Source organism: Streptomyces canus, assembly GCF_030815415.1.
In the GTDB taxonomy this organism is placed as follows: Bacteria; Actinomycetota; Actinomycetes; order Streptomycetales; family Streptomycetaceae; genus Streptomyces; species Streptomyces canus_F.
The window spans coordinates 4,155,174-4,383,286 of record NZ_JAUSWW010000001.1; the positions used below are offsets into that span (position 1 = coordinate 4,155,174).

At 70.0% G+C, this 228,113-nt stretch carries 210 protein-coding genes, 4 tRNA genes, 4 pseudogenes and 1 riboswitch (1 of these 219 only partly in view); of the genes and pseudogenes, 65 read left to right on the forward strand and 153 right to left on the reverse strand.

Features of this window, described 5'->3' with window-relative positions; all coding sequences use genetic code 11:
* Positions 1–52: 52 nt before the first annotated feature.
* From QF037_RS19090 to QF037_RS19115, 6 genes and pseudogenes are all read left to right on the forward strand, one after another.
* Complete coding sequence (locus QF037_RS19090) at positions 53–799, forward strand: FHA domain-containing protein (protein ID WP_307026883.1); 747 nt, start codon at positions 53–55, stop codon at positions 797–799.
* A complete protein-coding gene (locus QF037_RS19095) occupies positions 796–2,295 on the forward strand; it encodes a protein kinase domain-containing protein (RefSeq protein WP_307026885.1) in 1,500 nt (499 codons plus the stop codon). Before QF037_RS19090 ends, QF037_RS19095 begins: the two co-directional genes overlap by 4 nt.
* 89 nt (positions 2,296–2,384) lie before the next feature.
* Positions 2,385–2,876, forward strand: coding sequence for a hypothetical protein (locus tag QF037_RS19100; protein ID WP_307026887.1), 492 nt, complete (start codon positions 2,385–2,387; stop codon positions 2,874–2,876).
* Positions 2,877–3,009: 133 nt separating this feature from the next.
* Complete coding sequence (locus tag QF037_RS19105; protein WP_307026889.1) at positions 3,010–3,750, forward strand: FHA domain-containing protein; 741 nt, start codon at positions 3,010–3,012, stop codon at positions 3,748–3,750.
* Positions 3,747–4,796: pseudogene (locus QF037_RS19110) on the forward strand (serine/threonine-protein kinase); the annotation flags it as partial. The gene QF037_RS19105 and the pseudogene QF037_RS19110, both read left to right, overlap by 4 nt.
* Positions 4,797–5,135: 339 nt before the next feature.
* Positions 5,136–6,935: a serine/threonine-protein kinase gene (locus QF037_RS19115; protein WP_307026891.1), complete on the forward strand. Its 1,800-nt coding sequence runs from the start codon at positions 5,136–5,138 to the stop codon at positions 6,933–6,935.
* A gap of 40 nt (positions 6,936–6,975) precedes the next feature.
* Here the strand turns inward: QF037_RS19115 and QF037_RS19120 are convergent, their stop codons facing one another.
* From QF037_RS19120 to purN, 3 genes are all read right to left on the reverse strand, one after another.
* The gene (locus QF037_RS19120) at positions 6,976–7,719 is read right to left on the reverse strand and encodes an AAA family ATPase (protein WP_307026893.1); all 744 of its coding nucleotides are present in this window, start codon (positions 7,717–7,719) and stop codon (positions 6,976–6,978) included.
* 78 nt (positions 7,720–7,797) lie between these two features.
* On the reverse strand, positions 7,798–9,363 hold the full coding sequence (purH, locus tag QF037_RS19125; RefSeq protein ID WP_307026895.1) for a bifunctional phosphoribosylaminoimidazolecarboxamide formyltransferase/IMP cyclohydrolase: 1,566 nt from the start codon (positions 9,361–9,363) through the stop codon (positions 7,798–7,800).
* Positions 9,360–9,989, reverse strand: a complete 630-nt coding sequence (gene purN, locus QF037_RS19130; protein WP_307026898.1) for a phosphoribosylglycinamide formyltransferase — start codon at positions 9,987–9,989, stop codon at positions 9,360–9,362. The genes purH and purN overlap by 4 nt, the downstream gene beginning before the upstream one ends.
* A gap of 283 nt (positions 9,990–10,272) precedes the next feature.
* On the opposite strand from purN, the gene QF037_RS19135 reads away from it, so the two are divergent.
* On the forward strand, positions 10,273–11,034 hold the full coding sequence (locus QF037_RS19135) for a hypothetical protein (protein WP_307026899.1): 762 nt from the start codon (positions 10,273–10,275) through the stop codon (positions 11,032–11,034).
* Positions 11,035–11,065: 31 nt separating this feature from the next.
* Here the strand turns inward: QF037_RS19135 and QF037_RS19140 are convergent, their stop codons facing one another.
* Positions 11,066–13,072, reverse strand: coding sequence for a cell division protein PerM (locus QF037_RS19140; RefSeq protein WP_307026901.1), 2,007 nt, complete (start codon positions 13,070–13,072; stop codon positions 11,066–11,068).
* A gap of 96 nt (positions 13,073–13,168) precedes the next feature.
* Here QF037_RS19140 and QF037_RS19145 point away from each other — a divergent pair, with 96 nt between their 5' ends.
* On the forward strand, positions 13,169–14,224 hold the full coding sequence (locus QF037_RS19145; protein WP_307026903.1) for a helix-turn-helix domain-containing protein: 1,056 nt from the start codon (positions 13,169–13,171) through the stop codon (positions 14,222–14,224).
* 207 nt (positions 14,225–14,431) lie between these two features.
* On the opposite strand, the gene sucD is transcribed toward QF037_RS19145, so the two are convergent.
* From sucD to QF037_RS19180, 7 genes are all read right to left on the reverse strand, one after another.
* Positions 14,432–15,316, reverse strand: coding sequence for a succinate--CoA ligase subunit alpha (gene sucD, locus QF037_RS19150; RefSeq protein ID WP_046261564.1), 885 nt, complete (start codon positions 15,314–15,316; stop codon positions 14,432–14,434).
* Positions 15,317–15,334: 18 nt separating this feature from the next.
* Positions 15,335–16,513: an ADP-forming succinate--CoA ligase subunit beta gene (gene sucC, locus QF037_RS19155; protein ID WP_067438131.1), complete on the reverse strand. Its 1,179-nt coding sequence runs from the start codon at positions 16,511–16,513 to the stop codon at positions 15,335–15,337.
* 470 nt (positions 16,514–16,983) lie between these two features.
* Positions 16,984–18,900, reverse strand: a complete 1,917-nt coding sequence (locus QF037_RS19160) for a hypothetical protein (RefSeq protein ID WP_307026905.1) — start codon at positions 18,898–18,900, stop codon at positions 16,984–16,986.
* Positions 18,901–19,196: 296 nt separating this feature from the next.
* A complete protein-coding gene (locus tag QF037_RS19165; protein WP_307026907.1) occupies positions 19,197–20,162 on the reverse strand; it encodes a hypothetical protein in 966 nt (321 codons plus the stop codon).
* A 270-nt stretch (positions 20,163–20,432) separates the two neighbouring features.
* Positions 20,433–21,599, reverse strand: a complete 1,167-nt coding sequence (locus QF037_RS19170) for a VWA domain-containing protein (RefSeq protein ID WP_307026909.1) — start codon at positions 21,597–21,599, stop codon at positions 20,433–20,435.
* A gap of 529 nt (positions 21,600–22,128) precedes the next feature.
* Positions 22,129–24,588, reverse strand: a complete 2,460-nt coding sequence (locus QF037_RS19175; RefSeq protein ID WP_307037252.1) for a DUF5682 family protein — start codon at positions 24,586–24,588, stop codon at positions 22,129–22,131.
* A 323-nt stretch (positions 24,589–24,911) separates the two neighbouring features.
* Complete coding sequence (locus QF037_RS19180) at positions 24,912–26,051, reverse strand: ATP-binding protein (protein WP_307026910.1); 1,140 nt, start codon at positions 26,049–26,051, stop codon at positions 24,912–24,914.
* Positions 26,052–26,197: 146 nt separating this feature from the next.
* On the opposite strand from QF037_RS19180, the gene QF037_RS19185 reads away from it, so the two are divergent.
* Together QF037_RS19185 and QF037_RS19190 are read left to right on the forward strand one after the other, a co-directional pair.
* Positions 26,198–27,547 (forward strand): SWIM zinc finger family protein, encoded by a 1,350-nt coding sequence (locus tag QF037_RS19185; protein WP_307026912.1) that lies wholly within the window; start codon positions 26,198–26,200, stop codon positions 27,545–27,547.
* Positions 27,548–27,939: 392 nt separating this feature from the next.
* Positions 27,940–29,562, forward strand: coding sequence for a DUF5691 domain-containing protein (locus QF037_RS19190; protein ID WP_307026913.1), 1,623 nt, complete (start codon positions 27,940–27,942; stop codon positions 29,560–29,562).
* 47 nt (positions 29,563–29,609) lie between these two features.
* Here the strand turns inward: QF037_RS19190 and QF037_RS19195 are convergent, their stop codons facing one another.
* A complete protein-coding gene (locus QF037_RS19195; RefSeq protein WP_046261573.1) occupies positions 29,610–30,026 on the reverse strand; it encodes a cobalamin B12-binding domain-containing protein in 417 nt (138 codons plus the stop codon).
* A 581-nt stretch (positions 30,027–30,607) separates the two neighbouring features.
* On the opposite strand from QF037_RS19195, the gene QF037_RS19200 reads away from it, so the two are divergent.
* Together QF037_RS19200 and QF037_RS19205 are read left to right on the forward strand one after the other, a co-directional pair.
* Positions 30,608–31,474 carry a lipase family alpha/beta hydrolase gene (locus tag QF037_RS19200; RefSeq protein ID WP_307026915.1) on the forward strand — a complete coding sequence of 289 codons (867 nt, stop codon included), beginning with the start codon at positions 30,608–30,610 and terminating at the stop codon, positions 31,472–31,474.
* 225 nt (positions 31,475–31,699) lie between these two features.
* Positions 31,700–33,127 (forward strand): M23 family metallopeptidase, encoded by a 1,428-nt coding sequence (locus QF037_RS19205; RefSeq protein ID WP_307037254.1) that lies wholly within the window; start codon positions 31,700–31,702, stop codon positions 33,125–33,127.
* A gap of 81 nt (positions 33,128–33,208) precedes the next feature.
* On the opposite strand, the gene pcrA is transcribed toward QF037_RS19205, so the two are convergent.
* Entirely contained in the window at positions 33,209–35,710 is a 2,502-nt protein-coding gene (gene pcrA / locus QF037_RS19210; protein ID WP_307026917.1) for a DNA helicase PcrA, read from the reverse strand.
* Positions 35,711–36,015: 305 nt separating this feature from the next.
* Positions 36,016–36,183: riboswitch (cyclic di-AMP (ydaO/yuaA leader) on the forward strand.
* An 8-nt stretch (positions 36,184–36,191) separates the two neighbouring features.
* Between pcrA and QF037_RS19215 the strand changes: the two genes are divergently transcribed.
* Positions 36,192–37,355, forward strand: coding sequence for a C40 family peptidase (locus tag QF037_RS19215; protein ID WP_307026919.1), 1,164 nt, complete (start codon positions 36,192–36,194; stop codon positions 37,353–37,355).
* 20 nt (positions 37,356–37,375) lie between these two features.
* Here QF037_RS19215 and QF037_RS19220 read toward each other — a convergent pair whose 3' ends face one another.
* Positions 37,376–37,978, reverse strand: coding sequence for a hypothetical protein (locus QF037_RS19220; protein ID WP_307026921.1), 603 nt, complete (start codon positions 37,976–37,978; stop codon positions 37,376–37,378).
* Positions 37,979–38,238: 260 nt separating this feature from the next.
* Between QF037_RS19220 and QF037_RS19225 the strand changes: the two are divergent.
* A pseudogene (locus QF037_RS19225) lies at positions 38,239–39,239 on the forward strand (tellurite resistance/C4-dicarboxylate transporter family protein).
* Here the strand turns inward: QF037_RS19225 and QF037_RS19230 are convergent.
* The gene (locus QF037_RS19230; RefSeq protein WP_307026923.1) at positions 39,217–39,570 is read right to left on the reverse strand and encodes a hypothetical protein; all 354 of its coding nucleotides are present in this window, start codon (positions 39,568–39,570) and stop codon (positions 39,217–39,219) included. The pseudogene QF037_RS19225 and the gene QF037_RS19230 overlap by 23 nt on opposite strands.
* Before the next feature lie 444 nt (positions 39,571–40,014).
* Between QF037_RS19230 and QF037_RS19235 the strand changes: the two genes are divergently transcribed.
* The gene (locus QF037_RS19235; RefSeq protein ID WP_307026925.1) at positions 40,015–41,064 is read left to right on the forward strand and encodes a C40 family peptidase; all 1,050 of its coding nucleotides are present in this window, start codon (positions 40,015–40,017) and stop codon (positions 41,062–41,064) included.
* Positions 41,065–41,074: 10 nt separating this feature from the next.
* Here QF037_RS19235 and QF037_RS19240 read toward each other — a convergent pair whose 3' ends face one another.
* The 3 genes from QF037_RS19240 to QF037_RS19250 form a co-directional block, all read right to left on the reverse strand.
* Complete coding sequence (locus QF037_RS19240; protein WP_307026927.1) at positions 41,075–41,653, reverse strand: DUF4232 domain-containing protein; 579 nt, start codon at positions 41,651–41,653, stop codon at positions 41,075–41,077.
* Between the two features lie 82 nt (positions 41,654–41,735).
* Entirely contained in the window at positions 41,736–42,446 is a 711-nt protein-coding gene (locus tag QF037_RS19245) for a LuxR C-terminal-related transcriptional regulator (protein ID WP_307026929.1), read from the reverse strand.
* Positions 42,443–43,735, reverse strand: a complete 1,293-nt coding sequence (locus QF037_RS19250; protein ID WP_307026931.1) for an ATP-binding protein — start codon at positions 43,733–43,735, stop codon at positions 42,443–42,445. The genes QF037_RS19245 and QF037_RS19250 overlap by 4 nt, the downstream gene beginning before the upstream one ends.
* Positions 43,736–43,924: 189 nt before the next feature.
* Here QF037_RS19250 and QF037_RS19255 point away from each other — a divergent pair, with 189 nt between their 5' ends.
* Together QF037_RS19255 and QF037_RS19260 are read left to right on the forward strand one after the other, a co-directional pair.
* Positions 43,925–45,418 carry a PspC domain-containing protein gene (locus QF037_RS19255; protein WP_307026933.1) on the forward strand — a complete coding sequence of 498 codons (1,494 nt, stop codon included), beginning with the start codon at positions 43,925–43,927 and terminating at the stop codon, positions 45,416–45,418.
* A complete protein-coding gene (locus tag QF037_RS19260; RefSeq protein ID WP_307026934.1) occupies positions 45,405–45,650 on the forward strand; it encodes a hypothetical protein in 246 nt (81 codons plus the stop codon). Before QF037_RS19255 ends, QF037_RS19260 begins: the two co-directional genes overlap by 14 nt.
* Before the next feature lie 48 nt (positions 45,651–45,698).
* On the opposite strand, the gene QF037_RS19265 is transcribed toward QF037_RS19260, so the two are convergent.
* Both QF037_RS19265 and QF037_RS19270 read right to left on the reverse strand, forming a co-directional pair.
* Complete coding sequence (locus QF037_RS19265; RefSeq protein WP_307026935.1) at positions 45,699–46,229, reverse strand: DoxX family membrane protein; 531 nt, start codon at positions 46,227–46,229, stop codon at positions 45,699–45,701.
* A 178-nt stretch (positions 46,230–46,407) separates the two neighbouring features.
* A complete protein-coding gene (locus tag QF037_RS19270) occupies positions 46,408–47,685 on the reverse strand; it encodes a hypothetical protein (RefSeq protein WP_307026937.1) in 1,278 nt (425 codons plus the stop codon).
* A gap of 188 nt (positions 47,686–47,873) precedes the next feature.
* Here QF037_RS19270 and QF037_RS19275 point away from each other — a divergent pair, with 188 nt between their 5' ends.
* Complete coding sequence (locus QF037_RS19275; protein WP_307026938.1) at positions 47,874–48,764, forward strand: DUF4429 domain-containing protein; 891 nt, start codon at positions 47,874–47,876, stop codon at positions 48,762–48,764.
* 22 nt (positions 48,765–48,786) lie between these two features.
* On the opposite strand, the gene QF037_RS19280 is transcribed toward QF037_RS19275, so the two are convergent.
* Complete coding sequence (locus tag QF037_RS19280; RefSeq protein ID WP_307026940.1) at positions 48,787–49,590, reverse strand: class II aldolase/adducin family protein; 804 nt, start codon at positions 49,588–49,590, stop codon at positions 48,787–48,789.
* Positions 49,591–49,751: 161 nt separating this feature from the next.
* Between QF037_RS19280 and QF037_RS19285 the strand changes: the two genes are divergently transcribed.
* Entirely contained in the window at positions 49,752–50,225 is a 474-nt protein-coding gene (locus tag QF037_RS19285) for a pyridoxamine 5'-phosphate oxidase family protein (RefSeq protein WP_307026941.1), read from the forward strand.
* Between the two features lie 3 nt (positions 50,226–50,228).
* Here the strand turns inward: QF037_RS19285 and guaA are convergent, their stop codons facing one another.
* Positions 50,229–51,806, reverse strand: a complete 1,578-nt coding sequence (gene guaA / locus QF037_RS19290) for a glutamine-hydrolyzing GMP synthase (protein ID WP_307026943.1) — start codon at positions 51,804–51,806, stop codon at positions 50,229–50,231.
* A gap of 324 nt (positions 51,807–52,130) precedes the next feature.
* Here guaA and QF037_RS19295 point away from each other — a divergent pair, with 324 nt between their 5' ends.
* Entirely contained in the window at positions 52,131–52,412 is a 282-nt protein-coding gene (locus QF037_RS19295; RefSeq protein ID WP_046261633.1) for a chorismate mutase, read from the forward strand.
* 589 nt (positions 52,413–53,001) lie between these two features.
* Here the strand turns inward: QF037_RS19295 and QF037_RS19300 are convergent.
* The gene (locus tag QF037_RS19300; RefSeq protein WP_307026946.1) at positions 53,002–54,114 is read right to left on the reverse strand and encodes a hypothetical protein; all 1,113 of its coding nucleotides are present in this window, start codon (positions 54,112–54,114) and stop codon (positions 53,002–53,004) included.
* A 217-nt stretch (positions 54,115–54,331) separates the two neighbouring features.
* Here QF037_RS19300 and QF037_RS19305 point away from each other — a divergent pair, with 217 nt between their 5' ends.
* Positions 54,332–55,366 (forward strand): LPXTG cell wall anchor domain-containing protein, encoded by a 1,035-nt coding sequence (locus QF037_RS19305; protein ID WP_307026948.1) that lies wholly within the window; start codon positions 54,332–54,334, stop codon positions 55,364–55,366.
* A 94-nt stretch (positions 55,367–55,460) separates the two neighbouring features.
* On the opposite strand, the gene QF037_RS19310 is transcribed toward QF037_RS19305, so the two are convergent.
* The 8 genes from QF037_RS19310 to QF037_RS19345 form a co-directional block, all read right to left on the reverse strand.
* The gene (locus QF037_RS19310; protein WP_307026950.1) at positions 55,461–57,239 is read right to left on the reverse strand and encodes a GMC family oxidoreductase N-terminal domain-containing protein; all 1,779 of its coding nucleotides are present in this window, start codon (positions 57,237–57,239) and stop codon (positions 55,461–55,463) included.
* Positions 57,240–57,297: 58 nt separating this feature from the next.
* Positions 57,298–58,908 (reverse strand): succinic semialdehyde dehydrogenase, encoded by a 1,611-nt coding sequence (locus QF037_RS19315; RefSeq protein ID WP_307026951.1) that lies wholly within the window; start codon positions 58,906–58,908, stop codon positions 57,298–57,300.
* Positions 58,909–59,045: 137 nt separating this feature from the next.
* A complete protein-coding gene (locus QF037_RS19320) occupies positions 59,046–60,665 on the reverse strand; it encodes a serine/threonine-protein kinase (protein ID WP_307026952.1) in 1,620 nt (539 codons plus the stop codon).
* Positions 60,666–60,707: 42 nt separating this feature from the next.
* Positions 60,708–62,360, reverse strand: coding sequence for a serine/threonine-protein kinase (locus tag QF037_RS19325; protein WP_307026954.1), 1,653 nt, complete (start codon positions 62,358–62,360; stop codon positions 60,708–60,710).
* 81 nt (positions 62,361–62,441) lie between these two features.
* Positions 62,442–63,533 carry a serine/threonine-protein kinase gene (locus QF037_RS19330; protein WP_307026956.1) on the reverse strand — a complete coding sequence of 364 codons (1,092 nt, stop codon included), beginning with the start codon at positions 63,531–63,533 and terminating at the stop codon, positions 62,442–62,444.
* Positions 63,534–63,590: 57 nt separating this feature from the next.
* Positions 63,591–65,225, reverse strand: a complete 1,635-nt coding sequence (locus QF037_RS19335) for a serine/threonine-protein kinase (protein WP_307026958.1) — start codon at positions 65,223–65,225, stop codon at positions 63,591–63,593.
* 153 nt (positions 65,226–65,378) lie between these two features.
* Positions 65,379–68,075 (reverse strand): protein kinase, encoded by a 2,697-nt coding sequence (locus QF037_RS19340; RefSeq protein ID WP_307026960.1) that lies wholly within the window; start codon positions 68,073–68,075, stop codon positions 65,379–65,381.
* Positions 68,076–68,238: 163 nt separating this feature from the next.
* Positions 68,239–70,320: a serine/threonine-protein kinase gene (locus QF037_RS19345; RefSeq protein ID WP_307026962.1), complete on the reverse strand. Its 2,082-nt coding sequence runs from the start codon at positions 70,318–70,320 to the stop codon at positions 68,239–68,241.
* Between the two features lie 310 nt (positions 70,321–70,630).
* Between QF037_RS19345 and QF037_RS19350 the strand changes: the two genes are divergently transcribed.
* The gene (locus QF037_RS19350) at positions 70,631–71,674 is read left to right on the forward strand and encodes a serine hydrolase domain-containing protein (protein WP_307026964.1); all 1,044 of its coding nucleotides are present in this window, start codon (positions 70,631–70,633) and stop codon (positions 71,672–71,674) included.
* Positions 71,675–71,758: 84 nt separating this feature from the next.
* On the opposite strand, the gene QF037_RS19355 is transcribed toward QF037_RS19350, so the two are convergent.
* Positions 71,759–73,465 carry a glycerol-3-phosphate dehydrogenase/oxidase gene (locus QF037_RS19355; RefSeq protein ID WP_307026966.1) on the reverse strand — a complete coding sequence of 569 codons (1,707 nt, stop codon included), beginning with the start codon at positions 73,463–73,465 and terminating at the stop codon, positions 71,759–71,761.
* Positions 73,466–73,762: 297 nt separating this feature from the next.
* On the opposite strand from QF037_RS19355, the gene QF037_RS19360 reads away from it, so the two are divergent.
* Entirely contained in the window at positions 73,763–74,974 is a 1,212-nt protein-coding gene (locus tag QF037_RS19360) for a nucleotide sugar dehydrogenase (protein WP_307026968.1), read from the forward strand.
* A gap of 51 nt (positions 74,975–75,025) precedes the next feature.
* On the opposite strand, the gene QF037_RS19365 is transcribed toward QF037_RS19360, so the two are convergent.
* The 4 genes from QF037_RS19365 to QF037_RS19380 all read right to left on the reverse strand — a co-directional run bounded on the left by QF037_RS19365 (position 75,026) and on the right by QF037_RS19380 (position 79,443).
* Positions 75,026–76,150, reverse strand: coding sequence for a GuaB3 family IMP dehydrogenase-related protein (locus QF037_RS19365; RefSeq protein WP_307026970.1), 1,125 nt, complete (start codon positions 76,148–76,150; stop codon positions 75,026–75,028).
* 116 nt (positions 76,151–76,266) lie between these two features.
* Positions 76,267–77,772 (reverse strand): IMP dehydrogenase, encoded by a 1,506-nt coding sequence (gene guaB, locus QF037_RS19370; protein WP_307026972.1) that lies wholly within the window; start codon positions 77,770–77,772, stop codon positions 76,267–76,269.
* A 177-nt stretch (positions 77,773–77,949) separates the two neighbouring features.
* On the reverse strand, positions 77,950–78,615 hold the full coding sequence (locus tag QF037_RS19375) for a sigma-70 family RNA polymerase sigma factor (protein WP_373463753.1): 666 nt from the start codon (positions 78,613–78,615) through the stop codon (positions 77,950–77,952).
* Between the two features lie 216 nt (positions 78,616–78,831).
* Complete coding sequence (locus tag QF037_RS19380) at positions 78,832–79,443, reverse strand: response regulator transcription factor (protein WP_003948568.1); 612 nt, start codon at positions 79,441–79,443, stop codon at positions 78,832–78,834.
* Between the two features lie 382 nt (positions 79,444–79,825).
* Between QF037_RS19380 and QF037_RS19385 the strand changes: the two genes are divergently transcribed.
* Positions 79,826–80,155, forward strand: a complete 330-nt coding sequence (locus tag QF037_RS19385) for a WhiB family transcriptional regulator (RefSeq protein WP_307026974.1) — start codon at positions 79,826–79,828, stop codon at positions 80,153–80,155.
* A 39-nt stretch (positions 80,156–80,194) separates the two neighbouring features.
* Here the strand turns inward: QF037_RS19385 and QF037_RS19390 are convergent, their stop codons facing one another.
* Positions 80,195–81,094: a LysR family transcriptional regulator gene (locus tag QF037_RS19390; protein ID WP_307026975.1), complete on the reverse strand. Its 900-nt coding sequence runs from the start codon at positions 81,092–81,094 to the stop codon at positions 80,195–80,197.
* An 80-nt stretch (positions 81,095–81,174) separates the two neighbouring features.
* Here QF037_RS19390 and QF037_RS19395 point away from each other — a divergent pair, with 80 nt between their 5' ends.
* Positions 81,175–81,843, forward strand: a complete 669-nt coding sequence (locus QF037_RS19395; RefSeq protein ID WP_307026976.1) for an MOSC domain-containing protein — start codon at positions 81,175–81,177, stop codon at positions 81,841–81,843.
* Between the two features lie 51 nt (positions 81,844–81,894).
* A complete protein-coding gene (locus tag QF037_RS19400) occupies positions 81,895–82,668 on the forward strand; it encodes an SDR family NAD(P)-dependent oxidoreductase (RefSeq protein ID WP_307026978.1) in 774 nt (257 codons plus the stop codon).
* A gap of 18 nt (positions 82,669–82,686) precedes the next feature.
* On the opposite strand, the gene QF037_RS19405 is transcribed toward QF037_RS19400, so the two are convergent.
* Positions 82,687–86,172 carry a hypothetical protein gene (locus tag QF037_RS19405; protein WP_307026980.1) on the reverse strand — a complete coding sequence of 1,162 codons (3,486 nt, stop codon included), beginning with the start codon at positions 86,170–86,172 and terminating at the stop codon, positions 82,687–82,689.
* A gap of 65 nt (positions 86,173–86,237) precedes the next feature.
* Between QF037_RS19405 and QF037_RS19410 the strand changes: the two genes are divergently transcribed.
* A complete protein-coding gene (locus QF037_RS19410) occupies positions 86,238–86,945 on the forward strand; it encodes an ester cyclase (protein WP_307026982.1) in 708 nt (235 codons plus the stop codon).
* 65 nt (positions 86,946–87,010) lie between these two features.
* Here QF037_RS19410 and groL read toward each other — a convergent pair whose 3' ends face one another.
* The 4 genes from groL to QF037_RS19430 all read right to left on the reverse strand — a co-directional run bounded on the left by groL (position 87,011) and on the right by QF037_RS19430 (position 91,107).
* On the reverse strand, positions 87,011–88,636 hold the full coding sequence (gene groL / locus QF037_RS19415; protein ID WP_307026984.1) for a chaperonin GroEL: 1,626 nt from the start codon (positions 88,634–88,636) through the stop codon (positions 87,011–87,013).
* A gap of 158 nt (positions 88,637–88,794) precedes the next feature.
* On the reverse strand, positions 88,795–89,103 hold the full coding sequence (gene groES / locus QF037_RS19420) for a co-chaperone GroES (protein WP_003998759.1): 309 nt from the start codon (positions 89,101–89,103) through the stop codon (positions 88,795–88,797).
* 358 nt (positions 89,104–89,461) lie between these two features.
* Positions 89,462–90,184: a polysaccharide deacetylase family protein gene (locus QF037_RS19425; protein ID WP_307026986.1), complete on the reverse strand. Its 723-nt coding sequence runs from the start codon at positions 90,182–90,184 to the stop codon at positions 89,462–89,464.
* On the reverse strand, positions 90,181–91,107 hold the full coding sequence (locus QF037_RS19430; protein WP_307026988.1) for a polysaccharide deacetylase family protein: 927 nt from the start codon (positions 91,105–91,107) through the stop codon (positions 90,181–90,183). The genes QF037_RS19425 and QF037_RS19430 overlap by 4 nt, the downstream gene beginning before the upstream one ends.
* A 90-nt stretch (positions 91,108–91,197) precedes the next feature.
* Between QF037_RS19430 and QF037_RS19435 the strand changes: the two genes are divergently transcribed.
* Entirely contained in the window at positions 91,198–92,367 is a 1,170-nt protein-coding gene (locus tag QF037_RS19435; protein WP_307026989.1) for a class I SAM-dependent methyltransferase, read from the forward strand.
* A 51-nt stretch (positions 92,368–92,418) separates the two neighbouring features.
* Here QF037_RS19435 and QF037_RS19440 read toward each other — a convergent pair whose 3' ends face one another.
* From QF037_RS19440 to QF037_RS19465, 6 genes are all read right to left on the reverse strand, one after another.
* The gene (locus tag QF037_RS19440; RefSeq protein WP_307037256.1) at positions 92,419–93,630 is read right to left on the reverse strand and encodes an RNA polymerase sigma factor; all 1,212 of its coding nucleotides are present in this window, start codon (positions 93,628–93,630) and stop codon (positions 92,419–92,421) included.
* Positions 93,631–93,731: 101 nt separating this feature from the next.
* Complete coding sequence (locus tag QF037_RS19445; RefSeq protein ID WP_307026991.1) at positions 93,732–94,088, reverse strand: YciI family protein; 357 nt, start codon at positions 94,086–94,088, stop codon at positions 93,732–93,734.
* A 156-nt stretch (positions 94,089–94,244) separates the two neighbouring features.
* Complete coding sequence (locus QF037_RS19450; RefSeq protein ID WP_307026994.1) at positions 94,245–95,639, reverse strand: FG-GAP-like repeat-containing protein; 1,395 nt, start codon at positions 95,637–95,639, stop codon at positions 94,245–94,247.
* Positions 95,640–95,741: 102 nt separating this feature from the next.
* Complete coding sequence (locus QF037_RS19455) at positions 95,742–96,809, reverse strand: LCP family protein (protein WP_307026996.1); 1,068 nt, start codon at positions 96,807–96,809, stop codon at positions 95,742–95,744.
* Between the two features lie 73 nt (positions 96,810–96,882).
* Positions 96,883–98,244: an endo-1,4-beta-xylanase gene (locus QF037_RS19460; RefSeq protein ID WP_307026998.1), complete on the reverse strand. Its 1,362-nt coding sequence runs from the start codon at positions 98,242–98,244 to the stop codon at positions 96,883–96,885.
* An 82-nt stretch (positions 98,245–98,326) separates the two neighbouring features.
* Positions 98,327–99,397, reverse strand: a complete 1,071-nt coding sequence (locus QF037_RS19465; protein WP_307026999.1) for a LacI family DNA-binding transcriptional regulator — start codon at positions 99,395–99,397, stop codon at positions 98,327–98,329.
* Between the two features lie 146 nt (positions 99,398–99,543).
* Here QF037_RS19465 and QF037_RS19470 point away from each other — a divergent pair, with 146 nt between their 5' ends.
* From QF037_RS19470 to QF037_RS19480, 3 genes are all read left to right on the forward strand, one after another.
* The gene (locus QF037_RS19470; protein ID WP_307027001.1) at positions 99,544–101,847 is read left to right on the forward strand and encodes a beta-xylosidase/alpha-l-arabinosidase; all 2,304 of its coding nucleotides are present in this window, start codon (positions 99,544–99,546) and stop codon (positions 101,845–101,847) included.
* 26 nt (positions 101,848–101,873) lie between these two features.
* A complete protein-coding gene (locus QF037_RS19475; RefSeq protein ID WP_307027002.1) occupies positions 101,874–102,395 on the forward strand; it encodes a hypothetical protein in 522 nt (173 codons plus the stop codon).
* Between the two features lie 209 nt (positions 102,396–102,604).
* Positions 102,605–103,186 (forward strand): DUF4253 domain-containing protein, encoded by a 582-nt coding sequence (locus QF037_RS19480; RefSeq protein WP_307027004.1) that lies wholly within the window; start codon positions 102,605–102,607, stop codon positions 103,184–103,186.
* A gap of 7 nt (positions 103,187–103,193) precedes the next feature.
* Here QF037_RS19480 and QF037_RS19485 read toward each other — a convergent pair whose 3' ends face one another.
* From QF037_RS19485 to tsaB, 5 genes are all read right to left on the reverse strand, one after another.
* Entirely contained in the window at positions 103,194–103,448 is a 255-nt protein-coding gene (locus QF037_RS19485; protein ID WP_307027007.1) for a hypothetical protein, read from the reverse strand.
* Positions 103,445–105,004 carry an RNA-guided endonuclease IscB gene (gene iscB, locus QF037_RS19490; protein WP_307027009.1) on the reverse strand — a complete coding sequence of 520 codons (1,560 nt, stop codon included), beginning with the start codon at positions 105,002–105,004 and terminating at the stop codon, positions 103,445–103,447. Before iscB ends, QF037_RS19485 begins: the two co-directional genes overlap by 4 nt.
* 76 nt (positions 105,005–105,080) lie before the next feature.
* A complete protein-coding gene (gene tsaD / locus QF037_RS19495; RefSeq protein ID WP_307027010.1) occupies positions 105,081–106,193 on the reverse strand; it encodes a tRNA (adenosine(37)-N6)-threonylcarbamoyltransferase complex transferase subunit TsaD in 1,113 nt (370 codons plus the stop codon).
* Complete coding sequence (rimI, locus tag QF037_RS19500; RefSeq protein WP_307037258.1) at positions 106,186–106,683, reverse strand: ribosomal protein S18-alanine N-acetyltransferase; 498 nt, start codon at positions 106,681–106,683, stop codon at positions 106,186–106,188. The genes tsaD and rimI overlap by 8 nt, the downstream gene beginning before the upstream one ends.
* Positions 106,684–106,700: 17 nt before the next feature.
* Positions 106,701–107,357 carry a tRNA (adenosine(37)-N6)-threonylcarbamoyltransferase complex dimerization subunit type 1 TsaB gene (tsaB, locus tag QF037_RS19505; protein ID WP_266888931.1) on the reverse strand — a complete coding sequence of 219 codons (657 nt, stop codon included), beginning with the start codon at positions 107,355–107,357 and terminating at the stop codon, positions 106,701–106,703.
* Positions 107,358–107,465: 108 nt separating this feature from the next.
* Here tsaB and QF037_RS19510 point away from each other — a divergent pair, with 108 nt between their 5' ends.
* Complete coding sequence (locus QF037_RS19510) at positions 107,466–108,020, forward strand: hypothetical protein (protein WP_307027013.1); 555 nt, start codon at positions 107,466–107,468, stop codon at positions 108,018–108,020.
* A gap of 463 nt (positions 108,021–108,483) precedes the next feature.
* On the opposite strand, the gene tsaE is transcribed toward QF037_RS19510, so the two are convergent.
* The 5 genes from tsaE to QF037_RS19535 all read right to left on the reverse strand — a co-directional run bounded on the left by tsaE (position 108,484) and on the right by QF037_RS19535 (position 113,857).
* Positions 108,484–108,996 (reverse strand): tRNA (adenosine(37)-N6)-threonylcarbamoyltransferase complex ATPase subunit type 1 TsaE, encoded by a 513-nt coding sequence (gene tsaE, locus QF037_RS19515; RefSeq protein ID WP_307027015.1) that lies wholly within the window; start codon positions 108,994–108,996, stop codon positions 108,484–108,486.
* Positions 108,962–110,197: an alpha/beta fold hydrolase gene (locus QF037_RS19520; protein WP_307027017.1), complete on the reverse strand. Its 1,236-nt coding sequence runs from the start codon at positions 110,195–110,197 to the stop codon at positions 108,962–108,964. Before QF037_RS19520 ends, tsaE begins: the two co-directional genes overlap by 35 nt.
* Positions 110,198–110,248: 51 nt before the next feature.
* A complete protein-coding gene (alr, locus tag QF037_RS19525; RefSeq protein ID WP_307027019.1) occupies positions 110,249–111,421 on the reverse strand; it encodes an alanine racemase in 1,173 nt (390 codons plus the stop codon).
* A 45-nt stretch (positions 111,422–111,466) separates the two neighbouring features.
* On the reverse strand, positions 111,467–112,342 hold the full coding sequence (locus tag QF037_RS19530; RefSeq protein ID WP_307027021.1) for a L,D-transpeptidase family protein: 876 nt from the start codon (positions 112,340–112,342) through the stop codon (positions 111,467–111,469).
* Between the two features lie 81 nt (positions 112,343–112,423).
* Positions 112,424–113,857: an NAD(P)H-hydrate dehydratase gene (locus QF037_RS19535; protein WP_307027023.1), complete on the reverse strand. Its 1,434-nt coding sequence runs from the start codon at positions 113,855–113,857 to the stop codon at positions 112,424–112,426.
* A gap of 134 nt (positions 113,858–113,991) precedes the next feature.
* Between QF037_RS19535 and QF037_RS19540 the strand changes: the two genes are divergently transcribed.
* Positions 113,992–115,137, forward strand: coding sequence for a hypothetical protein (locus QF037_RS19540; RefSeq protein WP_307027024.1), 1,146 nt, complete (start codon positions 113,992–113,994; stop codon positions 115,135–115,137).
* A gap of 30 nt (positions 115,138–115,167) precedes the next feature.
* Here the strand turns inward: QF037_RS19540 and QF037_RS19545 are convergent, their stop codons facing one another.
* Together QF037_RS19545 and glmS are read right to left on the reverse strand one after the other, a co-directional pair.
* Complete coding sequence (locus QF037_RS19545) at positions 115,168–115,539, reverse strand: holo-ACP synthase (RefSeq protein ID WP_307027026.1); 372 nt, start codon at positions 115,537–115,539, stop codon at positions 115,168–115,170.
* 33 nt (positions 115,540–115,572) lie between these two features.
* Entirely contained in the window at positions 115,573–117,420 is a 1,848-nt protein-coding gene (gene glmS / locus QF037_RS19550) for a glutamine--fructose-6-phosphate transaminase (isomerizing) (protein ID WP_307027028.1), read from the reverse strand.
* 168 nt (positions 117,421–117,588) lie between these two features.
* Here glmS and coaA point away from each other — a divergent pair, with 168 nt between their 5' ends.
* Both coaA and QF037_RS19560 read left to right on the forward strand, forming a co-directional pair.
* The gene (gene coaA / locus QF037_RS19555) at positions 117,589–118,578 is read left to right on the forward strand and encodes a type I pantothenate kinase (protein WP_307027030.1); all 990 of its coding nucleotides are present in this window, start codon (positions 117,589–117,591) and stop codon (positions 118,576–118,578) included.
* Between the two features lie 37 nt (positions 118,579–118,615).
* Entirely contained in the window at positions 118,616–119,536 is a 921-nt protein-coding gene (locus QF037_RS19560; protein ID WP_307027033.1) for a DUF389 domain-containing protein, read from the forward strand.
* Between the two features lie 80 nt (positions 119,537–119,616).
* On the opposite strand, the gene glmM is transcribed toward QF037_RS19560, so the two are convergent.
* The 3 genes from glmM to rplM form a co-directional block, all read right to left on the reverse strand.
* Positions 119,617–120,975 carry a phosphoglucosamine mutase gene (gene glmM / locus QF037_RS19565; RefSeq protein WP_307027035.1) on the reverse strand — a complete coding sequence of 453 codons (1,359 nt, stop codon included), beginning with the start codon at positions 120,973–120,975 and terminating at the stop codon, positions 119,617–119,619.
* A gap of 179 nt (positions 120,976–121,154) precedes the next feature.
* Complete coding sequence (gene rpsI / locus QF037_RS19570; RefSeq protein ID WP_005481197.1) at positions 121,155–121,682, reverse strand: 30S ribosomal protein S9; 528 nt, start codon at positions 121,680–121,682, stop codon at positions 121,155–121,157.
* A gap of 42 nt (positions 121,683–121,724) precedes the next feature.
* The gene (gene rplM / locus QF037_RS19575; RefSeq protein WP_045559465.1) at positions 121,725–122,168 is read right to left on the reverse strand and encodes a 50S ribosomal protein L13; all 444 of its coding nucleotides are present in this window, start codon (positions 122,166–122,168) and stop codon (positions 121,725–121,727) included.
* 261 nt (positions 122,169–122,429) lie between these two features.
* On the opposite strand from rplM, the gene QF037_RS19580 reads away from it, so the two are divergent.
* Positions 122,430–123,308: a hypothetical protein gene (locus QF037_RS19580; protein ID WP_307027037.1), complete on the forward strand. Its 879-nt coding sequence runs from the start codon at positions 122,430–122,432 to the stop codon at positions 123,306–123,308.
* 54 nt (positions 123,309–123,362) lie between these two features.
* On the opposite strand, the gene QF037_RS19585 is transcribed toward QF037_RS19580, so the two are convergent.
* From QF037_RS19585 to QF037_RS19775, 39 genes are all read right to left on the reverse strand, one after another.
* Complete coding sequence (locus QF037_RS19585) at positions 123,363–124,133, reverse strand: polyprenol monophosphomannose synthase (RefSeq protein WP_307027039.1); 771 nt, start codon at positions 124,131–124,133, stop codon at positions 123,363–123,365.
* Between the two features lie 18 nt (positions 124,134–124,151).
* Positions 124,152–125,468, reverse strand: coding sequence for a UDP-glucose dehydrogenase family protein (locus tag QF037_RS19590; protein ID WP_307027041.1), 1,317 nt, complete (start codon positions 125,466–125,468; stop codon positions 124,152–124,154).
* 33 nt (positions 125,469–125,501) lie between these two features.
* Positions 125,502–127,316 (reverse strand): ArnT family glycosyltransferase, encoded by a 1,815-nt coding sequence (locus QF037_RS19595; RefSeq protein ID WP_307027043.1) that lies wholly within the window; start codon positions 127,314–127,316, stop codon positions 125,502–125,504.
* Positions 127,316–128,326 carry a glycoside hydrolase family 26 protein gene (locus tag QF037_RS19600; protein WP_307027045.1) on the reverse strand — a complete coding sequence of 337 codons (1,011 nt, stop codon included), beginning with the start codon at positions 128,324–128,326 and terminating at the stop codon, positions 127,316–127,318. Before QF037_RS19600 ends, QF037_RS19595 begins: the two co-directional genes overlap by 1 nt.
* Positions 128,326–129,741: a glycosyltransferase family 2 protein gene (locus tag QF037_RS19605; protein ID WP_307037260.1), complete on the reverse strand. Its 1,416-nt coding sequence runs from the start codon at positions 129,739–129,741 to the stop codon at positions 128,326–128,328. Before QF037_RS19605 ends, QF037_RS19600 begins: the two co-directional genes overlap by 1 nt.
* 384 nt (positions 129,742–130,125) lie before the next feature.
* Positions 130,126–130,989, reverse strand: a complete 864-nt coding sequence (truA, locus tag QF037_RS19610; RefSeq protein WP_307027047.1) for a tRNA pseudouridine(38-40) synthase TruA — start codon at positions 130,987–130,989, stop codon at positions 130,126–130,128.
* Between the two features lie 80 nt (positions 130,990–131,069).
* Complete coding sequence (gene rplQ, locus QF037_RS19615) at positions 131,070–131,579, reverse strand: 50S ribosomal protein L17 (protein ID WP_307027049.1); 510 nt, start codon at positions 131,577–131,579, stop codon at positions 131,070–131,072.
* An 82-nt stretch (positions 131,580–131,661) separates the two neighbouring features.
* On the reverse strand, positions 131,662–132,684 hold the full coding sequence (locus QF037_RS19620) for a DNA-directed RNA polymerase subunit alpha (protein WP_003966937.1): 1,023 nt from the start codon (positions 132,682–132,684) through the stop codon (positions 131,662–131,664).
* A 119-nt stretch (positions 132,685–132,803) separates the two neighbouring features.
* On the reverse strand, positions 132,804–133,208 hold the full coding sequence (gene rpsK / locus QF037_RS19625; RefSeq protein WP_307027051.1) for a 30S ribosomal protein S11: 405 nt from the start codon (positions 133,206–133,208) through the stop codon (positions 132,804–132,806).
* A gap of 70 nt (positions 133,209–133,278) precedes the next feature.
* Positions 133,279–133,659, reverse strand: coding sequence for a 30S ribosomal protein S13 (gene rpsM, locus QF037_RS19630; protein WP_046263515.1), 381 nt, complete (start codon positions 133,657–133,659; stop codon positions 133,279–133,281).
* Positions 133,660–133,851: 192 nt separating this feature from the next.
* A complete protein-coding gene (rpmJ, locus tag QF037_RS19635; RefSeq protein ID WP_003998809.1) occupies positions 133,852–133,965 on the reverse strand; it encodes a 50S ribosomal protein L36 in 114 nt (37 codons plus the stop codon).
* A gap of 57 nt (positions 133,966–134,022) precedes the next feature.
* Positions 134,023–134,244: a translation initiation factor IF-1 gene (gene infA, locus QF037_RS19640; RefSeq protein WP_003948620.1), complete on the reverse strand. Its 222-nt coding sequence runs from the start codon at positions 134,242–134,244 to the stop codon at positions 134,023–134,025.
* A 184-nt stretch (positions 134,245–134,428) separates the two neighbouring features.
* Positions 134,429–135,265: a type I methionyl aminopeptidase gene (map, locus tag QF037_RS19645; protein WP_307027054.1), complete on the reverse strand. Its 837-nt coding sequence runs from the start codon at positions 135,263–135,265 to the stop codon at positions 134,429–134,431.
* Positions 135,266–135,363: 98 nt separating this feature from the next.
* Positions 135,364–136,026: an adenylate kinase gene (locus tag QF037_RS19650; RefSeq protein WP_046263517.1), complete on the reverse strand. Its 663-nt coding sequence runs from the start codon at positions 136,024–136,026 to the stop codon at positions 135,364–135,366.
* Positions 136,026–137,300, reverse strand: a complete 1,275-nt coding sequence (gene secY, locus QF037_RS19655) for a preprotein translocase subunit SecY (RefSeq protein ID WP_307037263.1) — start codon at positions 137,298–137,300, stop codon at positions 136,026–136,028. Before secY ends, QF037_RS19650 begins: the two co-directional genes overlap by 1 nt.
* A 284-nt stretch (positions 137,301–137,584) precedes the next feature.
* On the reverse strand, positions 137,585–138,040 hold the full coding sequence (gene rplO / locus QF037_RS19660; protein WP_020941680.1) for a 50S ribosomal protein L15: 456 nt from the start codon (positions 138,038–138,040) through the stop codon (positions 137,585–137,587).
* A gap of 2 nt (positions 138,041–138,042) precedes the next feature.
* Complete coding sequence (gene rpmD / locus QF037_RS19665) at positions 138,043–138,225, reverse strand: 50S ribosomal protein L30 (RefSeq protein WP_005481207.1); 183 nt, start codon at positions 138,223–138,225, stop codon at positions 138,043–138,045.
* Positions 138,225–138,833 (reverse strand): 30S ribosomal protein S5, encoded by a 609-nt coding sequence (rpsE, locus tag QF037_RS19670; RefSeq protein WP_007384078.1) that lies wholly within the window; start codon positions 138,831–138,833, stop codon positions 138,225–138,227. Before rpsE ends, rpmD begins: the two co-directional genes overlap by 1 nt.
* A 41-nt stretch (positions 138,834–138,874) precedes the next feature.
* The gene (gene rplR / locus QF037_RS19675) at positions 138,875–139,258 is read right to left on the reverse strand and encodes a 50S ribosomal protein L18 (RefSeq protein WP_046263520.1); all 384 of its coding nucleotides are present in this window, start codon (positions 139,256–139,258) and stop codon (positions 138,875–138,877) included.
* A 3-nt stretch (positions 139,259–139,261) separates the two neighbouring features.
* The gene (gene rplF / locus QF037_RS19680) at positions 139,262–139,801 is read right to left on the reverse strand and encodes a 50S ribosomal protein L6 (RefSeq protein WP_307027057.1); all 540 of its coding nucleotides are present in this window, start codon (positions 139,799–139,801) and stop codon (positions 139,262–139,264) included.
* 21 nt (positions 139,802–139,822) lie between these two features.
* The gene (gene rpsH, locus QF037_RS19685; RefSeq protein WP_013001411.1) at positions 139,823–140,221 is read right to left on the reverse strand and encodes a 30S ribosomal protein S8; all 399 of its coding nucleotides are present in this window, start codon (positions 140,219–140,221) and stop codon (positions 139,823–139,825) included.
* 212 nt (positions 140,222–140,433) lie between these two features.
* Entirely contained in the window at positions 140,434–140,619 is a 186-nt protein-coding gene (locus tag QF037_RS19690; protein ID WP_003948630.1) for a type Z 30S ribosomal protein S14, read from the reverse strand.
* Positions 140,620–140,624: 5 nt separating this feature from the next.
* Positions 140,625–141,182 (reverse strand): 50S ribosomal protein L5, encoded by a 558-nt coding sequence (rplE, locus tag QF037_RS19695; RefSeq protein ID WP_003974255.1) that lies wholly within the window; start codon positions 141,180–141,182, stop codon positions 140,625–140,627.
* Positions 141,182–141,505 carry a 50S ribosomal protein L24 gene (rplX, locus tag QF037_RS19700; RefSeq protein ID WP_046263522.1) on the reverse strand — a complete coding sequence of 108 codons (324 nt, stop codon included), beginning with the start codon at positions 141,503–141,505 and terminating at the stop codon, positions 141,182–141,184. The genes rplE and rplX overlap by 1 nt, the downstream gene beginning before the upstream one ends.
* A 2-nt stretch (positions 141,506–141,507) precedes the next feature.
* A complete protein-coding gene (gene rplN / locus QF037_RS19705) occupies positions 141,508–141,876 on the reverse strand; it encodes a 50S ribosomal protein L14 (RefSeq protein WP_003992364.1) in 369 nt (122 codons plus the stop codon).
* Positions 141,877–141,976: 100 nt separating this feature from the next.
* Positions 141,977–142,264, reverse strand: a complete 288-nt coding sequence (gene rpsQ / locus QF037_RS19710; RefSeq protein WP_046263523.1) for a 30S ribosomal protein S17 — start codon at positions 142,262–142,264, stop codon at positions 141,977–141,979.
* Positions 142,264–142,488, reverse strand: coding sequence for a 50S ribosomal protein L29 (gene rpmC / locus QF037_RS19715; protein WP_005481220.1), 225 nt, complete (start codon positions 142,486–142,488; stop codon positions 142,264–142,266). The genes rpsQ and rpmC overlap by 1 nt, the downstream gene beginning before the upstream one ends.
* Complete coding sequence (rplP, locus tag QF037_RS19720; protein ID WP_006140905.1) at positions 142,488–142,907, reverse strand: 50S ribosomal protein L16; 420 nt, start codon at positions 142,905–142,907, stop codon at positions 142,488–142,490. The genes rpmC and rplP overlap by 1 nt, the downstream gene beginning before the upstream one ends.
* Before the next feature lie 5 nt (positions 142,908–142,912).
* Entirely contained in the window at positions 142,913–143,749 is an 837-nt protein-coding gene (gene rpsC, locus QF037_RS19725; RefSeq protein WP_171143557.1) for a 30S ribosomal protein S3, read from the reverse strand.
* On the reverse strand, positions 143,749–144,096 hold the full coding sequence (gene rplV / locus QF037_RS19730) for a 50S ribosomal protein L22 (protein ID WP_030619142.1): 348 nt from the start codon (positions 144,094–144,096) through the stop codon (positions 143,749–143,751). Before rplV ends, rpsC begins: the two co-directional genes overlap by 1 nt.
* Positions 144,097–144,140: 44 nt before the next feature.
* A complete protein-coding gene (gene rpsS / locus QF037_RS19735; RefSeq protein ID WP_003992359.1) occupies positions 144,141–144,422 on the reverse strand; it encodes a 30S ribosomal protein S19 in 282 nt (93 codons plus the stop codon).
* Positions 144,423–144,434: 12 nt separating this feature from the next.
* Positions 144,435–145,271 carry a 50S ribosomal protein L2 gene (gene rplB / locus QF037_RS19740; RefSeq protein WP_307027061.1) on the reverse strand — a complete coding sequence of 279 codons (837 nt, stop codon included), beginning with the start codon at positions 145,269–145,271 and terminating at the stop codon, positions 144,435–144,437.
* A 38-nt stretch (positions 145,272–145,309) separates the two neighbouring features.
* Positions 145,310–145,729 carry a 50S ribosomal protein L23 gene (rplW, locus tag QF037_RS19745; RefSeq protein ID WP_266823222.1) on the reverse strand — a complete coding sequence of 140 codons (420 nt, stop codon included), beginning with the start codon at positions 145,727–145,729 and terminating at the stop codon, positions 145,310–145,312.
* Positions 145,729–146,385 (reverse strand): 50S ribosomal protein L4, encoded by a 657-nt coding sequence (rplD, locus tag QF037_RS19750; RefSeq protein WP_307027064.1) that lies wholly within the window; start codon positions 146,383–146,385, stop codon positions 145,729–145,731. Before rplD ends, rplW begins: the two co-directional genes overlap by 1 nt.
* A 7-nt stretch (positions 146,386–146,392) precedes the next feature.
* Positions 146,393–147,037: a 50S ribosomal protein L3 gene (gene rplC, locus QF037_RS19755; protein ID WP_020135811.1), complete on the reverse strand. Its 645-nt coding sequence runs from the start codon at positions 147,035–147,037 to the stop codon at positions 146,393–146,395.
* A 17-nt stretch (positions 147,038–147,054) separates the two neighbouring features.
* On the reverse strand, positions 147,055–147,363 hold the full coding sequence (gene rpsJ, locus QF037_RS19760; protein ID WP_003948644.1) for a 30S ribosomal protein S10: 309 nt from the start codon (positions 147,361–147,363) through the stop codon (positions 147,055–147,057).
* A gap of 673 nt (positions 147,364–148,036) precedes the next feature.
* A complete protein-coding gene (locus QF037_RS19765) occupies positions 148,037–148,786 on the reverse strand; it encodes a hypothetical protein (protein ID WP_307027065.1) in 750 nt (249 codons plus the stop codon).
* Positions 148,787–149,190: 404 nt separating this feature from the next.
* Entirely contained in the window at positions 149,191–149,754 is a 564-nt protein-coding gene (locus QF037_RS19770) for a hypothetical protein (protein ID WP_307027067.1), read from the reverse strand.
* A complete protein-coding gene (locus QF037_RS19775) occupies positions 149,735–151,216 on the reverse strand; it encodes an alpha/beta hydrolase (protein WP_307027068.1) in 1,482 nt (493 codons plus the stop codon). Before QF037_RS19775 ends, QF037_RS19770 begins: the two co-directional genes overlap by 20 nt.
* Positions 151,217–151,258: 42 nt before the next feature.
* Between QF037_RS19775 and QF037_RS19780 the strand changes: the two genes are divergently transcribed.
* From QF037_RS19780 to QF037_RS19790, 3 genes are all read left to right on the forward strand, one after another.
* Positions 151,259–151,579: an ATP-binding protein gene (locus QF037_RS19780; RefSeq protein WP_373463756.1), complete on the forward strand. Its 321-nt coding sequence runs from the start codon at positions 151,259–151,261 to the stop codon at positions 151,577–151,579.
* A 231-nt stretch (positions 151,580–151,810) separates the two neighbouring features.
* Positions 151,811–152,725, forward strand: a complete 915-nt coding sequence (locus QF037_RS19785) for a helix-turn-helix domain-containing protein (protein ID WP_307027070.1) — start codon at positions 151,811–151,813, stop codon at positions 152,723–152,725.
* On the forward strand, positions 152,718–153,044 hold the full coding sequence (locus tag QF037_RS19790; RefSeq protein ID WP_307027072.1) for a hypothetical protein: 327 nt from the start codon (positions 152,718–152,720) through the stop codon (positions 153,042–153,044). The genes QF037_RS19785 and QF037_RS19790 overlap by 8 nt, the downstream gene beginning before the upstream one ends.
* A 64-nt stretch (positions 153,045–153,108) precedes the next feature.
* On the opposite strand, the gene QF037_RS19795 is transcribed toward QF037_RS19790, so the two are convergent.
* Together QF037_RS19795 and QF037_RS19800 are read right to left on the reverse strand one after the other, a co-directional pair.
* Positions 153,109–153,744 carry a hypothetical protein gene (locus tag QF037_RS19795; protein WP_307027073.1) on the reverse strand — a complete coding sequence of 212 codons (636 nt, stop codon included), beginning with the start codon at positions 153,742–153,744 and terminating at the stop codon, positions 153,109–153,111.
* A 23-nt stretch (positions 153,745–153,767) separates the two neighbouring features.
* Positions 153,768–153,983: a hypothetical protein gene (locus tag QF037_RS19800; protein WP_307027075.1), complete on the reverse strand. Its 216-nt coding sequence runs from the start codon at positions 153,981–153,983 to the stop codon at positions 153,768–153,770.
* Between the two features lie 155 nt (positions 153,984–154,138).
* Here QF037_RS19800 and QF037_RS19805 point away from each other — a divergent pair, with 155 nt between their 5' ends.
* Entirely contained in the window at positions 154,139–155,110 is a 972-nt protein-coding gene (locus QF037_RS19805) for a hypothetical protein (protein ID WP_307027077.1), read from the forward strand.
* 45 nt (positions 155,111–155,155) lie between these two features.
* A complete protein-coding gene (locus QF037_RS19810) occupies positions 155,156–155,533 on the forward strand; it encodes a phage holin family protein (RefSeq protein WP_307027079.1) in 378 nt (125 codons plus the stop codon).
* Positions 155,534–155,619: 86 nt separating this feature from the next.
* Here QF037_RS19810 and tuf read toward each other — a convergent pair whose 3' ends face one another.
* The 4 genes from tuf to rpsL form a co-directional block, all read right to left on the reverse strand.
* Entirely contained in the window at positions 155,620–156,813 is a 1,194-nt protein-coding gene (gene tuf / locus QF037_RS19815; RefSeq protein WP_307027081.1) for an elongation factor Tu, read from the reverse strand.
* A gap of 153 nt (positions 156,814–156,966) precedes the next feature.
* Positions 156,967–159,096, reverse strand: a complete 2,130-nt coding sequence (gene fusA, locus QF037_RS19820; RefSeq protein WP_307027082.1) for an elongation factor G — start codon at positions 159,094–159,096, stop codon at positions 156,967–156,969.
* Positions 159,097–159,135: 39 nt separating this feature from the next.
* A complete protein-coding gene (rpsG, locus tag QF037_RS19825; protein WP_003992340.1) occupies positions 159,136–159,606 on the reverse strand; it encodes a 30S ribosomal protein S7 in 471 nt (156 codons plus the stop codon).
* 3 nt (positions 159,607–159,609) lie between these two features.
* Positions 159,610–159,981 carry a 30S ribosomal protein S12 gene (gene rpsL / locus QF037_RS19830; protein WP_003948652.1) on the reverse strand — a complete coding sequence of 124 codons (372 nt, stop codon included), beginning with the start codon at positions 159,979–159,981 and terminating at the stop codon, positions 159,610–159,612.
* 412 nt (positions 159,982–160,393) lie between these two features.
* Between rpsL and QF037_RS19835 the strand changes: the two genes are divergently transcribed.
* The 6 genes from QF037_RS19835 to QF037_RS19860 all read left to right on the forward strand — a co-directional run bounded on the left by QF037_RS19835 (position 160,394) and on the right by QF037_RS19860 (position 168,116).
* Positions 160,394–161,149: a Crp/Fnr family transcriptional regulator gene (locus QF037_RS19835; protein WP_307027084.1), complete on the forward strand. Its 756-nt coding sequence runs from the start codon at positions 160,394–160,396 to the stop codon at positions 161,147–161,149.
* A 230-nt stretch (positions 161,150–161,379) separates the two neighbouring features.
* On the forward strand, positions 161,380–162,228 hold the full coding sequence (locus QF037_RS19840; protein ID WP_307027085.1) for a hypothetical protein: 849 nt from the start codon (positions 161,380–161,382) through the stop codon (positions 162,226–162,228).
* Positions 162,225–164,471 (forward strand): hypothetical protein, encoded by a 2,247-nt coding sequence (locus QF037_RS19845; protein WP_307027086.1) that lies wholly within the window; start codon positions 162,225–162,227, stop codon positions 164,469–164,471. The genes QF037_RS19840 and QF037_RS19845 overlap by 4 nt, the downstream gene beginning before the upstream one ends.
* Before the next feature lie 37 nt (positions 164,472–164,508).
* Entirely contained in the window at positions 164,509–166,356 is a 1,848-nt protein-coding gene (locus tag QF037_RS19850) for a hypothetical protein (RefSeq protein ID WP_307027090.1), read from the forward strand.
* Positions 166,353–166,883 (forward strand): Pycsar system effector family protein, encoded by a 531-nt coding sequence (locus QF037_RS19855; protein WP_307027092.1) that lies wholly within the window; start codon positions 166,353–166,355, stop codon positions 166,881–166,883. The genes QF037_RS19850 and QF037_RS19855 overlap by 4 nt, the downstream gene beginning before the upstream one ends.
* A gap of 39 nt (positions 166,884–166,922) precedes the next feature.
* On the forward strand, positions 166,923–168,116 hold the full coding sequence (locus QF037_RS19860) for a M48 family metalloprotease (RefSeq protein ID WP_307027094.1): 1,194 nt from the start codon (positions 166,923–166,925) through the stop codon (positions 168,114–168,116).
* A 34-nt stretch (positions 168,117–168,150) separates the two neighbouring features.
* Here QF037_RS19860 and QF037_RS19865 read toward each other — a convergent pair whose 3' ends face one another.
* The 12 genes from QF037_RS19865 to QF037_RS19920 all read right to left on the reverse strand — a co-directional run bounded on the left by QF037_RS19865 (position 168,151) and on the right by QF037_RS19920 (position 183,193).
* Positions 168,151–168,681, reverse strand: coding sequence for a DUF1707 and DUF4190 domain-containing protein (locus QF037_RS19865; protein ID WP_373463757.1), 531 nt, complete (start codon positions 168,679–168,681; stop codon positions 168,151–168,153).
* 148 nt (positions 168,682–168,829) lie between these two features.
* The gene (locus QF037_RS19870) at positions 168,830–172,729 is read right to left on the reverse strand and encodes a DNA-directed RNA polymerase subunit beta' (RefSeq protein ID WP_307027096.1); all 3,900 of its coding nucleotides are present in this window, start codon (positions 172,727–172,729) and stop codon (positions 168,830–168,832) included.
* Positions 172,730–172,823: 94 nt separating this feature from the next.
* Positions 172,824–176,309, reverse strand: a complete 3,486-nt coding sequence (gene rpoB, locus QF037_RS19875) for a DNA-directed RNA polymerase subunit beta (RefSeq protein WP_307027098.1) — start codon at positions 176,307–176,309, stop codon at positions 172,824–172,826.
* A 624-nt stretch (positions 176,310–176,933) separates the two neighbouring features.
* On the reverse strand, positions 176,934–177,317 hold the full coding sequence (gene rplL / locus QF037_RS19880) for a 50S ribosomal protein L7/L12 (RefSeq protein ID WP_307027099.1): 384 nt from the start codon (positions 177,315–177,317) through the stop codon (positions 176,934–176,936).
* A 110-nt stretch (positions 177,318–177,427) separates the two neighbouring features.
* Positions 177,428–177,958 (reverse strand): 50S ribosomal protein L10, encoded by a 531-nt coding sequence (rplJ, locus tag QF037_RS19885; protein WP_266888980.1) that lies wholly within the window; start codon positions 177,956–177,958, stop codon positions 177,428–177,430.
* Positions 177,959–178,244: 286 nt separating this feature from the next.
* Complete coding sequence (locus QF037_RS19890; RefSeq protein WP_307027103.1) at positions 178,245–179,186, reverse strand: hypothetical protein; 942 nt, start codon at positions 179,184–179,186, stop codon at positions 178,245–178,247.
* A 93-nt stretch (positions 179,187–179,279) separates the two neighbouring features.
* A complete protein-coding gene (locus tag QF037_RS19895) occupies positions 179,280–180,197 on the reverse strand; it encodes a hypothetical protein (RefSeq protein WP_307027105.1) in 918 nt (305 codons plus the stop codon).
* Positions 180,198–180,339: 142 nt separating this feature from the next.
* Positions 180,340–181,065 (reverse strand): 50S ribosomal protein L1, encoded by a 726-nt coding sequence (gene rplA / locus QF037_RS19900; RefSeq protein WP_046262541.1) that lies wholly within the window; start codon positions 181,063–181,065, stop codon positions 180,340–180,342.
* 85 nt (positions 181,066–181,150) lie between these two features.
* Positions 181,151–181,585 (reverse strand): 50S ribosomal protein L11, encoded by a 435-nt coding sequence (gene rplK, locus QF037_RS19905; protein ID WP_020132675.1) that lies wholly within the window; start codon positions 181,583–181,585, stop codon positions 181,151–181,153.
* Between the two features lie 169 nt (positions 181,586–181,754).
* Entirely contained in the window at positions 181,755–182,648 is an 894-nt protein-coding gene (nusG, locus tag QF037_RS19910) for a transcription termination/antitermination protein NusG (RefSeq protein WP_307027110.1), read from the reverse strand.
* A gap of 81 nt (positions 182,649–182,729) precedes the next feature.
* Complete coding sequence (secE, locus tag QF037_RS19915) at positions 182,730–183,014, reverse strand: preprotein translocase subunit SecE (RefSeq protein ID WP_046262539.1); 285 nt, start codon at positions 183,012–183,014, stop codon at positions 182,730–182,732.
* Positions 183,015–183,120: 106 nt separating this feature from the next.
* Positions 183,121–183,193, reverse strand: a tRNA-Trp gene (locus QF037_RS19920).
* 272 nt (positions 183,194–183,465) lie between these two features.
* Here QF037_RS19920 and QF037_RS19925 point away from each other — a divergent pair.
* Together QF037_RS19925 and QF037_RS19930 are read left to right on the forward strand one after the other, a co-directional pair.
* The gene (locus tag QF037_RS19925) at positions 183,466–184,692 is read left to right on the forward strand and encodes a pyridoxal phosphate-dependent aminotransferase (protein ID WP_307027111.1); all 1,227 of its coding nucleotides are present in this window, start codon (positions 183,466–183,468) and stop codon (positions 184,690–184,692) included.
* A gap of 113 nt (positions 184,693–184,805) precedes the next feature.
* Positions 184,806–185,846, forward strand: a complete 1,041-nt coding sequence (locus tag QF037_RS19930) for an adenosine deaminase (RefSeq protein WP_307027113.1) — start codon at positions 184,806–184,808, stop codon at positions 185,844–185,846.
* Here the strand turns inward: QF037_RS19930 and QF037_RS19935 are convergent.
* From QF037_RS19935 to QF037_RS19975, 9 genes are all read right to left on the reverse strand, one after another.
* Positions 185,791–186,498: a hypothetical protein gene (locus QF037_RS19935; protein ID WP_307027115.1), complete on the reverse strand. Its 708-nt coding sequence runs from the start codon at positions 186,496–186,498 to the stop codon at positions 185,791–185,793. The two genes, QF037_RS19930 and QF037_RS19935, sit on opposite strands and share 56 nt — an antisense overlap.
* A 91-nt stretch (positions 186,499–186,589) precedes the next feature.
* Positions 186,590–187,735 carry a UDP-N-acetylmuramate dehydrogenase gene (locus QF037_RS19940; RefSeq protein WP_373463758.1) on the reverse strand — a complete coding sequence of 382 codons (1,146 nt, stop codon included), beginning with the start codon at positions 187,733–187,735 and terminating at the stop codon, positions 186,590–186,592.
* 527 nt (positions 187,736–188,262) lie between these two features.
* Positions 188,263–189,714 (reverse strand): DHA2 family efflux MFS transporter permease subunit, encoded by a 1,452-nt coding sequence (locus QF037_RS19945; protein WP_307027117.1) that lies wholly within the window; start codon positions 189,712–189,714, stop codon positions 188,263–188,265.
* Positions 189,715–189,796: 82 nt separating this feature from the next.
* Positions 189,797–190,366 carry a TetR/AcrR family transcriptional regulator gene (locus QF037_RS19950; RefSeq protein WP_307027118.1) on the reverse strand — a complete coding sequence of 190 codons (570 nt, stop codon included), beginning with the start codon at positions 190,364–190,366 and terminating at the stop codon, positions 189,797–189,799.
* 104 nt (positions 190,367–190,470) lie between these two features.
* On the reverse strand, positions 190,471–190,899 hold the full coding sequence (locus tag QF037_RS19955) for a MaoC family dehydratase (RefSeq protein ID WP_171147951.1): 429 nt from the start codon (positions 190,897–190,899) through the stop codon (positions 190,471–190,473).
* Between the two features lie 5 nt (positions 190,900–190,904).
* The gene (locus QF037_RS19960; RefSeq protein ID WP_046262533.1) at positions 190,905–191,357 is read right to left on the reverse strand and encodes a MaoC family dehydratase N-terminal domain-containing protein; all 453 of its coding nucleotides are present in this window, start codon (positions 191,355–191,357) and stop codon (positions 190,905–190,907) included.
* Between the two features lie 106 nt (positions 191,358–191,463).
* Positions 191,464–191,628, reverse strand: coding sequence for a 50S ribosomal protein L33 (gene rpmG, locus QF037_RS19965; RefSeq protein WP_003948671.1), 165 nt, complete (start codon positions 191,626–191,628; stop codon positions 191,464–191,466).
* An 88-nt stretch (positions 191,629–191,716) separates the two neighbouring features.
* Positions 191,717–191,789 (reverse strand) — tRNA-Met (locus QF037_RS19970).
* Between the two features lie 46 nt (positions 191,790–191,835).
* Positions 191,836–191,908, reverse strand: a tRNA-Thr gene (locus tag QF037_RS19975).
* Positions 191,909–192,201: 293 nt separating this feature from the next.
* Between QF037_RS19975 and QF037_RS19980 the strand changes: the two genes are divergently transcribed.
* From QF037_RS19980 to QF037_RS19990, 3 genes are all read left to right on the forward strand, one after another.
* A complete protein-coding gene (locus tag QF037_RS19980) occupies positions 192,202–193,458 on the forward strand; it encodes an amidohydrolase family protein (protein WP_307027121.1) in 1,257 nt (418 codons plus the stop codon).
* 175 nt (positions 193,459–193,633) lie between these two features.
* Positions 193,634–194,290, forward strand: coding sequence for an NAD(P)H-binding protein (locus QF037_RS19985; RefSeq protein WP_307027123.1), 657 nt, complete (start codon positions 193,634–193,636; stop codon positions 194,288–194,290).
* A 2-nt stretch (positions 194,291–194,292) separates the two neighbouring features.
* Complete coding sequence (locus QF037_RS19990; protein WP_307027125.1) at positions 194,293–194,673, forward strand: nuclear transport factor 2 family protein; 381 nt, start codon at positions 194,293–194,295, stop codon at positions 194,671–194,673.
* A 77-nt stretch (positions 194,674–194,750) separates the two neighbouring features.
* On the opposite strand, the gene QF037_RS19995 is transcribed toward QF037_RS19990, so the two are convergent.
* Positions 194,751–194,963: a hypothetical protein gene (locus QF037_RS19995; RefSeq protein ID WP_307027127.1), complete on the reverse strand. Its 213-nt coding sequence runs from the start codon at positions 194,961–194,963 to the stop codon at positions 194,751–194,753.
* Positions 194,964–195,092: 129 nt separating this feature from the next.
* Here QF037_RS19995 and QF037_RS20000 point away from each other — a divergent pair, with 129 nt between their 5' ends.
* On the forward strand, positions 195,093–195,758 hold the full coding sequence (locus QF037_RS20000; protein ID WP_307027128.1) for a class I SAM-dependent methyltransferase: 666 nt from the start codon (positions 195,093–195,095) through the stop codon (positions 195,756–195,758).
* Positions 195,759–196,157: 399 nt separating this feature from the next.
* On the opposite strand, the gene QF037_RS20005 is transcribed toward QF037_RS20000, so the two are convergent.
* From QF037_RS20005 to QF037_RS20025, 4 genes are all read right to left on the reverse strand, one after another.
* Entirely contained in the window at positions 196,158–196,487 is a 330-nt protein-coding gene (locus QF037_RS20005) for a hypothetical protein (protein ID WP_307027130.1), read from the reverse strand.
* A gap of 543 nt (positions 196,488–197,030) precedes the next feature.
* A complete protein-coding gene (locus tag QF037_RS20010; RefSeq protein ID WP_307027132.1) occupies positions 197,031–197,255 on the reverse strand; it encodes a hypothetical protein in 225 nt (74 codons plus the stop codon).
* A gap of 44 nt (positions 197,256–197,299) precedes the next feature.
* Complete coding sequence (locus QF037_RS20015; protein WP_307027134.1) at positions 197,300–197,533, reverse strand: hypothetical protein; 234 nt, start codon at positions 197,531–197,533, stop codon at positions 197,300–197,302.
* A gap of 767 nt (positions 197,534–198,300) precedes the next feature.
* Positions 198,301–198,382 (reverse strand) — tRNA-Tyr (locus QF037_RS20025).
* A gap of 235 nt (positions 198,383–198,617) precedes the next feature.
* Here QF037_RS20025 and QF037_RS20030 point away from each other — a divergent pair.
* A complete protein-coding gene (locus QF037_RS20030; protein WP_307027136.1) occupies positions 198,618–199,106 on the forward strand; it encodes a YajQ family cyclic di-GMP-binding protein in 489 nt (162 codons plus the stop codon).
* 113 nt (positions 199,107–199,219) lie between these two features.
* On the opposite strand, the gene QF037_RS20035 is transcribed toward QF037_RS20030, so the two are convergent.
* Positions 199,220–199,486, reverse strand: coding sequence for a GlsB/YeaQ/YmgE family stress response membrane protein (locus QF037_RS20035; RefSeq protein ID WP_307027138.1), 267 nt, complete (start codon positions 199,484–199,486; stop codon positions 199,220–199,222).
* 190 nt (positions 199,487–199,676) lie between these two features.
* Here QF037_RS20035 and QF037_RS20040 point away from each other — a divergent pair, with 190 nt between their 5' ends.
* A complete protein-coding gene (locus QF037_RS20040) occupies positions 199,677–200,927 on the forward strand; it encodes an APC family permease (protein ID WP_307027140.1) in 1,251 nt (416 codons plus the stop codon).
* 330 nt (positions 200,928–201,257) lie between these two features.
* Here the strand turns inward: QF037_RS20040 and QF037_RS20045 are convergent, their stop codons facing one another.
* The 12 genes and pseudogenes from QF037_RS20045 to QF037_RS20100 form a co-directional block, all read right to left on the reverse strand.
* A complete protein-coding gene (locus QF037_RS20045) occupies positions 201,258–201,653 on the reverse strand; it encodes a YccF domain-containing protein (RefSeq protein ID WP_266823342.1) in 396 nt (131 codons plus the stop codon).
* On the reverse strand, positions 201,650–202,513 hold the full coding sequence (gene htpX / locus QF037_RS20050; RefSeq protein WP_307027143.1) for a zinc metalloprotease HtpX: 864 nt from the start codon (positions 202,511–202,513) through the stop codon (positions 201,650–201,652). The genes QF037_RS20045 and htpX overlap by 4 nt, the downstream gene beginning before the upstream one ends.
* A gap of 185 nt (positions 202,514–202,698) precedes the next feature.
* On the reverse strand, positions 202,699–204,231 hold the full coding sequence (locus QF037_RS20055) for an NADH-quinone oxidoreductase subunit N (protein WP_307027144.1): 1,533 nt from the start codon (positions 204,229–204,231) through the stop codon (positions 202,699–202,701).
* The gene (locus QF037_RS20060; protein ID WP_307027146.1) at positions 204,228–205,811 is read right to left on the reverse strand and encodes a complex I subunit 4 family protein; all 1,584 of its coding nucleotides are present in this window, start codon (positions 205,809–205,811) and stop codon (positions 204,228–204,230) included. The genes QF037_RS20055 and QF037_RS20060 overlap by 4 nt, the downstream gene beginning before the upstream one ends.
* Positions 205,812–205,817: 6 nt before the next feature.
* Complete coding sequence (locus QF037_RS20065) at positions 205,818–207,812, reverse strand: NADH-quinone oxidoreductase subunit 5 family protein (protein WP_307027147.1); 1,995 nt, start codon at positions 207,810–207,812, stop codon at positions 205,818–205,820.
* Positions 207,809–208,192, reverse strand: a complete 384-nt coding sequence (nuoK, locus tag QF037_RS20070; protein ID WP_307027149.1) for an NADH-quinone oxidoreductase subunit NuoK — start codon at positions 208,190–208,192, stop codon at positions 207,809–207,811. The genes QF037_RS20065 and nuoK overlap by 4 nt, the downstream gene beginning before the upstream one ends.
* Complete coding sequence (locus QF037_RS20075; RefSeq protein ID WP_307027151.1) at positions 208,192–208,992, reverse strand: NADH-quinone oxidoreductase subunit J family protein; 801 nt, start codon at positions 208,990–208,992, stop codon at positions 208,192–208,194. Before QF037_RS20075 ends, nuoK begins: the two co-directional genes overlap by 1 nt.
* Entirely contained in the window at positions 208,989–209,606 is a 618-nt protein-coding gene (locus QF037_RS20080; protein ID WP_307027152.1) for a NuoI/complex I 23 kDa subunit family protein, read from the reverse strand. Before QF037_RS20080 ends, QF037_RS20075 begins: the two co-directional genes overlap by 4 nt.
* Entirely contained in the window at positions 209,606–210,574 is a 969-nt protein-coding gene (locus QF037_RS20085; protein ID WP_307027154.1) for a complex I subunit 1/NuoH family protein, read from the reverse strand. Before QF037_RS20085 ends, QF037_RS20080 begins: the two co-directional genes overlap by 1 nt.
* Positions 210,571–212,403: an NADH-quinone oxidoreductase subunit C gene (locus QF037_RS20090; RefSeq protein ID WP_307027156.1), complete on the reverse strand. Its 1,833-nt coding sequence runs from the start codon at positions 212,401–212,403 to the stop codon at positions 210,571–210,573. The genes QF037_RS20085 and QF037_RS20090 overlap by 4 nt, the downstream gene beginning before the upstream one ends.
* A 143-nt stretch (positions 212,404–212,546) precedes the next feature.
* Positions 212,547–213,212: pseudogene (locus QF037_RS20095) on the reverse strand (NADH-quinone oxidoreductase subunit B); the annotation flags it as partial.
* The gene (locus QF037_RS20100) at positions 213,203–213,610 is read right to left on the reverse strand and encodes an NADH-quinone oxidoreductase subunit A (protein ID WP_307027159.1); all 408 of its coding nucleotides are present in this window, start codon (positions 213,608–213,610) and stop codon (positions 213,203–213,205) included. The pseudogene QF037_RS20095 and the gene QF037_RS20100, both read right to left, overlap by 10 nt.
* A 203-nt stretch (positions 213,611–213,813) precedes the next feature.
* On the opposite strand from QF037_RS20100, the gene QF037_RS20105 reads away from it, so the two are divergent.
* The 5 genes from QF037_RS20105 to QF037_RS20125 all read left to right on the forward strand — a co-directional run bounded on the left by QF037_RS20105 (position 213,814) and on the right by QF037_RS20125 (position 220,727).
* A complete protein-coding gene (locus QF037_RS20105) occupies positions 213,814–215,019 on the forward strand; it encodes a sensor histidine kinase (protein WP_307027161.1) in 1,206 nt (401 codons plus the stop codon).
* Positions 215,020–215,148: 129 nt separating this feature from the next.
* Positions 215,149–216,495, forward strand: coding sequence for a sensor histidine kinase (locus QF037_RS20110; protein ID WP_307027163.1), 1,347 nt, complete (start codon positions 215,149–215,151; stop codon positions 216,493–216,495).
* A 316-nt stretch (positions 216,496–216,811) separates the two neighbouring features.
* Positions 216,812–217,471 (forward strand): response regulator transcription factor, encoded by a 660-nt coding sequence (locus tag QF037_RS20115; RefSeq protein ID WP_307037267.1) that lies wholly within the window; start codon positions 216,812–216,814, stop codon positions 217,469–217,471.
* 255 nt (positions 217,472–217,726) lie between these two features.
* Complete coding sequence (locus tag QF037_RS20120; protein WP_307027165.1) at positions 217,727–219,655, forward strand: 2-oxoacid:acceptor oxidoreductase subunit alpha; 1,929 nt, start codon at positions 217,727–217,729, stop codon at positions 219,653–219,655.
* Complete coding sequence (locus QF037_RS20125; RefSeq protein WP_307027167.1) at positions 219,648–220,727, forward strand: 2-oxoacid:ferredoxin oxidoreductase subunit beta; 1,080 nt, start codon at positions 219,648–219,650, stop codon at positions 220,725–220,727. The genes QF037_RS20120 and QF037_RS20125 overlap by 8 nt, the downstream gene beginning before the upstream one ends.
* Positions 220,728–220,782: 55 nt before the next feature.
* Here the strand turns inward: QF037_RS20125 and QF037_RS20130 are convergent, their stop codons facing one another.
* From QF037_RS20130 to QF037_RS20150, 5 genes are all read right to left on the reverse strand, one after another.
* Complete coding sequence (locus QF037_RS20130; protein WP_307037269.1) at positions 220,783–220,971, reverse strand: hypothetical protein; 189 nt, start codon at positions 220,969–220,971, stop codon at positions 220,783–220,785.
* Positions 220,972–221,053: 82 nt separating this feature from the next.
* The gene (locus QF037_RS20135) at positions 221,054–221,554 is read right to left on the reverse strand and encodes a DUF6082 family protein (RefSeq protein WP_307027169.1); all 501 of its coding nucleotides are present in this window, start codon (positions 221,552–221,554) and stop codon (positions 221,054–221,056) included.
* Positions 221,555–221,699: 145 nt separating this feature from the next.
* Positions 221,700–221,957 (reverse strand): hypothetical protein, encoded by a 258-nt coding sequence (locus QF037_RS20140; protein ID WP_307027171.1) that lies wholly within the window; start codon positions 221,955–221,957, stop codon positions 221,700–221,702.
* A gap of 134 nt (positions 221,958–222,091) precedes the next feature.
* A complete protein-coding gene (locus QF037_RS20145) occupies positions 222,092–222,601 on the reverse strand; it encodes a DUF6082 family protein (protein WP_307027172.1) in 510 nt (169 codons plus the stop codon).
* A gap of 225 nt (positions 222,602–222,826) precedes the next feature.
* Entirely contained in the window at positions 222,827–223,225 is a 399-nt protein-coding gene (locus QF037_RS20150; RefSeq protein ID WP_307027174.1) for a winged helix-turn-helix transcriptional regulator, read from the reverse strand.
* A 91-nt stretch (positions 223,226–223,316) separates the two neighbouring features.
* On the opposite strand from QF037_RS20150, the gene QF037_RS20155 reads away from it, so the two are divergent.
* Together QF037_RS20155 and QF037_RS51015 are read left to right on the forward strand one after the other, a co-directional pair.
* On the forward strand, positions 223,317–224,171 hold the full coding sequence (locus QF037_RS20155; protein WP_307027176.1) for an NAD(P)H-binding protein: 855 nt from the start codon (positions 223,317–223,319) through the stop codon (positions 224,169–224,171).
* Positions 224,172–224,362: 191 nt separating this feature from the next.
* A pseudogene (locus QF037_RS51015) lies at positions 224,363–224,770 on the forward strand (EamA family transporter); the annotation flags it as partial.
* A gap of 315 nt (positions 224,771–225,085) precedes the next feature.
* On the opposite strand, the gene QF037_RS20165 reads toward QF037_RS51015, so the two are convergent.
* Positions 225,086–226,537 (reverse strand): MFS transporter, encoded by a 1,452-nt coding sequence (locus QF037_RS20165; protein ID WP_307027179.1) that lies wholly within the window; start codon positions 226,535–226,537, stop codon positions 225,086–225,088.
* 90 nt (positions 226,538–226,627) lie between these two features.
* Between QF037_RS20165 and QF037_RS20170 the strand changes: the two genes are divergently transcribed.
* The 3 genes from QF037_RS20170 to QF037_RS20180 form a co-directional block, all read left to right on the forward strand.
* Complete coding sequence (locus QF037_RS20170) at positions 226,628–227,062, forward strand: winged helix-turn-helix transcriptional regulator (protein WP_307027181.1); 435 nt, start codon at positions 226,628–226,630, stop codon at positions 227,060–227,062.
* A 48-nt stretch (positions 227,063–227,110) separates the two neighbouring features.
* Positions 227,111–227,563: a VOC family protein gene (locus tag QF037_RS20175; protein ID WP_307027183.1), complete on the forward strand. Its 453-nt coding sequence runs from the start codon at positions 227,111–227,113 to the stop codon at positions 227,561–227,563.
* A gap of 175 nt (positions 227,564–227,738) precedes the next feature.
* Positions 227,739–228,113, forward strand: partial view of a M28 family metallopeptidase gene (locus tag QF037_RS20180; protein ID WP_307027184.1) — the beginning only. It continues 576 nt past the right edge of the window; the window shows 375 of its 951 coding nt (coding positions 1–375); the start codon lies at positions 227,739–227,741; the stop codon falls past the right edge of the window.

Here is a 228,113-nt window from a genome sequence, read left to right on the forward strand (position 1 = left end):
GGTGCGTCGCCCTAGGCTGATGCGGTAGCCGTCAGGCACGGGGAGACGCACCTTGTACAGCATCATCGTGGTACCTCCGCCGACCACGGAGGACGAGCGAAACCGCACCCAGATCAGGCTCGCCCCCGGCGAGCGCCTCACCTTCGGCCGGTCCGCCCGGGAGAACGACCTGCGGATCGCCCATGACGGGGTGTCCCGCAGAGCCGGTGAGATCACCGCGCAGGGCGCCTTCTGGATCCTCAGCAACCTCAGCCGGGAACAGACCTACGTCGTCGAGAACCCGGAGGGTGCCGGCGAGCACATCAAGGTCGGCCCGGGGCGCCTGGACGCCCCCGTCCCCTTCGAGTTCTCGCGGATCGTGCTGCCCGCGGCCGGTGATCTGCTGCCCGTCGAGGTGTGGGCGCCGCGCCACGACTACCGGGACGGCGAGAGCGAGCGGGACGGTGACACCACGGCCGCCGCGTTCTCGCTGGACTCCTCCAAACGCTACTTCGCGGTCCTCGCCGCCCTGTGCGAACCCCGGCTGCGCGGCGCACCGCACGCCCCGCTGCCCACCGTCGACCAGGTCGTGGACCGGCTGCGCCCCAACTGGCCCGCCGCGTCGCGCACTTCGGTGCAGTGGAACATCGACTACCTCGCCGTGAAGCTGCGCCTCAAGCCCGGCCCGGACGAGGCCGACAGCGGCCCGCGTCTCAACGGCAAGAAGGAGTCGCTGGTCTCCCTGGCGCTCCGCTTCGATCTCGTACGGGAGGACGACCTGGTCGTCCTGACGGAGCCGTCCGGCCGGGTGGCCCGGTGACCGAGCCCTACGCCGTCCCGGTGCCGAAGGGGTACCGGGTGGGCGGCTGGGAGGTGCGCGCGCCCCTCGCCACGGGCGCCTTCGGCAGCGTGTACGAGGGTCGCCGCACCGGCGACGGCGACCCGCGCACGGCCGCCCTGAAGTTCCTGCCGACCGGCACCGGAACGCCCCGGCAACTGGCCCATCTGCGCGAACTCATCGACCGCGAGGTCGAGTTGTACCGCCGGCTGAAGCAGCCGCGGCTGATCCGGATGTACGAGACGCTCGTCGTCGACGACCCGGAGCGCCCCGAACTCGACGGCGCCACCGTCCTCGTCCTGGAGAAGGCGGAAGGCTCCCTGAACGCCGTACGGCTCCCGGCGCCCGGTCCCCTTCTCGCGCAGATCTGCGAGGGCCTGGCCCAGCTGCACCATGCCGGGTGGGTGCACGGGGACCTGAAACCGGCCAATGTACTGCTCATGGCGGACGGTTCGGCGCGACTGGCCGACTTCAACATGGCGGCGGAGCTGGAGGGCACGCACGCGTACACGCCCGCCTTCTCCACGCCCGACTACACACCGCCGGAGCTGCTGTGGTCGGAGATCGGCGAACGCGGCCGCCGTATCCGGCCCTCCGCCGACGTCTGGGCGTTCGGCGTCCTGGCCCATCTGCTGCTCACCGGTACCTTCCCGCTGCCCGGCGGCACCCCGTCGGCCCGCCGGGACGCGGCCGCCGCATATGCCCGGGGCACCGACGAGCTGCGTCTGTCGCCCGAACTGCCGGAGGCCTGGCGCGAGATCGTGCGGGAGTGTCTGGCGCGGACGCACGCCCAACGCATCGGCACGCAGGCGCTGCTACGGCGGGTGGAGGCCGCGGCGGGCACGGACCGCTCGCCCCGACTGCGGCGGCTCCGCTCCCGTCGTACGACTGCCGCCGTGCTGGCTGCCGTCGCTGTCATCGCGCTGGGGTTCGGCGTCCGGGCAGTGCAGGACGACGGTTCCGACGCCAAGAACACCGCTGACGCCGCCTCCTACGGCGCCGCCGAACTGCGTACCGGCAAAGGTGTTCCCGTGGCCTACCGCCGTCTCATCGTCGACTCCGCCCATGACTGCCAACAGGCGGAGGTCACACCGGCGTTGCTCGCCGCGATGCTCAAGACGGAGAGCGACTTCGATCCGGAGCTGTCGGATCCCGCCGAGAACGAGTACGGCATCGCCCGCTGGACCCCGAGCGTCCTGCGCTGGTGGATCCGGGCGGACGGCATACCGGCGAAGGAGACTCCCGCACCGCCCCTGACCCCCGCGCAGTCGATCCCGGCGATGAGCCGCTACCTCTGCTTCATCGAACCGCGTCTGAAGACCTCGCTGCCCGGTGACCGCCGGGTGCTGCTCGCGGCTTCCTACCGGACCTCGTACAAGAAAGTGAACGCCGCGGGCGGCGTTCCCCCGAACCAGCGTGCCTACGCCGCCCGCGTCGCTCACTGGCTCAAGGAGTACACGCCGTCCGGCGGGCAGTGACCCTGAGAGTTCTGAGGTACCTGCCCGCGACGCCCCCTGGAACGGTGGTCCCGGAAACACCGACCACGTTCATTCATGGGGGAACCATCATGAACATCGTCAAGCCCGCCGCACTGCTCGTCGCGGCCACCGCCCTGCTCGCCGGCTCCACGGTCGCGGCCACCGCCGCGACCGGACCGACCGGCGGCTACCACCCCGACGGCACCCGGGTGACCAGCCTCCAGCAGACCGCCGACGAAGTGCTCGGCAAGGAACAGAAGGTGCTGTCCGTCTCCGCCGACAAGATCGCCTACGACGGCCTCGACGTCACCAAGGCCCCGAAGGGCGCCTTCAGCGCCCAGGACCTGGCCTGCGGCTACGGCCACCTGTGCATGGTCGTCAAGGGCACCAAGTTCGACTTCTACAAGTGCCAGACGTGGACCGTCTCCAACTGGACGGGCGACGGCCCGTTCACCAACAACCAGACGCCCGGCACGGTCGCCAGGTTCTACAACAAGGACGGCAGCGAGCGCTGGTCGTCGACGGCGTACCAGGCCGGCACGGCGACCTGGGACCCGATCTACTCGCTGCGTCCCTGCTGATTCTCCCCGAACTCTCCACCTGACACGCCGTATCACGGAGAAGCTTCGGACTCTTCGAGGAACGTCCCCTACCCTCCCCTTCGTTGGACTGGGGGAGGGTGGCCCTCATGGAATCGGGCGAGGGGACGAATCCATGTACAGCGTCATCGTCGTACCTCCGGCATGCGCGCGGCCGGACGACCAGATCAGGATCGCCACAGGTGAGCGGCTCACGTTCGGGAGGGCCGGGGACGGCGACGGCCTCACCATCGCGCACGAGGGAGTGCCCCGGATCGCCGGGGAGATCTCCGCACAGGGCACCTTCTGGCTGCTGAGCAACCGCAGCGAGCACCAGACCTACGTGGTGGAGAACCCGGAAGGGGCCGGGGAGCACATCAAGGTCGGACCGGGGCGCGTGGACGCCCCGGTCCCCTTCGAGTTCTCGCGGATCGTCCTGCCCGCCGCGGGCGACCTGCTCACCTTCGACGTCTGGGCGCCACGGCACGTCTTCCGCAGTGCCGCCCGGCACGGGCTCTCCGGAGCCCTCACCGCACCGGCGTTCACCCTTGACCGCACCAAGCGGTACTTCGCGGTCCTGGCCGCCCTGTGCGAACCCCGGCTGCGCGGCGCACCGCACGCCTCGCTGCCGGCGGTCGAGCAGCTGGTGGAGCGGCTGCGCCCGGTGTGGCCTTCGGTCAGCCGCTCGGCCGTCTACTGGAACATCGACTACCTCGCCCTGAAGCTGCGGCTGCGTCCCGGCCCGGACACGGCGGAACCCGGCCGGCGCGTCAACGGCAAGAAGGAGTCGCTGGTCTCGCTCGCCCTCCGTTTCGACCTGGTGTGCGAGGACGATCTGGTGGTCCTGGCCGCGCCGGCGGGCGAGGCGTGCCGGTGAGCCGGGAACCGCATGCCGTATCGGTGCCGAGGGGCTACCGGGTGGGCCGCTGGGAGGTGCGTGAGCCGATCGCGTCGGGAGCGTTCGCCACCGTGTACGGGGCCCTCCGCACCGACAGGAGCGAGGGCGCCCCGCGCACGGCTGCCCTGAAGTTCCTGCCCACCGGCGCCCGCACGGCACGCCGCCTTCGCCATCTGCGTGAACTGGCCGAGCGAGAAGTCGAGTTCCTGGCCCGGCTGCGGTCACCGCGGCTGATCCGGATGTACGAGACCCTCGTCGTCGAGGACCCGGGGAACCCCGAACTCGACGGCGCCACCGTCCTCGTGCTGGAGAAGGCGGAGGGGTCCCTCGACGCGCTGCCGGATCCTGGTGATCCCGGGCGGCTGCTCGCGCAGATCTGCGACGGGCTCGTGGAACTTCATCGCGCCGGGTGGGTGCACGGGGATCTGAAGCCCGCCAACGTGCTGCTGATGCGGGACGGTTCGGTCCGGCTGGCCGACTTCGGCATGGCCGCCGAGATGGAGGGCACGCACGCCTACGCCCCTGTCTTCGCCACCCCGGACTACACACCGCCCGAGCTGCTGTGGGCCGAGGTCGACGAGCGAGGTGCCCGGGTCCGGCCCTCCGTCGACGTCTGGGCCTTCGGTGTCCTCGCGCATGTCCTGCTGACCGGCGCCTTCCCGCTGCCGGGCGACACGCCGGAGGCGCGTTCCGACGCGGCGCTGCGGCATGCCCGGGGCGCGCAGAAGCTGCGGCTCTCCCCCGGACTCCCGGATGCCTGGCGGGAGATCATCCGTGGCTGTCTCGCCCCCGCGCACGCCGAACGCGTCCGTACCGAGGCACTCCTGACACGGGTGGAGGCCGCGGTCGGGATCGCCCGCTGCCCCCGCCCGTCCCGTCCGCGCCGTCGCCCCGTCCTGGCGGGCGCCGTCGCCACCGCGCTCCTGACCGTGTCGGGGCTCGGGGTCGCGGCGGACGTCACCCGCCGGTCGGCCATGACGGACGAGGGGACGCCGGAGTACCGGCCCGTACTGGTCGCCTCGGCGTCCCGGTCGTACGGGTCACCGCTGCCTGACGGACCGCGTCGGCCGCTTGAGTGAGCCGCGCCCACGAACCCGTCGTGGGCGCGGACCGCGGCAGGGCGGCCGGGGTGAGCGAGACCCGGGCGTCCTGTCGCTCGGGAATCCTGCCTTCGGTCACCTCTGCGGACAGTGCTCTTGAGCGCACCTGCACGTAGCCTTCGCGAACCGGCTGCGGCGCTCCCGCTCTGGCGCGCCGCAGCCTTCTCGCACATACGCCCGATCCTCCCGACTCCGGCACGCTAGCCTCACTTCAACTGGCGTGACGCCTGGGCACGTTGAGGCAGAACAGCACTCGGGGGACACATGACGGACCAGCGGCACCCCACGCCGCCGTACCGCGCCGCGCTCATACAGGCGGGCGCCGATCCACTGCAGCCCGCCGACCCCGCCCGGATCGGACCGTATGTGCCGCTCGGGCGGCTCGGCAGCGGCGGGATGGGTCGGGTCTACCTGGCACGGCCCGCCGACGACACCGCGGGGCTCGCCGCGGTGAAGGTGATCCGGCCCGAGTACGCCGAGGACCCGGAGTTCCGGCGGCGGTTCGAGCGGGAGGCCACCGTGCACCGGCGGGTCGACACCCCGCACGCGCCGCGGCTGCTCGGCACCGGGTTCGAGCACGAACTGCTCTGGATGGCCACCCAGTACGTCCCCGGCATCAACCTCGCCGACGCCGTGCGCCACGGCGGCAGGCTGGAGCCGACCGGTGTGTGGCGGCTGGTGGCGGAGCTCGGACAGGCCCTCTCGGCGCTGGCCGAGGCCGGGGTCGTCCACCGGGATCTCAAGCCGTCCAACGTCCTGCTGTCCACGCGGGGCGTGCACGTCATCGACTTCGGCATCTCGCAGGCCGTCGACAGCAGCGCGATCACCGGCACCGGCAGCCGGGTCGGCACGCCCGCGTTCATGTCCCCCGAGTATCTGCGGGAGGGCCGCTGCGACGGCGCCTCCGACGTCTTCTCCCTCGCGGGCACGCTGATCTACGCCGCCACCGGGCACGCCCCGTTCGGCGACGGGACCGGGGTCGATGTCATGCACCGGGTGGCCTTCGAGGAGCCGAAGGCGGAGGTGATGTCCGAACTCGGGCCCGTGGACGGCCCGTTGGCGACCCTGCTGACCGCCTGCCTCGCCAAGGACCCGGCCGGCCGCCCCACCCCGCCGCAACTGATCGCGGCCGCCGCGACCGCGCTGAAGGGTGAGGCACCCGACTGGCAGGAGCCCCTGGCCGGCCGCCTGGTCGACCGCCAGGAAGGCTGCGACTTACTGGAAGAGGCCTCGGCCGAGCAGACCGTCCACCTCCGCGCACCGGCGACTCCTGCGACTCCTGCGGTGACTCCCGTCCCCGGGCCGGGTTTCGGTCCCGCGACGCCGCCCGGGGCGTTCGGGGCCACACCGCCCGGAGCGTACGGACCCGCCACACCGCCCGGCCAGTACGCCCCCGGTGAGAACGAGGCCCGCCGCAGCCGGAAGAAGCCCGCCCTCGCCCTCGCGGCGTGCCTCGCCGTGGTCGCCGTGGCCGCGAGCGCGTTCTTCCTCACCCGCCCGTCCCACGACGAGGCGGCCTCGGACGCGCCGACCACGAGCACCAGCACCGGCCCCGCCTCGGACGCCGAGGCGGTCTCGGCCCTGCCCGGCACGTCCGCCTCCCCATTCCCGAGCACAGCGGAGGAGAAGAAGGAGCAGGCGAAGGAGGAGGAAGAGGAAGAGAAGCACACGGAGCCGGACGGCGGCACCTCCGGATCCGGCGACGGCATCGCCGGTACGCCCTCCGCGACGGCCACCCAAGGCGGCACCTCGGGCGGCGCCGCCCCCACCCCGACCGCCACCGTCACCGAGACCGCGACCACTCCCACCGACCCGGCCTGGATCTCCGACTGCACCTACTACTCCGGCACCGAGCTCACCAAACACGGCGACAAGGGCCAGCGCGTCGTCCAGGTCCAGTGCATGCTCACCAAACGCGGTTACGGCGTCGGAGACGCGGGCGTGGACGGCCGGTTCGGCAACGCCACCCTGGCCGCGGTCGAGCAGTTCCAGGGCGCGAAGGGGCTGGAGGTCGACGGGAGGGTGGGTCCCCAGACGTGGGCGGCCCTGCGGAGTGCCGGCTAGACGCCACCCGGCCGCCGTCCAGCCGGGGGCCGGCCGTCGGCTAGCCGACTATGTGGCGCAGATACGCCTTCGGGTCGTTCAGATAGCGCCGCCAGTGCTCGACCAGCTCCAGTTCGTGCCACTCGACGGAGCGCATCCCGTGCTCGCCGACCTCGATGATCTCGGCGCCGGGCAGTGCGGTGAGCAGGGGTGAGTGGGTGGCGCAGATGATCTGGGCGCCTGTCCGGGAGAGGTCGTCGAGCACGCCCACGAGTTCGAGGCAGGAGGCGAAGGACAGCGCGGACTCCGGCTCGTCCAGGACGTACAGGCCGGGGTCGAGGAAGCGCTCGCGGAACGCCATCAGAAAGCCCTCGCCGTGGCTCATCTCGTCCGGGGTGCCGGACAGGCGGCCCGTGTGCCGTTCGCGGCCGAGGGCGTCGAGCGCGGTCTCGGCCCGCAGGAAGAAGCCCCGGCGACGGGTGTGGGGGCCCCGCAGCATCCGGCGTCCGGCCACGGTCGCCTCGAACCGCATCCGGCCGCCGAGCACCGACGGCTCCCGCGGACCGGCGTAGCGATGGCCCGCCGACCCGCCCCAGGGGTCGAGACCGAAGGCCTCCGCCAGCGCCTCGACGAGGGTCGACTTGCCCGATCCGTTCTCCCCGACCAGGAAGGTGACCGGCGCGGTGAACCGCAGTCCGTCGTCGAGCAACTGCCGCACGCACGGCACCGACCACGGCCACACCGGGCCGCCGCCGGGACCCAGCTCGTCCTCGGCCACATGGGCGTACGCGCGTTCCACGATCATGCCGCCAGGCTCTCACCCGGCACTGACAACGGCAGGGCGGCGACGGGACGAGACCCCGCCGCCGCCCTCAGCCGCGACTCAGTGGAAGAAGTGCCGCGTTCCGGTGAAGTACATCGTCACGCCCGCCTTCTTCGCGGCCTCGACGACCAGCTCGTCACGGACCGAACCACCGGGCTGGACGACCGCCTTCACGCCGGCCTCGACGAGGATCTCCAGACCGTCGGGGAAGGGGAAGAAGGCGTCGGAGGCGGCGTAGGAGCCCTGCGCGCGCTCGGCGCCCGCCCGCTCCACGGCCAGCTTCGCGGAGTCGACGCGGTTGACCTGGCCCATGCCGACGCCGACCGAGGCGCCGTCCTTGGCGAGGAGGATCGCGTTGGACTTCACCGCGCGGCAGGCCTTCCAGGCGAAGGACAGCTCGGCGAGCTCGGACGCGCTCAGCGCCTCGCCCGTGGCCAGCGTCCAGTTCGCCGGGTCGTCGCCGTCCGCCTGGAGGCGGTCGGTGACCTGGAGCAGCGCGCCGCCGTCGACGAGCTTGAGCTCGACCGGGTTGGCGGGGGCGGCCGGGGCCTTCAGGACGCGGATGTTCTTCTTCTTGGCGAGGGCCTCCAGTGCCCCCTCCTCGTAGTCCGGCGCGACGATGACCTCGGTGAAGATCTCGGCGACCTGCTCGGCCATCTCCTTGGACACCGGCCGGTTGACCGCGATCACGCCGCCGAACGCCGACAGCGGGTCACACGCGTGTGCCTTGCGGTGCGCCTCGGCGACGTCCGCGCCGACCGCGATACCGCAGGGGTTGGCGTGCTTGATGATCGCGACGGCGGGCTCGTCGTGGTCGTACGCGGCACGGCGGGCGGCGTCCGTGTCCGTGTAGTTGTTGTACGACATCTCCTTGCCGTGCAGCTGCTCGGCCTCGGCCAGGCCGCCACCGCTGCCGTCGACGTAGAGCGCGGCGGGCTGGTGCGGGTTCTCGCCGTAGCGGAGGGTGTTGTTGCGCTCCCAGGTGGCGCCCAGGAAGTCGGGGAACTGCGACTCGTCCACGGGCGCGTAGGAGGACGCGAACCAGGAGGCGACCGCCACGTCGTAGGACGCGGTGTGCTGGAACGCCTCGGCCGCGAGCCGCTTGCGGGTGGCGAGGTCGAAGCCGCCGTCCTGGACGGCGCTCAGGACGTCGGCGTACCGCGCGGGGCTGGTGACCACGGCCACCGAGGGGTGGTTCTTGGCGGCGGCGCGGACCATCGACGGACCGCCGATGTCGATCTGCTCCACGCACTCGTCCGGCGAGGCGCCCGAGGCGACGGTCTCGCGGAACGGGTAGAGGTTGACGACGACCAGGTCGAACGGCTCGACGCCCAGCTCGGCCAGCTGCCGCTGGTGGTCCTCCAGGCGCAGGTCGGCGAGGATGCCGGCGTGCACGCGCGGGTGCAGCGTCTTGACGCGGCCGTCCAGGCACTCGGGGAAGCCGGTGAGCTCCTCGACCTTGGTGACGGGGACGCCGGCGGCGGCGATCCGGCCCGCGGTGGACCCGGTGGAGACGAGCTCCACGCCCGCCTCGTGCAGGCCGCGCGCGAGGTCTTCCAGACCCGTCTTGTCGTAGACGCTGACGAGCGCCCGTCGGATGGCCCGCTTGTTGCTCTCGGCGGTCACTGGATAACTACCTTTCGTCCCTCAATGCGATAGCCGTTGCGGGCTAGCCGCCCCACGACATCGACGAGCAGCCTTCGCTCGACTTCCTTGATGCGCTCGTGCAGAGCGCTCTCGTCGTCCTCGTCCCGGATCTCCACCACGCCCTGCGCGATGATCGGTCCGGTGTCGACGCCGTCGTCGACGAAGTGGACGGTGCAGCCGGTGACCCGGGCGCCGTACGCGAGCGCGTCACGGACGCCGTGGGCGCCGGGAAAACTGGGCAGCAGCGCGGGATGGGTGTTCACGAACCGCCCGCCGTAGCGCGCGAGGAACTCCTTGCCCACGATCTTCATGAACCCGGCGGACACCACCAGGTCGGGCTCGTACGCGGCGGTCGCCTCGGCGAGCGCGGCGTCCCACTCCTCGCGGGTCCCGTAGTCCCTGACCTTGCACACGAAGGTCGGGATCCCGGCGCGCTCGGCACGGGCGAGCCCCTCGATGCCGTCGCGGTCGGCTCCTACGGCCACGATCTCGGCGCCGTAGGCCTCCGAGCCTGCCTGGCCGATGGTGTCGAGGAGCGCCTGGAGGTTGGTGCCGGATCCGGAGACCAGCACGACGAGGCGCTTGGCCACGGGCTTGGCGGCCACGGTGGGGCCCTTTCTCGGGGGAGCGTTTTCCGTACGGTCGACCGTATGTACGTTCGTACGAATGCTTCGCGCCCCGGGATACGGGGAAGTCTACGAAGCGGCCGGACGGCAGCAACGATACCGGCACTCCGGGCGGCCCCCACGGGACGGGGGCGTGGCCGGAAGGTAGCGTCTGGGAGGGCCCGAGTCGGGAACGTGGTCGTCGTGCGGTGCGTTTCCGAAGTGAAGGCTCACGCCAGACCGCCGTAAGACGTCGTATCACCTAGGGGAAGACGCTCACTTGATGCCGGACCGCAGCCTGCGACTCCTCACGCTCCCCCCGCAGTCGGTGCAGGGAGGGGAGCACCGCGGCGTGCTGCTGCGGGAGCGCCCCGCCTCTCCGCCCGACGCGCCCTCCGACAAGCCGGACCGGAAGGCGGAGGAGGACAACCCCTTCGCACCGCCGCCGGAGGGCACCCCGGACCGCCCGTGGGAGCCGCGGCGCCCGGCGGACGACTCCTCCTCCGACGACGACGGCGCCCGCTCCCCTTGGGGCGGCCAGTGGAGCGACCGTCAGCCGGGCCGCTCCTCCGGCGGCTTCGGCGAGCGCCCCGGCGGCGGTCCCGGACCCGAGGGCCAGGGCGGTCCCGGCCCCGGCACGGGCATGCGGTGGGACCCGACCGACCCGGGCCAGCGCCGAGCGCGTTACTCGCTCCTGAGCGGTATGTGGGCGTTCTTCTTCGCTCTCTTCAGCTGGCCGTACGTCGCCCTGCTGCTCGGCGCGCTCGCCCTGTACTGGGGCATCAGCGCGCTGCGCGCCAAGCCGCGCACCCCCGACCCGGACACCCCGGCGCCCGAATCGGTCGGCCGCCCCCAGCGGACGGCCGCGATCAGCGGCCTGGTCACCTCGTCCCTGGCGATCGCGGTGGTGACGGCGACGTTCGTCCTGCACCTGGTCTACAGCGACTACTACACCTGCACGAGCGACGCCCTCACCAACAAGGCCAAGCAGTCCTGCAGCCAGCTCGTACCGGAGAAGCTCCGGGACATCCTGGCCCCCGGCTGACGCGGGGAGCGGCGCCCGGCACACCTTGTGATCACGGGGTCTCCGGCGGGTCCTGCGGTGTCGACGTCTCCTTGAGTGCCGCCCAGCGGGTCTCGCGGGAGGCGTCGCCGTGCCAGGGCGAGCGCAGCGAGGTGGGGGTCCCCCCGCCCGGAGGGTGGGGGAGGGTCGCCGGGGCCGGGTAGGGGTCGGCGGGCAGGAAGTCGTACGGCTCGAAGGCGGGGTCGTCTTCGCCGGTGTCGTAGGACGTGGCGACGGTCGGGTTCGGTCGTCCGGCGGGCCTTCCGCGGGAGAACCAGCGGCGGGGCGAGGGCTTCGGGGCGGACGGGCCGGTCCCGTCGCCCGGGGAGAGCCGGTCGTCCGAGGGGGGCTCCAGGGTCCCGTCCGCCGCCGAGACCTTCGGAACGGCCTGACCGGCGCCCCTCTTCCGCCGGAACCGGCCGCGCGCGCGGCCGCCGGACGCCCGGGGCTCACCGGCCCCGGACTCGTGTCCCCCACCGATCTCCGATGAGCGCGCCACCGCCTCCGGACGCACCGCGCCGTGCCCCGGCTCGGGTACGCCCGTGCCCGTCGCCCGCGCCTGCGCCTTCCCGCTCTTCGGCTTCCGCACCCGCCGCTCCCGGCACCGCCATGCCCGCAGCCCCAGGGCCGTGGGGATCGCCACCACCGAGGTCCACGCCAGCGCCGCCGCTCCCGTCAGCCACCACACCGGACCGAACCAGGCGAGCGCGGCGACTCCGAGCGGTCCGCCCGCGAGTGCGGCGAGCGTCGCGACGGCGGCCGCACACAGCAGGGCCGCGAGCCCGGCGGTACCGGCGGTCCGGCCGCATGACCAGGGTGTGGCGGGCCGGTGCCCCGACCGCTCGCCCGTCTGCCCGGCGCCCCTCGCTTGTGCACCGACACCCTTGCCCGGCGCCACGACAGACGCCCCGGCCGTCGCTCCCACAGCGCCCCCGCCCCGCCCTCCGGCGAGCACCCCGCTCCCCTCGTCCGCTCTCCGACTCCCCGCCCGCCCCACGAACCGCCCCACCGTCACCCCGGCGACCACCGGCACTCCCGCGGCCGCCCAGTTCACCCACGTCCCCGGCCCCGGCCCCGGCACCGCCGCCAGCAGCGGGAACGGTGGCAGGAGAGGGGCGGGGGCGGAGGACAGGGGCCCCACCACATGCCCCGTTCCCAGGACGAAGCCCGGCCCCAGCGCGTACGACGCCGACCAGACGGCCGCGTTCGGCACCAGCGCCACGCACAGCAGCAGCACCGCGAACCGGCCCGACCAGCCCTCCGTCAGCTGGAGGAAGGAGAGCCGCGTCGCGTCGCCGTGCCACACCAGGGACGTTCCCAGGAGCAGCGCACCACCGCCCACCAGGACCGCCACCCCCGCGCCCGCGGCCCGCGCCGCCGTGCCGAGACGGCGGCGGGCGTCGGGGCCGAGGAGCAGACGCCGTAGCCCCGCGGGAAGCGACAGCAGCGCGGCGTCCACCGGTTCGCGCGGGCGGCCGTACGCCGTCCAGACCCCCGCACCCGCCGCCAGCGTCACGACCACCGGCACGCACACCGCCGTCCACACCCACGCCGGCCGCAGCTCACCGCCCGCCGCATACAGCGCGACCCCCGTCCCGACGGCGAGGTAGCCGAGGACCACCCCCGCGAACGCCGTCCATCCCGACGCCTCCGTGGAGTCGTCCACCGCGTCCCGCGCCGCGCGGTGCACCAGCCACACCGGCAGCACGACCAGCAGCAACGGCGTCACCCCCACCGGCGCCGGGACCCCGGACAGCGTGTCGGTACGCATCAGTTCCGCCCCGTGCGCCAACAGCCACAGCGCCGCCGTGACATGCAACGCACCACCCGGCCCGCTGTCCGGATACGGCGAACTGATCCACAGCACCATCACCAGCACGGCGAGCGAACCGAGCCCGAGCCCCGCCGCGAGCACGCCGGCCAGAAGGCTCGCGCCCAGTCCGGGCGATCGGTCCCGCAACCGGGTGAGCGGCGACGACTGGGGTGCTCGGCGAACGGTCATCTGGATCACGCCCGCCATGCTCCCAACGACACGCGCTTTCTCGTCGCAACAGGCGAACCCCCGAAGTGTCGCTCAATATACGACTATGTACTTTTTCGTACGAAGGGGCGCCCTGTGACCCGGAGCCCTGCGACCCCGCTCCCCCCGCCCGAGGAACGCCGACGCCTGCGCGAGGCCGGATCCTTGACGCAGGCTCAGGTCGCCGAACGGGTGGGCACCACCCGCGAGACGGTCCGCGCGTGGGAGTCCGGCCGTACGAACCCGCGGGGCCGGAAGCGGGAGGCCTACGCGAAGCTGCTGGACTCCTTGGCGGAGGTCGAGGTGACGGTCCCTCAAGAGGAGCCGACTCCCGAACCCGAGGCAGCAGCCGTCCCCCTGACTCCCGCTCAGGCCTTCGACGCGCTGTACGCGTTCTGCGCCCCGGCCCTCGTACGGCAGTCCTATCTGCTCACCGGGCGCCGTGAACTCGCCCGCGAATCGGTCGAGCGGGCCTTCCAACTCGCCTGGCAGCGCTGGCCCGAGGTGGCCGTCGACCGCGACCCCGCGGGCTGGGTACGCGCCACGGCGTACGAGTACGCCCTGTCCCCCTGGCACCGCTTCCGCCCGCGATTCCGGCACCCGGAGCCACCGCCCGCCGACGCGTCGGACCGCGCCCTCATGGACGTACTCCTCAAGCTCCCCCCGCCGTACCGCCGCACGTTGCTGTTGTACGACGGTGTGGGCCTCGGCCTGCCCGAGACCGCGGCGGAGACGGAGGCGAGCACGCCGGCGGCGGCGAACCGGCTGCTGCACGCGCGCGAGGCGGTCGCCACGAGGTTGCCTGCCCTGGCCGACCCCACTGAGCTGCACCGGCGGCTTACCGAACTCGCCTCGGCGGAACGTCTGCGGGCCGCGAAGCCGCCGACGGTGCGGACGGGGAGCGAGCGCAGGGCGCGGTTCTGGACGCGGGCGGCCATTGCGTTCACGGTGGCGCTGATCGGGACGACGGCACTGACGGTACGGACGGCTCCGACCCGCTACGAGCCGCCGGTCGCGCCGGGCGCGGAGATCCAGGGGGTGCCGCCACGGGTCGCGCAGGGCGCGTTGTCGGAGGCGGAGGCGGAACTGCGGGAGAAGCTGCGGGGTGGGATGACGAGTGGGCCGGAGAGGGTGCTACCGCTCAGTCGTTGACCGCGGGCCGGTGGGGGTTGGTCGCGCAGTTCCCCGCGCCCCTAAAAGCGTGGGTCCAGTGCACGTACCTCAGGGGCGCGGGGAACTGCGCGAACGGCCACGACGCGCCCGCAGCCGCCAGACCACGTCGCGAGGCAAATGCTTGAGCGCACTGTGGGCCCGCCCCCAACCGGGGAACGGGCCCACAACGCTCAGCCAGGCAGATGCTCAGCCGGCGAGGATCTCGCGAGCAAGCTTCGCCGTCTCGGTCGGCGTCTTGCCGACCTTGACGCCCGCGGCCTCGAGGGCCTCCTTCTTCGCGGCGGCCGTGCCGGAGGAGCCGGAGACGATGGCACCGGCGTGGCCCATGGTCTTGCCCTCGGGCGCGGTGAAGCCCGCGACGTAGCCGACGACCGGCTTCTTCACGTTCTCCGCGATGAACGCGGCCGCACGCTCCTCGGCGTCACCACCGATCTCACCGATCATGACGATCAGGTCGGTGTCGGGGTCGGCCTCGAACGCGGCGAGCGCGTCGATGTGCGTCGTACCGATGATCGGGTCGCCACCGATACCGACGGCCGACGAGAAGCCGATGTCACGCAGCTCGTACATCATCTGGTACGTCAGCGTGCCGGACTTCGAGACCAGACCGATGCGGCCCGGCTTGGTGATGTCGCCCGGGATGATGCCGGCGTTCGACTGGCCCGGCGTGATGAGACCGGGGCAGTTCGGGCCGATGATCCGGGTCTTGTTGCCCTGCGACACGGCGTACGCGTAGAACGCGGCCGAGTCGTGGACCGCGATGCCCTCGGTGATGACGACCGCGAGCGGGATCTCGGCGTCGATCGCCTCGACCACGGCGGCCTTGGCGAAGGCCGGCGGGACGAAGAGGACGGACACGTTCGCGCCCGTCTTCTCGATCGCCTCGGCGACCGTGCCGAAGACCGGGATCTCGTTGCCGTCGATGTCGACGGACGTGCCCGCCTTGCGCGGGTTCACGCCACCGACGATGTTCGTGCCGTCGGCCAGCATGAGCTTGGTGTGCTTCATGCCCGTGGCACCGGTCATGCCCTGGACGATGACCTTGCTGTCCTTGTTGAGGAAGATAGCCATGGCTGTTTTCCCTCGTCCTTACTTCGCAGCCGCGAGCTCGGCGGCCTTGTCGGCCGCGCCGTCCATGGTGTCCACGCGCTGGACCAGCGGGTGGTTGGCGTCGGAGAGGATCTTGCGACCCAGCTCGGCGTTGTTGCCGTCCAGACGGACGACCAGCGGCTTGGTGACTTCCTCGCCCTTGTCGGCGAGCAGCTGCAGCGCCTGGACGATGCCGTTGGCGACCTCGTCACAGGCGGTGATGCCACCGAAGACGTTGACGAACACGGACTTGACGTCCGGGTCGCCGAGGATGATCTCCAGGCCGTTCGCCATGACGGCGGCGGAGGCGCCACCGCCGATGTCGAGGAAGTTGGCCGGCTTCACGCCGCCGTGGTTCTCACCGGCGTACGCGACGACGTCCAGGGTGCTCATGACGAGACCCGCGCCGTTGCCGATGATGCCGACCTCGCCGTCGAGCTTGACGTAGTTGAGGTTCTTCTCCTTGGCGGCGGCCTCGAGCGGGTTGGCCGCGTCCTTGTCCTGGAGGGCCTCGTGTCCCGGCTGACGGAACTCGGCGTTCTCGTCGAGGGAGACCTTGCCGTCCAGGGCGATGACGTCACCGGAGGCGACCTTGGCCAGCGGGTTGACCTCGACGAGGAGAGCGTCCTCCTCGATGAAGGTCTTCCACAGGGTGACAAGGACGTTCTCGACCTTGTCGGCGACCTCGGCCGGGAAGTTCGCGGCCTCGACGATCTGGCGGGCGACCTCGGGGGTCACACCCACGTTGGCGTCGATCGGCGTCTTGGCGACGGCCTCGGGGCGGGTCTCCGCCACCTCCTCGATCTCCATGCCGCCCTCGACGGACGCGATGGAGAGGAAGGTGCGGTTGGCGCGGTCCAGGAGGAAGGAGACGTAGTACTCCTCCAGGATCTCCGGGGCCGTCTCGGCGATCATCACCTTGTGGACCGTGTGGCCCTTGATGTCCATGCCGAGGATGTTGGTCGCGTGCTCGACCGCCTCGTCGGCGGTCGCCGCCAGCTTCACGCCGCCGGCCTTGCCACGGCCACCGACCTTCACCTGAGCCTTGACGACGGACTTGCCACCGAGGCGCTCGGTGGCTGCGCGGGCCGCCTCAGGCGTGTCGATGACTTCACCGGCCAGCACCGGTACATCGTGCTTGGCGAAGAGGTCCCTCGCCTGGTACTCGAACAGGTCCACGCGCTTCCGTCCCTATCAGTGATCTCGCGGTTCGTTGTCTGCGTGGGCGTGCCGCGAGGGCAACGTGACGTCCGACCGTGTCTGTCACAAGGGAGGCGCACACGGTGTCCGAGCGCGCGGCATGTCCGTCTCGCAGGTTATCGCTGCTTGCGGGAGGCCCCTAAATCGAGGGTCACACCTGAGCGGTGATACCTGTCACATGATGCCGCCCTCACTGGCACGCTGTGCCGGATGTGAGGGGCCGAGGGGGTCATGGGGAAGGGCCTCACCGGGCTGGGGTTGACCCGGTGAGGCCCCTTGAGCAGCCCCTGAAGGGGCACGGGGCAGTCGATCCCCACCCCAATGGGGACCGCTCCGCCCCGTCCGTGAGGTGCCGGCCGGACAGACCGACGGCTTTCGGCCGTCCGGGTCCTGCGTCCTCACGGAGTCGGTCGGTCCGCCGCTCTGAGGGCGGCGGCGATGGGGGACGGTCAGGCGTTGTACGCGCCGCCGTACTGCTGCGCGTATCCCGGCGTGAGCGACTCGGCGACGCCCTGGACACCGGCGACGGCGTTCCCGGCGAGCGGGGTCACTCCGTCGACCGTGTGACCGACGACGGGTGCGACACCGCCGACGACCGGCGCCACGTCCCCGACGACGCCGTACGCGAAGGGAGCGACGTCACCCGTGACGCCGTACGCGAGGTTCCCGGCGCCGCCCGTGACGCCCTGCACGACGGGCTGGACGAGGCCGACGACGGGCTGCGCGACCCCCTGCGCGAAGGAGTGGGCCTCCGCCGTCACGTCGTACGCCAGATCGGTGGTGTGCCCGGCCACGCCGTACCCGAGCGGCGCGACGCCGCCCACGACGGGCCGGACGTCGCCGACCACGCCGTACGCCAGCCCGTCCGCGTCCGCGACGGCCTGCCCCGCGACCGGGGCCACGCCGTGCACGGCGCCATACGCGACCGGCGGCAGCACGGCACCGGTGGCATCGACGGCGACCTGACCGACGAGACCGGTGGCGTAGCCGGGCACGTCGGTGACGACGCCGTCCACGACGGGGTGGAGGTCGGCGACCGCGCCGGTGGCGACGGGGGCGACGCCGTGAACGGCCGCACCGGCGAGGTGGTCGACGTCGCCGACGGTGGCGGTGGCGACGGGCCGGACGCCGTGGACTGCCGTCCCGGCGGTCTGCCCCACGCCCTGGACGGCACCGGCGCCGACCGGCTGGACGTCGGCCACGACGCCGTGGGCGAGCGCGGTCGCGGCGCCGACGGTGTGGTGGGCGGTGTGCGCGACACCGGCGACCGTGCCGCCGACGACCGGCGTGACCTCGCCGACCGTGTGGCCGACGACCGGGGTGACGCCGTTGACCACGCCGTGGGCGACCGGGCTCACACCCTCCACCGTGCCGGTGGCCACCGGGACGGCCCCGGCGACGGCGTGCTCGGCGGTCGGGACGACACCGGCGACCGTCCAGTCGGCGACCGGGACCACTCCGTCCACGGCGGCGGTGGCCAGCGGGGGGACGGCCGCCGCGACCGTCTCGTCGACGATCGGGGCGACGGTGCCGGGAACGGCGTCCACGGTGCCCGTGATGTGGCTCGGGACGGAGGAGACGCTCGCCCCGGCGGCCGTCGTGACGGTTCCGGCCTCGCCCCGGGCGACGGTGAGCGCGTCGCCGGCGCGTCCCTCGGTCCCGGTGACCGTGGCCTGCGCGGCGCCGGTCACGCCGGTGGCGGTGCGGCCCGCGCCCGCGACGGTCTGCCGCGCCTTGGTCCGTACGACGCCGTCGACGCCCTGGGCGTGGGTACGGGCCGCCGACTGGACACCCTGGAGCTTGGTCTGGGCGCCGGCCAGGGCCCGCTCGAGCTCCGGGGCGAAGGCGGCGAGGGGGCCGAAGAGGTAGTCGACGTCGTCCTGCGGGGCAGTCGCGTCGGAGACGGTGGCCCGGGCGGTGGTGACGGTCTCGTTCACTGTGGCCTTGGCCTTCGCCTGCGTGGCACGGGCGGCCTTCGCGCCCTGGATGGCCGCGGCGCCCTTGATCTTCGAGGCCTTGTTCGAGGTCGCGGTGGTCTGCGGGACGGTGACCTTCGCGTCCACGTAGCGGCGGGCCTGATCGGTGGTGGCGATGCCTGCCGTCTCGGAGACCGTGTCGGTCGCCTTGGGCGTGGCCGTCGCGGCGGTGTTCTCGGCTGTCGAGGTCACGCCGGAGACGGTGTCCCGCACCTCGGTGACAGCGCCGTCGACCGTGCCGGTCAGGGCGTCCGTGACGTCGGTCGTCGTGTCGGACACGGACAGCGAGGAGGCGGGCAGTTCGTCAGCGCTGGCCACGGAGGAGCCGAGCGCCCACGCGCCGGTGACGCCGGCGGCTATGACGATGGAGCGGCGGATGTTCTTGTTCATACGTGCGTCAGATCCTTAGATCCTGGGAGGTCCGAAGCTCCCCGGAGGCCTGGGACGGACGGGCTCCTGAACGCCGAGGGCGGCCTTTCAGGAGGAGGTCCGTGGCGGAGCTCCGGTGCTTCGGATGGCTGGGGACACTTCCGGTGCCGGTTCCGGCCGCGATGCCCCGGGGCGGGGTCCTGCGGGTTCGGATTCGGCTTCGGCGGTTTCTGTCCGGTGGTCCCAAGGGGGTCCGGACGGCGGGCGGACCTGTTCCGCCCCCGCGGCGGCAGGTCTACGGCGGAGGGGGTCCTGCCCTATGCCGGAGAAACCGGAATGTCCCGGTGCCGGTCCCGGGTCTCGAACGCGTCAGCACGCACAGCGGCTCCGGCCACGAGCCGCACCGCCGCCCGGTGGTTCAGGGAGACGGCATGCGCGTCCCCGTGCCGCGACGAACCGCTGTCCGCCGTCGACCGGTTGCCCAGCGCACCGCTCTGGTCATCGCCGGGCGTCTGCGGTACGGCGGCGTGGGCGCCCTGCACGGCAGGGTGCCCGCCGGTCTTCGCCGCAGAACCCGTCGTGGGCGAACCGGCAACGGACGGCGGACCGTAGAAGGTGGCCGTGGCCGCTGCCTTGCCGGAGCGCCGTCCGACGACGTCGCCCTGGGGCGAGTCGGCCACCGGGGACTCCGGCTGGGGCGTCGTCGCCGGCGGTGTGTGTCCCGGGAGCGTCTGCCCCGGGAGCGCGGGCAGACCCGGCAGGGTCGGCAGCTCCGGAAGCTCGGGCAGGCCGGGCGGCTCGGTCACAGGCGGGGACGGCGGACTCGGCAGCGGCGGCATCTGCGCCTGCGCCTGACCCAGTTGCTCGGTCACCGTGTCCACCAGGTCGCCGACCGGCTGGAGGACCTTGCCGTCCACGACACCGACGACCTGCTCGGTCACCGGTCGGAGGACCTTGTCGTCGACCGACGCCGGGTCGGCCGACGTCGGGAGGGTGTCCGTCCGGGGTGTGGTGTGAGGGACCTCGGGTTCGGCCGGCGGCTTCGCCAACCGCCCCACCGCGCCGCTCGTCAACGACCGGACGCCGTGCGCCGGATCCGCCGGAGCGGCCCCGGATGTCGCTGTCGTCGTCGGTATGCCCTCCGCCGCGCTCGCCTGTCCTCCGCAGAGGAACCCGAGTGCGAACAACCCGCCCACCAGCAGCGCCACTTGCAGCGCACGCCGCCCGGCCGCCGTGCGCAGACTGCGCAGAGCGGCACCGGACAGTGCGGCCGGCCAGGTCAAGAGGGTGGTCCTCCCGTGCGGCGGAACGAATCACGCGTGACGAGCGACGAAGTCGGTGCGACGCGGTACGGACGAGCGGTGCGCGACGCACCGCTGACGAGGCACCGATACTCGCACGGGAGTGCGGAGGTTACGCAAGCCCCCCGTTACCGATGCGACTCATGTCCGTTTTGCTGTCCCAATTCGGATGTCGCTGGGTCGACAAGTCACCACCGATTCACCGTTGTTCCTCTCTCTTCCGGTCTCTTCCGGCCGCCGGTCCGTTCCCCGTCATGCCGTGTCCGGGACGGGGATGGGCCGCTTCTCGATCGCCGCCGCCATCACCTCCGGGAACAGGTCGGGGGTACAGGCGAAGGCCGGTGCGCCCAGCGCGGCGAGCGCGGCCGCGTGCTCCCTGTCGTACGCGGGAGCCCCTTCGTCGGACAGCGCGAGCAGCGTCACGAACTGCACCCCCGACGCCTTCATCGCCGCCACCCGCTTCAGCATCTCGTTCCGTATGCCGCCCTCGTACAGGTCGCTGATCAGCACGACCACCGTCTCGGCGGGCCGGGTGATCTGCGACTGGCAGTACGCGAGCGCCCGGTTGATGTCCGTACCGCCGCCGAGCTGGGTGCCGAACAGGACGTCGACCGGATCGTCGAGCTGGTCGGTGAGGTCGACCACCGCGGTGTCGAAGACGACGAGCCGGGTGTTGATGGACCGCATGGAGGCGAGGACCGCCCCGAACACGGACGCGTAGACGACCGACGCCGCCATCGACCCCGACTGGTCGATACAGAGGATGACCTCCTTCTTCACCGACTGCGACGCCCGCCCGTACCCGATGAGCCGCTCCGGCACGATCGTCCGGTACTCCGGCAGGTAGTGCTTGAGGTTGGCCGCGATCGTGCGGTTCCAGTCGATGTCGTGGTGGCGGGGCCGGCTGATACGGGCGCTGCGGTCGAGGGCGCCGGTGAGGGTCGCCCGGGTGCGTGTGGCGAGCCGCTTCTCCAGATCCTCGACGACCTTGCGGACCACGGCCCGTGCCGTCTCCTTCGTCGTCTCCGGCATCGCCTTGTTGAGCGAGAGCAACGTGCCGACGAGATGCACATCGGCCTCCACCGCCTCCAGCATCTCCGGCTCGAGCAGCAGACCGGCGAGACCGAGCCGCTCGATCGCGTCACGCTGCATCACCTGCACGACGGAGGACGGGAAGTACGTCCGGATGTCCCCGAGCCACCGCGCCACGGAGGGCGCCGAGGCCCCCAGCCCCGCGGCACGCTCCCGCCCCGACTGCCCCGGCCTGTCCCCCTTCCCGTACAGCGCGGCGAGCGCCCCGTCCATCGCGGCATCCCGCCCCCCGAGCGCACACCCGGTCCCGTCGGCGGCATCACCCCCGAGCACCAGCCGCCAACGCCGCAGCCGCTCCTGCGCCGGGTCCACCATGTCGACCGTCATCCGGACACCCCCACGAGAGACTTCGCCGTCGAACACGTTGCCGCGGACCCCGTTGCCGCGGACCGCGTTGCGGAAGGCAGCCCCGTCGCGCGCTTCCCTGTCGCGGGTCGCGCCGCAGGCCGCGTCGCCGAAGGAGAGGCTGCCGCGAGCTGCGCTGCCGGAACAGGCGCCTTACCGACGCGCCCGGTCGTGGGTCGCGCTGCCGGGCAAGGCGTCGCGGCGAGTCGCCCGGTCGCGGGCCGCGTCGTGGAGGGAGCCGCCGCCGTGGGTCTTCCTGCCGCGGGCCACGCCACCGAAGGAGGCGCTGTTGCAAGCGGCTCAGTCGGCGGCCGCTCCGTCATAGCCCTCTCCGTCACAGGCACCGCAGCCGCAAGGCGTCCCGGCGCGGGCACCGTCGTGCGGGGCCGTGCCCAGAGCGGCATCACGCTCACGATCGCCGTCAAGGCATCTGTCGCCAGGGCCCCTTGCCCGTCGCTGAGGACGGCCGCCGCCTCCGCGGACCTCCTCGGCTCGCCCGGTCCGTCGGTCGTCATCGCCCCACCCCCACAAGGTCGTTGTCGTCGGCGCCCACGGGGTCGCCGTCCAGTCCCAGCAGCAGCCGCACCACCGGCAGCACCGCATCCGCACGCGCGGTATCGAGATCGGCCCCGAAACCGGGTATGCCGACGCCGCCGCCCGCCGCACTCCCCCGCTCACCCGGCCCTCGCCGGACCAGTTCGCCGAGCGTCCGCCGCACCCCCGGCTCGTACGCCGAGAAGGTCCGCCGCAGCAACGGCAGCACATCCGTGAACGCCTCCGCCGGCACCCCGGTCAGCCAGGCGTCGACCAGCCCGAGCAACCGCTCGTCGTGCACGAGCAGCAGCCCGCCCCCGGCACCACCGCCGACGAACCCCTCGATCCACGCGGCCGCATCCGCGGGCGGCGTCCCCGGCGACAGCACGAGCCCCATGAGCCGCGCCGCTTCGTCCTGCCCCAACTCCCCGTCGTCCAGCAGCAACCGCACCGCCCGTCCCCGGACGACCCCGGGCACGGTGTCCCGGCCCGACAGCACGCGCAGCACGGACCGCCAGCGGAGGCGGAGGTCACGGTGGGACGAGCCGAGGGCGCCGGGCAGGGGGTTCTCGACGGGCGGCACGGCGGCGTGTGCGGGCTCGCTGTCGTCGGGTGTTCCCTCCGCCGCCAGCACATCCGCCAGCAACCCCACCGCCCCGTGCACCGCGTCCACATGCCCCCGCATCTCCTCGGCCGCGTCCGCGTCGAGCGCGGCGCACGCCGGGGGAAGACCGACGAAGACCCGTTCGGCGAGACCCGCGGCGACCTCTGTGAGGGCGTGGGTGTCCGTGCCGCGCACGTCGCCGTAGCGCAGGGAGCGGACCAGGGCGGGCAGGGCCTGGGCGAGATGGCCGACATCGGCCTCGAGCGCGGCGCGGTCGGCGAGGACCCGCATCACCACAGGGAGCGCTTCGGGCAGTTCGGCCAGAAGGCAACGCTCGGCGAGTGCGGTGACATCGGCGAGGCTCTGCGCGGTGACGGCGTCCGCCTGCGCCTTGGCGGTCGCCGCGGCGAGCACGGTCGTCCCCCACACGCCGGCCTCCGCGACCCGCACGGACAGCTCGGGCTCCCACCTCAGCCGCCACGTCTCCCGGAACGTCCCCGTACTCCCCCGCGACGCCACCGGCTCACCCCACCCGATGCCCAGCAGCCGCAGCCGGTGCAGCAGCCTGCTGCGCCCCGCGTCGGTCTCCTTGCGCAGGTCGAGCTCCAGATCCCGCTCCAGCGCCTCCGGCTTGAGCCGCAGCCGACGCTGCGTCCGGTCGAGATCCCGCTGCAACGGCACCGCGGGCGCCCCCTGCGGCACCTCCCCCAGCACATCCCCCACGACGAGCCGGTCGTGCACCAGCGACAGCGGCACGTCCGAGCCCTCGCACATCACCGCCCGCACCGCGTCGGTCGTCTCGCTCAGCCCCGCCAGCGGGCGGCCGCGCATCGCGGCGAGAGTCTGCGCGAGCCGCACCGCCTCGATGACATGGGCCGACGAGACGATCCGGTCCTCCTCCCGCAGCAGCCCCGCCACCTTGGTCATCCACCGCTCCACCGGACGGTCCGCCGCGCCGAACAGATGCCCGTACCAACCCGGCGAGTCGATACCGGCCCCGTATCCGCTGACCCGGGCCAGCCGCCGGTACGTCCACGGCACCCACGTCATGTCCGCCTTGACCTTGGGCAGCCCCTTCAGCAGTGCCCGGTCGGCGGTGACGGCCGTCCTCTCCCGCAGCGCGGGCACATGCCACGCCCCGCACACCACGGCCACCCCGCCCCCGAACTCCCGCTGAGCCGCCCGTACTTGGAGCCGCATATACGCCTCCCGCACGAGATCCCGCTCATGCCCCCCGCTCCCGTACGCCTCCCGCAGCGCCCCCATGGCCTCCTCGACCACGACGAACGGCGCGAACACATCCCCGGCACCGTCCCCCCGGTGCTCGACGACGTCCTCCCACCACCGCTCGGGGTCGTCGTAACCAGCGGTTTCGGCGAGCACGGCGAGGGGGTCGATCCGGAGGCCGGTGCGGGCGACCGGATCGGGGGCACCGTCACCCGCTTCCGCACGGGAGCCGGGAGCCGTTCCGAAGTCGGGAGAGCCGGGTGTCTCCCCCACTGCCACGTCGAACCGCCCCTCCTCCCATGCCAACGAGTGCGTCGCCGGCAGGTCGATGAACCTCGCCGGGACGTCGCGCTCCAGGGCCCACCGGATCGCCACCCACTCCGGGGAGAACTCGGCGAGGGGCCAGAACGCCGAGCGGCCCGGCTCGTCTACGGCGTGGGCGAGGAGAGCGACCGGTGGCCGCATGTCCGCGTCGGCGGCCAGCGGGATCAGGGCGTCGGCCTCGGGCGGACCCTCGATCAGGACGACCCGCGGCCGGGCCGCCTCCAGCGCCGCCCGCACGGCCCGCGCGGAACCGGGCCCGTGATGCCGTACGCCGAGCAGCAGCGGCTCCCTGCCGCCGACTGCCGCTCCCCCCTCACCCGCGACCGCCCCGCTCCCAGCGCCCGCTGTCGGCTCGCTCCCGTCGCTCACGGCCGCCCCACCCCCGTCCCTCTCACTTCCTGTCACACCGTCCCCCTCCCCTCCAGAACCACCGATCACCGATCACCGGCCGCCGGTCCCTGACCGCCGCACCACACCGCCGACGCCCCCGCACGTCATGAACACCGAGCCACGCGACCCCTGGCTCCCGCCCGAGCCTCCCGATCCACCCGAGCCGCCCGGGCCCTGGCCTCCGCCGGGGCGGCCCCACCCCAGGTCGTCCCGGCTCACGCGCTCACCTCCCGACAGGCGCGGTAGAAGTCCTTCCAGTCGTGGCGTTCCCGGACGACCGCCTCCAGGTACTCCTGCCAGATGACACGGTCGGCCGCCGGATCGCGGACCACGGCGCCGAGGATGCCCGCGGCGACGTCGCCGGCCCGGAGTACGCCGTCGCCGAAGTGGGCGGCGAGGGCGAGCCCGTTGGTGATGACGGAGATCGCCTCCGCCGTCGACAGCGTGCCGCTGGGCGACTTGACCTTCGTGCGGCCGTCGGACGTGATCCCGTCGCGCAGTTCGCGGAAGACGGTCACCACCCGGCGGATCTCGTCGACCCCCTCGGGCACGGCCGGCAGGTCGAGGGAGCGGCCGATCTGGTCCACGCGCCGCGAGACGATGTCGACCTCGGCCTCGACGCTGTCCGGCAGCGGCAGCACGACCGTGTTGAAACGGCGGCGCAGGGCGCTGGAGAGGTCGTTGACCCCGCGGTCGCGGTCGTTGGCCGTGGCGATGAGGTTGAAGCCGCGGACGGCCTGCACCTCCTGCCCCAACTCCGGTATCGGCAGCGTCTTCTCGGAGAGGATCGTGATGAGCGTGTCCTGCACGTCGGCGGGGATGCGCGTCAGCTCCTCCACCCGCGCCGTCATCCCCTGCGCCATGGCCCGCATCACCGGGCTGGGCACCAGCGCGTCACGGCTGGGGCCGTTGGCGAGCAGCTGCGCGTAGTTCCAGCCGTACCGGATCGCCTCCTCCGGTGTGCCGGCCGTGCCCTGCACCAGCAGGGTCGAGTCGCCGCTGACCGCCGCGGCCAGGTGCTCGGACACCCAGGTCTTCGCGGTGCCGGGGACACCGAGCAGAAGCAGGGCGCGGTCGGTGGCGAGCGTGGTGACCGCGACCTCGACGAGGCGGCGCGGCCCCACATACTTCGGTGTGATGACCGTGCCGTCGGGAAGCGTGCCGCCGAGCAGGTACGTCGCCACCGCCCACGGGGACAGCTTCCAGCGGGCCGGGCGCGGGCGGTCGTCCTGGGCCGCCAGCGCGGTGAGTTCGGCGGCGAAGGCGTCCTCGGCGTGCGGACGCAACTCCTCCGTCGGCTCGTTCTCGGGTGATGCGGATGCTTCGACAGACATCGCGTCCACGGACACAGACATGGCTGAGAGCCCCCTCCAGCTCGGCCGGTTCGGATCTGTCACCCACGTTGCACCACGCCACTGACAACGCGATCTGACCTGCGGAAACCTGCTGGCGAGGGCGCTCGCCGGACCGATTGTCAGTGGTGGGATCTACCTTCGATGACATGACTCAGCAGGGGGTGCGCTGGAGCGCGGACCAGGTGCTGGCACTGGCGCCTGACGCCGCATCACGCAAAGCGGGAAGCAAACTCGGGGCGGCGGGGCCGTGGTCCGAGGCGGGGAGTTCCGACGAGGGGACGGTGTGGGGGCAGTGCAAGGGCAGTGGCAGCAAGCCGTATCAGACGGTCGTCGACATCGCGGACGTGTCCGGGCCGGCGTACAAGTGCAGTTGTCCGAGCCGCAAGTTCCCGTGCAAACACGCCCTCGGGCTGCTGTTGCTCTGGGCGGGCGAGGACGGCGCGGTGCCGCGGGGGCAGGCGCCGGACTGGGCGGAGCAGTGGCTGGAGGGGAGAAGGAAGCGGGCGGAGGAGAAGAAGGACGCGACGGCGTCCGCCGGCGGCGGTGGTGATCCGGAGGCGGCCAGGCGCAGGGCGGAGCGCCGGGCCACGCTGGTCACCGCGGGGGCGACGGAGCTGGAGCAGCGCCTCGCGGATCTGCTGCGCGGCGGGCTCGCCGGTGCGGAGCAGGCGGGGTACGGGATGTGGGAGGAGACCGCGGCCCGCATGGTCGACGCCCAGGCACCCGGACTCGCTGCCCGGGTGCGGGAGTTGGGGGCGATTCCGTCGTCCGGTCCGGGCTGGCCGGTGCGGCTGCTGGAGGAGTGCGCGCTCCTCCACCTCCTGGACCAGGGCTGGCTGCGGCGCGAGCGGCTGCCCGGGGATCTGGCGGCGACGGTCCGTTCCCGTATCGGGCTGCCCGCCTCGGCGGACGGGCCGGCGGTGCGGGACCGCTGGCTGGTGCTCGCCCAGTACGACACGGCGGACGCCCGGCTGACGACCCGCCGGATCTGGCTGCACGGCGCCGAGTCCGGGCGCATGGCCCTGCTCCTCTCCTTCGGCGCCGCCGGCCGCGCTCCCGAACTGGCTCTGCCGGTGGGCCTGGTCCTGGAGGCGGAGGTGTCCGCGTACCCGGGTGCCGGGCAGGTGCGGGCGGCGCTGGGCGAACAGTTCGCACCACCGGCGCCCGCGGAGATACGCCCGCCGGGGACGACCACGGCCCAGGCGGCGGCCCGTTACGGCGAGGCGCTGCGCGACGACCCGTGGCTGGACTCGGTCCCGGTGACGCTGGACCGGGTCGTCCCGACCCCGGACGGCGACACGTGGCAACTGGCGGACGCCGGCGGGGACACGGCGCTGCCGCTCACCCCTACCGCCCACTCCCGCCCGGGCCTGTGGCGCCTGGTCGCCCTCTCGGGCGGCGCCCCGGTGAAGGTCTTCGGCGAGTGCGGCCACCGCGGCTTCACCCCGCTGACGGCCTGGCCCGAGGGGGCGGGCGAAGGGGTGGCGCTGTACTGAGACGGCCGGAGCACGGGCCGTCCTGCCGCACAGCCGTCCGCGTACCCAGGCCGAGCGCGCGGCGCGCCCTCGCCGGCGCGACGCCACGGACGTACCCGCCCACCGCACCACAAGTACCACCCGGCCACCGGCTCCGCGGCACCCGCACACGCCGACGCCGATTCCATCCGCGCCGACCTCGGAGGACATACGGACACCAACGTCCACGCCACGCGCACCGGCCGCGCGGCACACACGGACTCGGACGACAACACCCACGTCACCCGCTGCCATCGCGCGGCCCACACAGGCACCGGTACCTGCACCGGTGTCCCCTCGCACTCCCGCACCTCCGGACACACCCACCGCCCCACCTCCCCCGCACGCCACGGCGTCCCACGGAAAGGACCCGCATGAACAGCACGTCCACACCTGTGGATTCACCCGCGCAGGACGTCTGGGAGGAACTCGTCACCACCGCCCTGCTCGGGACGGACCGGCGCACCCCGCCGGGCGCGGTTCCCGGCCGGGCGGCACCCGTCGCCCTGCTGGACGCGGCGGCGACGCAGACCGTACGGCGGCGGGCCGGGCTGCGGCCCGCCCCGGCGGCGGCGCGGCCGGACCCGGCGCCCGAGGATGCCCGTCCCGCCCTGCCCGCCGCCGCGGCCCGCAGGCTCTCGATGCTGCTGGCCGACCGTCCGGGCACGGGCGGCGGTGGCCGTCGCGGCACGGCGCCGGACCTCATGGAACTGCTGCCCCAGTGGCTGGCGACGGCGAACGCCCGCGGCTTCGCGGCACCCCCCGAGGTGCTGCCGGCGCTGTTGGACGCGGCCCGGGGACGTACGGACCTGCGGCCCGCGGCACTGGCGTTCGCGGGCCCGCGTGCCGTGTGGCTGGCCCGGCTGAACCCGGACTGGCGGTTCGCCCTGCGCGCGGCACCGGGAGGGGACCCGGCGCTGCCGCACCCGCGGGACACGGACCGGGTCCGGCAGCTGTGGCAGGAGGGCCTGTTCGCGGAGCGGGTCGCACTGCTCGCCGCGATACGGGCCCGTGAGCCCGCCGCCGCGCGGGAGCTGCTGGCGACGACGTGGGCGACGGAGCGGGCCGAGGACCGTCTGATGTTCCTGGACTCGCTGCGGACGGGTCTCGGCGCCGATGACGAGCCGTTCCTGGAGCAGGCGCTGGCCGACCGGAGCCGTAACGTCCGGGCGACCGCTGCCGAGTTGCTCTCCGCGCTGCCGGGCTCGGCGCTCGCCGCGCGGATGGCGTTCAGGGCGACGGCGTGCGTGGCCCTGGACCGTACGCGGGAGACACCGACGATCACCGTGGAGGCGCCGTTCGAGTGCGACGCGAGCATGGAGCGGGACGGTGTAGTGCTCAAGGCTCCGGCGGGACGGGGTGAACGGTCGTGGTGGTTCGGCCAGTTGGTGGAGGCGGCACCCCTGGGGACGTGGGCGGCGCGGCTCGGTGGGCGTTCGCCGCAGGAGATCGTGGCGCTGCCGGTGACGGACGACTGGCGGGCCGAGTTGCACGCGGCGTGGTGCCGGGCGGCCGTACGGCAGCGGGACGCGGCCTGGGCGCGTGCGCTGCTGGGAGCGCCCGGGGCGCCCGAGGCCGGGGGTCCCGGGGCGGTGTCCCTGGCCGAGCGCGCCAAGCTGCTCGGCACGCTGGGCTCCGCCGAGCGGGCCGACTGGGTGGCCGGGTTCATCGCGGCGCATGGGCTGTCGGAGGCGTTTCAGCTGCTCGGGGGGTGTGCGGTGCCGTGGGCGGAGCCGCTCGGGCGGGCTGTGGTGGACGCGCTCAACATCGCGCGGGACGCGGGGAGTTACCCATGGAGTTTCAGTGGAGTGATGGGGCTGGCGGAGCGGTGTCTCGATCCGTCCGAGGCGGGGCGGCTCGACGGGCTGCTGGCGGTGCCGGACGAGTCGGAGGACGCGAGCCCCGGGGCCGGCGGGTACTGGGCGGAGGCGTTCCAGCGGCTGGTGACGACGTTGCGGCTGCGGGCGGCGATGGCGCGGGAGTTGGGGGCGCTCTGACGGAGCCGGCCGGCGTCGGTCACGCCGGCCCGCCGTCTCGGATCGGCCTATGCCCCTGCCGGCTGCTGCACGTTGGCCCGGACCCAGTCCACGATCGCCTGTGTGGTCGCCCCCGGGGTGAAGATCTCCGCGACCCCCTTCTCCTTCAGCGGGGCGATGTCCGCCTCGGGAATGATCCCGCCGCCGAAGACGAGGATGTCCGCCGCGTCCCGCTCCTTGAGCAGGTCGATGACGGCGGCGAACAGCGTGTTGTGGGCGCCGGAGAGGATGGAGAGGCCGATCGCGTCGGCGTCCTCCTGGATCGCGGTGTCGACGATCTGCTCGGGCGTCTGGTGGAGCCCGGTGTAGATGACCTCCATACCGGCGTCGCGCAGCGCCCGCGCGATCACCTTGGCCCCGCGATCGTGTCCGTCGAGCCCCGGCTTGGCCACCACGACGCGGATCGGACCGGCTGCCACACCCATCACTGCCTCCATGAAGCGACTGCATCCATCCGTACCGACAAGTACCGAACATGCCATGTATGTCACCGCGACGGCGCCGATACGACCCGGACGTCCTCACACCACCTTGTGCGAGGAAGTGAACGAACGTTATCTCCACCATCCCGTAACCGGCAGTTTCGCGGTGCGGACCGAGGGGGAAATCACACGGAGGGACACGTTCGCCGCGCACCGTTCCGAGTCTTTGCGGCACACGGGCCGCAGCGGTACGCGGCCCCCGTACCGCAGTGGGAGCAAGCGCAACGGGAGCCGCAACGAGGTCGCCGTGCCACCGCGCCGCGGGCCGCGCGCCGGGGCGGTGCGGTGTACCGACGGTGGCACGAAGGGCACGCAGGGCAGGTAAGGCACGACAGCGGGGAGCCTCGTCGCCACACCGGCAGGGAGCCTCGCCAGGTCATCGGCGCACCACGCTCCACGCGCGCCGCTCGCCGAGCTCACCCCACGCGCCCTCCTCATGCCTCCTCGGTCGCCTCCGCCGCGGCCTCCCACGAGGGCACACGGGGGACAGAGCTGTCTTCACGTGTGCCGACAGGAGGTCGGCCATGAAGGTCACCAGGGCAGTGGCGCCCTTTCTTCCGCTCTGCCAGCGGCTGCTCCCGAGCAGAATTGCGGGCCTGTCCGCGGCTCTCCTGAGGGCGACCGCCCTGGAGATCGCGATCCTCGCCGGACACCTCCTCCTCTACCCCTCCGGTGTCCTGCAGGAGCGCCGGGCGCCGGCCGTCCCGCTCCCTTCCCCGGACGGCCCCGCCCAACTGCCGACGGAGGCCAAACCGCCGGTCGTCCTGCTGCACGGCTTCATCGACAACCGCTCGGTCTTCGTGCTGTTGCGCCGCAGCCTCCTCCAGCACGGCCACCGCCGGGTCGAGTCGCTGAACTACTCACCGTTGACGTGCGACATCCGCACCGCGGCCGAGCTGCTCGGCCGGCACATAGCGGAGATCTGCGAGCGCACGGGCAGCAGGCAGGTCGATGTCGTGGGGCACAGCCTGGGCGGACTGATAGCGCGGTACTACGTACAGTGTCTCGGCGGTGACCTGCGGGTACGCACCCTGGTCACGCTCGGTACCCCGCATTCCGGGACCCGGGTGGTGCCGCTGGCGGACGCGCACCCGATCGTGCGGCAGATGCGCCCCGGCTCGGACGTCCTCAAGGAGCTGACCCAGCCCGCGCCCGGCTGCCGTACGCACTTCGTGAGCTTCTGGAGCGACCTCGACCATCTGATGGACCCGCTGGAGACCGCCTGCATCGACCATCCCGACCTGATGGCGCAGAACGTCCAGGTGAGCGGGGTCGGGCATCTCGCCCTCCCGGTGCACCCGGCCGTCGCGACCGGGATACGGCAGGCCCTCGACACCTCACCGGCAGAAGCCACGTCCGCAGCCGAGGCCGGCGGTCTGACAGTGGCGTGACAGCCGCAGGACAGCCGTCCAACATCGAACAATCTTCGAACACAAGGCCAAACTCGCGCCCGCAGTCCCCCGAAACACGGCCGAATGCCCGTTTCCTGAAGGCGCGAAACCCGTTGAAGATTGTCGCGCCCGCATACCGGCGGGTACAGTCACCGCACTGCTCTGGCAGCCCCTGTTGTCGAGGCGAAAGAGAAGTTGGTGAACGATCCGTACCCGTCGGGGACCATGACCACCCCGGCCCCCGCTTCCGACACCTCGGCGCACTACACGTCGTACGGCACGCAGGAAGCCCAGTACGGTGACCACGCCACGTACGGTTACGACACGGGCGCCCACACCACCGCGCACTTCGACACGGACCCCCTGTTCGGCAGTCTCCCCGGCGAGAACACCGGGTCGTACGACGCCAGTCAGTGGGCCACGGACAGTCATCAGACCCTGAACTACGACGCGTACGCGGCCCAGCACCACGCCGCCTACGACACCGGCGCGTACGACACGACGGCCTGGACCGGCGAGCACCAGCAGCTCTCCGTGATCCCCCCGCAGGCCGGCGCGCCCGACGCGAGCGGCCAGTTGGACGCGAACGCCTGGCTCCAGCCCGACCAGTCCGGGGCCACCGCCGACCAGACCCAGCACTGGGAATGGGGCACGCAGGCCTTCGACACCGGCGCGTACGACGCCACGCAGTGGAACTCCGACGGCACCACGCCGGCCCACGAGGAGTCCGTCGACCACCAGTCGACAGCGATGTTCGAGCAGGTCACGTACGAGGAACCGGCCGCGCACGACGCCGAGTTGAGCGCCACCGGCGAACTGCCCGCCCTCTCCGAGGAGGACGCCGCCCCGCTCCTGGACGATCAGGAGGACGCCGCCCCGGCCCCGGGCTCACGCATGGCCGCCCGTAACGCGGGCCGTTCCCGGCGCCGTCCGCCCCCCAAGCGCTCCGCGCTGATGAAGATCGCCGTGCCCTCCGCTTGCGTCATGGGTGTCACCGGGATCGCCGCCGCCTCCGTCGGTGGCCTGAGCGACGACAAGAACACCTCGACGACCGCGTCCGACGTGACGACCAAGTCCGTCAAGCCGTCCGCCGCGAACAACAAGCTGGACACCCAGCTCGCGAGCCTCTCCGCGGGCGCCGACGACTTCGCCGACCGCGCCAGCCGTACGCAGGAGCGCATCGACCTCAAGGCCCAGCAGGTGGCCGAGAAGAAGAAGGCGGCGGAGGAGGCGGCCCGCAAGGAGCGGCTGCGCCCCAAGTTCGCGCTCCCGGTGGCTCGGCACGGCCTCAGCGCCTACTACGGGCAGGCCGGCGTCAACTGGATGTCCGTGCACACCGGCATCGACTTCCCGGTCTCCTACGGCACGACGGTGATGGCCGCGACCGACGGCACCGTGCGGACGCAGTGGAACAGCGCCTACGGCAACATGATGATCGTGACCGCGATGGACGGCACGGAGACGTGGTACTGCCACCTCTCCAGCTACCGCGTCGCCTCCGGTACGACCGTCAAGGCCGGCGACCCGATCGCGTACTCCGGCAACTCCGGCAACTCCACGGGACCGCACCTGCACTTCGAGGTCCGCCCTGCCGGCGGCTCGGCGATCGACCCGCTTCCGTGGCTGCGCAGCCACGGGCTGGACCCGACGTAAGACGTAAGGCGACAACTTCCCTGAGAGCCCCCGCACTTCACAGCAGCGGGGGCTCACTCATGGAACCGCCTGGAACGGCCCTCAGAGCTTCTCCACCGGCGCGTACCGCAGCAGCAGCCGCTTCGGCTTGGTGTCGCCGAAGTCGATCGTCGCCTCGGTGTTCGCGCCCGTGCCCTTCACCGATGTCACCGTGCCGAGCCCGAACTGGTCGTGCGTGACACGGTCCCCGACGGCCAGCGAGACGACCGGCTTGTCGGAGGCGCGGCTCGTGGCGAAGCCGGACGCGCCCCTCGCCGAGGAACGGGAGCGGGACGAGGACAGGGAGGCGGCCACTCCCGACGCGGGGCCGGAGGAGACCGGCGCGGTGGCACCCGTCCGCTTCCAGTCCACGTGCTGCTCCGGGATCTCCGACAGGAACCGCGAGGGCGGGTTGTAGGACGGCTGGCCCCACGCGCTGCGCAGCGCCGACCGCGTGAGGTACAGCCGCTCCCGCGCGCGCGTGATGCCGACGTACGCCAGGCGCCGCTCCTCCTCCAGCTCCTTTGTCTGGCCGAGGGAGCGCATGTGCGGGAAGACGCCGTCCTCCATGCCGGTCAGGAAGACGACCGGGAACTCAAGTCCCTTGGCGGTGTGCAGGGTCATCAGGGTGATGACGCCGGAGCCGTCCTCGTCCTCGTCGGGGATCTGGTCGGAGTCGGCGACGAGGGCGACCCGCTCGAGGAACGCGGCGAGACCGACCGGAGCCGCCGCCTCGCCTTCCGCGGCTTCCCCGGACTCCTGCTCGAACTCCAGGGCCACGGCGGCGAGTTCCTGGAGGTTCTCGATCCGGGTCTCGTCCTGCGGGTCGGTGGAGGCCTGCAACTCGGCCAGATAGCCGGTGCGTTCGAGCACCGCCTCCAGGACGGTCGCCGGGCCCGCGCCGGACTCGACGATCGTACGGAGCTCCTCCATCAGCACGTTGAACCGCTTCACGGCGTTCGTCGACCGCGCGGCCATGCCGTACGCCTCGTCGACCCGCTTCAGCGCCTGCGGGAAGCTGATCTTCTCGCGCTGGGACAGGGCGTCGATCATCGCCTCGGCGCGCTCGCCGATGCCGCGCTTGGGCACGTTGAGGATGCGGCGCAGCGGCACCGAGTCCTCGGGGTTGGCGAGGACACGCAGGTAGGCCAGGACGTCCCGGACCTCCTTGCGCTCGTAGAAGCGGACGCCGCCGACGACCTTGTAGGGCAGGCCGACGCGGATGAAGATCTCTTCGAAGACACGGGACTGGGCGTTGGTCCGGTAGAAGACGGCGACGTCGCCGGCCTTGGCGTCGCCCGAGTCCGTCAGTCGGTCTATCTCCTCGGCGACGAACTGCGCCTCGTCGTGCTCGGTGTCGGCGACATAGCCGGTGATGCGCGCGCCCGCGCCCGCGTTGGTCCACAGGTTCTTGGGGCGGCGGGACTCGTTGCGCTCGATGACCGCGTTGGCGGCGGACAGGATCGTCTGTGTGGAGCGGTAGTTCTGCTCCAGCAGGATCGTCGTCGCGTTCGGGTAGTCCTCCTCGAACTGGAGGATGTTGCGGATCGTCGCGCCGCGGAAGGCGTAGATCGACTGGTCGGCGTCGCCCACGACACACAGTTCGGCGGGCGGGAGGTCGAACTCGGCCGGGGGGACGTCGACGGGGTGCTCGTTCGTCCCCACGAGCTCGCGGACCAGCGTGTACTGGGCGTGGTTGGTGTCCTGGTACTCGTCGACGAGGACATGCCGGAAGCGGCGGTGGTAGTGCTCGGCGACGTCCGGGAAGGCGCGCAGCAGATTGACCGTGGTCATGATCAGGTCGTCGAAGTCGAGCGCGTTGGCCTCCCGCAGCCGCGCCTGGTACATGGCGTAGGCCTGGGCGAGGGTCTTCTCGAAGCCGTCGGTGGCCTGGGCGGCGAAGTCCTCCTCGTCGATGAGCTCGTTCTTGAGGTTGCTGATCTTGGCGCTGAAGGACTTGGGCGGGAAGCGCTTGGGGTCGAGGTCGAGGTCTCGGCAGACCAGGGCCATCAGACGCTTGGAGTCGGCCGCGTCGTAGATCGAGAACGACGACGTGAAGCCGAGCCTCTTGGATTCCCTCCGCAGGATCCGCACGCACGCGCTGTGGAACGTCATCACCCACATCGCGTTCGCGCGCGGGCCGACGAGCTGCTCGACGCGCTCCTTCATCTCGCCCGCGGCCTTGTTGGTGAAGGTGATCGCGAGGATCTGGCCCGGGTGGACATTCCGCTCGGCCAGCAGGTAGGCGATGCGGTGGGTGAGCACCCGCGTCTTGCCGGAGCCGGCGCCGGCCACGATGAGCAGCGGGGTGTCGGAGTGGACGACGGCCGCGCGCTGGTTCTCGTTGAGCCCCTCGATGAGCGCGGCCGCGTCCAGGACGGGGCGCGGGGCGCCGTCGCGGTAGTACGCGTCCCGGTCCGGCGGCACGTCGAACCTGCCGCCGAACAGGTCGTCCGGAACGGGTTCCGGTACGTGCTCGTCCTCGGGCGGTGGCGGGGGCTCTTCCTCGCGGCCCTTAGGGGCCTGGAGGTCCGCCAGGAAGCTGTCGTCAAAGAGGCTGCTCATCGCTCTCCGAGTCTAGGGCTCCCCACTGACACCCCGCCGCCGCCCCGAGAACATGGGCCGGTCTCGTCACCCTCCATCACCGTCCCGCCACGCTTCGCGACGGAACGGGCGGAGGCGTACACCTTGCGCCCACAATGCGCACAAGTCGTTGTAGATCACTCTGTATGCACCATCGCGAGCAACGCCCTGATCCAAGGTCACGAAAATGTATCGGGCCTATCGGACATCAACCTTCACAGGGGCCACACCCGTTGGCTACCGTGCCGGAAGGCCGTACGACCCCCACCGGCGAACGTCGCCGGGCCGCGCGGCCTCCGCCGAATCCGGAGCGCCGCCGCGCACCCGGAACCGGGGACCCACCGAACTTGGGGTGAATCGGCCGACTCCCTCGCCGGGAAGGGCCGTAGGGCAACCCTTCCGAACCACCCGCCCGAACCCGACAGCTAACTCGGTAGGCGGAGCATGGAAGGAGTCGCCGACCTTGGCGTCGCACCGCAAGCCGCCTCCCCCGGGTACGCGCGTAGCCGGCATACGCACACCCGCTCTCGCCACGGCCGCCCTCACCTCCGTGGCCCTGCTCTCCCAGACGGCCACCGCCGCGCCCTCGACCGATGACAAGCCGAGCATCGAGGAAGTCGAGAAGAAGGTCGACGACCTCTACCGCCAGGCGGAGTCGGCGACCGAGAAGTACAACTCGGCCAAGGAGAAGACCTCCAAGCAGCGCAAGGAGGTCGACACCCTCCTCGACGACGTCGCCCAGCGCACCCAGAAGCTCAACGAGGCCCGCGAGGAGCTCGGTTCCTTCGCCGCGGCCCAGTACCGCACCGGCGCCTCCGCGCCCGACACCGCGACCTTCCTGCTCGCGGACTCCCCGCAGGACTACTTCGACCAGACGCAGCTGATGGGCCGTATGACGTCCCGCCAGAAGGACGCGGTCGACGACTACGTCACCGAGCAGTCCGCGACGATGAAGAAGCGCCAGGAGGCCACCGACAGCCTCGAGACGCTCTCAGAGTCGCAGGGCGACCTGAAGACCGCCAAGGCGACCGTCCAGCGGAAGCTGTCCGCCGCGCGCGAGCTGCTGTCGCAGCTGACCGCCGAGGAGAAGGCGCGCCTCGCGGCGATCGAGAAGAAGAAGCAGGAGGAGGCCGCCCGCAAGGCCGCCGAGCTGGCGAAGCAGCAAGCGGCCGAGCAGAAGGCTGCGGAGGAGTCGGCCGCGGCCGAGGGGTCGGCGGGCAGCTCGTCGTCGACCTCGGAAGCCTCGGAGGCATCGGACTCCTCGTACGCCACGAAGGCCGAGAAGGCCCTCGCCTTCGCCCGCTCACAGGTCGGCAAGCCGTACGTCTGGGGCGCCACCGGCCCCGACTCCTACGACTGCTCCGGCCTCACCCAGGCCGCCTGGAACGCCGCCGGCATCTCCCTCCCCCGCACCACCTACGACCAGGTGAACGCCGGCACCACGGTCACCCTCGCCAACGCCCGGCCCGGCGACCTCGTCTTCTTCTACGACGACGTCACCCACGTCGGCATCTACATCGGCAACGGCAAGATGATCCACGCGCCGAAGCCGGGGGCGTACGTGCGCGAGGAGTCCATCTACTACGACGGTGAGTCGGCGATCCACAGCGTCGTACGGCCGGCCTGACGCGCGGCAGGGCCCTGGCGTCAGTGACCTCCCCGGTTCTCGACGCAGGGCCCCTCACCGGGCTGGGGCTCGGCGTAGACGCCGTGCACCTCGCCGGTCAGCTCGTCCTTCGTCACCCGTCCGGAGACGCACACCACGCCCGTGTAGACGGCGTAGTACCCGTTCCCGACGGAGACCCCGTGCTTCTCGCCGCACCCGACCCGCCGCAGCGCCGCCTCGACCCGCTCGTCGCCGAAGACACCGAACTCCCCCGACCCGCCTTCCTTCCGGACCTTCGCCAGCTCCGCGAGGATCAGCTCGGCCGACGCCTGCCCACTGGCCTGCTGCTCGGCGCTCAAGGACGCCTGCATGCGGTACGCGTGGTTGTCGGCGTAGTTGGGGGGAGCGTCCCCGGGTCCGTCCTGCCGCTCTCCGGCCGTGTCCGAGGCGGAGGGTGAGGGGGAGGAAGGCAGGGCGGTGGGCGTCGCCGTGGACTGCGCGCACTTCGGCGTGGGCGGAGAGGAGTAGGTCGGCGTGGCCGACCGAGCGGCACCGGCCCCATCGGCCGCCCCACCTCTTTGACTCCCGCATGCGGTGAGGGCGACCGCCACAAGGGCGAGGGCAACTGATCGTCTGAGAGCCATGCCCGGAGTCTGGCGCCCGACGACGGGGGTTGTCATGAGCGGAGCTACTCAGACGACTGGCAGATCTGTCCCGGCGTCGGGCGGTAAAGGCCCAGGTGGGAGGGTTTCGGTGTGATCCGGGGTGGGACACATCTGCCATTCACTCCACACACCTACGCACCGGCCCGCGCCTCCTCCGCTGCCTGCGCCCGCGCGTATTCGCGCGCGCCCGGCTCGCGCGCCCCGCCCCCGAGCCGGGCCGCGCTCCTTAGCATCGCCCCATGTCCGGCGCCTCCCCCCGCTCCCCTCGCTCCGCCCTCCGCGCCTGGTGGGACCGGCGGCCGCCCGCTGCCGGGGCTGCCGTGATGGCGACCGGCATCGTGTCCGTGGGGCTGCATCTGACGGGGTACGAGACTCTGTCGCGGATCGCCCTCGCGCTGGCCGGCGTCGCATGGGCCGCGTTGGCCGCCGACTTCGCCGTACGGCTGCTGTGGGACCGGGCGGGGTGGGTGGCGCAGGCCGAGACGCCGGGCGCGCTCACCGCCGTAGCGGCTACGGCCGTGCTCGGTACCCGTGTGTCGCGCTCGGCCGGCAGCAGCTCGCCGAGGCGCTGCTCGCGCTCGCGGCGCTGTTGTGGCCGGTGCTGATCGCGCTGGTCATGACGCACTGGACGCGGCGGATGCCGGGGACGGTTTTCCTGGCCTGCGTCGCCACGCAGGGTCTCGCGGTGCTCGGCGCCACGCTCGCCGCGGCCGAATCGACGGCGTGGCTCGCCCACGCGGCGCTCGTGCTGTTCTGGCTCGGCCTCGTGCTCTACGGCCTCGCCCTGGCCCGCTTCGACCCGCGGCAGGTGACCGCGGGCGCCGGGGACCACTGGGTGGCCGGCGGGGCGCTCGCCATCTCTGCGCTCGCCGGGTCGAAACTCGTCGCGGCCGACAGCGGCCCGCTGTACCTGTGGAACGACGACGACAGCGGCGTCCTGCGGGCCGTGACGGTCGCGCTGCTCGTGCTCGACCTGGCCTGGTACGTCGTCCTGCTCGTCGCGGAGGCGCTGAAGCCCCGGCCGCGCTACGAAGTGCGCCGCTGGTCGACCGTGTTCCCGATGGGCATGTCAGCGGCGGCGACGCTGTCCGTCGCCGCCGCCCTCGACGTGTCCTGGCTCAGGACACCCGGTCAGGTGCTGCTGTGGATCGCGGTGGCGGCCTGGCTCGCCGTCGCCGCGGGTGCCGTCGCGTCGGCGCGCGCCGGACTCAGGTCCCTCAGGTCCACAGCACCGCGATGAAGATGTCCGCGACGGTCAGCGCGCCCACCAGTCCGAACAGCCCCTTCTCCACCTTCTCGTCGTCCCGCTTCACATAGACGAGGCCGAGGATCACCACCAGCAGGGCCAGCTTGATGCCGATCTTGACGTTGTTGACGGACTGGTCGTCCGCCTGGTTGAGGCCGACCAGGATCACCCCGGTGACCAGCATGGTGAGCGCGCCGTGCAGCATCGCCGGGACGAAGCGGGCGGTGCCCTGACCCATGGCCTTCATCTGGGTGAGGAATCCGCCGAGCAACGAGGCGATGCCGATGATGTGCAGGCCCACGAAGAGGTGGATGAGTACGTCCATGAGGCCGGAGCCTAATCAGGGACACTTGAGTCGCCCTACACCGCCCTGCCCCTTCCGCCACGATCCCGCACATACGTGATCTTGCATATATGCGGCCCATAGCACCCCGTCACCTCCCCCCGTCCCGGAATCCGCACTTCGGTCATCACCCTGCGTGAAGCCGACGGCGTGCGAACGGAATCACGGTCACATGCGGTCACCCGGCGGTCCCCTGAGACCAGTTCCGCGCAACCCGTTACCCCCACGACACCGCGAGGTTTAGCGTCCTCCACCAGGTGACCGGCTCCCCACCGCCGCCCGGGCCAGGGGCGGCAGTCGGACACCACCGCCGAGAAGGTCCGGCGGCGGCCCGCTCCCCCTGTGCGGGCCGCCGCCGGACGCGTGAACCGTCCCGGGCGGTCGTACCGCGGACCAGGCGGTCGTACGAAAGGACGTGCAGTCCACGTGGCAGCGCACCGCAAGCCCAGGCAGCGCTCGGCCGGCGGCAATACGGTCCGTACGGCGGCGACGATCGCCCTGGCGGGCGCGGCGACCGCGACCGGCTTCGACGGGACCGGGTATGCCGAGCCGAGTCTGACACCGGCGCAGGTCAAGGCGAAGGTGGACAAGCTGTACCAGGAGGCGGAGGTCGCCACCGAGAAGTACAACGGCGCGAAGGAGAAGGCGGAGGGGGCCGAGGGGCGGCTGAGGGCGCTGCGGGACGAGGCGGCGCGCAAGACGGACAAGCTCAACTCCGCGCGGGACGCGCTGGGTTCGATGGCGGCGGCACAGTACCGCGACGGAGGCCTGGACCCCGCGCTGCAACTGGCGCTCTCCGGCGACCCCGACCGCTATCTCGAGGGCGCCGAGTTCGTCGAGCGCGCGGGCACCCGGCAGGCGGCTTCCGTCGCGAGCGTGCGCGGACAGCTGCGGGAGATCGAGCAGTTGCGTGGTGCCGCCCATATCGAGCTGGCCTCGCTCAGGTCGCGGCAGGCGGAGCTGAAGCGGCACAAGAAGACCGTCACCGGAAAGCTGGACGCGGCGCGCCGACTGCTGGCACAGCTGCCGACCGAGGAACGCACCGGCGATGTGGAGCGCGCCTCGCGCTCCGCCGGCTCCGGTGCCCGCGACGGCCTGACCTCCGCGGGCACCGTACCGGCCCCCAACTCCCGTGCCGCGGCCGCCGTTTCGTACGCCTCCTCGAAGCTCGGCAGCCCCTATGTCTGGGGCGCCACCGGCCCCGACGCCTTCGACTGCTCGGGGCTGATGCAGGCGGCCTACCGCTCCGCCGGCATCTCCCTCCCGCGCACGACGTACGCCCAGATCGACACCGGCCGCCGCGTCGCCCGCTCCGAACTCCTCCCGGGCGACCTGGTGTTCTTCTACTCCGCCATCAGCCACGTCGGCATCTACATCGGCAACGGCCAGATGATCCACGCCCCGAACCCCTCGGCGCCGGTGCGCGTCGCGCCGATCGACGAGATGCCCTTCGCGGGGGCCACGCGGGTGGTCTGAGCGGCTGCCGTCACGTGGCGAACGTGAACTTCTCGACCGGTGCCCCTTCCTCGCCGCTGTTGGGCACGCGCTCCATGCAACCGAGGCCCAGCGACTCCACGGCGGTGGTCTTCTCGCCCGCCCGGAAGAGGAAGAGGCCCGCGTACGCCTTCTTGCCGGGCTCGATCGTGGCGACCGCCTGCGGCTTCGACTCCATCGGAGCGAGCGGGTTCTCGGTCTCGTCGCCGAGGTGCACCCGCGGGTAGTGGTAGATGGTGCAGGCCGTGTCGCCGGCGTTGGTGGCGGTGATGAGGAGGTGCCGGACCTCGTCGTGCGGGTAGACCGACGTGGCGATCGAGAGGTCGGGGGCGGCGCACGCTCGAGTGGCGTCCTCACCGCTGCCGCCGCTGGGGGAGGCCGAGCCGCCGGGCGTGGCGGAGTCGGCCGCGGTCGGACTCGCGGACGGGGTGGCGTCCGCCTTGTCGTCGGTGCCGCCCCCCGGCTCGCACGCCGTGGACGCCAGGAGCACGGCGACGGCCACTGCCCCCAAGGTGTACGCCTTCCAACTCTTGCGGGCAGCGCCCGTGGTGATCTCCCGCGCTGTCGTCACGGATCATGGACGGCACCGTTCCGTGCCGCTGTCACGGCATCGTCCACAGCCCGCCGGCCGCGAACCTGCGACGCGCCCGGCCTCACACCAGCCGTCGAGCCGTGGCCCAGCGAGTCAGCTCGTGCCGGTTCGACAGCTGCAACTTCCGCAGCACCGCCGACACATGGGACTCGACCGTCTTCACCGAGATGAAGAGCTGCTTGGCGATCTCCTTGTACGCGTACCCTCGCGCGATCAGCCGCAGCACCTCCCGCTCCCGCTGCGTCAGACGGTCGAGGTCCTCGTCCACCGGCGGCGCGTCCGTGGAAGCGAAGGCATCCAGTACGAACCCGGCGAGCCTCGGCGAGAACACCGCGTCGCCGTCCTGGACACGGAACACGGAGTCGACCAGATCCGTACCGGTGATCGTCTTGGTGACATACCCCCGCGCGCCGCCCCGGATCACACCGATCACATCCTCCGCCGCGTCCGAGACGGACAGGGCGAGGAAACGCACCGGCTGTTCGGCGTCGGCCATCAACGGGGCGCAGCGGCGCAGGACTTCGACACCGCCGCCACCCGGGAGGTGGACGTCGAGAAGGACCACCTCGGGCCGGGTCGCGGTGATGACGGTGACCGCCTGGTCGACGTCCGCGGCCTCACCGACGACCTCGACACCGGTCTCCTCGGTCCGCCCGATCTCGGCCTGTACGCCCGTTCGGAACATGCGGTGGTCGTCGACGAGGACCACGCGCACCCTGCGCCCCTCCGCGCTGTCGGTGGCCTCCGCCGTACCGTTCGCCTCGTCGCTCATGACGTCTTCTCCGCCCTCTCCATCTCCAGCTCGACCTCCGTGCCGCCGTCCGGCACCGCGCGCAGCCGCGCCGTACCGCCGTTGCGCTCCATGCGGCCGATGATCGATTCTCTGACACCCATCCGGTCGGCGGGTATCGAGTCGAGGTCGAAGCCCGGACCGCGGTCCCGGACCGACACGAAGACCGTCCGTCCCTCGACTTCGGCGAAGACCTGAACCGCGCCGCCCTCGCCACCGTACTTGGCGGCGTTCACCATCGCCTCGCGCGCGGCCTGCATCTGCGGACCGATCCTCTCGTCGAGAGGGCAGTCCCCGACTATGACGACCTCTATGGGGACGCCGTGCTTGTCCTCGACCTCGGCGGCATTGCGCCGCACCGCGTCGGCGAGGGTCGTGGGTTCGTCGGCCTCGTCCTTGCCGGTGCCCTCGGGTTTGTAGAGCCAGGTGCGCAGGTCGCGCTCCTGGGCGCGGGCGAGGCGCCGCACCTCGCTCGCGTTCTCCGCGTTGCGCTGGATCAGGGTGAGGGTGTGCAGCACGGAGTCGTGGACATGGGCGGCGACCTCGGCGCGCTCCTGGGCGCGGATGCGCATCAGGCGCTCCTCGGAGAGGTCCTGCGTCATGCGCACGAGGTAGGGGCCGGCGAGGAGCGTTATGCCGACGAGGACCGCGAGCGCCGCCTGCAGGACCGAGCCGAGGTGGGCCGCGGAGCCCTGTAGGACGAAGATGCCGGAGACGCCTGCGGTGACCAGCAGGACGCCGCCCGCGGCGCGCAGCAGGCTGAGGGTGCGCTTGCGGCGGCCGACCTCGACCCAGCGGGCCCGGCGGGCGTTGTCGGCCTGGCGCCAGACCAGGGCCACGCCGGCGCCCACCAGCACGGCGGGCCACAGGTAGGCCTTGGCGCCGGTGCCGAGATTGACGTTGCCCACGAAGACCATGGCCACGACGACCATGAGGAGCAGGGCGACGATCTGTCCCTTGTCGGGCCTGCGGGCGACGAGTCTGCGGCGGCCGTCCGGCGAGGTCTCGGTGGAGACGAGGGACGGCGTCCGCTGCCCGCCGACCCCACCCACGCCGAGCGGCACGAAGAACCAGAACGCCGCGTACAACAGGGCACCGAGCCCGTCCGCCATGAACAGGCCCACGAAGACGAGCCGCACCCAGATGACGGGCAGCCCGAGATGCCCGGCGAGCCCCCGCGCCACACCACCGAGCCAGCGTCCGTCACTGCTGCGGTAGAGCTTGCGCGGCGGCCGCGGTTCGACGAGTGGAGCTGCTGCGGCTTCCGGCATGCCATCGATGTTCACACGGCGGGCGGGCGGGGGCATCAGGGTCGGCCCCCTAGACGCCCCTGATCTTCGAAACGTGCAGAAACGTCGGGCCGTCGAACGCTTCCCCGGCGCCGGCTCAGGGGCGATATCAGGGTCCGGCCAGGGTCGTTCCGACTCCCGCCGGGGCGGCTCGCCCGTCACCATGGACACATGACAGATCACCAGCACGCCGCGGACCCGGCGCCCGACGAGGGTGCCTCGTCCGCCGCGCCTCCCGCGACCGCCGCGGGTGAGGATTCGCGCGCGCAGGTGCGGGCGGGTGCGCGGACGGAAACGGGTACGGCCGACCGGCCGGGCCGGGCCCACGGCACGCCCGGCGGCGGCCCGGCCGGTGGAGGCGTCGAGGCACCCGGCGAGGCCGGGACCGCCGCGCCGCCCGCGAGGTTCCGGCGCGACCGGCGGTTCAAGGTGCTGGCCGGGGTGTGCGCGGGGCTCGGACGGCAGTGCGACCTGGACCCGGTGATCTTCCGCATCACGCTCGCCGTCCTCTCCGCGACCGGCGGCATCGGCCTCATCTTCTACGGCTTCGCCTGGCTCCTCGTCCCGTACGAGGACGAGGAGGAGAACGAGGTCCGCAAGCTGCTGACCGGCCGCGTCGACGGCCAGGCCCTGACGGCCGTGCTGTTCGCGCTGGTCGGCTGCGGGGTGTTCCTGACGATGCTGAACAACGGCGGGGTGCTCACCTTCGCCGTCGTCCTCTCCCTCCTCCTCGCCGGCGCCGGGTACTGGGCCCGCCACCGCGGCGCCCCCGACACCGACCCGCTGGCCGCGCAGGCCGTCGCCGACGCCCCGCCGGAGGCCCAGGCACCGCCGGTCGGCCCCGGATACCCGTCCTGGTGGCGCGAACCCATCGTCAAGGACGGCACGCACGAGGGCGGCACCGGCTATCTGTGGGGCCCCCGCGACTCCCGCGACCGGGACATCGCGGCGGCCGTCAACATCGGCCTCGGCAGATACGACGGGGCGCGCGCCGCCACCCGCACCGCCCGCCCACAGCCACCGAAACCGCGTGGCCCTCGCTGGATCGGCGGCTGGGTCTTCCTGTTCGCCCTGCTCGCGGGTGGTCTCGGCACCGGCCTGACGTGGGACGGGCACCCGCTCGGCACCAGCCTCCAGACCGGCCTGTCCTGCGCCCTCATCGTCATCGGCCTCGGCATCGCGATCAGTTCCTTCCTCGGGCGTACCGGGGCGGGCTCGATCTTCCTGGCGGTGATCACGGCGGGACTCCTCGCCGGTTCGGCCGCGCTGCCCAAGGACATCGGCACGCACTGGATCGAGAGGACCTGGCGCCCCGCCGCGGTCGCGGACGTCCAGCCCGCGTACGACCTGGGCACCGGCGTCGGCACGCTGGATCTGACGGGGCTGGACCTCGCCGAGGGACAGACGGTGACCGCCCGGGCCGAGGTGGGCGTGGGCAAGCTGAAGGTGGTCGTACCGAAGGACGCGACCGTGAAGGTCAGCATCGACGTGGGCGTGGGCGACATCCAGCTCCCGGGCGACGACCAGCAGGACGTGGACGTGGAACCGGGCAAGCACAAGGAGATCACCCTGACACCCCCCAAGGGCACCAGATCCGCCGGCACCCTCGACCTCGACCTCCAGGTCGGGGCCGGCCAAGCGGAGGTGAGCCGTGCTACGTCATGAGTTCCGCCCCGGCAAACTGCTCGCCGGCCTCTTCCTGACCCTGGCCGGCATCATCTACGCCGGCGACGCGGGGGGCGCCTGGGAGACCCCGTGGTTCGCGGTCATCCCCATCGTCACGGGTGGCCTCTGCCTGGCCGCCGCGACGGGCCTCGCGACGCGCGCGTTCCGCCGACGGCGTGCGGGGGGTGGGGCGAGCGCGGGTGCGGTGGGCGAGTCGGAGGGGGCGGGCTGACCGAGGGGGCGGCGCGGCCGGGCCCCGGCCCCCTGCGCCGTCGTCCGGCTAGTAGGCCGCCGCCGCCCGTCCCCGTCGTCGGGACCGCCAGGCCGCGTCGAGCGAGAAGTTCGGGGCACCTGCGAGGACCAGGGGGATCCAGGCCATCAGGTAGGCGAGGTCGTTGCCGTAGTAGTACGGGTCCGAGGCCCAGCTCATCGTCAGCCAGAGGCTCAGGGAGATCAGGGCTCCGCCGAGGGCGGCCAGGCGGGCGAGGAGGCCGAGGAGGGTGGCGATGCCGACGGCCAGTTCGCCGAGGGCGATGGCGTAGCCGAAGCCGACGGGGCTCTTCAGGGCCATGTCGATCATGTCGGGGATCGCCGCGGAGCCCCGGACGTTGCGCATCTGATCGCCGATGGAGCCGGGCCCGGAGGCCTTCATGAAGGCGCTGTCGGTGAGTTTGTCCAGGCCGGCGTAGATGAAGGTGACGCCGAGGAAGAGGCGCAGCGGGAGCAGGGCGTAACGGGTGGCGGTGTCCCGCCAGCTCCGTCCGCCGTCGTAGTAGGGGGTGTGCGTGTCCGTACGGAAGCTGTGCGTCATCGCTCCGAGCCGCCTCTCACCCAGCGTGCCGTGACCCCTCAGAAGACGATACGCACGAACGGGAAAAGCCGCTCAATGCCGACGCGACCGTTTTCCGCGGCTCGGGCCCAGGGAGGTGGTGGCGTCGCGGCAGGGGACAAGCCGCCCACGCCACTGCCCACGGCCCCCCGCCCACCCCTCAGTCCGTCACATCGATCCCGTACCGATTCGTTTCCACCCCCGCCGCGGTGACCACCTGCACCTCCACCCGTCCGGGTTCCACATCCGCCGGTACCGGCACCGTCAGGACCGCGTCCGTCGGGTTGCTGAAGCCTCCGTTCACCGGGACGAGGGGGACGTGGACGTGGACGGTGCCGACGCGGACCGTCATACGGGACAAGCGCTCGGCGCCCTGCGCGCCCGGGGGGACGAAACCGGCGCCGCGGATCTCGATGTCGTCGCCCGTGCGGATCGGCGCGTCGAGGTCGCCGGCCTCGCGGGCGCGGACGACGGAGAGGATGACCGGGCGGCCGCCCTCGGCGTATTTGCCGGCCACGTAGGTGGCTGCCGAGATGAGGACGACCACCGCCAGGCCCCAGGGGAGGTCGGGGAGTTGGTCGGGGCGGCGGGCGAGGCGGACCGCCGCGAACAGCAGGGCGACGGTGCTGATGACGACGTACTGGATGTCGGCGAAGGTGCCCCGGCCCGCGTCGTCCGTCAGGAGGTCGGCGGCGCGCGGGCGGTCGGCGCGTACCTTCTGCAACCGCTGTCCCAGGACGCGCAGGCCGACCACGCGCCGCACCAGGACCGCGATGGCGCACACCACGGCGAGGACCGTCACCACGCCCGCGCCGCGGTCGAGGTCGAAGCCGGAGATCAGGGTGTCGCGCTCGGCGGGGTCGGAGGCGGCGGCGAGGCGGCCGACCAGGACCAGCACGGCGTACGCCACGAAGAGCACCCAGGCCACGGCCACCGCGCGCGAGGTGGACAGGCGGTTGTCCTCGCCGATCACGGGCGCGAGCGCGCCGCCCCGGGCCCGGTGGAACCAGGACGCTGCGGTCAGCGCGCCGGCCGTCAGCAGCGCGGCCAGCAGACCGGCGGTCCGGGCCGAGGTCCAGCCCGCGCCGATCGCCGTCAGCGCCTGGACCAGCAGCAGGAGGACCACACCGGCCCACACCGTGCACGCGGTCCGGCTCCACATCCGGGCCAGCCAGGCCTCGCCCTCGGCGCGACCGCGCTCGGCGACGACTTCCGCTGACTGCGTCAGCTCCTCCGACACCCACTGGCGGGAGGCGGAGGCCGAGTGGGCCACAGCGGCCGGCAACCCCTGTCCGGCGGCGAACTCGTCCCGTTTCAGCACGAATTCGGCGACCGCCCGCCGATGCCCCGCCCGCGCCCCGTGCGGACAGTCCCCGCAGGTGCAGCCGCCCCCGTGAGCGCCCGCTTCCACGCTCTGTCTCGCCTCCTGCACCGCCACGTCCGACGCCTGCCTTCCCCGCGATTCCCACGCGCTGCGGCCCTGCCGAAGCCCCGGCGGACCGCTCTGCAACTCCCGTGCGATGACAGCGAATTGTGCCCTACGCCACTGGGCGCCGGTCCGGCAGGTCTGGTCAGGGCGGGGTGAAGACCGCACCGCCGTGTTGACCCGGCTGCGAGAATTTCCCTATGGCCGAGATCATCCAGCGCGACGGGACCTGGGCCTTCGACGGCGCAACCGTCAGGATCACGCCGGGACTCCACCGCTCCGTGCCGCTGTTCCGGCAGACGTACGGCGAGATCGCCGTACCCCTGGAGGCTGTCTCGGGCGTGGTCTACGAACCCGAACGCAAGCGCGGGCGGCTGCGGATGCGGCTGCGCGAGGGGGCGGATCCGCTGCTCCACGCGACGGGCGGACGGCTGCCGGACCCCGCGGACCCCTACCGGCTGTTGGTGGACATCGACCGCTCGGGGGTCGCCGAGTACATGGCGGAGGAGATCCGCCGGGCGCTGCTGCTCGACCAGGTCCCCAAAGAGCCGACGAAGACGTATCTGCTGGCCGGTCCGCCGGTCCCGGTCTCGGTGCGCTCCTCCGACGGCACGGTCTCCTTCGACGGTCTCCAGGTCCGTATCGACTGGTCGGACACCTCCGACCGGGTCAAACGCGCGACCGGGCCGCGGATCATCGCCATCGACGACGTCGTGGGGGTCGAATGGCTGCCCAACTCCGGCTACGAGGACGGCTTCCTGCGCTTCGTGACCCGTGAGACGGCGTTCTCCAAACTGCCGCCGGAGAAGGACCCGTACGCCCTCGATCTGTGGGGCAGCGCCCGCCGCGACCTGCTCACGGCCCTGGTCGCCACCGCGGTCACCGCCCGTCTCCCGCACCCCTCCACCCGCACCGGCAACGACCTCGCCGAGGGCCGCCCCGCCCGGCTCCCGGCGGCCGTCCCGCCCCAGGCCGACCATCACGACGTACTCCTGCGCAGGCTCCGGGAGCTGGGCGAGCTGCACCGCGACGGGGTCCTCACGGACGAGGAGTTCGCGATGACCAAGGCGGCCGTGCTCCGGGGCTTCTGAGAGCCCCCGTCGGCATGGGGGCTCAGCTCAGCAGATCCGGCTCGCTGCGACTGATGTCCTGCCACAACGGCTGGTAGTTGATCCACGCCACCAGGTCCCCGCCCAGCTGCTCCCGCGTCGCCACCGCCGCCTTGTGCTCGATGAGAACCGGGCGGCCGGCCGCCCTGGCCGTCAGCTGGACCTGCGAGGACCGCTCCATGGACAGGAACCACCAGGCCGCCGCGTCCACCGAGTCCCCCACGGTCAGCAGGCCGTGGTTGCGCAGCACCAGGCCCTTGCGGCAGTCGAGCGCGGCGGCGATCCGCCGGCCCTCGGCGGCGTCGACGGCGACACCCGAGTAGGCGTCGTAGACGGCGTGGTCCTCGTAGAACGCGCAGCTCTCCTGGGTGATCGGGTCCAGGAGTTCCCCCAGGGCGGCCAGCGCGCGGCCGTGCACGGAGTGGCAGTGGGCGACCGCGACGACGTCGGGGCGGGCGGCGTGGACCTGGGCGTGGACGGTGAACGCGGCCTGGTTGACGTGGTAGCGGCCCTCGATGACCTGCCCCTCGGAGTTGGCGAGGACCAGATCGCTCACCGTCACATGCCTGAAGGGCATCCCGAAGGGGTTGACCCAGAAGCAGTCGGTGAATTCCGGGTCGCGCGCGGTGATGTGCCCGGACACCCCGTCCTCGAAGCCCATCCTCCCGAAGATCCGCAGCGCCCCCGCGAGCCGTTCCTTGCGGTGCCGGCGCTCGTCCTCGACCGCGTCGTGCATCGGCGGCATCGCGAACTGGAGGCTGTCCGTGGGCAGGGGTGTCGGCGGGTTGGGCCCATACGTCCCGTGCATCTGTCCTCCAGCACTGGGGTTGCTTTACGGGGCGGAAGTTACCGCCGGTCAGCGCAGGAGAACAGAGCCGTTATGAAAAGATGACGTGCGCGATCGATCCGGCGACGCCACTTCGCGCAATACGGACAGCAGATGTCGGGTATGAGCGCCAGACTCGCCGTATGACAGCAAACTGGGCGGCTTTCACCACCGCCGAACCCGACTTCGCCCAGCGCGTCGAGGAACGCTTCGGCGCCTTCACCCACCACACCCTCGCGACGCTCCGCAAGGACGGCTCCCCGCGCACCAGCGGCCTGGAGGTCCGTTTCCTGAACGGCGAGCTCTGGCTCGGCATGATGCCGGACTCGCGCAAGGCGCTCGACCTGCTCCGCGACGCCCGCTTCGCGCTCCAGGCGAACCCCGGTGAGGGACAGAGCATGGGCGGCGGGGACGTCCGGATCAGCGGACGGGCGATCGAGGTGGTCGACGCCGGGACGAAGGCCGGATACGGCGAAGAGGTGGAACCGCCGGAGCCGTTCCACCTCTTCCGCACCGAGCTGACGGAGGTCGTACGGACCTACGTCGAGGACGACAAGTACCTGGTCGTCCAGGTCTGGAAGCCCGGTGAGCCGGTGCGCACGATCAGGCGCACCTAGGGCTTACTCCCACTCGATGGTGCCCGGCGGCTTCGACGTCACGTCGAGGACCACGCGGTTGACGTCGGCCACCTCGTTCGTGATCCGCGTCGAGATCTTCGCCAGCACCTCGTACGGCAGTCGCGACCAGTCGGCGGTCATGGCGTCCTCGGAGGACACCGGGCGCAGCACGATCGGGTGGCCGTACGTGCGGCCGTCGCCCTGGACGCCGACGCTGCGGACGTCCGCGAGCAGCACCACCGGACACTGCCAGATGTCCCGGTCGAGGCCGGCCGCGGTCAGCTCCTCGCGGGCGATGGCGTCCGCGTCGCGGAGCAGGTCGAGCCGCTCCTTGGTGACCTCGCCGACGATCCGGATGCCGAGACCCGGGCCGGGGAACGGCTGGCGCTGGACGATCTCCTCCGGCAGGCCCAGCTCCTGGCCGACCATCCGGACCTCGTCCTTGAACAGCTTGCGCAGCGGTTCGATCAGCTGGAACTCGAGGTCCTCGGGGAGGCCGCCGACGTTGTGGTGGGACTTGATGTTGGCGGTACCGGTGCCGCCACCGGACTCGACCACGTCGGGGTAGAGGGTGCCCTGGACGAGGAACTCCACCGCCGGGCCCTCGTCCGCGATGATCTCGGCCTGCGCCTGCTCGAAGACCCGGATGAACTCCCGGCCGATGATCTTCCGCTTCTCCTCGGGGTCCGAGACGCCCTTGAGCGCGGTCAGGAAGCGCTCCTCCGCGTCGACGACGACCAGCTTGACGCCGGTCGCGGCCACGAAGTCCTTCTCGACCTGCTCGGTCTCGCCCTTGCGCATCAGACCGTGGTCGACGTACACGCAGGTCAGCTGGTCGCCGATGGCGCGTGCGACGAGGGCCGCGGCCACCGCGGAGTCGACACCGCCGGACAGACCGCAGATGGCGCGCTTGTCGCCGACCTGCTCACGGATGGCCGTGACCTGCTCCTCGATCACATTGCCCGTGGTCCAGGACGGGGTCAGGCCCGCGCCCCGGTACAGAAAGTGCTCCAGGACCTGCTGGCCGTGCGTGGAGTGCATGACCTCGGGGTGGTACTGGACGCCGTAGAGCTTCTTCTCGTCGTTCTCGAAGGCGGCGACCGGGACGACGTCCGTGGCGGCCGTGACGGAGAAGCCCTCGGGGGCGGCGGAGCAGGCGTCGCCGTGGGACATCCAGACGGACTGCTCATCGGGGGTGCCCTCGAAGAGCGTCGAACCGGACCGCGACACATGGAGCGGCGTACGGCCGTACTCACGGGCGCCGGTGTTGTCGACCGTGCCGCCGAGGGTCGTGGCCATCAGCTGGAAGCCGTAGCACATGCCGAAGACGGGGACGCCGGCCTCGAAGAGCTCGCGGTCCAGGCGCGGGGCGCCCTCCGCGTAGACCGAGGAGGGGCCGCCGGAGAGGATGATCGCCGCCGGGTTCTTGGCGAGCATCTCCGCGACCGGCATGGTGCTCGGCACGATCTCGCTGTAGACCCGGGCCTCGCGGACACGGCGGGCGATGAGCTGGGCGTACTGCGCGCCGAAGTCGACGACCAGGACGGTGTCGGGGGCGGCGGCGGGGGTCGCTGATGACACGGGTTGCCTTCCGGCGTGAGCGAGGTGTGTGTGGGGCCGAGTCTACCGGGCGCGGCGGGGCCGGTCCCGGGGCAAGCCCTGTCTCACGATGCGAACCGGGTTGGACGCCCCCGCGGGGCGCGGCATACTGCTCCCATGCTCACGCACCCGACCTTCCTCTTTACCTATGGCACCCGGCCCGCCGGCTGCCATGGTCATGCTGCTTGAGCTACTGACAAGCGACTTCCCAGGCGCCCCGGGCCGACAAGGTCCGGGGCGCCTGTCGTTTCCTCCGGACCCTGCCGCTCCGGGGCACCTCGACCCCTTCCAGACGAGGAGCCCCCTATGACCGCCATCGACGTGACCGGCGCCCGTACCTCCGAGGCCGCGGACGTGATCACCGGCGCCCGTGAGCGCATCGACGCGCTCGACGACCGGATCATCGGTCTGATCCAGGAACGGATGGCCGTGTCCGCCGTCATCCAGGAGGCGCGGATCACCTCCGGCGGCCGGCGCGTGAACCTCTCCCGCGAGATGGAGGTCCTCAACCACTACAGCGAGGCGCTGGGCAGGCCGGGCACCTCCCTCGCGATGACCCTTCTCGAACTGTGCCGCGGTCGCATCTGAGTTCGAGCCCCGCCTCACCCGTACGGCGCGTGACCGGGACGCGGACCGCTTCGTTGGTGGGGTGTCCGCGCCAGCCAGGGGCGGACCCGAAAGAACCACGCGTGGCTCGCTGGGGCGATGAGACGTACGGATCGTGCCGTGCGTCGTGGGACCTCGTTCCAGGTAAGTGACCGGACGGCAGGGGACAGCAGCCCGGTCACCCAAGAACGGCCGGCTCCGGGGACGCCCGGGGCCGGCCGACGGAAAAGTGCACAACGAGTACAGGCAAAGTACGGGAACACGTACAAGCCCGGGCCGAACGGTTGCGGTGGCCGGGTCCATCCAGCACGATGCCTACAAAGCCCAAGTCCCCTCGCAGACAACCACATTGCCTTTGTCCTCCCGCATTGCCAGAGGTCGAGACCAGCCGTGCGCCCCGACTGCGCCGGGGCGCCGACCCAGGCACGCGAGGCAAGCGGCGCAACCCCCCGGCGCCGCTCCCAGGCACCGGTGCTGCCCTGACGCCGGTGCTGACGAAAGAAGGGCCCCGCGGCTCCGTCCCGCGGGGCCCTTCGCCGTGCCCCGGCCCTGCCCACCTCGGACCGCTGCGTCAGACGCGGGAGACCGTCCCGCAGTCCTGCCCCTGACGGATGTCCGTGCTGCGGTCGTACGGGTCCGACGTCGGGCCCGAGGGGGGCGCGCTCGTCGGGGCGTCCGAGGGGAACTGCGGGTGGAACCAGCCGTCGTGGGCGCCGCAGGCCGAGTTGCCGGCGTCCCGGTCGTGGCGCAGGACGGTGAGCTTGCCGGGTGTGATGTCGTACCTGGCCGGGTCGGAGAGTTCGACGTCGAGGACGCGGCGGACAATAGTGCGGGTCACCTCGGGCGAGCCGTCGGCGCGGACCACCGGGTAGACGAAGGTGTAGTCGGCGTGGACGGCGACGGCGGCGCCCTCGCCCGCCTCGAACGACATCCGGCCGCGGACCTTCACGACATCACCGACCGGCCGGACCTCGTCCGGGTCGAAGCGGGTGAACATCGACAGCGGGTCGTGCTTCTCGTCCGGCTCGCTCAGGGCGGTCTTCAGCCCCGAGAGGACGTCCTTCTGCTTCGGGTCCAATACGTTGAGCGCCGCCTCGGGGCGTTCGCCGCGCAGTGTCGCCGGGTCGAGGTTCGAGGAGATCAGCAGTTCCCTGGTCAGCCGAAGGGCCTGGGCGACCTCCGCCTTCGACCGTCCGCCGACCGCTTCCGCCTTCGGTGCGAGGATGCCGGCCTTGCCGTCGGCCCAGCGCTTGGCCGGGGAGCCGGCGAACGGATCGTCCAGGGTGGGTGTCGCCGGGGCCGCGGCGGAGGGCGGGGCAGTGGGGGCCGCGGTCTCCTCGGGGAGCGGTGACCCGGCGGCGGAGTCGGAGGTCCCGCTGCCGAAGGGGTCGCCCGGCAGCAGCGACGGCTTCAGCGCCACGACGGCCACGACGAGGGCGAGGAGCAGACCGAGGGCCGTCCACACCCGTCGGCCGCGCCTCTTCTCCTGGAGCGGCGGACCCGAACGCCAGCTCTCGGGCGTTTCACCGCGGGCCTCCTGCTGCCGCAGGCGCTCGGTCACCATGCGGGCGCGCGCGGAGGGCTCCTTCGGGGCCTCCCGCTCGCTGGCGCGGGTGAACTGTTCCCAGACGTCGTCGGGGACTTCGGGGGTCGAGGAGGAGTCCTCGGACGGCTTGTCAGACACGACGGCAGTTCTATGGGCTGAGAAAGCACTTTCACAAGCGCAATCCGAATGTGACTCAGGCCACATAAGGTTTCTGTGAATGCGGGGGCAACCATTCACAGGCTTCGCGAATCAAACCAGGCGAACCACGGGCCACACCCGCACCCCACAGGCGGGGCCCACCAAGCCCCACTCACGTGCTGCGACACGCAGCACACCGGACTTCCTGAGGTCATTCATGAAGCTTCGCCGTGCCATGGCCGCAGCGGCCGCGACGGCTGTCATAGCCCCGCTCGCGCTGCTGTCCGCGCCTGTCGCGTTCGCGGACGAGACGACTCCGACTCCCACCGATACGGTCACCAGCACGCCGACGGACGAGCCGACCGACACGGCCGAGCCGACCCCGACGGACACCGCGCTGCCCACCGACACCGCGCTCCCGACCGACACGGCGACGACGACCGCCACCGCCACGGCGACCGACACCGCGACGGCCACCGCCACGGCCACCGAGTCGGACGAGCCCGAGCCCTCCGACTCCGCCGAGCCGAGCGAGGAGCCAACCGACCCGGACGTCCCGTACTGCGAGGAACTCGACGAGGACTTCACGGACGCCAAGGTGTCCGCGGACATCAAGGGCCTGCCCGGCAAGATCGTCGCCGGTGACGGCTTCCACAACTTCAAGCTGGCCGTCACCAACGAATCCGGCACCACGGTCGACGGCGTCGCGTTCTACGCCGAGATCGAGAACTACGAGCTCGACGAGTCGAAGTGGCTCAGCCCGTACGTCGACCTGGAGTTCAAGAACACCGAGACCGGCACCTGGGACCGCATCGGCTCCGACGACTTCGCCGGTGACTACTTCTTCTACGTCGACTCGCTGAAGGCCGGCAAGAGCAAGTCCGTCGAGCTGCGCGTCAGCATCGGCTCCAAGGCCCCGGCCGGCGACGCCTACTCCTTCGGCTCCGGCGCCTACCTGGACAACATCGACGGCCAGGACTGCATCGCCGAGGGCTGGGCCCAGTACGACTTCGAGGTCCTGAAGGCCGGCTCGCCCAACCCGGACCCGGGCACGGCCGACCCGAGCGACAACGGCAAGGACTCGGTGAAGAAGCCGCAGGGTGACGTCTCCGAGCTGCCGACGGGCAACCTCGCCGACACCGGTTCCAGCTCGGCGCTGCCGACCATCGGTCTCGTCGGCGGTGTCGCGATCGTCGCCGGTGCCGGTGCCGTCTTCGCGATGCGTCGCCGCAAGGCGGGCGCGGAGGGCTAGAGCCCGGCCGTAAGCCTGCAAGACAAAGAGAAGGACCTGCGCTCGGAGGGGGGCGCAGGTCCTTCTCTTCGTGTGCGGAGGGGCTACGGCGGGGCTACTTCTTCGGCGGCACCGCCGGCATCCCCAGGAACGGCAGCCGCAGCGCGCCGAACGCCTCCGCCGGTACCGCCGCCGTCCGCGGCTCGACCGGCTTCAGACGTTCGTACGCCGCTCCCTGCGCCGGACGCGGGTCCGCCTCGTCCTTGTTGGGCCAGAACGACATCGCCCGCTCGGCCTGTGCGGTGATCGTCAGGGACGGGTTCACCCCGAGGTTCGCCGAGACCGCGGCGCCGTCGACGACCGAGATGCCGGGGTGGCCGTAGAGGCGGTGGTACGGGTCGATCACCCCGTCCTCGGCGGTGGCGCCGATGGGGCAGCCGCCGAGGAAGTGGGCGGTGAGCGGGGTGCCCATCAGCTCGCCGACGTTGGAGCCCGCGAAGCCGTTGATCTCGGCCGCGATCGCCGACGCGCCCTCCGAAGCGGCCCTGATCTGCTTGGGGTTGGGGGCCCCGTGGCCCTGGCGGGCGGTGAGCAGGCCCTTGCCCACGCCGTCCGGCTTCAGGTACGTCGTCAGGGAGTTGTCCAACGACTGCATCACCAGGCCGATGATGGTCCGCTCCGACCAGCGGCGGTTGGAGAGGGAGCGCATCACCAGCAGCGGATGCCGGGCCGCGTTCGCCATCCAGGCCAGGACCCGCGAGGAGCCCTCGGTGTACGGGACCTGGAGGATGGACAGACCGCCCATCGAGTTGGAGCCCTTGCCGTAGCGGACCGGCTCGATATGGGTGTTCGCGTCCGGGTGGATGGACGAGGTGATGGCCACGCCCCGGGTGAAGTCGGCCCTCTTGTCGCCGGTCGCCTTGCGGTAGCGCCGGTCGCTGGTCTGCGCGCCGACCAGTGCCTCGGAGTTGGTGCGGGTCAGCTCGCCCAGCTTGTCGGAGAGGTGCGGCAGCTGGCCGCCCGCCTTCATGCGGTGCAGCAGGGTCTGGGTCCCGTAGGTGCCGGCGGCGAGGACGACACGGCGGGCCTTGAAGATGCGGCCCTTGCCCTTGCGCTGCTGGTCCGTCGGCAGGGTGGCGATCGCGTACCCGCCCTGGGAGTCGTCCGTGACCGAGACGACCGTCGTCATGGGGAACACCACCGCCCCCGCCTTCTCGGCGAGGTACAGGTAGTTCTCGTTGAGGGTGTTCTTCGCCCCGTGACGGCAGCCGGTCATGCACTCACCGCACTCGGCGCACGCCCTGCGGTCCGGTCCCGCGCCACCGAAGTACGGGTCGGCGACCCGCTCGCCGGGTTTCGCCTTCACCGCGCCGTCGGCGTCCTGGCCGTCGCCGAAGAACACCCCGACGGGCGCCATGTGGAAGGTGTCCCCGACGCCCATCCGCTGGGCCGCCGCCTTCAGATGGACGTCGGACGGGGTCATCGTCGGGTTGAGCCGTACGCCGAGCATGCGCTGCGCCTGGTCGTAGTACGGCTTCAACTCCTCTTCCCAGTCCGTGATGTCACGCCACTGCGGATCCTCGAAGAACGGCTTCGGCGGCACGTAGAGGGTGTTGGCGTAGTTCAGGGAACCACCGCCGACGCCCGCACCCGCGAGGACCATCACGTTGCCCAGCAGATGGATGCGCTGGAGCCCGTACATGCCGAGCCTGGGTGCCCAGAGGTAGTTCTTGAGGTCCCAGGAGTTCTTGGGGAGGGTACCCGGGGTGAAGCGGCGGCCGGCCTCCAGGACGCCTACGCGGTAGCCCTTTTCGGTGAGGCGGAGGGCGGTGACGGATCCGCCGAAACCGGATCCGACGACGATCACGTCGTAGTCGTAAGCGTCCTGGGGCACGTGCGTTCTCTCCTTTGAGCGTGCAGTGCTTCAGCGTGTGGTGCGGTGCGGGTCGGTCCTAGCGGAACCGGAACGCCTTCATCAGGCGCAGGCTGCGGCTCATGAACTGGGCGTACGCCTCGTCGCTCATGCCCAGCGACGGCGCCATCGGCAGCAGCCGCTGCTGGGCCACCGTCTGGGCCTCCGTGTACTTGAGGATGCCCTCGGAGCCGTGGCGGCGGCCGAGCCCGGAGTCCTTCATGCCGCCCATCGGGGACTGGACGCTGCCGTAGGCGGGCGCGTAGCCCTCGTTGACGTTGACCGTGCCGGTGCGCAGCCGGGCGGCGACCTCGCGGCCGCGCTTGCCGTCCTTCGTCCAGACCGAGGAATTGAGGCCGTACGACGTGGAGTTGGCCTGCGCGACGGCCTCGTCGTCGGTCTTGAAGCGGTAGATGGAGACGACCGGGCCGAAGGTCTCCTCCGCGCAGATCGCCATGGGCTCGGTCACGCCGTCCAGGATCGTGGGCTCGAAGAAGTACGGGCCGATGTCCGGGCGGGCGACACCGCCGGCGACGACCTTGGCGCCCTTGGAGACGGCCTCCTCGACGTGCCGGGTGACGGTCTCCAGCTGGCGCTCGCCGACGAGGGAGCCCATGTCGGCGCCGTAGGCGAGGGACTTGCCGAGCCGCATGGCCTTGGTGCGGGCGGCGAAGCGCTCCAGGAAGGCGTCGGCGATCGACTCGTGGACGTACAACCGCTCGATGGAGATGCAGAGTTGACCGGCGGAGGAGAAGCAGGCACGGACCGCGCCCGCCGCCGCCTTCTCGATGTCGGCGTCCTCGAGGACCAGCATCGCGTTCTTGCCGCCCAGTTCGAGCGAGACGCCGATGAGGCGGGCGGCGGCGCCCTGGGCGACCTCGCGGCCGGTGCGGGTGGAGCCGGTGAAGGAGACGTAGTCGGCGTGCCGGACGACCTCGGGGCCGACGACGGGGCCCTCGCCGAGGACGACCTGGAAGACGTCGGCGGGCAGCCCGGCCTCGATCAGCAGGTCACGCGCCCACAGGGCGGTCAGGCAGGTCTCGGTGTCCGGCTTCATCATGACCGCGTTGCCCGCGACGAAGGCGGGGAGCGCGTCGCCGACGGACAGCTCCAGGGGGTAGTTCCAGGGGGCGATCTGGCCGACCACGCCCCGCGGGTGGCGCAGCTCGGTGACCTTGGTGAGGGTCGGCATGGCGCCCGCGTGCCGCTTGGGCCGCAGATAGGAGGGCGCCCTGCGGCCGTAGTGGCGGGCGGCGACCGCGACGGCCTGCACCTCCTCGTGGGCGTGCAGACGGGCCTTGCCGGTCTCCAGCTGGATGAGGTCGAGGACCTCGGCCTGGCGGGCGAGCACCAGGTCGTGGAAGCGGAGCAGCACGGCGGCGCGCTGTCGTACGGGCGTCTGCTCCCACACGGCCTGTGCCTTGCGGGCCGCCGCGTAGGCCTTCTCGACGTCCTGCGGCGTCGACTCGGGCAGGTCGGCCAGCTTCTCGCCGGTGAACGGCGTGTGGTTGGCGGTCCGACCGGAGCCGACCACACCCTTGGTGAGCTGGGCGATCAGCTCCGGGGTGACCACGTCGGCGGCGGTCCGGGCGCCCTCAGGGGCGGGGGCGAGGGGGTTGGTGGCCTGAGCCGAAGCCTTCGAGTCCGTCATGACGCGCAGGGTATGCCGGAGCGGAGGCTTTGGGTACCCGTCGGTAATCGGGATTCACGGAGTACTCACACGGCGCCAGTGATCACTGGCGCAAAAGCCGCTGATCAGCGCGTTGTTCGGTGTCGATCACCAGCCGCTCACCCTTTTTCGATCACGAGCCGGTCACGGGCCGCCTTGAACAGCGCCATGCCCTCCTTCTCGGCCGCCGTCCCCTTCGGCATGTCGACCCGGAGCTCGTAGAGACGGCCGTCGTCGGTCATGACGGACAGCTGCATGACCCGGGTCGGGTCGTCGCCCGCGTCGTCGTAGGTGGTGTCGGCCTGTACGGCGTACTCGCCCCCGAAGCTGGTCTCCGTGAGCCGGGTCTCGGCCTCCGCGTGCGTCGCCCAGGACCTCTTCTGCTGGTCCGCCCGGCCCATGGCTGTGGTGCTGGGCTGGTCCCACAGGCTGAGGCGGAGGTCGATGCCGCCCTCCCCGTAGATCACCATCCGCGGCTGGTCGGTGGCGCTGCCCTGCCGGTGGGTCTCCCCGTACCGGCTCGGGACGGCGAGCGTGGCCTTCAGGGCCTTCTCGGGGTGCTTGTCCCAGGGCTCGTCGGCGATGTCGGTGGCGGCGGGCGCGAGGGGGGCCGAGGTGTACGTCGGCTCGGTCACAGCGGCGGGCTCGGGCTCGGCGAGGAAGTAGGACGTGCCGAGCCAGGCGCCGCCGGCCAGAGCGACCCCGAGCAGGGCGGCCGGGAGGGGGCGCCGCAGGAGGTGGGGCCTGCGTGGCGACGTCGTCGGTACGACGGTGGTGTCCGGCTGCTCCGGTACGGGCTCGGGTTGCGGTCCCCGCAGGCGTACGGTTCCGGAGTCCTCGCCCAACTCTGTTATTCGATCCGGCACTTGGGGCGCCGGAGTGGCGTGCAGCGGCGGTACCGGCCACCCTTCCGCCGCCGCCTCCAGGATCTTGGCGGCTTCCTCGGCGTCCGGCCGCAGATCCGGTTCCTTCCCCAGCAGCCCGCTGATCAGGGGGCTCAGCGGACCGGCCCGCTTGGGCTCGGGCGGGTCGAAGGAGAGGATCGCGGCGAGGGTGGACTCCAGCGTCGTACGCCGGAAAGGCGGTTCGCCCTCCACGGCGGCGTACAGCAGGACGCCCAGGGACCACAGATCGGAGGGCGGACCGGCGCCCCGACCGGACATCCGCTCGGGAGCGATGAAGTCGATGGAGCCGACGAACTCGCCGCTGACGGTGAGGGATTCCTCGCCCTGGACATGCGCGATGCCGAAGTCGGTGAGGACGACCCGGCCGTGCGGCCCGAGCAGCACGTTGGCGGGCTTCACATCGCGGTGCACGATCCCGACGGCGTGCGCGGCGCGCAGGGCGCCGAGGACGGCCAGGCCGATGCGGGCGGTCTCGGCCGGGGCGACCGGCCCACGCCGGAGCACCTCGTGCAGGGACTCCCCGCGCACCCACTCCATGACGATCCAGGGCAGCCCGTCCTCGACGACCACGTCATGGATGGACACGGCGGCGGGATGGTCGACCCGGGCGGCGGCACGGGCCTCCCGGTAGAGCCGGTGAGAGGCCCGCTGATGGGCCTCGTCCTCCGGGTCACCGGGCAACCTCGGCTGCTTCACGGCGACTTCGCGGTCCACCAGCTCGTCGTGCGCCCGCCAGACGGTGCCCATGCCGCCCGACCCGATGCGCTCGGCCAGACGGTAACGGCCGCCTATCAGTCGGCCCTTCGGGCTGGTGCCGCCCCGGTCGTTGCTCATGCCCCATCAGTACCTTGTGGGGCGGTTGCTTGTCGACGCGGGTCAGAGCACGTCCACGTCGAGGTTCGCGATCGTCGTCCTCGCCACCTCTTGCCCCCGCTTCGTGAAGTCGCCCTTGCCCGGGTAGCTGATGGTGAGCTTGTACATGTCGCCCTTGGAGGTCTTGTAGTAGAAGATCTGCATCTCGCGGGGGCGGGGGTTCTGGCTGTCGTCGGTGATGTACGTGATCGTGTTCTTGGCGGCCTGTTTCCCCTGGTACGTGACCGCGTCATCGGTGTCCGTCTCAGGGTTCTCCGGCATGCCGAGCTCGTACTCGCCGTTCTCCTTGAACTTCTTGTCGTCCTCGTACATCTCCGCGGCCGCCGAGCCCGCGATGGTGTTGTTCGAGTCCTCGGCCTTCCTGTCGAGCCTCAGCCCGATCCAGATGCTGCCGCTGTAGTCGGTGTACGTGACCCAGTGCGCCTCGTCCGTCTTCCGGTCGGGCACGTCCTCCTGGTACGCGTGGGGCACCGCCAGCGTCGCGGCGACGTCCTTCACCTTCTTCGTCGTCCAGCCGTCCGGCAGCGGCCCGGCGAACGGGTCCGCGATCACCAGATACGCCGCCACCGCGGCCGCGACGACCGCGGCACCGAGCCCGATCAGCGACTTGCGGCCCAGCCGCACACCGCCCTTCGGAGCGCCCTCCGCGAGCTGCACGACCTGCGTCGGCGCCGGAGCGGGCGGACGGGCGGCCGTCTCCAGCAGCGCCCGCACCTGGGCCGCGTTCGGGCGACGCGCGGGGTCCTTCTGGAGCAGGCCGGTGATGACGTCGGCCAGCGGACCGGAGGCGGAGGCCGGAACGGCGGGCGTGGCGTTGAGGACCGACTGGAGCGTGGCCGGCGTGTTGCTGCGGCGGAACGGCGAGACGCCCTCGGTGGCCGCGTACAGGACGACACCGAGCGACCACAGGTCCGACGCCGGTCCCGGCCGCTGCCCCAGCACCCGCTCCGGCGCGATGTACTCGGGCGAGCCGACGAAGCCGCCGGTGTCGGTCAGATTGGTCTCGCCCTCGATCTGGGCGATGCCGAAGTCGGTGAGGACGACGCGGTCATGGCGGCCGAGCAGCACGTTGTCCGGCTTGACGTCCCGGTGCAGGATGCCCGCCGCGTGCGCGGCCTCCAGCGCGCCGAGCACCTCCAGGCCGATTCGCGCCGCTTCCCTCGCCCCGAGGGTGCCCTCCTGCAACGCGTCGCCCAGCGAACGGCCGTGCACCAGCTCCATGACGATCCACGGCTGGCCGTCGACGACGGCGACGTCGTGCACGTTCACAACGGCTGGATGGTCGAGCCGGGCCGCGGCACGCGCCTCGCGGCGCATGCGTTCGAACGCGTTGGCGCGTTCGCGCTCGGGAAGATGGTCGGGTACGCGGGGCTCCTTGACGGCGACCTCGCGGTCCACCGTCTCGTCCTTGGCGCGCCAGACCGTACCCATGCCGCCGTGCCCGAGCTTGGCGAGCAGACGGTAACGACCACCGATCAACCGGCCGGTACCCGGCTCCGGTTCAGGCGCGGAGGGTGCCGTCTGGTGCGGTACGACCTGGGTGGGCGCCGCGTACGGGTTGTCCGGGTGCGGCACGGCCGCGGGCGGGTTCGGCGGTTGCAGACCAAAACTCGTTGGCTCGTCGGACCCGTAAGGGGCTCCCCCGTTGTTGCTCATGGGTCCGTTCATATCGCGCCAGCAGCGTCCGAATCCACTCAGAGGGCGTCGCGGTCACAGACCCGTGACTCGGGAGGTCGCTTATCTCCCTTTTAGGTGAGCTCGCTGTGGGCTCTCGGACTCGGAGCCGGTCCGCGAGAAGGAAGGTTTCGGCACCGAGGGACTTTCGCTGGCGGAGACACTGACGGACGGGGGCGAAGGTGACGGTGTGGGCCCGTCCCCGCCTCCCTCCTGATGCATGATCAGCGCCGCCCCCGACACCCCCGCCCCCGCCATCGCGGCGACCAGCACCACGGCGGTCAGCACACCCCGCAGGGAACGCCGCTCGGAGACGGGCAGGCGCCCTGTCTCCAGGAAGGCCCGCAGCATCCGCTCGGCCGACTCCGCGTCCAGCCGCCGTGCCGGATCGCGCTCCAGCAGCCCTCGTACGACGGGCAGGATCGGCGCGGCCTGCGCGGGCGGCCGTATCTCAGCGGCGAGGACCGCGTGCAGGACACCGCTCAACGAGTCGCGCCGGAACGGCGATTCACCGCTCACCGCCGTGCACAGCAGCGCCCCCAGCGACCACAGGTCGGACGCGGGCCCGGTCCCCGTCCCGGTCATCCGCTCCGGCGCGGTGTACTCGGGCGAGCCGACGAAGGACCCGGTCTCGGTGAGCGTGGTGGCGCCCGCGACCTGCGCGACGCCGAAGTCGGTGAGGACGACCCGGCCGGTGCCGGCCTCCATCAGGACGTTCGCGGGCTTGATGTCCCGGTGCAGGACCCCGGCCGCGTGCGCCGCGCGCAACGCGCCGAGCAGATCGACGCCGATCCGGGCGGCCTCGGCGGGCACCACCGGCCCGTGCCCGGCGATCCGGTCGGCGAGGGAGCCGCCGTCGATCAATTCCATGACGAGATAGGGCCGTTCGTCCTGCTCGACGATGTCATGGACGACGATGATGTGCGGATGCCTGAGCTGTGCGACGGCCCGCGCCTCGCGCAGGGTCCGCTCGCGCTGCCACCGGGCCTCGGCCTCGGACAGCGTCTCGTCGAGGGAGATCTCCTTGACCGCCACCCGCCGCCCGAGCAGCAGATCGGTCGCCCGCCACACGACACCCATGCCGCCCCGCCCGAGCCTGACCTCCAGGCGATAACGGCCCGCTATGACACGGAAGTTGTCTCCCGGGGTCCCCATGCGCCCCATGATGCCGCGCCGGACGGATCCCCTCCGGGGTGCTGACCGGCCAAGTTGTCAGGAGGTTTTCGGCTGAAAGCTCCGCAGCATCCACGTGAACTGCCGGCTCGTGGTGGCCCAGTCGGCGGCCGGCGAGGAAGCGTAGATCGCGTACTCGGTTCCGTCACGGTCCATGTACCCGACGTCGATCGCGCGGTACGGCCCCGGGAAGTAGTGCGGCGCGTCCTTGGCCTGCGCGGTCCATGCGTACTCCCAGCGGGCGCCCGGCTGGTCACGGAAGAGCTCCTGCTTGAGAGTCAACTGCTCGTAGTCCCCGAACCGCCGCGCGAGCTGATCGCTGAGCTCGCTCATGTGGTCGTACGAGCTACTGAAGTCCGGCGCGATGTCGACAGCGACCCGCACGAGGTGCTTGCCGCCGTCGGGCGAGTAGTCGACCTGCTGGAGGCCGTCCTGGTCGATGGAGACGGACCGCTGCCACCCCTTGGGCAGGGAGATGCTGAACCCCACCGGGTCGTTGCGCCGCTCCCATCCCGCGGGAACCTCCCCGGGGCCGCCCTCCTCGCTCGGTGTGGCGTCGGCACTGGTGCCGGTACTCGGAGTCGGCAAGGCAGCGGCGGAGGTGCCGGGGCTCCCCGCACCGAACTGCTGCAACGCGACCGCCACACCCCCGCCGACGATCGCCGCGAGGGCGACGACCAGGGAAAACGTACGCAGGCGGTGTCGCTTCGGCGGGGCGGGCACGGGTGCGGGACCGATCGTCACCGGCGGATACGGCGTGGCGGCGACCGTCTGCGGGCGGGTACCGGTGCCGATCCCCGTCCCGGAGGTGTCGTACCCCGGCTGCCCCGTCGGCGCGTACGACTGCGCCGCACCCGGCACTCGCCCCTCCGCCGCCTCGGCGAGCATCCGCTCGGCCTCCGCGGCGCTGGGCCGCTCGGCCGGATCCTTGCGCAGCAGCGCGGCGAGGACGGGCCCCAGCACACCGGCGTTGACCGGCTCGGCGGGCTGCTCCTCGACGACGGCCTGCATCGTGCCGATCGGCGAGGTGCGGCGGAACGGTGACCGGCCCTCCACCGCCGTGTACAGCGTCGCGCCGAGCGCCCACAGGTCGGAGGCCGGGCCCGGATCATGGCCACGGACCCGCTCGGGGGCGAGATAGTCGACGGAGCCGACGACCTCTCCGGTGCGGGTGATCGTCGTATCGCCCTCGATCTGCGCGATACCGAAGTCGGTCAGCAGGACGCGCCCGTCATGGGAGAGGAGGACATTGCCGGGCTTCACATCGCGGTGCAACACCCCGGCGGAGTGCGCGGCGCGCAGCGCACGCAGCACCCACAGTCCGATCCGCGCGGTCTCGGCCGGCTCGATACGCCCCTGCGCCTTGACGGCGTCGGCCAGCGAACGCCCCTCGATCAGCTCCATCACGATCCACGGGCGGGCGTCATGATCGAGCACGTCGTGCACGGTGACGACGGCGGAGTGGTTGATCCGGGCGGCCGCGCGGGCCTCGGCGCGGGTGCGATGGAGCAGCCGCTCCTGGTCGCTCTCGGACACGTACAGGGCAGCGGTCAGCTCTTTGATGGCGACGGCCCGGTGCAGCACCTCGTCATGCGCACGCCACACACGGCCCATACCGCCGCTGCCGATGGTGTCGGCAAGCCGGTAACGACCCGCGAGAAGCAGGCCCTGCATCTGATTCACGTTGCCCCGCAATGTTCTTGACAGGGTCAGATTAGGGACCGGGCGGGGTGCGGGGAACCACGGGGGTGCCAAGGTTTCGCGGTTGTGACAGTTGTCGCTTTCGACGACCGGAAGCAACCGTCACCCGGCGTGACCGGGCTCAGTTCAGCCGGTGATCTCGTACGTCGCCGACGCCTGCTCGAACAGCCGCGTCACCTCGTCCCGTTCCGCCTCCGGCCCGCGCACCTGCAGCACGTGGTACTTCCCGTCGACGAGCATCGCGAGATTGCGCACGAACAGCTCGCGCCCCGCGTCGTCGGTCCAGGTGAACTGCCCCTCGGCCATGGTCTGCCCGCCCACCTGGATCGTCCTCAGCCCGCTCGCGCTGGCCCAGCTGGAGTCGCGGTACGGCTGGAGCTCGCGCTCGTCCTCCCGCTGGTACGCCATGGGGTCCTCGCCGTACTCGTCGGCGCTGTCCCTTCCGGGTACGACGATCAGGTCGAAGTCGCCGTGCGCGTACACGACCTGACCGCGGCCGTTCTTGGGCGTGTGGTCCCAGCCGCTCGCGACCGCGACACGGAAACCGGCGGAGTCCGTACGCAGGGTGAAGCCGTCGGCGACGTCCGGGCTGGTGGTCTGCGGCTCCACGGACTCGGAAGGGCTGGCCTTCGGGGAGTTCTGGTCGGGCCGCGGCTCACTGCTGGCGGGCGCCTCGCTGACCTCGCCGGCCGAACCGGTCCGGTCGGTGTCGCCCGCGCCGCCCGTCGAGTCGGCGGCCTTGGGCATGAACAGCACGGCGTACGCGATCACCGCGGCCATCAGCAGCAGCACCAGCAGAAGCAACGTACGCCCGAGCCGGCGCGGCGAACGCTGCACCTCCTGCCTGCCCTGCTTGGCCCGCTTGTGCCGTCCGTGCGCACTGGTCGCGGGCAGCCGGGCGCGCCGTCGGCGCACCAGCTCGCCCCGCCGTCGTACGACGGGCAGCCGGGTGGAGTCGAGGGGCGGCGCGGCGACGACATGCGCGCCCGCTTCGGGCTCGGGCGCGGACCGCACCAGCGACCGCAGCCAGCCCCGCAGCTCCTCGAAGTCGAGCCGCTCGGTGGGGTCCTGGCGCAGCAGCGACTCCACGACCGGCCGCAGCGGCCCGCACTCCTCGGCGAAGGCGGGCGGCTCGGCGCACACCATCTGCACCAGCTCGGCCGTCGACTCCTCCGGGTAGGGCGCGTGCCCCTGCACGGCCCTGAAGAGCAGCGCGCCGAGCGCCCACAGGTCGGTGGCGGGCCCGATCGGCGCGGCCAACTGCCAGTTCTCGTGCACCGGCCCGGCCTGCTCCGGCGCCCATCGCTCGGTCACCGGTCCGACCACGGCCATCCTGGCCTGCCGTGCCCGCTCGGCGGCGAGCGCGGTGGCGGGGCCGCGGGGAGCGGGGGCCGCGGCGGCGAGCTCGTCCCAACGGCCGGGGGTGGGCGCGGGATCGGGCCCGCCGGGCGGAAGGGCGGCGCTACGTCCATGCCCTGCCGCCGGCACCGCCGTGCCCGCGGCTCCACCACGCGGCACCGCTCCCTGCCAGTCGGCGCGCACACCGTACGGATCGGCTATCTGCCCCTGGGACGTGGCGCCGGAACGGAGGTGATCGCCCCGGCCGGGCTGCACCACACCGCCGGGGGGAGCGGAACCCGGCGGATACGCAACCCCGTGGCCAGGCCCGTACGCCGACTGCCCCTCGGCGCCCGGCGGAAGCTCGACGCCGTTGCCCATCGGGTACGGCGCCTGCAGCCCACCGCTGCCCGAGTCGTACGGCGATGTCGGCCCCCCGCCCGTCGTCGCGGGGCCGCCCTCGGGCACCGGCCGGGCTCCGGGCAGGGCCGTGCGGCCGCTCTGCTGGGCCTCCTGGACCCGGGCGGCGGCCCGGGCGCCCGCGCGATACGCGGCGATCGCCCCGGCGCGCGCGGCCCGGACGTCCCCGCCGGTCTCCACGGCCCTGCGCTCGATCGCGGCCGACGGCGTACCCGTTCCGTTCACCGCGTCCGCGCCGAGCCCCGGCAGCCCACCGGCCTCCCGCGCCTCGATGGCGGCCCGCCGCGCGGCCTCCGGGTCGACGGCACTCGCCTCGGCGGCGGCACCGCCGAGACCGGTCGCCCCACCGCTCACGGGACCGCCGGCACCACCCGGCCCACCGAAAGTCCCCGGGACACCCGCCCCGCTCCGGTCACCGACCTCCCGGTCGCCCTCCACGGCCGGCACCGGGTCGTACCCGCACAGTGCCTCCTCCGCCGCCCCGACCGCGAGGCCGGTCAGCATCACCCGGCCGTCGTCGCAGACCAGGACCGTGCGGGCGGTGATGTTCCGGTGCACCCAGCCGTGCGCGTGCAGCACCCGCAGGGCCATGAGGACGTCGGAGGCGACCTCGGCCGCCCGGTACGGCGTCAGCGGCTTCTCCACCAGCAGCGCCGCCAGTGACCGCGCGGCCACCAACTCGCTCACGATCCACAGCGACCCGCCCTCGGCGAACACGTCGAAGACCTGGTCGAGCCGTGGATGGTCGGGTATCGAGGCCGCGGCCTGCGCCGCCTCCACGGCCCGCCGCACGGCCGGGTCGGCAGGGCGCCGGGTACTCGCACGCGCCGAGGGCGACCGCCGAACTCCCCTGTCCCGCGGGTCCCTTGCGGTGAAGCCGTCGGGCAGCCCCTCCGCGTCGAGCACCTCCGCCTCGACGACCTCGGGCAACGGCACCTGCCGGACGAGGACTTCCTGACCGCTGTAGGTGTCGAAGGCCCGGGTCTCGGTCAGTTCGTACTCGTCGGAGGGCGGCAGCGGCAGGCGGTAGCGGTCGGCGAGTACCCGTCCCGCATAGTCGTCCACGTGGCCTCCCCCGGCACTCCGGATCGGTCAATTCCGTTCGCCCCGCGTGCCGTTCCGCCCATAGTTGGATGCGTACGGTCCGCAAGCCTTCACGATACGTGCCGGAGGCAACCCGCAAAGAGGGGATGCCAGATCTCACGCCTCAAACGCGGGTCGGGTCACTTCACGATTTCGGTTCGAATGTCTGCGCGAGGGTCTGCCAGGTGTCCTTGCGCAGCTCACTGCCCCAATTGGCCGCTTTCGCCGTGTACATCAGCGCATATCCGAGATGGTCGTTGACGACGAACCCCCGGTCGATCGTCCGGTACTTCGTCCCGCCCTCGACATAGGTGAACTCCCAGTCGGCCGCGAGCCAGCCCCGGTAGTTCACCTTCGCTATGCGGACCCGGTCGTACTGGGAACGCGTCATGTACCGCTCCTGGCTCTTCCAGTCCGCCACCGGGTCACCCTTCGGCGTGGACGTCCAGGCCACCAACAGCTTCTGCCCGTCAGGCCCGGTGAAACGATCCCCCGCCGAGGCCGACGTCTGGAACTTCCACCCCTTGGGCAGCCCGATCGAGTACCCCTGACCGCCCTTGTACGTCGTCTCCGCCGCGCTGTCGCCGTCGACGGAACCCCCGGCCTCGCTACCGCCGGTCGCGGTCGCGCTGCTGCTCGGCGTCTTCTCCGCCGCCGCGCCGGACCCCGCGGACTCGGTCGCCTTGCTGTCCGTCTGGGCGCCGCCGCTCTCGTCCTCCTTGGTGGAGGGACTCGGGCTCGCGCTGGCGGAGGCCTTGGCGCCGCCGCCCGCCGAACTCCTGGAGGAGTCGCCGTCACCGTTCAGCACGACGGCCAGCACGACCGCGACCACAGCGAGCACCACGACCACCGCGATGATCACCAGCGTCCGCTTCGGCACCACATCGGTGAGCGGCGCCCTCGGCACGGGCCGCGGCGGCAGATCCGGCGGCGTCATCACGGGCCAGCCCGAACTCCGCCCGCCACCGGCCGCGTTGCCCCCGGCTCCCGAGCCGGCACCAGCACCAGTGGCACCGGCACCGGCACCGGAGCCGCCCACGCTGCCGGACCCCGAGACAGCCGTCCCGGACGAAGAAGTCGGCTTCGCCTGCGCACCCGTCCCAGCAGTGCCCGGCCCCGAAGCCGCCGCACCACCCGACGAGCCCGAAGTACCGGACGAGCCCGAAGTACCGGACGAGCCCGAAGTGCCCGTCCCGCTGCCGGACTTGGCCCGAGCCGCAGCCGCTGTACCGGCCGCTCCCGCAGCCACGGCCGCCTTGCGCACGGAACGGAACGCCCCGCGCAACCGCTCCCCGCCCTCACCCCGGTCGGGCTGCGGAGGCAACGGCACGACCTTCGTCGCGTCCGGCGCCGGCTCCGGCTCCGCCTTGGGCTCGGGCGCGTGGATCACCGCGTTGAGCATCACGCGCGCACCGGTGTCGTCGAGCCGCTTCTCGGGATCCTTGGTGAGCAGCCCGTATATGACGTCCTTCAGCGGACCCGCGTTCTTCGGCTCCTCCAGCGGCTCGGTCATCACCGCGGTCAGAGTGGCGATCGCCGAGCCCTTGTCGTACGGCGGCACCCCCTCGACCGACGCGTACAACAACCCGCCCAGCGACCACAGGTCAGCGGCCGGACCCGGCTTGTGCCCGCGGGCGCGCTCCGGGGAGATGTAGGATGGGGCGCCGACCAGCATGCCGGTCGAGGTGATCGACGGGTCGCCCTCCACCTGGGCGATGCCGAAGTCGGTGAGCACGACCCGGCCGTCCTCGGAGATCAGCACGTTGGACGGCTTCACGTCCCGGTGCAGGATGCCCTGACGGTGCGCCGAACGCAGCACGTCGAGCACCGCGAGCCCGACCTCCGCCGCGCGCTTCGGCTCCAGCAAGCCGTCCTCCCGGATGGCTTCGGCGAGCGACTTGCCCTCGACGAGCTCCATCACGATCCACGGCCGGTCGTCCTCCTCGACCACGTCGAAGACGGTCACCGCGCTGTTGTTCCGGATCCGCGCGATCGCCTTGGCCTCACGCAACGTCCGCGTGATCAGCCGCCGCTTCTCCTCCTCGTCGATATTGGAGGGGAACCTCAGCTCCTTCACCGCGACGATCCGACCCAGGGTCTCGTCCTCGGCACGCCACACCGTGCCCATGCCGCCGCGGCCGAGCACTGCTCCCAACCGGTACCGCCCGGCGAGGAGACGTTCGCTCTTGCCCTGACGGGATGCCCCCGCCCGCTCCGCCTCCGACATGCGTCCCCTCATACAACCCGCCCTGACAGAGCCTCCATTGTCCCTCACCCGACAAGTGCCCGACGCCCAGGGTGCCTCTGCGGACCAGCCGCCCGCCATGAGGACCGAACGCCCGCACCCCCATGAACACGGCGCGCCACGGACCCTCACACCAGGGTGACGAACACACGCCCCGCCCCACGAAGCCCGCCCCACCCGAAGACCGCCGGAAGACCGAATTCCGCCACCCTGCATGATGGGCGCCACACCAGGAACCGCCGCAACCGCCGCAGGACCCCGATCGCCGCACGAGGAACCAGGAGGGACCACGATGCCGCCGCTCCGGACAGTACTGGCCGCAGCTGTGTCCCTCGCGCTCCTCGCCCTGGCCCCGGCCGCCTCCTCCGCACCCGCGGCACCCCCGACGGACGCGATCCTCCCGCTGCTGGTCAGCGAGGGCGGAGCGCCCGCCGCCGCCCTGCTGGCCCGGGAGGAGAGCGGCACCCGCTACGCCGAGGCTGGACAGGGCATCGCCCGCGCCGACCACTTCCGCGCCGGCAGCATCACGAAGACCTTCCTCGCGACGGTCGTCCTCCAACTGGCCGAAGAACACCGGCTGTCCCTGTCCGACACCGTGGAGCGGCATCTGCCCGGCCTGGTCCACGGGGCCGGCAACGACGGCCGCACGGTCACCCTGCGTGCCCTGCTCACCCACACCAGCGGCCTGAACGACTTCACCACGGACACCGAGGGTCTGGTCCCCCTCACTCCTCTTCAAGCCGTACGGATCGCACTCACCCACCCTCCGGCCGACCCGGGCCGCTACTCCTACTCGAACACCAACTACGTCCTGCTCGGCATGGTCATCGCCCAGGTCACCGGCGACTCCTACGCGACCGAGGCCGAGCGCCGCATCATCTCTCCGCTGGGGCTGGCGGACACCTCCTTCCCTGGATCCCGCACCTCGCTCCCCACCCCGCACGGCCGCGCCTACGACACCGACGGATCGGATGTCACCGATCTGGATCCGCGGGTCGCCGGGGCAGCCGGCGAGTTGGTGACCACGCTCGCCGACCTGGACCGCTTCTACGCGGCGCTGCTCGGCGGTGAACTGCTGCCCCCGCCCCGGCTGCGCGAGATGCGCGACACCCGCGCCGCACACGGCCTGTACGGCATGGGGCTGTTCCCGGCGAAGCTGCCGTGCGGCACGACGGTGTGGGGGCACAACGGCCGGATCTCCGGCAGTTATGTGCGCACCGCGGCCACCGTCGACGGCCGTCGCGTCCTCACCTTCCGCGTGAACACGACCGCGATCGCAGACCCCCGCCTCGAACCGGCCCTGCTCGCCGCCGAGTTCTGCCCCCGCACCTCGTAGAACGAGCCGATTCCGAACGAAGATCCCGGCTCGCGACACTCGTTCGAGTGATGTCGAACCGGGATCCAGGGCCGTGCGGAAGCCCTACAGCGGCGCGATGTCCGGCGCCCCCAGCCGAGCCGCGTCGGCCGTCAGGTCGTCGGGCTGCCGCTGCGACTCCCGCTCCGCCTCCACCCGCTTCTCGTAGTGCTGGATCTCCCGCTCGATGTGGTCCTTGTCCCAGCCCAGCACCGGCGCCATCAGCTCGGCGGCCTCCCGCGCGCTACGCGTCCCCCGGTCAAAGGTCTCGATGGAGATCCGGGTCCGCCGGGTGAGCACGTCGTCCAGATGGCGCGCCCCCTCGTGCGAGGCGGCGTACACGATCTCGGCGCGCAGATAGTCCTCGGCCGCCGGCAGCGGCTCCCCGAGTGAGGCGTCCGCCGCGATGAGGTCCAGGACCTCCTCCGCCAGCGAACCGAACCGGTTCAGCAGATGCTCCACCCGCACCACGTGCAGCCCCGTCCGGGCGGCGATCCGCGCTCGCGCGTTCCACAGCGCCCGGTACCCCTCGGCGCCCAGCAGCGGCACGTCCTCGGTGACGCACTCGGCGACCCGCAGATCGAGGGCGTGCACGGCCTCGTCCACGGCGTCCTTGGCCATGACCCGGTACGTCGTGTACTTGCCGCCCGCCACGACCACGAGCCCCGGCACGGGATGCGCCACGGTGTGCTCGCGGGACAGCTTGCTGGTGGCGTCCGACTCCCCGGCCAGCAACGGCCGCAGACCCGCGTACACGCCCTCGACGTCGTCGCGTGTGAGCGGCACGGCGAGCACGGAGTTCACGTGTTCCAGCAGATAGTCGATGTCCGCGCTGGAGGCGGCGGGATGTGCCTTGTCGAGGTCCCAGTCGGTGTCGGTCGTGCCGATGATCCAGTGCCGGCCCCACGGAATGACGAACAGCACCGACTTCTCGGTGCGCAGGATCAGCCCGGTCGTCGCATGGATGCGGTCCTTGGGCACGACGAGGTGGATGCCCTTGGACGCCCGTACGTGGAACTGTCCCCGCTCACCCACCATGGCCTGTGTGTCGTCGGTCCACACGCCCGTGGCGTTGACGACCTGCTTGGCGCGGACCTCGTACTCCCCGCCCGCCTCGACGTCCTGCACCCGGGCGCCGACGACGCGTTCGCCCTCGCGGAGGAAGCCGGTCACCCGGGCGCGGTTGGCGACCTGCGCGCCGTACGCCGCCGCCGTGCGCACCAGGGTGGCCACGAAGCGGGCGTCGTCCATCTGGGCGTCGTAGTACTGGAGGGCGCCGACCAGGGCGTCCTTCTTCAAGGCGGGTGCGATGCGCAGTGCGTGGCGGCGGCTCAGATGCCGGTGCATCGGCAGGCCTCGCCCGTGCCCGCGGGCCATCGACATGGTGTCGTAGAGCGCGACGCCGGAGCCGGCGTACAACCGCTCCCAGCCCTTGTGCTGGAGCGGGTACAGGAACGGCACCGGCTTCACGAGGTGCGGAGCGAGCCGTTCCAGCAACAGCCCGCGCTCCTTCAACGCCTCCCGGACGAGGGCGAAGTCGAGCATCTCCAGGTAGCGCAGGCCGCCGTGGATGAGCTTGCTCGACCGGCTCGAGGTGCCCGACGCCCAGTCACGTGCCTCGACCAGGCCGACGGACAGCCCGCGCGTCACCGCGTCGAGGGCGGTCCCGGCACCGACCACACCGGCGCCCACCACCAGTAGGTCCAGCTCGCGCTCGGCCATGGCTGCGAGCGCCTCGGCTCGCTGCGCCGGCCCCAGTGTCGCTGTCCTCACCGCTGCCTCCCGCTGTTCGGTCACGCCGGTCTCACCTGTGAGGAGTGACCCGGTCCGTATCCCTCATGCCCAAATTCTGACCGCCTTGCCCGACTTCAGCCACCAGTCACCCCCAGCCTGTGGACAACTTCCACAAGACGTAGGCCAAAGCTCCAGGGACTCCTGCGGGAAGACACAAGGAATCAATCTCGTATTTCGGTCAGATTTACTCTTAGTCTGACATTGCGCTCGCTCGTCCAGTCCACAGGGCTTGCGCACCTGTCCCGCTTCGGCTACTGGGAAGGACGGTCCAACGCCATGCCCGCAGATCTCGCCGTCATCGGACTCGGCCCCTACGGACTGCCCCTGGCCCAGGCCGCCGTCGCCGCCGGCATCCCCACGCTCGGTTACCGCACCGGACCCGAGCCCGGCTCCCTCAGCCCCGCCGAACTGCGCCGGATGCTCTCGGGGGGCTTCCGGCCGACCACCTCCCCCGCCGAGCTCGGCCGGGTGCGCACCGCGGTCATCTGCGCGCCCACCCCGCGCGGGGCGGACGGCGGGCTCGACCTCACCCAGGTGGAGTCCGCGGCCCGCACCCTGGCCGCCCACCTGCGCCCGCACACCACGGTCATCCTGGAGTCCCCGGTCCCCCCGGGCACCACCGAGGACCGCCTTCGCCCCCTTCTCGAAGAGGGCTCCGGCCTCCGCGCGGGCCGCGACTTCCACCTCGCCTACTCCCCCAGCCGCGTCGACCCCGGCAACCGCGACTTCACGCCCGCCAACACCCCCAAGGTGATCGGCGGCCTGACCCCCGCCTGCACCGAGTCGGCGGCCGCCTTCTACTCACGCCTCACCGACAAGGTGGTACGCGCGCGTGGCCCGCGAGAGGCGGAGACGGTCCAGCTCCTGGAGACCAACTACCGCCATGTCAACATCGCCCTCGTCAACGAGATGGCCGTCCTCTGCCACGACCTGGGTGTCGACCTGTGGGACGTCGTCCGGTGCGCGGAGACCAAGCCCTTCGGCTTCCAGTCCTTCCGCCCCGGCCCCGGCGTCGGCGGCCACGCGGTCCCCCAGGACCTGACCGGCGCCCCCACCGGCCGCGCCCTGCGCATGGTCGAACTGGCCCAACAGGTCAACAGCCAGATGCCGCGTTACGTCGTCCAGCGCGCCGCCGCCCTCCTCAACGAGCACGGCAAGTCGGCCCGGGGCGCCCGTATCCTGCTCCTCGGCGTGACCTACAAGCCCGACCTCGCCGACCAACAGGGCACCCCAGCCCGCGAGATCGCGATCCGCCTGATGGAACTGGGCGCCTCGGTGAGCTACCACGATCCCCACGTTCCCTCCTGGAACGTCCTCGACCGCCCGGTCCCCCGCGCGGACTCCCTCTACGAGGCCGCTGCTGACGCGGACCTGACAATCCTGCTCCAGCAACACCGGACGTACGACCTCCAGGGCCTGTCGGTGAAGGCACAGCTGCTGCTGGACACGCGGGGCGCCACGCCTACGGGGGCGGCGCACAGGCTGTGAAAGGGGGCCGGCCGCCCCACCGGGCGACCGGCCCCCTTCCCGTCGTACGGCCTACCGCTTGTGCTGCGAGTCAGCCACCGTCACCTCGACGCGCTGGAACTCCTTCAGCTCGCTGTATCCGGTCGTGGCCATCGCCCGCCGCAGCGCGCCGAAGAAGTTCATCGAGCCGTCCGGGATGTGCGACGGGCCCGTCAGGACCTCCTCGATCGTGCCGACCGTGCCGAGGTCGACCTTCTTGCCGCGCGGCAGCTCCTCGTTGACGGCCTCCATGCCCCAGTGGTTGCCCTTGCCCGGCGCGTCCGTCGCGCGGGCCAGCGGGGAGCCCATCATCACGGCGTCCGCGCCGCAGGCGATCGCCTTGGAGAGGTCGCCGGACCAGCCCACGCCGCCGTCCGCGATCACGTGCGCGTACCGGCCGCCGGACTCGTCCATGTAGTCCCGGCGAGCGGCGGCGACGTCGGCCACCGCGGTCGCCATCGGGACCTGGATGCCCAGCACATTGCGCGTGGTGTGCGCCGCGCCGCCGCCGAAGCCGACCAGGACGCCCGCGGCGCCGGTGCGCATCAGGTGCAGGGCGGCGGTGTAGGTGGCGCAGCCGCCCACGATCACCGGGACGTCGAGCTCGTAGATGAACTGCTTCAGGTTCAGCGGCTCGTGCGAACCCGACACGTGCTCGGCCGACACCGTCGTACCGCGAATGACGAAGATGTCCACGCCCGCGTCGACGACGGCCTTGGAGAACTGCGCCGTGCGCTGCGGGGACAGCGCGGCCGCGGTGACCACGCCCGAGTCGCGCACCTCCTTGATGCGCTGGCCGATCAGCTCCTCTTTGATGGGGGCGGAGTAGATCTCCTGGAGGCGCCGGGTCGCCGTCTCCGAGTCCATGCCGACGATTTCGTCGAGCAGCGGCTGCGGGTCCTCGTACCGCGTCCACAGGCCCTCGAGGTTCAGCACGCCGAGGCCGCCGAGCTCGCCGATGCGGATCGCGGTGGCCGGGGAGACGACCGAGTCCATGGGGGCGGCCAGGAACGGCAGCTCGAAGCGGTAGGCGTCGATCTGCCAGGCGATCGAGACCTCCTTCGGGTCGCGCGTACGACGGCTCGGGACGACGGCGATGTCGTCGAAGGCGTACGCCCGGCGGCCGCGCTTGCCGCGCCCGATCTCGATCTCAGTCACGTGTGTGGCCTTTCCCTGATGCGTTGCAGCGCCTTCCAGTATCCCCGACGGATACGCCGAGGGCGGCCCCGGAGTCCCGGGGCCGCCCTCGATCGGCACTCACGCGCGCGTGGGGGTCACTTACGGCTGTAGTTCGGCGCCTCGACCGTCATCTGGATGTCGTGCGGGTGCGACTCCTTCAGACCCGCCGAGGTGATCCGTACGAAGCGGCCGTTGGCCTGCAGATCCGGCACCGTGCGGCCGCCGACGTAGAACATCGACTGGCGCAGTCCGCCGACCAGCTGGTGGACGACCGAGTGCAGCGGACCGCGGTAGGGCACCTGGCCCTCGATGCCCTCGGGGACCAGCTGCTCGTCGGAGGCGACGCCCTCCTGGAAGTAGCGGTCCTTGGAGAACGACTTGCGCTCGCCGCGCGTCTGCATGGCGCCGAGCGAGCCCATGCCGCGGTACGACTTGAACTGCTTGCCGTTGATGAACATCAGCTCGCCCGGGGACTCCTCGCAGCCCGCGAGCAGCGAACCCAGCATCACGGTGTCGGCGCCCGCGACCAGGGCCTTGGCGATGTCGCCGGAGTACTGGAGGCCACCGTCGCCGATGACCGGGATACCGGCCTCCTTGGCGGCCAGCGCGGCCTCGTAGATCGCGGTGACCTGCGGGACGCCGATGCCGGCGACGACACGGGTCGTACAGATGGAGCCGGGACCGACGCCGACCTTGATGCCGTCCACGCCGGCGTCGATGAGCGACTGGGCGCCGTCACGGGTGGCGATGTTGCCGCCGATGACGTCGACGCCCGCGGAGTTCGACTTGATCTTGGCGACCATGTCGCCGACGAGCCGGGAGTGGCCGTGCGCGGTGTCCACGACGATGAAGTCGACGCCGACCTCGATCAGGGCCTGGGCGCGCTCGAAGGCGTCACCGGCGACACCGACCGCGGCACCGACGAGCAGCCGGCCCTCGGCGTCCTTCGCGGCGTTCGGGTACTTCTCCGCCTTGACGAAGTCCTTGACGGTGATGAGGCCCTTGAGGACGCCCGCGTCGTCGACCAGCGGAAGCTTCTCGATCTTGTGCTTGCGCAGCAGCTCCATGGCCTCGACGCCGGAGATGCCGACCTTGCCGGTGACCAGCGGCATCGGCGTCATGACCTCGCGGACCCGGCGGGAGCGGTCGCTCTCGAAGGCCATGTCGCGGTTGGTGACGATGCCGAGGAGCTTCTTGCCGGGGTCGGTGACCGGGACACCGCTGATGCGGAACTTGGCGCACAGCGCGTCGGCCTCGGCGAGCGTGGCGTCCGGGTGCACGGTGATCGGGTCGGCCACCATGCCGGACTCGGAGCGCTTCACCAGGTCGACCTGGTTGGCCTGGTCCTCGATGGAGAGATTGCGGTGCAGAACACCGACGCCGCCCTGACGGGCCATCGCGATCGCCATGCGCGACTCGGTGACCTTGTCCATGGCGGCGGACAGCAGCGGGATGTTCACCCGCACGTTCCTGGAGACGTACGAGGCGGTGTCGATCTCGTCGGGCGCCATGTCCGACGCGCCCGGCAGCAGCAGCACGTCGTCGTAGGTCAGCCCGAGTGTCGCGAATTTGTCAGGCACTCCGTCGACGTTTGCAGTCATGACACCTTCCCCAATGGCCTTGATCGGTGCGGATGTCCATGCTAACGGGAAGGAAGGGTCCCGAATTCCACGGTTCCGTCCGGCTACCGGCTTCGTATGTTTGTACGGAACTGAGGTACGGCCTGTTCACCGAAGGAACAAAGACAAGGGACGACCGCGGGGAACAACCTCGGGGAGCTACTGCTCGGCAAGGGCTCGCAGCCGGCTCAACGCCCGGTGCTGAGCCACCCGCACCGCCCCGGGTGACATTCCCAACATCTGTCCCGTCTCCTCCGCCGTCAGCCCCACCGCGATCCGCAGCAGCAGCAGCTCCCGCTGGTTCTCGGGGAGGTTGGCCAGCAGCTTCTTGGCCCATTCGGCGTCACTGCTGAGCAGCGCCCGCTCCTCGGGGCCGAGCGAGTCGTCCGGCCGCTCGGGCATCTCGTCGGACGGGACCGCCGTCGAGCCGGGACCACGCATCGCCGCACGCTGCAGGTCGGCGACCTTGTGCGCGGCGATGGCGAAGACGAAGGCCTCGAAGGGGCGACCGGTGTCCCGGTAGCGCGGCAGGGCGAGGAGAACCGCGACACAGACCTCCTGCGCCAGGTCCTCCACGAAGTGACGTGCGTCGCCGGGCAGCCGTGACAGCCGGGTGCGGCAGTAGCGCAGCGCCAGTGGGTGGACATGGGCGAGCAGGTCGTGTGTCGCCTGCTCATCCCCGTCGACGGCGCGGTGAACGAGCCCACCGATCACCGTCGTCTCGTCCTCGCGCATCGGTCCATGGTGCCTTGCGGCCGATTCATCCGCGGCACCACGTCCGATGTTGTGCACCGAAGCGTTATGAGCAGGTGCGCCGGAACTCATACCCTGCGCCCTCCCCTTCCGCTCGACCGACTCGTCCCCGAGAGACTCCACACCTCAAGGATGCGGCATCGGCGCCGAAACAAGCAGCGGACACCGTCAGGGCCCCTTGACCGACGCCGGCCTCCGCGCCCCGCAGGGGCGCGGGCCTGCATCAACATGCGGTTACCGCCGCGCGGGCGCGACCGGCCACGAACGACCCGCAGCCCATACGACTAGCTAGCGAACCAGACCCCAGCGGAACCCGAGCGCGACCGCATGCGCCCGGTCGGACGCACCGAGCTTCTTGAACAGCCGACGCGCGTGCGTCTTCACGGTGTCCTCGGACAGGAACAGCTCACGCCCGATCTCCGCGTTGGACCGACCGTGGCTCATCCCTTCGAGCACCTGGATCTCACGCGCGGTGAGCGTCGGCGCCGCCCCCATCTCGGCGGACCGCAGCCGACGGGGAGCGAGCCGCCACGTCGGGTCGGCGAGGGCCTGCGTCACCGTCGCCCGCAGCTCCGCGCGCGACGCGTCCTTGTGCAGATAGCCCCGCGCGCCCGCGGCGACCGCGAGCGCGACCCCGTCCAGGTCCTCCGCGACGGTGAGCATGATGATGCGCGCACCCGGGTCGGCGGACAGCAGCCGCCGGACGGTCTCGACGCCGCCCAGACCGGGCATGCGTACGTCCATCAGAATCAGGTCCGAGCGGTCGGCGCCCCAGCGGCGGAGGACTTCCTCGCCGTTGGCCGCGGTCGTCACGCGCTCGACGCCGGGCACGGTCGCGACCGCGCGGCGGAGCGCCTCTCGGGCAAGCGGGGAGTCGTCGCAGACGAGGACGGATGTCATGGCCGCCCTCCGCAGCTGATGCACGTCACCTTGAGCCTCCAGGCTGGTACGAAATCGTCACCTGTGCGGTCGACCGTCTCGGACGCCTGCCCGAGCGCTTTGTGTTTCAACCGCCTCCGCACTCTCAACGACGGTCACTCGAAAGAGTTACGGGGCCGTGTGCCATCTTCGGCACTCTACGTGAGGGGACGGATACGGCGCAGACATGCACGACGGACCCACAACGTTTCATCACAACCAGTGCCCCATTTAGCTCCATTTGTTCCCATTTCCTGGTGTCTGAGGCTAGATTCGCAATGAGTCATATTTTCATCTCCTTAGATCGGAGATGTACGGTCGTAGACACCGAATCCGCCACAGAACGGCTACAAGGGGTCACGCAATGGCAGATTTCTCCCGCCTTCCCGGACCGAACGCGGACCTGTGGGACTGGCAGCTCCTGGCCGCCTGTCGCGGGGTGGACAGCTCGCTCTTCTTTCATCCGGAGGGCGAGCGAGGAGCGGCCCGGAGCGCTCGTGAGAACTCGGCCAAGGAGGTCTGCATGAGATGCCCGGTCCGCGCCCAGTGCGCGGCGCACGCGTTGGCGGTGAGAGAGCCGTACGGCGTGTGGGGCGGATTGACCGAGGACGAGCGCGAGGAGCTCATGGGGCGGGCGCGGAACCGGCTGGTGACGGCGTCGTCGGTCGGTGGGCATGCCGTCACGAACAACTGAAGGAACGTTTCTTCCGAAAGGGCGTACGCGTGCCCTTCCTTACTTCCGGCCCGCCGCGACGGCGAGGCGGTCCAGGGTCGCCGCCACCGCGGGCACCTGGGCCAGATCGGGCAGGGTCAGCGCGACGATCTCCCGCCGCACGGCCGGTTCCAGCGTGACGGTGCGCGCGCCCCGCGGCCGTACGGACTCGATGGCCAGCTGCGGCAGCACGGCCACGCCGAGGCCGGCGCCCACCAGTCCCACCACCGCCGGATAGTCGTCGGTCGCAAAGTCGATGCGGGGTGTGAACCCGGCGCCCTCGCACACCTCGACCAACTGCCCACGGCAGCGCGGACATCCGGCGATCCAGGGCTCCCGCGCCAGCTCCCCGATGGCCACGGACCCGGCGGACGCGAGCCGGTGCCGCTCCGGTACGAGGGCGACGAGACGGTCCCGCAGCAGTGGCCGTACGACGAGGTCGTCCCACTCGCCCTCCTGGGCGGCCCCCTCGTACCGGAAGGCGAGGGCGACATCGCAGTCGCCCTCCCTCAGCATCGCGACGGACTGCGGGGGTTCGGCCTCCTCCAGGGAGACCCGCGTGCCCGGGTGCGCGGCACGCAGCGCCGCGAGCGCGGTCGGTACGAGGGTGGAGCTGCCGCTGGGAAAGGAGACGAGCCGTACGCGCCCGGCCCGCAGTCCGGCGATGGCGGCAACCTCTTCCTCTGCCGCCGTCAGTCCGGCGAGGATCCCGGCGGCGTGCCGCACGAGCGCCTCCCCCGCCTGGGTCAGCCGCATCTCACGGCCGCTGCGGATGAGCAGCGGGGTGCCGACGGACGCCTCCAGGGCCTTCATCTGCTGGCTCACGGCGGGCTGGGTGCATCCCAGTTCGCGCCCGGCGGCGGAGAAGGAGCCGGTGGCGGCGACGGCGCGCAGGACACGGAGATGACGGGCCTCGATCACCCTCCGAGGATAAGCCGGGCTTTGGCACGACGGCGAATATTGCGTGGCGCCTTTGGGCGCCGGTCTCCTACCGTGCCGCTATGAAGCTTCTGTCGGTGAATCTGGGCCGCGAGAAGGCCGTTTCGTACACGGACAACCCCGAGGGCGTCACCGGTATCGACAAGCGGCCCGTCGAAACACCGGTACGGGTGGCCGCGCCCGGCCCCAGGGGCATCGGCGGGAGCGGGCTCGCCGGAGACGCTGTGTGCAAGAGACAGCACCACGGCGGCGACGACCAGGCCGTGTACGCGATGGCGCGCGAGGACCTGGACGACTGGGAGCGCGAGCTCGGCCGTTCCCTGGCCGACGGCGCCTTCGGCGAGAACCTCACGACCCAGGGCATCGACGTCTCCGGCGCGCTGATCGGCGAACGCTGGCGCATCGGGCCCGAGGTGGTGCTGGAGGTCACCAGCGCGCGCATCCCGTGCGGCACCTTCCAGGGCCATATGGAGGAGCAGCGGTGGGTGAAGCGGTTCACGCAGAAGGGCGCGCCCGGGGCGTACCTGCGGGTGATCCGGCCCGGTGAGATCCGTTCCGGGGACCCGGTCGAGATCGTGCACCGGCCGGACCACGAGGTGACGGTCGCCCTGGCGTTCCGGGCGATGACCACCGAACGGCCCCTCCAGCCGCGGCTGTTGGCGGCTGGCGAGGCGCTCCATCCGGAAGTGCGGCAGTGGGCGCTCGCATATGTGGAGAAGCACGGCGCCTGACGGCGTCCTCGCAAGCGGACGCTGTCCGTCCCCGGTCACTAACCTTGCGGCATGACAACGGCATTGATTACGGGATCGACCGCGGGCATCGGTGCCGCGTTCGCACGGCGCCTCGCCGCCGACGGCCACAACCTCGTCCTGGTGGCCCGCGACACCAAGCGGCTGCGCGAACAGGCCACCGAACTCCACGACCGCCACGGCATCGAGGCGGAGGTCCTCACGGCGGATCTCGCGGAGGACTCCGGCATCGAGACCGTGGCCGCCCGCCTCTCCGACCGCAGGAACCAGGTCGACCTGCTGGTGAACAACGCGGGCTTCGGCAACAAGGGCCGCTACCTCGATGTCTCCATGGCCGACGAGCTGAAGATGCTCAAGGTCCACTGCGAGGCGGTGCTCCGGCTGACGTCGGCGGCGACGGAGGGGATGCGTGAGCGGGGCCGCGGTGGCGTGGTCAACGTCGCCTCGGTGGCGGCCTTCGTCCCCCGCGGCACGTACGGGGCGTCCAAGGCGTGGGTCGTGCAGTTCACCCAGGGGGCGGCCAAGGATCTGGCGGGGAGCGGGGTGCGCTTGATGGCCCTGTGCCCCGGCTTCGTGCGCACCGAGTTCCATGAGCGGGCGGGCATGGGCACGGACAACATTCCCGGCTGGATGTGGCTCGATGCCGACAAGCTCGTGGCGGCCGCGCTGCACGACCTCGCGCGGGGCAAGACGCTGTCGATTCCGGATCCCCGGTACAAGGCGTTGATGGGCGTGGTGAAGGTGGTGCCTCGGGGGTTGCTCGGGGGGATCAGCTCCAGGACGGGGCGGAAGTACGGGCCGCAGTAGGTTGGCCCGTCTCAGGGTTCAGGGAGCGGCGTTCGTTCCGTCGGCCTCCCCGTCCTGTCGCCTGTGCCACCCTTCGATCGCATCGATGGCGATGGACGCGAGGCCCGGATCGAACTTCAATAAGTCCGGGAGGCAATGCGGCCACCAGCCGTGATGAAGAGCCTGCGCGAGGTGAGTCCGTGCCCCGGATGCGGTCGCGGTCCGGGCAAGGGCCAGGTGCGCCTGAGCGGCTTCCCGGCCTGCTCTGATGTTCAGGGTCAGTAGTTCGGCCCGTTCCCGTTGGCCATGGCGTACGTAGGCCTCCACCAGGTCGGCCTGGGCCGCGGCCTTGGCCGACGGGCTGGGCACCCTGTCCACAAGACGTTCCGCTCGCGAGAAATTTCCGAGCGCCACCATGGCGTGAGCCAGGTCGTGTATCTCTGTACCGGTGATACGCCCCGTTTCAGCGAGGAGCTCGGCCTGGTCCATCTGGACCTGAGCGCGACTGGCGTCTCCACTGCGGGCCAGCACCCGCGCCAACGCGGCGGCCGCCCGCACGGAAGGCGCCCTGCTCGCCTGCCCTTCGGCTTCTGCGATGCGCGGCCCTGCTTCTCCCGCCCGTCCGGTCGACAGCAGTTCGTGCGCAATCTCCGCCAGGGCCCAGGCGTCCGGCCGAAGTTGCTCCGGTCCGCGAGCCAGATCGACAGCGCGCTCGAACTCTCCTGCTTCGGCGAGAGCCACGGCTGTGATGAAAGGGAGCCTGCTTCGGCTGAGACTCAAGGGCACGCGCGCGGCTCTCTCCGCGTCGTCGAGCCTGCCGAGAACGACCATCGCTTGTGTGATCTCCACCCAGATCCGCTCCTGCTCGCGTGCGCTCCCGGCGCGGGCCGCAAGAGATTCGGCTCGGGTGAGAAAGTCCGCATCGGCCAGTGCGCGTGCCAACAAGACCGTCAGTTCCCTACGCGCGGGTTCGACAGCCGCCCACCGGGCCGGCAGCGTGGCAAGGTCATGCTCAGCGCCCTCCAGGAGCGATCTGGATGCCTCGGCAAGGCCGGCTCCGGCCAGCGCTGACGCGACCACGAAGGCGGCCCGCAGCCTCGCTGGAGTGCTCACCGACCGGCGTGCCAGGCTTTCGCTTTCGACGAGGACGTCGCGGGCCCGCTCGGGTGAACCGCTCAAGGACAGTTCGACGGAGATCCGGACCAACGGATCGATGGAACCGTCTTCTTCGGCCAGCATTCCACCGATCCTGAGGGCTTCCTCCACCTGACCTTCTCTGATCTTGGCCAGAGAGATCTCGAGGAGTGCCTCGGACAGACTCAGGTCCTCCGTGATGAGGCGAGCCAATCGGAACGCCTCATCCATGTCTCCGGCGCGGCAGAGCTGAGTGACAGCGACGGCAGCGCCCGCGGAGAGGTGCGGCCCGACAGGTAACAGACGAAGCAGTGACTTGACGTCGTCCATGTGCCCTGACCGCGCACTCTCGGCAATCATCTTCGCTATCAGTTCGAAGCGCCATTCGGCCATCGTGTCCTTGCGAACAAGCTCCAGCCCCGTTTCCACTTGCCCCGCCGCTGCCAGCAGAGGGACAAGCTCTGCGAGGCGGACATAGGCACGGATGGAGAGCGCTTCTTCGATCAGCACTCGTGCGTGCTCTTCCTGCTTCATCCGACGCTGGACTGCCGCGAGCCGGATGAGCGCCAGTTTCCTGTTGACCGGTGAGGCGGTGGCACGGGCGATGTCCTCGGCCTCGGCGGCATGGCCGCACTCGGCCAAGGCCGCAGCCAGGTAGATCGGTGCCTCCGCGGCGAACCCCAGCGCCATGGCCATTCTTTCCACACGCGCGCGTTCTCCCGCTCGGACCAGCCGGTCGACGATCCAATGGGCGGTCCGGGAGTGCACCCGGACCTTCTCCGAGCCGGCCGCCAGTTCTTCGGCACGTTCGTACTGGTCCACCCATAGCAGCGCCAGCAACACGCGCACGAGTACGCGCTCACGTGTCGCCTCGTCCGGCTCCTGGCGGGCCATCGCCACTGCCTCGTCCAGCACCCTTAGGGCTTCGGTTCCCGTCAGCCGCTCCCCGACCTCGGCAAGCGCGAGCGCACGCTCACGCCTGCCCGGGAAGCTCCGAGCGACCGCTTCCCCACGGCTCGGTTCCCCCGCGCACACCCATGCCGCGGGGATGGCGAGCCTGACTCCCGAAGTCCGTTCCTCGAGCGCGTTTCGGTGAATGGCCAATTCCAACGCCTGACTGAGCCGTCCGGCGCCTTCCTCGATGATCAGGTTGCTCGCGTCCCTGATCTCGGCAAGCGCGAGGGAATCACTGCCGGACGCATGGAGAAGGCGGTCATGCCGCTCACTGTCCGCGGCACACAGAATCACCCGCTCGACATCCCGGCGGGCGCGCAGCATCTGGAAGTAACCCCGGAGCAGATAGGCAGGAGTGTCGGGAGGCCAGCCTCGGTCACGGTATTCGTCGCCCCAGTCGTGCAGGCGCTGCCGATAGGACTCGACCGCCGCCGGCCCCAGCATGTCCGCCGCCTGCCTCTGCAGCTCTTCGTGCGCGAGCAGATGCACAGGCCGGCCGGGGGTGCTGAGCAGTTGGATCTCGCGGATCGCGAAGGTTCTTCCCGCTCTGGTCCTGAGGATGTCCTTGATGCCGTAGTCGGTCTCATCGGACAGGTGTGCGAGCTCTGCTGTGGTCAGACCGCTTTCCGCTGCGACCACGAAACCCAGCAGGTCACGCGAGACCCGGCTCTCCGCCAGAAACGTCTTGAGTTCCCGCTCCGCTTCGGTACGAACCGCTTGCGCGTACTGCGAGGGGACCAGCCGACGGACACATCGCGGATCACGGAGCGGATGGTTCTCCGGCACGTCGGTGGGCAGCGGCGGGTTGAGGCGTCCGGAGACGATGACACGGATACCGCTCTCCTCACGAGGCGGAAGGACGCCCGCGATGCTGTGGGCGTCGGGTCCGGTGGTGACGCCCCGGTCCTCGTCCAGACCGTCTACCAACAGCACCAATTGCTCGCGGCGCTCACGACAGATCCGGGCTGCCTGCTCGTACAGACGCAGCAGATGAGCATCCCGTGTCGCCTCCGTCAGATGCGCCGGCAAGCTGTCCTCGGCCAGCTCGGCGAGCTGTTCCAGGACGACATCTCCGAAGGCCACCACGTCGTTCTGTGCCCGCCATCGGGCGGTGACGAAGAACGGCACGATGCGCACGCGCGGAGGCGGATGCAGTGCGAACCACGCCATCAGCGCCGTCTTGCCCGCCCATGCCTCAGCCCGCCACCATCCATATGAGGGGCCTTCGGTCCTGTCCGGGGCGCAGAATGTGGCGAGTTCCTCCAACTCGCTTTCTCTGCCCATGATTTCCGGGGGAGCGATCCGGAGCACCTGCTCCCAGTACGCAGACCGCACTCTGGGCGCCAACAGGACCCGGTTGTTGTCCCCCGTGACAGCCACACCCACGGCCCCGCCCGCCGAGACGGACCGCTCCCCCCGCGCCTCCATGACGCTCATGATGCCAAAGAGGAGGAGAATGGACCCGTACGACCGGGCCCAGGGGGGCTGGAGGCGACGGTGTCATGACCTTCGTACAGCTCATCGACTGCAGGACCAGCCGGTTCGACGAGATGAACCGGCTGATGGACACATGGGTCGAGCAGACCCAGGGGAGACGGACGGCGACGCACACCACCATCGCGAAGGACCGGGGGGATGCGTCGCACTTCGTCGAGATCGTGGAGTTTCCGTCGTACGAGGAGGCGATGCGGAACTCCGGGCTGCCGGAGACCGACAGGATCTTCCGCGAGGTGGTCGCTCTGTGCGACGAGATGCCGACCTTCACCGATCTGGAGGTGGTGCGGGACGAGCAGCTGTACGCGCACACCGCTCGACGGTTCTTCGAGACCTTGGCCGGGAGCGGGGAGCTGTCGGCGCTCGGGGAGCTGGTCGCCGAGGAGTATCACGATCACGATCCCGCCAATGACCAGGACGCCGTCGGGTTCGATGCCATGCGGCAGGAGGTCGAGACGTGGCGGGGGGCCTTCGACTTCGGGTTCACGATCCATGAGCAGATCGCCCAGGGCGACCGGGTGTGTACCCGGTGGACCTGGAACGGGACCCATGTCGGGGACTTCTTCGGGATCGCGGCCAGCGGGAAGCGGGTCACCATGACCGGGACCACCATTCACCGGTGCGCCCCGGACGGGCGGATCGTCGAGGGGTGGTGGCAGTACGACCGGCTCGGGCTGATGGGGCAGTTGGGTGCGCTGGACGCGCTGGAGCAGTAGGGCGGCAAAGACGAAGGCCCGGCACCCCAGGTGCCGGGCCTTCTACGAGCTACGAGCTAATGAGCTCAGTGGGAGTGGCCGTGGCTGTGACCACCGGCGGCCGGCTCCTCCTCTTCCTTCTTCTCGACGACCAGGGTCTCGGTCGTGAGGAGGAGGGAGGCGATGGAGGCGGCGTTCTCCAGGGCGGAGCGGGTGACCTTGACCGGGTCGATGACGCCGGCCTTGACCAGGTCGCCGTACTCGCCGGTGGCGGCGTTGAAGCCCTGGCCCTTGTCGAGCTCGGCGACCTTGGAGGTGATGACGTAACCCTCCAGGCCGGCGTTCTCGGCGATCCAGCGCAGCGGCTCGACGACCGCGCGGCGCACGACGGCGACACCGGTGGCCTCGTCGCCGGTCTTGCCCAGGCCGCCCTCGAGCACCTTGGCGGCGTGGACCAGAGCGGAGCCACCACCGGAGACGATGCCCTCCTCGACCGCGGCGCGGGTCGCGGAGATGGCGTCCTCCAGACGGTGCTTCTTCTCCTTCAGCTCCACCTCGGTGGCGGCGCCGACCTTGATCACGCACACGCCGCCGGCCAGCTTCGCGAGGCGCTCCTGGAGCTTCTCGCGGTCCCAGTCGGAGTCCGTGTTCTCGATCTCGGCCTTGATCTGGGCCACGCGGCCCGTGACGTCCGCGGAGTCACCGGCACCGTCGACGACCGTGGTGTCGTCCTTGGTGATCGTCACGCGGCGGGCGGAGCCCAGCACGTCCAGACCGGCCTGGTCGAGCTTGAGGCCGACCTCCTCGGAGATGACCGTGGCACCGGTGAGGACCGCGAGGTCCTGCAGCATCGCCTTGCGGCGGTCGCCGAAGCCGGGGGCCTTGACCGCGACCGCGTTGAAGGTGCCGCGGATCTTGTTGACGACCAGGGTGGAGAGCGCCTCGCCCTCGACGTCCTCGGCGATGATCAGGAGCGGCTTGGAGGAACCGCCCTGGATGACCTTCTCGAGGAGCGGCAGCAGGTCCTGGATCGAGGAGATCTTGCCCTGGTTGATCAGGATGTACGGGTCGTCGAGGACGGCCTCCATACGCTCCTGGTCCGTCACGAAGTACGGCGACAGGTAGCCCTTGTCGAAGGCCATGCCCTCGGTGAAGTCCAGCTCCAGACCGAAGGTGTTGGACTCCTCGACGGTGATGACACCGTCCTTGCCCACCTTGTCCATCGCCTCGGCGATGAGCTCGCCGACCTGGGTGTCCTGGGCGGACAGACCGGCGACGGCGGCGATGTCGGACTTCTCGTCGATGGGACGGGCGGTGGCGAGGAGCTCCTCGGAGATCGCCTTGACCGCGGCGTCGATGCCCTTCTTCAGGGCGGCCGGGGAGGCACCCGCGGCGACGTTCTTCAGGCCCTCGCGGACGAGCGCCTGGGCCAGCACGGTGGCGGTGGTCGTACCGTCACCCGCGATGTCGTTGGTCTTGGTCGCCACCTCCTTCACCAGCTGGGCGCCGAGGTTCTCGTACGGGTCGTCGAGCTCGACCTCGCGGGCGATCGTGACACCGTCGTTGGTGATGGTGGGGGCGCCGAACTTCTTGTCGATGACGACGTTGCGGCCCTTGGGGCCGATCGTCACCTTGACCGTGTCGGCAAGCTTGTTGACGCCGCGCTCGAGGGCGCGACGGGCGTCCTCGTCGAACTTCAGGATCTTCGCCATGGGAGCGGTTCAGCCCTCTCGGAAAACGTGGGTGAAACGAACCGCGCCCCCGACGCCCGGCTGATTAATGGTCGCGGGGGCCAGGGGCGCAGCTCACATGCAAGGTGCTTCGGTGAGGAAGCGGGTGCGGGATTTCTGGGGGTGACCCCCAGACCCCCTTACTTCTCGATGATCGCGAGCACGTCGCGAGCCGAGAGGACGAGGTACTCCTCGCCGTTGTACTTCACTTCGGTGCCGCCGTACTTGCTGTACAGCACGATGTCGCCGGTCTTGACGTCGAGCGGCAGGCGCTCGCCGTTCTCGAAGCGGCCCGGGCCCACGGCCAGGACGACGCCCTCCTGGGGCTTCTCCTTGGCGGTGTCCGGAATGACCAGGCCAGAGGCGGTGGTCTGCTCTGCGTCGAGCGGCTGGACCACAATGCGGTCCTCGAGCGGCTTGATGGCAACCTTGGAGCTGGTGGTCGTCACGATCCGACCTCCCCCTTCGGAGATCTCACGGGGTTAACTGTCTGAGGTGGCGACCAGGTGGATCCGTCGTCGCGGGTGCCGGACCTGCCCGTCGCTATTGGCACTCTCCAGGGGGGAGTGCCAGACCCGAGACTATGACTGTGATTAGCACTCGGTCAAGCGGACTGCTAATTCGCCGCGCGGGCCGAGCCTGTTCGCGGTCGCCGGGATGCCCCGAGGGCGCGCCGAGATCTCCCCGCCCGGGCGGCCACCGCCGTACCGTTCCGCCATGCCTCCTCGCGCCCGGCACAGACGCCGGCCGCGGCCTTCTTCCTGATCCTCATGGTCAGCCTTTGGACCCTCTGCCCCCGCACCGGACCTACAGGTGGTCCTCCAGCCGCCCCACCCTCAACCCGGCCCTGCGGATCTCCCCCAGCAGCCGCTCCGTGCGCTCCACCAGCGTCAGTCCCGTCGTCCCGATCGAGGCCACGGAGATGATGTCGCCGGGGAGCAGGCGGCGCTCCCCCGTCCGGTAGGTCAGCCGCTCGTCCCCCATCGACGCGCGCCACAGCACGACCGCCGCGACACCGCAGTCGGCGGCGGCGCGCAGGGTGGTCGTGTCGTACGTGCCGTAGGGCGGGCGGAAGAGGCGAGGGCGGATGCCGAAGCGGGACTTGAGTTTGTCCTGCTGGCCGCAGATCTCGGCGCGCTGCCCGGCGTACGGCAGACCGCGCAGGGCGGTGTGGTCGAGGGTGTGGTTCTGGATCGAGGCGCCCACCGACTGGAGACGGGCGAAGTGCCCGTACCCGGGGCCGACGACGCTGTCGGTGAGGAACATGCTGACGGGCAGCCGCCGTTCACGGACCAGCTCGACGAAGCGCGGGTCCTTCTCGGCGCCGTCGTCGTAGGTCAGGAAGACGGTCTTGTCGGAGGTGGGGACCCGCCTCACGACGGCCGGCGGACCCGTCCCGGACTCGGTCGCCCGCGCGCCGTACGAACCCGCCTTGCCCCACCGCTCGGCGGGGTCGACGGACCGGGCGCAACCGGCGGCGAGCAGGACGAACGCCACCAGGGCCGCTGCAACCGGTCCACGCGAACTCACAGGTAGTCCTCGAGGCGGGCCACCGCGTACCCCTCGGCCGTGACCTTGTTCAGGAACCGCCGGATCATGTCGGGCATCGTGCCCTTCCACTCGCCCCGACCGCGGAAGTGACTCAGCACGATGTCGCCCGGGCGGATCTCCCGGTCCCACTCGCGGTAGTCCCAGCGGTCGACGAAGACCTCCTCGTTCCAGATCGGCGCGTACTTCACCCCGCAGGACTTCGCGGCGCGCAGCGTGGCCTCGTTGTAGTTGCCGAAGGGCGGGCGGAAGAGGGTGGGGCGCTTGCCGTAGCGCCTCTCGATGATGTCCTGCATGCCGCAGATCTCGTGCTTCTGGCGGGCGTAGGACAGTCCCGGCAGGTGGGGGTGGTGCAGCGTGTGGTTGTTCAGTCCGACCCCCCTGTCCTGCATGTCCTTGAAGTAGCCATAGTCGCCCTTGACCAGGTAGTTGCTCAGGAAGGCGGTGTACGGGATCTTCAGCTCGCTCATCATCCGCAGGAACGCCGGGTCCTTCTCGGCGCCGTCGTCGATGGTGAGGAAGACGATCTTCTCCTTGGTCGGGATCGTGGTGAAGACCGGCGGGAGACCCTTCTCCTCGTGACCGTCCACCTCGAAGCCCTTGCGGGTCGTGATCCTAGGCTTCCGCACCGGCGGCGCCGGGGGCGCCAGCGGGACTCCGGCCAGGCCCCAGCGCTTCGCGACCCTCGCCGCGGCGCGGAGCTTCGTGGCGTACGAGTCCAGGGCCCGGGCGGGAGCCCCCTTCAGGGGCTGCTGGCCGGGCGCCGGGTGCACAGGACGCACCTCGGCGCGCTCGCCCTGTGCGCAGCCCGAGGCGATGACGGCGACGGCGAGCACGGCGATCCCGGCACGGGCCCGGAAAGCTCCAATAGACCTACTTTTATCATTTTGTACTACTGGTCCCATGGCGCCGGATCCTCGCAGGTCACCGCCCTGCCCCCGGGCCGACACCGCCGCCGGAGGCGGACCGTCCACCGACTGGCCCACAATGTCCCGGTGAACGACCTCGCCCCCCTCCTGACCCCCGAGGGCCGCGCCCTCCTCGACACGGTGCGCGACACCGCCCCCGCCGACGAACTCGCCGTCGCCACCCGGCTGCGCCGCGAACACCCCGCGGAGCTGGTGTCGGCCGCGCTCGGCCAGGCCCGGCTGCGGCAGCGGGCGGCGGTGAAGTTCGGGGCCGAGGACGCGGGACGGATGTTCTTCACGCCGAACGGGGTCGAGCAGTCGACGCGGGCGAGCGTGGCGACATATCGCGCCCAGCGGCTCAGGGAGTTGGGCGTCACCTCCGTCGCCGACCTGTGCAGCGGGATCGGGGGTGACGCGATCGCGCTCGCCCGGGCCGGGATCCGGGTGCTCGCCGTGGACCACGACCCGCTCACCGCCGCCGCGGCGCGGGCCAACGCCGACGCGCTGGGGCTCGCCGGCCTGATCGAGGTGCGGGAGGCGGATGTCACCGACATCGACACCGCACCGTACGACGCCGTGTTCGTCGACCCGGCCCGGCGTTCCTCCGGGCGCGGCCGGATCTTCGACCCCGAGGCCTACTCGCCGCCCCTGTCCTGGGCGATCGACACCGCGCTCAGGGCGCCCCACGCCGCGCTGAAGATCGCCCCCGGCATCCCGCACGAGACCGTCCCCGCCGAGGCCGAGGCCGAGTGGATCTCCGACGGCGGAGACGTCAAGGAAGCGGTGCTGTGGTTCGGTACGGCACCGGGGGCCGTACGGGCGACCCTGCTGCCGGGTCCGCGCACCCTGCTCGGGCGGGGCCTCGCGAACCCCGGGGTACGGCCGCTCGGACGGTACCTGTACGAGCCCGACGGCGCCGTCATCCGCGCCCACCTGGTCGCGGAGGTGGCCGAGGACCTGGAGGGCGGGCTGATCGACGCGACCATCGCCTACATCACCGCCGACGAACTGCGTGCGACCCCGTATGCGACGGCGTACGAGATCACCGACCAACTCCCCTTCAGCGTGAAGAAGTTGAAGGCGTTGCTGCGGGAGCGCGAGGTCGGGATCCTGACCGTGAAGAAGCGCGGGTCGGCCGTGGAGCCGGAGGAGCTGCGCAGGAAGGTGCTTCCGAAGCCGTACGGGGCCAGGTCGGCGACCGTGTTCCTGACCCGGGTCGCGGGCGCGCCGACGATGCTGGTCGGCGCCCCGGCGTGACCGGCCCGCGGGAGACCGTCGTCCGCGGTGCCGCCGCATACGGCACGCCGGTCACGGCGTGGGCAGTGACCTCAGTCGCGCCGTCAGCAGCTCCCGTTCCCGTGCGTTGCGCGCCAGGCCCGTCGCCCGCTCGAACTCCGTCCTCGCCTCCGCCGTACGCCCGAGGCGGACCAGCAGGTCGCCGCGGACGCTCGGGAGCAAGTGGTAGTCGCGCAGGGCGGGTTCGCCGATGAGCGCGTCGACGATCTCCAGGGCCGGTTCCGGGCCCTCGGCCCTCGACACGGCGACCGCGCGGTTGAGCTCGACGACCGGGGACGGGGCGCGGACGGCGAGCAGCCCGTACAGGGTCGCGATGCTCGCCCAGTCGGTCTCCTCGTAGGTGTAGGCGTGCGCGTGGCAGGCGGCGATCGCGGCCTGGAGGGCGTAGGGGCCGGGGGCGCCCGTGCGGGTGGCGTCGGCGCGGGCGAGGGCGTTGATGCCGCGGGCGATGAGCATGCGGTTCCAGCGGCGGCGGTTCTGGTCCTCCAGGAGGACCGGCTCGCCGGAAGGGCCGGTGCGGGCGGCGGTGCGGGACGTCTGGAACTCCAGGAGCGAGACCAGCGCGTGGACCTCCGGTTCCTTCGGCATCAGCCCGGACAGGACGCGGGCCAGGCGCAGGGCGTCCTCGCACAGTCCCGGGCGCACCCAGTCGTCGCCCGCCGTGGCGGCGTAACCCTCGTTGAAGACGAGGTAGATGACGTCGAGGACGTCTCCCAGGCGGGCCTCGCGCTCGGCGCCGTAGGGCACTTCGAAGGCGACGTTCTTCGTCGCGAGGGTGCGTTTGGCCCGGACGATGCGCTGGGCGATCGTCGGCTCCGGGACGAGGAACGCGCGGGCGATCTCGGCCGTGGTGAGGCCGCCGAGCAGCCGCAGGGTCAGGGCGACACGGGCCTCGGCGGAGAGCACCGGGTGGCAGGTGGTGAAGACCAGGCGGAGCAGGTCGTCGTCGATGTCCTCGGGGTCGGCCGGCTCCTCGAACGGGAGCGCCGTCTCCAGCGAGCGGCCGATCTCCTGGAGCTTGCGGGCGTAGTTCTCACGGCGCCGGACCAGGTCGACGGCGCGGCGCCGGGCGGCGGTCATGAGCCAGGCGCCCGGGTTGCCGGGGACACCGTCGCGCGGCCACTGCTCCAGGGCCGCGACGAGGGCGTCCTGGGCCAGTTCCTCGGCGATGCCGACGTCCCGGACGATACGGGTGACACCGGCGATGATGCGTGGGGACTCCATGCGGAACACCGTCTCGACGGTGCCGCGGGGGTCGCTGGAGGACTGTGGGCTCACAGTCCCCCATGCAACACCCCTACTCGCGTACGGCCAAGGACACCCGCTCAGCCCTCCGCGATCTCCCGCACCTCGCAGGTCACCGTCCAGTGCGGCTCGTGCACCTGAAGGAACCGCTTGGTCCACTCGATGGCCTCGGCCTTGTCCTTGCACTGCACGATGGCGTACCCCCCGACAACCTCCTTGGACTCGGTGAACGGCCCGTCCGTGACGGATGCCTGACCACCGCTCCAGTGCACCCGGGTGCCCTGCGCCGAGGGCGTGAGCCCGGCGGTGTCCAGCAGCACCCCGGCCTTGGTCATCTCCTCGATCAGCTCCCCCATGCGCTGCATCAGCTCGTCGCTGGGGCCCTCGGCGGGGGCGGTGGACTCGTCGATCTGCACGAGCGACAGGTAGCGCGGCATGGTGGCTCCTCGGTTCGGGGGGCCGGATCTTTCCGGCCTCTCAACCATGCGTCGATCGGGAGACACCCGGCTCGACAGGCTCGCGAGATTTCTTCGAAGAATTTTTCGCGTCCTACGTCTGCGCAGGTCACGGGCGTACTTCCGGGCGCGTTCGCCCTAGCCGAGCTCCGCCCCGAAGGCCGCCTTCGCGTACGGCGCCCCCACCGTCCGCCCGCCGAACACGAACGCGGCGTCGGTCACGACCCCGGTCGGCCGCCCCCGCAGGGACCACACCGAGCCCGCCCCGGAGTTCTCGTAGGGCGCGGCGGCCGCGAGGTCGGCGTAGCCGTTGCCGTTGGTGTCGAGCAGGCGTACGGCACCGCCGAAGCCGTCGCCCGCCTCCGCGGCGCCGAGGACACCGGCCGTGTCCTGGGTGAAGCCCTGGGCGCCCTTGCCGGTCAGGCCGGTGCCGCTGCCGTACAGGACGTCCACGGCGCCCGCGCCGTCGTCGTACCCCAGTTCCTCGCCGGGCGCGCCGACGGCCACGTCGTCGAAGCCGTCGCCGTTGACGTCGCCGACGGACACCGCTCCGCCGAAGTAGTCCACGTCCTCCCACGCACCGGGCACTCCGGGCGTGTCCTGGCTGTACGTCGTGCCGGTACCCACCCCGTCGGCCGAGCCGAGGCCCACGACGATCCTCGACTCCTCCGGGAGGCCCCGGACGAGGTCGTCGTAGCCGTCGCCGTTGACGTCACCGAGGGCGACGCCGCCGGTTCCGCCGCTTCCGGCGGGCGCGGTGGCGGAGGTGAAGGCGGCCCCGGAGGCGTTCGCGAGGTAGAAGGCCGAGCCGAAGCCGCCGTCGCCGGTGTAGACGGTCAGCGCGAGGTCGTCGCGGCCGTCGCCGTTCACGTCCCCGACCGCGCCGTCCCACACGTCGTGGTACCGCAGGTCGTCGGGGCCGAAGGCCCTCGTGGCGGCCGGCTTCCCGGCGCGGGAGAGCGGGCCGGTCCAGACCGTGGGGGTGGTGCCGTAGGGGTCGTCGCCCTGCGCGCGGCCGCCCTTGAACAGGGTCAGGTCCGTGCGCCCGTCGCCGTCGAAGTCCCCTGCCTGGGTGCTCGTCGCGGGGACGGACGTACCGCCGGACAGGCCGCTCTTCCCGCCCCAGACGACCACCGCGTCCTTCGTCGTGGACGCGTGTCCGACGACCAGGTCCGTGCGCCCGTCGCCGTCGAGGTCGCCCTTGGACAGCTGGACGCCGAACTGCTCGCCCTTGGCCGGGCCGCCCGGAATCCCGCTCGTGGCGCGGCTGATGACGGTCCGCCGGTCCTTGGTCAGCCCGTGCGGGCCGCCGTACAGGACGACGACGTACCCCGCCCGGTCCTGCCCGCCCACCGTGGCTCTCGGAGCGCCGACGGCGAGGTCCTGGTAGCCGTCGCCGTCGAAGTCGTCCCGGACGGGGGCGGGAACGGCGGCCTCGGCGCGGTCCGTCAGACCGGACGGCAGCGCACCGAGTGCGAGCACACCGGCCACGACCGGAACGGCCCGAGGGAGCAACGTACGCAGGGAGAACACAGGGAGAGCCTCTCGTCACGGCGACAACGTCACCGCACAAGACCCCCCGGCAGGCTGGGAAGTTGTACGCCGCTCAGCGCGACGACCGCGACAACCGGCCGCTCAGCGCAGCGACTTCCACAGCTCGCTCGCCCCGGGCTCGTCCGCCACCACCCGGTTGGCGTCCGACGGGGCCCGCACGACCGGCATCGTCACCGTCTTCACCTGGTCCGCCGACAGCCCCTTGAGGCTCTGCCCCAGGCGCATCAGCTCGCTCAGCGAGTCGAGCCCGGTGTCGGTGGTGAGGCTGCCGGTGACCGCGTCGGCGACCTCGTAGAGCTTGGTGGGGCTGGTGAGCAGGTCGGTCGAGGAGATCTGTTCCAGGAGCGCCTTCACCAGCTTCTGCTGGAGGCCTATCCGGCCGAGGTCGCTGCCGCCGCCTATGCCGTGCCGGGTGCGGGCGAGCGCGAGGGCCTGCTTGCCGTCGAGGTGGTGGGTGCCCGCCTTCAGCGTCAGATGGCTGCTGGAGTCGTCGATGTCCTCGTCCGTCGTCACGGTCACGCCGCCGAGGGCGTTCACCAGCTTCGCGAAGCCCGAGAAGTCGATCTCGATGTAGTGGTCCATGCGGACGTCCGTGATCGACTCGACGGTCTTGACCGCGCAGACGGGACCGCCCACGGAGTACGCGCTGTTGAACATCGCGCCGTAGGCCGCCGCCGTGGAGCCCCCGTCGTCCAGGGGGCACGACGGGCGGGTGACGAGCGTGTCGCGCGGGATGCTGACCACCGTCGCCGCGGTGCGGCCGGCGTCGATGTGCACGACCATCGCCGTGTCGGACCGGGCGCCTGAGCTGTCACCGCCGCCGAGCTCCTGGTTCTCCTTGCCGCTGCGCGAGTCGGAGCCGAGGACGAGGATGTTCAGGGCCTCGGAGGGCAGCGGGGAGGCGGAAGCGGACGCCGACGGCGACGGCGACGGCGAAGGCGACAGCGAAGGGGCCGTCACCGCCTTCGCCGGACGGTCGTCGCCGAGCGCGTTGTCGATGTCGACGCTCTTGATGTTGCCGTTGAGGTGCCAGTACAGCCAGCCACCCGTCGCGACGCCCAGCACCAGCACACCCGCGAGAGTGAGGCCGGCGGCCTTCGCAACACGCGACCGCCGGCCCACTCGTCTGTCTTCGCCGTCTCCGCTCACGGAGAGGAACGTAAGTCCGAATTATTACGAGGAGCGCGTCCGGGCCGCCTTTCTTCGGAAAATCTCACCTTTCTCAGCCCAGCGTCACGGTCGGCACCGGGTTGGTCCCGCTCCATGACCCGTTGAACCCGAAGGTCACCGAGCCGCCGTCCGGCACGGTCCCGTTGTAGGAGGCGTTGGCGCAGCTGACCGCCGCGCCGGACTGCGTGCAGGTCGCGTTCCAGGCCTGCGTGATCTGCTGGCCCGCCCCGTAGGTCCACGTCACCTTCCAGGACGACAGCGCGGCACCCGAGCAGGCGATCCGCACCTGGCCCGTGAACCCGGTGTTCCACTGGCTGGCCACGCTGTAGGTCGCGGTGCAGGCCCCCGTCGGGGGCGTGGTCGTGCCGCCGAGCGCTTCCGCGATCGCGCGGTACGCCGGTTTCGGCGCGTAGTTCTCGTCGTACGGCGTCGCCGCGCCCTGCCCCGGGAAGGTGCTCGGGATCCAGGAGTCGGAGTCGGTGAAGCCCCAGACGGTGACGCCGGTGCAGCGGGCGACGGCCACGCAGGCGTTCATGACGGCCTTGTAGTCGGCGGCCTGCTGGGTGAGCTTGGCGCTGTCGGAAGGCAGCGTCATCCGGATGTCCAGCTCGGTGATGGCCACGTCGACGCCGAGGTCGGCGAAGCGCTGGATGTTCTGCTGGAGCGTGGACGGCACCTGGCCGAGGATGAGGTGGGCCTGAAGGCCGACGCCGTCGATCGGGACGCCCTGCTCCTTCAGCGACTTGACCAGGTTGTAGAGGGCGGTGCTCTTCGCGTTGACGCCCTCGACGTTGTAGTCGTTGATGTACAGCTTGGCGTCCGGGTCGGCGGCGCGGGCGGCGGTGAGGGCCTGGGCGATGTAGCCGGTGCCGAGGCCGTTGTACCAGAGGGTCTGGCGGTAGGTGCCGTCCTCGTTGAAGGGCTCGTTGACGACGTCCCAAGCGGCGAGCCGCCCCTTGTACCGGCCGACCTCGGTGGCGATGTGGTCGTTCAGCAGCGTGCTCAGCTGGGCCGGGGTCCAGGTGCCGTTCGTCAGCCAGCCCGGGTTCTGGCTGTGCCAGACCAGGGTGTGACCGCGCACCTCCTGACCGTGGGCCTCGGCGAAGGCGACGATCTGGTCCGCCTCCGCCCAGTCGAAGGTCCCCCGGGTCGGCTCGACCGAGCCCCACTTCATGGCGTTGCCGGGGGTCAGCCAGTTGAACTGAGCCCCGGCGAGATCGCCGTAGGTCCCGGTCAGCTTGGAGCCGGTGACCGCCGTACCCATGGCCTTGCCCTTGGCGGCCGCGAGGTCGCGCAGCGGGGTGTCGGCGGCGTGCGCGGTGGTCGTGCCGGCGGTCACCAGGGTGCCGACGGCGGCCGCTCCGGCCAGCAGAGCGGCGAGTCGTACACGGAGCGAAGTTCTGGAGGATCTCACTGCGGGTGCCTCCGAAAGTTTCGGTCGTGCAGCCGATTGACTTCGGAGGAGTGTGGAGGTGACGGCCCCACCCGTCAATACGTCACCTTTCGGCCAACGGCGGCCCGGCGGTGCTGCTGCGCACCACCAGGCTCGTCGCCAGCTCCACCCGCGTGGCCGCCGGAGTCCCCTCCGCACGTGCCAGATCGAGCACCAGCTTGGCCGCCGCCTCGGCCATCTCGGTGAGCGGCTGCCGTACGGTCGTCAGCGGCGGCCCCACCCAGGGCGCGACGGGCAGATCGTCGAACCCGACCACGCTCAGGTCCTCCGGGATCCTGAGCCCCAGCTCGCGCGCGGCCTCGTACAGCCCGAGCGCCTGGAGGTCGTTCCCGGCGAAGACGGCGGTCGGCCGGTCCGGACGGCGCAGCAGCTCCAGACCCAGCCGGTAGCCGGCCTCGTGATGGAAGTCACCGTTCTTGATGAGCGCGGGGTCGACCGGCAGTCCGGCGGTCTCCAGGGCGGCCCGGTAGCCGTCGATGCGGGCGCGGCTGCACATCATCCGGGAGGGTCCGCTGATCGCGCCGATCCGGGTGTGCCCGAGGTCGACGAGATGCCGGGTGGCGGCGAGACCGCCCTGCCAGTTGGTGGCGCCGATGGAGGGCACGTCGGCACCGGGGTCGCCGGCCGGGTCCATGACGACGAACGGGATCGCCCGGCTGGTGAGCAGGGCGCGCTGGGACTCGTCGAGCCCGGACAGCACGAGGATCACCCCGTGCGGGCGCCGGGCGGCGACCTGGTCGGCCCAGGTCCGCCCGGGCGTGAGCCGCCCAGCGCTCTCGCTGAGCACCACGCTCAGCCCGGCGTCCCGGGCGACGTTCTCCACGCCCCGGATGACCTCCATCGCCCACGCGCTCTCCAGTTCGTGGAAGACCAGGTCGATCAGGGGCGAACGGCTCGCCTCGGCCCGGCGGCGCCGGTAGCCGTGGGCGCGCAGCAGTTCCTCCACGCGGGTGCGGGTCGCCGGGGCGACGTCGGCGCGGCCGTTCAGCACCTTCGAAACAGTCGGCGCCGAGACGCCGGCCTCGCGGGCGATCTCGGCGAGCGTCGCGGTCTGCGACGAGCGGCCGGTTGCTGGGGCTGTCGCCCGGGATTCAGCGGGCTCCGGGGGTGTCATGGCGGCGATCGTATCCCTGCACGACCTCTTGACGAACCCTTCCGACCCGCCTAGGTTCCCAAAACATTCGGCATGCATATCGAAACATTCGTCAGGTGCATTCGATTAGGGACATTCGTGAGGGCCTTCACCCTGACAGGAGTTTCATGACCACCGCCCCCTGGCGTGACCGCGCCCTGCCCGCCGCCGCTCGCGTCGACGACCTCCTCTCCCGGATGACCCTTCAGGAGAAGACCGCCCAGCTGTACGGCGTGTGGGTGGGCGCCAGCGCGGACGGCGAGGGAGTCGCGCCGCTGCAGCGAGAGATGACGGCCGACTACGACTGGTCCGAGCTGATCACCCATGGTCTCGGCCAGCTGACCCGCCCCTTCGGCACCGCCCCCGTGGACCCGGCGCTGGGCGCGCAGGCACTGGCCCGCGCCCAGCGCCGTATCGCGGCGGCGGGCCGCTTCGGCATCCCGGCACTCGCCCACGAGGAGTGCCTGGCCGGCTTCACGGCCTGGCAGGCCACCGCCTATCCGGTCCCGCTCGCCTGGGGTGCGAGCTTCGACCCGCCGCTCGTCGAGGAGATGGCCCGGGGCATCGGCCGGGACCTGCGCGCGGTCGGAGTCCACCAGGGCCTCGCCCCGGTCCTGGACGTCGTCCGCGACCCGCGCTGGGGGCGGGTCGAGGAGACCGTCGGCGAGGACCCGTACCTCGTCGGCACGATCGGTGCCGCCTACGTCCGGGGCCTGGAGTCGGCCGGGATCGTCGCCACCCTCAAGCACTTCGCCGGGTACGCGTCCTCGGCGGGCGCCCGCAACCAGGCACCGGTACGGGCCGGCGCCCGCGAGCTCGCGGACGTGACCCTGCCGCCGTTCCAGATGGCGCTGCGCGAGGGCGGGGCGCGCTCGGTGATGGCGGCCTACAACGAGACGGACGGCGTCCCGGCCTCGGCGGACCCGGGCCTGCTGACCGGACTCCTGCGCGAGGAATGGGGCTTCACCGGCACGATCGTCTCCGACTACTTCGGCATCGGCTTCCTCCAGAGCCAGCACCGGGTCGCCGGCTCGGAGGCGGAGGCCGCCCACGCGGCGCTCGCGGCCGGCCTCGACGTCGAACTGCCCACCCTGAAGTGCTACGGCAAACCGCTCCTCGACGCCGTACAGGCGGGCGAGGTCCCCGAGGAGCTCATCGACCGGGCGGTCCGCCGGGTCCTGCTCCAGAAGTGCGAGCTGGGCCTCCTGGACGAGGACTGGACCCCCGAGCCGACCGGCCGGATCAATCTCGACTCGACGGCGAACCGCGCCCTGGCCCGCCGCCTCGCCGAGGAGTCGGTGGTCCTGCTGGACAACCCGGACGGTGTCCTCCCGCTGTCCCCGGACACGAGGATCGCGGTGGTGGGCCCGAGGGCGGCCGACGCCCTGGCGATGCTCGGCTGCTACTCCTTCCCGTCCCACGTCCTGACCCAGCACCCGGACATCCCGATGGGCATCGAGATCCCGACCGTCCTGGAGGCCCTGCGCGCCGAACTCCCCGACGCCAAGGTGACGTTCGCTGAGGGCTGCGACACCTCGGACCCCGATCGGTCCGGCTTCACGGAGGCGGTGGCGCGGACGTCCGAGGCGGACGTGTGCGTGGCGGTCCTGGGCGACCGGGCGGGCCTGTTCGGCCGGGGCACATCGGGCGAGGGCTGCGATGTGACGGACCTCCGGCTCCCCGGCGTACAGAGCGAACTGCTGGACACCCTGGTCGCCACCGGCGTGCCCGTCGTCCTGGTGCTGCTGACCGGCCGGCCGTACGCGCTCGGCCGCTGGAACGGGCGCCTGGCCGCCGCGGTGCAGGCGTTCTTCCCCGGTGAGGAGGGCGGTCCGGCGGTCGCGGGAGTGCTGTCGGGCCGCGTCAATCCCTCGGGCCGCCTCCCGGTGAGCGTCCCGCAGGTGCCGGGCGGCCAGCCCTGGACCTACCTCCAGCCGCCGCTGGGGCTCGCGGGCGAGGTCAGCAATCTGGACCCGACACCGCTGTACGCGTTCGGGCACGGCAGGTCGTACACGTCGTTCGCCTGGGAATCCGATGCCGCCGACACGGAGATCGGCACGGACGGCACCTACGACATGACCGTGACCGTCCGCAACACCGGTGACCGCGAGGGCGCCGAGGTCGTCCAGCTGTATCTGCACGACCCGGTGGCCTCGGTGACCCGGCCGGACGTCCGCCTGATCGGCTACCAGCGCGTGCAGCTGGCCCCGGGAGCGGCGGCGCGGGTCTCCTTCCGCTTCCACACCGACCTGTCCTCCTTCACGGATCGTTCACTCCGGAGGGTCGTCGAACCGGGCATCCTGGAACTGCGGTTGGCGGCATCCAGTACGGACGTACGGCACACGACCCGGCTGAACCTCACGGGGCCGGTACGGGTGCTGGGCCCGGACCGTGTGCTGCGCTGCGAGACGGAGGTGTCGGGACCGGCCTGACCCTCCGCGCCTGGGGGAGGCTCGCCATGGACAGATACGTCCACCATGAACTGCGGTCCGTGTACACCGCGTTGGCCGCTCTCGCCGTCAGTCTGGCGGTGACGGGCGGCGTGCGCGGTGCGCCGATGACGGCCTACGGGGCGGGAAGGTTCGCCCTCGGCATGATCGCGTTCACGGTGGTGTTCACACTGCTCGGCGCGACCCGGCTCAAGTGGGTGGGCGAGATACGGGACTTCGAAGCCGCGGTCCCCCTGGAGACGGCCCCGGCGGACGTCGTCTCCCTGCGCCGCCACCCCCTCAACTGGTGGCTCTTCACGGTGATGTCGGTCTCCACGCCCGTCCTCGCCATCGCCTGGGAACCATGGATCGCCCTGCTCCCCCTGTGGCCGGCCCTCTCCTGGCTGGGCCAGGCCTGGCTGGCCGCCGACTGGGAGCGCAGGAACGGCAAGGTGCTGTGGCGGGGATACGACACGGACGCACCGTGGAAGCTGTCGTACTCCCCCGGCAGGGCCCCTGAAGGAACTGCTCGAAGGACCGCGTCGGCGTAGTCCGGGCGTCCCGCGCGGACTCACGGCCCGCGGACGGCTGCCGGGCCGGGCCGTACGACCCCGCCGACCTCGGCCCGGCCCTGTCGACTTCCAGGCGGTGACCCCGTTGTCAGTGGCACCGCCTAGATTCCGGCCATGGAAGCAACCCTCTCGCACTCCCTGCCGCCGGGCAGGATCGTCGAGTCGTACAGCCACTCCGGTCGCCTGGTGTGGATGGGCGACGCCTGTACGCCGAGCGGACCCGGACCGGCCTGTATCCCGTACTGCTCGAGTACTGCGAGGACTTCTCCGGGTTCAACGTCGGCGGGAACGAGCCGGTCGACGCCGCCGCGTACCTGCGCGGCCAGTGGAAGCCCGGATCCTGGCCGAGCTTCCCGCAGTGGCCGGGCCTGGCCGTACCGGCCGCGACGGGGCTCGACCCAGGTGCGTGTGCGGCGGAGGTCGCCACCGGCGTCGTACGCGAGAACTGGGCCCGTTGTCTGGCCCTGGTCGAGGTCGAGCGAGGCGCCGATTCGCCGGCCACCCTCCACTGGCCGCGCACCGATGATGCGCTGACAGCACTGCTCCACTCCTGGCAGGACCGCTTCGGCGCCCGGGTGGTGGCCTTCATGCACGGCGGCCTGTTCCTCTCGGCCGCGATACCCCCGAAAGACCTCCACGAGGCCCACGTCCTGGCTGGCGAGCACTATCTGGCCTGCCCCGACGTGTTCCACAACAACTTCGACGACTGGGAGAACACCTACCCGCAGGAACTGATGACCCAGCGACGGTGGTACTTCTGGTGGGACTGAGCCCTCGCTAGCCCTCCACCGACTCGAACCGCCACCGATGCACGGCCCGGCTCGCCAACTCTGCGTCCGGCTCGGGAAGTTCCGGCAGCTTCGCGTCGAGTCCCGCGTCCCACCACGTGATGACGAGCACCCGGTCCTGCGGTGCCCGGAAGGTCTCCCGCCGCAGCGGCGCGAGGGGCAGCTCCTGCGCCCGCGCCCAGGCCAGCAGCTCCTCCCCCCGCCCCGCGAGGGCCCGCGCCTCCCACATCAGCGCGACGGTCACCGAACTGCCGCCTCGTCCCGCGTGGCGTAGGCATAACCATCTGCCCGTTGCAGAAGTCGCACATGGCGATGATGGATGCCCTGGATGAGGCCATGTCGGGTACGCATGTTGAACCTGCCGCTGGTACGCACCGCGACCCGACCCACGTGTGTCCCCGCATACCGTCCAATGGGAATCACGGCGCGTACATAGTCGCCAGTTTGGAAGCCGAAGACGGCCTTTACGCGCGGGTTGGTCTTGCGTGGAAAGCCATGACGATCGAGGTCGGTTCGCCGATACCGGCCACGCCCACCGGCAACGGCGGTCAAGACCTCGCGTGGATACACGGTGACCTTGCTCATAACTCCGACGCACAGGGCATCCAGCGTGTGCGTTTTGGAAAGACCCACAGACTGTCTATTCCACTTCGTGCGTCCGCCCGTCGCGACACTCACAGAGGGGAAGGTGGAATTCAGGGCACGACAGAGCGCCCAGCGTGTGGCATTGACTGCGGCCGCATCCCGCAGCGGCTTCTTGGCCTGCGCCTGGATCCGCGCAGCAAGTGCGGGCTTACCCTTGAGGAATTCCTCGACGGCGGTACTGCCTTTGGCATGGTTACAGGGAATACAGGCCAGCGTAAGATTACTGATGCGGTCGGAACCGCCGCGGCTTCGTGGGTGAATATGGTCAATGTTGAGGGGCACGCCGGAGGCACCGCAGTAGGCGCATCTCCGCTGCCACTTGGAGAGCAGATATTCACGCACTTCGGCACCCGCCAGGGTGCCGTGCTGGTACTCGGCGCCCACCAATGTGTCTCCGGAGGCCAGCAGTTGGGTGTCGAATGCGGCCAGCTCGACGTGGACTGCGGTCACCGGCGCCCAGCGGGTCAGCCGAGTGGCCCACGTCTTGGTGGTTTCCACCCGGTGGCGCAGTGACGGCGCGAGCCAACCTTCAGGTCGTGCGCGGTTGCGGAAACGGCGGGTGCGATAACGCAGGTTGCGTGATCGCCGTCCACGCCGGTGGGCAGCACGCGCAGTGAGCTTGTCGCGGATCTGACCGCCTCTGTGCTGGAGTTCGACGTGATACAGGCCCCGACGTACGCCCTTGCCAGTGGCTGCGAACACCGCGAGGCCCGTGTATTTACTGCCGGGATCGATACCCAATTCCACGCCGCTCACCACCGATTCGGCATCAGTACGGTCCTTGAGGCGGATGACGAACGGAGTGTGCCGGGCGACAACCGCCCGGCCCGCCTTCAGCAGCTTGCGTGCCCTGGCAGGGCTGGTCGGCTGCAATGGCCGCCCGTGCCGATCCAGGACGAACACCGCAGGATGAGACAGTCGGGCCGCAAGGCCCTCGCCCGGCACCGAAGTGCCGGGGTGACGCCGGTCGGGCTCGGTGACGCCCTCCCCGGTCTCCCCTCGACCATGTTCCACGCCGGGTACCACGCCGTCGGTGTGGTCTTCGCGCCCCGTTTCGTCCCTGCTCCCGGGGGTGTCTGCTGGCGCGAATTCCAGAGCAAGCTGCTGAGGAAGCACAGCTTGGTGGGTCCGCTGTCCTGCGTGAAACGTAGCCATCTGGTCACCTCCTTCTGGAGATGGCTGGGTCTGGTCACCCACGGGCCGTCCTGTTTTCAGCAGACAGACCCCGCCCCTAGAGGCGGGGAGCGGGTGACGAGTAGAGGTTCTCCTTGTTGACCTCATGCACGTGGTCATGACGATGATGCCCTGGAACATGCGTATCCGTCACAGGAAGCGAGGAATCCGCCGAAAGATCCCATGATGATGGCGTTCGGTTCCGGGCGACCATCTCCGCACCCAGCGCGGCCACCATCGCCCCGTTGTCCGTGCACAGCTTCGGCCGCGGCACCCGCAGCCGGATCCCGGCCGCCTCGCACCGCTCCTGGGCCAGCACCCGCAGCCGGGAGTTCGCGGCGACACCGCCGCCGATCATCAGATGGTCGACGCCCTCGTCCTTGCAGGCACGGACGGCCTTGCGGGTCAGCACGTCCACGACCGCCTCCTGGAAGGACGCCGCCACGTCCCGCACCGGCACCTCCTCACCGGCGGCCCGCCTGGCCTCGATCCAACGGGCCACGGCGGTCTTCAGACCGGAGAAGGAGAAGTCGTACAGCGGGTCACGCGGCCCGGTCAGCCCGCGCGGGAACGCGATCGCGCTCGGGTCGCCCTCCTTCGCGTACCGGTCGATGACCGGACCGCCGGGGAAACCGAGGTTCAGCACGCGCGCGATCTTGTCGAAGGCCTCGCCCGCCGCGTCGTCGATGGTCGCGCCCATGGGCCGCACATCGGAGGTGATGTCGCTCGACAACAGCAGGGAGGAATGACCCCCGGACACCAGCAGCGCCATCGTCGGCTCGGGCAGCGCCCCGTGCTCCAGCTGGTCCACGCAGATGTGGGAGGCGAGGTGGTTGACGCCGTACAGCGGCTTGCCGAGCGCGTAGGCGTACGCCTTCGCCGCCGAAACGCCGACCAGCAGCGCGCCCGCCAGCCCGGGACCGGCGGTCACCGCGATGCCGTCCAGGTCCTTCGCCGTGACACCGGCTTCCTTCAGCGCGCGCTCGATGGTCGGCACCATCGCCTCCAGGTGCGCACGCGAGGCGACCTCGGGCACGACCCCGCCGAAACGGGCGTGCTCGTCGACGCTGGAGGCGATCGCGTCCGCGAGCAGGGTGGTGCCGCGGACGATGCCGACGCCGGTCTCGTCGCAGGAGGTCTCGATGCCGAGGACGAGAGGTTCGTCAGTCATTGTTCTCGGTTCCTTGTTCGGAGGTGGAACCCGCGGCGGAGCCGCCCTTGGATTCCGTGGTCAGTCGCATGACCAGGGCGTCGACGCTGCCGGGCTGGTAGTAGCCGCGCCGGAAGCCGATCGCCTCGAAGCCGTACCGCTCGTAGAGCTTCTGCGCGCGCACGTTGTCGATCCGGCACTCCAGCATCACTTCGGCGCACTCGAAGGCGGTGGCCGCGCGCAGGAGTTCGGTCAGCAGCCGCCCGCCGAGTCCGGTGCCCCAATAGTCGCGGGCGACGGCGATGGTCTGCACGTCGGCGAGGTCACCGGACGCGGCGATCCCGGCGTACCCGACGAGCCGTTCACCGTCCTCGGCGACGACGAAGCGCCGGGTCGCCGAAGCGCCGCGCGCATGGGCCAGCTCGGACCAGAACATGCCCCGCGACCAGGCGTCCTCGGGAAAGAGGTCCTTCTCCAGCACCAGGACGGGATCGATGTCCCACCAGCGCATCTCGCGCAGCACGGCGGTCACTTGGGGGTGACCACCTTGTAGTTCTTCGGCACCTGGGCGTCGGGCCGGCGCAGATACAGCGGCCGCGGGGCGGGGAGTTCCGCACCGGCGGCGAGTCTCTCGGCGGCGAGCGCGGCGAGCGCGGCGGCGGAGACATGCTCGGGCTCACGCGCGACCGGGAAGGTGTCCGGGTAGAGCAGCGCCCCCGCCCCGACCGCGGGCAGACCCGCGACCTGCTCGGCGATCTCGGCGGGCCGGTCGACGGCCGGGTCGGTCAGCCGCGTACGGGAGTCGGCGTAGCGCGCCCAGTAGACCTCCTTGCGCCGCGCGTCGGTCGCCACGACGAAGGGGCCCTCGTCGATGTCGGCGGCGTAGGCGAGTCCGTCGAGCGTGCACACACCGTGCACGGGGACGCCGAGCGCGAGCCCGAAGGTGTCGGCGGTCATCAGTCCGACGCGCAGTCCGGTGTAGGGACCGGGCCCGATGCCTACGACGATGCCGGTGACGGCGTCGAGTTTCAGCCCGGCCTCGGCGAGGACACGGTCGACGGCCGGCAGCAGCAGCTCGCCGTGCCGGCGCGCGTCCACCTGACTCGAAGAGGTGACGACGTCCGTACCGTCATGCAGCGCGACGGTCACGGCGGGGGTGGCGGTATCCAGAGCGAGCAAGAGCACGCAAACAGCCTACGGCTCCCGCGCCGCGCGTATCGCCGCCCCGGTCGCGGGCGCCCCGACTGCTAACGTCGCCGAGGATCACGCCGTACGACAACGAGGTGGACGACCGTGTCAAGCACCAGCGCCTGGATTGTGACCGGGCTCACCACGGCGGCCCTGGTCACGGTGGGTGTCCTGGCCTACCAGGCCTCGGCGAGCGTCCCGGTCGCGCTCGGCACCTCGCACCGCAGCGGTGAGCCCGCGGCCGCCGCCTCGAAGGCGCTCCGCGACACCGGACACCCCACCGCCCTGCCCGCCGGCTCCGGCAAGGGTGAACGGGTCGTGTACTCGGTGGACGACGACCGGGTCTGGCTGGTTCGTAAGGACGACCGGGTCCAGCGCACCTTCAAGGTCACCCCGGGCACGGTCGACCCGATCCCGGGCTCCTACTCCGTCACGTCCCGCTCGAACTCGGTCACCGGCACCGACGGCATCCCCGTCGAGCACGTCGTCCGCTTCACCAGCGTCGACAGCGTCACGATCGGCTTCAGCGCGGCAGTCGACGGCCCGACACCGGAGAACGACCCCACGGCGAAAACGGGCGGCATCCGCGAGTCCCGCGAGGACGGCAACGCAATGTGGGACTTCGCGACGATCGGGCAACGGGTCGTAGTAATCCGCTGAGCGATGGCGCGCCCCTTCAGGGGCGCGGGGCTGTATCGATATGCGGCTCCGCCGCGCTGGGGGTCCCCCGCTCGAGCGAAGTCGAGAGTGGGGGAGCGACCAGCCCACCGGCCCGCAGGCAAAGAACCAACCTCAGGCGGCTTTGCGCTGCCCGGCAGCAGACGACCGCACCGCTTCCCGGTCAGGCACCCGCGGCGGCGTGGAAATCACGTTCGCCGCAGCACAGGCCGCCAGCAAGTCCCGCATGGGAACCGGCACCGCGGACACCACACGCGGCGCCGCCTCGTCTCGTTCCGTGGCCGCCATGGACGCCTCCTGAGCACCGGGGGCGGACGTAGTTAGGTAGACCTAACTACGAACTGGATACCATGTCACCACGCACACGACCGCAAATGCAATATCTTGCCGACGTCTTGTCGGAATATTCATCCACCGATGCTCGAGCGGGGCAGCGCGCGCAGGCTCAGGCGGTCAGCACACCGAGGCCGACGGCCGCCCAGCGCTCCCCTAGCCCGGTCAGCGTCACGTGCCGCACCTCGTCGGTGGTGTCCCCGACGGCACGGTGGATCCGCACCTGGAGCCGCTCGGCGGTGAGCTCCTCGACCTTGCCCTCGCCCCACTCCACGACGATCACCGAGTCGGACAGCGAGACATCGAGATCGAGGTCCTCCATCTCGTCGAGCCCGCCGCCCAGGCGGTACGCGTCGACGTGGACGAGCGGCGGACCGTCACCGAGGGAGGGGTGCACCCGGGCGATCACGAAGGTCGGGGACGTGACGGCTCCCCGCACGCCCAGCCCCTCCCCCAGCCCCCGGGTCAGCGTCGTCTTGCCCGCCCCGAGCTCGCCGCTGAGCATCACGAGATCCCCGGCGCGCAGCAGCTTGGCCAGCTTCAGGCCCAGCTCACGCATCTGCTCGGGGGAGGTGACGGTCAGTTCGGTCTCAACCGGGTTGTGCGGTGCTGCTGGTGCTTCCATAGCCACCCACGGTAGCTCCTGCCGGCACGGCACCCGCGCGGGTGAGGAGGTCCGCGATGCGGTCGGTGACCACTTCCGGGTGTTCCAGCATCACCAGGTGCCCGGCGTCCGGCACGAGCACCAGTTCGGCGTCCGGCAGCAGCCCGGCGATGGCCTCGCTGTGCTCGCTGGGCGTGACGAGGTCCCCGATCCCGGCCAGCACGAGCACCGGGAGATCCATGAAGTGGGCGAGCGCCTCGGTCTTGTCGTGGTCGGTGAACGCCGGATAGAACTCGGCGACCACGTCGATCGGCGTCCCCTCGATCATCCGCTCGGCGAACCGGGCGACGGCCGGGTCCACGTCCCGGCTCGCGAACGAGTACCGCTTGATGATCCCCGCGAACAGGTCGGCGGTGGCCTGCCGGCCCTTCTCCACCAGGTCGGCCCGCTGCCCCAGCGCCTTCAGCACCCCGGGCAGGATCCGTCGTACGGCATTCACTCCCGCGACGGGCAGCCCGAAGTTGACCTCGCCGAGCCGCCCCGACGACGTGCCGACGAGGGCGACGGCGACCACCCGCTCACGGATGAGTTCGGGAAACGCGTCGGCGAGCGCCATGACGGTCATCCCGCCCATGGAGTGCCCCACGAGCACGATCGGTCCCTCGGGCGCGGCGGCGTCGATGACGGCCTTCAGATCGCGCCCCAGCTCGTCGATGCTGACCGGAACGTCGTCCTGCACCTGCTGCACCCCGCGCCCGGACCGGCCGTGGCTGCGCTGGTCCCAGTGGACGGTCCGCACGACTCCGCGCAGTGCGGCCCGCTGGAAGTGCCAGGAGTCCTGGCTGAGGCAGTAGCCGTGGCTGAAGACGACGGTGACGGGCAGCGGGGCCTTGCGTCCGAAGAGCCGGCGCCGGCGCGGGGCGGACCCGCCCTCCGGCTCCACGTCGTCGACCTCGTAGTACAGCTCGGTGCCGTCGTCGGCGTACGCCTTGCCGGGCATGCCACGCAGCGAGCCGTAGGGCCCGGCGGAGTCGAGCGCGAGCCGCGCCTTCTTCCGCATGCCGCGCCCGACGGTCATCCGCTCGAGGGCGACACCGGCCGCCGCTCCCGCCGCGACCACGCCTATCGCGGCACCCGCGATCCCGGTCGCCCTGCGCCAGCTCCCGGCCGCCCCCGTGGCGGAGACCACGGCTACGACAGCCTCCGCGCTGCTCTCGCTCACGTACCGCTCCTCTTCGCCGGACTGCTGGACCACCACTTGCTGCTGGGTCGGTTACCCCGGTTGTCCCTCATTCACATAGACGCGGGGAATGCGGCTTCCGATCCGGGTGACGATTTCGTACGCGATGGTCCCGGCCGCCTGGGCCCAGTCCTCGGCGGTGGGCTCACCGCGGTCGCCGGGCCCGAAGAGGATCGCCTCCGAGCCGGTCTCGGGCTCGTCGCCGCCGAGGTCGACGACGAACTGGTCCATGGCGATCCGTCCCGCGACGGTCCGCCACTTGCCGGCGACCAGGACGGGTCCGGTGCCGGAGGCGTGTCGCGGGACGCCGTCCGCGTAGCCGACGGGCACCAGGCCGAGGGTGGTCTCGCCGGGGGTGACGTAGTGGTGTCCGTAGCTGACGCCGTGCCCGCCCGGGACCCGCTTGACCAGCGCCACCGACGCGCTCAGCGTCATCACCGGGCGCAGTCCGAAGTCGGCCGGGCTGCCGAGCTCGGGGCTCGGCGAGATGCCGTAGACGGCGACGCCGGTCCGCACGAGGTCGAAGTGGGTCTCGGGAAGCGTGAGCGTGGCCGGTGAGTTGGCGATGTGCCGCACCTCGGGCCGGACGCCGGCCTCTTCGGCGTACGCCACCATCTCGCGGAACAGGGTGAGCTGGGCGGCGATGGAGGGGTGCCCGGGTTCGTCGGCGCAGGCGAAGTGCGACCAGAGTCCGGTGACGCGCAGGAGGCCCGCTTCCTCGGCCCGCAGGGCGTGGGCGACCAGCTCGGCCCAGTCGTCCCCCGGCTGGCAGCCGTTCCGCCCCAGGCCGGTGTCGGCCTTGAGCTGCACGCGCGCGGGGACACCGGCCTCCCGGGCGGCCGCGACGACCTCGTCCAGGGCCCACATCCCGCTGACGGAGACGTCGAGGTCGGCCTCGACGGCCTCCCTCCAGGGTCCGCCCGGGGTCCAGAGCCAGCACATGACGCGGACGTCGCGCAGGCCCTCGCGCCGCAGCTCGAGGGCCTCCTCGGGCGTCGCCGTGCCCAGCCAGGTCGCCCCCGCCTCGACGGCCGCGCGGGCGCACGGCACCGCCCCGTGGCCGTACGCGTCGGACTTGACCACGGCCATCAGGGCCGCGCCCGGCGCGAGGGCGCGCAGGGCCCGCACATTGGCCCGCAGGGCGGCCAGGTCGATCTCGGCGCGGGCGCGCAGGGGCGCGCTCCGCGGGGCAGGTGTCTCACTCATGGCGCCCCCAGTCTCTCAGAGGGGTCCGACAGTCCCCGCGGACGCCTATGCTCCCGGTCGCCGCCCCCAGACATAGACCCGGTCGCCCTTCCTCAGCACGCCCCACAGCCTGCGCGCGTCCCCGAGCCGCAGATTGACGCAGCCCATCGAGCCGACGGTGGTGAAGATGCTGCCGTAGACGGCGTGGAAGGCCTGGCCGCCGCTGAAGAACTGCGCGTAGGGCATGGGCTGGTGGTAGAGCGTGGACACATGGTTCTTGTGCTTCCAGTAGACCTTGAACCAGCCCGTACGGGTCTTGTACCCGGCCCGTCCGCTCCGCATGGGCACCGGCCCGAAGACGACCTTCTTGCCCTTCTGCACCCAGGTGATCTGCCGGTCGAGATCGACACAGGCGACGCGGTACGTGCGGACCGGGCACTTCTTGGCGGCGTTGGGGTTCTTCTTCGCGGACAGGTACTGCATCCGGGACCAGGTGACCGGCCCCGCGAACCCGATGGCGGGCTTGATCTTCTGCTTGACCTGGAAAGCCCGGATGGCCTTGCAGTCGGCCTTGGACTGCTTCCCGTCCACCTTCAGCTTCAGCCACCGCTCGACCTGCCGCTGATAGGGCCCGCGTGAGGTGGTGCACGAGACCCGGGCGACGGCGTCGGCGAGCGGCACATACTCGACCAGGTCGTACGCCCCCGGAGCGGCCTGCGCCGGTTCGACGGCATCCTCCTGGGCGGTGGGCTCGTACACCCGCGGCGCGAGGGCCTGGTCGGGGCTGTCGATCTGCCAGGGCTGGTACTCGCCGGGGACGAGTTCGGCCTCGGAGCCGGGGGCGGGCGGCGGGGGCGCGGCGGAGGCGGTTCCGGCGGGCAGCACGGTGGCGGCCACGAGGAGCGCCGTGACGCCCCGGCGGGCGATATGTCTGCTGATCATGCGATCAGAGAAACGTGGGCCCCGCGAGGACAGGGGGTACCACGCGGGGAGGTCACTCGTACGTACGCTACGCAGCCCCGGTCACCCGGCCCGCACGTCCCTCCAGGCCCCCCGGATCCCGTCCGCCACGTCATGCGCTCCCACCGGCGCCCCGTCGGCCGCGAACCGCCCCGCGAGCCCGTGCAGATACGCCGCCGCGCTTCCCGCGTCCACCGCGGAGAGCCCGGCCGCGAGCAGCGATCCCGCCAGGCCCGACAGCACGTCCCCGCTCCCCGCCGTGGCCAGCCACGCGGTCCCCGTCGGGTTCACCCGCACCGCCCCGCCCCCGGAGTCCGCGACCAATGTCGTCGACCCCTTGAGCAGCACCGTCGCCCCGTACCGCCCCGCCAACTCCCGTACGGACTCCAGCCGGGCCTCCTCGACCGACTCCCGCGCCACCCCCAGCAGCGCCGCCGCCTCCCCGGCGTGCGGCGTCATCAGCGTCGGCGCGCGGCGTCCCCGCACGGCACCGGCGTCCGCCAGCCGCAGCCCGTCCGCGTCGATCAGCACCGGCACATCCGCGGCCAGCACCTCAGCCACGCTCGCCGCGTCGTCCCCCGCCCCGGGCCCGACGACCCACGCCTGCACCCGCCCCGCCCGCTTCGGCCCCTGGTCCGACACCAGCGTCTCGGGAAAGCGGGCGATGACGGCGTCCCCGGCGGGCCCGACGTAGCGCACCGCCCCCGCGCCGCCCCGCAGCGCGCCCGCCACGGCGAGCACGGCCGCACCCGGATAGCGGGCGGAGCCGGCGGCGATCCCCACGACCCCTCGCCGGTACTTGTCGCTCTCCCCCGTCGGCACCGGCAGCAGCCGGGCCACGTCCGCGTGCTGCAACGCCTCCAGCTCCGCCTCGACGGGCAGCGCCAGCCCGATGTCCACGAGCCGCACGGACCCGGCGTACTCCCGGGCCGGGTCCACCAGCAGCCCCGGCTTGTGGGTGCCGAAGGTGACGGTCAGGTCGGCGCGGATCGCGGCCCCGCGCACCTCCCCGGTGTCGGCGTCGACGCCGCTGGGCAGGTCGACGGCGACGACGGCGGCGCGCGACGTCTCGACCACCGGGGCGAGCCGGGCCGCGTCCGGCCGCAGTCCGCCCTTCCCGCCGATCCCGACGATGCCGTCGAGGACGAGGTCGGCCCGCGGGATCAGGTCCTCGGCCCCCTCGACGCCCGCCACCGCGCCCCCCGCCCGCCGCAGCGCCGCGAGCCCTTCGGCATGGGCCCGCTCCGGCGCGAGCAGCACCGCGGTGACGCCGGCGCCCCGCCGTGCGAGCCGGGCCCCGGCGTACAGGGCGTCCCCGCCGTTGTCACCGCTGCCGACCAGCAGCACGATCCGGCTGCCGTACACCCGCCCCAGCAGGTCGGCGCAGGCGGCGGCGAGTCCGGCGGCCGCCCGCTGCATCAACGCTCCCTCCGGCAGCCGTGCCATGAGCTCCCGCTCGGCCGCCCTGACCGTCTCCACGCTGTACGCACTACGCATGGGTCCGAGTCTCCCCCGAGCGTGACGAACCTCGCCGCAGCCATTGACGCTTTACCGCGCCTTTGCCAAAATCCCCCCTCCCCACGGCATGAATCGATTCAGTCGAATTGGTTCGACACACAGGACGGACCCCCATGCGAAGCAGAGCCGCACTGATCGCCGGCACCGCAGCCGCCGCCCTCATGACGGCGGGCATCACCGCCACCACCGCTCCCCAGGCCGCCGCCGCGGCCTGCGGCGAGGGCTCCTACCAGGCCGAGGCCGTCCTGAACGGCGGCACCTGGACGGCCCGCCGCGGCAGCACGACGCTCTACACCGGCACGGACCTGCGCGCCGCGGCCCAGGCGGCGGTCAACAGCCTGACGTCGGGCCGCACGGCGAAGGAACGGGTCGTCGTACGCGGCTCGGGCTCGATGCCGGCCGGCTCCCGCATCTCCCTGCCCAGCTACACGGTCCTCGACGTCTGCGGCACGATCAACGTCACCGGCACGGGCAGCGGCGACCAGGCCCCCGTCTACTCCCGCGGCACCCGCGACATCGAGGTCCAGCACCTCAACCTCACCGGCAGCCCGCTCTACGGCGTCTTCCTGCGCAACGTCCAGAACGCGACCCTCGGCCAGCTCGACATGCGCCTGTCGGCCGGGCTCGGCGTCCGCATCGACAACCGCGGCGACACCTCGCAATGGACGCGGAACGTCCGCATCGACAACGTGTACGTGTCCGGCGCGTCGAGCCACGCGGTGGAGACCTACGGCGTGGACGGCCTGACCATCGGCACCGTGACCGCGCGCAACGTCGGCGAGTCCGGCCTCCTCCTCAACCAGACGATCAACGCGACGGTCACCAGGGTCGACGCGGAGAACGCCGGCACCGGCACGGGGTACGCCGCCTTCCGCATGGCCAACCGCAACGGCCGGGTGGGCAGCTCGTACCCCACCAACATCCGCGTCGGAGAGGTGATCGCGCGAGGCGGCGGCAGGGGCGTCTTCTGCGTCTCGGAGAGCGGCGGGGCGGTCATCGACAAGGTCACGCTCACGAACACCGGCAACAACTCGGTCCTGATCGAGAACTGCTACAACGTCAGCCTCGCCGCCCAGAGCGGCACCATCACCGGCGGCGGCGAACTGCGCCTCGCGGCCCGCTCGGAGTTCCCCAACAACGACAACATCACCGTCCAGAACCTCACGGTGACGAACTCGTCGATCCGCGAGAGCCCCTGCGGCACGAACACGACGTTCCGCAACATCACACGCGTCAACACCACACAGACCATCTGCTAGCCGCGGTCCGCCGCGAGGGGTGGGCTCCGCCTATCCCTCCGCCACCACCACGGCGGAGGCCACCCCCGCGTCATGGCTGAGCGACACATGCCAGGACCGCACCCCGAGCTGCGCGGCCCGCGCCGCCACCGTCCCGGTGACCCGCAGCCTCGGCTGCCCACTGTCCTCGACGTACACCTCGGCGTCGGTCCAGTGCAGCCCGGCAGGCGCCCCGAGCGCCTTGGCCAGAGCCTCCTTGGCGGCGAACCGGGCGGCGAGCGAGGCGACCCCCCGCCGCTCCCCGCTGGGCAACCACAGCTCACTGTCGAGAAACAGCCGCCGCGCCATCCCGGGTGTGCGCTCCAACGACGCCGCGAACCGCTCGATCTCCGCCACGTCGATCCCGACACCGATGATGCTCATGCGCAGCACCTTAAGGGGGGCTCCCCTCGCCCCCTACTCCACCGTCACCGACTTGGCCAGGTTCCGGGGCTGGTCCACCTCGTTGCCCCGAGCCGTGGCCAGCTCGCACGCGAAGACCTGCAACGGCACTGTCGCCACCAGCGGTTGCAGCAACGTGGGCGTGGCCGGGATGCGGATCAGATGGTCCGCGTACGGGACCACCGCCTCGTCCCCCTCCTCGGCGATCACGATCGTCCGCGCACCCCGGGCCCTGATCTCCTGGATGTTGGACACGATCTTGTCGTGCAGCACGGACCGGCCCCGCGGCGACGGCACGACCACCACCACGGGCAGGTCCTCCTCGATCAGCGCGATCGGCCCGTGCTTCAGCTCGCCCGCCGCGAAGCCCTCGGCGTGCATGTAGGCGAGTTCCTTCAGCTTCAGCGCCCCCTCCAGCGCCACCGGATACCCCACGTGCCGCCCGAGGAAGAGGACCGTGTCCTTCGAGGCCAGCGACCTGGCCAGGGCACGTACCGGCTCCATGGTCTCCAGCACCCGCTCCACCTCGCCGGAGATATGCGACAGGTCCCGGATGACGGCGGAGATCTCGTCGCCCCACTTGGTGCCCCGCACCTGGCCCAGGTAGAGGGCCACCAGATAGCAGGCCACCAACTGCGTCAGGAACGCCTTCGTCGACGCGACCGCCACCTCGGGCCCCGCGTGCGTGTACAGCACCGCGTCCGACTCACGAGGGATCGTGGAACCGTTGGTGTTGCAGATCGCCAGCACCTTCGAGCCCTGCTCCCGCGCATGCCGCAGCGCCATCAGCGTGTCCATGGTCTCCCCGGACTGCGAGATGGCGATCACCAGGGACCGCGCCCCCAGGATCGGGTCCCGGTAGCGGAACTCGCTCGCCAGCTCCACCTCGCAGGGGATCCGGGTCCAGTGCTCGATGGCGTACTTGGCGATCAGCCCCGCGTGGAAGGCCGTACCGCACGCCACGATCACCACCTTGTCCACCTCACGCAGCTCGGACGCGCTGATCCGCACCTCGTCCAGCGTGAGGGAACCGGCCGCGTCGATGCGTCCCAGCAGGGTGTCCGCGACCGCCTTCGGCTGCTCGGCGATCTCCTTGAGCATGAAGTAGTCGTAGCCGCCCTTCTCCGCGGCGGACGCGTCCCAGTCCACGTGGTACGACCTGACCTCCGCCGGACGGCCGTCGAAGCCCGTCACCGTCACCCCGTCCCGGCGCAGCTCCACCACCTGGTCCTGGCCCAGCTCGACCGCCGACCGGGTGTGGGCGATGAACGCGGCGACATCGGAGGCCAGGAACGCCTCCCCCTCCCCCACGCCCACCACCAACGGCGAGTTCCGCCGCGCCCCCACCACCACGTCCGGCTCGTCCGCGTGCACCGCGACCAGCGTGAACGCACCGTCCAGCCGCCGGCACACCAGCCGCATCGCCTCCGCGAGATCCCCCGTCACGGAGAACTCCTCCGCCAGCAGATGCGCGACGACCTCCGTGTCCGTCTCGGAGGACAGCACATGCCCGCGCTCCGTCAGCTCGGCCCGCAGCGCGGCGAAGTTCTCGATGATCCCGTTGTGGACGACCGAGACCCGGCCCGCGTTGTCCAGATGGGGATGCGCGTTCGCGTCCGTCGGGGCGCCGTGGGTGGCCCACCGGGTGTGGCCGATGCCCGTCCCGCCGGTGGGCAGGGGCCGGTCCACCAGTTCCTTCTCGAGGTTGACGAGCTTGCCCGCCTTCTTGGCGGCCGCCAGCCCCCCGTCCGCCAGCACGGCGACACCCGCCGAGTCGTACCCCCGGTACTCCAGCCGCTTCAGTCCGGCCATCACGACTTCGAGCGCCGGCTGCGACCCCACGTAACCCACGATTCCGCACATGCGCCGCAGCCTAAAGGCGAAACCCCGTCTGAACAGTGTCCGAACCGGCCGAAGCCTGCCCGAAATCGGAAATCCCACGGCCGTTACGAGCCCCCTGCCGCGCTCCGGGGGACCACCGCGTGACGGACCCCACCCGCCATCGCGTTCAAACTCCGTTAACAATGGACTGTGATCTCTCCGGTCTCCTCGATCCCCCGGAGCGCCCACCGGCACAAGCCGGAGGCGACTCCCTACGTCGACCTCACCCGCGCCGAGTGGAGCGCGCTGCGCCACAAGACGCCGCTGCCGCTCACCGCCGAGGAGGTCGAGAAGCTGCGCGGTCTGGGCGATGTCATCGACCTCGACGAGGTGCGCGACATCTATCTGCCGCTGTCACGGCTCCTCAATCTCTACATCGGCGCCACGGACGGGCTCAGAGGGGCGCTGAACACCTTCCTCGGCGAACAGGGCGCCCAGTCCGGCACCCCCTTCGTCATAGGGGTCGCGGGCTCGGTGGCCGGCGGCAAGTCCACGGTCGCCCGGCTCCTGCAGGCCCTGCTCTCCCGCTGGCCCGAGCACCCGCGCGTCGAGCGTGTGACGACGGACGGCTTCCTGCTGCCGACCAAGGAGTTGCAGGCCCGCGGTCTGATGTCGAGGAAGGGTTTCCCCGAGTCGTACGACCGACGGGCCCTGACCCGTTTCGTCGCCGACATCAAGGCGGGCAAGGACGAGGTGACGGCCCCCGTCTACTCCCACCTCATCTACGACATCGTCCCCGGCGAGAAGCTCGTCGTGCGCCGCCCGGACATCCTGATCGTCGAGGGCCTCAACGTCCTTCAGCCCGCCCTCCCCGGCAAGGACGGCCGCACCCGCGTCGGCCTCGCCGACTACTTCGACTTCAGTGTCTACATCGACGCCGGCCCCGAGGACGTCGAGCGCTGGTACCTCAACCGCTTCAAGAAGCTGCGCGAGACGGCCTTCCAGAACCCCGACTCCTACTTCCGCAAGTGGACGCAGGTGTCGGAGGAGGAGGCCCTCGACTACGCCCGCACCCAGTGGCGCACCATCAACAAGCCCAACCTGATCGAGAACATCGCCCCCACCCGCGGCCGCGCCACCCTCGTCGTCCGCAAGGGCCCCGACCACAAGGTCCAACGCCTGCGCCTGCGCAAGCTGTGAACTCCCGTACCGGGCCTGTTGCCTGTAAAAAGGCGTCATGCTGCATCTGCGCCTGATCACCCCGGCCGAGAAGACCGACGACGTGGTCCGGCTGATCGAGAAGACGGTCGGCACCACGCACCTGGTCGTGCTGCCGGGCGCCGCCCGCAACCCCGCCGGGGACGTCGTGATGTGCGACGTCGCCCGCGAGGCCGGCGACGAACTCATCGGCGTACTACGCGAGTTGGACCTGGACAAGACCGGCTCCATCGCCGTCGAGAACATCGACCTGTCGCTGTCCGAGCGCGCCGACGACGCCGAGAAGGAGGCACCGGGCGAGGGCGCGGACGCGGTCCTGTGGGAGCACCTCACGGACGCGACCCACGAGGAGTCGACGCTCTCCATCACCTACATCGCCTTCATCACGCTGGCCACGATGATCGCCGCCTGCGGTGTGGTCCTCGACAACGCGATCCTGATCGTGGGCGCGATGGCGGTGGGCCCGGAGTTCGGCCCCCTGGCCGCGTTCAGCACGGCGATCGTCCAACGCCACCCCAGACTGGCGCTGCGCTCCCTGATCGCGCTGCTGGTGGGCTTCGCGGTGGCCATGCTGGTGACGGTCGGCTTCAGCTACTTCATGGACTCGGTGAACCTCTTCAGCACCGAGCAGTTGGACGCCACGCGCCCCAACACCAACTTCATCTACCGGCCCGACTGGTTCTCCTTCGTCGTGGCCGTCCTCGCCGGCTGCGCGGGCACCCTGTCCCTGACCTCGGCCAAGTCCGGCGCCCTGGTCGGCGTCGCGATCTCGGTGACCACGGTCCCAGCGGCCGCGAACGCCGCCGTCGCCTTCAGCTTCAACCAGTACAAACAGGCCTGGGGTTCAACAGAACAGCTCCTGCTGAACCTCCTGGGCATCGTCCTGGCAGGCACAACCACCCTGCTCTTCCAGAAATGGCTCTGGCGCAAACCCACCTAGGGGCGCGGGGAACTGCGCGACCAGCCACGAACAACCCGCAGCCCGCAACACACAGAACCCCCCACCCCGAACCCGGCGCCCTAACCCAGCGCCGACTTCACCGCATCGGCCAACCGCCCGGCCACAGACCGAGCCTGATCGATATCCGCCGCCTCGACCATCACCCGGACCAACGGCTCCGTACCCGACGGCCGCAACAACACCCGCCCGGTGGACCCGAGTTCCCGCTCGGCCTCGGCAACCGCCGCCGCCAGCTCCCCCGAGGTCCCCACCCGCGCACGATCCACGTCCGGCACATTGATGAGCACCTGCGGCAGCCGCTGCATCACCGACGCGAGCTCCCGCAACGACCGCCCGGTGGCCGCGACCCGGGCCGCGAGCATGAGCCCCGTCAGCGTCCCGTCACCGGTCGTGGCGTGATCCAGGATGATGACGTGCCCGGACTGCTCGCCACCGAGCGCGTACCCGTGCTCCTTCATCGCCTCCAGCACATACCGGTCACCCACCGCCGTCTGGATGAGGCGAATCCCCTCCCGCTCCATCGCCAGCTTGAACCCGAGGTTCGACATGACGGTCGCGACGACGGTGTCGGCCCGCAGCGCGGAGCGTTCCCGCATCGCCAGCGCGATGACGGCCATGATCTGGTCGCCGTCCACCTCTTCGCCGGTGTGGTCCACGGCGAGGCAGCGGTCGGCGTCCCCGTCGTGCGCGATGCCGAAGTCGGCCCCGTGCTCCACGACGGCGGCCTTCAGCAGGCCGAGGTGGGTCGAGCCGCACCCGTCGTTGATGTTGAGCCCGTCCGGCGACGCACCGATGGTGATCACTTCGGCCCCGGCCCGCGTGAACGCCTCCGGCGAGACCCGCGCGGCGGCACCGTGCGCCTCGTCGAGGACGATCTTCAGGCCTTCGAGCCGGTTCGGGAGGACGCCGATGAGATGGGCGACGTACCGGTCGAAGCCCTCCAGGTACTCACGGACGCGCCCCACGCCCGAACCCGTCGGACGGTCCCAGGGCTCGCCGTGCCGGTGGGACTCGTAGACCGCCTCGATCCGCTCCTCCAGCTCGTCGTCGAGCTTGTGCCCGCCGCGGGCGAGGAACTTGATGCCGTTGTCGGGCATGGCGTTGTGGCTGGCGGACAGCATGACGCCGAGGTCGGCACCGAGGGCGCCCGTGAGGTAGGCCACGGCCGGGGTCGGCAGGACGCCGACCCGCAGGACGTCGATACCGGCGCTCGCGAGGCCCGCGACCACGGCGGCCTCCAGGAACTCCCCGGACGCGCGCGGATCCCGTCCGACCACCGCCGTCGCCCGGTGGCCCGCGAAGGTACCCGCCTCGGCCAGTACGTGGGCCGCCGCTACCGACAGACCCAGGGCCATCTCGGCCGTCAGGTCCGCGTTGGCGACGCCGCGCACGCCGTCCGTGCCGAAGAGTCGTCCCACTTGTCCTCCTGAAAGAGCGCTGCCACTCGGAGATCATCCGATCGCACAAGTCTGAGAACGTCTTGTGCCGTTATACGCCTAAGGCTGTGATAAACGAACGCCCCGGCGGCACTGTGGCGTGCCGCCGGGGCGTTCGGACGTACTGCTGACGTGCGAGTACGAGCTGCAGGCAGCGAAGCTTAACGCTTGCTGTACTGCGGGGCCTTGCGGGCCTTCTTGAGACCGGCCTTCTTGCGCTCGACCGCACGGTCGTCGCGGCGGAGGAAGCCGGCCTTCTTGAGGGCGCCGCGGTTGTTGTCCACGTCGGCCTCGTTCAGCGCGCGGGCCACGCCGAGGCGCAGGGCGCCGGCCTGGCCGGAGACACCGCCACCCGCGATGCGGGCGATGACGTCGTAGCGGCCCTCGAGCTCGAGCACCTTGAAGGGCTCGTTGACTTCCTGCTGGTGCACCTTGTTGGGGAAGTAGTCCTCAAGGGTGCGACCGTTGATCTTCCACTTGCCGGTGCCCGGGACGATCCGGACGCGGGCGATGGCGTTCTTGCGACGGCCCAGGCCGGCGGCCGGCTGCGGGTCGCCGAAGCGGCCGGCGAGGGACTCCGAGGTGTACTCGCCCTCGACGGGGACCTCGGACTCGGTGGTGTAGCTCTCCATGTCGACGAGCTCGGTCTCGGTCTCTTCGACCGGCTGCTCAACGGTGGTCTCGGCCACGGTTCTCCTCAGATTCTTTTCTGTTTAGGGGTGTGGCCGGAACTACTGCGCGACCTGGGTGATCTCGAACGGCACCGGCTGCTGAGCAGCGTGGGGGTGCTGGTCGCCCGAGTAGACCTTCAGCTTCGAGAGCATCTGACGGCCCAGGGTGTTCTTGGGGATCATGCCCTTGATGGCCTTCTCGACGGCCTTCTCGGGGTTCTTCGCCAGCAGCTCGTCGTAACGGACGGAGCGCAGACCACCCGGGTACCCGGAGTGGCGGTACGCCAGCTTCTGGGTCTTCTTGTTGCCGGACAGGTGAACCTTGTCGGCGTTGATGATGATGACGAAGTCGCCCATGTCCATGTGCGGGGCATAGGTCGGCTTGTGCTTGCCACGGAGGAGGTTCGCGGCAGTGGTAGCCAGACGGCCCAGGACGATGTCCTGAGCGTCAATGACGTGCCACTGGCGAGTCACATCGCCGGGCTTGGGGCTGTACGTACGCACTTCGCAGCCTTCTTCTTCAGTGGATGGGTGCTGACACATGGCATCACTGAAGCGATCGTGCAGCTGGGGACGACAGTGCCGGGACCGATGCCCGTATGCCGCCCACTGGTAACTGCTCCAGGGAACCTACGTAAGGGCCTCTCGCCTGAGAGCGACCAAGCCAATACGCATAACAATCGGCAAGAGTACTCGCGCTGCCCCGGACGGGTCAAAACGAGTACGCGCACCGGCCCCTCCCGCCCCCCGTCTAAGATGCGCCCCATGAGCTTTGGGCAGCAGGGGGGACCCCCGTCCCAGTGGGATCCCTGGAAACCGAATTCCCAGCAGCCGTGGACCGGCAGCGGTGACGGCCCGACCCCGGACTGGGCCGCGCTCGCCGAGGCGTCGGAGACCCGCAACAAACGCCGCAGGCTGCTGTTCATCGGCGGTGGCGCCCTCGCCACCGTGGCGATAGGCACCGCCGTGGCCGTGGCCGTGGTGTCGGCGAACGGGGACAGTGAGGCGTCCACCGCGTCCTCGCTGCCCGCGACCGCGGACATCCCGAGCCAGTCCGCCACGGCCCCGTCCTTCGCGCCGACCAGCGCCCCGCCGCCGCTGGACCCGAAGGAGTTCGTCTCCAGCAAGACCAAGGACACCGCCCCGATCGGCGCGGACATCCTCTTCCCGGGCACGCAGCTGACCATGGGCGAGACGGTCTACAAGAAGGGCCCGACGACCGACACCAAGAAGTGCGCCTCGGTCGCCCAGGGCACCCTGCCGAAGATCCTCGACGCCAACGACTGCACGCGCCTGATGCGGGTGACGTATGTCAAGGACGGCGTCGCGGTGACGGTCGGCGTGGCCGTCTTCGACACCGAGGCACAGGCGACCAAGGTCAAGACCCAGGCCGACGACAAGAGCGTCGTGCGGTCCCTGTCCGGCAGCGGCGTGAAGTCCTTCTGCGACTCCGCGATCTGCCGTACGACGACCAACTCCTACGGCCGCTACGCCTACTTCACGACCGCCGGCTTCACCAACGGCAAGAACGTCACGGAGAAGAGCACGCAGGTCTTCTCCACCGGCGACGACCTGGCCGAGTTCACCTTCCGCCAGATCCGGCGCCGCGGCGAGGCCCAGGCGTCGGCCGCGGCGAACGAGTAGCGAGCGCGTCGATCCGCCGGCCCCCGCAGGCCGGCGGATCCCGGTCCCGGCCGCTCAGCTGCGCCGGTTGCGCATCCGCAGCCGCAGCGGCACCAGCGCCGACTCGATCTGCGTCGAGAGGTTCATCTTGGAGACGCCCTCGGTGCGCTCCTCGAAGCGGATCGGGATCTCGACGGCGCTGTGCCCGGCCCGGACGGCCTTGAACTTCAGCTCGACCTGGAAGCTGTAGCCGGCGCTGTCCAGGGTCGCCAGATCCACGTCACGCAGCGTGGCGGCCGACCACAGGTTGAAGCCGGCCGTGATGTCCCGGATCTTCGTGCCGAGCACGGTCCGGGCGTAGCGGTTGGCGAAGCGGGACAGCAGGACGCGGTGCCGGCCCCACTCCTCGTCCAGCGAGCCGCCCTCGACGTACCGGCTGCCGACGACCAGGCCGACGCCGGAGGCCACGGCCGTGCCGAGCATCCGCGGCACCGCCTCGACGGGGTGGCTGCCGTCGGCGTCCATCTGGATGACGTACTCGGCGCCCTCGGCGAGCGCGGCGCTCATGCCCGCGACGTACGCGCGCCCGAGGCCGTCCTTCTCGGTGCGGTGCAGCACGCTCATCCGGCGCCGCCCGTGAGCCTGGTCCGCGTTGTACTTCTCCGCGAGCTCATCGGCGATCCGCCCCGTCCCGTCCGGGCTGGAGTCGTCGACGATCTTCAGATGCAGCCCGTCGATCGGCAGACCGAGGACCAGCTCGGCCATCCTGGGCAGGTTCGCCGCCTCGTTGTACGTCGGCATCACGATGGTGACCGGTACACCGCCGTGTCTGTCGTTGGCCGTCATGTCTTTCCGTTCCCTCCCCTAGAGGCCCTGAAGGGGCCTCTCCTCAACCGGCGCGGGCCTGCCCAGCGCGCGGAAGTGCCAGCCCGCCGCGGACCAGCGGTCCCCGTCGAGCGCCCCCCGGCCGTCCACGATCAGCGGACGGGCCACCAGCGACGCGGCCCGCTCCGGGTCGATCTCCCGGAACTGCGGCCACTCGGTCAGATGCAGCACGAGGTCGGCTCCCCTGAGCGCCTCCTCGGCCGACAGCGCGTATCCGAGGAGCGGGAACGCCTTGCGGGCGTTGTCCAGCGCCTCGGGGTCGTAGACCGTGACGTCGGCGCCGTCCAGGCGCAGACGGGCGGCCACGTTGAGCGCGGGCGAGTCCCGGATGTCGTCCGAGTCCGGTTTGAACGCCGCGCCCAGTACGGCGATACGGGCCCCCAGCACCGCACCTCCGCACAGCTCCCGCGCCAGCTCGACAACCTTGTCGCGACGGCGCATGTTGATCGCGTCCACCTCGCGCAGGAACGCCAGCGAGACCCCCAGCTCGTCGGCGCGGTGCGCGAAGGCGCGGATGTCCTTGGGCAGACAGCCACCGCCGAAGCCGACGCCGGCCCGCAGGAACTTCTTCCCGATCCGGTCGTCGTGGCCGATGGCCTGGGCCAGGACGCCGACGTCGCCGCCGGCCGCCTCACAGAGCTCGGCCATCGCGTTGATGAAGGAGATCTTGGTGGCGAGGAAGGCGTTGGCGGCCGTCTTGACCAGTTCGGCGGTCGGGAAGTCGGCGGTGACCAGCGGGGTGCCGGCCTCCAGGACGGGCTCGTACACCTTGCGGAGGATCGTTTCCGCATGTGCGGATCGGACACCGATCACCAGCCGGTCGGGCCGCAGCGTGTCCTCGACGGCGAAGCCCTCCCGCAGGAACTCCGGGTTCCAGGCGACCTCGACGCCCAGCGTCCCGGCGAGCCGCTCCGCCGTGCCCACCGGCACGGTCGACTTGCCGACCAGCAGCGAGTCCTCGGCCGCGTGCTCGGCGATCGCCGCGAAAGCCGCGTCGACATAGGTGAGGTCGGCGCCCTCGGAGTCCTTGCGCTGCGGGGTGCCGACACACACGAAGTGCACCTCGCCGAAGGCCCCGGCCTCCGTGTGGTCGGTGGTGAACCTCAGTCGCCCGGTCGCCGTGTGCTTCCGGATCAGCTCGGGCAGCCCGGGCTCATGGAACGGCACCTGGCCGGCCCGCAGCGCGGCGATCTTGTCCGGGTCGACGTCGACGCCGACCACCTCATGACCGAGCTCGGCCATGCAGGCGGCGTGGGTGGCACCGAGGTAGCCGGTGCCGATGACAGTGAGCCGCATGAGTACGGCCTTTCTACCTCGGCGCGGAGGTGCTCAGGAGGTCTTGATCCAGATGCGGTACTCGCTCGTGCCGTTCGCGTTGCGGAACGGGATCTCGGCCAGCAGCCGGTAGTGCGAGTTGCCCTTGACCGCGGCGGCGACGATGTCGTCCACCCGCGGATTGGTGAGCCCGTCGAGGACGATCAGGTCGAAGTCGCCGTCCTTGACCGCCGCCTTGTAGGCGCCGTCGCCGGTGTAGTACTTGCCCTTCGCGTCCTTGTACTCCATGCCGAAAAGGCTGTGCCACTGGTTGTGGCCGGACTTGTCGTACAGGTAGTAGACGGGCACCTCGGGCGTCGAGGCGAGGTAGTTGCCCTTGCGGTCCACATGGGACTCGATGGCACTGATCATCTTCGAGGAGTTGGGCCAGACGTCGAAGCGCCAGTCGGCCTGCTGGATGCCCAGGCACAGCATGGCCGTCCAGAGCATGATGCCGAGCTGGGGATAGCGGAAGTGCGCACCCACCAGCCGGGTCACCCCCACACCGGCCATCGGCGCGGCGAAGAGCAGACCGAAGCCGACGTGCTTGAACAGCGAGACCACGGTCCCCAGATGGACCTGGTACGCCGGTGCCAGCACGGCCGTGCCGCACAGCAGCAGACCGAGCAGGGCCCGCCAGCGCCAGCCGGGGTTGCCCAATCGCAGGGCCAGCGGCGACTCGTTCATCCGGCTGCGCCGCACGTACGAGATCGCGCCGCCGACGGCGGCCAGGAACATCAGCCCGCCCCACTTGGCGGACTGTTCCAGCAGGAACTCGGTGGTGTCGGTGCCATGGGCACGGTTGGTGGTGGTCTGCCGCACACCGTCCATCAGGTCGGTGGTGTACATACCGACGGCGACCAGGGCGCCGATGCCGAGCGCGAGCAGCACCATCCGCGCGAACGCCTTGCGGCCCTTGTGCGGCCACGCCGTGAGCAGCGCGAGCACGATGATCGTCGGCAGATACAGCGCGGACGCGTACTTCACCCCGACCGCCAGGACCGCGACGGGCGCGGCCAGCAACACGGCGAGGACGGGCGCCCGGTCGGTGCGCACGACGATCCAGGTCGTCAGGGCCAGCAGGAACACCGCGGCCGCGTCGTACGTGGCGAAGTAGCCCATGACGACGGTCGACTGGAGCACCGCGTAGAGCGCGGTACCGGCCAGCGCGGCCCGTTCGTTGAACAGCCGCCGGCTGAACGAGTACAGCAACCCGGTGGTGCAGAGCATGAAGAACAGGCTCAGACAACGCGCCCCGGCCAGCCCGAACTTGGCGTCGGCCATCGCGGCGAGCACCGGGTACAGCTGCGGGGAGCCGGAGAAGTACGCGGCGTAGTCGCGCGGCAGATCGGTGCCGTTGAGGAGGTGGTCCAGCTCGGCGTGGCCGGCCGCCAGGTACAGCGCCTCGTCCTGGAACGCCGTGTTGGCCAGCCGCAGCGACAGCGCCGCCTGGACGAGCATGATGCACAGCAGCACGGCCCGGCTGACCCAGGCCCGCCGCCGGCTCGTGGCCATGTCCCAGCCGGCTTCCGGCGTTTCGGGGATGTGATAGTCGGGCTCCTCGTCCGCGTCCGGCACCTGCTGGTACTGCACGGTGCGCAGGGCGTACGTCGGCTGGTCGTCGTGACCGCTCTGCGGCTGTTCCGGGATGCCGGCCGAGTACGGCGGCTGCTGCTGCTGCTGCTGGGGATGCTGCTGGGCGTCGTACCCGTGCCCCTGCTGCTGGGACTGCTGTTGCGGCGGCCGGCCGTTCGAGTTGAACCAGCTGCCGTCGTCGTCGGCGTACGGATCGTAGGGCTGCGGCGTGTAGTGATCGTGTCGGGAGGTCATCACGGCTTCCGTACGTCGAAGCCGAAACGGTCGTCCGCGGCCAGCCGCTTGAACTCCTGGAGGGCCAGCGGGCTCGCCTCCAACCGCCAGTCGGCACGCTTCTTGTGGTTGAACCAGATGAAGCCGAGCATGTCGTCGGCCTCCACACCCGCGAACAGGTTGCGGATGTCGGCCCGTCGCCGCTCACCCGCCATGGCCGCGGTCTCCAGGAGGAGCATCGGCTTCTTGGTGAAGGTGCGGATCTGGTCGATGGTGGGACCGAAGACGCTGTCGAAGGCGTTGTCGTCGTCGATCGTCCAGTAGCCGATCAGCCCGACCCAGTCGACGTAGGCGTCTCCCGGGTAGTACGGCTTCAGCTTGACGCTCTTGACCGGATTGACGATGTTCGGCGACCAGGCCCAGATCACGTTCGAGGCGCCGGCGTCGATGAACGTGTCGTGGATGTGCCGCCAGGCGGCCACGTAGTCCTCGGGGGTCGCGTGCTTCGTGCCCCACTTCTCCCAGTGGCCGTTGAACTCGTCGGCGAAGTCGATCACGACGGGGAGATTCAGCTTGCGCACGGCCGTGGCGTACTTCTTGATGTACGCGTCCGACGTGCCGGCCGCGATGTCCGCGATGCTGGTGTCGAAGGGCTCCCAGGACATCAGTGTCAGGGCGCCCTCCTTCCAGGCCTTGCGCACACCGCTGGCGTCGAAGCCGTCCCCGAAGGCGGCGTAGTACTCGATGAGGTTCGGCTGCTTGCCGGTCATCGTGGTGTAGGCGTCGACGGCCTTCATGGAGTTGGGAGCGCCGTCGAGGGCGGCGCCGTAGTACTTCTTCTCCGGCTTCAGCAGCGGGGTGACGTCGTAGGGAAGGTCCGACTCCGCGCTCTGCGACCGATCGGCGTCCCCCTCGCTCTGTCCGGCCGGTGAGCCGTTGTTCGAGTCGTCGAGCACAGAGCAGCCGCTGAGGGCCAGCGCGGTGAGCAGGACGGCGGTCAGTGCGGTGCGCGTGCGGGTGCGAAGCTGCATCAGACGGCCTCCTTCTCGCGGGGCTGGACCAGCACACGGGCCACCACGAGGGCGTAGAAGAGTCCGGAGGACAGGATCAGGGCGAAGTTCGGGGCGTCCATGGTGAACGTCCGGTACACGGCGCCGACCACCCAGATCAGGGCGGTGCCGCCGCTCCAGACCCACATGCCGATCCAGAAGCGGCGGGTCTTGTTCTTCTTGGCCCCGGAGGAACCGGTGGGCTGCCAGCCCATGCGGTTCTTGCGCAGGATGTCCCAGATGGCGAAGACGTGCGCCCAGCCGTACATCATGCGGGCGGCCCAGGCCTCCAGCCGGTAGGGCGCCTTGTGCCACATCGGGAAGACGATGGTGGTGTAGAGGATGCTGGGCGCCACCATGAGCAGATGCTCGACCTGGAGCTTGTCCGGCATCATCACCAGCAGCACGATGGGGATGACCGGCGCCGCGAAGGTGAACAGCGCCGTGTGGATGTAGTAGAAGAACCCGGACATGTAGCACAGCCGGCTGGAGAGCTTGATCTTGCGCTCCCAGAACTTCCTGCTGCCGAGCAGGCTCATCGACCCGGAGCACCAGCGGTACTGCTGGTTGAAGAAGGCACCGGCGGTGTCCGGGCACACTCCGGTGGAGACGGCGACCGGCACATACCGCAGGTCCCAGCCCAGCCCCCGCAGGTCGAAGCCGGTGTGCACGTCCTCGGAGTGCTCGATCAGCGTCGTACCGCCGTTGGTCTCCAGCGCGGCCCGCCGGTACACGGCACAGGAGCCGACGCAGATCGCGCCGTCACTGCCCTGCCGGGAGACCTGCACGGACCGGTAGAACAGCTCCTGCACGGCGCCCGCGCCGCGCTCGATCCAGTTCTGCGAGTCCAGCACCCGGAAGTACTGCGGGGACTGGACGATGCCGATGCCCGGGTCGGACTCCATGTACGGCAGCAGCTCCTGGAGCAGGTCCGCGCGCGGGGTGAAGTCGGCGTCCAGGATGAGGATGTACTTGCCGTCGGACTGCCCGAACCCGAAGTGCAGGTTGCCGGCCTTCTTGAACCAGCCGCGGTTCTCGCGGGTGCCGTAGCGGAACCCGAAGTCCCGGGCCATCGCCTCCAGCTGGGGGTCGGCGCCGTCGTCGAGGACGAACGGGACGCAGACGCCCGGGTAGTGGTCGGCCATGTCCCGGACATGCCGCCAGGTGTTGTGCAGCACCTCGATGGGCTCACCGCACACCGGCAGGAACACATCGACCGTGGGATAGACCTCGGGCCGCCAGTTGTGGACCAGCCGCTTGTGGTACGCGATGTCGAAGTCCCTGGTGAAACCATTCACCCGGAGCGATATCAGGTAGTAGATGACCGTGAAGACCAGCAGCGGTGTGTAGATCCACAGCACCGGCGTGGACTTCGCCAGCTCGAACTGACTCACCACCAGGCAGCAGAAGCTGATCAGCGAACTGATCGTCAGAATCCACAGGTTCCGCCGGGCATAGGAGTACTTCTCCTTGTCCGTCGGCGGCAGCGGCAGCAGCCCCAGTGGAGCGCTCCCACTTCGCCCGGCCCTGCGCCGTCCGCTGTTCTGACGCGCGTTGCGACGCCCCCCGGTCCGTACCGGACCCACTGAACTCATGAAAAAGAAACCGCCCATGGGCCCCACCGGCCCGTCGACCCCCACCCGTGCTCGGCCTCCCCATTCGAACCAATGGCCGAGCTGCGAAAGATTAACTGACGTTATGTAGATGACGTAAGAGTCGGATGGAGGCTTACGCCGGGAAAGGTGAGACATGTCCGCTATCTGCGGCGAAATGAGCGGTAACTAACAGGTTTCGCAACGGGACGTCCCGGGCAGCGAGCGCCGATTCCGCGCCTCCTTGTTCCGCGCGGCCAGCAACTCGTCGGCCGGGTAGCCGACTTCTTCGAGCGTCAGCCCGTGCGGCCGTACGACATGCACTGCGGAGTCCCTGACCCCCGCGGCCAGCACCTTCCCCGGCCACTCCGGCCCCCGGTGCCCGTCCCCCACGAACAGCAGCGCCCCGATCAGCGAACGCACCATGTTGTGGCAGAAGGCATCGGCCCGGACCGTGGCGGTGATGATCCCGTCCTCGCCTCGCGCCAGGCTCAGCTCCTGGAGCGTACGAATGGTGGTCGCACCCTCCCGCTTCTTGCAGTAGGCGGCGAAGTCGTGCTCCCCGAGGAGCCGCCCGGCGGCCTCGTTCATCGCATCGACGTCGAGCGGCCAGTCGTGCCACAGGACATGACTCCGCAGCAGCGGATCCACGCCCCCGGGGTTGTCGGTGACGCGATAGGCGTACCGCCGCCAGACGGCGGAGAACCGGGCGTTGAAACCGCTGGGCGCCTCACGGAGCGCCCACACCCGTACATCCTTCGACAGCCGCCCGGCGAGCCGCTTGAGCAACTTGTCGTGATGCTCACCCCAGACCTCCCGAGGCAGATCGACATGCACGACCTGCCCCCGCGCATGCACCCCGGCATCGGTCCGCCCGGCCACGGTCAGCTCGTACGTCTCCCGGGACCGGGTCACCGTACGCAGCGCGTCCTCGACCTCCCCCTGCACGGTCCGCCGCCCCCCGGCCTGCTTGGCCCACCCGGAGAACTCGCTCCCGTCGTACGACAGATCCATCCGCACCCGCACGAACCCGGGCTCTACTTCGTCACTCACACAGAGATCCTCTCAGGAACACGAAAGCGGGCCCGCTCCTGGAAAGGAACGGGCCCGCTTTGTCAACGCGAGGCGGAGCCTCAGGCGTCCTTGGACTCCTCGGCGGCGTCCTCGGCCTCGTCGGCCTTGGTCGTGTCGACCTTGGTCTCCTCGGCAGCCGGAGCAGCCTCGGCGTCCTTGGCGGCACGCTTGGTGGCGGCCTCGGCCTCACCCGTCGCAGCCTGCGCGACCGTCAGCGCCTCGACCAGCTCGATGACAGCCATGGGCGCGTTGTCGCCACGGCGGTTACCGATCTTGGTGATACGGGTGTAGCCACCCGGACGGTTCTCGTACCGCGGGCCGATCTCGGTGAAGAGCGTGTGGACGACGCTCTTGTCCGTGATCACCTGGAGCACCTGGCGGCGGTTGTGAAGGTCGCCCTTCTTCGCCTTGGTGATCAGACGCTCGGCGTAGGGACGCAGCTTGCGCGCCTTCGCCTCGGTGGTGGTGATCCGGCCGTGCTCGAAGAGCGCCTTCGCGAGGTTCGCGACAAGCAGCTTCTCGTGCGCGGCACTGCCGCCCAGACGGGCACCCTTGGTGGGCTTCGGCATTTCTTTCTCCTTGGTCTGCCCCGGCCGTATCAGGTACCGGGGTCAGGAACCCGGTGAGCGGATGCTCACCGGCAATGACCGATCAGTACTGCTCGGTCTCCACAAAACCCGCGTCCGCGTCGTCGTCGGCACCGAAGGCGTCGGCGGCGGCGGTCGGGTCGAATCCGGGCGGGCTGTCCTTGAGGGCCAGGCCCATGCCGGCCAGCTTCGCCTTGACCTCGTCGATGGACTTCGCACCGAAGTTACGGATGTCCAGGAGGTCGGCCTCGGAGCGGGCGACGAGCTCACCCACGGAGTGGATGCCCTCACGCTTGAGGCAGTTGTACGACCGAACGGTGAGCTCCAGCTCCTCGATCGGCAGCGCCAGGTCAGCGGCCAGGGCGGCGTCCGTGGGGGACGGGCCCATGTCGATGCCCTCGGCGTCGATGTTCAGCTCACGGGCGAGACCGAACAGCTCGACCAGCGTCTTACCGGCAGAGGCCATGGCGTCACGCGGACGCATCGCCTGCTTGGTCTCGACATCGACGATCAGCTTGTCGAAGTCGGTCCGCTGCTCGACACGGGTCGCCTCGACCTTGTACGTCACCTTCAGAACCGGCGAGTAGATGGAGTCGACCGGAATACGGCCGATCTCCTGGCCCACCTGCTTGTTCTGCACGGCCGAGACATAACCACGGCCACGCTCGACCGTGAGCTCCATCTCCAGCTTGCCCTTGCCGTTCAGCGTGGCCAGGACCAGGTCGGGGTTGTGCACCTCGACACCGGCCGGAGGCGCGATGTCGGCGGCGGTGACCAGACCCGGACCCTGCTTGCGCAGGTACATCACGACCGGCTCGTCGTGCTCCGAGGAGACGACCAGCTGCTTGATGTTGAGGATCAGGTCGGTGACGTCCTCCTTGACGCCCGGCACGGTGGTGAACTCGTGCAGGACACCGTCGATGCGGATGCTGGTGACAGCAGCGCCGGGGATCGACGACAGGAGAGTACGGCGAAGAGAGTTGCCGAGGGTGTAGCCGAAGCCCGGCTCCAGCGGCTCGATCACGAACCGGGAGCGGAACTCGTCGACGACCTCTTCGGTCAACGAGGGACGCTGAGCGATCAGCATGGTGCGTTCCTTCTGTCAGGGGCGCCCGCTATTTGACGCCCTGATTTGTTACAAGGGTACGGGCGATACGACTCCGAAGAGTCATACCGCCCGAAAACCTCAGACCAAGCAGCCGTGCGTCAGACGCGGCGGCGCTTGGGCGGACGGCAGCCGTTGTGCGGGGTCGGCGTGACGTCCTGGATCGAGCCGACCTCGAGGCCGGTGGCCTGGAGGGAGCGGATCGCGGTCTCACGGCCGGAGCCGGGACCCTTGACGAACACGTCAACCTTGCGCATGCCGTGCTCCTGCGCGCGGCGGGCGGCCGACTCGGCGGCCATCTGCGCGGCGAAGGGGGTGGACTTGCGCGAGCCCTTGAAGCCGACGTGGCCGGCGGAGGCCCAGGAGATCACGTTGCCCGAGGGGTCCGTGATCGAGACGATCGTGTTGTTGAACGTGCTCTTGATGTGGGCGTGCCCATGAGCGACGTGCTTCTTTTCCTTGCGGCGCACCTTCTTGGCAGCGCCCTGACGACCCTTGGGGGGCATCTAGTAACTCCTACGGGGAGGTGGTCGGTCCTACAGCGAAGACCGCTGATGAAGCGTTGTCCGCTGAGGACTACTTCTTGCCCGGCTTCTTCTTGCCGGCGATGGCGCGACGCGGGCCCTTGCGGGTACGAGCGTTCGTGCTGGTGCGCTGACCGCGAACGGGCAGACCACGACGGTGACGGAGACCCTGGTAGCAACCGATCTCCACCTTGCGGCGGATGTCGGCCTGGACCTCGCGACGGAGGTCACCCTCGGTCTTGATGTTGTTGTCGACGTACTCACGAATCGCGACGAGCTGCTCCTCGGAGAGGTCGCGAACGCGGGTGTTCGGGTCGACGCCGGTCTCGGCCAGCGTCAGCTGGGAGAGAGTACGGCCAATACCGAACACGTAGGTCAGGGCGACCTCCACGCGCTTTTCGCGCGGGATGTCAACACCGGAAACGCGTGCCATTCAATGGCTCCTGGTGATCTTCGGAGGTCTTCCACAGAACCGGTTCCCAGCCGCCGTACCAGGTACGAACTGGGTCCCCGGCCTCCGAACCGGGGGTGTCAGACACCGGAGTGCCTGGGTTCTGCGTATGAACAAATTCAGCTCGCGTCGCGCGAATCTCTGCGATATCGATGCAGAGGGATAGGTCGTGCGTCAGCCCTGGCGCTGCTTGTGGCGCGGGTTCTCGCAGATGACCATGACCCGACCGTGACGGCGGATCACCCTGCACTTGTCGCAGATCTTCTTGACGCTCGGCTTGACCTTCATTAGTGAGGTTCTCCGGGTCAGTGCCACCACCCCGCCGAAACGGGATGCGGGCAAGATCTACTTGTAGCGGTAGACGATCCGGCCACGCGTCAGGTCGTACGGAGACAACTCCACCACGACCCGGTCGTCAGGGAGGATACGGATGTAGTGCATACGCATCTTGCCGCTGATGTGTGCCAGGACCTGGTGGCCGTTCTGGAGCTCGACCTTGAACATGGCGTTCGGAAGAGACTCGACGACAGTGCCCTCGATCTCGATGGCACCTTGCTTCTTGGCCACGCTTCGCCCTTCGAATCGACTACCTTGATCGACTCTGCGCGAGCGCATGCAGACATGCGGGTGCACGAGAGCCGACGAGTCAGTCTACGTCAGCACACCCGGAAAAACGAATCGAGGAAGAATGCCCGGGAGGGGAGATCTTTAAGCACGCGGGGACGACAGAACCGCCCTCCCCGCAAGGCGCTCAGGCCAGCGGATCCGGAGCGGCGACGACCCCGTACTCGGCCAGCTTCGCCTTACCCCCGTCGGGAGCCGTGAGCACCAGCGGACCCTCCACGGTCAACGCGACAGAGTGCTCCCAGTGCGAAGACCACGTACCGTCCGTCGTGATGACGGTCCAGTCGTCGGAGAGGACCTCGGTCCTGGGCGTCCCCAGCGACACCATCGGCTCGATCGCGAGGCAGAACCCGGGAACCAGCTTCGGCCCCTTCCCCCGCCGCCGGTCGACGTAGTTCAGCAGATGCGGGTCCATGTGCATCTCGGTACCGATGCCATGGCCGCCGTAGTCCTCGATGATCCCGTAGCGCCCGCCGCCGGCCTTCGGCTGCCGGCGGATGTACGTCTCGATGGCCTTCGACACGTCCACCAGCCGGTTGCCCTGCTTCATCGCGGCGATACCGGCCCACATGGACTCTTCCGTCACCCGGGACAGCTCGAGGAGCTCAGGAGCGTGACCGGACCCCACGAAGGCCGTGTAGGCCGCGTCTCCGTGCCAGCCGTCGACGATCGCGCCGCAGTCGATGGAGATGATGTCGCCGTCCGCCAGGACCACGTCCTCGGACGGGATGCCGTGGACCACGACCTCGTTCACGGAGGTGCAGATCGTCGCCGGGAAACCGCCGTACCCCAGGAAGTTCGACTTCGCCCCGTGCTCGGCGAGCACCTTGCGCGCGACCTCGTCCAGGTCCTTCGTGGACGCCCCTGGCACAGCGGCCTCCCGCGTGGCCGCGTGGATGGCGGCGACGACCAGTCCCGCCTCACGCATCTTGGCGATCTGCTCGGGGGTCTTGATCTGCACCATGGGGGGCCTGCGCTCTCCGTCACTCGCTGGTTCGGTTACCTACACAACAGTACGGCCGTGCAGTCCCTCGGGACTCCACGGCCGTACCAGGACGACGACTACTGGTCGTCGCCCTCACGCTTCAGTCCGGCCAGCGCACGAGTGGTGACCTCGTCCACCGGACCCATGGCCTCGATCGTCACGACCAGGCCCTGCGACTTGTAGTAGTCGATGATCGGCTCGGTCTGCGTGTGGTAGACCTCGAGCCGCGTGCGGACGGTGGCCTCGGAGTCGTCGTCCCGCTGGTACAGCTCGCCGCCGCAGACGTCGCAGACGCCTTCCTTGGCCGGCTTCTTGTACGTCACGTGGAAGACGTGCGAGGAGTCGTTACGGCAGATGCGCCGACCGGCGATCCGCTTGACGACCTCCTCCTCGGGGGCCTCCAGATCCAGCACCGCGTCCAGCTTGATGCCCTCGGTGGTGAGCAGCTCGTCCAACGCCTCGGCCTGTGAGACGTTCCGCGGGAAGCCGTCCAGCAGGAAGCCGTTCACGGCGTCCGGCTGTTCCATACGGTCCTTCGCCATCGCGATGGTGACCTCGTCGGGGACGAGATTGCCGGCGTCCATGTAGGACTTCGCGAGTTTGCCAAGGTCCGTCTGCTGGCTGATGTTGGCGCGGAACAGGTCGCCCGTGGAGATGTGCGGGACACGCAGTTTCTCGGCGAGGCGCGTGGCCTGCGTTCCCTTTCCGGCGCCAGGCGGCCCGACGAGGACGATTCGCATCAGCGGAGGAACCCTTCGTAATTGCGCTGCTGGAGCTGGCTCTCGATCTGCTTCACCGTCTCAAGACCCACACCCACGATGATCAGGATGCTGGTCCCGCCGAACGGGAAGTTCTGGTTTGCCCCGAAACCAACCAACGCCATCGTCGGGACGAGAGCAATCAGACCCAAGTACAGCGAACCCGGCCAGGTGATCCGGTTGAGTACGTAGGAGAGGTACTCAGCGGTCGGTCGGCCAGCCCGGATGCCCGGGATGAAGCCACCATACTTCTTCATGTTGTCGGCGACTTCCTCGGGGTTGAAGGAGATCGCGACGTAGAAGAAGGCGAAGAAAACGATCAGCAAGAAGTACATGGTGATGTAAATCGGGTGGTCGCCCTTGGTCAGATTCTGCGTGACCCAGGTCTTCCAGCCGGAGTCGCTGCTCGAGAACTGCGCGATGAGAGCCGGGATGTACAGCAGTGACGACGCGAAGATGACGGGGATCACACCCGCCTGGTTCACCTTCAGCGGGATGTAGGTGGACGTCCCGCCGTAGGCGCGGCGGCCGATCATCCGCTTCGCGTACTGAACCGGGATACGGCGCTGAGCCTGCTCGACGAAGACCACCAGACCGACCATGACCAGGCCGACCGCGACGACGGTGCCGAACTCGATCCAGCCGTCGGCCAGGGTGCCCTGCTTCTTGATGGCCCACAGCGCCGACGGGAAGGTGGCGGCGATCGAGATGAACATCAGGATCGACATGCCGTTGCCGATACCGCGGTCGGTGATGAGCTCACCGAGCCACATCACGACGGCCGTACCGGCGGTCATGGTGATGACCATGACGATCGTGGAGAAGATCGAGCGGTCCGGGACGATGGACGACGCGGTGGTGCAGCCGGAGAACAGCGCACCGCTGCGGGCGGTGGCGACGAGGCCCGTGCCCTGAAGGATGGCGAGCGCCACGGTCAGGTAGCGGGTGTACTGCGTGATCTTCGCGGTACCGGCCTGGCCCTCCTTCTTGAGGGCTTCCAGGCGCGGGATGACCACGGTCAGCAGCTGAAGGATGATGCTCGCCGTGATGTACGGCATGATCCCGAGCGCGAAGATGGTGATCTGCAGCAGCGCTCCGCCGCTGAACATGTTGACCAGACCGAAGAGGCCCTGGTTCGCGGACGCCTCGTCGACGCACTGCTGAACGGACTTGTAGTCGACGCCGGGGATCGGGACGTGGGTACCCACTCGGTACACCACGATGATGGCCAGCGTGAAGAGCAGCTTCTTGCGCAGGTCGGGCGTCTTGAACGCCCGGGCGAACGCCGGTGAGCACGGTGCCTCCTGCGACCCCCGCGCTACTGCGTCAAGGGTGACGGTCTTGAGGTTCGACGGATACAGACGAATACGTAACGGCCAACTGCCGCTCAAGGTGCCCCAGGTGCGGCACCCCGTGAAAGTTGGCAGTGCAGGCCACCTTACCGGCGAGACTGCCACCCTAGGAACGACCAACCGGGGATACCCCATTTGTGGGGTATCCCCGGTCGGGATCGCTCAAGTCATCGAGACGCCTGAGGTATTCAGACGAGCTCGGTGACGGTGCCGCCGGCCGCGGTGATCTTCTCCTTGGCGGAGCCGGAGACGGCGTCGACCGTCACCTGCAGCGCCACGGTGATCTCACCCTGACCGAGGACCTTGACGAGGCTGTTCTTGCGAACGGCCCCCTTGGCCACCAGACCCTCGACGGTGACCTCGCCACCCTCGGGGTAGAGGGCGGCCAGCTTGTCGAGGTTCACGACCTGGAACTCGACCTTGAACGGGTTCTTGAAGCCCTTGAGCTTCGGAAGACGCATGTGGAGGGGCATCTGCCCACCCTCGAAGCGCTCCGGAACCTGGTAACGGGCCTTCGTGCCCTTGGTACCACGACCAGCCGTCTTACCCTTCGACGCCTCACCACGACCCACACGGGTCTTGGCGGTCTTGGCGCCCGGGGCGGGACGGAGGTTGTGGATCTTGAGCGGGTTGTTCTCCGCCATGATCAGTCGACCTCCTCGACCGTCACGAGGTGGCGGACGGTGTGCACCATGCCGCGGAACTCGGGACGATCCTCCTTGACGACCTGCGTGTTGATGCCCTTGAGACCAAGGGAACGCAGGGTGTCACGGTGGTTCTGCTTGCTGCCGATGTACGACTTCGTCTGCGTGATCTTGAGCTGTGCCATTACGCAGCACCAGCCCCGGCACGCGCACGCAGCAGAGCCGCGGGAGCGACGTCCTCGAGGGGCAGACCACGGCGAGCCGCGATCTCCTCGGGACGCTGCAGGCCCTTGAGGGCCGCCACGGTCGCGTGCACGATGTTGATCGCGTTCGACGAGCCGAGCGACTTCGACAGGATGTCGTGAACGCCGGCGCACTCGAGCACGGCACGCACCGGGCCACCGGCGATAACGCCGGTACCGGGGGAAGCAGGCTTGAGCAGGACGACGCCCGCGGCCTTCTCGCCCGTGATCGGGTGCGGGATGGTGCCCTGGATACGGGGGACCTTGAAGAAGTGCTTCTTGGCCTCTTCAACACCCTTGGCGATCGCGGCCGGCACCTCCTTGGCCTTGCCGTAACCGACACCGACGGTGCCATCGCCATCGCCCACTACGACGAGCGCAGTGAAGCTGAAGCGACGACCACCCTTCACAACCTTGGCGACACGGTTGATCGCGACAACGCGCTCAACGTAAGCGGTCTTCTCGGCGGCAGCTGCGCCGCCGTCACGGCCCTTCCGGTCCCGCCGCTCGCCGCCACCGGCACCGCCACCGCGGCGCTGGGGTCCAGCCATTGGAATTACCTCTCTCTGTTTCCGCTAGCTACGGAAGCGGCTCAGAACTTGAGCCCGGCTTCGCGGGCGGCGTCCGCCAGGGCGGCAATGCGCCCGGCGTACTGGTTGCCACCACGGTCGAATACGACAGCCTCGACGCCCGCGGCCTTGGCGCGCTCGGCGACCAGGGCGCCGACCGACTTCGCCTGCGCGGACTTGTCGCCCTCGGCACCGCGGATCGAGGTGTCCAGGGTCGACGCCGACGCCAGGGTGTGACCCTTGATGTCGTCGATGACCTGGGCCACGATGTGGCGGTTCGAGCGCGTCACAACGAGACGCGGCCGCTCAGCCGTACCCGAGATGTGCTTGCGGATACGAATGTGACGGCGCTTGATCGCGGCGCGCTTGTAGGCGTCGCCCTTAAGGATCTTCTGTCCGTATGCCATGGCTTACTTACCCGCCTTTCCGACCTTGCGGCGGATGACTTCGCCCTCGTACTTGACGCCCTTGGCCTTGTACGGGTCGGGCTTGCGCAGCTTGCGGATGTTGGCCGCAACCTCGCCGACCTTCTGCTTGTCGATGCCCTCGACCGAGAAACGGGTCGGGTTCTCAACCTTGAAGGTGATGCCCTCGGGGGCTTCGACGGTGATCGGGTGGCTGTAGCCCAGAGCGAACTCGAGGTTCGATCCCTTGGCCGTAACGCGGTAACCGACACCGCTGATCTCGAGCTTCTTCACGTAACCCTGGGTCACGCCGGTGATCATGTTCGCCACCAGCGTGCGGGACAGGCCGTGCAGGGCCTTGCTCTGACGCTCGTCGTTGGGGCGGGTGACGTTCAGGACGCCGTCCTCACCCTTGGCGATCTCGATCGGCGAAACGACGGTGTGGCTCAGGGATCCCTTGGGGCCCTTCACCGAGACCGTCTGGCCGTCGATGGTGACGTCCACGCCGGCGGGAACCGTGATGGGGAGCTTGCCAATACGCGACATAGCTTCTTCCGTTCCCTTCCGCTACCAGACGTAGGCGAGAACTTCTCCGCCTACGCCCTTCTTGCCGGCCTGCTTGTCGGTGAGGAGCCCGTGGGACGTGGAGATGATCGCCACGCCGAGGCCACCCAGCACCTTGGGCAGGGAGGTGGACTTCGCGTAAACCCGGAGACCGGGCTTGGAGATCCGCTTGATGCCCGCGATGGAGCGCTCACGGTTCGGGCCGAACTTCAGCTCGAGGACGAGGTTCTTGCCGACCTCGGCGTCCTCGACCTTCCAGCCCGTGATGAAGCCCTCCTGCTGGAGGATCTCCGCGATGTGAGACTTGATCTTGGACGCCGGCATCGTCACAGAGTCGTGGTACGCCGAGTTCGCGTTCCGCAGACGCGTAAGCATGTCTGCGATCGGATCAGTCATGGTCATGAATTGGCCTTCGGCCTCTCTCGCCGGGGTTTCCAGGTGCCCATCCCTCTCCTCGATCCGAGACGAGGCGGGTGCGGTGCGGTGGACCTACGGCGTAGTAAGTCGTACGGGCTACCATCAGGCGCCCAACCCTCCTAGCCTAAGCCATGGAGAGCAGGGCGCCTGACACGCCCAGTGCTTACCGAGAGCCCTTGGAGTCCCTAAAAGGGGGACTACCAGGAGCTCTTGGTCACGCCCGGCAGCTCGCCACGGTGAGCCATCTCACGGAGGCACACGCGGCACAGGCCGAACTTGCGGTACACGGAGTGCGGACGGCCGCAGCGCTGGCAGCGCGTGTAGCCACGTACTCCGAACTTGGGCTTACGAGCAGCCTTGGCAATCAGAGCCTTCTTCGCCATCTCGCTCACGCCTCCTTGAAGGGGAAGCCGAGGTGACGAAGGAGCGCGCGGCCCTCAGCGTCGTTGGTCGCCGTGGTCACCACGGTGATGTCCATACCCCGGGTGCGGTCGATCTTGTCCTGGTCGATCTCGTGGAACATGACCTGCTCCGTGAGACCGAAGGTGTAATTGCCACGGCCGTCGAACTGCTTGGGGGACAGACCACGGAAGTCGCGGATGCGCGGCAGCGCGAGCGACAGGGTGCGGTCCAGGAACTCCCACATGCGGTCGCCACGGAGCGTGACGTGGGCACCGATCGGCTGACCCTCGCGCAGCTTGAACTGCGCGATGGACTTGCGGGCCTTGGTGACGGCCGGCTTCTGACCGGTGATCGTGGTGAGGTCGCGGATGGCGCCCTCGATCAGCTTGGAGTCGCGGGCGGCGTCGCCCACACCCATGTTGACCACGATCTTGACGAGGCCGGGGATCTGCATGACGTTCTCGTAGGAGAACTCCTCACGCAGCTTGCCCGCGATCTCCTCGCGGTACTTCGTCTTGAGACGCGGAGTCGTGGTGGTAGCCATCAGATGTCCTCACCAGTCCGCTTGGCAACGCGAACCTTGTTGCCCTCGTCGTCGAAGCGGTAACCGACACGCGTGACGACCTTGTTGCCGTCCTTCTCAACGACCAGCTGGACGTTGGAGACGTGGATCGGCGCCTCGGTCGTGACGATGCCACCGGCCTGCGAACCCTTGGCGGTCGGGCCGGCCTTGGTGTGCTTCTTGACCCGGTTGACACCCTCGACCAGGACACGCTCGTCGCTCGGGTAAGCGGCAATGACCTTGCCCTGCTTGCCCTTGTCCTTACCGGTGATGACCTGAACCAGGTCGCCCTTCTTGATCTTCATGCTTACAGCACCTCCGGCGCGAGCGAGATGATCTTCATGAACTTCTTCTCGCGCAGCTCCCGGCCGACCGGGCCGAAGATACGGGTGCCACGAGGGTCGCCGTCGTTCTTGAGAATGACAGCGGCGTTCTCGTCGAAGCGGATGTACGAGCCGTCGGGACGGCGGCGCTCCTTGACGGTGCGAACGATGACCGCCTTGATGACGTCACCCTTCTTCACGTTGCCGCCGGGGATCGCGTCCTTGACGGTGGCGACGATGACGTCACCGATGCCCGCGTAGCGGCGACCGGAGCCACCGAGCACACGGATGCAAAGGATTTCCTTCGCACCAGTGTTGTCGGCGACACGCAGTCGCGACTCCTGCTGGATCACGTCTATCTCCTGTTTGTCTGCCGGTTCCCGGCAGGGGTTCCGTGACGGAACCCCTGCCGAGCCTGGCGGAACTGACCTGCGGGATTACCCCCGCAGGAAATTACTTGGCCTTCTCGAGGATCTCGACGATGCGCCAGCGCTTGGTCGCCGACAGCGGGCGGGTCTCCGCGAGGAGGACCCGGTCGCCGACGCCGGCAGCGTTCTGCTCGTCGTGCGCCTTGAGCTTGTTGGTACGGCGGATGACCTTGCCGTACAGCGCGTGCTTGACGCGGTCCTCGACGGCGACGACGACGGTCTTGTCCATCTTGTCGCTGACGACGAGACCCTCACGGGTCTTGCGGAAGCCGCGGGCCTCTGCAGTCTGCTCAGTCACGTTGCTCTCACTCATCAGGCGCTCTCCACCGTCTCGATGCCCAGCTCGCGCTCACGCATCAGGGTGTAGATCCGCGCGATGTCCTTACGGACGGCCTTGAGCCGACCGTGGTTCTCGAGCTGACCCGTCGCCGCCTGGAAGCGGAGGTTGAACAGCTCTTCCTTGGCTTCGCGGAGCTTGTTGAGAAGCTCCTCGTCACCCAGTTCGCGCAGCTCGGACGCCTTGGTACCGGCCGACATCACGCTTCACCTGCCTCGCGCTTGACGATCCGGCACTTCATCGGCAGCTTGTGGGCTGCGCGAGTCAGGGCCTCACGGGCGATCTTCTCGTTGGGGTAGGACAGTTCGAACATGACCCGGCCCGGGTGCACGTTCGCGATCCACCACTCGGGAGAACCCTTACCGGAACCCATGCGGGTCTCGGCAGGCTTCTTCGTGAGCGGGCGGTCCGGGTAGATGTTGATCCAGACCTTGCCACCACGCTTGATGTGGCGGGTCATCGCGATACGGGCCGCCTCGATCTGGCGGTTGGTCACGTACGCCGGCGTGAGGGCCTGAATGCCGTACTCGCCGAACGAGACCGTCGTACCGCCCTTGGCCTGACCACGGCGCTTCGGGTGGTGCTGCTTGCGGTGCTTGACCCTACGGGGGATCAGCATGTCGGTCAGGCCTCCGTTCCGGTGCTCTCAGCCGGAGCGGCAGCCGCCGGAGCCTCGGCCTTGGGGGCCTCGGCAGCGGGAGCCTGCTGCGGCTTACGACCGCGACCGCCGCGCTCGCCACCACGGCCACCACGGGCCGGGCGGTCGGCGCCGCCGCCGCCACGGGCCGGGCGGTTGCCGGCGCGGGCTGCGGCGTTCTCGGCGCGGACCTCAGCGATGTTCTTGACATCGCCCTTGTAGATCCAGACCTTCACACCGATGCGGCCGAAGGTCGTCTTGGCCTCGAAGAAGCCATAGTCCACGTTCGCGCGGAGCGTGTGCAGGGGCACACGGCCCTCGCGGTAGAACTCCGAGCGGGACATCTCGGCGCCACCGAGGCGGCCGCCGCACTGGATCTTGATGCCCTTGGCGCCGGCCTTCATGGCGGACTGCATGCTCTTACGCATGGCCCGACGGAAGGAGACGCGGGAGGAGAGCTGCTCGGCAACGGCCTGAGCAACCAGCTGAGCATCCGTCTCAGGGTTCTTGACCTCGAGGATGTTCAGCTGGACCTGCTTGCCCGTGAGCTTCTCGAGGTCACCGCGGATGCGGTCGGCCTCGGCGCCACGGCGGCCGATGACGATGCCCGGACGCGCGGTGTGGATGTCCACACGCACACGGTCACGGGTGCGCTCGATCTCCACCTTCGAGATGCCGGCGCGCTCCATGCCGGACGTCATCATCCGACGGATGGCGACGTCTTCCTTGACGTAGTCCTTGTACAGCTTGTCGGCGTACCACCGGGACTTGAAGTCCGTGGTGACACCGAGCCGGAACCCGTGCGGGTTTACCTTCTGGCCCATTACCGGGTTCCTTCCTTGCTGCTGACGACCACGGTGATGTGGCTGGTCCGCTTGCGGATCCGGTAGGCGCGGCCCTGGGCACGCGGACGGAACCGCTTCAGGGTCGGGCCCTCGTCGACGTACGCCTCGGAGATGACGAGGCTGTCGGCGTCGGTGTGGTCGTAGTTGTGCGCGGCGTTGGCGATGGCGCTGTCGAGCACCTTGCCGACCGGCACTGAGGCTGCCTGCGGAGCGAATCGCAGAACAGCCTGAGCCTCCGTGGCATCCATGCCACGAATAAGGTCCACCACGCGGCGGGCCTTCATGGGCGTAACGCGGATGTACCGCGCCTGGGCCCTGGCTTCCATGGTTGTCCCTCTCAGTTACTTACGTGTCTGAATGCGATCCGCTACTAGCGGCGCTTCGACTTCCGGTCGTCCTTGACGTGACCCCGGAAGGTACGAGTCGGCGAGAACTCGCCGAGCTTGTGACCGACCATCGACTCGGTGACGAACACCGGGATGTGGGTCTTGCCGTTGTGCACCGCGAGCGTGTGGCCGAGCATGGCCGGCACGATCATGGAGCGACGGGACCAGGTCTTGATGACGTTCTTGGTGCCAGCTTCGTTCTGGGCGTCCACCTTCTTGATCAGGTGGTCGTCGACGAAGGGCCCCTTCTTGAGACTCCGCGGCATCTAAACCCGCTCCTAGCGCTTCTTGTTCGTCTTGCGGCGGCGGACGATGTACTTGTTCGAAGCCTTCTTCGGCGAACGAGTACGACCCTCCTTCTGACCCCACGGGGAGACCGGGTGGCGACCACCGGAGGTCTTGCCCTCACCACCACCGTGCGGGTGGTCAACCGGGTTCATCGCCACACCGCGAACGGTCGGACGAACGCCCAGCCAGCGCTTGCGGCCGGCCTTGCCCCAGTTGATGTTGCTCTGCTCGGCGTTGCCGACCTCGCCGACGGTGGCGCGGCAGCGCACGTCGACCAGGCGGATCTCACCGGAAGGCATGCGGAGGTGGGCCATCTGGCCCTCCTTCGCGAGCAGCTGCACCGAGGCACCGGCGGAGCGGGCGAACTTGGCGCCGCCACCGGGACGGAGCTCGATCGCGTGGATCGTGGTACCGACCGGGATGTTGCGGAGCGCCAGGTTGTTGCCCGGCTTGATGTCGGCCCCGGGACCGTTCTCGACGCGGTCACCCTGCTGCAGGTTGCGCGGGGCGAGGATGTAGCGCTTCTCGCCGTCCACGTAGTGCAGCAGCGCGATGCGCGCGGTGCGGTTGGGGTCGTACTCGATGTGCGCGACCTTCGCCGGCACGCCGTCCTTGTCGTGACGACGGAAGTCGATCACTCGGTAGGCGCGCTTGTGTCCGCCACCCTGGTGGCGAACGGTCACACGACCGGCGTTGTTACGGCCGCCCTTGCTGTGCAGCGGGCGGACCAGCGACTTCTCCGGCGTGGACCGCGTGACCTCGACGAAGTCGGCGACGCTGGAGCCACGACGGCCCGGCGTAGTCGGCTTGTACTTGCGGATTCCCATTTCTCAGTCCTCGTCCGATATCGGACGATCCGACCCGCTTACGCGGTCGGACCGCCGAAGATGTCGATACGGTCGCCCTCAGCAAGGGTCACGATCGCGCGCTTGGTGCCGGCACGCTGGCCGAAACCGGTGCGGGTCCGCTTGCGCTTGCCCTGGCGGTTGATCGTGTTGACCCCGGTGACCTTGACCGAGAAGACCGCCTGGACGGCCTGCTTGATCTGGGTCTTGTTGGCGTTGGGGTCGACGATGAACGTGTACTTGTTCTCGTCGAGGAGCGCGTAGCTCTTCTCCGACACGACCGGCTTCAGCAGCACGTCACGGGGGTCCGTGTACGCCTTGCTGGGCGCGGTGACGACGGTGTTCTTGCCCTCGGCCTCGTGGCGACGCGCCTTGGCGACGCGCGCGGCCTTGGCGGCCTTCGCAGCCTTGGAGGCAATGCTCGGGTGACGCGTAGCCATCAGGCCTCGCTCCCTTCGGTGTCGTTGGCCTGCGGGCCGGCGACGAAGGACTCGAAAGCGGCCTGGGTGAAGACCACGTCGTCCGAGACGATCACGTCGTACGTGTTCAGCTGGCCCGGCTCCAGGATGTGGACCTGGGGCAGGTTGCGGGCGGACAGCCACGCGGCCTCGTCGGCGCGGTCGACGACCAGGAGCAGGTTCTTGCGCTCCGAGATCTTGCCGAACAGCGTGCGAGCGGCCTTCGTGGACGGGGAGTCGCCCTCGATCACGCCGGTGACGACGTGGATGCGGTTGTTGCGGGCCCGGTCGGTGAGGGCGTGGCGCAGGGCCGCGGCCTTCATCTTCTTCGGGGTCCGCTGCGAGTAGTCACGCGGCTGCGGGCCGTGGACGACGCCACCGCCGGCGAACTGCGGGGCGCGGGTCGAGCCCTGACGGGCGCGGCCGGTGCCCTTCTGGCGGTACGGCTTCTTGCCGCCACCACGGACTTCACCGCGACGCTTGGTCTTGTGCGTGCCCTGGCGGGCAGCCGCGTTCTGCGCAACGACGACCTGGTGGATCAGCGGGATGCTGATCTTCTCCACGCCGAAGATCTCCGCGGGGAGTTCGACGCTTCCGGTCTTCTCGCCGGCAGGCGAAAGGATGTCAACAGTGCTCATCGGTACCTCAGGCCCCCTTGGCCGCGGTGCGGACCAGGACGAGGCCGCCGTTCGGACCGGGGACAGCGCCCTTGATGAGCAGCAGACCCTTCTCCGCGTCAACGGCGTGGACGGTCAGGTTCTGGGTGGTGACCCGCTCGTTGCCCATGCGACCCGCCATGCGGAGGCCCTTGAACACGCGGCCCGGGGTGGCGCAGCCACCGATGGAACCGGGCGAGCGGTGCTTGCGCTGGGTGCCGTGTCCGGCGCCGAGGCCCTTGAAGTTGTGACGCTTCATGACACCGGCGAAGCCCTTGCCCTTGCTCTTGCCGGTCACGTCGACCTTGATGCCGGCCTCGAACACCTCAGCGGTGATCTCCTGGCCGAGGGTGTACTCGCTGGCGTCAGCGGTACGGATCTCGACGAGGTGGCGGCGGGGAGTGACGTCGGCCTTGGCGAAGTGGCCCTTGAGGGGCTTGTTCACCTTGCGCGGGTCGATCTCGCCGAACGCGATCTGGACGGACTCGTAGCCGTCGACGTCGTTCGTGCGGACCTGGGTGACGACATTGGGGCCGGCCTTGACGACGGTGACGGGAACAACGCGGTTGTTCTCGTCCCACACCTGCGTCATGCCGAGCTTCTCGCCCAGGATGCCCTTGATCTGCTTAGCCATTCTCAGATCACCGATCCCTAGAGCTTGATCTCGATGTCGACACCGGCCGGGAGGTCGAGTCGCATCAAAGAGTCAACGGTCTTGGGCGTCGGGTCGAGAATGTCGATCAGGCGCTTGTGCGTGCGCATCTCGAAGTGCTCGCGCGAGTCCTTGTACTTGTGCGGCGACTTGATGACGCAGTACACGTTCTTCTCAGTGGGCAGCGGCACCGGGCCCGCGACCGACGCACCAGTACGCGTCACCGTCTCGACGATCTTCTTCGCCGAGCTGTCGATGACCTCGTGGTCGTAGGCCTTGAGCCGGATGCGGATCTTCTGTCCCGCCATGGCTACTCAGTAGTCCTTTGTCTCGTTTAACGCTCTGGAACCCGATGTTCCTGTCTTCCGCTCTCCGACCCACGCGGTCGGGTGTGTCGCGCTCTTACTGACACAGAGGCCCCTTGTTCGAGCACTCCTTGTCTGGGAGCACGGCCCTTCCGGAACCGCAAGCCGAGGACGAAAGGTCCACCGGGTGCCTGGCCTGTGCCGTACCTTGCTTCCCGAAAGATTCCCGTACGTCCGCCCCAGCGCTGCCATAAGGCAGTTAGGGCGACGAGTACTGTGGGACTCGCTTCCGGTCCTCCCGGCGGGAGGCGCGCAGCATCAACACTCGACCGAGCAACTCGGACAGTCTGCCATATGGGGCAGGGAGTCCGCCAATCGAGCCGGAGACAATACCCCGGGAGTGACGCAGGTCAAACAAGGGACCAGCGAACGGCTGGGACCTTGGGGCGGAGCACACCCTTCCGTGACGTACCTCACCATCCCGCGAACGGCTCCTCCGTCCCACATGGTCAGCGCGGCGAGGTGCTCGGCGCCATCGAGGCTCAGACAGGCGCTCGGCCTGGCGTGGCCCTGGGTGGGTCCGCGCCACTCAACGGCGTACGGCGTCCCGTCCAGCTCGCCGCGCAGCCGAACGTGCCACGGGTGCAGTTCTTCCAGCTCCACTCGCCCGCGCCCCTCAGTCCCGCAACCGGGCCAGGGCGAAGTCGATGAGCTCTTCGATCCCGATCTCCCGCGGTGTGCCGTCCTGGGTGTCCCACTCCTCGACGAGCCACCCCCCGTCCCACATGACGCGCCACACATGGCCGTGCCGGTTCTCGAACTCGACGATGCTCCCCGGCCCGCCCTCCATCCAGCGGAGCTCCTCCACCAGTCGCCGCGGCTCGGTGAAGCCGCGCCCGCGGTTGGTGCTGCGGCCGCGGGTACGGGTGTTGATGTACCGCATCTTCAGGAAGGGCAACGGCTCGCGGGCGAGGTGGTTCGGGCGGAGCATGCGGTAGCGGGTGACGGCCTCGTCGAGGGTCTCGGTGCCGGAGAACTCGCAGGCGTACGCCGGGAAGGCCAGCCGGACGTGCTCGGTCAGCTCGGGTCTGTCGACGCGGTAGAAGCGGTGGACCTCGGGCGCGATGCCGACGACCGTGTCGAAGGGGTGACGCCCGGTGGGCGGGGCGAAGCCGCCGCGTGTGCCCAGGTAAGGGTTGCTGGCGAAGATCTCCTCCTCGTGCTCGCGGGCGAAGGAGAGGGTAGCCACGGCGAGGTCCTGGTCGTAGGAGTCCCGTCCACTCAGCTGCAGCAGCCGCTTCCCGTCGGCGGAGAGTGCCCCGGCGAAGTCGATACGGGGCATCGGCGACCAGGACCAGGCATCGGGCAGACCGGGAAGCGGGGCCGCGCCGCGGAATCCGGTGACCACGTCTCGTACGTCAGGCATCCGCATCAGACTCCGCTACCCCACTGCTCGCCCGCCCGATCGTCACGTCAGAAGCCCCCGGGAGCCGCATGCGGCGTGATCGTGCGGTCCTCGGACCAGATCGGGAGTGCCTCGGGGCGAAAGACCGTGATCTTCATCTGTCCCGTTTCCCTTCTTCGGCTTGGACGACCTGTGAGGATCCACGCAGTCGGCGACCTTCTCCACGAGGTAGAGGCGGTAGTCCGGCTCCCCCTCCGGGGCGGTGTCTCCGGGGAAGACGGGGAGGTATCTCCCAGCCTCCGACAGGTCGCCGGCCAGCAGATCGGCGACGCGTCGGCTGAAGATCGGGGGTCATGCTTGGCAGCAGCCGGAGCGTCGTCGTAGCCGCCCCGTGCGGGCCGGGGTGCGCCGGCTCATCCCTGCTCTCAGTCGTTCACCGATCGGAAGCACCTCGAATACAGGTTCACCTCTATGAGTGGCTCGTTGCCGTCCAGTCCCTTGAGCCAGGTAATTTCAGCCTGACTGAGCGTCTTTTCATGGACAGCCAGGATTCGCATGTTCTTGTTCCTGCTGCCATCGTCGCCGACCTTCTCGATCTTCCAGCCCTGGTTGGGGAGTTCCTGGCGCAGATTGGCCATGCCCTTCTCCATGACGTCGTTCCCCACCCCGTATGCCGACCAGGGGTGACGGATCCTGTGCAACTTCCCCGAGTCGCCGTCATCGGAGTCACAGGGCTGCACATTCGGGCCCGGTTCCGTGACTTTACTCTTGATGCTCATGACATCGAAGATCCGGCTGGACAGCTCCGAGATTTCGGTCTTGACCGTCTCGGTGGACCGGGACTTCGGCTCGTAGCCCAACGAGTTCTCACTCCCCTGAGTAGATGAACAGCCTGTTGCCAGCACGAGAGCCGACACGGCGAGCAGCGATCCCACGCCGCTGGAAAATCTCTGGCGGGGCTGGGGACTCTCAGTCCTCCAGAACGACATCTCCGTACCTTCCTGTGATCACCCGGGCCTGGTTCTCGAGACTGAGCGACGCCTCGTGGCCGTCCGTATCCCAGAATCCGCTGTGCCCGTCCGAGTCGCTCTTCATCACGTTCCCGCCGAACGAATCGTCGGTGGGAATGGTCAGGTTGTCTCCGAGTCCCATAAGGCGACCGCCCTGGCGGACGACCTGGTCGTCCCCGGGACCGCCCATCGCCCAGACATGATCCGCGCCGACACCCAGGTCGGCCGCGTGATCCGCCTGGACGCCGGGGCTGCCCGCGAACATGTAGTCGTCGACGGCCTCGGAGTCGTTCCAACTTCCGGACTGCGCGGAGACGCCGACCACCGTGCTTCCGTAGCTATGCCCGAGGACCGTGGTGTGGGCGGTGTTTCCGGAGAGCTCCTCATGGGCTGCCCTGTTTCCCTGGAGGAAGTCGTACAGACGCGGACCGCCCTCCTCCGCGAACTTCCCGCTACTCGCTTCCGGGACGATGCTGTCCGGGGCGTTGTAGTCGAGCCAGGTGATCGTGGACACGTTCTGGCCCGGCGCGAGCTTGGAACTCTCCGCCCACAGCGTCTCCCCGCGACCGATGTCCCCGTGATCCTCACCCTCCCCGATCTTGTCGAGGCCGGAGAAGGTACCGGGCACGTACACGGCGACGTGGTCTGCCTGATCCGGATTTCCGTTGGCGATGACGACCTTGCCGTCGCCCAGCCCCACGGGGTCGAAGCCGAGCAGGTATGCCTCGGGCAGGCCCCCTTCACCGGTTCGGTCGAAGCGGTCCTGTATGTACTTCATGCCCGTGAGGGTGGTGTTCAACTGTGCGTAGCGATCCCCGTACTGCCTGTCCCAGTCCATCCATTCATCGGTATGCACCTTGGATGCAAAGCCGCCGGAACTGATCCAGGTCCACTCGTTGGCGGGAGGCTTCGGGATCGAGTCCAACTCCGTCTGCGTCCTGCCCCGAGTCTCATCGAAGACGATGCGGTTCGCCTCGTCCCGGACCGTGGCGGGCAGCCCGTTCAGCGCGCCCACGGCGTCCGGCCGCATGGAGACCCACGCGGCCTGTTCCTCGGAGCTGAGCCCCGCCCACCACGCCGCGTTGCCTTCCGGGCTGCCGTCCTTGGGCGGCTGTGGCAGTGAGTCGAGGTACTTCTTGCCGGCCTCGGTCACGCCCTTCGTGTCCGAGGCCGCGTCGGCCCAGTCCTTGTCGGAGACGGTGAGATCGTCGTCCGCCTTCAGGGCCCGCAGTTTGGGAGCCCACTTCTCGTCGGTCTCCGTCGCCTCCTTGAGGGCGGCGGCGATCTGGTCGGCGTAGTCCTGGGCGAGGCGGTGGTTGGGGTTCGGATCGAAGTTCGCGGCCTGTCGGCCGATCGCGGTGGCCGTGGAGTCCGTCAGAGGACCCACCGTGCCGCCCTCGGGGGTCTTGCCGTTCTCGCCCTGCTCCCCACCGCCGAGCAACTCCTCGCCTGGGGACTGCCGTTGGCCCCGGCGGAGCACATCGTGGCCGAACTCGCCGCAAACGCCGCCACCCACGGCCGCGTTCCCGGCCGCGGCTTCCGTCTCACGCTGTACGTCGTCGGCGGCACCCTCCGCATCGAGGTGACCGACACGCGCGGTAACCAACTCCCCCAACTCCCCGCCGCTGCCGATGAGTCCGGCGAGTCCGGCAGGGGTCTCCGCATCGTCGACGCCCTCGCCGACCGCTGGGGAGTGGCCCACGGCCCCACCCCACGCAAGACCGTCTGGGCCGAAATCGAGACCCACCCCACCGGAACGCGGCCCGTCACGTCCCGGTGCCCCACCGCCCGGCTCCACGCGTGATCAAAGCTTTTCCATGACTTCGGGGCGAATTACCAACCCCACCCGACCCCGCCGATCCACCACAGCAACCCTGGTCACCCGGAAGGGTGATGATCCCCAACTCGGCTGGATTTCCGCCCGGTTCGCTGTCATATGCTCGCCGCAACCACAACCGCAGACATGCGACGGCCCCCGCCGGGACGGCAATCCCAGTGCGAGGGCCTGACCGCCGAGGAAGAGGAAACCTTCCCGATGGATACCCAGAACCTTAGCGCGCCCTCCTGCGCCCAGCCGCTGAATCCCCGCGGCATCACCCACATCAACACCCCCCACACCACCCGCTTCACGATCACGGGCAACCACCTCGCCCAGCACCGGCAGCTCTCCCTCACCGCGATCGGCCTCCCCCTCCACATCCAGTCGCTCCCCGAGCAGGCCCGCGTCGACATCAAGAGCCTCGCCGACCGCTTCCCCGAGGGCGAGACCCGTATCGCCGCCGCTCTGCGCGAGCTGAAGGCCCACGGCTATCTGGCCCAGGTCCGCAAACGCCTCCCCAGCGGCCGCATCGTCACGCACACGGTGTCGTACAACCAGCCGCCCACCGAGGCTCCGCGCCCCGAAGCCATCCCGGACCTCACCCCGAATACGCCTCGGCCTCCCCCACGACCCAGCATCCCCGAGCCCCAGTCCCAGCCGGAGCCGGAACCGGCAGCCCAGCCCTCGCGGCCCAAACCACCGCTCCCCGAGCCCGAGACCCCCGACCTCGACCGCCACCGCACGGCCACCACCCTTCTCAGCACGCTCCAGCACCGCGACCCCCGTCTGCTCCTCTCCGAGCGCGCCGTCCGCCACCTCGCCCCGGCCGTCGCCGCCTGGCTCGAACGCGGGGCCCGCCCCGAGGCCGTACGTCACGCCCTGAGCGCCGACCTCCCAGAGCCTCTCCGCAACCCGGCAGCTCTGCTCGCTCACCGGCTCACCGAGTTCATCCCGGCTCCGGCACCGCCCATGCCACCGCCCTGCACCGCTCCCACCGCGCCCGCCGCTCCACTCTCGATGATCAACTGCGATGGCTGCGACCGGGGTTTCTGGTCACCGGTGCCGGGCGCCTACTGCCGCGACTGCCGTGCGGCAGGCCACGTGAAGACCGAAGGCACACCTCATGGATGACCGCACGGCCGTACGCACACAGGAGTGCGCGAAGGTGTACACCGAGCTCCTCTGCACCGCCGCCAAGCTCGACACGCTGCGACACCTGGAGGGCGGGTACGCCGACGCCCACGTGACCGCGGCCATGCACGCGGTCCGGTTCGCCGCCACCATCCTGTGGCCGACCGTCCCGCACACCCCGCCGCCCGGCTACCGCCACGACAGCGAGCGCCTGCTCGACCTCATTGCGAACTGGCGCGAGGCAGCACTCGAAGTCGGCGAGTTCGCCCCACCACGTCCCACCCTGCGACTCGTCAACGACACGGCACCGCCCCCTTGACCTGCCCAAACCCTCGCCCACGCGCCTCACGGCGTTGGTCCGGCCTTCACGGAACCCCCCTCGGTCACGCGCCCCCGACGAGCAGCGTCTCCAGCGCCTCGTCGTACGCCCGGAACCCGGCCTTCAGGTACGTCGGCGTGTGCGACCGCGGGTCGAGGATTCCCGGCAGTTGCGCGACCCGCCACATCCGGAAGACCTGCGCCGGGGCGGTGCCGCCCGTCGGGTCCGCGAGGTCGCACGCGATCGCGAGAACGTCGACGATCCGTACCGCGCCCTGCGCGGCCTCCGTCTCCGCTTCCGTCTCCGCTTCCGCCTGGACGGCGACGCCGATCAGGGCCCCCAGGAACTCGGTCAGCTGGAGATCCGCCGCCATACGGCACATCCGCCGGACGGCGGGCGGCTGGTCAAGCCGGTCCAGGAACTCCGGGGTGGCCGCGAGGTACCCGGAGTACAGCGCCAGATGCGCCGCGTCCACCTCGTACTCCCCGAACCAGCCCATCTCGTCGGCGATCCCCATGGCCGCGTCATCGAACCGGCAGACCGACCGGATCCCGTCCATGAGCTGCTCGAAGTCGTCTCGCCGCCGTGCCAGGAACTCCCCCACCGAGACCTCGGCGAGCTCCCCTGTGCCGGTGGCGTTCACGGCCCCGGCCATCACGACTCCGCCGAGCGGCCCGAAGATCCATCGCGCACGCCTCATGCGGCCACCCTAGACAGGCGGGCTCACGGCTCCCCCACCCCCGAGGCTCCCTCCACGACCTGCCCCACGACGTCCAGGATCCCCCGGCCGAACGCCGTCGGAGCGATGAGCACCCCGAACACCAGCACAAGGGCCACGGTCAGTCTCTCGTCGGCCCGGCTCCGGGCCTCGGTGCGTCGGCGCAGACGCAGGACGATGACGACGGCCAGCAGAACCGCCACGTTGATCGTCAGGATCATCGAGCGAGTCCTTCCCTCTCCCCTCCGGGCAGCCCGGCCCGGATCCACAGCCATGAGCGACTTGTACGGTACGCACCCCGCCTCGGGTCCGACTCGACCGGCGGCCACCGACAACTCCCCTGCTCCCGGGCGCCGTTCCGCCTAACCTCGGCCGCATGACCCGCACCACCCCGCCCCGCTCCCTCGACGTGACGGCCGCCTTCCCCGAGCTGACCCCGCTGGCCCGTACGACCGTCCGCCTGCACCCCCGCGCCGGCGCCCCCGCCACCACCGACAGCTCCATCGGCGGCCCCCTGCTCTGGCCGGCGGACGAGCCCTGGCCCACCTGCCCCGAACACGACGGCCCCGCCCACCTCGGCCACGCCCCCGACGACCTCCGTCTGCGCCGCCGCATCCTCGCCGAGGCCCACAGCCGGCCGCGTGCCGAGGGCGCCGACTTCCTCACCCCTCAGGAGCGGACCGTCGTCGACCGCACCACGACCCCGCGCCGGATACCGCAGGACGGCCCCGTCCCCCTGATCCCCGTCATGCAGCTCTACGCCCACGACGTCCCCGGACTCCCCCGCCCGCCCGGCACCGACGTCCTGCAACTCCTGTGGTGCCCCTTCGACCACGAGGGCTGGATGCCCCGCCCGGAACTGCGCCGACGGACGGCCGCCGATGTCGTCGACGCCCTGGACGAAGGGGCGGCCCCGCGCCCATCGGTGATCGGCAAGGACCGCCACCTCCCCGAGCCCTGCGTCCTGCACCCGGAACCCGTCACCGAATACCCGGCCCCGCACGAGCTGCCCGAGGAGCTGGCGGACCGGGTCGAGGAGTGGGCGGAGGAGCACGGCGCGGTCTACCAGTACGACCTCGCCGTCGCCCCGGGCTGCAAGGTCGGCGGTCACGCCCCGTGGAGCTATACGGACCCCTTCCCGATGGCCTGCGAGGAGTGCGGCTCGGCGGTGCGGCCCCTGCTCACCATCGACGGCTGGGAGTGCGGCGGCGGCAGCCGCAGCTGGTTCCCGCTCGACGACACCGGCTCGACCCGCCCCACCCAGCTGAGCATCGGCCGGGACCACGCCCTCCAGCTCTACGTCTGCGAGATGTCGTACGACCATCCCCCGCTGCGCAACATCCAGTGATCCGGCCCTTGTCACAGGCCGCGGGGCACCTCGAAGATCACGCCCATGTACAAGCGAAGACGCATCCTCGGCACCTACCTCGGCGTAGGTCTCGCCGCGGCCCTGCTCCCCGGCATCTCTGCGGTCGCCGACGGCCCGTTCTGGCAGACGATGCTGGCCGGCATCGTCTTCCTCGTCGTCAACCAGCTGATCCACACCTATCCCAGCGCCATCCGTGGCGCGCCCGCGGTCATGCTGCTGATCCTCGCCGCGATCGGCGTCGCCCAGGACACCCTCGTATGGCTGCTCGTCTCCTGGCTCAGCGGGCAGATGGACTCCGGCCTCCATGTCGACGGTTTCCTGACCGCCCTGCTCGGCGGGGTCGTCACCCGCGCCGTCACCCTCGCCGTCATGGCCCTCGGCCCGCAGCCCGAGCCCGCGTAGGGAACGCGAAAGGGCCCGCACGACCGAAGTCGTACGGGCCCCTTCAAGGAGCTCTATGAGCTACCAGGCGTTCAAGCCAACAAGACTTACTTGTTGATCTTGGTGACCTGGCCGGCGCCCACGGTCCGGCCACCCTCACGGATGGCGAACTTCAGGCCCTCCTCCATGGCGACGGGCTGGATGAGCTCGACCTTCATCTCAGTGTTGTCGCCCGGCATGACCATCTCCGTGCCCTCGGGGAGGGTCACAACACCGGTCACGTCAGTCGTACGGAAGTAGAACTGCGGACGGTAGTTGTTGAAGAACGGCGTGTGGCGGCCACCCTCGTCCTTGGACAGGATGTAGGCCTGGGCCTCGAACTCGGTGTGCGGCGTGACCGAACCGGGCTTGATGATGACCTGGCCGCGCTCGACGTCCTCGCGCTTGATGCCACGAAGCAGCAGACCGACGTTCTCACCGGCCTGGCCCTCGTCGAGCAGCTTGCGGAACATCTCGATGCCGGTGACCGTGGTGGTGGTCTTCTCCTGCTTGATGCCGATGATGTCAACGGTCTCGTTGACCTTCAGGACACCACGCTCGATACGGCCGGTGACGACCGTACCGCGACCGGTGATCGTGAAGACGTCCTCGACGGGCATGAGGAACGGCTTGTCGACGTCACGCTCGGGGGTCGGGATCGACTCGTCGACGGCGGCCATCAGGTCCAGGACCGTCTGGCCCCACTCCTTGTCGCCCTCGAGCGCCTTGAGCGCCGAGACCTTGACGACCGGCAGGTCGTCGCCCGGGAACTCGTACTCGGAGAGGAGCTCACGGACCTCGAGCTCGACGAGCTCCAGGATCTCCTCGTCGTCCACCATGTCGGCCTTGTTCAGGGCGACGACGATGTACGGAACGCCGACCTGGCGGGCCAGGAGCACGTGCTCCTTGGTCTGCGGCATCGGGCCGTCCGTCGCGGCGACAACGAGGATGGCGCCGTCCATCTGCGCCGCACCCGTGATCATGTTCTTGATGTAGTCCGCGTGACCGGGGCAGTCGACGTGGGCGTAGTGACGCGTCTCCGTCTGGTACTCGACGTGCGCGATGGAGATCGTGATACCGCGCTGGCGCTCCTCAGGAGCCTTGTCGATCTGGTCGAAGGCCGAGGCCTCGTTCAGGTCGGGGTACGCGTCGTGCAGCACCTTGGTAATGGCGGCCGTGAGGGTCGTCTTACCGTGGTCGATGTGACCGATGGTGCCGATGTTGACGTGGGGCTTAGTCCGCTCGAACTTCGCCTTCGCCACGGGGTCCTCCTGTGGAGTGGTTCTGAACGCCTTGCTTCATCGGCGCCAGGTGATCTTTGCTGGAAAGCCTCGGCCCGGGGGCACTCCCCGCAAATGCGGGTGAATGCCCCTCCGGGCTCCGGAGTCAAGCCTAAAGCGTGCGAACGCGGTGCGTTACTCGCCCTTGGCCTTCGCGATGATCTCCTCGGCGACGTTCCGCGGAACCTCGGCGTAGGAGTCGAACTGCATCGAGTAGCTTGCGCGACCCGACGTCTTGCTGCGGAGGTCTCCGACGTAGCCGAACATCTCCGAAAGGGGCACGAGGCCCTTCACGACGCGGGCGCCGCTGCGCTCCTCCATGGCCTGGATCTGGCCACGGCGGGAGTTGAGGTCGCCGATGACATCACCCATCGACTCCTCGGGCGTAGTGACCTCGACGGCCATCATCGGCTCGAGCAGCACGGGGCTGGCCTTGCGCGCGGCCTCCTTGAAGGCCTGCGAACCGGCGATCTTGAACGCGAGCTCGGAGGAGTCGACCTCGTGGTAGGCACCGTCGAGAAGCGTGACGCGGACGCCCGTCATCTCGTAGCCCGCCAGGATGCCGAACTGCATGGCCTCCTGCGCACCGGCGTCCACCGACGGGATGTACTCCCGCGGGATACGGCCACCGGTGACCTTGTTCACGAACTCGTACGCCGGACCGTCGGTCTCGGTGATGGGCTCGATCGCGATCTGCACCTTGGCGAACTGACCGGTACCACCGGTCTGCTTCTTGTGGGTGTAGTCCACGCGCTCGACGACCTTGCGGATCGTCTCACGGTACGCGACCTGCGGCTTGCCGACGTTGGCCTCGACCTTGAACTCACGGCGCATACGGTCGACCAGCACCTCGAGGTGCAGCTCGCCCATACCACCGATGATGGTCTGGCCGGTCTCCTCGTCCGAGTGAACCTGGAAGGAGGGGTCCTCCTCCGCGAGACGCTGGATGGCGACACCCAGCTTCTCCTGGTCACCCTTGGACTTGGGCTCGATGGCGACCTGAATGACCGGCGCCGGGAAGTCCATGGACTCCAGGATGACCGGGTTCTTGTCGTCCGAAAGCGTCTCACCGGTGGTGGTCTGCTTCAGGCCCATCACGGCGACGATGTCGCCGGCGCCCACCGACTCGATCTCCTCACGCTTGTTCGCGTGCATACGGTAGATCTTGCCGATGCGCTCCTTCTTGCCCTTGACGGAGTTCAGCACGGCGGTGCCGGACTCCAGGCGGCCCGAGTAAACCCGGACGAAGGTGAGCTTGCCGAGGTGCGGGTCGCTCATGATCTTGAACGCGAGGGCGGACAGCGGCTCGTCGTCGGACGGCTTGCGCTTGACGACGACCTCGGGGTCCTTCACGTCGTGGCCCTCGATGGCCTCGACGTCAAGCGGGGTCGGCAGGTAGCGCACGACCGCGTCGAGCAGGGGCTGGACGCCCTTGTTCTTGAACGCGGTGCCACAGAACACCGGGGTGACCGTGACGCCATCGCCCTTGCCGGACGCGATGGTGATGCGACGGATCGCGGCGTACAGCTGCTCCTCGGTGGGCTCCTGGCCCTCCAGGAACAGCTCCATGATCTCGTCGTCGTTCTCCGCGACGGTCTCGACCAGCTTGCCGCGGTACTCCTCGGCAGCCTCGACGTGCGTGGCGGGGATGTCGACGACGTCGTACATCTCGCCCTTCGCCGCCTCGGCGGACCACACGAGCGCCTTCATGCGGACCAGGTCCACAACGCCCTTGAAGTCCATCTCGGCACCGATCGGCAGCTGCATGATGATCGGGACGGCACCGAGCCGGTCCTTGATCATGTCCACGCAGCGGTGGAACTCGGCGCCGGTACGGTCCAGCTTGTTCACGAAGCAGATGCGCGGCACGCCGTAACGGTCGGCCTGACGCCACACCGTCTCGGACTGCGGCTCGACACCGGCGACACCGTCGAACACCGTGACGGCACCGTCGAGGACGCGGAGCGAACGCTCCACCTCGACCGTGAAGTCGACGTGCCCCGGGGTGTCGATGATGTTGATCGTGTAGTCGTTGTCCTCGAGCGGCCAGTGACAGGTGGTGGCAGCAGAGGTGATCGTGATGCCACGCTCCTGCTCCTGCTCCATCCAGTCCATGGTGGCAGCGCCGTCGTGGACCTCACCGATCTTGTAGCTGACGCCGGTGTAGAAGAGGATCCGCTCGGTGGTGGTCGTCTTGCCCGCGTCGATGTGGGCCATGATCCCGATGTTTCGGACCCTGGCCAGGTCAAGTGAAGTGGTAGCCATAAGGCTTTCGTCTTCTCTCGGTCTCGATGTGGGTAGCGACTACCAGCGGTAGTGCGCGAAGGCCTTGTTGGACTCGGCCATCTTGTGGGTGTCCTCGCGCTTCTTCACAGCGGCACCAAGGCCGTTGGAGGCGTCGAGAAGCTCGTTGAGCAGACGCTCGGTCATGGTCTTCTCGCGACGGGCGCGGGAGTAACCGACCAGCCAGCGCAGCGCGAGCGTGTTGGCACGACCGGGCTTGACCTCGATCGGAACCTGGTACGTCGCACCACCGACACGGCGGGACTTGACCTCGAGGGTCGGCTTGATGTTCTCCAGCGCGCGCTTCAGCGTGATGATCGGGTCGTTGCCCGTCTTCTCACGCAGACCCTCCATGGCGCCGTAGACGATGCGCTCGGCGGTGGAGCGCTTGCCGTTCAGCAGCACCTTGTTGATGAGCGACGTGACAAGAGGAGAACCGTAGACCGGGTCGATGATGACCGGGCGCTTCGGGGCGGGGCCCTTACGAGGCATTTTCTACTTCTCCTTCTTGGCGCCGTAGCGGCTGCGGGCCTGCTTGCGGTTCTTCACACCCTGGGTGTCAAGGGAACCGCGGATGATCTTGTAGCGAACACCCGGCAGGTCCTTCACACGGCCACCACGCACGAGCACGATGGAGTGCTCCTGCAGGTTGTGTCCCTCACCCGGAATGTAAGCGGTGACCTCGATCCCGCTGGTCAGACGCACACGCGCGACCTTACGCAGGGCCGAGTTCGGCTTCTTCGGGGTGGTCGTGAACACACGCGTGCAGACGCCGCGACGCTGGGGCGAACCCTCGAGTGCGGGCGTCTTGTTCTTCTCGACCTTGTCCTGCCGGCCCTTCCGGACCAGCTGCTGGATCGTAGGCACTACTTCTCCGGTTTCTGTGTGCCGAATGGTGAAGCTAACCTGGAACAACTCCGACCCACGCGGTCGGGTGTGTCGGATCCCGCAGACTTCCACCCGAAGGCGAGAAGGGCGCGGATTCACGGTGGCCGATGGAGGCTCGCGATGCGGTTGATGGCACGCACGAGAGCCAGGGCACACCCCAGGCACAAGGTCTGAGCGTACCTACCTCAAGGACTTCGGTCAAAACAAATGGAGCGGGCCCCGACACGCCGGGCTTTCGACTGTCAAGGGGTGTGTCCCTCGTCGGTGGCCGATTCGCGCTCTTCCGCCCCACCCGATCTTGGGCGTTCAGTACGTTGACCGGTCCGCTGCACGGGATCCGTGGCGGGTTCCGATTCGGTACGGGATTCGCCGGGGATTCGGGGGATGAGGCATGACGACGTGGACGCCGGCGTACTCGCCGGACGACGGGGGGCTGGACGACCGGGTGCCGTTCCTGGCGCGGCTGGAGAGCGAGGACCGCTCGGCGCTGCTGGCGCTCGGCCGCAGCCTGGACTTCCCGCCGCGCACGGTCCTGCTCCGCCAGGAGGAGCCGTCCGCGCACGTCCTGTTCCTCGTCCACGGCTGGACCAAGGTCACCGCGTCCGCCGCCAGCGGCTACGAGGCACTGCTCGCCCTGCGCGGCCCCGGTGACGTCGTCGGCGAGTCGGCGGCACTGACGGGCCGGCCGCGGGGAGCGACGGTGACCGCGTTGGAGCAGGTCAGGGCGGTGGCCGTCGACCGGGAGCGCTTCCGGGGCTTCCTGCACCGCTCCCCCGCGGCCTCCTTCGCCCTGCTCGGCCTCACCGTGGACCGCACCCGCGCGGCCGACCGGCGCCGGCTGGAGTTCGCGTCGATGAGCGTGCGGGAGCGCTTCGCCGTCCTCCTCCTGGACCTGGCCCGCACCCACGGCCGCCGCACCCCGGAGGGCATCGAACTCGCCGTCCCCCTGAGCAAACAGGAACTGGCGGGCTCGGTGGGCGCCTCCCGCGAAATGGTCCAGCGCCTCCTGAAGGAACTCCGCGACAAGAACGTGGTCGCCACGGGCAGACGCGCAATGCTGATCATGCGCCCGGACGTACTCCGCCGCATAGCCGCGACAGACCCGGCAACGGGAATCCCCTCCCCACAACAACCACACGAGGCCTGACCCCCGACCTCGCGCACCCTGAGGCGGCGCAGCCGCCTTCAGGGGCGCGGGGAACTGCGCGACCAGCCACAACGCGCCCGCACCCGGCGACGAGACTCCGAGCGGCACCCCCGGCCCCGTCAGAACTGTGCACACGGTCACATTTCAACTGCGTCATCCGCCCTCCACGTCCCACCCCTCCCTCCCGCACGCTTCTCGTCTGCACGCCCCACCCCCCTCGAGAGGCGACCATGAGCGACCCCGTGGCCCGGACGATCCTGCTGGTGGACATCGAGAGGTACAGCGACCGGGACGACGTCGAGCAGGCCTATCTGCGGCGCATGCTCTACGACATCACCGACCGCACCCTGCAGCGGGCCGGCATCGACGAGACCCTCCGGCTACGAGCCGACCGGGGGGACTCGGTCATGGAGCTCATCGACGCGAACGCCCCGGTCACAGCCCTGCTGCGCGCACTCCTCAGCGAGGTCCCGGCCCAGCTGAGGGCGGTCAACCGCATGGCCTCCCGCTCGGCCCAGATCCGGCTGCGAGCCGTTCTCGCCACCGGCTACGTCGCCGTCGACGAGCACGACGGCTGGGTCGGCTCCGACCTGAACCACGCCTGCCGCCTGCTGGACGCCGACATCCTGCGCACCGCCCTGCGCGAGCGCGCCGACGACTTCGCCCTGTGCGTCTCGGACCCGCTGTACGGCGGAGTCGTACGGCACGACCACCCGGGAATCCCGGCCGACGGCTTCCACGAGGTCACCGTGGACAGCAAGAACGGCCCGCTGACGGCGTGGCTGCACGGACCGGTGCCCGCGGCGGCGACCGGCCAGGACCACCGTGAGAAGGGGGAGGCGCCGGGCGGATCGGGGGACCGCCCGGCGCCGCGGGTGCCCGAACAGGGCGGCCCTCATGAGAACGGCCCGGCGCCGGACGGAAACAGGGGAGCCCCGGCGCCGGGCTCCGCCGTGCACGTGCACGGGGGCACGTTCAACGGCGGTGTCCTCGGCGGCACCCAGCACGGCGGCATCAGCGGCGGAAACTTCCACGGCAACGTCACCTTCGGCGGCGCCGAGCGGGGTGAGGGCGCGTGAGCACCCCGGAGGCACCGGCCCCCGAACGCCCCGGCGCCGCGAACGCCGTACCGCAGCAACCCGGCGGCGACGCCGAGACCGCGGACGGCGGACGGCCCGAGGCGGAGGGCGAGCCGGAGGAGCGGGACCAGCCGCAGAACGCCTGGTCGGCCCGGCGCGACCTGGTCGATCACAGCCCGCGGATCATGAACGTGGGCGCGCGGGCCGCCTTCAACGGCGGGCTGCACGGCGGCACCCAGCACGGCGGCATCAGCGGCGGGAACTTCTCCGGGGACGTCTACCTGGGCAGCAGGACCGAGGTCTACCAGCTCAGCTTCCCGTCCTTCGCCTCACCCGCGTCCGCCGCGTCGGGAGAGGTCCCGGGCGCCACGCTGGAGGAGCTCGCCACGCACTTCGCCGCCGACGAGGAGCTCATGGCCCGCCTGGCGGTGCGGTTACGGCAGGACCGGGTCCTGGTGCTGTCCGGCGGCCGCTTCACCGGCCGACGCACGGCGGCCCTGATGCTGCTGCACCGGCTCGGCGCCTCCCCCGTACGCGTACTGGACCGCGACACGCGACCGGACGAACTGGCCGGCAGGTTCCCCGGCGACAAGGCGGCGGACGAAGCCGGGGACAAGTCCGAGGAACCGCCCCGCGCCTGCGGCTACGTCCTCCACGACCTCACCACCCGCCGCGACAACCCACTGCGCGAGCACCATCTGCTCGCCGTCCGCGACCGGCTCGCCGCGCAGGACGCCTATCTCGTCGTCACCGTAGGTCCCACCACCCCCGTCGAGGACGTCACCCCCGAGGAGTGGCCGCCCCCGGCGGCGGCCGATGTCCTCGCCGCCCATCTGCGCACCCGCACCGACCCGGAGACCGCCGCCGGTCTGCTCGTCCGCCCGCAGGTCACCGACTTCCTGGCCCGCAGCCACCAGCCCCGCGAGGTGGCCCGTTTCGCCGAACTGCTCGCCCGGTACGCGGCCGGAGAGGCGGACGAGCGGACGGTGGCCGACTTCTCGGGGGTGGCGCTGGAGAACCAGGTGCAGGAGTGGTTCGCGGAGGACGAGACCTCCCTGCACCTGCGCGACAAGGCCTTCCTCGTCGCCCTCGCCGCGTTCGACGGCGGCCCCTACCCGCTCACCGCCGAACTGAGCGACCTCCTCTACCGGTTCCTCCAGGAGACCGAGAACCCGGCCCGCGCCCCCGAGGTCCCCGTCTTCGGCACCCACGTCCGCAAGCGTCTCCAAGTCGCCCGCGCAAAGGCCTACTTGGCGGAGGAGCACACGGAATGGGGGCCGGTGACACAGAAGAAGGCCGAGTTCCTGGACGAACGGGCCTCCGGAGTACTGCTCCGCGAGGTCTGGACGGGCCACCCCTCCGCCCGCCCCGCGCTGATCCGCTGGCTGCGCCGCCTCGCCGACGACGGCCGCCCCCTCGTACGCACCCGCGCCGCGTCCACCGCGGCCGTCCTGGCCCGGACCGACCTGCCCTCGGCGATGGCGCTGGTCATCCAGCCCTGGGGCATGTCCAAGCGGTTCAAGCACCGGCTCGTGGCCGTCAACGCGCTCACCCTCGCCCACTTCATCGCCACCCCCAACATCCCCCGCATCCTCGACGCCTGGTGCTCGGGCGACGACCCGCGGCCGCGCTGGGTGGCGGTCCGGGCCTACGGCCTGCTCGGACCGGAACGCCCGGAGCAGGCCCTCGCCGCACTGCGCGGTGCCGTACGACGGCTCTACGCCGGCGCGCCCGACAGCACCGACGACGAACTGGTCGTGGAACTCGCCCAGTCCGTCGGCCTGTTGTTGCTCTCCTCGGCGAGCGACCAGGTCCTCGCCGAACTGCGGGCCCACATCGACGACGACCGGGCGGTACGCGACCTCACCCTCGGCGGCTTCGTGTCGGCCTGCGCCCGTACCGAGGACGACGAGCCGCACGGCACTCCCCTGGTCCTCGGCTGGTACGCCCGCGCCGCCACCGAGGGCGGTGCGGCGGCCCAGGGCGTGCCGTTCCTGTGGCGGACCGCGCTCGCCGACCCGCGCACCACCCGGGACGCCCTCGACGTCCTGCGCGAGTGGGTGCTGACCGCCGACCGGTCCACGGCCGTGGAGTGGGCGCTCGCCGCCCTCCTCCCCACCCTCGTCACCACGCCCACCGAGCACCAGCGCCTGAGCCATCTGCTCCGCACCATGTCCGGCGAGGACGGCGACCCACCACCCCCGGTCGCGGCCCGCCTGCTGACCACGCTGCCCCACCGCTGACCCGCACCGGACCGGTACCTCCGAGGAGACACACCGCATGCCCACCTTCCGCCAGCCCGAGTGGCAGCAGAACGCCGACCGGCACACCGAGCTGATCGACCCGGTCCTGACCGTGCGTCAGCTGTCGCGCTTCGAGTTCAACCTCAAGTCGTACGTCCGTATCGACCACGCCCTGGTCTTCGCCACGGCGAAGGGCGGCTACGAGGCGTATCTGCCGCCGCGCCGGCCGACCCGCGGCGAGATAGCCACCAACCGGTACACGGCGGTGTACGAGGTGGACATGGGCGTGCACCCGCACAGGGCCGAACTGCCGCTGCCCAGCGACAACGACGCGTTCGAGTTCACGGCCCAGGTCGATCTGTCCTGGCAGGTGCTGGATCCGGCCCGCTTCGTGGCCTGCGGCCACCGGGACGTACCGGGGCTGCTCCTCGGTGAACTCCAGCAGGCGGCCCGTCCGGTGACCCGCCGCTTCGCGATCGCCGACAGCGCGGCCGCCGAGCGGGAGATGCTGGACGCGATGAGCCTGCTGGGCCCGCTGGGCGCCCCGGCGGGCCTCCAGGTCACCTGGACCGTCCGGCTCCGCCGCGACCAAGAGAACATCGACCACCAGCGCCGGCTCCAGGCCATCGACCACTCCGCCGAGGAACAGATCCGGGTGGCGCAGCGCGGCATCGACATCGACGTCGAGGCGGACCGCCGGGGACGCCGACACGACGCGCTCCAGCTCGACCGGGCCATGGCCTACGGCGTCCAGCAGCAGGAACTCCTGCTCCAGCAGCAGCGCTGGCAGCACGAACAGGCACTGCTCCAGGGCCGCCAGATGCTGGAACTCCAGCAGATCGAGGCCGAGAAGATCGCCTTCTACCAGTGGCACCTCCAGCAGGGCGGCGTCCACGCCTGGGCCCTCCACCTCGCCCAGCACCCCGAGGACTCCCGCCTGGTCATGCAGAGCATGCGCGACGACCAACTCCGCATGATCCAGGCCCAGATGGACCTGGTGAAACAACTCCTCAGCAGCGAGGCCGCGGAGAACTGGGAACTTGAGGGCCCCAAACAACTCGCCCTGCGCACGGTCCACGACATCCTCAACCAACGCATGCCGGGCGTGGCACAACAGGAACTGCCGGAGGGCGACGGCCATCCGGGGACGCCGGGGACCGGGCCGGGAATGCCGGGAACTGTCGAGGGTCAGGTGGTACCGGGACAGCCGTACCCCGGGCCCGGCAGTGTGCAGGGTCAGCCGTACGCCGGGACCGCGGCGGAGCCCGCTGCGCCCTCAGCCACGACAGGGCCGGTCCCCGCGCCCGGTCAGGCCGCCCCGGCCCCGACCCCGCCCGACCGGCCCGTCTCCGGACCGATGGCACCGACCGTCCCCTTCCCGCCCGGACCGGCATCTACGTACCCCGGATCACCCATGCCCGCCCCCACTCCCCCGCCCGGCGCCCCCTACAGCCCGCCCGGCCCGTACGGCACCCAGGGCACCCCGTCCTGGCAGCCCCCGACGCCCCACGCGCCACCGCCGGGCACGCAGACCCCGTATCCCGGCGCGTCCACCCCGCACTCGGCCCAGCCCACGACGCACTACGCGCCGCCCCCAGGTACACAGACCCCCTATCCCGGCGCACCCACCCCCTACCCGAGCCCCCATCCCTCACCACCGGTAACCCCGGGCCCCCCGCCCTGGCAGCCCCCACAGGCACCGGCATCCGGCCCCACTCCCCCGCCCGCCCCGGCACCGGGCGCCACCCCGTCCTGGCAACCCCCGCCCGGCTACGGCCGTACACCCACCCACCCCGCCACGGCCGTACCGGACAGCGCCCCCTCCACCGAAGCCGACGCCGGCACGGAGGCTCGGCCCAACGGCCCGGAGGCAAGCGGCACATGACAACGCTCGACCCGACACCCGTGCCCGCACCCCCCGACGCCCTCGTCCCCCTCTGCGAACGCCTCCTCGCCGACCTGCGCACGGAGGTCGCCCGGGCCGACACGAAGGCGTCCGTGCTGGTCGCCGCCCTCGGGATGACCGCCGGTGTCCTCAGCGGACTGCTGGTCGGCCGGGACTGGACCCCGGCCGCGCTGTCCGCCGTGGGCACCGTGCTGTGGTGGACGGGAGCGGCCGCGCTGGTCCTGTCTCTCTTCGCCCTGCTGCTGGCGGTACTGCCCCGCTACCGCTCGCCGCACTGGGCCCCCGGCCGCCCGCTGTCCTACTTCGGTGACATCCAGGAGGCCGTCCGCCAAGGGCAGTTGGAGACGGCGCTGACGGACACCCGGCGCGCCCCCGTCGCCGCACTGACCCTCGCGCTCACCGAGATGAGCCGCATCGCCGTACGCAAACACCAGTGGATCCGAACCGGCCTCATCGCCTTCTGCGTCGGCACGGTCCTGCTCCCCACCTCACTGCTGCTCGGCTGACCCCGGCCGACCGGCCACCGCTCCCGTGAAGGACCCGACATGACCCAGCCACCCCAATATCCGGAACAGCAGCCCCAGTACCCCCAGCCGCAGTCGCCGCCCCCGTACCCCCAGCCATCACCGTCGTATCCCCGACAACAGGTCCCACCGCAGTACCCCCACCAGACCCCTCCCCAAGCCCCGCCGCAGTACGCCCAGCCCTACGCCCCCATACCCCCGCAGTACACCCAGGCCGCGACACCGCCCCACACCCCACCCGCACCCGCCGGCCCGGCCCACCCCCACCACATCAGCACGGACCCCCGCCGGATCCATCTCTCCAGCCAGCAGCGCCGCACCGACGCCACGGCCGTCGGCAATCTCCTTCTCCACCTGCCGAACTTCCTGTGCAGCCTCTTCGTCGTCGGTCTGGTCGCCGCGCTCTTCGGAGACTTCGCCCTCGTGGTGGTCCTGCTCTGGATCGCGAGCGGCGCACTCGTCTTCCACCGCCCCACCGAAAGCGCCCTCGCGCGCCATCTGCTCCGTCTGCGCTACCCCACGCCGCAAGAACGAGCCAAACTCGAACCGGTCTGGCGCGAGGTGACGGCCCGCGCCGGCGTCGAGGGCCGTACCTACGAACTGTGGGTCGAGGACAGCGACAGCCTGAACGCGGTCGCCGCCGCCGGCCACATCGTCGGCGTCACCCGCTTCGCCATGAACCAGCTCCCCAACGGCGAACTCGCCGCCGTCCTGGCCCATGAGCTGGGCCACCATGTCGGCGGCCACGCGTGGTCCGGTCTCCTCGGCTACTGGTACGCCCTGCCGGGCCGGGTCGCCTGGCGCGTGCTCAAAGCTGTCTCCGCGGTCGCCTTCCACGTCTCGAAGGCCTTCGGCTGCTTCGGCGTGGCCTTCGTCGTCCTGCTCGTCGGCGGTCTGGCCTTCGCGACGATCAGCACCCTGTACGGACTCCCGCTGCTGATCCTCGGTGTGCCGTACGCCCTGGCCGCAGTCGGCCGCCGTTCCGAACTCCGCGCGGACGAGCACGCGGCCGCCCTCGGCTTCGCCCCGATGCTGGCCGCCGTCCTCGACAAACTGCACCGGCAGGAGCAGTACGAGCAGGCCGAGGTCACCGCCCGCAACGGCGGTGTCCCCGTCGAGGAGAGCGCCCTGAGCCGGCTTCTGTCCTCGCATCCGGACCACCACACCCGGCTGCACCATCTGCAGCGGTACCTCCAGCCGCAGCAGCCGTACTGAGCCCGGACGCGCGCGGAACACCTCCGCGGACCGCTCACCCGCTCCCGATGGCCACCGCGAGCATCAGCGTCAGGATCACGGTCCAGGCCGCGACCGACATCCACCCCAGGACCAGCCCGATCAGCGCCAGCCCGTCGCCGCCCTCCCCCGTGCGCTGGATCTCCGAGCGCGCCGCCTGTCCGAGCACGACCGCCGGAACCCCGGTGAACCCGAAGGTCGGCAGACACAGCACGCCGCACACGGCGGCCCCCACGGCCTTCCCGTTGGTCCGGGGCCGGGGCAGGGCCACGAACGTCCGCGGCACGGCCATGGGGTGCGTCAGGGGCCCCTGCGGCAGATCCCCGACGAGCATGGCCAGCTCCCCGACGGTCCGGGCCGTGTACGCCCGGGCGACCCGCTTGTCGAACTCCGCCTTCTCCAGCCGCCCCTCCCCGTACCCAGCTCGGAGCACGTCCACGGCCCGCTCCCGGTCGGCGTGGGAGGCGAGCATGGGCGACGGAACGGAATAGGGCTGCCAGGGCTGTGGGACGCCGCCCTGCCCGGGCTGCCACGAAGGATTCGACACCGAGTACCTCCCCAACCCCCCCGAGCTCACTCCATGATGCGCCGAACCGGCATTCCGGGACAGACGGCGTCACCATTCCGGGCATGCCGAAGGGCGGCCACCCCGTACGCAACGGGGTGACCGCCCTTCAGTGCTTCAGAACCGATGCCTACTGGTTGTACGGACCGTAGTCGTAGTCCTCCAGCGGAACGGCCTGGCCGGAGCCGGTGCCGAACGGCGAGTAGTCGATGTCGTCGTAACCGACGGCCGAGTACATCGCGGCCTTGGCCTCCTCGGTCGGCTCCACCCGGATGTTGCGGTAGCGGGACAGACCCGTACCGGCCGGGATGAGCTTACCGATGATGACGTTCTCCTTGAGGCCGATGAGGCTGTCGGACTTGGCGTTGATCGCCGCGTCCGTCAGCACTCGGGTCGTCTCCTGGAAGGAGGCGGCCGACAGCCAGGATTCCGTCGCCAGCGAGGCCTTGGTGATACCCATCAGCTGCGGACGACCGGAGGCCGGGTGACCGCCCTCCTGGACCACACGACGGTTCTCGGTCTCGAACTTCGAGCGCTCGACCAGCTCACCGGGCAGCAGCTCGGCGTCGCCGGACTCGATGATCGTCACACGGCGCAGCATCTGCCGGATGATGATCTCGATGTGCTTGTCGTGGATCGACACACCCTGCGAGTTGTAGACCTTCTGGACCTCGCCGACCAGGTGGACCTGGACGGCACGCTGACCCAGAATGCGCAGCACGTCGTGCGGGTTGGTGGCACCCACGGTGAGCTTCTGGCCCACCTCGACGTGCTCGCCCTCGCTGACCAGAAGACGGGCACGCTTCGAGATCGGGAACGCCGTCTCGTCGCTGCCGTCGTCCGGGGTGACGACGATCTTCTTGGTCTTCTCGGTCTCCTCGATCCGCACGCGGCCCTGGGCCTCGGAGATCGGGGCGACACCCTTCGGCGTACGAGCCTCGAAGAGCTCGACGACACGGGGCAGACCCTGGGTGATGTCGTCACCGGCCACACCACCGGTGTGGAAGGTACGCATCGTCAGCTGGGTACCGGGCTCACCGATGGACTGGGCGGCGATGATGCCGACCGCCTCACCGATGTCGACCAGCTTGCCGGTGGCCAGCGAACGGCCGTAGCACATCGCGCAGGTGCCGACCTGGGACTCGCACGTGAGGATCGAGCGGGTCTTGACCTCCTCGACACCGTGGTGCACGAGCTGGTCGATCAGCACATCGCCGAGGTCCACGTTGGCCGGCGCGATCACCTTGCCGTCGATGACGACGTCCTCGGCGAGCATGCGGGCGTAGACGCTGGTCTCGACGTCGTCCGCCTTGATCAGCACACCGGCGGCGTTCTTCGAGGCGATCCGCAGCTTCAGACCGCGCTCGGTGCCGCAGTCCTCCTCGCGGATGATGACGTCCTGCGAGACGTCCACCAGACGACGGGTCAGGTAACCCGAGTCGGCGGTACGCAGGGCGGTGTCCGCCAGACCCTTACGGGCACCGTGCGTGGAGATGAAGTACTCCAGCACGGACAGGCCCTCACGGAAGGACGCCTTGATGGGACGAGGAATCGTCTCGTTCTTGGCGTTCGACACCAGACCACGCATACCGGCGATCTGCCGCATCTGCATCATGTTTCCTCGGGCACCCGAGTCAACCATCATGAAGATGGGGTTCGTCTTGGGGAAGTTCGCGTTCATCGCCTCGGCGACCTCGTTGGTCGCCTTGGTCCAGATCGCGATGAGCTCCTGCGTGCGCTCTTCCTTGGTGATCAGACCGCGCTCGTACTGCTTCTGGACCTTCTCGTCCTGCGCCTCGTAGCCCTTGACGATCTCCTTCTTCGCCTCGGGAACGACGACGTCGGAGATGGCCACGGTGACACCGGAACGGGTCGCCCAGTAGAAGCCGGACGCCTTCAGGTTGTCGAGCGTCGCCGCCACGATGACCTTGGGGTAGCGCTCGGCGAGGTCGTTGACGATCTCGGAGAGTTGCTTCTTGCCCACCGAGTAGTCGACGAACGGGTAGTCCTCGGGCAGCAGCTCGTTGAAGAGCGCGCGGCCCAGGGTGGTGTTCAGACGGAACGAGTCACCGTTCTGCCACTCCGGCTCACCCTCCTCGCGCACCGGCGGGGTCCAGCCGCGCGGCGGGATGGTGCCCACCGGGAAGCGGATGTCGACCTGCGACTGGAGCGCGAGCTCGCCGGCGTCGAACGCCATGATCGCCTCGGCCGTGGAGCCGAAGGACCGGCCCTCGCCCTTGGTGTCACGCAGCTCGCCGTCGGTGGTGAGGAAGAACAGACCGAGGACCATGTCCTGGGTCGGCATCGTCACCGGACGGCCGTCGGCGGGCTTGAGGATGTTGTTCGAGGACAGCATCAGGATGCGGGCCTCGGCCTGCGCCTCCGCGGAGAGCGGCAGGTGGACGGCCATCTGGTCACCGTCGAAGTCCGCGTTGAACGCGGTGCAGACGAGCGGGTGGATCTGGATGGCCTTGCCCTCGACCAGCTGCGGCTCGAAGGCCTGGATGCCGAGGCGGTGCAGGGTGGGAGCACGGTTCAGCAGAACCGGGTGCTCGGCGATGACCTCTTCGAGGACGTCGTACACGACCGTGCGGCCGCGCTCCACCATGCGCTTGGCGCTCTTGATGTTCTGCGCGTGGTTCAGGTCGACCAGGCGCTTCATCACGAACGGCTTGAAGAGCTCCAGCGCCATCGCCTTCGGCAGACCGCACTGGTGCAGCTTCAGCTGCGGACCGACGACGATCACGGAACGCGCGGAGTAGTCCACACGCTTGCCGAGCAGGTTCTGACGGAATCGACCCTGCTTGCCCTTCAGCATGTCGCTGAGGGACTTCAGCGGGCGGTTACCGGGACCGGTGACCGGACGGCCACGACGACCGTTGTCGAACAGCGCGTCAACGGCCTCCTGAAGCATGCGCTTCTCGTTGTTGACGATGATCTCGGGCGCACCGAGGTCGAGAAGCCGCTTCAGACGGTTGTTCCGGTTGATCACACGGCGGTACAGGTCGTTCAGGTCGGAGGTCGCGAAGCGGCCACCGTCCAGCTGCACCATCGGGCGAAGGTCCGGCGGGATGACCGGGACGCAGTCGAGGACCATGCCCTTGGGGCTGTTGGAGGTCTGCAGGAAGGCAGACACGACCTTCAGCCGCTTCAGCGCACGGGTCTTCTTCTGGCCCTTGCCGGTACGGATGATCTCGCGGAGGCGCTCGGCCTCCTCGTCGAGGTCGAAGGTCTCCAGGCGCTTCTGCAGCGCCGCGGCACCCATCGAACCGTCGAAGTACGTGCCGAAGCGGTCGCGCAGCTCGCGGTAGAGCAGCTCGTCGCCCTCGAGGTCCTGGACCTTGAGGTTCTTGAACCGGGTCCACACCTCGTCGAGACGGTCGATCTCGCGCTGCGAACGGTCCCGCAGCTGCTTCATCTCACGCTCGGCACCCTCGCGCACCTTGCGGCGCACATCGGCCTTGGCACCCTCGGCCTCGAGCTCGGCCAGGTCGGTCTCGAGCTTCTTGGCGCGGGCCTCGAGGTCGGCGTCGCGACGGTTCTCGACCTGCTGACGCTCCACGGAGACATGCGCCTCCAGGGAGGGCAGGTCGCGGGTGCGGCGCTCCTCGTCGACGTACGTGATCATGTACGCCGCGAAGTAGATGACCTTCTCGAGGTCCTTCGGGGCCAGGTCGAGCAGGTAGCCCAGACGCGACGGGACACCCTTGAAGTACCAGATGTGAGTGACGGGCGCGGCGAGCTCGATGTGGCCCATCCGCTCACGACGCACCTTGGCGCGAGTGACCTCGACGCCGCAGCGCTCACAGATGATGCCCTTGAACCGGACACGCTTGTACTTGCCGCAGTAGCACTCCCAGTCCCGGGTCGGACCGAAGATCTTCTCGCAGAAGAGTCCGTCCTTTTCGGGCTTGAGCGTGCGGTAGTTGATCGTCTCGGGCTTCTTGACCTCGCCGTGGCTCCACTGACGGATGTCGTCAGCGGTGGCCAGACCGATCCGGAGCTCGTCGAAGAAGTTGACGTCGAGCACTATGCGTCAATCCCTCTCAGGGTTGTAAGTCATGGGGTCTGATACGGGGGTCCTGGGGCCGGAGGCCTTCATGGTGAAGGCCTCCGAACTCCCGTCAGACCTCTTCGACGCTGCTCGGCTCGCGCCGGGACAGGTCGATGCCAAGCTCCTCCGCAGCGCGGAAGACATCCTCGTCGGTGTCGCGCATCTCGATGGACATGCCGTCCGAGGACAGCACCTCCACGTTGAGGCACAGGGACTGCATCTCCTTGATGAGCACCTTGAAGGACTCAGGGATGCCGGGCTCGGGGATGTTCTCGCCCTTGACGATGGCCTCGTAGACCTTCACGCGGCCGGTGACGTCGTCGGACTTGATGGTCAGCAGCTCCTGGAGGGCGTACGCGGCGCCATAAGCCTCCAGCGCCCACACCTCCATCTCACCGAAGCGCTGGCCACCGAACTGGGCCTTACCACCCAGCGGCTGCTGGGTGATCATCGAGTACGGACCGGTCGACCGAGCGTGCAGCTTGTCGTCGACCAGGTGGTGGAGCTTGAGGATGTACATGTACCCGATGGAGATCGGGTCCGGGAACGGCTCGCCGGAGCGGCCGTCGAACATCCTCGCCTTACCGGTCGGCTGCACCATGCGCTCGCCGTCGCGGTTCGGGATGGTGTGGTTCAGCAGACCCGCGAGCTCGTCCTCACGCGCACCGTCGAAGACGGGGGTGGCGACGTTCGTGCCCGGGTCGACCCGGTCGGCGCCGATGACCTGCAGGCGCTTCGCCCAGTCCTCGCCGAGGCCGGAGACGTCCCAGCCGCGGCTGGCGAGCCAGCCGAGGTGGATCTCCAGAACCTGTCCCGGGTTCATTCGGGACGGCACACCCAGCGGGTTGAGGATGATGTCGACCGGAGTTCCGTCCTCGAGGAACGGCATGTCCTCGATGGGAAGGATCTTGGAGATAACACCCTTGTTGCCGTGACGGCCGGCGAGCTTGTCACCGTCGGTGATCTTGCGCTTCTGCGCCACGTACACACGCACCAGCTGGTTCACACCGGGGGGAAGCTCGTCGCCCTCCTCGCGGTCGAAGACGCGGACGCCGATGACCTTGCCGATCTCGCCGTGCGGGACCTTCAGCGAGGTGTCACGGACCTCACGGGCCTTCTCACCGAAGATCGCGCGCAGCAGGCGCTCCTCCGGGGTCAGCTCGGTCTCACCCTTGGGCGTGACCTTGCCGACGAGGATGTCGCCGGCGACGACCTCGGCACCGATACGGATGATGCCGCGCTCGTCGAGGTCGGCGAGGACCTCCTCGGAGACGTTCGGGATGTCCCGGGTGATCTCCTCGGGGCCGAGCTTGGTGTCACGGGCGTCGACCTCGTGCTCCTCGATGTGGATCGAGGAGAGGACGTCGTCCTGCACGAGGCGCTGCGACAGGATGATCGCGTCCTCGTAGTTGTGACCCTCCCACGGCATGAACGCCACGAGCAGGTTCTTGCCCAGGGCCATCTCGCCGTTCTCGGTGGCCGGACCATCGGCGAGCACCTGGCCCGTGATGATGCGGTCGCCCTCGTTGACGATGACCTTCTGGTTGACCGAGGTGCCCTGGTTGGAGCGGGCGAACTTGGCCAGGCGGTACGTGATGTACGTGCCGTCGTCGTTGGCGGTGGTGATGTAGTCCGCGGAGACCTCCTGGACCACACCGTCCTTCTCGGCCTTGACCACGTCGCCGGCGTCGACCGCGGAGCGGTACTCCATGCCGGTGCCGACGAGCGGGGCCTCGCTCTTGATGAGCGGAACGGCCTGACGCATCATGTTCGCGCCCATGAGGGCACGGTTGGCGTCGTCGTGCTCGAGGAACGGGATCATGGCGGTCGCGACCGACACCATCTGGCGCGGCGAGACGTCCATGTAGTCCACGTCGTCACCGGGGACGTAGTCGACCTCGCCGCCACGACGGCGGACCAGGACGCGGTTCTCGGTGAAACGCATGTTGTCGTCGAGCGTGGCGTTGGCCTGCGCGATGACGAACCGGTCCTCTTCGTCGGCCGTGAGGTAGTCGACCTCGTCGGTGACGACGTCGCCGTCGACCCTGCGGTACGGCGTCTCCACGAAACCGAACGCGTTGACGCGGCCGTAGGAGGCGAGCGAACCGATCAGACCGATGTTCGGGCCTTCGGGCGTCTCGATCGGGCACATACGTCCGTAGTGGGACGGGTGCACGTCACGGACCTCGAAGCCGGCCCGCTCACGGGAGAGACCACCCGGGCCAAGAGCCGACAGACGGCGCTTGTGGGTGAGACCCGACAGCGGGTTGTTCTGGTCCATGAACTGCGACAGCTGGCTGGTGCCGAAGAACTCCTTGATGGAGGCGACGACCGGCCGGATGTTGATCAGGGTCTGCGGCGTGATCGCCTCGACGTCCTGGGTCGTCATGCGCTCACGCACGACGCGCTCCATACGAGCCAGACCCGTACGGACCTGGTTCTGGATGAGCTCGCCGACGCTGCGCAGACGGCGGTTGCCGAAGTGGTCGATGTCGTCGGTTTCGACGACGATGCTCGTACCCCGGTCGCCGACCGTCTCGGTCTCGCCGGCGTGCAGCTTCACCAGGTACTTGATCGTCGAGATGATGTCCTCGACGGTCAGGATGCCGGCGTCGAGCGGAGCGTCCGCGCCCAGCTTCTTGTTGACCTTGTAACGGCCGACCTTGGCGAGGTCGTAGCGCTTCGGGTTGAAGTAGAGGTTCTCCAGAAGCGTCTGCGCGGCCTCGCGCGTGGGCGGCTCGCCCGGACGCAGCTTGCGGTAGATGTCGAGCAGCGCGTCGTCCTGGCCCTGGGTGTGGTCCTTCTCCAGGGTGGCGCGCATGGACTCGTACTCGCCGAACTCCTCGAGGATCTGCTCGGTGGTCCAACCGAGAGCCTTGAGGAGAACGGTCACGGACTGCTTGCGCTTGCGGTCGATGCGCACACCGACCATGTCGCGCTTGTCGATCTCCATCTCCAGCCAGGCACCCCGGGACGGGATGATCTTGGCCGAGAAGATGTCCTTGTCGGACGTCTTGTCGATGGAGGAGTCGAAGTAGACACCCGGCGAACGGACCAGCTGCGACACCACGACACGCTCGGTGCCGTTGATGACGAAGGTGCCCTTGTGGGTCATGAGCGGGAAATCGCCCATGAAGACCGTCTGGGACTTGATCTCGCCGGTCTCGTTGTTGGTGAACTCTGCCGTCACGAAGAGCGGGGCCGCGTACGTGAAGTCGCGGTCCTTGCACTCGTCGATGCTGTTCTTCGGCGGCTCGAAGCGGTGGTCGCGGAACGTCAGCGACATCGACCCGGAGAAGTCCTCGATCGGAGAGATCTCCTCGAAGATCTCCTCCAGACCGGACTTGGTGGGGACGTCCTGACCTGACTCCAGAGCCTCCTCGACCCGACTCTGCCAGGCGGTGTTCCCGAGCAGCCAGTCAAAGCTCTCGGTCTGCAGCGCGAGCAGGTTGGGAACCTCGAGAGGCTCCTTGATCTTTGCAAAAGAGATGCGCAGCGGGGCAGTGCTGGCGCCATTGTTCGTATTCGCGTTCGAGGCAGTGCGCGAGGCGGCCAAGAGGGGGTCCTTCCGAGGGCTCGGACTCACTACGCGCGTACCGGTCCCACTCCTGCACCCGAAGAGACAGGGACCCCCTGCTCTGGCTTTTCGGCCAGGTCAGAGAAGTTCTGATCATCGATGCTGAGGCGAGGGCAGACCCCTGGTGACGGGCAGGGGGCAGCTAACAGGCAGCGCAAAGGGTCAGTGTAGCCACATGGCGCACTGATGTCCAGCCCCGATTTTTCTGTGACCCTCGTTGTCCTCAACGCCTTCGGCACGCTCGCCCTCAACGCACGTTGATACTGCCCTCTTCGTCGCCGATCCATGCCTCGGATTCGGACCGTTTGGCGACGCGTCCTGAGAATTGCGCGCCGCGTGCGGTTCGTCAAGGCCTGTCTTGCCCAAACCGGGTGCTGCGCTCGTCACTTGCGGTCTGCCTCTGGCCTGCCACCAGGGGCGCTCAAGGGGCACGGCGAAGATCACCATACTCCCCACGACCACGGCCGCAAGGCAGCCGCCACGACGCCCCCGGGAACGCCGAAGAGCGACCACCCGGATGGATGATCGCTCTTCGGTGCGTCAGCGTTACAGCCCTCTTACGAGGCCCGTAGCTCGCGCGAGTCCGTGCGGACCCGTGAGGTGTTACTTGACCTCGACGGACGCGCCGGCGCCCTTGAGCGCCTCGGCGGCCTTCTCAGCGGCCTCCTTGGCGACCTTCTCGACGACGGGCTTCGGGGCGCCGTCCACGAGGTCCTTGGCCTCCTTCAGACCCAGGGAGGTCAGCTCACGCACGACCTTGATGACCTGGATCTTCTTGTCACCGGCGCCGGTGAGGATGACGTCGAACTCGTCCTGCTCCTCAGCGGCCTCGACGGCGGCGGCCGGGCCGGCGGGGGCGGCGGCAACCGCGGCGGCGGCGGTGACGTCGAACTTCTCCTCGAACGCCTTCACGAACTCGGAGAGCTCGATGAGGGTGAGGGACTCGAACTGCTCGAGCAGCTCTTCCTGGGACAGCTTCGTCGCCATGTGGGCGATCCTTCCACTAATTCGGCTGGTGCCGGATGTACATGTGAGGCGGGCGTACGTTCGGCCCGCTGCGACCGTCGCCTCAGGCGGCGGTCAATGCGCGAGCCGAATTACTCGGCACCGCCCTGCTCGGCCTTCTTGGCACGAAGCGCCTCCGCGGTGCGGACGAACTTCGAGGGGAGCGCCTGGAAGAGCGAGGCAGCCTGGGACTGCTTGCCCTTGAACGCACCAGCCAGCTTGCTGAGCAGAACCTCGCGGGACTCGAGGTCCGCGAGCTTCTTGATCTCGTCGGCGGACAGCGCCTTACCGTCAAGGACACCGCCCTTGATGACGAGGTTCGGGTTGTCCTTGGCGAAGTCACGAAGACCCTTCGCCGACGTCACCGGGTCACCGGAGATGAAGGCAACCGCCGTCGGACCGTTGAACAGGTCGTCGAGCGTGGAGATCCCGGCCTCGTTGGCCGCGATCTTGGTCAGCGTGTTCTTCACCACGGCGTACTGGGCGTCGTCACCGAGCGAACGACGCAGCGTCTTGAGCTGCGCCACGGTGAGACCCCGGTACTCGGTCAGCACAGCGGCGTTCGAGCTGCGGAACTGGTCCGCGAGCTCGGCTACCGCGGCAGCCTTGTCGGGCCTTGCCATAAGCGTGGCCTCCTTCCGGGTGATGAGGACCGCTCAGAAGGGGCTACAGAAAACGAAACGCCCCGGCGCAGGCGCACGGGGCGTAGCTCGACCGGCACTCGCACGCTGTCGAGCAGCGAACTCCGGGAGCACATCCACAGTCACCTGCGCGGGTCGTCCGCGATTTTCAGCGGATCCTTCGGCCACCGAACCCTCTTGCGAGAGCACGGCAACGACCAGCGGTCTTTGGCTTCTTTAGGAGAGTACGTGACCCCGTCACCGTCAAGCAAATCGGGTCCTACGGTGCTCAGCTCCCGCTGAGATCGCCGCTCGCCCCGAGCTCCTTGAACATCTCCATCAGGTCGAAGGTCTGGGCGGCCGGCGGTACCTGGACCTCGGCCTTCGCACCGTAGTCGGAGAGCTTCATGCTCATTTCGACGGTGCCCTCCGGGCTGCTGATGCCGACGTCCATGCGGACCGGGAGGTCGTCCTCGTTGACCCAGACCTCGGTGTCGTAGCCCTTGATGCCGGCCTTCTTCATGCCGGCCAGGAGCTCCTTGCGCTCCTTGGGCTCCAGGACGTCCAGCGACTTGTTGGTCGCCATCATCTCCTCGACGGTGAGGGTGCCCTTGTAGTGCTCGGTGTCGGCCCCGTCGATCTTCTCGCTGCCCACGTGCTTGAGGTTGGGCGAGTCGAGGAGCATCGCCAGCTGCTGGGCGGGGTCCTGGTTCATGTCCTCCAGGCCGCCGGTCAGCCCCTTGGTGAGCTCGTCGTCCCCGGACTTCGCGGCCTCCTCGGCCATGGCCCCGAGGTCGAGCTTCATCCAGCGCTTGCCGTCCATCTCCTTGGCGGCAGCCGCGCCGGCGTCGACGTACACGACGTCGTTCTGCCAGATGATGCGGGCGTTCTTGGGCATGTCCGCGTCCGCGGCGAGAGCGGATCCCTTCATCGTCATGTCCATGAGGGTCGGGTCCCAGCCCATGATCCCGCTCATGGTCATCTCGCCGCCGTCCGCGCCCGGCACCGACATGGTCATGTTGACCCGGGCGGACTTGGCCTCGGCCGTCTTCTTGTACGCCGCGGTGATGACCTGCGTGACGGAACGTTTCTTGCCCGTCTTCGCGCCCGCACCCGCGGCGTCGTTCTTCTCTCCCCCGCCGCTGCAGGCCACGGCGCCCGTCAGCAGCATGGCCGCCGCGACGGCCCCCGCACCTCTACGGCGTACCGAACCGCGTATGGACATGCTCATGAGTCCCCCCTGGACCGAGTGATGTCTGTTGAAAGTTCGACCAGGACCATATCCCCCGTGGGACTCCCCCGTCCCCCTGGTTTCCGGCCCCCGTCAGGACGTGGTGCCGGCGACGGTGCCGCCCTGCTTCTCCAGCAGCTCCTTGAAGTCCTGGGTGTCGCCGGCCGCGGGCTCCTCGGCGGAGATCTTCACGCCGTAGTCGCTGTAGTAGGCGGTCTGGGTCAGGTCTCCGGTGGCCATCTTGCCCTTCTCGACCTTCTTGACCAGGAGATCCTGGTCGTCGACCCAGATGTCGACCTGCTGTGTGGTCACGCCCGCCTGTTCGAGCTGCTTCTTGAGGTCGCCGAGCTGGCTCGCGCTGAGGCTGGAGTTCTTGCCGGCGAGATCGGCGACGTCGACCGTGCCCGAGTAGTGCGTGGTCTCCTGGCCGCGGACCTTCTCCGCGCCCACCTTCTTCACATCCCCGGAGGCCAGCAGCAGCTTCACCGACTGGTTGGGCGTGGTGTTCTGCATCTGGTCCCGGAGGTAGGCGCCGGAGCCGCCGCCGAGGTCCGCGAGGTCGTCGTAGTCGTAGCGGATCCAGTGCTTGCCGCCGGCCTGCTCGGCGAACTTGTCGCCCATCTTCGCGTAGTAGGCGTCGGGCAGATAACGGGCCTCCATCGACGTACTGCCCAGCTGGCGCATGGTGTCGGCCATGGTGCCGCCGGTGTACTCGATGGTCATGGTGCCGGTGATGCCGTCACCCCAGCCGAGGGCTCCGTCGGCGGTCATGGACATCATCGTGCCAACCGTGGTCGTGGACTCGACCTTGGCGGAGTCGGCGGCTTCGGTGGACTTCTCGGCGGAGCGCAGGGCCGCCACGGGGCTGAGATTGCTCGTGTCCTTGCCGGACGCCTTGTCGTCCCTGCCGGAGCTTCCCGAGTCACCCGAGGACGTACAGGCAGCCAGGCCGGTCAGCGCGGTCGCTGTCGCGATCGCCAGAGCCGTCCGGCGCATGGTCGTGCTCTTCATTCGTCCCACCCCAATGCGGTTGCTGTGTCCGCACGTTAGCGCGGAGCACTGACACACGTACCGGGAAATGAGACGGGCCCCGCACCTCGAAAGGTTGCGGGGCCGCGTCAAGAACGCGTATCGCGACGCGACTGCCGTCAGATCAGACGGCGGCCGGGTCCTCCTCGACGAGGAGGTTGCGGGTGCGGTTCGGGTCGACCGGGATGCCGGGACCAATGGTGGTGGAGACCGCGGCCTTCTTGATGTAACGACCCTTGGCGGCGGACGGCTTCAGACGGAGGATCTCCTCCAGCGCGGCGCCGTAGTTCTCCACCAGCTTCTCGTCGTCGAAGGACGTCTTGCCGATGATGAAGTGCAGGTTCGAGTGCTTGTCGACGCGGAACTCGATCTTGCCGCCCTTGATCTCGGTGACGGCCTTGGTCACGTCCGGGGTCACGGTGCCGGTCTTCGGGTTCGGCATCAGACCACGCGGACCGAGCACGCGGCCGAGGCGGCCGACCTTGCCCATGAGGTCCGGGGTGGCGACGACGGCGTCGAAGTCCAGGCGGCCCTTCGAAACCTCGTCGATGAGCTCGTCGGCGCCGACGATGTCGGCGCCCGCGGCACGCGCGGCCTCGGCACGGTCGCCGGTCGCGAAGACCAGGACCCGGGCGGTCTTACCGGTGCCGTGCGGAAGGTTCACGGTGCCACGGACCATCTGGTCGGCCTTACGCGGGTCGACACCCAGACGGAAGGCGACCTCGACGGTGCCGTCGAACTTGGTCGTGGAGGTCTCCTTGGCGAGACGGACGGCCTCGAGCGGGGCGTAGAGCTTTTCCCGGTCGATCTTGGCGTCCGCAGCGCGGAGGGACTTGCTGCGCTTGCTCACTACTGCTCCAGTGTGTCTTGAGGAGTCGTGGTATGGGCCGAGCAGGCCCTGCCACGGTGCTACGAAGGTGCTACGAGGCTGGGGTTCAGCCCTCGACCGTGATGCCCATGGAGCGGGCGGTGCCGGCGATGATCTTCGACGCGGCGTCCAGGTCGTTGGCGTTCAGGTCGGGAAGCTTGGTCGTGGCGATCTCGCGGACCTGCGCCTCGGTGATCTTGGCGACCTTGGTCTTGTGCGGCTCGCCAGAGCCCTTCTCGACACCCGCGGCCTTGAGGATCATCTTCGCGGCCGGCGGCGTCTTGGTGATGAAGGTGAAGGAGCGGTCCTCGTAGACCGTGATCTCCACCGGGATCACCCAGCCACGCTGCGACTCGGTCGCGGCGTTGTAGGCCTTGCAGAACTCCATGATGTTGACGCCGTGCTGGCCGAGCGCGGGGCCGACCGGCGGCGCGGGGTTGGCCGCACCGGCGTTGATCTGGAGCTTGATGAGCCCCGTGACCTTCTTCTTCTTGGGAGGCATTGCTCTCTCCGGGTCCTAGTGAGAGTTTTCAGCCGTCCGGTCCGGATGATCCGGATGGAGGCATACCGCACAACGATAACGGGTATCTCTGCGCGGCCAAAAACCGAGCAGGTCAGACCGGCTACGAAAGCCTGTCTGACCTGATCGGAGGCTTGTGCTCCAGACGAAGCTAGTTCTTCTGGATCTGGTCGAAGGAGAGCTCGACCGGCGTCTCGCGGCCGAAGATCTCGACGAGACCCTTGACCTTCTTCGAGTCGGCGTTGATCTCGTTGATCGTGGCCTGCAGCGTGGCGAACGGGCCGTCGGTGACGGTGACCGAGTCGCCGACCTCGAAGTCCAGCACCTGGACCTCGACCTTGCGCTGCGGAGCCGGCTTGCCCTCGGCCTCGGCGGCCTCGCGGGCGGCCTTCTCCTCGGCCTCCGGGGCGAGCATCTTGACGATCTCGTCCAGGGTCAGCGGGTACGGGTCGTAGGCGTTGCCCACGAAGCCGGTGACGCCGGGGGTGTTGCGGACGACGCCCCAGGACTCGTTCGTCAGGTCCATGCGCACCAGCACGTAGCCGGGGAGCTTGTTCTGACGGATCGTCTTGCGGTCGCCGTTCTTGATCTGGACGACCTCTTCCTGGGGCACCTCGGCCGCGAAGATGTAGTCCTCGACGTTCAGCGAGACGGCGCGCTGCTCCAGGTTGGTCTTCACGCGGTTCTCGTAACCGGCGTAGGTGTGGATGACGTACCACTCGCCGGGGAGGGTGCGCAGTTCCTCGCGCAGGGCGACGACGGGGTCCACCGGCTCGGCCGGCTCCTCCTCGGCGTCCTCTTCCTCGTCCTCGACGGCTTCGACGTCGCCGCCGGACTCGGCTTCGACGTCGCCGCCGGACTCGGCCTCGGCGTCTTCGTCGGACTCGTCCTCGACGTGGAGAGCGGCTTCCTCGGCGGGCTCGCCCGCCTCGGCGTCGGCAGCCTCGACCTCGTCCAGGTCCTCGTCCGCGCCCTCGATGATGTCGAGCTCGTCTTCCACGGACTCGTCCGGCTCGATGGCGTCGTTCAGGTTCTGGTCAGACACGGTGGCTGCTTCTTCCTGGATACATAGGGGTGGAACATGCGAAAGGGGCGCCGGTAACCGCGGCGCCCTTCGCAACGTTGCTCAGCCGAAAACGTACTTGGCGGCGTGGTCGAGTCCATAGTCAATCACGGTGACCAGGCCGATCATGACGATCACGAAGACGATCACCACGGTCGTGTAGGTGGTCAGCTGGCTCCGCGAAGGCCAGACGACCTTGCGAAGCTCCGCGACGATCTGCCGGTAGAAGAGGGCAAGGCGCTTCAGCGGGCCCTTCTTGGCACGCTTACCGCCCTTGCGGGTCTTCTTCGACTCTGACGCCTCATCCTGGGCATCAGGCGTGTCGATGGAGCCCACGGCGTCCGCCATTCGTCCTCACCTGTTCCCGGGTCGTGGCCGTGCCGCGCCCGGTCTGAGCCGCACGGCGGTGCATTACCTGTACGTACATGCGTACACATCCTGGCGGTGTGTGTAGCAGGGCCGGAGGGACTTGAACCCCCAACCGCCGGTTTTGGAGACCGGTGCTCTACCAATTGAGCTACGACCCTTTGTGGTTCTCCCAAACGTACCGCATCCGCCCGGGTGCTCGGTGTGCACCGGATGAGTACGGCCGTTGTGAGGCCAACGAGGTGAGAGTGTACGTGTTCCGGAGGCCCCCGTCGAACAGAAAGCGCCCGTACGGGCTTTGCCGACGGAAGATCGTCAGCACGGCTGCCGAAGATCACCCAGGCCATCGGGTGAATCCGGACGGTTGTTCAGTGCGTGTTCAGTCTGTGAAACCCGTGTGCCGCTGGCGTTTCCGGTCTGGAACGATGGGCCCATGAGCGCTGCAACCCCTCCCACCGCGCGCCGGGTCTCCGCCCGAGTCGGCGCGATCTCCGAGTCCGCCACCCTCGCCGTGGACGCCAAGGCCAAGGCCCTCAAGGCCGCCGGGCGTCCGGTGATCGGCTTCGGCGCCGGTGAGCCCGACTTCCCGACCCCGGACTACATCGTCCAGGCCGCCATCGAGGCCTGCTCGAACCCGAAGTACCACCGCTACACACCGGCCGGCGGCCTGCCCGAGCTGAAGGCCGCGATCGCCGCGAAGACGCTGCGCGACTCCGGCTACGAGGTCGACGCCTCCCAGGTCCTGGTGACCAACGGCGGCAAGCAGGCCATCTACGAAGCCTTCGCCGCGATCCTCGACCCGGGCGACGAGGTCATCGTCCCGGCCCCGTACTGGACGACGTATCCGGAGTCGATCCGCCTCGCCGGCGGTGTCCCGGTCGAGGTCGTCGCGGACGAGACGACCGGCTACCGCGTCTCCGTGGAACAGCTGGAGGCGGCCCGTACGGAGAACACGAAGGTCCTGCTCTTCGTCTCCCCCTCCAACCCGACCGGCGCCGTCTACACCCGCGCGCAGATCGAGGAGATCGGCCGCTGGGCCGCCGAGAAGGGCCTGTGGGTCCTGACCGACGAGATCTACGAGCACCTCGTCTACGGCGACGCGGAGTTCCACTCCCTGCCGGTGGTCGTGCCGGAGCTGGCCGACCGGACGATCGTGGTCAACGGCGTCGCGAAGACGTACGCGATGACCGGCTGGCGCGTGGGCTGGGTCATCGGCCCGAAGGACGTGGTCAAGGCCGCGACGAACCTCCAGTCGCACGCCACGTCGAACGTCTCCAACGTCGCCCAGGTGGCGGCCCTGGCCGCGGTCTCCGGCGACCTGTCGGCCGTCGAGCAGATGAAGGAGGCCTTCGACCGCCGTCGCAAGACGATCGTGCGGATGCTCAACGAGATCGACGGCGTGCTCTGCCCGGAGCCCGAGGGCGCCTTCTACGCCTACCCGTCGGTCAAGGGTCTGCTCGGCAAGGAGATCCGCGGCAAGCGCCCGCAGGACACGGTCGAGCTGGCCGCACTGATCCTGGAGGAGTCCGAGGTCGCGGTCGTCCCGGGTGAGGCGTTCGGTACGCCGGGCTATCTGCGGCTGTCGTACGCCCTGGGTGACGAGGATCTCGTCGAGGGTGTCTCGCGGATCCAGAAGCTGCTGGCGGAGGCGCAGGACTGAGCCCGCCGTGAAAAGCCACCCCCTCACGTGAGGGGGTGGCTTTTTTGTGCGAGCAAGACCACTAAAGGGGAAAGCGGTACCGGGACACCCGTGACGTACGGCAGGATCCTCGAATGGAGCGTGTACGTGATGTCTCTGAGCTGCCGAAAGCCCATCTGCACCTGCACTTCACCGGGTCGATGCGCCCGGCGACGGTTCTGGAACTGGCCGACAAGTACGGAGTACGGCTGCCCGAGGCGCTGACCGAAGCACTGACCAGCGGGGAACCGCCGAAGCTGCGGGCGACGGACGAGCGGGGCTGGTTCCGTTTCCAGCGGCTGTACGACGCGGCCCGCTCGTGTCTGCGCGAGCCCGACGACATCCGGCGGCTGGTGCGGGAGGCCGCGGAGGAGGATGTGCGCGACGGCTCGGGGTGGCTGGAGATCCAGGTCGACCCGACGTCGTACGCGCCCATGCTCGGCGGACTGATCCCCGCGCTGGAGATCATCCTGGACGCGGTGGAGACCACCTCGCGCGAGACCGGGCTCGGGATGCGGGTGCTGGTCGCCGCGAACCGGATGAAGCATCCGCTGGATGCCCGCACGCTGGCCCGGCTGGCGGTGCGGTACGCGGACAAGGGCGTGGTCGGCTTCGGCCTCTCGAACGACGAACGCCGTGGCATGGCACGGGACTTCGACCGGGCCTTCAACATCGCGCGCGAGGGCGGGCTGCTGTCGACGCCGCACGGTGGCGAGCTGGCCGGACCGTCGTCGGTACGGGACTGTCTCGACGACCTGGACGCGAACCGGATCGGGCACGGGGTGCGCGCGGCGGACGACCCGCGTCTGCTGAAGCGGCTCGCCGACCGGGGCGTGACGTGCGAGGTCTGCCCCGCCTCCAACGTGGCGCTGGGCGTCTACGAGAAGCCCGAGGACGTGCCGCTGCGGACGATGTTCGAGGCGGGGGTCCCGATGGCGCTCGGCGCCGACGACCCGCTGCTCTTCGGGTCGCGGCTGGCCGCCCAGTACGAGATCGCGCGGCAGCACCACGGCTTCACGGACCAGGAGTTGGCGGAGCTGGCCCGGCAGTCGGTCCGGGCCTCCGCGGCGCCCGAGGGCGTCAAGGCGAGCATGCTGGCCGGGGTGGACGAGTGGCTGGCTCGCCCGGCCGTCTGAAGTGGGCGTAGGGCGGATACGGCTTGTGGCAGATCAACACCTCGACGGGATGCCCTCCGCCGGGTGGGTCGACCAGCTCGGGCAGGGCCGCCATCAGCGACATCTGTCCCTTGGCCGACCTCTTCTCGCGCGGCCCCCAGCCGGCCGCGAAGGCGAAGTCCGTGGCGGCCTGGGCGAAGACGTCCCTGCTGCCGAAGAGGAAGAACGTCCGGGCGTGAGTGGCGTGCCGCAGGTCCTCGCGGAAGTCCGTACGCCCGCTCCGCGCCCGCCAGGACTCCGCGTCCCGCGCGGTGCGTGCCTCGTCGGTGCGTGCGGTCAGCGGGACGCCGTTCTTGAGCTTGCGGCGCAGTTCGGGCCAGTCGCCGGCGCGCAGTCCGAGGCTGTGGTGGGCCATCACGAGGTCGACCAGCTCGCCTTGGCCCTCGTCCGGCGGGACTCCGTCGCGCAGCGGCACGTGGACGATCGTGTGCCGAGAGTAGGCGGCGAACGAGAACAGGCCGGCGAGCCGGTTCAGCCCGTCGTGGTCGCCGAGCAGCAGGCCGATCGGGGCGGGGGCGCGCAGTGACGTGTGGCGCAGGGGCTGCCGGGGCTGGACGACACGGTGCTCCTGCGGCCCGGTCCTGGGCCTGAACTGGCGCAGCCTCAGCTGCATACGGGGTCCCTCATGGGGCCAGGGTCGGGGGTGGGCGGGGTGCTCCGCAACGGAGATTCCCGGCGGGCCGGGCCGGGCCGGGCCGGGCCGACTACAGGCTGACGCCGACCGTCACCGGTTCGTTGACCAGCGTGATGCCGAACGTCTCGCGGACACCGGCGACGACCTCGCGGGCCAGGGCGAGGAGGTCCTCCGTGGTGGCCTCGCCGCGGTTGGTGAGGGCGAGGGTGTGCTTCGTGGAGATGCGGGCGGGGCCGGTGCCGTAGCCCTTCGTGAAGCCCGCCTTGTCGATGAGCCAGGCCGCGGAGGTCTTGGTGTGGCCCTCCCCCGCCGGGTAGGCGGGCGGTTCGGCGGTGTCGCCGAGGTGGGTCTTCACGCGCGCGTGGAACGCGGTGAACTGCTCGTCGGTGAGGATCGGGTTGGTGAAGAAGGAGCCCGCCGACCAGGTGTCGTGGTCCTCCGGATCCAGCACCATGCCCTTGCCCGCGCGCAGCTTCAGTACGGTCTCGCGGGCGGCGGCGAGGGGGACGCGGTCGCCGGGTTCCACGCCGAGGGCGCGGGCGGTCTCGGCGTACTTGATCGGCGCCGAGAGGCCATCGGCGTCCTCGAGCCCGAAGGCGACGCGCAGGACGACGTAGCGCTCGGGGTCGGCCTTGAAGCGGCTGTGACGGTAGGAGAACCCGCAGTCGGCGTTGCTGACAGTGACCGCCTCGCGGGTCCGGCGGTCGTAGGCGACCACCTCGGTGATCGTGGCCGAGACCTCCTGGCCGTAGGCACCGACGTTCTGGATCGGGGTCGCGCCCGCGGAGCCGGGGATGCCGGCGAGGCACTCGATGCCGGCGAGTCCCGCCTCCACGGTGCGGGCGACGGCGTCGGTCCAGACCTCGCCCGCGGCGAGTTCGAGACGGGTGCCGGTGAGCTCGAAGCCCTTGGTCGCGATGACCAGGGCGGTGCCGTCGAAGCCCTTGTCGCCGATGACGAGGTTCGATCCGCCGCCGATGAGCAGGAGCGGGGTCCCGCTGTCGTCGGCCTCGCGCACGGCCGCGATCACCTCGGCGTCGGTGGTCGCCGTGATCAGCCGAGCGGCGGGACCACCCAGGCGGAAGGTGGTCAGCGGGGCGAGGGGGGCGTGGTGTCGTTCCTGCACGGGCTCAAGGGTACGAGACGCGTCTGACGGCGAGTGGGTGGATGCCTGCGGCGGCCCGTGGCGGCTTCCGTGGGGGCTTGCGTCGCGCACTACGGTCCGGTTGGGGGTCGGTGCCGCACCGGGGGGTGTCCGTCCTCGGTCGGGCGGTGCGGTGGGCTGGGGATGTGCTCTTGGTTGGTCGCCCGACGCTGCGGGCGGACACCCCCCGGTACGTCCCCTTCTCGCCGTTGCGCCGGTGCGGGTGGTGCCCCGTCGGGGGTCGCAGGAGACGGCTCTACGGTGGCGGCCGGCCGGGCGCAGGCATTTCAGCCCGCGTTCGAGGACCAGGGCCTGCCATCCCAATCCCCCGCCCACCCGCAGGCGGCCGCGTCTCACGGCGCCGGTCCAGGTATTTCAGCCCGTCCGGCGTTTGAGGACGAGGCCCTTTGGGCCGATGGGGGTCCAGGGGGCGGAGCCCCCTGGGGCGGGGTCGAAGGGGCGGGGTCGAAGGGGCGGCAGCCCCTGGGGATGGGAACGGGTAAGGGCGGCGGGGGCGAAAACAGGCGAGGCGCGCCACAGCGGTGCGGCACACGTGGACGGCCCCGCCCCGCAGGGCAGAGCCGTCTCGTGGTGTGAGGTCAGCCGGCGACGCTCTCCAGGACCGGCGCCCGTTCCTCCGTCACCGTGCCCACCGCAACCCGCACGGACCGCCTCGACGGGATCAGCAGAGCCGCGACACCCGCGAGCCCCACCACCGCCGCCCCCGTCACCAGCGCGGGCCGCAGACCGTCCACGAAGGTCTGCCCCGTCTCGTAACCACCCTGGGCGGAGAAGATCGACCCCATGATCGCGATACCGAGGGCACCGCCGACCTCGCGCAGAGCGTTGTTCGCACCGGACGCCACACCCTGCTCGGACCCCCGCACGCTGGACATGACCAGGTTGGAGGCGGGAGCGAAGAAGAGGGCCATGCCGATGCCGCTGATGATCAGGCCGGGCAGCTGGATCGAGTAGGAGGCGTCCACCGTGATGACGTAGGCCAGGTAGCCGAGGCCTGCCGCCTGGAGGAAGAGGCCGGTGGCGACGACCGGCCGGCCGCCTATGCGGTCGGAGAGGATGCCCGCGATCGGCGCGACCAGCATCGGCATACCGGTCCAGGGCAGCATCCGCAGCCCCGCCTCGGTGGGCGAGTACCCGAGAACACCCTGCATGTACTGGCTGAGCAGGAAGATCGACCCGAACATGCCGAGGAACATCAGAAGGCTGGCCGCGTTGATGCCGGCGAAGGCCCGGGAGCGGAACAGCCGCATGGGCAGCATGGGGTTCTTGGCACGGGCGCTGTAGAGGACGAAGCCGGCGAGGAGCGCCGTACCGGCGAAGAGGGAGGTCAGGACGAGGTTGTCCGTCCAGCCGTCGGCGGGGCCGCGCACCAGGCCGTAGACGATGCCGAAGAGGCCGCCGCTGGCGAGGAGAGTGCCGGGGATGTCGAGGGGCGCGCCGGTGCCGTAGGACTCCGCGAGGCGCAGACGGGCGAGGGGGAGGAGAGCGATGCCCATCGGGACGTTCAGCCAGAAGATCCACTGCCAGGAGATGTGTTCGGTCAGGCTGCCGCCGATGAGGGGCCCGGAGGCCACCGCCAGTCCGTTGACGGCGCCCCAGATGCCGTACGCCATCCCGCGCTTGGCCGCCGGCACGGCCGCCGTCAGGAGGGTGAGGGTCAGCGGCATCATGACGGCCGCGCCCACGCCCTGGACCGCGCGGGCCACGATGAGGCTGTCGATGCCGGGGGCCAGCGCCGCCGCGGCGGATGCCCCGGTGAAGACCGCCAGTCCGGCGAGGAAGAGCCGGCGGCGGCCGAAGCGGTCGCCCAGGGCCGCGCCGAACATCAGCAGGACGGCGAAGGTGAGGGTGTAGGCGCTCACCGTCCACTCCAGGTCGTGCAGTCCGCCGCCGAGGTCCTCGCGGATGGAGGGCAGGGCGGTGGTGACGACGAGGTTGTCGAGAGCCGTCATGAACCCGGCGACGCTGGTGATGACGAGAGCCCCGACGGCTCCCCCACGTGGTGTCTTCTGTGCGGCTGACTGTGACATCGCTCCCCCAGAGCTTTCTGGATAGTTATTGATTACTAACTTTCGCGCTCAAGAAAAAAGGCGCCGATGACGCCCGTACCGCTCAGTGCTCCAGCCGGTCCTTGATCCGCGCCGACGGATACAACCCTTCCCACACCCGGTGCCCGGGCGGAAACCCCATGGCGACCAGGCAGTTGACGAGCATGCCGTACGCCAGAAAGGTCGTCGTGTCGTCGATGTCGGCACCCAGCGGCAGGTGGACCGTGTCCCACAGCCGCATCCAGCCGTCGCGCACCACCGTGCCGAACTCGTGGTCGCCCTCCTGCTCGGCGGCCGCCACCGCGACGTACGTCTGCATCTGCATCATCAGCCGCTCCGGCTGCTCCGCGATGACCTTGGTGTACGCGTTCGCCATGGAATGCAGGGCCTCTTCGCCCTCCAGCCCCTCGGCGGCCTCCGCGAACGTGTGGATCGTGTCCTCCATGCACCGCTGGGCGGCCGCCAGGAAGATCGCCTTCTTGCCGGGGAAGAGCCGGAAGAGGTACGGCTGCGAGACCCCGACCCGCTTGGCGATCACCTCGGTCGACGTGCCGTGGTAACCACCGCGGGCGAACTCGATCGTCGCCGCGCGGATCACGCTCTCGCGCCTCTCCTCTGCACTCATCCTGACCATGGCCAGTAAGTTAGTACTCAATCACTAACTACGTCAAGGGGCTGCGGCGGAGAGCAAGTAAGGGGCGCCCCGCCATGGAGGGCGCCCCTTACTTCACCCGCAGGTCAGGCCAGTCGTACGACCGCCCGGGACATCCCCAGCACCTTCTGTCCGGCGCTGGTCGCCGTCAGGTCCACGCGGACCGTGTTGTCGTCGAGCTTGGCCGCGACCTTGGCGCTGACCTCGATGACGGCGCCCTGGTCGTCGTTGGGGACGACGACGGGCTTGGTGAAGCGGACGCCGTACTCGGCGACGGCGGCCGGGTCGCCGACCCAGTCCGTCACCACCCGGATCGCCTCGGCCATGGTGAACATGCCGTGCGCGATCACGTCCGGCAACCCGACCTCCTTGGCGAACTTCTCGTTCCAGTGGATCGGATTGAAGTCACCGGAGGCGCCCGCGTACTGGACGAGAGTGGCGCGGCTCACGGGAAAGGTCTGGGCGGGCAGTTCGGTGCCGACCTCGACGTCGTCGTATGCGATCTTCGCCGTCATCTTCGTCACGCCCCCTCTGCCGCGCGCGCGACCAGCTTGGTCCAGGCCGTCACGACGTGCTCGCCGGCCTCATCGTGAACCTCGCCACGGATGTCCACGATGTCGTTGCCCGCCATGGACTTGATCGCCTCGATGGTCGAGGTGACCGAGAGACGGTCACCGGCGCGGACCGGGCGGGTGTAGGCGAACTTCTGGTCGCCGTGCACGACACGGCTGTAGTCCAGACCCAGCTGCGGATCCGCCACGACCTGCCCGGCGGCCTTGAACGTGATAGCGAACACAAAGGTCGGCGGGGCGATCACATCGGGGTGACCGAGCGCCTTGGCGGCGTCCGGGTCGGTGTACGCCGGGTTGGCGTCCCCCACGGCCTCCGCGAACTCGCGGATCTTCTCCCGGCCCACCTCATAGGGGTCGGTGGGCGGGTAGCTCCGCCCCACGAAGGACTGGTCGAGCGCCATGGGCTCGGCACCTCCTGGTGTCGATAACGAACGTTCGCTGAAGTGAGAGAAACGACGCGAGGCCGCCCCCTGGAGTACAGGGGACGGCCTCGTGTACGAGCCTGATTTATCGCGTTTCGCGGTGCGCGGTGTGCGCGTTGCAACGCGGGCAGTGCTTCTTCATCTCCAGTCGGTCCGGGTTGTTACGCCGGTTCTTCTTGGTGATGTAGTTCCGCTCCTTGCACTCCACGCAGGCCAGCGTGATCTTCGGGCGGACGTCGGTGGCAGCCACAGGAGTGCTCCTTGACGAACGGATGGGACGATTAACGCATGAAAGAGTAGCCGATCGAAGGACCGACCCCGCAATCGGCTACTGTCCGTAGCGGTGACCGGACTTGAACCGGTGACACAGCGATTATGAGCCGCTTGCTCTACCGACTGAGCTACACCGCTGTGATGCGATCGGTTCCCACCTTGCGGCGGGAACCTTTCACACCAGAGCCCCAATACGGAATCGAACCGTAGACCTTCTCCTTACCATGGAGACGCTCTACCGACTGAGCTATTGGGGCGAGCGATGAAGACATTACACGCTCGGCCGCCGTTCACCCAAATCCGTTTCGAGCCCTCGTCCATGGCCCGTCCGCGGCCCGTCCGAAGGGTCGTCCGGCCGCCTGTCGGGCGACTCCTCCAGGGGTCTCTCACCAGCCTCTGAGGCCTCTCCCGCACGACGAACCACAACCGGTACGACTATTGCGCTCCTCCCCGCCGCGAGCGGATCACCGCCCTAGGCTCGACTCACTCTGCGTGATCTTGCGTCCCCGTCCGCAGCCCCGAGCCACGAGCCTTGAGCCCCTGGAGCGCGATGCCCGACAGCCAGCCGCAGCCGCCCCCCTCCTCGTCCTCGTCGGGCCCGGCCGACACCACCTCACTCCTGTTGTGTGGGGCGCGGCTGACCGACGGCCGGACCGTGGACGTACGGCTGGGCGACGGACGCATCGAGGCGGTCGGCACGGCGGGCAGCCTGGCGGCGGACGGCACGCGCGCGTGCGGCGCGCGGGTGGACCTCAGCGGCTATCTGCTGCTCCCGGCGCCGGTCGAGCCGCACATCCATGGCGACACGGCCCTGTCGGCCGACGAGGGCGGCCCGGTCTCCTACGACCCCCAGGACGTCCAGCGCCGGGCCACCGAGGCGGCCCTGCTGCAGCTCGGGCACGGGGCGACCGCGCTGCGGGCACACGTGCGTGTGGGCGACGTCCAGGGGCTGGGCGCGCTGGCCGCCGTACTGCAGGCGCGGCGTTCGCTGCGCGGGCTCACCGAGCTGACCGCGGTGGCGATGCCGCGGGTGCTGACCGGGGTGGCCGGGGCGGAGGGGCTCGCGATACTGCGGGACGCGGTGAAGATGGGCGCCTCGGTGGTGGGCGGCTGCCCGGACCTCGATCCCGATCCGACGGGGTATGTGCAGGCGGTGCTGGATGTCGCCGCCGAGCAGGGCTGCCCCGTCGATCTGCACACCGACGGCACCGACCCGGCCCGCCTCTCCCGCCTCGCGGCGATGGCCGGCGGACTGCGTCCCGGGGTGACGATCGGCCCGTGCGGCTTCCTGGGCCGGCTGCCCTCCGAGATCGCCTCCCGCACCGCCGACCGGCTCGCCGCGGCCGGGGTGACCGTGGTGTGCCTGCCACAGGGCGGCTGCGGGGGCGTGGAGCGGCGCGGTACGGCTCCGGTACGGCTGCTGCGGGCGGCCGGGGTACGGGTGGCGTCCGGCAGCGGGGCACTGCGGGACGTGTCGAACCCGGTGGGCCGCGGGGATCCACTGGAGGCGGCCTATCTGCTGGCCTCGCGGTACGGCCTGCGCCCCGAGGACGCCTACGACGCGGTGAGCACCTCCGCCCGGACCGTCCTGGGGCTGCCCGAGGTGCGCGTGGAGGCGGGATTTCCGGCCGAGTTGCTGGCAGTGCGCGGGGATCGGCTCGCGGGGGCGCTGTCGCTGGCGTACAGCCGGATCGTCGTGCACCGGGGGCGCGTGGTGGCGCGGACGAGCGCGGTGCGGGAGTTCTGCGACTCGGCGGTGGCGGTGGAGTTGGGGCTGCCGCGGCAGGGGCGCGGGGAGTTGCCGTAGGCGGGTGCGGGTCGGGCGGGTGCGGGTTGAGTGCGGATCGGGTGGGGTGCGGGGGTCCCGTGCGGTTCCCCGCGCCCCTGATGCCTGCGACGACCTGCGCGACCAGCCACGACTGCGCCGCACTCACCCGACACCGAACTCGGCAATCACATCCGTTCCGGCGTACGGTCGACGCATGCGCATTGTCATCGCTGGTGGTCATGGTCAGATCGCGCTGCGGCTGGAGCGGCTGCTCGCCGCGCGCGGGAACGAGGTCGCGGGAATCATCCGCAAGGCCGAGCAGGGCGACGACCTGCGGGAGGCCGGCGCCGAACCGGTGCTCCTGGATCTGGAGTCGGCCTCGGTCGAGGAGGTCGCGGCCCATCTGCGGGGCGCGGACGCGGCGGTCTTCGCGGCGGGCGCGGGCCCGGGCAGCGGCGCGACCCGCAAGGACACGGTGGACAAGGGTGCGGCGGTGCTGTTCGCGGACGCGGCGGTCCTGGCCGGCGTACGGCGTCATGTGGTCGTGTCGTCGATGGGCGCCGATGCGAACCACCAGGGCGACGACGTCTTCGACGTCTATCAGCGCGCCAAGGGCGAGGCCGACGACCACGTCCGCAGGCTCGACGCCCTGGACTGGACGATCCTGCGGCCCGGTGCGCTGACGAACGACGCCGGTACGGGCCTCGTACGGCTCGAGGCGCGCACGGGTCGCGGTCCGGTCACGCGGGACGATGTGGCCGCCGTGGTGGCGGAGTTGCTGGAGACCCCGGCGACGGCCGGTCTGACCCTGGAGCTGGTCGCCGGGTCGACGCCGGTGTCGGTGGCGGTGAAGGCCGTGGCCGGGAACTGAGGGTGGCCGCGGAGGGGGTGCCGGCCGCGCAGGAGGAGCTGCTGCGGCGGATGTACGAGGTCTTCTCGACCGACGGGCGGGACGCCTTCGTACCGCACTGTCTGGCCCCGGACGTGGACTGGCCGAACGTCCTGGACGGGGCCCGGTTGCACGGGCGGGCGGCGGTACGGGCGTACTGGGCGCGGCAGTTCGCGGCCGGGCATCCCCTCGTACGGCTGGAAGGGTTGCGGCTCGACGGAGACGGTGCGTCGGTGGTGGCGAGCGTGCGCCAGGGGATGCGGGACGCGGGCGGGGATCACTGGGCGGACAGGACGGTCGAGCACGTGTACCGGTTCGACGGGGACGGGCTGGTGGCTCGTATGGATGTGCGAGCCGGGTCGTAAGAATCGTCCGCCGACAGTCGTAGGAGCCAGCCGTCCGGTCGTCCGGTCGTCCGGTCGTCCGGCCGTCCGGCCGTCCGTCAGAACAGGGGCATCTGGCCCGGGATGTCGGGGACCACGTAGCCGTCCAGCGATGGTTGGGCCGCGCCCAGTTGGGCCTGGCGGCGGGAGCCCGGGCAGGAGGTGAGCGCGCCGTTCTCGCGGGCGCCGGGCGGGTCGTGTCGCGCGAAGCGACCGGCGACGACGGCGATCTCGCGGCGGCATTCGGGGCAGTTCCTACGGCGGCTGGACATGTGATCAGTGTGCCCCGCGCGGGCCGGTGTCGTGCGTGCCGGACGGGTGGCAGCCGGGGTCGGCGGCCGTGAGGGCGACGAACGTCGATCCAGCCGCCCCCGGGCCACCTGACGACTTGCGGAGACCCCATGGACGAGGACCACGGCACGGATTTCGACGGACTCGCCGAGGCATACGAACGTATGGTCACGGCTTTGCCGCTGCGCGAGCTCGGCGCCTCGGCCGTGACCGGGATCGACAGCGCCGAGGGCATGCTCGACTTCGCGCGCCGCGCTGCCGCCGCGGGACTCGACATCACGTACCTGGCGCGTACGGCCACGGACCCGCCCGCCGCGGGCGATCCCCAGCTCGACGGCCGCTTCGACCTGGTGACCTCGGTCTACGTGCTCTGCTACGCGCCCACCCGCGAGGCCCTGACCGGCTTCTGCCGCACCGCGCGCCGGGCCCTGCGCCCGGAGGGCGGCCGGTTCGTCTTCGCCACACTCAACCCCGACGTCGCCGTCGAGCCCGGCTGGTACACGCGCTACGGCATCGACTTCACCATCGCCCCGGTGACCCGGGACGGCGAAGAGGCCCCGGCGGTGATGAGGGTGCCCGGCTTCGACGAGTTCCCGCTTCTCCCCTGCCGGTGGTCTCGGCGGACGTACGAGGAGGCGCTACGGGAGGCGGGGTTCGGCAGCGTCGGCTGGGTGTGGCCGCGGGTCTCGGCCGAGGGGGTCGCGGTGCACGGCGCGGGGCACTGGGCCAACTGCCTTGAGATTCCTCATGCGTTGTATGTCGAGTGTGCGGTGTGAGGCGGGGCGGCCGGGGACTGTCGGGCTTCCCTGACATCCTGCCGGACTGTCACAGTGGAGTGGCCTCTTGGCTGGGTCCAGGATGCCAAGAGTGCCGGAGGAGAAGCCGTCGCGGCAGGAACTGAACAGGCCCGCCGCAGAGGTGGCTTCGTCAGACGGCACGGCGAACTAGGCCTGCTCTGCGCGAACTTGACCCGCAATCCGGGCCACGAGGCCACGAGGCCTTCCGCTACCTCTTCCATGTGCATGGGCAGGCCGGGCTCGGCAAGGCCGCGTTGGTCAGGCAATGGGCCCCCTCCGCACGGGAGTCGGGGCGCGACCGCCTACCTCAACGACGACGTGCACAGTGTCGTCGAGGCGATGGAGGCAATCAGCACCCCGCTGAAGCGGCTGCCGCGCTCAGGGCGAGGGCGTGAAGCCGGTGGAGAGGTCCAGGTGGAAGGGGGAGCCCGGAGCCGTGGGGGTCCAGCCCTCGCGAAGAGCACGCTGGATGGTCTGGGCAACGTCGGATGGCAGTACGGGCTTGGCTTCGCGCCCGAACCAGTTGCTCGGGTGCGGCTGGTCGGTGGTGACCACGAGCGTTGTCCCGGGGACGTCTGCGTGCTCGACCGCGAAGGTGCAGGGCGTCCGGGCAAGAGCCTGGAAGTAGGTCGGCCTGCGTCGCAACCGCCAGCGGTAAGCCGTACCGTCGACGACGATGCGTCGCGATCCCTTGCGGCCCAGTGCCATGGCTCCTCCTCGACTCCGAGAATGCTAGCCAGTCCGGCCCGCCCGGGCGTCTCAGTTTCCGTCTCATGCAGCCCCGTTCACGGCCGCTCATCGAGGACCGCACGCCGAGTTCGCCTCACGGGGCGACCGCCCATGAACCCAGATGACACAGCGGGAATGCGTGTGGGTCAGTCGCTGCATACTGCCTCGCCTGTTGGCCGCGGCCCGCGTATGGTCGCGCGTCGGGAGTGACTCGCTGAGGACGGCACGGGGGTTGTGCCGGAAACCGGGGGACCGCGAGCAGGAGACGCTATGTCGCCCGGGGCGTGCCGGGTGGTTACCGGATCTGGGACAACCGGGGACGTCGATGGTGGGGCGATTTCTACGAGTTGTGTCCTGACGACCTCGTGGCTGAGCTCAACGGCCAGGCGGACCAAGCACGGATCACCGCGCTGATGAAGCGGTACCGGGCGCAGAAGCGGTAGGTGGCTCCCACTCCGCCGGGTTGTCGGCTCCCGTCCGCTTGATTCGCCCTTCTTTTTGACGTGTGTTGCCATCGGCGTGTCAGCTGCTCGACTCCGGGCCCCAGCGCTCGGGCCCTGCTCCCCGCCAGTCGATCCACGGTGACTCGGCCACCTCTGCCGGGTCGATCTCCAACCCTGCTCGGCGGAGGAACTCCGCGATGTCGACCACGTTGTGAGCCAACCCGAGGATCTCGCCGTCCACGCGCACGCGCCGGCCGCCGGTGGGTGAGGGCGGATGCACAATCACGCGAATCGGTCCGGGCATACCTTCAGGATCATCCGAGTCCCGCGGGCCCGCATTCCAGGACGTCATTGATGAAGTCGCCCCTTCACGTCCCCGTCCGACCGTCCCAGTTCACGCAACTCACACCAACCCGCGGGGCCTTGACGCCGACGCTGCCAATAGCGATGGAAGAACAGCTGAGTCGACAACCGGTACAGGCTCCGGCGCAGCTCGGTACGGCCGGGCCGCTCGGCGAGCTGTCGATAGGTGGCACTCCACTCCTGCTGGGCCTGGACGAGGTCGTCTGGGAACGGTCGCATGACCAAATTCAATCATGTGTTCGATTTATTAGGCCAGCAAGGGGTCACATTCGGCGGCTCGGCGATGGCTCGGCGATGCGCCTGAGCGTGCGGTGTCGAGGATCGCCTGCATCGCCTCCCCACTGCTGCTGGCCCTACTCGCCGGCCACGGCCAACAGGCCGTCTGTGTTCCCGGCCGGACGGTCAACCGGATGACAGGGACCTACCGCGGTGAAGCCAAGACCGACCAAGGACGGGCCGGGCGGCACCATGGACGTGTCCGTGACCAAGAGCGGCACCATTTCCCTCGAAGCCTCGGGCAGCGGGTGAGTGGTGGGCCGGGGCGATCCTCGCGAAGGCCAGGACCACCATCAGCGTCAAGGCCGCGGGGTGTGTAACCGTCGCCACCGGACACGCGTACTCTCGCGACATCGGCAGAAGCAAGTACGGCCATCGGCAGTGCGGTTCGTGGGGCTACGAGACGACCTGGATGAGGTGGCGTTCCGGCGGCGGCACCCCCGCCCCGCCGACAGCCTTCGCCTCGATCACCGAAGCCAGGGATCGCAGCCGGCAGGCGATCAGTCAGCGCCCCCGCGTCGAGCACGACTACGTTGAGGCACTCCGGCGTGACCCGCATATGCCCGGAACCTCTGATCAGTCCCGGGATCCACGCGTCACAGCGTGAGACAAGTCACCCGGTTTCGATTTGCTTCGAAAGATCGCCCCGAAACATGAAGAGACCCCCTCCAAACCACGTTTCCGCAGTTGAGAGGGGGTCGTCCCCAGTGTGGCGGCGCCAGGATTCGAACCTGGGAAGGCTGAGCCGGCAGATTTACAGTCTGCTCCCTTTGGCCGCTCGGGCACACCGCCGGGGTTTGCTGCCCTTCGAACCGTCTTTCGGCGGTGCTCCGTGGCAACGACGTAAACAATACCCGATGTGGAGGGGTGCTTCGCCACCCGATTGATCAGCGCTCCGGGGGCGTGGGGTGGCTAGGCTTGTCCGGGTGCGGCCCGGGACTGTACCGGGCTCGGCGGCTGCCCCGCTACGCCGATACGCACCCGACACGCACTCCGATACGCACCCCGATACAAGGAGCCACAGGACATGGCCGACTCCAGTTTCGACATCGTCTCGAAGGTCGAGCGGCAGGAGGTCGACAACGCCCTCAACCAGACCGCCAAGGAGATCTCCCAGCGCTACGACTTCAAGGGCGTGGGCGCCTCGATCTCGTGGTCCGGCGAAAAGATCCTCATGGAGGCGAACTCCGAGGACCGGGTGAACGCTGTCCTCGACGTCTTCCAGTCCAAGCTGATCAAGCGCGGGATCTCGCTGAAGGCGCTGGACGCCGGTGAGCCGCAGCTGTCCGGCAAGGAGTACAAGATCTTCGCGTCGATCGAGGAGGGCATCTCCCAGGAGAACGCGAAGAAGGTGGCGAAGATCATCCGCGACGAGGGTCCGAAGGGTGTGAAGGCCCAGGTCCAGGGCGACGAGCTGCGTGTCAGCTCGAAGAGCCGTGACGACCTGCAGGCCATCATCTCCCTGCTGAAGGGCAAGGACCTCGACTTCGCCGTCCAGTTCGTGAACTACCGGTGAGCGACGCCTGATTCGGTCGCGCGTCGCGCAAGGAAGCATGTGGAACTACGAGAAAGGGTGGGCACCTCCCGGTGCCCACCCTTCTCGCCTGCTGGCTGCGGTTCGGGGGGTGCTCAGCTGCGCGAGTTGCCGAACAGGATGCGGTAGCCGATCAGGAGGACGAGTGAGCCTCCGATCGCGGCCGCCCAGGTGGTGCCGTCATAGAAGTTCTTGGTGACCGGGTGGTCCAGCCAGCGGGCCGATATCCAGCCGCCGATGAACGCACCCGTGATGCCGATGAGGGTCGTGCCGATGAAGCCGCCCGGGTCGCGGCCCGGCAGCAGGAACTTGGCGATGGCCCCGGCCAGAAGTCCCAGGATGATCCAACCGATGATGCTCATGCCCTGAACCTGCCCTTCCGTGCTGTGCCCGCACTGTCCCGGCGCTGTGATTCTGGTCCCGTCCGGCTGTGCGCTCACAGGGTGTGCGTGGTGCGTTCGTCGCCTGGCAGCGGCACTTGTTCGTGCCGTGTTACTGAACAGGACGTCACGGATGCACCAGGCGGTTGCGCTGATCAGTAGGGTGCGGCGCATGACACCCTCCAGTTCCCCCTCCGAGCTGCGACGCACCCTGGGCGTGGGGGACGCCGTGGTCATCGGGCTCGGCTCCATGGTCGGGGCCGGCATCTTCGCCGCCCTGGCACCCGCGGCCCGCGCAGCCGGATCCGGGCTGCTGCTCGGGCTCGCGGTCGCCGCCGTGGTCGCCTACTGCAACGCCACCTCGTCGGCACGGCTGGCCGCGCTCTATCCCGCCTCCGGCGGCACGTATGTGTACGGGCGCGAGCGGCTCGGTCCGTTCTGGGGTTATCTCGCGGGCTGGTCGTTCGTGGTCGGAAAGACGGCCTCCTGTGCGGCGATGGCGCTCACCGTGGGCGCGTACGTCTGGCCGGAGCAGGCGCACGCCGTGGCGGTCGCGGCCGTAGTGGCGCTGACCGCGGTGAATTACGGCGGGGTTCAGAAGTCCGCCTGGCTGACGCGGGGAATCGTGGCAGTCGTGCTGGCTGTCCTCGCTTCCGTGGTGGTCGTGTGTCTGGGATCCGGGGCGTCCGAGGCCGGGCGGCTGGACAGCGGGGCATCGGGCGGCCTGGGCGGAGTGCTGCAGGCCGCCGGTCTGTTGTTCTTCGCGTTCGCCGGGTACGCGCGGATCGCGACCCTCGGGGAAGAGGTACGGGATCCCGCGCGCACCATCCCGCGTGCGATCCCGCTGGCTCTGGGCATCGCATTGGGCGTGTACGCGTGTGTGGCGGTGGCCGTCCTTTCTGTGCTGGGAGCGGAGGAACTGGGTCAGGCGGGCGCACCGCTGGCCGACGCGGTCCGTGCCGCAGGCGTGCCGGGGCTGGTGCCGGTTGTGCGGGTGGGTGCTGCTGTAGCTGCGCTGGGCTCGTTGCTCGCGCTGATCCTCGGTGTCTCTCGGACGACGCTGGCCATGGCCCGCGACCGTCATCTGCCCGGCGCGCTGGCGGAAGTGCACCCGCGATTCCAGGTGCCGCACCGGGCGGAGCTGGCCGTGGGCGCGGTGGTCGCGATTCTTGCCGCCACGGTGGATGTGCGGGGCGCGATCGGGTTCTCCTCCTTCGGTGTGCTGGCGTACTACGCGGTGGCCAACGCCTCGGCCTGGACGCTCGGTTCCGCTCCGACGGCACGGGTGGTGCCGGCGGTGGGGCTCCTCGGGTGCGTGGTGCTGGCGTTCGCGCTGCCGGGGGTTTCGGTGGCCGTGGGTGCGGGTGTGCTGGTGGTGGGTGTGGTGGCGTACGGCGTACGGCGGTGGATGGCGGCGCGGTGAAGCGGCGTACGCCGACGCACGAGGCGACCGTCCTTGCCGGACAGCACTTGGCGCCTACGTACGCCAAGTGCCCGTCAGGCCGCGTGTATACGGATGGCGGGCGCAGCGAGCTGCTGGGCGGATATGCCCGCACGGCAAACGCCGGTGTGGTGATGGGACTCGTGGGAAGTGCGGGCCCACGGGCGGGCGTTACTCATCCCGGCATTCCCCTGTGCCCGCAACTGCTCGTTCGCGGTCATGGGTTCATGATGCGGGCCGCCACTGACATTCGGGCGGCCCTGTGGACAACCGTCGGGCTGTGGAAAACCCTGTGCCGCATCGGCACTCGGCCTACCAGCGTGAGGAGAACGGCTGGTCGGTCGACACGATCTCGCGGCCCAGCGGAAGCAGCGAGACCGGGATCAGCTTGAAGTTGGCGATGCCGAACGGGATACCGATGATCGTGACGCACAGCGCGATGCCGGTGACGATGTGGGCCAGGGCCAGCCACCAGCCCGCGAGGACCAGCCACAGGACGTTGCCGACGCAGGAGGGGGCGCCGGCGTCACGGCGTTCGACCGTCGTGTACCCGAAGGGCCACAGGGCGTAGACACCGATTCGGAAAGCGGCAATGCCGAAGGGGATGCCGATGATCGTGATGCAGAGCAGCACACCGGCGAGCAGATAGCCGAGGAACAGCCAGAAGCCGCTCAGGACGAGCCATATGACGTTCAGGATGGTTTTCACTGGTGGCGACCTGCCATCTTCTCAAGGCGGGCAATGCGGTCCGCCATCGGCGGGTGCGTGGAGAACATCTTCGGGAATCCCTGGCCCGGACGGAAGGGGTTCGCGATCATCATGTGGCTCGCGGTCTCGATACGCGGCTCCGGGGGCAACGGAAGCTGCTTGGTGCCCATCTCGAGCTTGCGCAGCGCGCTGGCCAGGGCCAGGGGGTCGCCGGTCAGCTGGGCGCCGGACGCGTCGGCCTCGTACTCCCGGGAGCGGCTGATGGCCAGTTGGATGAGGCTCGCGGCGAGCGGGCCCAGGATCATGATGAGCAGCATGCCGAGGATGCCGGGGCCGTCGTCGTCGTTGGAGCGGCCGATGGGGATCAGCCAGGCGAAGTTGACCAGGAACATGATCACGGAGGCGAGGGCTCCGGCCACGGAAGAGATCAGGATGTCGCGGTTGTAGACATGGCTGAGCTCGTGGCCGATGACACCGCGCAGTTCGCGCTCGTCGAGGATGCGCAGGATGCCGTCCGTGCAGCAGACTGCGGCGTTGCGCGGGTTGCGGCCCGTCGCGAAGGCGTTCGGGGCTTCCGTCGGGGAGATGTACAGGCGCGGCATGGGTTGGCGGGCCTGGGTGGAGAGTTCACGGACCATGCGGTAGAGCGCAGGGGCCTCGAACTCGCTGACCGGGCGGGCGCGCATCGCGCGTAGCGCCAGCTTGTCGCTGTTCCAGTACGCGTACGCGTTGGTCCCCAGGGCGATCAGGACCGCGACCACGAGCCCCATACGGCCGAAGAAACTGCCGATGACGATGATGAGTGCGGACAGTCCCCCGAGGAGTACTGCGGTCCTGAGCCCGTTGTGCCGGCGGTGCACGGTACGCCCTCCAAGTCGTGCAGCAGGGGAACCCTTTGCGTGCTGATCTGCGGTCCTTCTGGTGTCACCACCAGTGGACCCTCCTGTTCTTGTCAACGCCAGGCGAGAGCAGCTAGTTCCCTTGTGCGTACGGAGGCGGACGTGGGCCGTCCGGGTGAGGGCTCGGAAGTTGTCCGGCCGTGGGCTCAGAAGAGGCCGGTGTCGGTGAAGCGCAGGATCAGCTGGGGCGCGCCCGACAGGGCGATTCCGAGGACGCCGGTGAGGGCGATGGCCGCGGTGAGCGGGGCCGGGATCCGGTGCCGTGCGGGTTCGCCTTCTGGGGCGCGGAACAGCAGGGCCGTCCACTGGAGGTAGTAGAACAGCGCGATCACGACGTTGGCGGCCATGACCACGGCGAGCCAGCCGAGGCCCGCGTCGACGGCCGCGGAGAAGACGGTGACCTTCGCGAAGAGGCCGATGATGCCCGGCGGCAGTCCGGCGAGGCAGAGCAGGAAGAAGGCCAGGAGGAGGGCGGCCAGGGGGTTCGAGGCGTACAGGCCGCGGTAGTCGGTGAGGCGGTTGAGGGCTCTCGTACGGCCGACCAGGGCCGCCACCGCGAAGGCACCGAGGTTCACGGCGGCGTACATGAGGGCGTAGGCGACGGTGGAGCCGACGGAGCGTTCGGCGTCGTCGGAGTACGCGGCGGCGGCGATCGGCACGAGGAGGTAGCCGGCCTGGCCGACGGAGGACCAGGCGAGCAGCCGTACGGCGCTGTACGCACGCGTGGCCTGCTGTCGGAGGGCGCCGACGTTACCGACGGTCATGGTGAGGGCGGCCAGTGCCGCGAGCGCCGGGCCCCAGACGTCGGCGTACGACGGGAGGGCGACGACCGTGACGAGGATCAGGCCTGAGAAGCCGACCGCCTTGCCGACGACCGACAAGTAGGCGGCGATGGGGAGCGGCGCCCCTACGTAGGTGTCCGGGACCCAGAAGTGGAAGGGGACGGCGGCCGTCTTGAAGGCGAAGCCGACGAGGGTGAGGACGACGCCGGTCTGGGCGAGGGTGTGAAGCTGGCCGTCGACGTTCTGGATGCGGTCGGCGATCTGGGTCAGGTAGAGGGTGCCGGTGGAGGCGTACACGAAGCTGATGCCCATGAGGCTGACCGCGGTCGCGGTGACCGAGGACAGGAAGAACTTCAGGGCCGCTTCGGAGGACTTGCGGTCGCCGTGGCGCAGGCCGACGAGGGCGAAGGCCGGCAGGGAGGCGACCTCCAGGGCGACGATCAGGGTCGCCAGGTCGCGCGAGGCGGGCAGGAGGGCGGCACCGGCGGCGGAGGAGAGCAGCAGGAACCAGTACTCCCCTTCGGGGAGTCCTTTGTCGGCGTCCTTGAGGGCGGTGACGGACAGGAGCGCTGTCAGCAACGCTCCCCCGAGCACCAGGAGCTGCAGGACGAGGGTGAAGCGGTCCGCGGTGTAGCTGCAGACGTCGGGAGCGCCGGTCAGGCAGAAGGTGGCGCGGTCGCCGTCCAGGAGGGGCAGCAGCATCGCCGTGGAGGCGGCGAGACCCGCGACGGACAGCCAGCCGAGCAGCGCCTTCTTGTGGTCGCCGATGAAGAGGTCCGCGACGAGGGCGACGAGGCCGACGACCGCCGCGATGGTGGGCGGTGCGATGGCGAGCCAGTCGACGGACTGGACGAGGTTCGCGGCCATCGGCTGGGCCATGGAGGCCAGGGAGCTCATCGGGTGCCTCCTGCGAGCAGCTGCTGTACGGCCGGGTCGGTCAGACCGAGGAGGGCCTTCGGCCATAGGCCGGCCACGACGGTGAGGGCGACGAGCGGCGTCCAGGCCGCGAACTCGTACGTGTGGACGTCGGCGAGTTTCGGGGCGTCCGGCGGTACGGCGCCCATGCAGACGCGGCGGACCACGACGAGGAGGTAGGCGGCCGTGAGGAGGGTGCCGAAGGCCGCGATCGCCATGAACGTGAGGAACGCCGGGCGGCTGAGGCCCTCTGCGGGGTCGAACGCACCGAACAGCGCCAGCATCTCGCCCCAGAACCCGGCGAGGCCCGGCAGTCCGAGGGAGGCGACCGCGGCGAACGCGAGCAGGCCGCCGAGGCGCGGGGCCTTGCCGTACAGCGCGGCGCCGGTCTGCTCGGCGAGGGCGTCGAGGTCGGTGCTGCCCGTACGGTCCTTCAGCGCGCCGACCAGGAAGAACAGGAGGCCGGTGATGAGGCCGTGGGCGATGTTGGCGAACAGGGCGCCGTTCACACCGGTCGGGGTCATCGTGGCGATGCCGAGCAGGACGAAGCCCATGTGGCCGACGGACGAGTAGGCGATGAGGCGCTTGAGGTCGCCCTTCGCGCCCTGCTTGGCGAGGGCGAGGCAGGCCAGGGATCCGTAGATGATGCCGACGACGGCGAAGGCTGCGAGGTAGGGCGCGAAGTCGCGGAAACCGTCCGGCGCGACGGGGAGGAGGATCCGGACGAACCCGTACGTACCCATCTTCAGCATGACGCCGGCCAGCAGGACCGAGCCGACGGTCGGCGCGGCGGTGTGGGCGTCGGGCAGCCAGCTGTGCAGGGGCCACATCGGGGTCTTCACCGCGAGCCCGATCCCGATCGCCAGAACCGCGATGACCTGCACGGATGAGGTGAGGGACCGGCCGTTGTCAGTGGCGAGTGCCACCATGTCGAATGTGCCCGCCTTGATCCCGATCAGGAGCAGGCCGAGCAGCATGACGACCGAACCGAGCAGCGTGTAGAGGATGAACCGCCAGGCGGCCTGGGTCCTGCCCTCGCCGCCCCAGCGGGCGATGAGGAAGTACATCGGGATGAGCACCATCTCGAACGCGAGGAAGAACAGCAGCAGATCGAGGACGGCGAAGGTCGCGAGCGTGCCGGACTCGAGGACGAGCAGCATCGCGACGAAGGCCTTCGGGGTCGGGCCCGCGGGCATCTTGAAGTACGAGTAGAGCGCGCAGAGGAAGGTCAGCAGCGCGGTCAGGACCAGAAGGGGGAGGGAGATGCCGTCGATGCCGAGGTGGATCCGCACGTCGAGTGCGGGGATCCAGCTGATGTCGGTCGTAGCCTGCATCTGCTGTGCCTTGACCGGGGTGTCGTGGTCGAAGCCGAGCGCGAGGACGATCGCGGCGATGAGAACCACGCCGGTCACGGTCACGCCGTGCCGCAGCACCGCCTGTTCGGGCGACTTCCCCTTCAGTCCCGGCGGGGCCGGCAGGAGAGCGGCGACCGCGCCGAGGAGCGGGCCGACGACGAGGAATGCCAGAAGGAACTGCATCACGGACTCGTTGATATCGATCACGCCTGCTCACGCTCCCGTGGCGACGAGGACGGCGGCGACCACCAGGACGACGGTGCCGGCGAGCAGCGCGCTCACATAGGTCTGCACATTTCCTGTCTGGGCACGCCGTACGACCGTGCCCAGCAGACGGGGTAGAGCGCCCGCGCCTCGTACGTAGGTCTCGACGACCTCGCGGTCGAGGAATCGGACGAGGGTGGCACCGGCCTGGACCGGGCGGACGAAGAGGGTCGAGTACACGGCGTCGAGGTGGAAGCCGACTGCCGCGTGCCGGTGCAGCGGGCCGAGCAGGAGGCGGCCCGGGTCCGAGGGGTCGGGTGCGTAGGCCACGTCTCCGTACGCGGGCTCGTGGCTGGCGATGGCCTCGGCCTCGACGAGTCCGGCGTCACCGTCCGGATGGGCGGCGACCGCACCCAGCGGGACGCGGGCGGCGAACGCGGTGGTGCGCCGCCAGGCGGCGTAGGTCACGATGCCGCCGACCAGGGCGACTCCGGTGCCGACGACGGACGTGGTGAGGGTCGGGGCGAGGGCGTTGCCGTCGAACCAGTCCGGGAGCACGCGGTAGGCGAGTGCGCCGACGGCGAGGGACGGGATCGCGAGAACCCACAGGACCGTGGTCATGGTGAGCGGCTGGCGGCCGTGGTCGGGGGCCTCCGCACCCCGGCCGTGGAAGGCCAGCAGCCACAGACGCGTCGCGTACGCCGCGGTGAGCAGGGCCGTGAGCAGACCGGCGACGAGGACGAGCCAGCCGGCGGCGCCGGGGACGTGCTCGGTGTGGCCGGTGGCGACGTGCTCGGCGGCGCCGAGGACGGACTCCTTGGAGAAGAAGCCGCTGAAGGGCGGGATCGCGGCGAGCGCGAGGAGCGCCACGGTCATCGTCCAGAAGGCGTCCGGCACGCGGTCGCGGAGGTGGCCCATGCGGGACATGGCGGCCAGCGAGTTGGTGCCGGCGGCGTGGATGACCACGCCGGCCGCGAGGAACAGCAGCGCTTTGAAGGCGCCGTGCGACAGGAGGTGGAAGACGGCGGCACCGCGGTCGCCGACGGCGAGGGCGCCGGTCATGTAGCCGAGTTGGCCGATCGTCGAGTAGGCGAGGACGCGCTTGATGTCGTCCTGGGCGAGTGCGGCGAGCGCCGAGCCGACCATCGTGACGGCGGCCATCACGGCGAGGACCGTCATTGCGGCCCGCGAGGCCTCGAAGACCGGGAGGAGACGGGCGATGAAGTAGACACCGGCGGCGACCATGGTCGCGGCGTGGATGAGCGCGGAGACGGGCGTCGGGCCCGCCATCGCGTCCGGGAGCCAGGTGTGCAGCGGGAACTGCGCCGACTTTCCGGCCACGCCCGCCAGGAGCAGCAGGGCGATCAGGGTCGGGTGGTCGAGCCCGTCGTGCGCGACGGCGCCGAGGACCTTCGTGATGCGGAAGGAGCCGGCGTCGGTGGCGAGCGCGAACAGGCCGATGAGGAACGGGACATCGCCGAGCTTGGTGACCAGGAAGGCCTTGATGGAGGCGGCGCGGGCCTCCGGGGTCTCCCAGTAGTGGCCGACCAGGAAGTACGAGCAGATGCCCATGATCTCCCAGCCCACCAGCAGCACCATCAGGTCGCCGGAGTAGACGACGAGGAGCATCGCGGCGGTGAAGAGGGAGACGAGGGCGGCGTAGGAGGGGTAGCGCGGGTCGTCGCGCAGGTAGCCCGTCGAGTAGATCTGCACGCAGGTGGCGACGAGGCCGACGAGCACGGCGACCAGGGCGGCGAAGCCGTCGATGTGCAGGGCGAGTTCGATGGGGATCGAGCCGGTGGGCGTGAGCTCGGTGGCGGCGTTCACGGCCTCGTCGCCGCCCTGGCGTACGGCGACCACGGCGGCCAGTACGAGGGAGGTGAGCGCCGGCAGGACGGCGAGCGGACGGACGAAGCCGGGGGCCGTACGGCCCAGGAGCAGGCCGGCGGCCGCGCCCAGGAACGGAAGGAGGGGGACGAGGACGGCGAGGGTGGTGGTGGTCACGCGGTGGCCTCAGCCTTCTCGGCCGCGGGGGTGTCGGAGTCGTCGGCGTGGTCGGGCTCGTGGCCCTCGGCGGTGTCGCGGAGTCTGTCGATGTCCGAGGTGCCGCGGTTGCGGTGCACGGCGAGGACGATCGCCAGTCCGATGCCGATCTCGGCGGCGGCGATGGCGATGGTGAACAGGGTCAGGGCCTGGCCGGAGTGGAGGGTCTCCTCGGCGGTCCTGCTGAGCCAGACGTCGAAGGCGACCAGGTTGAGGTTGACGGCGTTGAGCATCAGCTCGACCGACATCAGGACCAGGATCGCGTTGCGGCGCGCGAGGACGCCGTACAGGCCGGTGCAGAACAGGAGGGCGGAGAGTACGGCGGGATAGGCGAGGTGCATCAGCGGGCGCCTTCCTGCTCGGCCGGGGTGCCGGGCTCGGCCGGAGTGGTGTGCTCGGCGGGGGCGCTGGGCTCGGGCGGTTCGGTTCGCTCGACCGGCCTGTTTCGCCCGATCGGGTGATTACGGGAATTCGGTGCGGATGGGGAACTACCGGTCGTGGTCCGGGAGTTCACAGGGGGAGAGCTCGACTCCGCCTTCGCCTTGCGGGACAGGACGATCGCGCCGACCAGTGCGGCGAGGAGGAGGACGGAGAGGGCCTCGAAGGGGAGGACCCAGTTCTGGAAGAGGCTCGCTCCGGTGGCCTCGGTGGAGCCGGCGGCGGGGCCGTCCAGGTCGATCCAGGTCGCGCGGAAAGCGTCGACGACGACCCACACCAGGGCGGCGGCCGAGGCGCCAGCGACTGTGAGGGCCGCCCAGCGGTTGCCGGAGTCGGCGTCCGGGGAGCGGCCGATGGGCGCCTTGGTGAGCATCAGACCGAAGAGGAGGAGTACGACAACGGAACCCACGTAGATGAGGACCTGCACCCAGGCGATGAACTCCGCGGTGAGCAGGAGGTATTCGACGGCGAGACCGCCGAGGGTCACCACCAGCCACAGGGCGGCGTGCACCAGCTGCCGGGTGGTGACGGTGACGAGGGCGGCCCCGAAGGTGACCAGGCCGACGAGGAGGAAGGCGATCTCGACGCCGGTCGGCGAGAGGAACCCGTGGGTTTCGGTGGCGGCGGCGATGACAGTGGCGTGAGCTTTGGCCGGCGTCGCGTGCGCCGTGGTGGCCGTGGCGAGGGCTGCGGCGAGGGTCATGACGCACCTCCCTCGGGTGCGGTCGGCCCGGTCGACGGCCCGGACCGGGGCTCGGTCGGTTCGGCCTGGGCCGTTGCCAGTTTCTCGGCGGTCTTGCGGGCGGCCGCGATCTCCTTCGGCTCCTCAGCCGCGGGGTCGAGGGCCGGCGGGGCCGGGACGGTCCACATCCACTCGCGGAGCTTGTCGCGTTCATGTGTGAGTTCGCGGATGTCGGTCTCGGCGTACTCGAACTCCGGGGACCAGAACAGGGCGTCGAAAGGACAGACCTCGATGCAGATACCGCAGTACATGCACAGGGAGAAGTCGATGGCGAAGCGGTCGAGGACGTTGCGGCTGCGCTCACGGCCGCCGGGGGCGGCAGCCGGGACCGTCTCCTTGTGGGAGTCGATGTAGATGCACCAGTCCGGGCACTCCCGGGCGCAGAGCATGCAGACCGTGCAGTTCTCCTCGAACAGGCCGATGACACCGCGGGTGCGGGGCGGGAGGTCGGGCTGAACGTCGGGGTACTGCTCGGTGACGGTCTTCTTCGTCATCGTCCGGAGGGTGACGGCCAGGCCCTTGGCGAGGCCGGCGCCGGGAAACCGGGACCGGGTGGGCGGGAGCGACTCGGCCATCAGGAGATCACCACCTTGACGATGCCGGTGAGGGCGATCTGAGCGAGGGAGAGGGGGACGAGGAGGGTCCAGGCGAGCTTCTGGAGCTGGTCCTCGCGCAGGCGGGGATAGGTCACACGCAGCCAGATGACGAGGAAGGCGAGGAGCGCGGCCTTCAGCAGGGTCCAGACCCAGCCCAGGCCGTCGGCGCCCCACGGACCGTGCCAGCCGCCCAGGAAGAGGACGGTGGTCAGGCCGCAGAGGACGACGATCCCGGCGTACTCGGCGAGGAGGAACAGAGCGAAGCGGAGGCCGGTGTACTCGGTGTACGCGCCGAAGATGATCTCTGAGTCGGCGACCGGCATGTCGAAGGGCGGGCGCTGAAGTTCGGCGAGGCCGGCGACGAAGAAGACGATCGCGCCGACGATCTGCCACGGCAGCCACCACCACTCGAAGGCGTCGACGATGCCGGGGAGGGAGACCGTGCCGGCCGCCATGGCGACGGAGGCGGCGGTCAGGAGCATCGGCAGTTCGTAGGCGAGGAGTTGGGCGGCGGTGCGGAGACCGCCGAGGAGGGAGAACTTGTTGGCGCTGGCCCAGCCGGCCATGAGTGAGCCGAGGACGCCTACGCCCATGACGGCCAGGACGAAGAAGACGCCGGCGTCGACGACCTCGCCGACCGCGCCCTCGCCGGGGCCGATGGGGATGGCGAGGAGGACCAGGAGGTAGGGCAGGAGGGCGACTGCGGGGGCGAGTTGGAAGATACGGCGGTCCGCGCCCGCGGGTACGACGTCTTCCTTCTGTACGAACTTGACGCCGTCCGCGACGAGTTGGGCCCAGCCGTGGAAACCGCCGGCATACATGGGGCCGAGGCGGCCCTGCATGTGAGCCATGACCTTGTGTTCGGTCTGGCCGACGATCAGGGGGAAGGTGAGGAAGACGACGAAGACGATCAGGAGTCGCAGGGCGACGTCGAGAGCGTCGTTCACTGCGGGCCTCCTGCGGGGTTCTCGGGAGTTGCGGGGTTTTCGCGAGGTGCGGGGTCTTCGGGCGCTTCGGGGGCTTCGGGCTTTACGGAGGTTCCCGGGGGTTCTTCGGGGGCGGGGGTGGAGTCGGCCTCGGGGGCCGGAGCCGGGGCGGGATCGGGGGTGGGGGCCACGGTGGGCGGGGCCTCCGGCTCAGCCTTCGACTCCGGGTGCGGCTTGGCCACCGGCCCCGGCTCAGAGGGCTCCGGCCCCGGCTCAGAATCCACCTCGGCCTCCGGCTCCGACTCGGGCGTCGGCCGCGGCTGAGTCACTGGCTCGGCCTCCCGGTGCAGCCCGACCTGTGGGCGCGGTTCGGCCTCTGGTCGAGGCTGCGGCTCCGTGCGCGGTTCCAGCCCGGTGGAGGGTTCGGGCGCAGTGGACGGTTCGGGCCCAGTGCGCGGTTCGGTCTCCCGCTGGAACTGGGTTCCGGGCTCGGGTCGGGTCTCGGGCTCCGGGAGGGGTGTGGCCTCGGGCTTTTGGTCGGTTGCCGGCTCGTCGAAGGCCGGGCGGGCGTGGTGCCACGGGGCGTCGGGGCTGCGGGGGGCCGTGGCGGGCTTCGGGGGTGTGGCCTCGGCGCTCGGGGTGTCCTGGGTCGGGGCGGGCGATGACGGGGCGTCGGGTGTGGTCCGTTGGGTCGCGGAGCCGTCTGAGTCGCTGCGGGATCGGCGTGGGCCGGAGGGGGCGGTGGCCGGTCCGGGGCGCTGGGACGCCGAGCCCGAGCTCGCGCTTCGCGCACGACGCGGTCCGGTCGGCGTGCCGGTGCCCGACGGAGCGTCGTCGGTGCCCGGTGCCGGAGGCTCGGGGGTCGCGGCGGTCTGGCCTGCGGAACCCTCCGCGGCAGTACGAGCGCGACGCGGCCCGGCCGCCGTGCCCGAAGGGGCGGACGTCTCCGACTGGCTTGCCGAGCCTTCAGCTGCCGTTGCCCCGGCCTGACTCGCCGAGTCCTCGGCCGGCGTACCGGCACCGCGTGGCCCAGTCGTCGGCGTGCCCGCAGACGAGGGGGTCTCCGTCTGGCTCGCTGAGCCCTCCGCCGCAGTGCGGGCACGGCGGGGCGCGGCAGCCGGAGTCGCGGCCCCCTCCGCCTGACTCGCCGAACCCGCAGCCGCGGTGCGAGCGCGACGTACGGGGCGTTCGCCGGCCGCTCGGGCCGGGCGTTCTCCCGCTGCCCCGGTTCCCGTCGCTCGGGCTCCGGAGGCTCGGGCGGGGCGGGTCGGGGCTGGGGGGAGCTGGCCTTTCAGGGGGCCCCATTCGTTCGGGTCGGGGACGCCTGGGGGGAGCATCTGGCGGCGTTTGGGGCCGCCGTGGTCGGACTCGCCCGGCTCCTTGGCGCCGGGCCAGGCCTTGGCGACCCGGGCTGCCAGGACGAAGTCCTTGCGCAGGGGGTGGCCCTCGAAGTTCTCGGGGAGGAGGAGGTGGTCCAGGGCGGGGTGACCCTCGAAGACGACACCGAACATTTCGTGCGTCTCGCGTTCGTGCCAGGCCGCGCCCGCGAACACGTCCACGGCGCTGGGCAGGGTCGGTGACTCGTGCGGGACGGTGGTGCGCAGCAGCAGGCGGCGTACCGGTGAGAGGGCCGCGAGGTGTACGGCGACGCGGAAGCCCGTGCCCGGCTCGTCGACCGCGCTCAGCCAGTCGAAGTAGGTGCAGCCCAGTTCGTCGCGTGCCGTCTCCAGCGCCGTGATCCAGGACGTCGGCGGCACGTCCACCGTCAGGACCTCGTACGACTCCTCGGCCGTGGCCTCCGCGCCGAAGAGTTCCTCGGCGGGGGCGGGCAGCCAGCCGACCGCGGTCATCGTTCCTCCCGGGACGCCGGGCCGTCGGACGAACCGGAAGCCGAGCCCGAGGCGGGGCCGGAAGCCGAGCCCGAGGCGGGGCCGGAAGCCGAGCCCGAGGCGGGATCAGAAGACGTACCTGAAGCGAGGCCCGAAGCCGACTCCGAACCCGAACCGTCGCCCGGAGGCGACCCGGCCGCCGAGCCCGAAGCCCCGTCCGAATCCGATCCGGTCGGCACTCCCGAAGTCGCCGCCGGCCCCCGTACCAACCCGCTCTGCAGCGCCGCCGTCGACGCCCGCCCCCCGGTCACCCCGTACCGCTCCCCCAGCGACTCTCGGGCGATCTTCTCCTGGAGTTTGAGGATGCCCTGGAGGAGGGCTTCGGGGCGGGGTGGGCAGCCGGGGACGTAGACGTCGACCGGGATGATCTGGTCGACGCCCTTCGTCACGGAGTACGAGTCCCAGTAGGGGCCGCCGCAGTTGGAGCAGGCGCCGAAGGAGATGACGTACTTGGGCTCGGGCATCTGCTCGTAGAGGCGTTTGACCGCCGGGGCCATCTTGTCGGTGACCGTGCCGGAGACGACCATGAGGTCGGCCTGGCGGGGGCCCGGTGCGAAGGGGATCACTCCGAGGCGGATGAAGTCGTGGCGGGCCATCGACGCGGCGATGAACTCGATCGCGCAGCAGGCGAGGCCGAAGTTGAAGACCCAGAGCGAGTAGCGGCGGCCCCAGTTGAGGACCACCTTCATCGGCTCGGGAGCGAGGCGGGCCAGGGCGCCCAGCCGTTTCGGCTCGGGGAGCAGCACCGGTTCCGAGGGGGTCACGTCCATGTCAGGACGCCCTTCTTGTATGCGTACAGCAGACCCACGGCCAGGAAGCCGAGGAAGATGAACATCTCTACGAGCGTGGCCGCGCCATAGCCGGGGGCGGCGAAGACCGTGGCCCACGGGAACAGGAAGATCGAGTCGACGGCGAAGATGACGTAGAGGAAGGCGTAGACGTAGTAGCGGACCTGGGTGTGTGCCCAGCCCTCGCCGACGGGGTCGACGCCGCACTCGTACGTCAGGAGCTTCTCGGGGGTCGGGACGACGGGGCGCAGCAGGCGGGCCGCGCCGAAGGCCACGGCGACGAACAGCACGCCGACGACGGCGAGCAGTCCGACGACCGAGTACGACTGGAAGTAGTCCGCCGCAACGACGACGGTCGACCCGACGGTCTGTTCCGGCACGTCCGACCCCTCGCTCCCTGTGAACACACCGAAGATGCTGGACACCCGCTGTTCGACGATCTGTACGCACGGGAGTCTAGGGCCTGCTAATGGGACCGTAAGCAGCCCGTCACGGCTGAACCCGCCGGGGTGGGGTTTTCCCCAGGGGATCGCGGCGGCTCGCCTCATGGCGCCGCGGCGCGCCGCGCGGCACGCTAGCCCATATGACCGAACGCCCCAGATACTCACCCGAACGGAAAGCCGAGGCCACCGCGCCGCTTCCGCCGGTCCGGTTCGCCTACGACGCGCACACCTGGAAGGAGATCACGCATCTCCTCGTCAACCTTCCGGTGGCGTTGATCGGGTTCGTCTATGTGACGACAGTGCTGTTCACCGGCTTCATGCTGACGGTGACCGTGATCGGGTTCCCCGTGCTCGCGGCGGGGCTGATGGGTGCGCGGAAGCTGGGCGCGATGGAGCGGGCGCGGGCCCGGAAGCTGCTCGGGGTGCGGATCGACGAGCCGAGTCCGCTGCCGTTGAAGAGCAGCAACTCGGGCTTCTTCCAGCAGCTGTGGATGATGCTGAAGGATCCGGTGGGCTGGCGCACGATCCTGTACGACTTCATCCGGCTTCCCTGGGGCATCCTCACCTTCACCATCACGCTGACCTCGCTGTTCGTGCTGTGGCCGGTGCTGCCGTTCATCGCGCGTGGCCTCACCAACGCCGACCGGGCGATGGTGCGCGGGCTGCTGTCGCCCTCCGACGAGTTGGAACGGCGGATCGCCGAACTGGAGTCGGGCCGGGGGGTCGTGGTGGACGCGGCCGCGTCCGATCTGCGGCGGATCGAGCGCGATCTGCACGACGGGGCACAGGCCCGGCTGGTCAATCTGGCGATGGGGCTCGGTCTGGCGAAGGAGAAGCTGCTGGAGGACCCCGAGTACGCGGCGGCGATGGTCTCGGAGGCGCACGGCGAGGTGAAGCTCGCGCTCCAGGAGCTGCGGGATCTGGCGCGGGGCATCCATCCCGCCGTACTCACCGACCGCGGGCTCGATGCCGCCCTGTCCTCCGTCGCCTCGCGCTGCACGGTGCCGGTGAAGGTGACGGCCGATCTGAACGCCAGACCGGCCGCGGCCATCGAGGGCATCGCCTACTTCACGGTGTCCGAGCTGCTGCAGAACGTCAGCAAGCACAGCGGGGCGAGGACCGCGTCCGTGGACGTGTGGCGCACGGAGGACCGGCTGCTCATCCAGGTGTGGGACGACGGCCGCGGCGGCGCCCGCCTCGACGGCGGCACCGGTATGCAGGGCCTCGCGGAACGTCTCGACGCCGTCGACGGCCTGTTCGTCATCGACTCCCCGCCGGGCGGTCCTACGACGGTGACGGCGGAGCTGCCGTGGCGGGACCGGTCGTTCGACGCGGGCCGTAGGTAGGGAAAACCCCCCTCCCAAGACGCCGACGGACTCCATGGTCCGCCGACCTGCGGCGCAGCAGGGTGGAGGTACGACAGCGAGACCGCACTCCAGACACCCCGGGCGGGGGACGAGAGAAGGACGACGCCGATGGCCACGGACTACGGACAGAGCTACGGGTTCCTCGACGAGGAGACGCGGCGGCGCCGGCTGCCGACGGGGCTGCGGGCGCCGTTCGAGGGGCGGACCTGGCGGGAGTTCGGATATGTGCTGCTGGGCCTGCCGATCAGCATCGTGCTGTTCACGTACGCCGTCACGATGGTGGCCATCGGCGCCGGGCTGCTGGTGACGTTCCTCGGGATCCCGGTCCTGGCGGCGGGGCTGGCCGGGTGCCGGGGGTTCGGGGCGCTGGAGCGGGCGCGGGCGCGGGGGCTGCTGGAGCTCGATGTCGCCGATCCGGAGCCGCTCAGGATGCGGGGGAACGGGTTTCTGGCGTGGATGGGGGCCGTGCTGAAGAGCGGCACGTCCTGGCGGACGCTGCTGTACTCGGTGATCCATCTGCCGTGGGCGGTGTTCTCGTTCGTCGTCGCCGTGAACTTCTGGGTGTACGGATGGGCGCTGCTGACGTATCCGCTGTGGTTCTGGCTCTTCCCGGTGTACGGCGGCCAGGACGGGCTTGAGCTGTACGGCGACCAGACCCACCACATCTATCTCGACAACCCGTTCGAGATCGCGGTGACCGCGCTGGTGGGGCTGTTGTTCACGCTGGCCACGCCGTGGATCGTGCGGGCGCTGACGATGGTGGACCGGGTGATGGTGCACGGGCTGCTCGGGCCGTCCCGGCTGGCCACGCGGGTGGTGGAGCTGGAGTCCGACCGGGGGGTCGTGGTGGATACGGCGGCGGCGGATCTGCGGCGGATCGAGCGCGATCTGCACGACGGGGCGCAGGCCCGGCTCGTCGCGCTGGCGATGGATCTGGGGCTGGCGAAGGAGAAGCTCACGGAGGATCCGCAGGCCGCGGCTCGGATGGTGGACGAGGCGCACGGCGAGGTGAAGACGGCCCTGCAGGAGCTCCGGGACCTGGCGCGCGGGATTCATCCGGCGGTGCTGACGGATCGCGGGCTGGACGCGGCGTTGTCCTCGGTGGCTTCCCGGTGCACGGTGCCGGTGCAGGTGGAGGTGGATCTTCCGGCGCGGCCGGCGCCGGCGATCGAGGGGATCGCGTACTTCACGGTGTCGGAGCTGCTGCAGAACATCAGCAAGCATTCGCGGGCGACGTGGGCGGCCGTGGATGTGTGGCGGGTGGAGAACCGGCTGATGCTCCAGGTCGTGGACAACGGGGTGGGGGGCGCCGACGCTGCCGCGGGGTCCGGGCTCGGTGGGCTGGCGGAGCGGCTGGGTGCGGTGGACGGGATTCTGGTGGTGGATTCGCCGGTGGGCGGGCCCACGCGGGTCACGGCGGAGCTGCCTTGGCGGGGGGAGCGGGCGTTGGGGTGAGCGGGCGCCCAGGTGAGGGCGGCGGGGGTTTTCGCCTCCGCCGCCCTCACCCGTTCCCGTCCCCAGGGGCTGCCGCCGCTCCCCCAGAGGGGGCAGCCCCAGACGGGCTGAAAGCTACGGGCCCCGTCGACATCGGCACCGGATGATCGACAACAGGCCTGGCCGGAGGCCGAAACCAGCCGTGCCGTGCACGTATTCCCCTTGATTCCCGCCGCCCCGGCGCACCAGGGTGCGAATGCTGGAATGCTGGACTTCGTCCGTCGGGGAGTCGGGCACCGGGGCGGGCTGTGGGGGGACGAGGATCGTGGAGGACAGGGTGCGGGTGGTCATCGCCGAGGATTCGGTTCTGCTCAGGGAAGGGCTGACCCGGCTGTTGACCGACCGTGGGCACGACGTCGTCGCCGGCGTCGGCGACGGTGAGGCACTGGTCAAGACCATTACCGAGCTGGACGCACAGGGGGAGCTGCCCGATGTCGTCGTCGCCGATGTGCGGATGCCGCCGACGCACACCGACGAAGGGGTGCGGGCCGCCGTACAGCTGCGGAAGGCTCATCCCGGACTCGGGGTCCTGGTGCTGTCGCAGTACGTGGAGGAGCGGTACGCGACGGAACTGCTCGCCGGTTCCAGTACCGGCGTCGGCTATCTCCTCAAGGACCGGGTAGCCGAGGTTCGTGAGTTCGTGGATGCGGTGGTACGGGTCGCCGGGGGCGGTACGGCGCTGGACCCCGAGGTCGTCGCGCAGCTGCTGGGCCGCAGCCGCAAGCAGGACGTGCTCGCGGGACTCACCCCGCGGGAGCGGGAGGTGCTGGGGCTGATGGCCGAGGGCCGGACGAACTCGGCGATCGCACGCCAGCTCGTGGTGAGCGACGGCGCCGTCGAGAAGCACGTCAGCAACATCTTTCTGAAGCTGGGCCTCTCCCCGAGTGACGGGGATCACCGACGGGTTCTTGCGGTCCTCACCTATCTGAACTCCTGACGCTCTGACACCGTGTGAGCCATATGGGTGACACCCGATCAGCGGGTCCAGAACCGAACGTCAGCGGGGAGCGTCTTGTAGGGAAGCGCCGGGGGGCGAGTAAATCATGACAAGTCAGGGCGGCGAACCGTCTCAAAATCGTGTCCATCATGCGATTGGCCACAGGAAGGCGACCCTTACGGACGTAGGGTTGATCCAGGGCGGGCCTGCGGGAGTGCCTGTCCCGGACAGCTGCCTCGAAGGAGGTCCAGTTCAGTGACCAGCCAGGTCAGTAGCCCAGCGGAGCAGGCCGACGAAGCCGTCGTGGGAGAGCAGCGCAAACCGGCAGGGACCAAGGACGTCCGCCGGCTGGACCGGGTGATCATCCGCTTCGCGGGCGATTCGGGCGACGGTATGCAGCTCACCGGTGACCGTTTCACCTCCGAGACAGCGACCTTCGGCAACGATCTGTCCACACTGCCGAACTTCCCCGCCGAGATCCGGGCACCCGCCGGAACCCTGCCGGGTGTGTCGAGCTTCCAGCTGCACTTCGCCGACCACGACATCCTGACCCCGGGCGACGCACCGAACGTGCTGGTCGCGATGAACCCGGCCGCCCTCAAAGCCAACATCGGCGACCTGCCACGCGGCGCCGAGATCATCGTCAACACCGACGAGTTCACCAAACGGGCCATGCAGAAGGTCGGCTACGCGGCCTCGCCGCTGGAAGACGGCTCCCTGGACGGCTACAGCCTCCACCCGGTGCCGCTGACCACGCTGACCGTCGAGGCCCTCAAGGAATTCGACCTCAGCCGCAAAGAGGCCGAACGCAGCAAGAACATGTTCGCGCTCGGCCTCCTTTCCTGGATGTACCACCGGCCGACCGCGGGCACCGAACGCTTCCTGAAGACCAAGTTCGCCAAGAAACCCGAGATCATGAAGGCGAACCTGGCCGCCTTCCACGCCGGCTGGAACTTCGGCGAGACCACCGAGGACTTCGCCGTCTCCTACGAAGTCGCACCCGCCGCCACCGCCTTCCCCACCGGCACCTACCGCAACATCTCCGGGAACCTGGCCCTGTCCTACGGACTGATCACCGCGTCCCGCCAGGCGGACCTGCCGCTGTTCCTGGGCTCGTACCCGATCACACCGGCGTCCGACATCCTGCACGAGCTGAGCCGTCACAAGAACTTCGGTGTCCGCACCTTCCAGGCCGAGGACGAGATCGCCGGCATCGGGGCGGCGCTGGGCGCGGCCTTCGGCGGCAGTCTCGCCGTGACCACCACCTCCGGCCCGGGTGTCGCCCTGAAGTCGGAGACGATCGGTCTGGCGGTGTCGCTGGAGCTGCCGCTGCTGGTGATCGACATCCAGCGCGGCGGGCCCTCCACCGGCCTGCCGACCAAGACCGAACAAGCGGACCTGCTCCAGGCGATGTTCGGCCGCAACGGCGAAGCGCCGGTACCGGTGATCGCGCCGAAGACGCCCGCGGACTGCTTCGACGCGGCGCTGGAGGCGGCCCGGATCGCACTGACGTACCGCACGCCAGTGATGCTCCTGTCGGACGGCTATCTGGCCAACGGCTCCGAGCCCTGGCGGATCCCGGAGGTCGACGAACTCCCCGACCTGACGGTGCAGTTCACCCAGGGGCCGAACCACACCCTGGACGACGGCACCGAGGTCTTCTGGCCGTACAAGCGCGATCCTCAGACCCTGGCCCGCCCGTGGGCGATCCCGGGCACGCCGGGCCTTGAGCACCGTATCGGCGGCATCGAGAAGCAGGACGGCACCGGCAACATCTCCTACGACCCCGCCAACCACGACTTCATGGTCCGCACCCGCCAGGCCAAGATCGACGGCATCGACGTACCGGATCTGGAGGTCGACGACCCGCACGAGGCACGCACCCTCGTCCTGGGCTGGGGCTCGACCTACGGACCTATCACGGCGGCGGTACGGCGACTGCGGACCGCCGGGGAGTCCATCGCGCAGGCGCACCTACGCCACCTCAACCCGTTCCCGCGGAACCTCGGCACGGTGGTGAAGCGTTACGACAAGCTGGTGATCCCCGAGATGAACCTCGGGCAACTCGCCACGCTGATCCGGGCGAAGTACCTGGTCGACGCCCACTCGTACAACCAGGTGAACGGCATGCCGTTCAAGGCCGAGCAGCTCGCCACGGCTCTCAAGGAGGCCATCGATGGCTGAGACGTCCACGGAAGGCACGGGCACGATCGAGGCACTCTCCCTCGTCCCCAAGGCCGAGGCCAAGCAGTCCATGAAGGACTTCAAGTCCGATCAGGAAGTGCGCTGGTGCCCCGGCTGCGGTGACTACGCGATCCTCGCCGCGGTCCAGGGCTTCATGCCGGAACTAGGCCTGGCGAAGGAGAACATCGTCTTCGTCTCCGGCATCGGCTGCTCGTCCCGCTTCCCGTACTACATGGACACGTACGGCATGCACTCGATCCACGGCCGCGCGCCGGCGATCGCGACCGGACTCGCCACGTCCAGGCGGGACTTGAGCGTGTGGGTGGTGACGGGCGACGGGGACGCGCTGTCGATCGGCGGAAACCACCTCATCCACGCCCTGCGCCGCAACGTCAACCTCAAGATCCTGCTGTTCAACAACCGGATCTACGGCCTGACCAAGGGCCAGTACTCCCCCACCTCCGAGGTCGGCAAGATCACGAAGTCGACGCCGATGGGTTCCCTCGACGCCCCCTTCAACCCGGTGTCACTGGCCATCGGCGCGGAAGCATCCTTCGTGGCGCGCACGGTCGACTCCGACCGCAAACACCTCACCGAGGTCCTGCGCCAGGCCGCCGCCCACCCCGGCACGGCCCTCGTCGAGATCTACCAGAACTGCAACATCTTCAACGACGGCGCCTTCGAAGTCCTCAAGGACAGGCAGCAGGCCGAGGAAGCGGTCATCCGCCTCGAACACGGGCAGCCCATCCGCTTCGGCGCCGACGGCTCGCGCGGCGTGGTCCGGGACGTGGCGACGGGTGACCTGAAGGTCGTCACGGTCACGCCGGAGAACGAGTCCCAGGTCCTGGTGCACGACGCCCACTCCACGTCCCCGACCACCGCCTTCGCCCTCTCCCGCCTCGCCGACCCGGACACCCTCCACCACACCCCGATCGGTGTCCTCCGCTCCGTCGAACGCCCCGTCTACGACACGCAGATGGCCGACCAGCTGGACGCGGCGATCGAACAGAACGGCAAGGGCGACCTGGCGGCGCTGCTCGCGGGCGGCGACACCTGGACGGTCGTCGGCTGAAGGTCTGCGAACATGCGGAGGGCCCGGATGCGGTACGGCATCCGGGCCCTCGGCGTCAGGCGTCGGGGATGTCTCTCTTGGCGCGGAGGAGGGTGTCTCGCGTGATGACGACGATGCGTTCGTAGTCGGCGCGGGCGGCGTCCGCCGGCAGCTGCGCATCCAGTTCTTCGGTGCGATCCGTACCGATGACCGCGAAGCTGCCGTCACTCAGCTCGAAGAGATCGGGGCAGGTCTCGCCGCGCATGCTGCCACGTTGCTGAGTCGGATCGCCCAGGCGCCTAATGATCCGGGGGATGCATGCGAACTTGTCGTACACGTGAAGCCCCTCACTCGCCCGTGGACTCAGGGTCCACAACCCACCACTCGTCAAGGTCCTCGAGTCGCTCGTCCCTGATGACATCGACCGCTCTACCGATCCTCGCCTCAAGGGAGTCTTCGGGCAGGCCCCGACGTGTCTCAGCCGTCCGTTCCCAGTACTTCGAGAAGACTGGGCTGCCCAGCAACCACCGCAAAGATCCGAGAAGTTCACCCCGGTCGATGGAGCCGACTCGGTATGCCAGGAGAATCAACCCGTACTGCGCATTGGCATTGAGCGTCTGTCGACGTTCCTCATCAGGCAGATCGGTGAGGGCGCTCAGAGAAGCAGCGAGTGGCGGGTCGTCGATCGCCCGGTCGAGCCGACCCAGAAAATAGCCATGCAGCTGAATCAGGTTCGCCCGATGCAGTTCCGTTGCTATCCGTTCGTACCCGTCCGCCATCCGTCCGAGCTGGTGAGTGACCTGCTGAAGCGCCTCCAGTATCGGCTCGCCCTGGTCCGGCACCGCCATGGCCTACCCCCATTCCGCCGAGTGACAACGCTCGCGCCTCCAGCGTGCAAGCCGGAGGGGGGAAGCGGAAAGGGGGCGTATCGACGGATGTGCAAACCGAAGGGCTGAGTGTCCCTACCTCACTGGGGGACCCAGCCCCGTGCGCTCAGGCGTCGGGGATGTCTCGCTTGGCGCGCAACAGCGTGTCTCGCGTGATCACGACGATCCGCTCGTAATCGGCGCGGGCGGCGTCTTCGGGAAGCAGGGCGTCCAGTTCCTCGGTGCGGTCCGTTCCGATGACGGCGAAGCTTCCGTCGCTCAGTTCGAAGAGGTCGGGGCACGTCTCGTTCGTGACGCTTCCCCGCTGACGTGGTGAGTCACCGATGCGTCGGAGGATACGGACGGCGGGGGGTTCGTTGTGCACGCGGAGAGCCTCTTCGACGGGATGGAGCCATGGTCGTGCGGCACAACCGGCACAGTCGCCCCAAGACACGTCATTTTAAACGGAGTTAGGCCTTAGGGGTGAAGAGTTATGCCACTTGGAGTGAAAGCAATCTCTCAGGGCGACGGCTCGTCCGGGTGCGCCACGACCCACCACACCTCGGGCTCCTCGCGAAGGCCTTGCACGACCACATCCACCGCCTTCCCCACACGGGCTTCAAGTGATCCGCGGGGCAAGCTCCGGCGATGATCACGGGTCAGTTCCCAATAGCGATCGAAGATCGGATTCCGGCACAACACCCTCAGGTGCCCCATCAGTTCGTTCCAGCCCATGGCCTCTACGCGATACTGGAGCACGATGCCGTGGTATCGCGCGTTGACATGGATCATCTGACGACGCTCACGCTCCGTGAGACCCGACAAGGTGCTGACGGCATCCGCCAGAGCAGGATCCGCCATCCCGTGCTCCATCTGCTCAACCGAGATGCGGTGCAGCTGGATCAGGTTGGCATATCTGATCTCCTTGGCGAGAAGGGCCAGCTGATGAACCAGCCTCTCCGCCCACTCCTCGGACCTTCCGCTCGCTGCTGAATCGTTCCCTCGCGCGTCCGGATTCTCTGCGTCCAAGGCCAACCCCCGAGTCAGGCGTCCGGGCGTCGGATAGCAACCTCCTGGACCGGCGCACGGTTGGGCACAACGCCCCGCCCCCAGCATGCCGGGCGGCTCAAGTCGGCGTGGGAGGCGGAAAGGGGGCGCATGGAAGGACGTACCGCTCGTGTCGACCAACGCCCTGTCATGTATGTGCCCGGCGAGCGCCGTCGGCATACGTTCGGCAGGCCCCGAGCGATTGCGTCATTCCTGCTCAGAGGCCCGTTTCCGCGCGTCGTACCCCTCCCGCGCCTCCTGCACCGCCCCCATCCGCGTCTCCGTCCACACGGCCAGCCGCCGTACCTGTTCCGCCGCCTCGCGGCCCAGGTCGGTGAGGGAGTAGTCGACGCGGGGCGGGATCACCGGCTTGGCGTCCCGGTGCACGAAGCCGTCCCGCTCCAGCGTCTGGAGGGTCTGGGTGAGCATCTTCTCGCTGACGCCGCGGCCGAAGCCGCCGATCTCGCGGCGGAGCTCGCTGAAGCGGTACGAGCGGTCCAGGAGGGCGATCAGGACCAGGACGCCCCAGCGGCTGGTGACGTGCTCCAGGACCAGGCGGTGCGGGCACATCGCCTCGGCGTTCGTCTCCACGCTACTTACTGCCATGCCAGTACCTTACTTCAAAGTGGGTACTTTCCAAGAGTTAGCGCACCACCTAGGGTTAGCGTCACCGCACCCCACAAGGAGATCGCACATCATGAGCATCGTCGTCACCGGAGCCACCGGACACCTGGGCCGCCACGTCATCGAGCAGCTGCTGGAGAAGGTGCCCGCCGACCAGGTCACCGCCGTCGTCCGCAGCGCCGAGAAGGGCGCCGACCTCGCGGCGAAGGGTGTGAAGATCGCGATCGCGGACTACAACGCTCCCGAGACCTTCGGCAGCCTCTTCGCCTCCGGCGACAAGGTGCTGCTGATCTCCGGCAACGAGTTCGACAAGGGCCGGGTCAACCAGCACAAGGTCGTCATCGCCGCCGCCAAGGCCGCCGACGTGGCCCTGCTCGCGTACACCAGCGCCCCGGGCTCCCTCACCGCCGCGCTCGCCGACGACCACCGCGGCACCGAGGAGGCGCTCCTCGCCTCCGGCCTGCCGTACGCGCTGCTGCGCAACGGCTGGTACCACGAGAACTACACCGAGAACCTCGCCCCCGTCCTCCAGTACGGCGCCGTCACCCAGGCCGCCGGCGAGGGCCGGGTCTCCTCCGCCTCGCGCGCCGACTACGCGGCCGCCGCGGTCGCCGTGCTGACCGGCGAGGGCCACGAGAACCAGACGTACGAGCTGGGCGGCGACGAGGCCTGGAGCTTCGCCGAGTACGCGGCCGAGCTCAGCAGCCAGACCGGCAAGGAGATCGCCTACAACGCCGTCTCGGTCGAGGAGTACACCGGCATCCTGGCCGGCGCCGGGCTGCCCGCGCCGCTGGCGGCCACCCTCGCGGGCGTGGACGCCTCCATAGCGAAGGGCGAGCTCGTCGTCTCCTCCGGCGACCTCTCCCGGCTCGCCGGCCGGCCGACCACCCCGCTGTCCGAGGCGGTCGCCGTCGCGCTCAAGGGCTGATCACTCCCCTAAGGGCCCTTGAGCCTCCGACCCCCGCCTGTCATGACCGTATAGCGATACGGGCATGACAGGCGGGGGTGCTCGGCGTTACCTTCGTGCAGGCGAGGTCGACGTGAGAGGGAGGGCCCGTGAGCGGGAAGCCGAGGGGCGAGCGGCACATAGGACTGCTGAACGGCTTCGCCGCGTACGGGATGTGGGGGCTGTTCCCGCTCTACTTCCCCCTGCTGAAGCCCGCCGGATCGGCCGAGGTGCTCGCCCACCGGATGGCCTGGTCCTTCCTCGTCGTCACCCTGGCGCTGGTCGTCGTACGACGCTGGAAGTGGGCCGGTGAGCTGCTGCGGCAGCCGCGCAGGCTCGCGCTCGTCTCCGTCGCCGCGGCCACGATCGCCGTGAACTGGGGCGTCTACATCTGGGCCGTGAACAACGAACGGGTCGTCGAGGCCTCCCTCGGCTACTTCATCAACCCCCTGGTCACCATCGCGATGGGCGTGCTGCTCCTGAAGGAGCGGCTGCGGCCCGTGCAGTGGGCGGCGGTCGCCGTCGGTGCGGGTGCCGTGGTCGTGCTCACCGTCGGGTACGGACGTCCGCCGTGGATCTCACTCGTTCTCGCCTTCTCCTTCGCCACGTACGGCCTGGTGAAGAAGAAGGTCAACCTCAGGCGGGCTCGAATCGCTGGCCGCCGAGACCGCGATCCAGTTCCTGCCCGCGCTGGGCTATCTGGTGTGGCTGACCGCGCACGGCGACGCCACGATCGTCACCGAGGGCCCGGGGCACGCCGCCCTGCTCGCCGGGACCGGCCTGGTCACCGCGCTCCCCCTGATCTGCTTCGGCGCGGCGGCCATCCGCGTGCCCCTCTCCACCCTCGGTCTCCTCCAGTACCTAGCGCCGGTCTTCCAGTTCCTGCTCGGCATCACCTACTTCCACGAGGCCATGCCGCCGGAGCGCTGGGCCGGCTTCTCGCTGGTCTGGCTGGCGCTGTCGCTGCTCACCTGGGACGCGCTGCGCACGGCGCGCAGGCTCAGGGCGGAGACCAGCAGGCCCAGCACCACCATCGCGACGGGCACCACGAGCGCCGTACGGAACGCGGAGAGCGTCGCCTCCGGCCCCGACCCGGTGGAAGCCAAGCCGTAGACGGCCGTCACCGCCGAGATCCCGACCGCCGAGCCGAACTGGCTGGAGGTGGTCAGCAGCCCGCCGGCCAGCCCCTGCTCGGCATCGTTCACCCCTTCGGTCGCCGCGATCGTCAGCGGCCCGTACGCCAGCGCGAAGGCGGTGCCCGCGACGAACAGCGTCGGCAGCATCGCCAGATACGGCCAGTCCATGCCGACCGGCAGGAACAGCCCGTACGCCACCACCGCCAGCACGAAGCCGACGACGATCACGCGCGCGTGCCCGAACCGCGCGACCAGCCGCGGGGTGAGCGTGGGCGCCAGCACGGCGTCGCATCCCATGATCACCAGGGCGATCGCGGTCTGGAGCGCCGACCAGCCGCGCAGTTCCTGCAGATACAGCGTCACGACGAACTGGAAGCCGAAGAAGGCCCCGACGAAGAGCATCATGCCGACGTTGGCGCGGGCCACCGGCCCCTCGCGCAGGATGCCGAGCCGGACCAGGGGGTTCGCGCAGCGGCGTTCGACGGCCACGAAGAGCACGGCGAGCAGGAGCGCCGCGAGGGCCGATGCCGCCGTCAGCGGCCAGCCGTGCAGGCCGTGTTCCAGTCGTACGACGGTGTAGGCGGCCAGCAGCATGGCGCCGGCGACGGTGATCGTGCCGGGCAGGTCGAAGCTCCCGCGCCCGGTCCGCGTGGCGTCCTGATGCGGAATCACCCGCACCGCCGCCACCAGCAGCGCGCCCGCCATCAGCACCGGGGCGAAGAACACCCAGCGCCAGTCGAGCGAGGTGAGCAGGCCGCCGATCACCAGGCCCAGCGAGAAGCCGCCGGCACCGGTACCGGCGTAGACGAGGAGGGCCTTGTCGCGCTGGGGGCCCGCCGGGTACGAGGTCGTGATCAGGGACAGTGCGGCCGGTGTCATGAACGCGGAGGCCACCCCGGTGACGAAACGGGCGACGATCAGCATCCAGCCCTCGGTCGCGAACCCGCCGAGGCCGGAGAAGGCGAGGAAGACCGCCAGCCAGAGCAGGAACATCCGGCGGCGGCCGAGCAGGTCGGCGGCGCGGCCGCCGAGCAGGGTGAAGCCGGCGTAGCCGAGGACATAGGCGCTCATCACCCACGCCGCGGTGTCCGTCGCGAGCCCGAGGTCGGACCTGATCGACGGGATCGCGATCGCCATCATCGCGATGTCGGCGCCCTCCAGGAAGACCGTTCCGCAGAGAACGAGTAACAGCGCCCACGCGCGCGTGCCCATGGCAATGCTCCGTAAATAGGGGGGCGGTTACCCGAATGAGGGTCAGTTCCCTCTTGTAACCACCCCCAGCCTCCGGCAGCATCGACAGACATGGAAGAAGGCACTTCGAAGTCACCTGGTTACTGCGAGAGCACCGTGGACTACGGCGACGCCGACCCCTTCCAATGGGACACCCGGGAGGACTGTCAGGTAAGGCAGATCCTCGACCGGGTCGCCGACAAGTGGTCGCTTCTTGTCATCGCCCTGCTGGAGAACCGTCGGCTCCGCTTCACCGAACTGCGCCGGGAGATCGACGGCGTCAGCCAGCGCATGCTGACCGTGACACTGCGGCAGCTGGAGCGGGACGGGCTGGTGAAACGGACCGTGCATCCGGTGGTGCCGCCGCGCGTGGAGTACGAACTGACGCCGCTGGGCGGGACGTTGCACGCCACCATCCAGTCGCTGGTGACGTGGACGGAGGTGCATCAGGGGGAGATCGCGGCGGCGCGGGAGGCGTACGACCACCGGGCGGCGGAGGCGGTCTAGCGGCCGTGCTGCCGGGCTTTGTCAGTGGGCGGCGCTATAAGTGGACGCATGACTCCTGTGCACTGGAAGCTCGTCATCGATGCCGGAAACCCTCAAGCGCAGGCCGACTTCTGGGCCGCCGCGCTGCGGTACGAGATCGAGGACAACGACGCCCTGATCCAGCGTCTGCTGGAGCTCGGCGCCCTCCCCCGCGAGGCCACCGTCGAGTTCCACGCCCGGCTCGCCTTCCGTGACCTGGTCGCCGTACGGCATCCCGACGATCCGTACGACGAGGACAGCGGCACCGGTCTCGGCCGGCGGCTGCTGTTCCAGCGGGTCCCGGAGGAGAAGTCGGTCAAGAACCGGCTCCATCTCGACCTGCACCCGGGCGAGGGGAAGCGGGCGTCCGAGGTGGAGCGGCTGACGGGGCTCGGCGCGAGCGTGCTGCGGGAGGTGAAGGAGGCCGGGAGCGAGTGGGTGGTGATGGCCGATCCGGAGGGGAACGAGTTCTGCGTGCAGTGAGCTCCGCGCCGGGGCCTTCGGACCCTTGCACAGCCGATCGCATCGACGGGCTCCGGAATCCGAACTCCGTGTCCTGATACCGCTCTTGACGGAGAGTTAGCCACAGCTTCACCATCCAGGCACCCCATTCGCTGTGGAATCCCTGTGATTCCCGAGGAATCCGGAGCCCCCCACCATGAAGCTCTCCGTTTCCGGGCGTGCGTCGACGGCTGGTCTCGTCACGGCCGTCATGCTGCTGACCGGCGGATCCATAGCCGGCGCGGCGCCCGCGCCCGAGGTGACCGCCGCCGCCGCGCCCGACATCCCCGTGGCCAACGTCAAGGCCCACCTCACCCAGCTCCAGTCCATCGCCACCGCCAACGGCGGCAACCGGGCGCACGGCCGCGCCGGTTACAAGGCCTCGCTCGACTATGTGAAGGCCAAGCTGGACGCCGCCGGATACACCACGACCATCCAGCAGTTCACGTCCTCCAGCCGCGTCGGCTACAACCTGATCGCCGACTGGCCGGGCGGCGACACCAACCAGGTCGTCATGGCCGGCTCGCACCTG

What these genes read in the sequence shown, in the direction of transcription:
- QF037_RS19690 (WP_003948630.1), bottom strand. Translation starts at nt 140,619, where the DNA reads ATGGCGAAGAAGGCTCTGATTGCCAAGGCTGCTCGTAAGCCCAAGTTC.
- QF037_RS19475 (WP_307027002.1), top strand. Translation starts at nt 101,874, where the DNA reads ATGGACAGATACGTCCACCATGAACTGCGGTCCGTGTACACCGCGTTG.
- map (WP_307027054.1), bottom strand. Translation starts at nt 135,265, where the DNA reads ATGGTGCAGATCAAGACCCCCGAGCAGATCGCCAAGATGCGTGAGGCG.
- QF037_RS19375 (WP_373463753.1), bottom strand. Translation starts at nt 78,615, where the DNA reads ATGAGTTCCGGCGCACCTGCTCATAACGCTTCGGTGCACAACATCGGA.
- QF037_RS19835 (WP_307027084.1), top strand. Translation starts at nt 160,394, where the DNA reads ATGACGACGTGGACGCCGGCGTACTCGCCGGACGACGGGGGGCTGGAC.
- QF037_RS20015 (WP_307027134.1), bottom strand. Translation starts at nt 197,533, where the DNA reads ATGCGACCGTTCCCAGACGACCTCGTCCAGGCCCAGCAGGAGTGGAGT.
- rplF (WP_307027057.1), bottom strand. Translation starts at nt 139,801, where the DNA reads ATGTCGCGTATTGGCAAGCTCCCCATCACGGTTCCCGCCGGCGTGGAC.
- rplB (WP_307027061.1), bottom strand. Translation starts at nt 145,271, where the DNA reads ATGGGAATCCGCAAGTACAAGCCGACTACGCCGGGCCGTCGTGGCTCC.
- QF037_RS19795 (WP_307027073.1), bottom strand. Translation starts at nt 153,744, where the DNA reads ATGAGGCGTGCGCGATGGATCTTCGGGCCGCTCGGCGGAGTCGTGATG.
- rplK (WP_020132675.1), bottom strand. Translation starts at nt 181,585, where the DNA reads ATGCCTCCCAAGAAGAAGAAGGTCACGGGGCTCATCAAGCTCCAGATC.
- QF037_RS20165 (WP_307027179.1), bottom strand. Translation starts at nt 226,537, where the DNA reads ATGGGCACGCGCGCGTGGGCGCTGTTACTCGTTCTCTGCGGAACGGTC.
- QF037_RS19980 (WP_307027121.1), top strand. Translation starts at nt 192,202, where the DNA reads ATGCCCGACAGCCAGCCGCAGCCGCCCCCCTCCTCGTCCTCGTCGGGC.
- rpsJ (WP_003948644.1), bottom strand. Translation starts at nt 147,363, where the DNA reads ATGGCGGGACAGAAGATCCGCATCCGGCTCAAGGCCTACGACCACGAG.
- rpmJ (WP_003998809.1), bottom strand. Translation starts at nt 133,965, where the DNA reads ATGAAGGTCAAGCCGAGCGTCAAGAAGATCTGCGACAAGTGCAGGGTG.
- QF037_RS20090 (WP_307027156.1), bottom strand. Translation starts at nt 212,403, where the DNA reads ATGACCGCGGTCGGCTGGCTGCCCGCCCCCGCCGAGGAACTCTTCGGC.
- QF037_RS19405 (WP_307026980.1), bottom strand. Translation starts at nt 86,172, where the DNA reads ATGAGCGTCATGGAGGCGCGGGGGGAGCGGTCCGTCTCGGCGGGCGGG.
- rpsK (WP_307027051.1), bottom strand. Translation starts at nt 133,208, where the DNA reads ATGCCCCCCAAGGGTCGTCAGGGCGCTGCCAAGAAGGTGCGCCGCAAG.
- QF037_RS19255 (WP_307026933.1), top strand. Translation starts at nt 43,925, where the DNA reads ATGACAGATCACCAGCACGCCGCGGACCCGGCGCCCGACGAGGGTGCC.
- QF037_RS19945 (WP_307027117.1), bottom strand. Translation starts at nt 189,714, where the DNA reads ATGTCACAGTCAGCCGCACAGAAGACACCACGTGGGGGAGCCGTCGGG.
- QF037_RS19785 (WP_307027070.1), top strand. Translation starts at nt 151,811, where the DNA reads ATGGATACCCAGAACCTTAGCGCGCCCTCCTGCGCCCAGCCGCTGAAT.
- QF037_RS19380 (WP_003948568.1), bottom strand. Translation starts at nt 79,443, where the DNA reads ATGACATCCGTCCTCGTCTGCGACGACTCCCCGCTTGCCCGAGAGGCG.
- glmS (WP_307027028.1), bottom strand. Translation starts at nt 117,420, where the DNA reads ATGTGCGGAATCGTGGGTTACGTGGGGTCGCAGCCGGCGCTCGAAGTC.
- QF037_RS19955 (WP_171147951.1), bottom strand. Translation starts at nt 190,899, where the DNA reads ATGACGGCGAAGATCGCATACGACGACGTCGAGGTCGGCACCGAACTG.
- QF037_RS20105 (WP_307027161.1), top strand. Translation starts at nt 213,814, where the DNA reads ATGACCGAACGCCCCAGATACTCACCCGAACGGAAAGCCGAGGCCACC.
- QF037_RS19185 (WP_307026912.1), top strand. Translation starts at nt 26,198, where the DNA reads ATGACTCAGCAGGGGGTGCGCTGGAGCGCGGACCAGGTGCTGGCACTG.
- rpsH (WP_013001411.1), bottom strand. Translation starts at nt 140,221, where the DNA reads ATGACCATGACTGATCCGATCGCAGACATGCTTACGCGTCTGCGGAAC.
- rplL (WP_307027099.1), bottom strand. Translation starts at nt 177,317, where the DNA reads ATGGCGACGAAGCTGTCCCAGGAAGAGCTGCTCGAGCAGTTCGAGTCC.
- QF037_RS19350 (WP_307026964.1), top strand. Translation starts at nt 70,631, where the DNA reads ATGCCGCCGCTCCGGACAGTACTGGCCGCAGCTGTGTCCCTCGCGCTC.
- rplJ (WP_266888980.1), bottom strand. Translation starts at nt 177,958, where the DNA reads ATGGCAAGGCCCGACAAGGCTGCCGCGGTAGCCGAGCTCGCGGACCAG.
- QF037_RS19430 (WP_307026988.1), bottom strand. Translation starts at nt 91,107, where the DNA reads ATGGGACCAGTAGTACAAAATGATAAAAGTAGGTCTATTGGAGCTTTC.
- QF037_RS19330 (WP_307026956.1), bottom strand. Translation starts at nt 63,533, where the DNA reads ATGGGGACCCCGGGAGACAACTTCCGTGTCATAGCGGGCCGTTATCGC.
- QF037_RS19595 (WP_307027043.1), bottom strand. Translation starts at nt 127,316, where the DNA reads ATGACCTCCCGACACGATCACTACACGCCGCAGCCCTACGATCCGTAC.
- guaB (WP_307026972.1), bottom strand. Translation starts at nt 77,772, where the DNA reads ATGACTGCAAACGTCGACGGAGTGCCTGACAAATTCGCGACACTCGGG.
- QF037_RS19850 (WP_307027090.1), top strand. Translation starts at nt 164,509, where the DNA reads ATGCCCACCTTCCGCCAGCCCGAGTGGCAGCAGAACGCCGACCGGCAC.
- QF037_RS19305 (WP_307026948.1), top strand. Translation starts at nt 54,332, where the DNA reads ATGAAGCTTCGCCGTGCCATGGCCGCAGCGGCCGCGACGGCTGTCATA.
- QF037_RS19335 (WP_307026958.1), bottom strand. Translation starts at nt 65,225, where the DNA reads ATGCAGGGCCTGCTTCTCGCGGGTCGTTACCGGCTTGCCGACACCATC.
- QF037_RS19995 (WP_307027127.1), bottom strand. Translation starts at nt 194,963, where the DNA reads ATGTCCAGCCGCCGTAGGAACTGCCCCGAATGCCGCCGCGAGATCGCC.
- rplW (WP_266823222.1), bottom strand. Translation starts at nt 145,729, where the DNA reads ATGGCTACGCGTCACCCGAGCATTGCCTCCAAGGCTGCGAAGGCCGCC.
- QF037_RS19360 (WP_307026968.1), top strand. Translation starts at nt 73,763, where the DNA reads ATGCCCGCAGATCTCGCCGTCATCGGACTCGGCCCCTACGGACTGCCC.
- QF037_RS19285 (WP_307026941.1), top strand. Translation starts at nt 49,752, where the DNA reads ATGACAGCAAACTGGGCGGCTTTCACCACCGCCGAACCCGACTTCGCC.
- QF037_RS19105 (WP_307026889.1), top strand. Translation starts at nt 3,010, where the DNA reads ATGTACAGCGTCATCGTCGTACCTCCGGCATGCGCGCGGCCGGACGAC.
- QF037_RS19410 (WP_307026982.1), top strand. Translation starts at nt 86,238, where the DNA reads ATGACCTTCGTACAGCTCATCGACTGCAGGACCAGCCGGTTCGACGAG.
- alr (WP_307027019.1), bottom strand. Translation starts at nt 111,421, where the DNA reads ATGAGTGAGACACCTGCCCCGCGGAGCGCGCCCCTGCGCGCCCGCGCC.
- sucD (WP_046261564.1), bottom strand. Translation starts at nt 15,316, where the DNA reads ATGGCTATCTTCCTCAACAAGGACAGCAAGGTCATCGTCCAGGGCATG.
- QF037_RS20175 (WP_307027183.1), top strand. Translation starts at nt 227,111, where the DNA reads ATGACTCCTGTGCACTGGAAGCTCGTCATCGATGCCGGAAACCCTCAA.
- QF037_RS19855 (WP_307027092.1), top strand. Translation starts at nt 166,353, where the DNA reads ATGACAACGCTCGACCCGACACCCGTGCCCGCACCCCCCGACGCCCTC.
- QF037_RS19585 (WP_307027039.1), bottom strand. Translation starts at nt 124,133, where the DNA reads ATGACGGCCAACGACAGACACGGCGGTGTACCGGTCACCATCGTGATG.
- QF037_RS19530 (WP_307027021.1), bottom strand. Translation starts at nt 112,342, where the DNA reads ATGATCAGCAGACATATCGCCCGCCGGGGCGTCACGGCGCTCCTCGTG.
- QF037_RS19400 (WP_307026978.1), top strand. Translation starts at nt 81,895, where the DNA reads ATGACAACGGCATTGATTACGGGATCGACCGCGGGCATCGGTGCCGCG.
- rplV (WP_030619142.1), bottom strand. Translation starts at nt 144,096, where the DNA reads ATGGAAGCCAGGGCCCAGGCGCGGTACATCCGCGTTACGCCCATGAAG.
- QF037_RS20155 (WP_307027176.1), top strand. Translation starts at nt 223,317, where the DNA reads ATGAGCATCGTCGTCACCGGAGCCACCGGACACCTGGGCCGCCACGTC.
- rpmD (WP_005481207.1), bottom strand. Translation starts at nt 138,225, where the DNA reads ATGGCACAGCTCAAGATCACGCAGACGAAGTCGTACATCGGCAGCAAG.
- QF037_RS19245 (WP_307026929.1), bottom strand. Translation starts at nt 42,446, where the DNA reads ATGAGCGACGAGGCGAACGGTACGGCGGAGGCCACCGACAGCGCGGAG.
- QF037_RS19160 (WP_307026905.1), bottom strand. Translation starts at nt 18,900, where the DNA reads ATGAACAAGAACATCCGCCGCTCCATCGTCATAGCCGCCGGCGTCACC.
- QF037_RS19805 (WP_307027077.1), top strand. Translation starts at nt 154,139, where the DNA reads ATGACCCGCACCACCCCGCCCCGCTCCCTCGACGTGACGGCCGCCTTC.
- QF037_RS19250 (WP_307026931.1), bottom strand. Translation starts at nt 43,735, where the DNA reads ATGCCGGAAGCCGCAGCAGCTCCACTCGTCGAACCGCGGCCGCCGCGC.
- QF037_RS19895 (WP_307027105.1), bottom strand. Translation starts at nt 180,197, where the DNA reads ATGAAGAGCACGACCATGCGCCGGACGGCTCTGGCGATCGCGACAGCG.
- groL (WP_307026984.1), bottom strand. Translation starts at nt 88,636, where the DNA reads ATGGCGAAGATCCTGAAGTTCGACGAGGACGCCCGTCGCGCCCTCGAG.
- QF037_RS19580 (WP_307027037.1), top strand. Translation starts at nt 122,430, where the DNA reads ATGAGCTTTGGGCAGCAGGGGGGACCCCCGTCCCAGTGGGATCCCTGG.
- QF037_RS19295 (WP_046261633.1), top strand. Translation starts at nt 52,131, where the DNA reads ATGACCGCCATCGACGTGACCGGCGCCCGTACCTCCGAGGCCGCGGAC.
- QF037_RS20040 (WP_307027140.1), top strand. Translation starts at nt 199,677, where the DNA reads ATGACACCCTCCAGTTCCCCCTCCGAGCTGCGACGCACCCTGGGCGTG.
- nuoK (WP_307027149.1), bottom strand. Translation starts at nt 208,192, where the DNA reads ATGCACCTCGCCTATCCCGCCGTACTCTCCGCCCTCCTGTTCTGCACC.
- secE (WP_046262539.1), bottom strand. Translation starts at nt 183,014, where the DNA reads ATGGCGGACGCCGTGGGCTCCATCGACACGCCTGATGCCCAGGATGAG.
- QF037_RS19765 (WP_307027065.1), bottom strand. Translation starts at nt 148,786, where the DNA reads ATGCCTGACGTACGAGACGTGGTCACCGGATTCCGCGGCGCGGCCCCG.
- QF037_RS19200 (WP_307026915.1), top strand. Translation starts at nt 30,608, where the DNA reads ATGAAGGTCACCAGGGCAGTGGCGCCCTTTCTTCCGCTCTGCCAGCGG.
- rpsS (WP_003992359.1), bottom strand. Translation starts at nt 144,422, where the DNA reads ATGCCGCGGAGTCTCAAGAAGGGGCCCTTCGTCGACGACCACCTGATC.
- QF037_RS19265 (WP_307026935.1), bottom strand. Translation starts at nt 46,229, where the DNA reads ATGACGCACAGCTTCCGTACGGACACGCACACCCCCTACTACGACGGC.
- QF037_RS19345 (WP_307026962.1), bottom strand. Translation starts at nt 70,320, where the DNA reads ATGTCGGAGGCGGAGCGGGCGGGGGCATCCCGTCAGGGCAAGAGCGAA.
- QF037_RS19935 (WP_307027115.1), bottom strand. Translation starts at nt 186,498, where the DNA reads ATGCAGCTGAGGCTGCGCCAGTTCAGGCCCAGGACCGGGCCGCAGGAG.
- rplD (WP_307027064.1), bottom strand. Translation starts at nt 146,385, where the DNA reads ATGAGCACTGTTGACATCCTTTCGCCTGCCGGCGAGAAGACCGGAAGC.
- QF037_RS19170 (WP_307026909.1), bottom strand. Translation starts at nt 21,599, where the DNA reads ATGACGGTCGACATGGTGGACCCGGCGCAGGAGCGGCTGCGGCGTTGG.
- QF037_RS19860 (WP_307027094.1), top strand. Translation starts at nt 166,923, where the DNA reads ATGACCCAGCCACCCCAATATCCGGAACAGCAGCCCCAGTACCCCCAG.
- QF037_RS19890 (WP_307027103.1), bottom strand. Translation starts at nt 179,186, where the DNA reads ATGAGCATGTCCATACGCGGTTCGGTACGCCGTAGAGGTGCGGGGGCC.
- rimI (WP_307037258.1), bottom strand. Translation starts at nt 106,683, where the DNA reads ATGCGCTGGTGGGACATCGATCCCGTCCTGGTGCTGGAGAAGGACCTC.
- rpsQ (WP_046263523.1), bottom strand. Translation starts at nt 142,264, where the DNA reads ATGAGTGAGAGCAACGTGACTGAGCAGACTGCAGAGGCCCGCGGCTTC.
- QF037_RS20075 (WP_307027151.1), bottom strand. Translation starts at nt 208,992, where the DNA reads ATGACCCTCGCCGCAGCCCTCGCCACGGCCACCACGGCGCACGCGACG.
- QF037_RS19320 (WP_307026952.1), bottom strand. Translation starts at nt 60,665, where the DNA reads ATGAGCAACGACCGGGGCGGCACCAGCCCGAAGGGCCGACTGATAGGC.
- QF037_RS19275 (WP_307026938.1), top strand. Translation starts at nt 47,874, where the DNA reads ATGGCCGAGATCATCCAGCGCGACGGGACCTGGGCCTTCGACGGCGCA.
- QF037_RS19395 (WP_307026976.1), top strand. Translation starts at nt 81,175, where the DNA reads ATGAAGCTTCTGTCGGTGAATCTGGGCCGCGAGAAGGCCGTTTCGTAC.
- QF037_RS20150 (WP_307027174.1), bottom strand. Translation starts at nt 223,225, where the DNA reads ATGGCAGTAAGTAGCGTGGAGACGAACGCCGAGGCGATGTGCCCGCAC.
- QF037_RS19140 (WP_307026901.1), bottom strand. Translation starts at nt 13,072, where the DNA reads ATGGCGGGCGTGATCCAGATGACCGTTCGCCGAGCACCCCAGTCGTCG.
- rplX (WP_046263522.1), bottom strand. Translation starts at nt 141,505, where the DNA reads ATGAAGATCAAGAAGGGCGACCTGGTTCAGGTCATCACCGGTAAGGAC.
- QF037_RS19925 (WP_307027111.1), top strand. Translation starts at nt 183,466, where the DNA reads ATGAGCGCTGCAACCCCTCCCACCGCGCGCCGGGTCTCCGCCCGAGTC.
- QF037_RS19230 (WP_307026923.1), bottom strand. Translation starts at nt 39,570, where the DNA reads ATGGACGTACTCATCCACCTCTTCGTGGGCCTGCACATCATCGGCATC.
- QF037_RS20135 (WP_307027169.1), bottom strand. Translation starts at nt 221,554, where the DNA reads ATGGCGGTGCCGGACCAGGGCGAGCCGATACTGGAGGCGCTTCAGCAG.
- QF037_RS20125 (WP_307027167.1), top strand. Translation starts at nt 219,648, where the DNA reads ATGGCTGAGACGTCCACGGAAGGCACGGGCACGATCGAGGCACTCTCC.
- QF037_RS19950 (WP_307027118.1), bottom strand. Translation starts at nt 190,366, where the DNA reads ATGGTCAGGATGAGTGCAGAGGAGAGGCGCGAGAGCGTGATCCGCGCG.
- QF037_RS19280 (WP_307026940.1), bottom strand. Translation starts at nt 49,590, where the DNA reads ATGCACGGGACGTATGGGCCCAACCCGCCGACACCCCTGCCCACGGAC.
- QF037_RS20110 (WP_307027163.1), top strand. Translation starts at nt 215,149, where the DNA reads ATGGCCACGGACTACGGACAGAGCTACGGGTTCCTCGACGAGGAGACG.
- tsaE (WP_307027015.1), bottom strand. Translation starts at nt 108,996, where the DNA reads ATGGAAGCACCAGCAGCACCGCACAACCCGGTTGAGACCGAACTGACC.
- QF037_RS19545 (WP_307027026.1), bottom strand. Translation starts at nt 115,539, where the DNA reads ATGAGCATCATCGGTGTCGGGATCGACGTGGCGGAGATCGAGCGGTTC.
- QF037_RS19115 (WP_307026891.1), top strand. Translation starts at nt 5,136, where the DNA reads ATGACGGACCAGCGGCACCCCACGCCGCCGTACCGCGCCGCGCTCATA.
- pcrA (WP_307026917.1), bottom strand. Translation starts at nt 35,710, where the DNA reads ATGAGCAGCCTCTTTGACGACAGCTTCCTGGCGGACCTCCAGGCCCCT.
- QF037_RS19535 (WP_307027023.1), bottom strand. Translation starts at nt 113,857, where the DNA reads ATGCGTAGTGCGTACAGCGTGGAGACGGTCAGGGCGGCCGAGCGGGAG.
- rpsM (WP_046263515.1), bottom strand. Translation starts at nt 133,659, where the DNA reads ATGGCACGCGTTTCCGGTGTTGACATCCCGCGCGAAAAGCGCGTGGAG.
- rplO (WP_020941680.1), bottom strand. Translation starts at nt 138,040, where the DNA reads ATGGCGGAGAACAACCCGCTCAAGATCCACAACCTCCGTCCCGCCCCG.
- QF037_RS20000 (WP_307027128.1), top strand. Translation starts at nt 195,093, where the DNA reads ATGGACGAGGACCACGGCACGGATTTCGACGGACTCGCCGAGGCATAC.
- QF037_RS19315 (WP_307026951.1), bottom strand. Translation starts at nt 58,908, where the DNA reads ATGACGGACTCGAAGGCTTCGGCTCAGGCCACCAACCCCCTCGCCCCC.
- QF037_RS20080 (WP_307027152.1), bottom strand. Translation starts at nt 209,606, where the DNA reads ATGGCCGAGTCGCTCCCGCCCACCCGGTCCCGGTTTCCCGGCGCCGGC.
- rpmC (WP_005481220.1), bottom strand. Translation starts at nt 142,488, where the DNA reads ATGTCGGCCGGTACCAAGGCGTCCGAGCTGCGCGAACTGGGTGACGAG.
- rplE (WP_003974255.1), bottom strand. Translation starts at nt 141,182, where the DNA reads ATGGCTACCACCACGACTCCGCGTCTCAAGACGAAGTACCGCGAGGAG.
- QF037_RS19650 (WP_046263517.1), bottom strand. Translation starts at nt 136,026, where the DNA reads ATGCGAATCGTCCTCGTCGGGCCGCCTGGCGCCGGAAAGGGAACGCAG.
- QF037_RS20030 (WP_307027136.1), top strand. Translation starts at nt 198,618, where the DNA reads ATGGCCGACTCCAGTTTCGACATCGTCTCGAAGGTCGAGCGGCAGGAG.
- rplR (WP_046263520.1), bottom strand. Translation starts at nt 139,258, where the DNA reads ATGGCATACGGACAGAAGATCCTTAAGGGCGACGCCTACAAGCGCGCC.
- QF037_RS19470 (WP_307027001.1), top strand. Translation starts at nt 99,544, where the DNA reads ATGACCACCGCCCCCTGGCGTGACCGCGCCCTGCCCGCCGCCGCTCGC.
- QF037_RS19180 (WP_307026910.1), bottom strand. Translation starts at nt 26,051, where the DNA reads ATGTCTGTGTCCGTGGACGCGATGTCTGTCGAAGCATCCGCATCACCC.
- QF037_RS19120 (WP_307026893.1), bottom strand. Translation starts at nt 7,719, where the DNA reads ATGATCGTGGAACGCGCGTACGCCCATGTGGCCGAGGACGAGCTGGGT.
- QF037_RS19560 (WP_307027033.1), top strand. Translation starts at nt 118,616, where the DNA reads ATGCTGCATCTGCGCCTGATCACCCCGGCCGAGAAGACCGACGACGTG.
- fusA (WP_307027082.1), bottom strand. Translation starts at nt 159,096, where the DNA reads ATGGCTACCACTTCACTTGACCTGGCCAGGGTCCGAAACATCGGGATC.
- QF037_RS19135 (WP_307026899.1), top strand. Translation starts at nt 10,273, where the DNA reads ATGCCGGACCGCAGCCTGCGACTCCTCACGCTCCCCCCGCAGTCGGTG.
- QF037_RS20010 (WP_307027132.1), bottom strand. Translation starts at nt 197,255, where the DNA reads ATGCCCGGACCGATTCGCGTGATTGTGCATCCGCCCTCACCCACCGGC.
- QF037_RS19100 (WP_307026887.1), top strand. Translation starts at nt 2,385, where the DNA reads ATGAACATCGTCAAGCCCGCCGCACTGCTCGTCGCGGCCACCGCCCTG.
- QF037_RS19790 (WP_307027072.1), top strand. Translation starts at nt 152,718, where the DNA reads ATGGATGACCGCACGGCCGTACGCACACAGGAGTGCGCGAAGGTGTAC.
- rplP (WP_006140905.1), bottom strand. Translation starts at nt 142,907, where the DNA reads ATGCTGATCCCCCGTAGGGTCAAGCACCGCAAGCAGCACCACCCGAAG.
- rpsC (WP_171143557.1), bottom strand. Translation starts at nt 143,749, where the DNA reads ATGGGCCAGAAGGTAAACCCGCACGGGTTCCGGCTCGGTGTCACCACG.
- QF037_RS19840 (WP_307027085.1), top strand. Translation starts at nt 161,380, where the DNA reads ATGAGCGACCCCGTGGCCCGGACGATCCTGCTGGTGGACATCGAGAGG.
- QF037_RS19620 (WP_003966937.1), bottom strand. Translation starts at nt 132,684, where the DNA reads ATGCTGATCGCTCAGCGTCCCTCGTTGACCGAAGAGGTCGTCGACGAG.
- QF037_RS19810 (WP_307027079.1), top strand. Translation starts at nt 155,156, where the DNA reads ATGTACAAGCGAAGACGCATCCTCGGCACCTACCTCGGCGTAGGTCTC.
- QF037_RS19440 (WP_307037256.1), bottom strand. Translation starts at nt 93,630, where the DNA reads ATGGAGTCCCCACGCATCATCGCCGGTGTCACCCGTATCGTCCGGGAC.
- QF037_RS19930 (WP_307027113.1), top strand. Translation starts at nt 184,806, where the DNA reads ATGGAGCGTGTACGTGATGTCTCTGAGCTGCCGAAAGCCCATCTGCAC.
- QF037_RS20005 (WP_307027130.1), bottom strand. Translation starts at nt 196,487, where the DNA reads ATGGCACTGGGCCGCAAGGGATCGCGACGCATCGTCGTCGACGGTACG.
- QF037_RS19600 (WP_307027045.1), bottom strand. Translation starts at nt 128,326, where the DNA reads ATGCAGCTTCGCACCCGCACGCGCACCGCACTGACCGCCGTCCTGCTC.
- rpsG (WP_003992340.1), bottom strand. Translation starts at nt 159,606, where the DNA reads ATGCCTCGTAAGGGCCCCGCCCCGAAGCGCCCGGTCATCATCGACCCG.
- QF037_RS20035 (WP_307027138.1), bottom strand. Translation starts at nt 199,486, where the DNA reads ATGAGCATCATCGGTTGGATCATCCTGGGACTTCTGGCCGGGGCCATC.
- QF037_RS19800 (WP_307027075.1), bottom strand. Translation starts at nt 153,983, where the DNA reads ATGATCCTGACGATCAACGTGGCGGTTCTGCTGGCCGTCGTCATCGTC.
- QF037_RS20170 (WP_307027181.1), top strand. Translation starts at nt 226,628, where the DNA reads ATGGAAGAAGGCACTTCGAAGTCACCTGGTTACTGCGAGAGCACCGTG.
- QF037_RS19385 (WP_307026974.1), top strand. Translation starts at nt 79,826, where the DNA reads ATGGCAGATTTCTCCCGCCTTCCCGGACCGAACGCGGACCTGTGGGAC.
- rplQ (WP_307027049.1), bottom strand. Translation starts at nt 131,579, where the DNA reads ATGCCGAAGCCCACCAAGGGTGCCCGTCTGGGCGGCAGTGCCGCGCAC.
- QF037_RS19540 (WP_307027024.1), top strand. Translation starts at nt 113,992, where the DNA reads ATGCGAAGCAGAGCCGCACTGATCGCCGGCACCGCAGCCGCCGCCCTC.
- rpsE (WP_007384078.1), bottom strand. Translation starts at nt 138,833, where the DNA reads ATGGCTGGACCCCAGCGCCGCGGTGGCGGTGCCGGTGGCGGCGAGCGG.
- QF037_RS19960 (WP_046262533.1), bottom strand. Translation starts at nt 191,357, where the DNA reads ATGGCGCTCGACCAGTCCTTCGTGGGGCGGAGCTACCCGCCCACCGAC.
- QF037_RS19985 (WP_307027123.1), top strand. Translation starts at nt 193,634, where the DNA reads ATGCGCATTGTCATCGCTGGTGGTCATGGTCAGATCGCGCTGCGGCTG.
- QF037_RS19590 (WP_307027041.1), bottom strand. Translation starts at nt 125,468, where the DNA reads ATGCGGCTCACTGTCATCGGCACCGGCTACCTCGGTGCCACCCACGCC.
- QF037_RS19195 (WP_046261573.1), bottom strand. Translation starts at nt 30,026, where the DNA reads ATGGGTGTGGCAGCCGGTCCGATCCGCGTCGTGGTGGCCAAGCCGGGG.
- QF037_RS19465 (WP_307026999.1), bottom strand. Translation starts at nt 99,397, where the DNA reads ATGACACCCCCGGAGCCCGCTGAATCCCGGGCGACAGCCCCAGCAACC.
- rplC (WP_020135811.1), bottom strand. Translation starts at nt 147,037, where the DNA reads ATGGCTAAGCAGATCAAGGGCATCCTGGGCGAGAAGCTCGGCATGACG.
- QF037_RS19205 (WP_307037254.1), top strand. Translation starts at nt 31,700, where the DNA reads ATGACCACCCCGGCCCCCGCTTCCGACACCTCGGCGCACTACACGTCG.
- tsaD (WP_307027010.1), bottom strand. Translation starts at nt 106,193, where the DNA reads ATGACTGACGAACCTCTCGTCCTCGGCATCGAGACCTCCTGCGACGAG.
- QF037_RS19190 (WP_307026913.1), top strand. Translation starts at nt 27,940, where the DNA reads ATGAACAGCACGTCCACACCTGTGGATTCACCCGCGCAGGACGTCTGG.
- QF037_RS20055 (WP_307027144.1), bottom strand. Translation starts at nt 204,231, where the DNA reads ATGAGCTCCCTGGCCTCCATGGCCCAGCCGATGGCCGCGAACCTCGTC.
- iscB (WP_307027009.1), bottom strand. Translation starts at nt 105,004, where the DNA reads ATGGCTACGTTTCACGCAGGACAGCGGACCCACCAAGCTGTGCTTCCT.
- QF037_RS19770 (WP_307027067.1), bottom strand. Translation starts at nt 149,754, where the DNA reads ATGTCGTTCTGGAGGACTGAGAGTCCCCAGCCCCGCCAGAGATTTTCC.
- QF037_RS19220 (WP_307026921.1), bottom strand. Translation starts at nt 37,978, where the DNA reads ATGGCTCTCAGACGATCAGTTGCCCTCGCCCTTGTGGCGGTCGCCCTC.
- QF037_RS20130 (WP_307037269.1), bottom strand. Translation starts at nt 220,971, where the DNA reads ATGCGCGGCGAGACCTGCCCCGATCTCTTCGAGCTGAGTGACGGCAGC.
- QF037_RS19445 (WP_307026991.1), bottom strand. Translation starts at nt 94,088, where the DNA reads ATGCCGCGCTACCTGTCGCTCGTGCAGATCGACGAGTCCACCGCCCCC.
- QF037_RS19325 (WP_307026954.1), bottom strand. Translation starts at nt 62,360, where the DNA reads ATGAGCAACAACGGGGGAGCCCCTTACGGGTCCGACGAGCCAACGAGT.